The sequence below is a fragment of the Nocardia sp. CC227C genome, from assembly GCF_030767025.1.
Taxonomy (GTDB): domain Bacteria; phylum Actinomycetota; class Actinomycetes; order Mycobacteriales; family Mycobacteriaceae; genus Nocardia.
On sequence record NZ_JASITE010000013.1, the window covers coordinates 1 to 224245 of the forward strand.

Here is a 224245-nt window from a genome sequence, read left to right on the forward strand (position 1 = left end):
GTCCGGGCGAGCAATCAGACGTGTCTCCCGACAACGAGACCGCGACACGCCCGGGAGGCGACGTGGCTGGACATCGAGAACTGGGTGTAGACCCGCACACTCACCGGACCCAGACAGTTGTCCACATGGACCTGGATGCCGGTCAGGTCCGAGGCGCCGACAGCGCCCTCGAGTACGCGTTCCGAGAGCGGGATCGTGGTGATCGCACCGGGTTTGATCGTGGTCTGGATCGACGGTGACACCGTCGCACTGCCCCCGACATTGACCGAGGGCGTTCGGAGATGGTGACCGAGGCATTCGGACCGACCGATGCCGAGGACCCGGTCTGCAACCCCGAGGACACGTCGGTGTTGCAGCCCAGCTGCAACCCCGAACGCAGCACCCCGGACTTCACCCCGCTGCTGCCCTGGCCGGTGATGTTGCCGATCGCGGTGGCGTCGACGAACGCCTCCCGCGTCCACGGGGATTGCGCCAGATTCGGCACGGTGTTGACCACCACGTTCACCAACGACGCCTCCGCCACCCAGCCATCCACCGTAGGCTTGGAGGCCACGTGATCGGGGCTGCGAACAACTCCGCCGACGCCACCCCCAGCTCCCACAAGACAACCACCGGCAACCCAACCGCAACCGCGGAAACCCTCATCATCACAGCGAGCCCACCCCAAGAGTCTTGCGCCTGTAGAGCTTCTAACTGTTCGACCACAGCAGAACAGCCACTCCGATAGCAATCTTCTAGCTACTTTTGTGATCGAGGTCATGACAGCGGTCGGACCCGGCCGAGAACGCTTTTCCGATCCGCCGACACGCCATCCGGATTCGCGCTTCCGTTCCATCTCGAAATACTCAACGGCCGACTGCGGCCCGTACCGGCGTTTACGCCGTGAAACTGCCGACAATATGGGTAACTATTCATTTGCCCAATTGCGGCATCGGGTGCTAGATGTCCGGTTTGTCCACTTGAAAGTTGCTGTATCTCTAGGGAATCGAAGAATGGTTTTCGCGGCACGCCGTAATTCTGGCGTGTTCAATCCATTGAAAGCTCTTGCGTGACTGTATGGTCTGTCTCGCGCTCGCCACACTGGTAGCGGTAGCTATCAGCGAACGATGCGGTACCACCGGAGGTGCTTTCCTCCCCCAACCATTTCACGCTGACACTGTCAGCGCCTGTCGAAAGGTGTGTCTGCACGTGTGGATTCGTAAGCTCGTTGCTACGTCGTTGCTTGCTATTGCCGCCACCGGAGTGTCGGCAGCAACATCGCACGGTGAAACCGCTGTCGCGGCCCCCGTATTCAGCGGGCCCACCATGACCGCGACCGACCAGGGTATGACCGTCACCGCCGGCGCTTCCGAGGACGGCGCCGGCATTACCGCGCATCTGGTCGGCGGCCGGTTCGAGCTGAGCCCGGACGGCAATACGATCACCATCACCAACAATGACGGCAGCGCGGTTCAGAACGTCTCCACCGTGTTCGCCAACACCGAGCGCATCGTGCGTCTCAGCGCCGAGGTCAGCGCCGACGGCAGCACCGTCACCATGCATCCGACGTCCGAGCAGCGGGTCGCCTCGGTGAGCGAGGCGCAGGACATCGGCCTGGTCGGCAGTGTCGCGGGTATGGTCGTCGGCTTCTTCGCCGGTGCCGTCGCCGGTTGCATGATCGGCCTCGCCGGTCTGATCGTCGGCTGCGTTCCGATGATCTTCATCGGTGCGATCGCCGGCACCATTGTCGGTGCCGTCGCGGGTGCCCTGGTGCTCTGATCGACACTTTCGCGTGGGCTGCGGCGTCAGCCGCAGCCCACGCGGCGTTCAACGCCATCGGCCACGGTCGGCGGAGTCGGAACAGGACTGGTCGACGTCCACCGCCATATCGGTGACCGGCCACCCGTCCGCGCCCACCGGCCACACCCCGTCATCGCGATGCAGGAACCCGATCGGGTCGTCGGCCCGATCACGTCCGCGCCACGCCGACTCCGCGCCGGTCACCGTACCCGCCCGGAATCCGGCACCAGCTTCCCCTGCTCCCGCAACATCTGGTGCGCAACGGATTTCGTGACGCACACCCCGACCTCGCACTCGATGTGCACCTGCATCGCCCGGTGCGGATCGCGCTGCGTCCATGCGGGACTCACGCAACTGACCAGGGTCGCGATGGAAATCGCTTCGGCCCCAACAGGAATGCTGACGAGATCCACACTCACCACCCCCGCAGCGGAAGAAAGGTGCGCGCGGACTCGGCCGCCAACCGCGCCTGAAGTTCGGCGACAGGCTGCCCGTGGCGGTGGCGCGGCGGCCGGTGCTCGTGCGAGGCGAGGGCCGCTAGCACGCCCGCAACGATGAGAATGATGGCGAGGACGTCCATTCCGCTTCCCTCCGATGCGATCGGTGATGTGGAGGCACCCTCGCCGAGGCGTCGAGACCATCCCGGTGTCGGGGCCACAAGCAGCCTCACACGCCCGCTACCAGCCGAAGTACCAGAAAAGTGCCAGCAACTTGCCCCACCGCGCGCCGCCGATTCCGGATACGCTCGTAGGCGTACCTGTACCCGCCCACTCGGAGCGAGGTTCTCGGCATGACCACCAACGGCATCGGCAGTCGTATCGCAGCGGAGCGCAAGGTCGCCGGTTTGACGCAGGAGGCGTTCGCGAACCGCATCAGCTACAGCAAGGGCATGGTCAGGGCGGTCGAACAGGGCCGCGAGCCCGCCTCGCCCGGTTACATCGCGAAGGCCGCTCTGGTACTCGGCGTCGAGCCCGAACACCTGATGGGCACCCCGTACTACGACACCTTGGAAGAGGACGGGCCGCTCGATGGTCTGGCGGATCTGCGCGCCATTCTCGCCGAGGGTGCGTTCGTCCGACAGGTGGAGCCAGCGACTCTGCCCGAGCTGCGGGCACGCCTCACCACGATCGAAATCGCGCTGCGGAATGACAAGACACGCAAGGCTCTTGCGGAGTTGCCCGGTCTGATCCGTCAACTCTACGGGGCAGTCCATACCGGCAGCGAAAGCGATCAGGCATATCGCATGCTGTGCTCCGCATGGATCGCGGCCGAGGGAGCTTGTACCCGCCTCGGCCACACCGCCCTGACCGCGCTGATCCTGGACCGCCTCGATTCGACCGCCGCGCATGTCGACGACCCGCTGATGACAGTGCGCAGCCTGATGAAACGTGCCCGCCTCCTCATGACACACGGCTCGACCGAGGTTGCTATGTCGTTGGTGGAAAAAGGTATCGGGCTCGCGGCAGGTCAGAGCGAGGCCGAGCGAGTGCTGCGCGGCTACGGGCTGCTCCGAGGCGCGATCGTTGCCGGACGCGACCGCAATCTCGACCTGGCTCAGCAGTTCGTCACCGAGGCCCGAGGACTCGCTCGGCCGATGCAATGCGAGAGCGACCTCTACACCACGGAATTCGGGCCGGGCAATGTCGAAATCCACGCCTGTGCGGTCGAACTCGAGGCCGGGGATCCCGGCAAAGCAGCTCGCGAGGGTGCCGCCCTGCGACTCCCCACCGATATCTCCGCTACCCGTGCCGGACACCACTGGCAAGACAATGCCCGCGCCTGGATCCTCGCCGGTCAGCCGGACAAGGCGCTGTACTCGCTCACCATGGCCCGCCGCATCGCCCCACAGCAGACCAGACTCCACCCGAACGTCCGCGAGTCGCTGTTCGCCATCGCCTCGGCGGAGCGCCGGAAATCGGACAGCACAGGCGCATTCGCCCGCTGGTTGGGTGTGACCCTCTAGCGAGCGGACCGATCCGCTACAACGGCTATGCGCGAGAGATGCTGAGCGAGCTGACGAAGAAGCCGCCTACCGGCATGCGCACCGAGGTACGCGAGCTCAGCCGGAAGGTGGGTGCCCGCGCCTATAGCCATGGATTCAGCGACTGATCAACGTCCCCACACCGACGATCGGCCCCAGTTCCGCGTCCAGGCAGATCGTCGTTCCCCCGTCCGCGGTATGAATCTCGACTGCCCGAACGATCGCGGGGCGGGTCTCGCCGCCGTGATGAACGAGAACACTGTCTCCGGCGCCTACCGCTCGGCCGGAGAGTATCCCGGTTACGAAGAGCCATCCGGGTCGTGCTGGAAGTACGTCGACTCGCTCTACGACCATCAGCGAAACCGCCTCCGTCATAACGCCGCCCGCACGGGTATGGGTACCGACCCACGCGAGATCAGCCGAAGGGTCGAACGCCTCGGGATCGTGCACACCCAGCTGTTCACCGAAAGTCGCCGCCCACAACCGCGCCCCCGAGATCGCGCCCTCGGCCTGCGCGGCGGCCGTGGCCGGCAGACGCGGTTCACACTTCTCACCGTAGGCACTGGTCAACACTCCGAGCTGCGCGGCGGTCTTCACTCGGGCGACCGCGTCGGCCTTGGCCAGGCGCAGGGTCTCCACCAAATATCGGTACAACCCCGCCGCCCCGGTGGTGGTCCACAGCTTTCGGTCGTTGACTTCGACCACATGCCGATGACCCACCGTCTCGAGTCGACGGCGACACACCTCCAATCCTCGGACGCGGGCGGCGAATTCGGCGTCGGTGAACGCTGTCAGGTCCTCGCGCAACAGTGTGTCGATCGCCGCCTGCAACGCGTCGATCACGCTGCTGGAATTCCCCCTCCGAGTGCATTCTGTCATCCTACCGCGAAATGCATCGCACCAGACTAGAAGAAGGCATCTGAATCAGCCATCTTCAAATATCTCCACTCACCGTGGGCCATCGCCCCGGCGATCGCCCATACGAAATCAACGGCGATCTCATGCCGCGCAGCCGACAGGATCCGCACTTGCTTCTGCACTGCCCCTCGGTGCATATGAGCCAGGTGGACCTTCTTATTATGAGATCGGAACCTTGATCGGGATAGTGGCGTCCTGGCAGTCATATCCTGGGGTTATCAAGCCTTGGAACTGCAACTGTTTCGCGCGGTCGATGATGTCCGGTGTCGCAGCGGCACGAGGAGTGATCCCCAGAACTACGCGATTGTCGTAGTTGTAGTCCAAGGACGGTGAGGGCGCGAAGGATGGGACCGTTGGTGACTCGAAGGGAATTTCGGTCACCGGAGGTCGCACGGTCATCGGAGGCTGTGTCACGACGGTGTTCGGCGCCGTCGTGGCCGTCGCGGGGTTGGGTTTGTAGAAGCAGGCCGCAACCACCACGTAGGCGGACTTGTCGTACATCGGCGGCGCTGGATCAGCTTTCGGCGCGCCTGGGAGCTCGAGCACATTGATTGTGCGAAGCACCGAATACGGGGGTGCAACGTCGGAGCCGGTCAGCTTATCGGCAGCGTCCCAGGTTTGGCCCAGAAGGTCCTCGACGTAGACATCACGCGTTTGAGGTTCGGGATCTGTCTCCGAGTCACTGCCGCACCCACCTACCGCGAAGACAAGAGCGACGAGACCGAACATTGCGGTTAGCATCCGAATTCGTGTCATTTCAGCCATGTCCCTATTGTCCGTTCCGGTAGGCCATATCGCCCAGCGGGACGGTTTTGCAGATGATTCCACCGTCCGGCACCAGCGCTTCCCCGTAGCTCTTATCGACGAGGATATTGTCAGGCATCAAGTATTTGTAGACCACGAACTGGGAGCGTTGGTAGGTGGTCCAGGCTGCATAAGCGGAGCCGGGTGGTGGTGGATCGCCGAAGCATGTCTTGTTGACTGCGACGGAGTTCTGGTTCGCTTCCGACTCCGAATGCTTGAAACTGACCCCACCGTAGTCGAACTTCAGGTCGACCCCGAGATCGTTCTGTGTGGTGATGGTGGTAGCGACCGATTTTTGCACACTGCTGGTGCACTGTTTGGACGTCGGGTCCGGTGTGATGCAGTAGCCGCCGTTGGGTAGCGCACCCGGCGGCACATAGGCGTAGGTGTCGAGCAGAGGGACAAGTTCGTATCGATACCAATAGCATGTGGCACCGCAGGCGGGCGGGCGGGCAGGAAAGGACTCCTTCACCCCCGGTGGCGATGTTGGGACAGGTGACGACGTCGACTCCGGGACAGGCGTCCCTGGGATCGTTCTCACTGGAGTCCGGTGGGGGTCGAGCACCGAAGGTTGGCCTGCGGGAGGTGGCGTCGTGGTGAGTCCGGGCACGATGTCGGTGCCGTTGCCGTGCGGGAGTTGGCCGGGAGCGTTCCCGGCCTGACCCTGCACGCCTGCGCCGGGCGCTTGGGTGGGCTGTAGCCCTGGGGCGGTCGGTGGTGGCGTGGTCGTGGTGGTGGTTGGTTCGCCGGGGTCGTGGCAGACATACGGCACCGGCGGCGGGGGTGGGGGTCCCGGATTGCCGGGATTGCTTGCTCGCCACGTCGATTCCCACGCCGCGTTGTAGGCCGCGGTCTCGCGCGCGCACCGCTCGGCCGGTGTTTCGCCGGTCGCCGATCCGGCGTTGAGCGCGATCACGGTCGCCGCCACCACTGTCAGGGAAGCGGTGATGGCGGCGACCGCGCGCCCTCGCCGTTGAGGTCTGGGGAGGGTTGGGAGTCTCATGTCCGGTCCCGCCCGTTCAGATGGTGGTCGGGTCGGAGTAGACCGTCACCGTGGTATCGGCGACATGGGTCGACATCGAGAACTGGGTGTAGACCCGCACACTCACCGGACCCAGGCAGTTGTCCACATGCACCTGGACACCGGTCAGATCCGACGCGCCGACCGCGCCCTCGAGCATCCGTTCCGAGAGCGGGATCGTGGTGATCGCACCCGGCTTGATCGTGGACTGGATCGACGGCGACACCGTCGCGCTACCACCCACATTGAGCGAGGGGCGTTCGGAGATGGTGACCGAGGCGTTCGGGCCGACCGACGCCGAGGACCCGGTCTGCAACCCCGAGGACACATCGGTGTTGCAACCCAACTGCAACCCCGAACGCAGCACCCCCGACTTCACCCCCGTCGAACCCTGGCCGGTGATGGTGCCGATCGCGGTGGCGTCGACGAACGCCTCCCGCGTCCATGGGGATTGGGCCAGATTCGGCACGGTGTTGACCACCACGTTCACCAGCGACGCCTCCGCCACCCAGCCATCCACCGTCGGCTTGGAGACCACGTGATCGGGGCTGCGGACCAGCTCCGCCGACGCCACCCCCACCCCCGACTAGACAACAACCAGCAAACCTATCGGAACCGCGGAAACCCTCATCACAGCGAACCCACCCCAAGAGCCTTGCGCCTGTAGAGCTTTTGACCGTTTGACCAAAGCAGAACGATCAGTCGGTTGGCAATCTTCTAGCTAATTATGTGGTGGAGGTCATACCGGGCTGCGAGGTCTGGGGCGGCACCACTGTCCGGCTCCACATCGGTGACCGGCCAACCGTCCGCACCCACCGGCCACACACCATCATCGCGATGCACGAGCCCGATCGGGCCATCGACCCGATCACGCCCGAGCCACTCCGAATCCTCACCGGTCACCGCACCCGTCCCGAGTCCGGCACCAGCTTCCCCTGCTCCCGCAACATCTGGTGCGCAACGGATTTCGTGACGCACACACCGACCTCACACTCGATGTGTACCTGCATGGCCCGATGTGGATCACGCTGTGCCCATTCGGGACTCACGCAACTGACCACGGTCGCGATCGACATCGCGTCGGCGTCAACGGGAATGCGGACGAAGTCCACGGTCACCACCCCCGCAGTGGAAGATAGGTACGCGCGGTCTCCGCCTCCAACCGCGCCCGGAGTTCGGCGAAAGGCTGCCCGTAGCGATGGCGCGGCGGTCGATGCTCGTGAGTGCCGAAGGCCGCTAGCACGCCCGCAACGATGAGAACTACGGCGAGGATGTCCATTCCGCTTCCCTCCGATGCTCGAGTATGGGAGTGGCTACCCGACGCCGAGGGGCGTCGGATCATCCCGGCGTCGGGGCCACGCATGCACCGTATGGCGGCCCTGAGCAGCAAATAGGTACAGTTCGTACCTCTCACACGCCCGTCCCGCGATTACGCTGAGATGGTCACCACACGGAAGGGCGTCCCGTGATCGACACGATGACCATCGGCCAGCGAATCAGGATTCAACGCGAACGTGCGGGCATCTCTCGGCCCGTACTGGCCGGTCTGCTCGGGAGGTCGGTGGAGTGGGTGAAGGCTGTGGAGAACGGCCGCTTGCAAACTCCTCGCCTACCGATGCTGCTGCGGATCGCCCAGGCATTGGAGCTGGACGATCTCGCCACGTTGACCGGCGACGGTCACGCTGTCCCGGTGACCGTATTCGCGGGCGCACGTCATCCCGCTCTCACCGAGGTGCAGACCGCGCTCACCGACTACCGACTGATCTCGGATGACCGCACCGTCAGTCCTCGGCACCTCACCGAACGGTTGCGGACTGCATGGCGGATAAGGCATTCCAGCCCCGACCATCGCACGCAGCTGGGTGCGCTGCTGCCCGGTCTGATCCGCGACGCTCAGCATGCGGCGCGCACCTCAGAGGAGCGACGCGAGGCACGGCGCGCGCGGGCGGGCGTCTACCAATTGGCTGACTTCTACGTCGCGTATCAGCCAGCGCCGGAATTGGTGTGGATGGTGGCCGACCGCGCGATGAGCGAAGGCTACGAAGCCGATGACCCGTACGTGATCGCATGCAGCGCTTGGGCGATGGTGCAAGCGCTACGGGACTCCGGCCGCTGGGAAGAGGCGATCGCATTGGCCCGTAGCGCCATCGACCAACTGGACCCGTATCTGCACCGCGAAGCGACACCGGACGATTGGCGGGGAATCACTGGAGCGCTGGAGGCCGAGATCGCCTACGTATTCGCCCGCCGGGGGCGATGCGGCGAAGCATGGGCCGGATGGGAACGCGCCGACAAGATAGCGCGACAGCTGGGGACGTCTTACCGTCACGTACAGACCTCGTTCTCGCTGCCTGTCATGGCCGCGCATGCGACGACTCTCGGCGTGGAACTGCACCGGCCGGGTGAGGCATTGCGCTCCGCACGCAGTTTCGAACCCGATCAGATCGTCTCCCTCCCCCGCCGGAGCCGACATCTCATCGAAGTGGCGCGTGCGTACCTACAGCGGGACGAAGAGACGGCCGCCCTCATGATGCTGATCGAGAGCGAGCGGACCGCACCCGAAACGATCCGCTACAACGGCTATGCGCGAGAGATGTTGGGCGAGCTGTCGAAGAAGCCGCCTACCGGCATGCGCGCCGAGGTACGTGAGTTCAGCCGGAAGATGGGCTTCCGCGCCTAGCCATGGATTCAGCGACTGATCAACGTTCCCACGCCGACGATCGGCCCCAGTTTCGCGTCCAGGCAGATCGTTGTTCTCCCATCTGCGGTATGAATCTCGACTGCCCGAACGATCGCGGGGTGGGTCTCGCCGCGTAACGTCGCCCGCACGGGCATGGGTACCGACGTACGCGAGATCAGCCGAAGGCTGGGTATCCGCGCCGAGCGAGCTACCGCCATGGATTGATGACCGGCACTCCGGCGGCCTCGAATGGCGAGGTGTCGCGGGTGGCGACGGTGAAGCCCGCGGCGGCTGCGGTGGCCGCGATCATGCCGTCCGGGGGAGAGATGGCCGATCCGGCGGCGCGGGCGGTGGACATGATGCGTGCGTATTGGGCGGTAGCGTCGAGGTCGTAAGGCAGAATGCGGCCGGAAAACGATGGCATGGTGAGGTTTTCGAGCCAATCGGCGTATTCGTCGCGGCGGCGACCGGCGGGCATGACGGCGATGCCGTACCGGAGTTCACCTACGGTGACCGCCGTCAGGCACAGGGTTTCGACGTTCTGAGCATCGAGCCATGCCAGTACTCGCGGATTGGGGTCCTTGGTGGCGGTCTCGCTGATGACGTTGGTGTCCAGGACGATCACTCGAACCCCAGGGGCTCGGCCGGGGTCCGGTCGCGTCCGAAGTATTCTTCGAGTTCATTGTCGGTGAGTTTGTTCTCCTCGCTGATGCCGCGCGCGAGCATCGACCCGAGCTTGATCCGCTCGGTCGGTTGCACGGCTTCAGCGAGAATGGCACGCATCTCGGCCTCGACACTGCGGCCGTGGGTGGCCGCGCGTTGGCGGATCGCACGGTGCACCTCATCGCTGAGGTTACGGATTGTCACATTCTTCATACGACATCATCCCACCGGGTGGACATCACTTAGCCGGGCTTGCCATCAATGCTATCAGTCGTCGCCCTGCGCTATCACTGCATTCAGCGCCCGATCTCCGGCGTGAGGAAGGCCGCCAGTGCCGCCGCGTACGCGGGCACGTCCGCCGCGCCCATCAGCTCCCGCGCCGAGTGCATGGCCAGCTGTGCCGCGCCCACGTCGACGGTCGGCATTCCCGTGCGGGCGGCGGTGAAGGGGCCGATGGTGGAGCCGCAGGGGAGGTCGGCGCGGTGGACGTAGCGTTGCAGCGGGACGTCGGCCTGGGAGCAGGCCAGGGCGAAGGCTCCCGCGCCGGTGGCGTCGGTGGCGTAGCGGAGGTTCTGGTTGACCTTGAGCACCGGGCCGCCGTTGACCTCGATGCGGTGCATGGGTTCGTGGCGGTCGGGGTAGTTGGGGTGGGTGGCGTGGGCCATGTCGCCGGAGGCGCAGACGGACCCGGCCAGGGCGGCGAGGTATTCGGCGCGGCCGCCGCCGCGGGTGAGGACGATGCGTTCGAGGACGGCGGGCAGCAGGGCCGATTGCGCGCCGCGATCGGATTGGCTGCCGACCTCCTCGTGGTCGAACATGGCCAGCACCGGCACCGCCGCGCCGGGTTCGGCGATGGCGGCCAGGAAAGCGCGCAGGCCCGCGTAGCAGGTGCCCTGGTTGTCCAGGCGGGGCGCGCTGACCAGGTCCAGGTCGCGGCCGATGAGCTTGGCGGGCACCAGGTCGTGGGTCATGAGTTCCCAGCCGAGCACCGCGTCCGGTTCGATGCCGGAGCGTTCGGCCACGAAGGCCAGGAAGGAACGCGGTTCGACGCCGACGCCCCAGACGGCGTTGACGTGCCGCTGCGGATCGAGTTTCACCCCGCCCCGGTCCTCGGACAGGTGGATGGCCAGCTGCGGCACCCGCAGGATCGGTTCGTCGATGCGAACCAGCCGCTCGCGCACCACATTTCCGTCGCGCACCGACAGCCGCCCGGAGATGCCGAGATCGCGGTCGAGCCAGGAGTTGAGCCAGGCCCCGCCGTAGGGCTCCAGCCCGACCAGCTGCCATCCGGCGGACGCCAGATCCGGATGCTGCTTCACCCGCAGGTTGGGGCTGTCGGTATGCGCCCCGATCACCCGGAACGGCGCGGCCTGCCCGCCCCGGAACCCGGACGGCGCACCCGGCCCGCCGTCGGCCCACGCCACCAGCGATCCGCCGCGCACCACGTAGTAGCGCCCGGCGCTGCTGGACGGCCAGGGCGCGGATTCGGACAGCCTGGTGAAGCCGTGATCGTCGAGTTCCGCCGCGACCGTGCGGCATACGTGGAACGGGGACGGCGAGGCGTCGATGAATTCGCACAGTCCGGCGGCGGTGGCAGCGGTCACGGAAACGGGCATGAGCCGATCCTAAGCAGTCACGCTTCGCATCCGCCGCCCGGCATCCGGGCGGTGATCCGACCTGCCGAGACATAACAGCCGGTCTCCAGACCCATCGGATGCGCCCGAACCGGCCGGTACCCACCGTGGGCACGAACTTCAGCCGCGAGCACGGTCAGTCGGGCAGCGGGGTCTCCGCGACCTGCTCGAGCAGGCGCAGCAGTTCCTGATAGTTCACACCGCCGAGGCGGCGGCGCAGTTCGGCTTCGGCGCGCTGCTCCTCGGCACGCACCTCCTGCACCAGGTCGACGCCGCGGCGGCTGAGTCCGATGAGGATGCGGCGGCGGTCGTCGGCGGCGGCGATGCGGAAGATGAGCCCGCGTTCGGCCAGGCAGTCGGCGTGCCGGGTGGCCGAGGAGGGTGCGAGCTGGGCGCGCGTGGCGAGTTCGCTCATGGTGATGCCGGTGTCGGCGGATAGATTGGACAGCATGGACCACTGATCCGGGGTGAGCCGGCGGGCGGCGAGAGCGTCGTCGAGGTGACGCAGCCAACTGCGTTCCGCGGCCCGCAGGGCTCCATGCAGCGTGTTAATGCTGCTTACAATTGTCGCCATATTGTCCGCCCATCAATTTCCGCTCGAACGAGAAGCAGAGTAACCGATGGTACCGCCGCCCGAGAATCTCGATCACAGTATCGAGATCCTCAACATAGTCCCGCTCCAGGGGCCCGGCGGTATCTTCGCACCGTCCTGTGAGGCCGCCATTTCTCTGGCCGCCGAAGAAATCAACAGTGGCACTGGAATTCTCGGTCGCGAATTGCGTACGACGCACATCGACGGCGGTCGCGATCCCGACGAGGTGGCGCGGGAGGTGGAGGCGCTGCTGGCCACCGGCATGGTGCACGCGGTCACCGGCTGGCACACCTCGGCGGTACGGCGGGCGGTGGCCCGGGTGACGGCGGGGCGGGTGCCGTACCTGTTCGCCACCGACAACGAGGGGCTGGACCAGGCCCCACCCGGCCTTTTCCTGGTCGGTTCGGATCCGAGCCACCAGATTCTGCCCGCCCTGCGCTGGCTGCGGCGGGAGTTGGGGGCGCGCCGCTGGGCGATCATCGGCAACGACTACGTGTGGCCGCGGCGGACCGCCGCGGTGGTGCGCGGCGATCTGGCCGAGGCCGGACGGGAGCCGCCGCTGCCGCTGGAGATGTTCGTCCCGCTGGGCACCGAGGACTTCACCGAGTTCCTGACCGATCCGCGCCTGGACCGCGCGGACGGGGTGATCGTGCTGCTGGTCGGGGCCGATGTGGCGCGGTTCAACCGCCAGTTCACGCGGGTGGGGCGGGCCGAACGGCAGCTGCGGGTGAGCCCGGCGGTGGACCAGAACGTGCTGCTCACCGGGGGCGCAGCGGCCAACCGGAATCTGTATGTGCCGTCGAGCTTTTTCGTGAACGCGGGCGCGGACTCCGACCGGCTGGCCCGGTATCGGCGGCTGCACGGTGAATTCGCGCCCGCCCTCACCAATTTCAGCAATACCGAGTACGAGGCGATTCACACCCTGCGGGCCATGGCGGAATCGGCGGGGTCACTGGACGTGCGCCGCGTGCACGCGGCCGTACAGGACGGCCGCGTGCTCGAAACCCCTTCGGGGGAAAGGCGATTCGCCGGACAGCAGGTGGTGCTGCCCGGCTATATCGCGGCGGTCGACGGTGTCGAGTTCGACATCCTGGACCGCATCTGCTGATCAGGCCGAGACGAGGGTGTCCAGCACGGACAGGAACATGCCCAGGCCGTCGTCGCTCGGGCCGGTGAGCGCCTCGGTGGCGTGCTCCGGGTGCGGCATGAGGCCGACGACGCGGCCGTCGGCCGAGGCGATGCCGGCGATGCCACGCTGGGAGCCGTTCGGATTGTCGCCCGCGTAGCGGAAGACCACGCGGCCCTCACCCTCGAGTTCGTCGAGCACGGCCTCGGACGCCTGGTAGCGGCCCTCACCGGACTTGAGCGGGATGAGGATCTGCGCACCGGGCTCGTAGCGGGAGGTCCACGCGGTGTCGGCGGTCTCCACCTGCAACCACTGGTCGCGGCAGATGAAGTGCAGCCCCTCGTTCCGGGTGAGCGCGCCCGGCAGCAGCCCGGCCTCGCACAGCACCTGGAAACCGTTGCAGATGCCCAGCACCGGCATGCCCCGGCCCGCGGCCTGCACCACTTCGCCCATGACGGGCGCGAAGCGGGCGATGGCCCCGCAGCGCAGGTAGTCGCCGTAGGAGAATCCACCGGGCACGATGACCGCGTCGACGCCCTTCAGGTCGGCGTCGGCGTGCCACAGGCTGACGGCCTCGGCACCGGCGATGTTCACCGCGCGGGCGGCGTCGACATCGTCGAGCGTGCCCGGGAAGGTGATGACACCGATGCGCGCGCTCACAGCCGGACGACCTTCCAGTCCTCGATGACGGTGTTGGCGAGCAGCGATTCGGCGATCCGCTCGAGCTCGTCGTCGCTGACGTTGTCGTCGACATCGAGTTCGAATCGCTTGCCCTGGCGCACATCCGAGATACCCGGGTGTCCCAGGCGCCCGAGCGCGCCGACAATGGCCTGACCCTGCGGATCCAGGATCTCGGCCTTCGGCATCACCTCGACCACGACACGTGCCACGTGTTGCTCCTAAAGCTGGTGGGGGTTTACCTGATCAGGGTAATTGCCGCTGCTCGAGTACACCTCGCCGGGGCCGCTCGATCGTGCCGCTCACCACAACCTCCCGGTTCGCGGCGCGTCTCGGTTCTGGACCGACCGGAGCGGAGGAGCGAAGCGGAGGGGCAGAATACACAGTATGCGCATAGCCCATTTCGGACACTCCTGCATTCTGGTGGAGCTGCACGGCACGAAGATCCTGTTCGATCCCGGCAACTTCTCGCACGGTTTCGAGGGCATCACCGGATTGGACGCCATTGCCGTCACCCATCAGCATCCCGACCACATCGACCCGAATCGAATAAGCGCACTTATCGAAGGCAATCCTAAGGCGCGTTTGCTTTCCGATCCGCAGACCGCGCAACAGCGGGCGGAACGGTGGGAAGCCGTGCACGCCGGAAATGTCTTGAAAGTTGGAAATGTACAAATAACCGGAGGCGGTGGCCGCCACGCCGTCATCCACCCCGAGATTCCGGTCATCGACAATACGGTCTTCCAACTCGGCACCCCGGACGATCCGGCCGAGCTGGTCCACCCCGGTGACTCGCTGTGGGTGCCGCCGGTCCCCGTCGGCGTCCTCGCGCTGCCCGCCGTCGCGCCGTGGATGAAGGTCAGCGAGGCCGTCGACTACCTGCGCGCCGTGAACCCCCGCACCGCCTTCCCCATCCACTACGGGATCATCGCGGACGCGGCGCAGGGGATCTACTTCGGCCGTCTCAACGAAATGGCCCCGGCCGGAACCGATTTCCGGGTCATCGAGCCGGAGGACCACACCGAGTTCTAATCCGCGTACGAGGCCAGGAACAGCGCCTCGGCCAGCGCCATATGCTCGATCTCGGTCGGATCCACGCTCTCGTTGGGCGCGTGGATCAGGCACTTGGGCTCCTCCACCCCCAACAGCATGATCTCGGCGTCCGGGTAGGTGTCGGCGAAGACATTGCACAGCGGGATCGCTCCGCCCTGCCCCTCGGTGGTGGCCGGGCGACCATAGGCGGCGGCCAGCGCGGCCTCCATGGCGGTGCGGGCCGGTCCACCGGCCGCCGACTCGAACGGCGCGCCGACGCCTTCGGTCTCGATCGTCACCCGGGCGTGCCACGGCGTGTGCCGCTCCAGATGCGCGGTGAGCAGCTGCAGCGCCTGCCCCGGGTCGGTCCCGGGCGGAATCCGCAGATTGAGCCGGGCGGCGGCGGTGGGCTGGATGGCGGCCGACGACCCGATCACCTTGGGCGCGTCGATGCCGAGCACGGTCAGCGCCGGGCGCGCCCAGAGCATATCGGCGGGCGTCCCGCTGCCGACCAGCTCCACCCCGGGCAGCACGGTGGCGTCGGCCCGGAACTGCTCCGGCGGATACCGCACCCCGTCCCACACCTGGTCGTTGGCGAGGCCGTCCACGGTGGTGTTGCCGTGCTCGTCGCGCAATGTCGCCAACAGGTGGATGAGCGCCGCCAGCGCGTCCGGCGCGGCGCCGCCGAACATGCCCGAATGCATGGGGCTGCCGAGGGTTTCGATGGTGACGACGACATTCACGTTGCCGCGCAGGGTTTCGGTGAAGGTGGGCACGCCGACCGCGAAATTGCCGGTGTCGCACATGAGGATGGTGTCGCTGCGCAGCAGGTCCACGTTCTCCGGCACGAATCGCTCCAGCCCGCCGGTGCCCTGCTCCTCGGAGCCCTCCGACACCAAGGTCAGCCCCACCGGGAAGCCCTTGTCCCCGAGTACGTCCCGCAGTGCCCGCAGGGCGGTCAGGTGCATGACGACATTGCCCTTGCAGTCCGCCGCCCCACGGCCGTACCAGCGCCCGTCCCGCTCGGTGAGCTGCCACACCGGCGTATGCCAGGCCGCGTCGTCCAGCGGCGGTTGCACGTCGTAGTGGCAGTACAGCATGACCGTCGGCTTCCCAGCGGGTGCGGCGCAGCGGGCCACCACGGTATCGGTGCCGTCGGGGGTGGCGTACAGTCCGGCGTCGGAGAGCCCCTCGGCGGCGAAGGCATCGGCCACCCACTGCGCGGCCTTTCGGCATTCCGCGGCGGGGAACTGGCGCGGGTCGGCCACCGACTTGAACGAAACCAGTTCGGCGAGATCGGTTTTCGCCCGTGCCATGTGCTTGCGCACGGCGGCGCGCAGTGCGGCGGTACGCGGATCGTCGGCCACCGCGTCGGTATCGGTCATAGCGAGCTCCTGTCTTACCGGTTGCCTCGAGATTTCAGCGTGTCACCGGTTCTCAGTGTTCCCGTCTCCTCGAGATAGGCGGCGAGCCGATCCGGGCAGTAGGTCTCGATGGCCAGGGCGGTGGCCGCGAGCAGATCGCGGTCGGCGATGACCGGCCGGGTGCCCGGACCGGTCGCGCCGTTGCTGATGGCGGCCTGGTAGCGCGCCTTGATCAGCGGGGACGACGGATCCTGGCATACCAGCCCGCCGTCGGTGCCGAGGGAGTTGGCGATGACCCGGGGATCGGGCGCGGCCAGTCCCGCGGCGAGCAGCCGGGCGTGCAGCCGCTCGGCCTCGGTGGTGGCGGCGTCGCCATCGCGGATCTGCTCGAACACGATCACCCCGGCCACCGCGACGGCCACCAGCACGGCGGCCACCGCGAGGTAGACGATCCGTCGCCCGCGTGCCGAAACCTGCTCGGGCTCCGGCCGTTCGACTTCGCTCATGCCAGTGCCTCCTGTGGCTCGTCGATCTTCCAGGCGGGCTTGCGCAGACGCAGGAACAGGTACGGGATCACCAGCCCGACGACGCCCGCGCCGAGCCCGACCAGCAGCACGTAACCGAGCGGGCTGCCGCTGCCGTACTGCGAGGGCGGGACGAATCCGATGAGGAACGCCGCGAGCGAGGAGGCGATGCCGACGCCGCACAGGGCGACCAGCATGGGGGCGCGGTACCCGCGCGGATGATCGGGCCGGTCGCGGCGCAGCCGCACCGCCGCCACGAACATGAGCACGTACATGATCAGGTACACCTGCGTGGTGATCACCGACAGGATCCAGTAGGCGCTGGAGACGTCGGGGATGAAGGCGTAGAGCAGTGCCAGCAGCGTGGTCACCACGCCCTGCGCGACGAGCATGTTCTGTTGCACCCCATGCTTGTTCACGCGGGTGAGCACGGGCGGCAGATACCCTTCCTTGCGCCCGATGAGCAGCAGTCCCCTGGACGGCCCGGCCAGCCAGGTGAGCATGCCGCCCAGGGCCGCGGCCACCAGCATGACGCCGAGGATCGGGGTCAGGAAACCGATGTGGAAGTGGTTGAAGAATCCGTCGAACGCCTGCATGACGCCCGCGGTCAGGCTGAGGTTCTTCGACGGCACCACCCAGCTGATCACGATGGCCGGAATGATGAAGATGGCCAGCACCAGCAGCACGGCCAGCGCCATGGCCCTCGGATACTCCTTGCCGGGGTTCTTCAGCGCGGACACGTGCACGGCGTTCATCTCCATGCCCGCGTAGGACAGGAAGTTGTTGACGATGAGCACCAGGCTGGCCAACCCGGTCCAGGCCGGGAGCAGATGTCCGGCGTCCATGGGCGCGGCCGGTTCGTTGCCCTGCGCCAGGAAGACGAAGCCGAGCGCCACCAGCAGCGCGCCCGGTATCAGGGTGCCGATGATAAGCCCCGCACTCGACAGTCCCGCAACGGTTTTGGTGCCCTGCGAGGAGATGTACACCGCCGCCCAGTAGATGGTGACGATGACGAAGGCCACGTACACGCCATCGGCCGCCAGCGACGGGTCGATGATGTAGGCGAAGGTGCTCGCCACGTAGGCGAGCAGACTCGGGTAGTAGAAGATGGTCATGGCGAACTGGCACCACACCGCCAGGAACCCCGCCGGTTGCGAGATCCCCTCCCCCACCCACCTGTACACCCCGCCCGCCCAGCCGGAGGCCAGCTCCGCCGCCACGAAGGCGGTGGGCAGCAGGAACAGCACGGCGGGCAGCAGGTAGAGGAAGACGCACGCGAGGCCGTAGACCGCCATGGTGGGCGCGGCCCGCAGGCTGGCCACCGAACTGGTGGTCATGAGTGCCAGCGTGATCCAGGAGATGTAGTTGGTGGCCGTCGCAGCCCTGGTCGTGGCCATCATCGGACCACGCGCTCCACGCCTTGCCGATTGTCCATATGCAGGATAGTAACCTTTCAGCAATCGAATTCCGATTACGAAACGGTATGCTGTTCAATCAGTTTCGAATGTCGATAATCCGACATTCGACTGACGGCAAACTTCGCTGCGAACCGGAGGCACGATGGCCGACCAGCCCGAATCCGACGACCTTCTGCACCACCTGGGTGGACGATCAGGCTCGGCGGCTCATGAACGACTCCATCGACAAGAACATCGTCGACAAGGACGAATACCCGCAGACCGCCGAGCTCGAGCGACGCGGCGTGCGCATGGTGGCCGACCTGTGGCACGCCCCCGACCCGGCCGCCGCGCCGGGCACCTCCACCACCGGTTCCAGCGAGGCCGCCATGCTGGGCGGCCTGGCCGCCGAATTCCGCTGGCGCGCACGCGGCGGCACGGGAACACCCAACTTCGTGTGCGGCCCGGACCGGCCTCGACATCCCCGTCCACGTCGATGCCGCCAGCGGTGGCTTCCTCGCCCCGTTCCGCGCTCCGGAGCTGGAGTGGGACTTCCGGCTGCCCCGGGTGAAGTCCATCAACGCCTCCGGCCACAAAACCGGCCTGGCCCCGCTCGGCGCGGAGAACGAGACCGTCATGCGCGCGGTGCTCCCCCACGGCTTCAGCGTCGACATGGTCGATCTGCTGCTCGCCGATCTGGAGCGCGGCGTCGCCCAGCTGCGCGAGAATCCCCGGTCCACCCCGCTCACCCGGGCGGATGTCGGCGGCTTCACGCACTCGGCCACGGCTGCCGTGCCGATTTCGACTGCCAACGAATCCGGCTCGAAGCGGTAGCGGAACGCGCCGTCGCCGGGCGGGCGTGCCGATGCCGAACGTCCCGCGGCTCCGGCTCGACTCAGTAGCCGGAACGAACTGTCGCCGGGCGGGCGCGGAAGTCCGGCCGGGGCCGCCGCACCCGCGGGCGACAGCTCAGCGGTCGGCCAGCCCCACCTTCTCCAGCACCCAGGCGAATTCGAAGGCGACTTCCTTCCACTTCTCGTAGCGGCCCGACACGCCACCGTGCCCGGCGGTCATCTCGGTCTTGAGCAGCAGTTGGCTGTCGCCGGTCTTGGTGGCGCGCAGTTTCGCGACCCACTTGGCCGGTTCCACGTAGAGCACGCGGGTGTCGTTGAGGCTGGTGATGGCCAGAATGGGCGGGTAGTCCACCGCCGCCACGTTCTCGTACGGCGAGTACGACTTCATGTACTCGTAGACTTCCTTGTCCGCCAAGGGATTTCCCCACTCGTCCCATTCGATCACGGTGAGCGGGAGCGAGGGGTCGAGAATGGAGGTCAGCGGGTCCACGAAGGGGACGTTGGCCAGGATGCCCGCGAACAGCTCCGGCGCGAGATTGGCCACCGCGCCCACCAGCAGACCGCCCGCGCTGCCGCCGTCGGCGATCATGCGGTCGGGCGCGGTGACGCCGGTGTCGACGAGATGCCGTGCGCAGGAGACGAAGTCGGTGAAGGTGTTCTTCTTGGTGAGCGTCTTGCCGTGCTCGTACCAGAGGCGGCCCATCTCACCGCCGCCGCGCACGTGCGCGACCGCGAACACCATGCCGCGATCCAGCAGCGACAGCCGCGCCACCGAGAAGCCGGGATCGATGCTGGCCTCGTAGGAGCCGTAACCGTAGAGCAGCAGCGGTTTCGGGCCGTCGCCGAGATCCTTGCGCTTGACGATGGAGATCGGGATGCGGGTGCCGTCCGCGGCCACCGCCCAGTCCCGATGCTGCTCGTAGTCGTCGGCCTGGAAGTCGCCGAGCACCGGCTGCTCCTTGCGCAGCAGCATCTCCCCGGTGGCGGGCACGAAGTCGAAGATCCGCATCGGCGTGATGAAGGAGGTGACCCCCATGCGCAGCGTCGGCTGCTCCCACTCCGGATTGGAGCCCAGCCCGGCGGCGAACAGCTCCAGGCCGAACTGGATCTCGGCGAGTTCACCGTAACCGTCGGCGGTCAGCGGCCACACCGCCACCCGCGGCAGCGCCTCGCGGCGGTAGGACAGCACCAGCTTGTCGGAGAAGGCGTCGACATCCTCGAGCCGCACATCGTCGCGGTGACCGATGAGCACGCGCTGATTCGCGGGATCGTCGACCGGGGCCTCGGCGAGCACGAAGTTCTCCGCCTTCACGCCGTCGACGACATCGTTGTGCAGGATGAGCAGCCGGTCCTCGCCGCCGATGACGGCGTGTTCGGCCGAGTACTCCACGCCCTCGCGGCGCGGCATGAGCACCCGGAAATCGCCCTCGGGATTGTCGGACTCCAGGATCCAGCCCTCGGTGGTGATCTTGGAGCCGACCCAGACGACGAGGTACTTCTCCGAGCGGGTGGCGCCGATGCTGACCCAGTAGCGCTCGTCGGGCTCGTGGAAGACCTTGACGTCGGCGTCCTGGGCGGTGCCCAGGCGATGCCGCCACACGGTGTCGGGCCGCCAGGATTCGTCGACGGTCTGATAGAAGACGTGGGTGCCGTCCAGCGACCAGGTCGCGCCCGGCGCGGTGCCCGGGATCTCGTCGGCCAGCGCCTGCCCGGTCTCCAGATTCTTGAAGCGCAGCACGTAGCGCTCGTCGCCGACGGTGTCGACGGAATAGGCCAGCAGGTCGCCCGCGTGGCTGATGGAGAACGCGCCGAGGGCGAAGAAGTCGTGCCCCTCGGCCAGTTCGTTGCTGTCCAGCAGCACCTGCTCGCCGGGGACCTCGGTGCCCACCTCGAGCTGCGGCGGCGTCCAGTCGTCCCGCTCGCCGACGGGGCAGCGGCAGTGCACGCCGTACTGTTTGCCCTCGAAGCTGCGCGAGTAGTACCACCAGTCGCCCATGCGCGTCGGCACCGACAGATCGGTCTCCTGCGTGCGGGACTTGATCTCGTCGAAGATCCGCTCCCGCAGCGGCTCCAGTTGCGCCGTCTGCGCGTCGGTGTAGGCGTTCTCCGCCTCCAGATACGCGATGACCTCGGGATTCTCCTTGTCCCGCAGCCACTCGTAGTCATCGGTGAACACGTCACCGTGATGGACGCGCTCCGCCGGAACCCGCTTCGCGATCGGCGCGGTCACCATGGATTCGGTCACCACGGATTCGGAGGTCGTCGCTGCGCTACCACTGTCCAGAGCCATGCGATCCACCGTAGTGCGCAACCCCGCCCACGCGGCGCGCACCCGGTCCCCATTGCCGCGCGGGCTGTACGTTTGCCGCGCGGGATGTACGTTTCGTCCTGCTTGCCGCCGATGCGGCGGCGTTTCGGGAGTCGTGACCACCACCGTCGTACTCAGGCTACGACGGCTCGGACCCGGAGTGCCGACGGCTACCGCAGCCGACGACGGCCGTTACCGGCCAGATGGCGATTCTGCTCGTAGAGGTAGAAGACCGCCGCCTTGCGTCGTTCGCATTGATCGGTCGGGCAACTTCGGTGGATTCGCAGAATGCTCTGTGCCAATTCGATGGTGAAGCGACCGGGCACGACCTCACAACTATCGGAGATGGGAGCTGCTCGCTGAGGGGACCATGGCGTGCGCACCATACCTCCTTCCTGCTGACACAGAATGGAATATCCGATCCGGGCAGCCCGCAAACCCTGGCACTATGAGTGCGACCCAAATCACCGTCCGGTACCACCACGCACAGGAGTCCGAGTGGAAGCCAAGAACCGTGAGATCGAGCCCGACGCCGTGTGGCGGCGCAGCACCGACACCGGCGACGGTGTCGAGGTAGCCTTCCTGGCCAGCGGAAATATCGGATTGCGCAATTCCGCCGACCCGGACGGCCCGGTGCTCGTCTTCACCCCCGGCGAGTGGGCGGCCTTCGTCGCCGGTGCCAAGGACGGTGAATTCAACCGCCCCCGCAGCTGATTCGCCGGCGGGTCAGGCCCCGATCGCCCCGGCGATGGTCGGCCACGACGAATGCAGTGTGTCCCGCCAGTACGACCAGGAATGCGTGCCCACCGGGCTGTGGTCGACCCGCGCCGGAATGCCGAGCTCCCGCAGACGGCCCTCGAACGCGGTCACGCACGCGTTGACACCGAATTCGATGGGACCGCCGAAGAAGATGTTCTCCGGCAGCTGGGGTTTGATCTCCAACTCGTGCGGGCCGGGCAGCCCGGTTCCGGTGGACAGGTAAACGGTCTTGCCCCGCAGGCGATCCGCCAGCAGCGCCGGATTGTGCTCGGCCCACGCGGGGCTCGACACCGGGCCCCACATATTGAACGGATTGCCCCCGCGGTTGGCGATGGAGAACAGGATCGCGCCCTGGGCGATCGAGGTGTCCGGGCAGGCGCTGTAGCCCGCCACCGCGCGGTACAGGTCGGGTCGCCGCGTCGCCAGGATGAAGGCCGCGTTGCCGCCCATGGACAGGCCGCCGATGGCGTTCACGCCATTGCCGGCGAAATGGCTGTCGATGATCGGCGGCAGTTCCTCGGTGAGGAAGGTCTCCCAGCGGTACCGGCCGAATTTCGGATCGTCGGCGATCCAGTCGGTGTAGTAGCTGGCCTGCCCGCCCATCGGCAGCACCACGTTGACGTTCTTGCCGCGGAAGAACGGTTCGGCGTCGGTGGCATTGGTCCAGGTGCTCTGCTCCGCACCGGGATCGAGGCCGTCGAGGAGATAGTAGGAGGGCCGGGATCCGCCGCCCGCCGGATGCAGGACCTGCACCTGAATCGTGCGGTTCATGGCGGCGGACCGGATGAAGATCGCCGAGCGCGTGGGACCGAGGTCGTCGATACGGACGACCTGCGCCGCACTCGCGGTTGCCGGCTCGGCCAGCACCGGGCTCAGCAAACCGACAGCGATCGAAAGAACAGCTGCCGCAACGACTCTACGATACATATCCCCACCTCCGTCAAGCCCACCACGAGAGGGGTTACACGTTACCCATACGGATGCACGGAGGGGCGGGAACGGCGATACGGCGTGTCTTTGGCAAACCACATGGTACGCATATGGTAATGCTCCCCGGCTATGACTTACAGCCGCTCCAACGCGCCCCGGATCGAGCCCGCCAGATAGTCCAGATCCGCACGCTGCGGCGTCGTCGGCCGCCCCCGCAACCCGAAGCCGTCGCCCGGCGTGCGGGGAATCACATGCAGGTGCACATGGAACACCTCCTGCCCCGCCGTCACCCCGTCGGCGAGGAAGAAATTCACCCCGTCGCAGCCCACCTCCGACTCCCGCAGCGCCGCGGCGAGGCGCTGCCCGACCTGAAACAGCTTCCCGCCGACCACCGGATCCAGCTCCGCCAGACTCTTGGCCGGATTCTTGGGGATCACCAGCAGATGCCCGGGCGTGAACGGCCGAATGTCCATGAACGCCAACACATCATCGTCCTCGTACACCTTGGACGAAGGTGCGCGACCGGCGACGATATCGGCGAAGATCGTGTACGGATTCATGCCCGCAGCCTAGGACCACTGCCGACGACGCTCAGCCACGAGCCGATCCGCGCAGGTCGACACCGCGCACCGGCGGGACGCAGGCCGCGCGCACACCGGTCGCGGCGCGCGGACGGCGGTGGTCGAGATCGCGAACGAACTGCCGCCGCCGCACCGCATTGCGGCTCCGCCGAGAGCGGAAGACGTTCTCCCCCTTAGAGAATCGGCGACGGCGTGTAGCGCGCCGCCTCGGGGTCGGCGTCCACGAGCTTCTGCACCTGGGCGATGACCTCGGCCGTCTGCGCCTCGGCCGCGCCGATGAAGGCGGTGCGGTCCGCCAGCGCGGCGTCCAGCGCGGCGCGGTCCAGCGGCATGCGGGCGTCCGCGGCCAGACGGTCCAGCAGGTCGGGTTCGCGACCCTGCTCGCGCATGGCCAGCGCCACCGCGACGGCGTGCTCCTTGATGACCTCGTGCGCGGCCTCCCGGCCGACCCCGGCCCGCACCGCCGCCATCAGAATGCGGGTGGTGGCCAGGAAGGGCAGGTAGCGCTCGAGCTCGCGTTCGACGACCGCCGGGTACGCGCCGAATTCGGCCAGCACCGTCAGGAAGGTCTCCATCATGCCGTCGACGGCGAAGAAGGCGTCCGGCAACGCGACCCGGCGGATGACCGAGCAGAACACGTCGCCCTCGTTCCACTGCGCGCCCGCCATCTCGGCCGCCATGGAGCCGTAGCCGCGCAGCACCACCTGCAGGCCGTTGACGCGCTCGCAGGAGCGGGTGTTCATCTTGTGCGGCATGGCCGACGAGCCGACCTGGCCGGGCTGGAAGCCCTCGGTGACCAGTTCGTGCCCGGCCATCAGGCGAATGGTGTGCGCGAAGGACGACGGGCCCGCGCCGACCTGCACCAGCGCCGAGAGCACATCGTGGTCGAGCGAGCGCGGGTAGATCTGGCCGACGCTGGTGAAGACGGTGGCGAAACCGAGGTGCCGGGCCACCTTCTGCTCCAGCTGCGCCAGTTTCGCGGCGTCGCCGCCGAGCAGGTCCAGCATGTCCTGGGCGGTGCCCATGGGGCCCTTGATGCCGCGCAGCGGGTACCGGGCGATGAGTTCGCGCAGTCTGGTGAGCGCGATGAGCAGCTCGTCGGCGGCGGAGGCGAAGCGCTTGCCGAGGGTGGTGGCCTGGGCCGCCACATTGTGCGAGCGGCCCGCCATCACCAGCGGCTGATACTGGGCGGCCCGCTCGGCCAGCCGCGCCGCGACGGCCACGCCGTGCGCGTACACGTGCTCGAGCGACAGCCGGATCTGCAATTGCTCGACATTCTCGGTGAGATCGCGCGAGGTCATGCCCTTGTGCACGTGCTCGTGCCCGGCGAGGGCGTTGAACTCCTCGATGCGGGCCTTCACGTCGTGGCGGGTGACGCGCTCCCGCTCGGCGATGGACTTCAGGTCGACCTGATCGACGACCCGCTCGTAGTCCTCGACCACTCCGGCCGGAACGTCCACGCCCAGTTCGGCCTGGGCGCGCAGCACCTCCAGCCAGAGCCGCCGCTCGAGCACGATCTTGTTCTCGGGCGACCACAGGTGCACCAACTCGGGGCTGGCGTAGCGGGTGGCGAGGACGTTCGGGACAAGACTCACGTCGAGTGAGTCTAGTTAGCTCGGCGATGGCATCTTTACCCCGGCTCACCCGCGCGCTGCGGCCCCGCGGCGCGCCGAACCCGGGTGCCGCGTCACATCGGCGGCGCGACGATGTCGATGAGCTCCAGCAGCGCGCCCCGGGCCGCGCGCCGCGGTTGCGGGTCGAGCTCGCCGAGCGCCGTCACCACCGCGCCGTCGACCACCGCCACCAGCCGCCGTATCTGTTCGGCCCGCACCACCCGATCGGACCGCCGCAGCACGTCGGCGAGCAGCTCGTCGAGCTGCGCCCGTAGTCGGAGCTGGACTTCGCGTAGCTCCGGGTGGCGGGCGGAGGCGACCGATCGCTCGTAGCGGGCGATCAGCTGGCCGCGCGATTCCGCGTCCTGGTCCTGCCCGTCGGGGCACACCAGCAGATCGAGGATCAGCTCCACGGTGGCCTCCGCGCCCCGGCGGCGGTGGGTCACCTCACCGACGCGGCGGCGCATGTTCTCGAGTTCGGCATTGCCGGAGAACTCGACCGCGCGCGCGATCAGATCCTCGAGGGATTCGAAGTAATACGTCGTCGACGCGAGCGGCAGATCCGCACGCGTCGCGACCGAGCGGTGCCGGACCGCTTCGAATCCACCCTCGAGCAGCAACTCGGCGGCAGCTGCAACCAGCGCTTGGCGACGCCGTTCGCCTTTCGGAGTCGTCGCGGTGATCACCACGTCATCGTGCCAGTCATCATCGGTTCATCTGTGCCAAATGGGTGCGATCTGTGTGTTTTCCAGTTCGGATGGGCTGCCGACGAGCCGTGCGGAATTCGCATTACAACGGTTGTACCGCATCGGCGGGGGATGGGGGGCGAGTCCGGAAAGTCTTTGCGGGACATCACCGCTCGGCTCGGCTCGCCGGACCGGTCGGGATAGCTCCGGCAAACTCACGGCATCGCGTCAGCCGAGATGGGTTTCCAGGCGCGCCAACGCCTCTTCGATATCGGCGGTGGCTCCGGCGAAGGAGAACCGCACCGTGTGCCGCCCGTGGCGGGTGTCGAAATCGATGCCCGGGGCGAGGGCCACACCGGTGCGGTTCAGCACCTCGGTGCACCACGCCATGGAGTCGTCGGTGCGGTGCGCGATATCGGCGTAGGCGTAGAAGGCGCCGTCGGCCGGAGCCAGGTCGGTGATGCCGAGTTTCGGCAGCCCCTCCAGCAGTAGCCGACGATTCTCCGCATAGCGGCGCACATGCCCGTCGAGTTCGGCCTTGGCCTCCGCGCCGAAGGCGTGCACCGCCGCGTACTGGGAGACGGCGGGCGGGCAGACGGTCATATTCGAGGCCAGCCGTTGCAGCGCCGGGCGCAGGTGCGCGGGCGCGAGCATCCAGCCCAGCCGCCAGCCGGTCATGGAGAAGTACTTCGACACCGAGCCGATGACCACGGAGTTCCGGGAGGTCTCCCAGGCCGAGGCGGTCGGCTCGGTGTCGGCGTAGACGATGCCGTGGTAGATCTCGTCGGAGATGAGCAGCGTGCCGTGCTCGTCGCACCAGCGGGCCAGGGCGGCCAGCCCCGCCGGGTCGATCATGGTGCCGGTGGGATTGGCCGGACTGGCGACGATCAGGCCCGCCGGGGCCTGCGGCAGCGCCTCCAGCATGGCCACGGTGGGCTGGAATCGGGTCTCGGGACCGCAGTCCAGCTCCACCACGTCGCAGCCGAGCGCGGTGAGGGTGTTGCGGTAGGCCGGATAGCCCGGCCGCGCCACCACCACGGTGTCCCCGGCGTCGAAGGCCGCGAGGAAGATCAGCGTGAACGCGCCCGAAGATCCGGTCGTCACCACCACGTCCTCGGCCGTCGCCGCCACCCCGTAGGTGTCCCGGTGGTGGCCCGCGATGGCCTCGCGCAGCGGCAGGATCCCGAATGTCTCGGTGTAGCCGAGCAATTCGGAATCCATGGCCGCCTTGGTGGCCCGCAGCACCGGCCGCGGCGCCGGAGTGGACGGCTGCCCCGCCGCCAGCACCAGCACATCCCCGTGTGTCCGGGCCCGCTCCGCTGCTGCTTTCCAGACGTCCATCACGTAGAAAGGTGGAATGGCCGACCGGCGAGATTCGATACGCACTCGACCGACGGTAGAGCACCCGCTCCTCCGTCGGTCCCGTAATACCCGCCGGAATGGCTGAGAAGAACATCGTGTCGGGGGGACACAGCATCGACCAGGAGGTCATAACGCCCGTCGCAGCGGACACCACCGAGCCCGGCGAACAGCGCCCCGGGCGGGGTGACGCCGTGGCCGGCGCCGAGCGCACCACGGCGGCGACCGGCGCCGACCGGCCCGAATCCGGGCATGTCGGCGGCTCCGAGCACACCGGCGCCCGCAACGGAGCGCCGCGCGAGGACACCGCGGTCGACCCGCGCGAGGACACCGCCCGGCCCCTGTCGATACGTGGCACCGACCACCGGCCCGCAGCGACGATCGATTCGCACTCCCACGGCGAGGCACAGGCGACAGGCGAGCTCACGACGGCCGATCCGCCGATCGATGACGGCGGGCGAGCCGCCACCGCGGCGGACATGGGCGACGCACCGGCAGCAGCGGTCAGCGACGGGCGAAACGGTGCCACGGCGGTCTCCTCGACTGCCGAGAGCGGCACGGCAGCTGACGACACCGACGCCGGGAACGGCCTGGCGACCGAAGACGACACCGAGAGCGGCGTGGGAGCCGGGGGCGAAAGGGCGGAAGGGGATCGGCTCGCGAGGTTCGGGGGTGGCCGGTTCGTGCCGGGGCTGCGCGCCGAGGTGGAGCGGCGCGCCTCGGGAGATGGTGCGAATGCGCGAGGGGCAGCCGGGCGGCGGGTGGCGGATCGGACGGCGGCGGGCGTTCCGCGAGTGGCGGATCGGATGGTGGCGGGCGTTTCGCGAGTAGCGGTGGCTCGGGACGAGATCGAGCGCGTGCTCGAACCCGTGGGCGAGCGGGCGCGGGTAGCGAGCGCACGGCTGTGGCGGGCGGTGCCCAAGAACCGCGAGCAGGTGCGGGAGTTCGGGCCGCGGGTGCGGGCGCGGGCACGGCGGCGGGTGCCGGTGGTGCGGGCGTGGGCGGGGGCGCATCGGTATCTGCTGGCGGGGATGGCGGCGGTGCTGGTGTTCGCGGGGGCGGACAGTCCGCTGGCGATCATTCCGGTGGACGCCCCGGCGGAGCCCGGGGTGGCGCTGCGGGTGCCCGCGGCCTATCCGCTCCAGGTCGCGGCTCCGGCCGCGTCCACCAAGCGCTATCTGGACGCCATCGACAACGGCGAGAAGCTGCGCGAGGCGGCCGTGGTGGCGGCGGCCGCGCGGGCCACGCTGGAGCGGGCCAAGGCCGAGGCGGCCGCGGCGGTGGCCGGGGAGACGCAGCCGTGGCTGAACTCGGGCGCCGATCCCGGCGGCGCACTGCCGCCCGGGTTCGTGCTGCCCAGCATCGGTGGCTTCGCGCTACCGGCGAAGGGCCTGTTCACCTCGGCGTTCGGCCAGCGCTGGGGCACCTTCCACAACGGCATCGACATCGCCGCGCCGCTGGGCTCCCCCATCTACGCCGTCGCCTCGGGCACGGTTGTCGACGCGGGCCCAGCCGCCGGTTTCGGCCTGTGGGTGCGCATCCGCCACGACGACGGCACCGTCACCGTCTACGGGCACATGTACGACTTCATCGTCTCGGTGGGTGAACGCGTCCCCGCCGGCATGCAGATCGCCCGAATCGGCAACCGCGGCGACTCCACCGGCCCGCACCTGCACTTCGAGGTGATCCAGAACGGGCAGCACGTGGACCCGCAACGCTGGCTGGCCCTGCACGGCCTGTCCCTGAACTGATGCGAGCGACCGCGTGGAAGTGCCCACGCGGTCGGCCGACTCGCCCGGCGGGCACACTCGCGCAGGCGGCGCGCCGCCCGGCAGCTCTGCGAGTCGCCTACTCGCAGGTGGCACGCCACCCGGCGGCGCTGCGAGTCGACCACCGGCGATGGTCCGGCCGGTGTGCGCCACCGGCCGAGGTCGTCGGCCGCTGGGTCGCGGCCACGACGCCTCGACCTGCTCGGCTCCGCCGGTGCACCGATCGCGCGGCCCGGACGGAACCGGAACAGGTGTGCGGTGGCCTCAGACGGCGGTGGGCACCGTGATCCGGTTCTCGGTGGCCGCCAGGGCGATATCGGTGCGGAAGTGGCTGCCCGGCAGCTTGATTCCGCCCAGGCGCGCGTAGGCGTTCGCGCGCGCCTCGTCGAGATCGGCACCGTGGCCGACGATCGACAGCACCCGGCCGCCCGCCGACACCAGCGCCCCGTCGTCGCGCTGCGCGGTGCCCGCGTGCAGCACCTCGGATTCGGTTCCGGTACCGGCGGATTCGGCTCCGCTGATGACATCGCCGGTGCGCGGCCGCCCCGGGTAGTTCTCGGCGGCCAGCACGACCGTGACGGCGGCGCCGTCCTTCCAGCGCGGCGATTCGACGCGGTCCAGGGTGCCGGTGGCGGTGGCGTTCAGCAGTTCGCCGAGCGGGCTGTCGAGCATGGCCAGCACCGCCTGGGTCTCGGGATCGCCGAAGCGGCAGTTGAATTCGACCACCGCCGGACCGGCCTGGCCGATGGCGAGACCGGCGTACAGCAGCCCGGAGAACGGCGTCCCCCGGCGAACCATTTCGGCCGCAACGGGTTTCACCACCTCGTCGACGATGGCGGTGACGGTCCGCTCCGGCAGCCACGGCAGCGGGGTGTACGCGCCCATCCCGCCGGTATTGGGCCCGGTGTCCCCGTCGCCCACCCGCTTGTGATCCTGCGCGGGCAGCAGCGGCACCACGGTCTCCCCGTCGACCAGGCAGAACAGCGATACCTCGGGACCGTCCAGGAACGATTCCAGCAGCACCGGATGGCCCATCTCCAGGCATTCGGCGGCATGGTCGCGCGCGGCGGATCGATCCGCGGTCACCACCACGCCCTTACCGGCGGCCAGCCCGTCGTCCTTGACCACCCAGGTCGGCCCGAACCGGTCCAGCGCCGCGTCGAGTTCCCCGGGGCTGTCCACGACCTCGCTGTGCGCGGTCCGCACCCCGGCCGCGTTCATGACGTCCTTGGCGAACGCCTTGGACCCCTCGATCCGCGCGGCCGCGGCGGACGGTCCGAAGCAGGCGATCCCGGCCGAACGCACCGCGTCGGCGACGCCGAGCACCAGCGGCACCTCGGGTCCGATCACCACCAGATCGGCCTCGATGTCGCGCGCCAGCGCCACCACCTCGTCACCGGAGCAGGGGTCGACCGACCGGATGTCGGCGTGCTGGGCGATGCCCGCGTTGCCGGGCGCCGCGTACAGCGCGGTCACCGCCGGGTCCCGCCGCAGGGCCAGGACGAGGGCATGTTCACGGGCACCGGAGCCGATGACGAGTACGCGCACGCGCAACAGCTTAGGTGACGTCGGTTCGGTGCGTTTCAGCCCTCCGGCAGGGATGATGGGGGTGACAGCCGCCACCGCGATCGCGCGAAGGATGTGCAGGCCGATGGGCTTGATCGACGGACTGATGGGCAATGCCGGACGCATCGATCCGAACTCCGCACAACAGGAGTACGCGAAGCTGTTCGGACAGGGCGAACAGGTGTACGCGGCGTACCTGCTGGTGCGCGACGCGATCCTGTTCACGAATCGGCGACTGATCATCGTCGACAAACAGGGCATGACGGGCCGCAAGGTGAGCTATCACAGCATCCCGTACCGGGCCATCACCCACTTCACGGTGGAGACCGCGGGCACCTTCGACCTGGACGCCGAACTGTGCATCTGGATCGGCGGCTCCCCGGAGCCGGTGCAGAAGCGCTTCAACCGACAGGTGGACATCTACGAGGTGCAGAGCATCCTCTCGCACTTCGTGGCGGTCTGACCGGTCAGGCTTCGGCCGCGGCGGCGATATCGTCGAGGTCGCGCCGCACCAGCCTGCGCGTCGCACGCTCGAACAGTTTGCCGAAGATCCCGGCCAGCTTGGCCGCCGGACCCTCGGCCTCCCCGCCGAACGTCATGGACAGCAGCGTGCCCTCACCCTGCGGCGCGACGGTGATGACCGAGGTGAAATGGGTGCCGCGGGAATCGGCTTCGACGGTGTAGGAGCGGCCGGGGTCGATGGCCGTCACCGTCATGGTCTCGGTGCTCCGCTTGCCGAGCATGGTCCGGGTCTCCCGCCAGGCGGTGCCGACCTCGAATCCGGCGCCGCCGCCGACCCGTTCGACCTTGTCGACGCCCTTCATCACCTCGGCGGCCCGGTCGATATCGGTGACCACGGCCCAGACCCGTTCGGGCGGCGCGGCGATCTCGCGGGTAACGCTGATGGTCGGCATGGCCTGGTCTCCTCGGCGCGGTGGCGGGATGCTCGAGGCGAGTGTAGGCGCGCGCGACGACAAGCCGCGGCTGCCGCGCGGACGGTCGCCACCCGGCCCGGGCGGCGCGCGTACGCTGCCGCTATGGCTTCTGTTTTCTCCGCAATCATCTCCGGCCAGCTTCCCGGCCGGTTCGTGTGGGAGGACGACGAATTCGTCGCATTCCTGACCATCGCCCCCGTCACCCAGGGGCACACGCTGGTGGTGCCGCGCAAGGAGATCGACCAGTGGCAGGACCTCGACCCGGAAACCTTCGCGCGCATGACCGCGGTGGCCCAGAAGATCGGCAAGGCGGTGCGGGCGGCCTGGGACGCGCCCCGCGCCGGTCTGCTCATCGCCGGACTGGAGGTGCCGCACCTGCACATGCACGTCTTCCCCGCCTTCGAGCTCGGTGATTTCGACATCTCCGGAGCCGACACCGACCCGAGCAAGGAATCCCTCGACGAGGCCCAGGCCAAGATCAAGCAGGCGCTGCGCGATCTGGGCTACGGGGCCAACGTCCCCGAGTAGGCTCGCCGCACCGCCCAGCCCGTCGTCCCCGCCCGCGCGGGGGTGGCGGGCTGTCTCGTGATCATCGTGCGCCGAGTGTCCGGGAATTCCGTGGACGTTGGCTGGGAGTTTCCTGGGAACGCTCCGGCCGGTGTGGCTCTTCGAGTTCTCCCGGCTCGCCCGGCGATCTGACTGACCGGTATTTGACCAACCTGGATCGCCGACCGTTCGGCCCGGGCCTCCCTACGATCGGATGTCGGATACCGAGCCGGAGGGAGAACGACATGCGGGGCAAATCGACTGCCGCCGGGGCCGCGGCACTGGCAGCACTCGTGTTCGGGGCACCGGCCCACGCACAGACGGAGTTCAGCGTCAAGGGCGGCTGGGCCGGCTGGTACAACTATGCTGGCTACGGCGCATGCGGTACCGCGATCAACGCCGAGTCCCAGCTGTTGGCGGCCGTACCCACCGCGCTGTGGACGACCGCCGATTCGAATGACGATCCACTCTGTCAGCGCGGCGTCGAGGTCACCTATGAGGGCCGAACGATCAGGGCGCCGATTCTGGACCGATGCGTGAGCTGCGCCGGTGACAAGATCGAGCTGAGCCAGGCCGCTTTCCAGATTCTGGAGAGCGATCTCGGCGTCGGACAGATCCAGGTCGACTGGCGGGTGGTATCCCTCTAGCTCAGCGGCGCGGTGACGGATCCACGTCGTCGTCGGAGAGCAGGGCGCTGCCCGCGACGCGGTCCTGGGCCAGGGCGTCGAGGAAGGCGCGGGCCCAACGGTCGACGTCGTGGGTGAGGACCTGGCGGCGCATCGACCGCATCCGGCGGCGGCGGACGTCGCGGTCGTCGTTGACGGCGGCGAGGATGGCCTCCTTGACGCTCTCCAGGTCGTGCGGGTTGCACAGGTAAGCCTGGCGCAATTCGCCTGCCGCGCCGGTGAATTCACTCAGCACCAGCGCGCCGTTCAGGCCGCCCTGGCAGGCCACGTACTCCTTGGCCACCAGGTTCATGCCGTCGCGCAGCGGTGTCACCACCATGACGTCGGCGGCCACGAAGAACGCGATCAGCTCCTCGCGCGGAATCGGGCGGTGCAGGTAGTGCACCACCGGGTGGCCCACCTGGGCGAACTCGCCGTTTATGCGGCCGACCTGGCGTTCGATATCGCCGCGCATCTGGATGTAGGACTCCACCCGCTCCCGGCTCGGGGTGGCCAGCTGCACCATGACCAGCTCGGCGGGGTCGATCTTCCCCTCGTGCAGCAGCTCCTCCAGCGCGGCGAGGCGGATATCGATGCCCTTGGTGTAGTCCAAGCGGTCGACGCCGAGCAGGACGGTCTTCGGATTGCCCAGTTCCGCACGGATTTTCGCGGCCCGCTCGCGTACCGAGCGGCGACGCGAGTGCTCGTCCAGTTCGGTCGAGGCGATGGAGATGGGGAACGCGCCGACCCGCACGGTGCGGAAACCCACCTGCACCACACCCATTTTCGAGCGCACGCCCACGGTGCCGCGCGAGGTCGGCTGCCCCGCGAGGCGGCGGGCCAGATACAGGAAGTTCTGCGCGCCGCCGGGCAGATGGAAGCCGATGAGGTCCGCGCCGAGCAGGCCCTCCACGATCTCGGTGCGCCAGGGCATCTGCATGAACAGTTCCACCGGCGGGAATGGAATGTGCAGGAAGAAACCGATGGTCAGATCCGGGCGCAGCATGCGCAGCATCTTCGGCACCAGTTGTAGCTGGTAGTCCTGCACCCATACGGTCGCGCCCTCGGCCGCCACCTTCGCGGTGTGCTCGGCGAAGCGGCGGTTCACCTGGACGTAGGCCTGCCACCACTGCCGGTCGTAGACCGGCCGCACGATCACGTCGTGGTACAGCGGCCACAGCGTGGCATTGGAGAAGCCCTCGTAGTAGTCGGCCACCTCCTCGGCCGACAGCGGCACCGGGAACAGGTCCAGCCCGTCCTCGGTGATCGGGTCCACGTCCACGTCCGGAACACCGGCCCAGCCGACCCATGCGCCCTTGTTGCTGCGCAGCACGGGCTCCAGCGCCGTCACCAGACCGCCCGGACTGCGCTTCCAGCGGGTGCTGCCGTCCGGAAGGCGTTCCAGGTCGACCGGCAGCCGATTCGCGACGACCACGAATCCGGAACCCGCGCCCTCATCGGGAATGAGTGCCCCCGGGCCGCGGTAGGCCGCGGGGACACCGTCGAGCTCGTCGGGCTCGGTGTCCGGATCGTGCTGGGAGTCGTCGGTCTGATTCATCGGTCCACTCGATTCCTTTGCCCGTTCGCAGGGAGCCCGTTGTAGTTGTCGGTAGTCGAACCCGCCTCAGTCGGCCCGGTTGCTCGGGCCGATGCCGAGCATCGACAGCAGCATGCGGCATTCGTCGGCGTCCGCGGCGTAGGCGGCCACGACGCGCTGAGCCTGGCGGGCGGTTTCGTCGGCGAGCGGCTCGAGATCGTCGTCCGCGATGTCGTTGGCGCTGCTCTTCGCGGCCATCATCGTGTCCTCTCGGATGTCTGTGCACAGGTTATGAGGTGTCCATGGTATCCGCACCCCGGAGGTGAACCGTCCGCTCGGTGCAGATGAGGTCGGAACGCCGGTGGTCGGAAACGTCGCGCGCCCCGCGGGCTATACGGTGGAGGTGCAGACGACAGGCGAATGCACGAGATCGAAGTGATGAAGGGGTCGATGTCCATGCCGTTGGCCACGGTGAACGGAATTTCGCTGAACTACCAGGTCAAGGGCGACCGCGCCAAGGGCACCGACGTCAAGGGCGGGGGTCCGCTGGTCGTCATGATCATGGGCACCGGCAGCCCGGGGCGGGTGTGGGAGCTGCACCAGACGCCCGCGCTGGTGGCCGCCGGGTACCGGGTGTGCACCTTCGACAATCGCGGGATCGCCCCGTCCTTCGAGGCCGCCGACGGCATGACCATCGACGATCTGGTGCGTGACACCGCGGCGCTCATCGAATTCCTGGACGAGGGTCCGGCGCTGGTGGCGGGCACCTCCATGGGTGCGCGGGTCGCCCAGGAGCTCGCGCTCGCCCGCCCCGAGCTGGTGCGCAAGGCGGTGTTCATGGCCGGGCACGGCCGGCTCGACCAGTTCCAGAAGACGCTGTCGCTGGGTGAGCACGAACTCGACGCCAGCGGGGTCACGCTGCCCGCCAAGTACGACGCCGCCCTCACCGCCGTCATGAACCTCTCCCCGGCCACCATGGCGGACCCGAACGCGGCCCGCGACTGGCTGGACCTGTTCGAGTTCACCGGCGGCCCGGTCTCGCCAGGTGTGCGCGCGCAGCGCCGTATGGACCACGACTTCGACCGCTTGGCCGCCTACCGTGCCATCGCGGTGCCCTGTCTGTCCATCGGTTTCGCCGATGACCGAATGATTCCCCCGTACCTGTCCCGGGAGGTCGCCGAGGCCATCCCGGGTGCGCGCTACCAGGAGGTTCCCGACGCCGGCCACTTCGGCTACCTGGAGCGCCCGGAGGCCGTGAACAAGATCCTGCTCGATTTCTTCGCCGCATGAAGGTAACCGCCAACGCGTAACGCTCGCCTTGCTAGGGTCGAATCAACGTCGGGGGTTCGTTCGACGCTCGTGGCTGACAACCGAGCGGAGCGCGTTCCACCAGCGTTCCCGTACACAGCGCCAGTATCCAGTGAGGTGAAATGAGCACCAATCCCTTCGACGACGAAGACGGCCGGTTCTTCGTCCTGGTCAACGACGAGGAACAGCACTCCCTGTGGCCGGCTTTCGCCGAGGTCCCGGCCGGGTGGCGAGTCGTGTTCGGCGAGGACAGCCGCGCCGCCTGCGTCGAGTACGTCGAGAAGAACTGGACGGATATGCGTCCGAAGAGCCTGCGCGACGCCATGGCGGCAGATGACGCGGCCCGTCAGGCCGCTCAGTCCTGACAGTCGGCGAACAGCCACGGCGGCGCTCGCACCGAGCGCCGCACCATGAGGGATACAGGGTTACCCGCGCAGAAACGGTTGAACCGGATGCGGCCGCATGACACTTCGCGTGGCATGCGGCCGGTTCGGTAGCCGTTCTCGTGCTTGGGCATCCCAGCTGGAACCGGTTTCCGCGCAGCCGGTCCATCCAGTTATGATGTCCCCGCTTTCCCGCCTCCTTAGCTCAGTGGTAGAGCACTCGCCTTGTAAGCGAAAGGTCGTCGGTTCAATCCCGACAGGGGGCTCCAACAGGCCGCTACGCGGCGCTAGCGCGCGTGGGTCTCCTCAGGTGTCACGGTAACCACGTCCACCCGCTCCACCAGGGAGTCGGGTATACGCCCGCCCTCGAAGTGCTCCGGTCCCGGGACTATGACCGCCTCCGCGTCCAAGCGGGTCACCTGCGCCTTCAGCCGTGCCAGTGGCGGGCGGCCGAACTTCGGGTCGTGGACGACCATGTCGGCGAAGTCGTAGCCGAGGCGGGCTGCGAGCTGCCGAATTCGACTCTGATCCGACAACAGGCTACGACCGGATACATCGGTCCTCGAGTACCCCAATGCCGTTGGCCGATGGCCCATCGTCTGCCTCTGCTCGTAGTGGTCCGTGCGGCCCTGGGGGCCGTTGAACGCCAGGACCCCTCGCCTGTCGTCCGGCTCGGTTCCGGTGCTGCGCAACTCCAGTACGCCGCCCGGGAACAGATACAACCGTGAATGCTCCATGGCCACCTCTCCGCATCTACAGTGATCGACCCGTCAGAACTCCTGAAGTAGGCCAAATCGGCTGATGAACAGGCAATTACACGCGGGGATCTCAGCTGCCGACCTGGTAATCTCATCGTGAGATAGTCGACGCTTCCTACGGGCAGCATGGGAGTGAAATGGCAGCGGACGTGCTCGCTTCGATCGCCGTTCCACCAGCTGTGTGGGATCGCGATCAGACTCGGACGATGCTGGGCCGACGAGACATCGCAGCGCTGCTCCACACGGTTCAACAGCACACTGGCGCGAGCCAGCATCGTCTGGCCATGGCCTTGGGAATGTCGCGAGGACGTGTGAACGAGCTGATCAACAGACGACGGAACCTGACCAGCTGATCGAAGCCGAATTCAAGGCGCGCCTGCTCGACGTCGATTCCGTTCGTCGGCGGCTCGAGCGCCTCGCGACGCCCGACGTGGTCCGATATCACGACGTCTACTTCGACCAACCCGACGAGTTGTTGACCAAGTCCGACCGAGAGTTACGGCTCCGAACAATCGTCGGCGATCGCGGTTCGAAGCACGTGCTGACATTCAAGGACGCGACGGTCGACCCGGAAACCGGCTCGAAACCCGAGCACGAGACCGTGATCGAAGACCGCGACGCGGCCGAGTCGATCATCGTCCGCCTCGGGTACCGCCCGAGAATCGCCTTCACGAAGGACTGCGAGAACTACACCTTCACAATGGCCGGGCGGCAGATGATCGCCACCGTGGTGATGGTCCCCGAGATAGACGGCGTCTTCCTGGAGTTGGAGACGCAGGTGTCCGGTCAGGACGAGCTGCCGCATGCGCTGGCGGATCTGCGTGATGCACTCGCGGATCTCGGTGTGGGCGACGACCAGCTGACCACCGAGCTGTACACGACCGCTGTCGCGGACAGCCGACGGCGGCGGTAGTCGTCCGGTGCAAACACCGGTCCGGACGCGATCGAATTCCACCACAATGAAGTGCGTGCTGACCATTCGTGGCATCTCGTACCTCGTCGACGGCGTCGCCGCGGATTCCGTGCGGGCGGATTTGCAGGTGATCGAGACCCGCCCGATCGGGACAACATTGAGTTAGGATCACCTAACTTGCTGTCGTTGTTCGGGAGAGCCCATGTCAGAGCACGCGGTCGCCTTCGACCATTTCATTCACTGGGTGGACGACATCGACGCCGCGATGGCGTCCTATCGGGATGGTGGCTTCCCGGTCCGGGATGCGCTCGCGATGCCGGGGTTTCGCAATGCCGTCTGGGGCGTCGACGACGAGCGCTACGTCGAACTCGCCACGGTGGATGACTGGGACGCCGTGGCCACCTCCAAGTACGCGGGGAGCCTGGCGATCCTCAGGCCCGCGATCGACGCGCTGTCCGCGCCCGGTCCATTGACCTTCGCGGTGGACGTGCCGGACGCGCGGGCGACCGCGGCCCGGTTGCGCGCGGCGGGATACGCGGTCGACGACATCGAGGTGCGCTTCGAGGAGCAGGGCGTGGGCTTCGTCGAGGTGTTCGTCCGCGACGCGCCCGCGTTCTTTCCCTTCTTCATCACCTATGACCCGCCGCGTGCCGAGATCGCCCGCATGCGCGCCGAGCATCGGGCGGCCGAGGGCGTCCACGCCGACGACTCCCCCGATCTGGTCGCCGTGCTGGCCCGCAGCACCGAACCGGAGGCCGATGCCCGCCTGCTCGCGGAGTTCCTCGGGTGCCCCGTCAGCGGCTCGACGGTGACTCTTCCCGGTGCCGAGGTTCGATTCGAGGAAGGCGCTACCACCGGACTGTACGGAATCGCGGTCAGCGGCCTCGCCCCGGCGGCAACGCCGACCGAGGTAGCTGGAATGGCGATCATCGCCGAGCGGTAGCACGCCCGCTAGCCGACGGAGTAACCCGTCTCCAGATCGCCGACCGATTCGGAGAAGCGGAAGCTGACGCCGGTGAGTTGCTCGGACTTCTCCCACAGCCGCGCCGCGAGTTCCGGGTCGTCGGCTCCCGGGGTGGGCGGCTTGCGGATCGGGTAGCCCTTGAAGCGGCCCGTCGGGCCGAAGAACTCGCCGCCGCGCACGCTCGGGTCTACGGCCGCCCGCAGCGTGGGCAGCGCGCCCATCTCGGGGGTCTGCTTCAGCGAATCGAAGAACCACTTGAAGGCCGGGCGGGACAGGAAGCGGACGACCGGGCCCAGATTCTGTTCGAAATCGGATTGGGCGACACCGGGATTCGCCATTGCCGCGACCAGCCTGGCGTCGGTGCCGTTGAGGCGGCGCTGCAATTCGGCGATGAAGAGCTGCACCGCCAGTTTGGACTGCGCGTAGGCGTGCAGGCCGCGGTAGTCCCGGCGCTCGAAGAACAGGTCGTCGACGTCCACGGCGTCCATGGACTTGCCGAACGCGCCGCTGGTGACCGATACGACCCGGGCGGCGGGCGCGGCAAGCAGGCGGTCGAGCAGCAGGCCGGTGAGCGCGAAGTGGCCGAGATGATTGGTGGCGATGGTGATTTCGAAATCGTCCTCGGTGCGCTCCGGCCGCATGGCGGCGGTGCCCGCGTTGTTGATCAGCAGATCGATGTGCGCGAACCGGTCGCGAAGCTGCCGCGCCGCCGCGTGCACCGATGCCTGCGCGGCGAGATCCAGTTCCACCAGCGACAATTCGGCATCGGGTGCGCCGACGCGAATGGAATCGGCCACCAACTCGGCCTTGTCGAGATTGCGACAGGCCAGCACCACGTGCGCCCCGCTGTCGGCGAGCAGGAAGGCCGTGGCCACGCCGAGTCCGGCACTGGCTCCGGTGACGACGGCGACGCGGCCGTGCAGATCCGGTATGTCGGCCGCGGTCCACTGCGGCTGCTGTGTCTTGCCCACGCGATCTTCCTGAGTCCTAAGGTCTTTCGCTGACCTCAGCACTCTAGATCGGGTCGACGTCGGCCACCAGCCAGCGACCGTCCTCGCGGTCCAGTTGCACCTTCAGGCGGCTGGCGTCGTAGGTGCCCTTGGCGGGATCCTTGCCGGTGCTGCGCTGGTTCAGGAAGATCATGACCTCGGTGTGGTCGGCCTCGGCCCTGATCACGCCGCTGCCGGTCACGGTGGCCTGCACCACGAGTTCCTTCTCCTTCGCGCCCGGCGCGAGAACGGTTTCGGTCACCTTCTTCCAGTCGGCCTTGAAGTCATCGGTCATATCCTCGGTGACCTCGGCCATCTGGGTGTCGATGGTCTTGAAGTTGTAGCCGAACATGCCCTCCACCGCACGGCGGGCAACCACCAGCGAATCCTCCCGAGCCTGTTCGGCCCGCTGATCCCGCAGGTACCCGTAACCCACCCAGGAGCCGACCGCCACGGCGGCGACGAGCAGCAGGCAGGCGCCGATCAGCAGGTAGCGGTCACGCGATCGCGCGCTCATATCACCATCTCCATCCGCGTCGCGGCCAAACCCTTGTCGGTGTGGGCGATGGTCACCCGGAACCGGAACTGCCGCTGCTGCGGCCCTTCCGCACCGGCATTGGTGAGGGTCTGCTTGACGGCCACCAGCACGATGGCGGAGTGATCATCGGAGCTCTCGATGGCGGCGTCGATGACCTCGCCCTTGGCGCGCACCTCCGCCTTCTGCACGATTCCGGCGTAATCGTCCTTGCGCTGGTCGTATTCGGCGGCCAGCTCACCCGAGGTCACCTCGAGCACCCGCTTGATGTCGTCGGAGGCGGTATCGGCACTGATATTGGTGATGTTGAGCATGGCCTGCTTGGCCGTCTGCACGTAGTCGGCGCGCAGGGCGTTGTCCGCGGCGATCTCACCGCGCAGGTGCACGAGGTAGCCGGTGCCGCCCATGAGCACCACGGCCAGCAGCACCGCGGCCACCGCCACGATCCGCTGCCAACCGACGCCCGCGGCCGAAGGAGCTGCGGGCCCCTCGGACGCGACGGTCGTCGGCGCGGACGGACCCGGGGAAACCGCGTCCGCCGCGGCGGGTGGCTGCGGAACCGATTCGGCCCCATCGCCTTCCGCGGCCTTGTCGAGCAGCACCGGCTGGGCGGTCAACGGTTCGGCCGACTCGGTCTGCCCGTCGCGCGCCACGGGTTCGGTGGCCGTGGTCTCTTCAGGCTTGCCGAGTTCGACGGTGGCCGTCGCCTCGACGGTCCCGCCCGCTGCCGACGCGGTGGCCTCGGGCACCCGTGAGGTGCCGGCCGCCGCTTCCGGCGGCGGCCCCTCCGAGCGCACCGCGCGCCGCCGGTTTCGGTTCGTCACCCCACCGGTATCACTCATCGCATCTGCTCCTGCACCATCGCTGTCAGACTCGTCGGGATCACCCCGGAGCCGTCCGGTCCGATATTGGCCTGACGGTACATGCGGCCGTCGGGTCCGAGCACGGTCCCGGTACGCGGATCGTACGACCGCGTCTCGACCGACGCCGGTTGGGTCGCGCCGGCCGGAGCGCCGGGCGCACCGCCCTGCGGCTGCTCACCGGCATCGCCCGACGGCGCCACCGGATTCGGCGGGCCGAAGGGCGGATTGTCGCCCAGCGGCACGAATCCCCGCGGATCCCGGCAGAGTTCCGGGGTGGGCGCGCGCTTGCCGGGAACCTCCATGCAGGGGGTGTTGCGGATTCCGCGAACCGCGAACGGCGCATCCTGCGAGACCTTGCAGTACAGCCCGCCCGGGGTGTCCGGCGCATCCCGCAGTGCGGCCGAACGCCGCTGATCGGCGGGCAGGAAGCCGGTGGTACAGCCCTGCGGGTCGTTGACGCTGACCATGAAGTCGACCATGGCCCCGTACTCGAGCGGACCGTTGAGCGCGACCGTCAGCAGCGCTCCGACCAGCGGCGGGAAGACGACCAGCAGCTGTTCGACGCCCGGATCGTAGATGTAGCTGACCTGTGCGACGCTGGCGAGATTGCGTGCGAGCAGCGGCAGCGTCGGATTCAGGTCCTGGAAGAGCCGGGTGGCGCTGGTGGCCGCGCCCGGGGTCTTGCTGAGCACATTGCGCAGCGCCGGATCGTGTTCGCGCAGTTGATCGGTCAGCGTGGCCAGATCCGCGGTCCACGATCGGATCGCGGCATCGGATTCGATCTGGGTGTCCAGCAGCGGGCCGATCTGATCGATCAGGGCCTTGGTGGCCTCGGAGTTGTTCCGCGCCTCCTGGACGAGCAGGGAAGCGGAGTCGAGGAAGCGCTGCAGATCCGGCCCGGCACCGTTGAACGCCCGGAAGGCGTCGTCGATGACCTGCCGCAGCTTGGTGTCGGCGACGCTGTTCAGCAGCCGATCGGTCTGTTCGAGCAGCGTGCCGACGTCCTGCGGCAGTTTCGTGCGTTCCACCGGGATGACCGAGCCGTCGGACAGGGTGCCGCCCGTGGTGTTCTCGGCCGGAAGCAGGTCCACGTACTGCTCGCCGACCGCCGACACGCTGCGCACCCAGGCGTCCACGTCGGCGGGGATCTTGTAGTCGCTGTCGATCGAGAGTTCGGCGTTCACGCCCTCCGGCGTCAGCCGCACCGCCGTCACCTCGCCGACGGTCGTACCGCGATAGGTCACATTGGCGTTCTCGTACAGCCCGCCGGTCGCGGCCAGTCGCACCGTCACGTCGTAGCGGCCGATGCCGACCATGGCGGGCAGTTGCACGTACGTACCGCTCATCACGGTGATGCCGATGACCGTCAGCACCGAGAAGATGACCAGCTGGATCTTGACGAAGCGCGTGAGTTTCACTGTCCACTCCCCTGCGGCACGGTGAGCCCCGGAATAGCGGGCAGCCCCGGAATCGGCGGCAGCCCGGGAATACTCGGCTCGGGTGCCTGCGACTCCGGCCGGGGGTTCAGTGGCGCGGTACGCGGGTCGACCGGCTCGCCGGGGGTGCCGCCCAGCTGTCCGAGCGCACCCTCGACGCCGCCGAAGCGCGGACCGAGCGGCGTTCCGGTGAGGAAGTTCTTGGACAGCCGCGCCGCGGTGAGATCGTAGGTGATCTTCACATTGAGGTAGTCGCCGCGCACCGCGCCGTCCAGGTTCTTCAGCGAGAACGGGAAGGTGAGCAGCATGTCCAGCGCCGCACTGAGATTCGTGCCGGTATCGGCGATCTCCTGTAGCAGCGGCCAGAGATTGGCCAGCTCGGCGGTGAGGTGATCACCGCCGTTGTCCACGATGCGCGACACCACGTCGCTGAGCCCACCCAGCGCGGTCAGCGCATGGGTGATGTTCTCCCGGCGGTCGGCGAGCACGGTCAGCGCCGGATGGATGTTCTCGATGGCCGCGACCACCTGATCCTGTTGCTGCGCCAGGATTCCGGCGAACCGATCCAGTCCGCCCATGGCGGCGATGATGTCGTTGGTCTGCGCGTCGAGCGAGGTGACGAGCGTGTTCAGCTGCGGCAGCAGTTCGCGGATGGCTTCGGTGTCGGTGCTCAGCGCGGTGTTCAGTTCCTTGGTGATGGTCTCCAGCTGGCTGATGCCGCCGCCGTTGAGCACCACCGAGAGCGAGGACAGCGTCTGCTCGGTGGTCGGGTACGCGCCCGCCCGCTCCAGCGGGATGACGTCACCGGGCCGCAATTCGCCCTGTGCCGGAACGTCGGTCGGCGCGGCCAGTTCGAGATGGTTGCTGCCGAGCAGGCTGGTCTGACCGATCTTGGCCGTGGCGTTCGCGGGCAGCTTCACATCCTGCTCGAGGCTCACGGTGACCAGCGCGTGCCAGCCCTCCACCTCGATGCCGGTCACCGAGCCGACCGCGACATCGTGGACGCGGACCGGCGAATTGCGGGTCAGCGTCGTGACATTCGGCATCTGGATCTTGACCTCCCACGCGCCCGCGCCGGTGCCCTCCGCACCCGGCATGGGCAGCGAGTTCAGGCCGTCCCACTGACATCCGGTGGCGCCCAGGGCGACAGCGACTCCGATCGCCATGCCCGCCATTCGGGTGCGGCCGAGGATGCGCATCATCAGTTGCCTCCCGGAACGGCCAGTTCGGCGATGCTGCTCGGCACCGTGACCCCGCCGGCCGCGGCCTCGACCTCCGGCGTGCTGTACACCAGCTGCTCCGGATAGGCGGTCGCATTGGTCGGCGTGCTGAGCATGAGCGGCGGATAGTTCATGGCCATGTTGTTCAGCACCGGGCCGAGCATGGTCGCGCACAGGTCCGCGCTCTTGTCGGAGTCGTTGGTTTCCAGCGCCTCGACCGACCCGCACAGGAAGCTGATCGGGTCGGCGAAGTTGGTGAGCACCGGATAGCCGGTCAGCGACCCCTGGGCCGGTTTGTAGATCTGATAGAAGTTGACCAGGGCGGTGGGGCCGGAGTGCAGCACCCGCTCCACCTCGGGCCGTTTGTCCACCAGCAGCTGGGTCACCTCGCTGAGCCGCTGCACGCTCTCGGTCAGCGCGCCGCCGCGGGCGTCGATGAACCGCTGCACATCCGCGACCGCGATGTCCAGGTTCTCCAGTCCCGCACCGAGATCGGTGGACACTCCGGCCAGCACCGAGGAGACCGAGGCGAGCCGCCCACCGAACTGCACGATCTGGTCGTTGCTCTTGGACAGCACGTCCACGAACTGCTGCAGGTTGCGAATGGTGGCGAACAGATCGGTGCGGCCGTCGGACAGCGTGGTCAGCGCGCTGGACAGCTCCCGCAGGGTATCGCGGAACGCCTCGCCGTTGCCGTCGAGATTGTCGGCGGCGGTGTCGACGAACCGGCCGAAGGAGCCCTGCTCGTCATCGCCCACCGGTCCGAGGGTTGTCGCCAGCTTGGACAGTTCGGTTTTGATGTCGTCCCATTCCACCGGAATGGCGGTGCGCTCGATCGGGATGGTCCCGCCGTCGGCCAGCTTGTCGCCGCCGGTGTAGGCCGGGGCCAGCTGGATGAACCGCGCCGACACCAGCGAGGGCGACACGATGACGGCCTTGGCGTCGGCGGGCAGGTCCACCCCCCGGTCGATGGTCATCCGCACCGTGACCCGCTCGGCGCCCGGATCGACGGAATCGATGGTGCCGACCCGCACGCCGAGCACCCGCACCTGGTCACCGGCGTACAGACCGCTGGTGGACGGGAAGTGCGCGGTGATCTGGGTTTTGCCGATCCGGCTCACCGCCGGGTACGCGAGCGCGCCGGCCACCGCGATCAGCGCGACCAGGGCGACGCCCCACGTCCACCGTGGCAGCTGTCCGACGTTCTTCAGTGCGTTCATTTTCCGGGCTCCGTCAGTGCGGGATACAGGCCGGGAGGCTGCTGCGGGCTGTTGTCGAGGTAGGAGCGCAGGTCCTCGGGCAGATGTTCGGGCCACACCAGGGCGTCGACCAGCGGCTGCAATCCCTTGCTGGTCGCGTTGGAGATGTATGCCTGGAAGTACGGGCCGCCGCCCACCTGCTCGCCAAGCGCGCCCGCGTAGGGTCCGAGGGCGTCGAGGGCGTCGGAGAGGTTCTGCTCGTTGCGTTGCAGCAGCCCCAGCACCGAGTTCAGCCGGTCCAGCGTGGGTCGCAGCTGGGCCTCGTTGTCGTTGACGAATCCGGTGAGCTGCTGGGCCAGTTGGTTGACGTACTGGATCAGCTGGCCGAGCGCGGCCCGCCGGGCGTCCAGCTCGCCGAGCAGCTGGTTGCCGTCGACGAGCAGGGCGCTGATCTTGGCGGCCCGATCGGACAGCACCTGGGTGACGCCCTGGGCCTTGCTCAGCAGTTCGGTGAGCGCCTGGTCGCGGGTGTTGATGCTGCGCGACAGGGCGGTGATGCCGTCCAGGGCCGACCGCAACGGCGCGGGCGTATCGGCGAAGGTCTCCGACAGCGCGTCGAGCGTGGTGTTCACCTGCTCCATGTCCAGGCCGTGCACGGTGGTGGCGAGCTCGCCCAGCGCGTCGTTGAGCGAGTACGGAGAGGTGGTGCGCGCCAAGGGAATCGGCTCGTCCATGCGCAGGCGGCCGGTACCGGCCGGGGTGACCTCGAGGGATTTGCGGCCGAGCACCGTATTGGTCTTGATGGCGGCGCTGGTCCGGTCCCCCAGCGTGATGTCCCCGTCGATGCTGAATCGCACGAGTACCCGCGCGCCGTCCAGCCGCACGTCCTCCACCCGGCCGGACCGCACGCCCGCCACCTGGACCTGGTCGCCGGGCACCAGGCCGCCCGCGTCGCCGAAGTGGGCGGTGTACTGGATGCCGGAGGCCAGGAACGGCAATCGGTCGAACTGGAGCGAGGCCAGTGAGACGGTGACCGCCAGCACGATGCCGACGATGCCCACATTGATCACCGATGAGCGCTGTCCGTTCACTTCGCACACCTCCCGGTGGTCTGCGCGCCGGGCAGTTTGAGGAACAGCGGATTGCCGTCGGGGCCGTCGACCAGGAAGTCGGTGCCGCAGACGTAGATGTTCAGGAACGATCCGTAGGAGCCGATGCGCACCAGCTTCTTGTAGGCGTCCGGCAGGTTCTGGATGATCCATTCGATATCGCCGGATTGATCGTCGATGCTCGTGGCGGTACGACCCAGCTGGTTGATGGTCTCCTTGAGATCCGGCCGGGCCTGGGTGAGCAGACCGGTGAGATCACCTGTCGCCCCGGCGATTCGGGGGATGGCGTCCCCGATGGGGTCCTTGTCGGCGGCCAGACCGCTGACCAGCCGCTGCAATTCGTCCAGCGTGGTAGCGAATTCCCGATCACGATCGTCGATGGTGGCCAATACCGTCTTCAGATTCTCGATCACACTGCCGATCAGGGCATCTCGCTCGGACAGCGTCTTGGCGAAGGAACCGGAGCTGTTCAGCAGCGACACCAGGGTGCCGCCCTGGCCCTGGAAGATCTGCAGCAGCGCCTCGGTGAGATCGTTGATCTGCGCCGGATCCAGACCGCGCAGCAGGGGCTTCATCCCGCCCAGCAGCATGTCCAGATCCAGTGCGGGCTTGGTGCGATCGGTGCCCATGGTCGCGCCCTCCCGCATCACCTCCGCCGTGCCGGGACCCTCCAGCAGCTCCAGGTACCGGTCGCCGACCAGGTTCTCGTAGCGGATGGCGGCGGTGGTGCTCTGGTAGAGCCGGTACTTGCGGTCCACGTCGAATTCGACGTGGGCCAGATTGTCCTCGCCCACTCTCACCGAGGTCACCGAGCCGACCGGCACTCCGGCGATGCGCACCTTCGCGCCCGGCAGCATGCCCGACGAGCTGGTGAACACGGCGTTGTAGGCGTACTCGCGGGAGAACCGCATCTGGCTGAACACCACGCCGAGCATGCCCAGGATCAACACCATCACCAGGGTGAACAGCCCGAGTTTGACGGTGACCGCATCCGGCCTGAACCGCGCCACTACTTCACCCCCGGCAATCCGGCGAACAACAATTCGAAGACGGTGCCCTCATTGAGACTCGGCTGGGTCGGCGGCTGCCAGACATGCCCCTCCGAGGTGTCGGTGACCAGGTAGTTGGCCTTGTCGCCGGTCTCCCAACCGGTGACGTCCGCACAGTGCGGTCCGCCGGTGGCGTTCACCTTGGGCAGATCCTCCGGGTACTTGTAGGGCTCACCGGCGGGCATCAGGCTGGCGTTCATGGAGACCGCCGGGTAGCGACCGCCGAAGATCTCACCGTAGAGCGGCATCAGCGGGCCGAGGCCGTTGACGACGCAGGACACCGCGGTGCGGTACTCGTACAGGGTGTCGGTGACCGGGTGCAGCAGTCGAAGCGCTTCCACCAGCGGCGATTCCGTCTCGTTCAGGATCGGGGTGGCGGTGTCGGCCAGTCCGATGATGTTGGTGAGCACCAGATCCAGGTCCCCGGACCGCTCGGCCAGCGTGCCGCCGGTGACCACCAGATTGTCGGTGGTGCGCAGCAGATCCGGCACGGTGTCGGCGTAGAGGCCGGTGACCTGTGTGGTCTTGCGCAGATCCTCCTGCAGGGTGGGCAGTGAGGGGTTGATGTCGCGCAGGAACGCCTCACTGTCGACGAGCAACTGGTTGATCTTCTCGCCGCGACCCTGCAATGCCGAACCAACGGCCTGCAACGTGGCATTCAGCTTCTCCGGCTCGATTTTCGCGAGCACGTCATTGAGATGCTGGAACAGCGTATTGAATTCGACGGTAACCGAACTCGCCCGCACCACCGCGCCGGGTTGCAGAGGTTCCAGCGAAGCATTCTGCGGCGCAACGAAATTGATATATTTCGCGCCGAATACCGTGGTGGACCGAATATCCACGACGGCATTGGCGGGGACCATCCGAAGTTGGTCCGGATCGAGTTCGAGATCGATGCGCGCACCGTCGGCGGTGTCGTGCACACCGGCGACCCTGCCGATTTCCACGCCGCGGATCTTGACCTTGGCGTCCGGGTCGAGCACCAGGCCGCTGCGCGGCGATTCGACGGACACCCGCACGGTGTTCTCGAAGCCGCCCGCGAACATGACCAGGCAGACGGTGACCACGGCCACCACACCCAGCACCATGCCCAGTCCGGCCAGCCGGACCACCCACGGTTCGTCGAGACTTCGTTGTTTTCGCGTACGCGCCATGTCGCCGCCCTACCCGGAGAGATTGAAGTTGCCGGAGGTGCCGTAGATGGCCAGCGAGATCAGCAGCGTCACGGTGACGACCGCGACCAGGGAGGCCCGCACGGCGTTGCCGACGGCGACTCCCACGCCGACCGGCCCACCCGCGGCGTGGAAGCCGTAGTAGGTGTGAATCGCCATGACCGCCAAGGCCATGAAGATCGCCTGCGCGAACGACCACAGAATGTCGCTGGGAATCAGGAAGGTTTCGAAGTAGTGGTCGTAGACACCCGCCGACTGCCCGTAGATCACCACGGTCGCGAAGCGACTCGCGATGAAGGAGGCGATCACGGCGAGTGAGTACAGCGGAATGATGGCGATGATGCCCGCGAGAATCCGGGTGCCGACCAGGAAGGGCACCGGTCGAATCGCCATGACCTCCAACGCGTCGATCTCCTCGGAGACCCGCATGGCGCCCAGTTGCGCGGTGGTGCCCGCGCCCAGGGTCGCCGCCAAGCCGATGCCCGAGATCACCGGCGCCGCGATGCGCACATTGATGAACGCGGCGAAGAAGCCGGTCAGCGCCTCGACGCCGATATTGCCGAGAGAGCTGTATCCCTGCACGGCGATGGTGCCGCCCGCGGCGAGGGTCAGGAAGCCGACGATCACGACGGTGCCGCCGATGACCGCGAGCGCGCCGGTGCCCATGGAGATCTCGGCGATGAGCCGAACGGTCTCGGTGCGGTAGTGCACCAGCGCCCGCGGCACCGAGGCGATCGACTGCGCGTAGAACACGGCGTGCTTGCCGACGGAGTCGATGCCATCGCCGACACGTCTGACCCGCTTGGTGATTCGCGGAAATCGGGATTCGATCACGAAAGCCATCGGATCACCGCGCCGTGAACTTGATGCCGACCGCGGTGACGACCACGTTGACCACGAACAACACCATGAAGGAGAAGACGACGGTCTGGTTGACCGCGTCGCCCACGCTCTTGGGGCCGCCCTTCACGTTCAGCCCCAGGTAGCAGGCGACCAGTCCGGCCGCGAGCCCGAACAGGGTGGCCTTCACTTCGGAGATGACGAGTTCCGGGAAGTGCGTCAGCAGCGTGATGCCGTTGACGAACGCGCCCGGATTGACGTCCTGCAGGAAGACCGAGAACAGGAAGCCGCCGAGAATGCCGATGGTGCTGACGAGGCCGTTGAGCAGTGCCGCCACGAACATGGAGGCGAGCACGCGCGGTACCACCAGGCGTTGGATGGGATCGATGCCGAGCACCCGCATGGCGTCGATCTCCTCGCGGATGGTGCGGGCGCCGAGATCCGCGCAGATGGCGGTGGCTCCCGCCCCGGCCACGATGAGCACGGTGACCATCGGGCCGACCTGGGTGATGGACCCGAAGGCCGCGCCCGCGCCGGACAGGTCGGCCGCGCCGATCTCCCGGAGCAGGATATTGAGCGTGAAGCTGACCAGCACCGTGAACGGGATCGCCACCAGCAGGGTCGGGATGATCGATACTCGGGCCACGAACCACGCTTGTTCGATGAATTCGCGGCGCTGAAATGGGGGCCGTACCGCGGCGCGAGCGACGCTTCCGGCGAGTTCGAAGAACCCTCCGACCGCCCGCAACGGCACGGCAAGAACGTCGTTCATTCCCGCGTTTCCTCCTGCCCCTGCCTTGCTTTATAGCGCACGAGATCTGAATGTGATCTACGCCCCGCTGAATGATTAGAACACGTTCACTCGGTCTGCGTAAGGCTTTCGCAGGTTTTGAACTGCTCTTTTTCTCTGTGGGATCTGGACGCTCGAGAACTTGTTCACTACAGGATCGCGCTCGTGTCTGAGACAGCCCTTGTGAGGCGTCCCACACCGTTGAACCCCATTCCTACCAATAGTTGATCGTGTGATCAACCGGGGGCCGGACGTAACCCCCGCTATGGGAAACTCAGTCCAGATCCATCAGCGACGACGCCGAAAAGGTAGCGCCGGAAGGGCGTTCGGCAAAATACCCGCCGAGTGTCGCGGCGAGTCCCGCCGCGGTCCACTCACCCTCGGCATCGAAGCGCCGCTCGACGACCGGCGCGGCCATCAGCGCGACCATCGGGCCGTACACCACGAACAGCTGGCCGGAGATCAGCTCGGCCGCCGGGGAGGCGAGGTAGGCCACCAACCGGGCGACATGGTCCGGGGACAGCGGATCGGGCCCGTCCTGCGGCGCGGCCGAGAAGACGTTCTCCGTCATGGCGGTGCGCGCCCGCGGGGCGATGGCATTGGCCGTCACGCCGAAGCGCGCCAGTGCGCGCGAGGCCGAGAGGGTCAGCGCGGTGATACCGGCCTTGGCCGCACCGTAGTTCGCCTGCCCCTCCGGACCGAGCAGTCCGGCTTCGGAAGAGGTATTGACAATGCGCCCGTACACGGGCGCGCCCGCCTCCTTGGACTTGGCGCGCCAGTAGGCGCCCGCATTGCGGGTCAGCAGGAAGTGTCCGCGCAGGTGCACCGCGACGACGGCGTCGAAATCCTCGTCGGACATGTTGAACAGCATGCGGTCCCGGGTGATGCCCGCATTGTTGACCACGATGTCCACCCCGCCGAAGGCTTCCTCGGCGGTGCGGATCAGCGCGTCGGCGGTGGCACGCTCGGCGATGCTGCCCGCGACGAATTCGGCCTTCGCGCCCAGCGCTCGGATATCGGCGAGGGTAGCGTTGACCGCGTCGTTCTCGGCCAGATCGTTCACCACGACCGACGCCCCGGCACCGGCAAGGGCCAGGGCTTCGGCCCGGCCCAATCCGGCGCCGCCGCCGGTCACGATCGCAACCCGGCCCGCAAGACTCACATCAGAAACGCTCACCGGGCAGACTTTAGAACGTGTTACACCTTGCTAGCAAGGATGGTTTCAGACAAGTTTCAGGGCCGCCTTCGGGCACTGCGCCACGGCCGTGCGAACATCGTCCTCCTGATCGGCCGGCACCTCGGCGGCGGTGATGTGCAGGATGTCCTCGTCATCGAGATCGAACACGTCGGGGGCGATTCCGACACAGATGCCGTTCGCCTCGCACTGGTCGAGATCGACGGTGACCTTCATAGCCAACTCCTTTGCCACAGCTACGGGCCGAGCCTAACAAGGGTGTCCGGGCCGGGACACCCGAAAGGCCGGTTTCAAGGGTCCATACTGGAACATGTTTCAGTAGTTATGCAATGATCGCTGAAAGCTGGAAAGAAGGCATGAGGTAGCACTATGCGCATTGCGTATACGCCCGAGCAGGAACAGCTGCGCGCCGAGCTGCGCGAGTACTTCGCTCGACTGATCACCCCGGAACGACGCGAAGCCCTGTCGGCCCAGACCGGCGAGTACGGCCAGGGCAACGTGTATCGCGAGGTCGTCGCCGAGATGGGCCGCGACGGCTGGCTGGCACTGGGCTGGCCCAAGGAGTACGGCGGGCAGGACCGCTCCACCATGGATCAGCTGATCTTCACCGACGAGGCCGCCATCGCGGGCGCGCCGGTGCCGTTCCTGACCATCAACTCGGTCGCGCCGACCATCATGCACTACGGCACCGAGGAGCAGAAGAAGTTCTTCCTGCCCAAGATCGCCGCGGGCGAACTGCACTTCTCCATCGGCTACTCCGAACCCGGCGCGGGCACCGATCTGGCCTCGCTGCGCACCACCGCGGTCCGCGACGGCGACGAGTGGATCATCAACGGCCAGAAGATGTGGACCAGCCTCATCGCCTACGCCGACTACATCTGGCTGGCCGTGCGCACCGACCCGAACGCCAAGAAGCACAAGGGCATCTCGATGTTCATCGTGCCGACCACGGCCGAGGGCTTCTCCTGGACCCCGGTGCACACCATGGCCGGCCCGGACACCAGCGCCACCTACTACCAGGACGTGCGGGTCGCGCACAGCGCAATGGTCGGCCCGGAGAACGGCGGCTGGTCGCTGGTCACCAACCAGCTCAATCACGAGCGGGTGGCGCTGACCTCGTCCGCCCCGCTGGCGCTGGCCGTGCGGCAGACCGTCGAGTGGGCGCGCGAGGCCAAGACGTCCAACGGTTCCCGCGTCATCGACCAGGAATGGGTGCGGATAAATCTGGCGCGCGTGCACGCCAAGGTGGAGTACCTGAAGCTGCTCAACTGGGAGATCGCCTCCCGGGCCGACGCGGGTGGGGATGCCGCGCCGCGCCCGTGGGACGCCTCCACCTGCAAGGTGTACGGCACCGAACTGGCGACCGAGGCGTACCGGCTGCTCATGGAGGTGCTCGGACCGCAGGCGTACCTGCGCCAGGACTCGCCGGGCGCGCAGCTGCGCGGGCGGCTGGAGCGCATGCACCGCGCCTGCCTGATCCTCACCTTCGGCGGCGGCACCAACGAGGTGCAGCGCGACATCATCGCCATGACCGCCCTGCGGCAGCCGCCGGCCACGCGTTGATATTGGAAAGCTAGGTACCCCCATGGATTTCACCCTGACCGAAGCGCAGCAGGATCTGGCCCGGCTCACCGCCGAGGTGACCGGCAAACTCGTCACCGCCGACCGGCTGCGCGAACTCGACCGCGCCACCGATGCCGAGGGCAACGACACCGTGCGCTTCGACACGGCGCTGTGGAAGTCGCTGGCCGAGACCGGCGTCCTGGCGGCGGCCCTGCCGGAAGCGGTGGGCGGCAGCGATTTCGGCGTGCTGGAGCAGACCGCCGTGCTGCGTGAGCTCGGCAGGTCGGTCGCGGCGGTGCCGTACCTGTGGTCGGCGGTGCTCGGTGCGGGCGCGCTGGCCGCCTTCGGCTCCCCGGAGCAGCGCGAACTGGCCGCGACCGCCGGAACCGGCGAGACCATCCTGACCGTGGCGCTGAGCGAGGAACGCAACTGGGAGCCCGCCACACCGGTCACCACGGCCGACGAGAACGGCTCCTGGCGGCTGTCCGGCGTCAAGATCGCGGTGCCCTTCGCCCGGCAGGCGGCGCGAATCCTGGTGCCCGCCACAGTGAACGGCCAGGCCGCCGTCTTCCTGGTCGATCCCGCCGACCCCACCGTGCACCTCGCCGACCAGCTGGTCACCGACCGCTCCCCCGAGGCGGAGGTCGAATTGGCCGGTGCCCCGGCGGAATTGGTGGGCACCCTGGAGCAGGGCCCGGAGATCCTGGCCTGGCTGCTGGAGCGCGCCTGGCTGGGCCTGGCCGCCCAGCAGCTCGGCACGGTGGAGCGCGGCCTGGAACTGGTGGCCGAATACGCCCGCGAGCGTGAGCAGTTCAACCGCAAGATCGGCAGTTTCCAGGCGGTGGCGCAGCGCCTCGCCGACGCCTACATCGACGTGCAGGGCGTGCGCCTGGCCGTGCAGCAGGCGGCCTGGCGACTGGCCGAGGGTCTGGACGCCGCCGCCGAGATCCACACCGCCAAGTACTGGGCGGCCGACGCGGGGCACCGCATCGCCCACACCGTCGTACACGTGCACGGCGGCGTCGGCATCGACCGCGACCACATCGTGAACCAGTACTTCACCGCCGCCAAGCACAACGAGTTCGCCCTCGGCGGCGCGAGCGACCACCTGCGCGCCCTGGGCGGCATCCTGGCCGCCAGCTGAGGTCACCCGACGGGCGGCGGCACGGATTCCGGGCCGCCGCCCTTCTTTGTTTCCGGCCTTGTCCCAGGGGCACCGATGAGTTTTCGATGTCCGCTCCGTCCTTACCTGTGACACGCAACGAGTACGCGCCGAGAGGACGACATCATGGCCAGCAAGATGATCTTCATCAATCTCCCCGTTTCCGATCTGGACCGGTCCAAGGGGTTCTACGAGGCGCTCGGCTGGAAGGTGAATCCGGACTTCACCGACAACAACGCCGCCTGCATCGTGGTGGACGACAACATCTGCCTGATGCTGCTGACCAAGGAGTTCTTCACCAACTTCAGCAAGCGTGCCATCGCCGACACCAAGGGTACGGTGGGCGCGGCCTACGCCCTGTCGCTGGCCAGCGCCGCCGAGGTGGACAGCCTGGTCGAAGCCGCCCTGAAGGCCGGCGGCACCGAGGAGGCCGACGACAGCCGCCGCGAGCAGGAGGCCGGGGCGGGCATGTACGGCCGCACCTTCATCGACCCGGACGGCCACCAGTGGGAGCCGTTCCACATGAACTACCCGGGCTGATACCCCGACCCTTCGCATTCCACGACCGCCGCGACGCGGGTGGCGCGGTACTCGTACCGACATGCGAACGGCCCGACGGGTATACACCCGGCGGGCCGTTCACGCGTGCCGTCGCGCCGACGCCGGACCACCCCGGCGTCATCCACCATGCGCGCCGACAGGGTCTACGCGGTGGTCGAAACCTCCGCACCTTCGCGCCACTCCTGCGGCAAACCGAAGAGCGGGAACAGTTTATCGGTGTCGAGGAAGAAGTTGAGACCGGAAATGCGATCTCCATCCAGTTCGAGCACGGTGATCGACCACGGCAGCCACAGACCGGGCTCATCGCTCGGCTTGTAATGACCGAAGGCGGGCAAACCGTTCGCACCCGCCAGCGGCACCATGCGCGAATCGCGGCAGGCGCGGCCGTGCCCGAGCATGAAGGCGGCCACATTGTCCGGACCCGACACCCACAGCGAGATGGGCGGCATGGACAGCGCCACATCCTCTTTCAGCAGGGAGGTGAGAGCGTCCATGTTGTAGGACTCGAACGCCTTGACGAAGTCGTCGACGAGTTTGCGCTGCTGCTCATCGGTTTCGTCGAAGGTCTTGCCCTCGTCGGGCTGCACCTTGGACATGGTGGCGCGGGCGCGCTGCAGGGCGCTGTTCACCGAGGCCGGCGACATCATGAGCATGTCGGCGGTCTCGTTCGCGGAGAAGCGCAGCACCTCGCGCATGATCAGGATGGCGCGCTGGGTGGCGGGCAGATGCTGCACCGCGGCCACGAAGGCCAGCCGCAGCGTGTCCTTCGCCGAGGCATGGTCGGCGGGATCCGCACCGAAGGCCAACGCGTTCGGAATGGGCTCCACCCACACGTAGTCCGGTTCCGGCATGGGCATCGGCGAATCGGGCGTGGACGGCCCGTTCAGGTCCATGGGCCGGGCGCGCCGCTGTGGGCCGTCCAACATGTCCAGACAGACATTGGTGGTGATCTTGTAGAGCCAGGAGCGCAGACTGGAGCGCCCCTCGAACGACTCGTAGGACTTCCAGGCGCGGGTGAACGCCTCCTGCACCGCGTCCTCGGCCTCGAAGGAGGACCCCAGCATGCGGTAGGCGTAGGCACACAGCTCGCGGCGGTGCCCCTCGAACGACTGCAACACCTCATCGAGGGAGGTGGTGGACCTGCCGGACTGCTTGCTCATAGGGCCACTCTGGCACACCCCACCGACATGTTGGGAAGATCGGAAAGGACTGCCTTCCATACCTTTCGGCTATGACCGAATCCTCGGATGATCCCTTGTTTTCGCAGGTGGGCAGGGCTGCGGCCGGTCGCGGCACGGATCGCGACCGGCCTGCGGCCCGGCCCTACTTTCCGGCGGGCGCGGGCGCGTCCTCGTCGGCGGGACGCTCCTCGGTCTGCGCCTTGGCCCACTTGTAGTCGGGCTTGCCCGCGGGATTGCGCTTGATCTGCTCCACGAACCACAGCGCACGCGGCATCTTGTACGACGAGATCTCCTGCGTCAGCACCGGCCGCAGCTCCTCGAGCGTGGGCCGGTTCTCGCCGCGACACTGCACGACCGCGACCACCTTCTGCCCCCAGCGCTCGTCCGGCACCCCGACCACCAGCGCGTCGAAGATCTCGGGATGGCACTTGAGCGCCCCCTCGACCTCCTCCGGGTAGATCTTCTCACCGCCGGAGTTGATGCTCACCGAGCCGCGGCCCAGCATGGTGACGGTGCCGTCCTCCTCGACCCGAGCGTAGTCGCCCGGAATCGAGTACCGCTTGCCGTTGAACTCCTTGAAGGTGGCCTTGGTCTTGGCCTCGTCCTTGTAGTACCCGAGCGGGATGTGCCCGCTGCGGGCCAGGAAGCCGATCTTGCCGGACCCGGGCTCGCACGGATTGCCGTCCTCGTCGAGCACCTGCGTGGAGGCGTCGATCTTCACGCGCGGGCCGCCGGTGTGGTTCTGCCCCTTGGTGACCACGGACAGCCCCCCGAAACCGGTCTCCGAGGAGCCGATGGAGTCGCTGATCATCCGGTTCGGCAGCAGCTCGAGCATCTTGTCCTTGAGCGTCGGCGAGAACAGGGCCGCGCTGCTGGCGATGACGTAGAGGCTCGACGGGTCGTAGGGCTCACCGGTTTCCGGATTGCCCTCGAGCAGCGCGTCGACCATGGGCCGGGCCATGGCGTCACCGGTGATGAAAATGAGGTTGATCTTGTGCTTTTCGACGGCCCGCCACAGCCCGTGACCGCTGAACTCCGCGAGCATGAGGGTCTTCCCGCCGCCGAACAGGCTCTGGAAGGTGGCCCACTGCGAGCCGCCGTGGATCATCGGGGCGACCGGGTACCGGACCATCTGCGGGTTGGCGGCGCCCATCTTGGCGAGCTCCCACTCATCGGTGACGTATTCACCGGTGAGGAAGTTGATTCCGCCGCCGAGCACCCGCCAGACATCCTCCTGCCGCCACATGACGCCCTTGGGCATACCCGTGGTGCCGCCGGTGTAGAGCATGTAGATGTCGTCGGGCGAACGGTCCTCGAAATCGCGCTCGGCAGAGCAACCGGCAAGCGCCGCTTCGTATTCCACCGCACCCTCGGGTAGCGGCAGGTCGGTGCCGTCCTCCACCACGAGGACCGCCTTCAGATGCGGCACCTTCGGCCACACATTGGCGACCTTGTCGCTGTAGCGACGTTCGACCACCAGCGCGACCATATCCGAGTTGTCGAAGATGTACTGCAACTCGTTCTCGACATATCGGAAGTTCACGTTGACCATGACCGCGCGGGTCTTGAACACCGCCACCATGGCCTCGATGGCCTCGATGGTGTTCCGCGAGTAGATACCCACCTTGTCGCCCGGTTGCACCCCCTGTTCTCGCAGGTAGTGCGCGAGCTGATTGGCTCGCCCCTCGAGCTCGGCATAGGTAACCGAGCGAGTGTCGTCGACCAGGGCGACGTTATCCGGCATGAGGTCGATGGCGTGTTCGACAAGGTCCGCTATGTTGTGGCTCACATGATGAAAATAGAACGTGTTCCTGTGTGTGACAAGACACAATTCTCAATTCGTACCACGGGAAATTGTGGCTGCCGCCACAGAGTACGTCGTTTACCGTGGGCGCATGGACTTCTTGGCGATCTTGCGCGACCGGCTCACGGCCTTCGGCGAGCTCATCACCGCGGACGTCGACCTCACCGCGCCGGTGCCCACCTGCGGCGACTGGACCCTCCACGATCTGGTCGAGCACATGGGGCGCGGAAATCAATGGGTGGTGACCGCGGTCGCCGAACTGCGCGGCGACGACGACGGCGAACCCGCGCCGCGCGACCCGGCCGAACTGCGGGCCTGGTTCGACCGGACCTCCGACGCCCTCGTCGCCGCGCTGTCGGCCGATCCGGCCACGGAGGCATGGACTTTCACCCGATCGGCCCCGCGCACCGTCGGATTCTGGCGTCGCCGCCGCACCCACGAGACGGTCATGCATCTCTGGGACGCGCAGTCCGCGCTCGGAGCCGCCGCGCCGATCGACGCCGCCCTGGCCGACGACGGCATCGCGGAGGTCTTCGACATGTTCGCGCAGCGCATGATCGACCGCGGGCTGGCGACCCCGCCCGAGGCCGCCGTGCAGGTGCGGACCACCGACACCGGGACCATCCGGACCTACGGCAAGGGTGAGCCGACCGCCGAGATCGCCGCGCCCGCATCGGATCTGCTCCTGCTGCTGTGGCAGCGCAAGCCGAGTTCGGATCCGGCGTTCGCCTGGCAGGGCGACCGGGAGTCCGGCGAGAGCGTGCTCGCGGGTCCGCTCACGCCGTGACCGGGACAGAATCTAGAACTCGTTCTACGACTGGATCAGGGGGGTGAGACGGGCCAGCTGCTCGGTATCGCGCACCCCGACGAGCAGCATGGTGACGCCCGCGTCCTCCCACACCTTCAGCTGTTCGCGCACCTGCGCCGCATTGCCGACGATCATGGTGTCGAGCATGAGCTCGTCCGGCACCGCGGCCGCCGCCTCATCCTTGCGGCCGGCGCGGAACAGCCGGGTGATCTCCTCGACCTGCTCGCCGTAGCCCATCCGGCGGTACACCTCGGCGTGGAAGTTCAACTCCTCCGCGCCCATGCCGCCGATGTAGAGCGCCATGACCGGGCGCAGCCGATCCAGCTCGGCCTTCGGATCGTCGGTGAGGATCACCTGGGCGGTGGCGGCGATCTCGAAGTCCGCCCGCGAACGCCGGGCGCCCGCCCGCGCGAAACCCTCGTCCAGCCAGGAGTTGTACATGTCGGCCAGTCGCGGGGTGTAGTAGATGGCCAGCCAGCCGTCGGCGATCTCGGCGGTCAGCGCCACGTTCTTCGGGCCCTCGGCCCCCAGCCAGATGGGCAGGTCCGCGCGCAGCGGATGGGTGATGGGCTTGAGCGGCTTGCCCAGGCCGGTCGCGCCCGGACCGGCGTAGGGCAGCGGATAGTGCGGTCCGCCGCTGGTCACCTTGGCCTCGCGGGCCAGCACCTGCCGCACGATCGACACGTATTCGCGGGTCCGCTGCAACGGCTTGGCGAACGGCTGTCCGTACCAGCCCTCGACCACCTGCGGTCCGGAGACGCCGAGCCCGAGAATGTGCCGTCCGCCGCTGAGATGATCCATGGTCAGCGCGGCCATGGCGGTGCCCGTGGGGGTGCGCGCCGACATCTGCACCACCGACGTGCCCAGCCGCACCCGGCTGGTGCTCGAACCCCACCACGCCAGCGGCGTGAACGCGTCCGATCCCCACGACTCGGCCGTGAACACCGCGTCCCATCCGGCCGCCTCGGCCGCGACGACCAACTCCCGGGCGTTGGTGGGCGGCTGTGCACCCCAATAACCGAGTTGCAACCCGAACCGCATAACCGTTCCCTTCTTCCGAGATCAATTCCCCCGCTGGGCGCGGGGGCGAAGCGCCTTGTCAACGCTTATGGGGGCGCGGGGGCGAGGCCCCCGGCACCGCGAAGCCTTGCCACCAGAATAAGAACCTGTTCTACTCGATTCCGTGACTCTGGGGAACACCGAAGTACTCGCCGCGCCGCTGCGGATGCAGTTCGATTACACCCGCTCCACCGGTCCGACCATCGGCCGCTTCCTGACCGGCCTGCGCGCCGGGCAGATCGTCGGCGTGCGCGGTTCCGACGGACGCGTGATCGTGCCGCCAGCGGAATTCGATCCGATCACCGCCGAACCGCTGACCGAGTTCGTGGATGTCGCCGACGTGGGCACCGTGCAGTCGTGGAGCTGGGTGGCCGAACCGCTGCCGGGCCAGCCCTTCGACCGCCCCTTCGCCTGGGCGCTCATCAAACTCGACGGCGCGGACACCGCCCTGCTGCACGCCGTGGACGTGTCCTCGCCCGCGGACATCAGCACCGGCATGCGGGTGCGGGCGCGCTGGGCCACCGAGCGCAAGGGCTACATCCACGACATCGCCTGCTTCGAGCCCGGCGAATTCTCCGTCGCCGCGACCCCTTCGGCGGAGGCCGAGCCGATCACGGGCATCGTCACGCCGATCGACCTGAGCTTCAAGCACACCGCCGCGCCGCAGGAGACCGCCTTCCTGAAAGCACTGGTGGAGGGCAAGCTGCTCGGCGCGAAGGCGGGCGGTGACGGCAAGGTGTACTTCCCGCCGCGCGGCGCGGACCCGCGCACCGGCGCACCCACCGAGGACTACGTCGACCTGCCCGACACCGGCATCGTCACCACCTACTGCGTGGTCAACGTGCCGTTCCAGGGCCAGCGCATCAAGCCGCCGTACGTGGCCGCCTACATCCTGCTGGACGGCGCGGACATCCCCTTCCTGCACCTGGTGCTCGGCATCGACGCCACCGAGGTGCGCATGGGCATGCGGGTGAAGGCCGTGTGGAAACCGCGCGAGGAATGGGATTACGGGCTGGACAACATCTCCCATTTCGAGCCCACCGGCGAGCCCGACGCCGAGTACGAGACCTTCGCGCACCACCTGTAGAGAGGCGCTGAAACCTTGAGTAACACAACGGATATCGCGGTGGTGGGGTTCGCGCACGCACCGCATGTGCCGGAGACCTTCGGCACCACCAACGGCGTGGAGATGTTGCAACCGTGCTTCACGCGGCTGTACGACTCGCTCGGCATCGAAACCGCCGATATCGACTTCTGGTGCTCCGGCTCCTCGGATTACCTTGCCGGGCGCGCCTTCTCCTTCATCTCGGCCATCGACTCCATCGGCGCGGTGCCGCCCATCAACGAATCCCACGTGGAGATGGACGCGGCCTGGGCGCTGTACGAGGCATGGGTGAAACTCCGCTCCGGACAGGCGAAGACGGCGCTGGTGTACGGCTTCGGCAAGCCCTCGGCGGGCACGCTGCGCCAGGTGCTCACCCTCCAGACCGACCCCTATGTGGTCGCGCCGCTGTGGCCGGACGCGGTGTCCATGGCCGGATTGCAGGCGCGGGCCGGACTGGACGCCGGACGCTGGAGCGAACAGGACATGGCCGCCGTCGCCGCCAACAGCGCCGCCGCCGCGGCCGCCTACGGCGAGGCGACCGAGACCGCCCGAGCCGAGACCGATATCGAGAAGCTGCTGGCCGCGCCCTATGTGGCCGACCCCTTCCGCGCCCACGACATCGCGCCCATCACCGACGGCGCGGCCGCCATCGTGCTGGCCGTTGGCGACCGGGCGCGCGAGCTGTGCGACCGGCCCGCCTGGCTGACCGGCATGGCGCACTACATCGACACCCCCATGCTGGGCGCGCGCGACCTCACCGTCTCGGAGTCCACCGCCCGCGCGGCCCGCGCCGCCATCGGCGACGGCCCCGCCGGATTCGATGTCGCCGAGCTGAACGCGCAGTACAGCCACGAGGAACTCATCCTCAAACAGGCCATCGGACTCAACGGTTCCACCCGCATCAACCCTTCCGGCGGACCGCTGGCGGGCAACCCCCTGTTCGCGGCGGGTCTGGAGCGCATCGGCTTCGCCGCCACCGAGATCATCAACGGCAATGCGGAACGCGCGCTGGCCCACGCCAGCAGCGGTCCGGCATTGCAGCAGAACCTGGTCGCCACCTTGGAGGCACGATGAACGCAGCAGCGCACAGCGATTCGGTGAGGGGTGGTGGCCGGGCGACGGGCAACCCTGCCGCCGTACTCGGCACGGGCCAGACCAACCATGTGACCAAGCGGTCGGACGTGTCCATGGCGGGTATGTGCCGCGAGGCCATCGACCGCGCGCTCGCCGACGCCGAACTCACCATGGCCGATATCGACGCGGTCGTCATCGGCAAGGCCCCCGACTTCTTCGAGGGCTCCATGATGCCGGAGCTGTTCCTCTCCGATGCCCTGGGCGCGACCGGGAAGCCGCTGCTGCGCGTGCACACCGCCGGTTCGGTGGGCGGCTCCACCGGCGTCGTGGCCGCCAATCACGTCCAGGCGGGCGTGTACGGCAAGGTGCTCGCCGTCGCCTGGGAGAAGCAGTCGGAATCCAATGCCATGTGGGCGCTGTCGAATCCGGTGCCCTTCACCAAGCCGGTGGGCGCGGGCGCGGGCGGCTACTTCGCCCCGCACGTGCGCGCCTACATCCGCCGCGCCAATGCCCCGCTGCACATCGGGGCCATGGTCGCGGTGAAGGACCGTCGCAACGGCGCTCGCAACCCGCTCGCCCACCTGCGGCAGGCCGATATCACCATGGAGTCGGTGCTGGCCTCCCAAATGCTGTGGGACCCCATTCGTTTCGACGAGACCTGCCCGTCCTCGGACGGCGCGTGCGCGCTGGTCATCGGCGACGAGTCCGCGGCCAAGGAGCAGGAGGCCCGCGGCCGGAAGGTGGCGTGGGTGCACGGCACCGCCATGCGCACCGAACCGCTCGCCTACGCCGGGCGCGATCAGGTGAACCCCCTGGCCGGAAAGGACGCCGCCCGCGCCCTGTGGGAGCAGGCCGGCATCACCAATCCGCTCGAGGAGATCGACGCGGCCGAGATCTATGTGCCGTTCTCCTGGTTCGAGCCCATGTGGCTGGAGAACCTCGGCTTCATGCCCGAGGGCGAGGGCTGGAAACTCACCGACTCCGGCGACACCGCCATCGGCGGGAAGCTCCCGGTCAATCCGTCCGGCGGCGTGCTGTCGTCCAACCCGATCGGCGCGTCCGGGCTCATTCGCTTCGCCGAGGCCGCCAAGCAGGTGATGGGCCGGGCGGGCGACTACCAGGTGGAGAACGCCCGCAAAGCCTTCGGCCACGCCTATGGCGGCGGCTCGCAGTACTTCTCGATGTGGGTCGTGGGGAGTGAGCAGCCGTGACCACCACCACCGAGCATCCGGCGCGGGTCGCCGGGGCAGCCTCGCAGGCCGCCGTCCGGGCGCGCGACAAGGCGGCCTGGGTCGCGCTCTTCGCCGCCGACGGCATTGTCGAGGACCCGGTCGGCCCGTCCTTCTTCGACCCCGAGGGCAAGGGGCACCGCGGCGCGGAGGCCATCGCGGCATTCTGGGACAAGGCGATCGCCCCGACCGAGCAGATCGAATTTCACTTCGAGGACTCCTTCGCCTGCGGTCGCGAGATCGCCTTCACCGGGAAGATCCGCACCTACATGGGCGGCCAGGTGATCGACGCCGAGGGTGTCTTCACCTACAAGGTGGACGAGGACGGGAAGATTCTCGCCCTGCGCGCCTTCTGGGAACAGGAGCGCGCCATGGCGACCATGAAACCCGCTGGAACACGCTAGAACCCGTGCCCGCCCGCCGTGCGGGCGGGCACCGGGCGTTCGTCAGGGCGTGCGACATGTGGCCCGGAAAGCGCGGCGGGCGGCCGGAGTTCCGGACGCCCGCCGCGTTCTTCGTCTCAGTCTTCGTCTCAGCTCTTGGTCTCAGTGCTGCACGGGGCAGGTCCGGTAGTCGACCTCGAACTCCTTGATCCCGTTGAGCCAGCCCGAGCGCAGCCGCCGGGGATCGCCGATGCCGGTGATATCCGGCATGTGGTCGGCGATGGCATTGAAGATGATCTCCACCTCCAGGCGCGCCAGATTCGCGCCGATGCAGAAGTGCGCACCGGTACCGCCGAAGGACAAGTGCGGGTTGGGATCCCGCAGGATGTCGAAGGTGAAGGGGTTCTCGAACACCTCTTCGTCGAAGTTGGCCGACCGGTAGAGCAGCACCACCCGCTGCCCCTTCTCGATCCGGACGCCCGAGAGTTCGGTGTCCTCCAACGCCGTGCGCTGGAACATGCTGACCGGCGTGGCCCAGCGGATGATCTCGTCCGCCGCCGTCAGGGGCCGCTGCTGTTTGAACAGCTCCCACTGCTCCGGATTCTCGAGGAAGGCGAGCATGCCGTGCGTGGTGGCATTGCGGGTGGTCTCGTTGCCCGCCACGGCGAGCATCATGACGAAGAAGCCGAACTCCTCCGACGACAGCGACTCACCGTCGATCTCGGCCTGCACCAGCTCGGTGACGATATCGCTGGCCGGACACCGCTTGCGCTCCTCGGCCATCTGGTACGAGTAGCCGAGGATCTCGGTGGAGGCGACCAGCGGGTCGGCATCGCTGTCCGGATCGTCGTAGCCGGTCATCTCGTTGGACCAGCGGAAGATCTTCTTCCGGTCCTCCTGCGGTACACCGATCAGCTCGGCGATGGCCTGCAGCGGCAGTTCGGCCGCCACCTGCTCGACGAAGTCGCCGCGCCCCGACTCGGCGGCGGCCCGCACGATCCGCTCGGCGCGCGCGGTCAGCTCGGCGCGCAGGCCGTTGATCACGCGCGGCGTGAAGCCCTTGGCGATGATCTTGCGCAGCTTGGTGTGCTCGGGGGCGTCCTTGTTCAACATCACGAACCGCTGCATCTCGATCTGCTCGCGGGTGATGTCGTCGTTGAAACGCGGGATGGCGGTGTTCTCGTAGTTGGAGAACACATCGCTGCGACGGGAGACCTCCTTGACGTCGGCGTGCTTGCTGACCACCCAGAAGCCGTCGTCGTGGAAGCCGCCCACTTCCGGCGATTTGGGGTTCCACCAGATGGGGGCCGTCCGCCGCAATTCGGCGAATTCTTCGACCGGGACTCGGCTCGCCCACATGTCCGGGTCCGTGACATCGAATCCGTCCGGCACATTGGGCCGCATTGAGGTGTCGACCACCAGCAGTCTCCTTTGACCGACTGAAACACGTTCTACCATCATTGAAGCACAGGTGGTACGACTGAGGAAGATGAATTAGTAAACAGCTGTAACAGAATCCGAACCTGTTTCAGTTTGTATCCGAAAGGAACGACATGGGTACTCCCGTCATCGTCGAGGCCGCGCGCACACCCATCGGCAAACGCAATGGCTGGCTGGCCGGCCTGCACGCCGCCGAACTGCTCGGCGCGGCACAGCAGGGCGTGCTCGAACGAGCGGCCTTGGATCCCCTACTGGTGGAGCAGGTCGTCGGCGGCTGCGTCATGCAGGTCGGCGAGCAGTCGAACAACGTCACCCGCACCGCCTGGCTGCACGCGGGCCTGCCCTGGCAGACCGGCGCGGTGACCATCGACAACCAGTGCGGATCCGCCCAGCAGGCCGCGGGCCTGGTCGCCGGACTCATCTCGACCGGGGCCATCGAGGTCGGCCTGGCGTGCGGCATCGAGTCCATGAGCCACGTGCCGCTCGGCGCCAATGTCGGCACCCACGCCGGGCCCCGCCGTCCGGCGAGCTGGGATATCGACATGCCCGACCAGTTCACCGGTGCGGAGCGAATCGCCAAGCGGCGCGGCATAACCCGTGACGACACCGACGCCCTGGGCGAGCGCTCGCAGCGCCTGGCCGCGCAGGCGTGGGCGGAGGGCCGCTTCGACCGCGAGGTGCTGACCATCAAGGGCGCGCCGCAGGTGGACAAGGAGGGCAACCTCACCGGCGAGACCATGGACGTCACCCGCGATCAGGGCCTGCGCGAGACCACCCGCGAGGGCCTGGCGAAGCTGAAGCCGGTGCAGGAGGGGGGTATTCACACCGCGGGCACGTCCTCGCAGATTTCCGACGGTGCCGCAGCCGTTCTACTCATGGATGAAAAGGCCGCCGAGCGCAATGGTTTGCGCCCGCGCGCCCGCATCGTGGCCCAGTGCCTGGTCGGCGGCGAGCCCGAATACCAGCTCGACGGACCGGTGCAGGCGTGCGCCCGCCTGCTGGAGCGCAGCGGCATGAGCATGAGCGATATCGACTTGTTCGAAATCAACGAGGCTTTCGCATCCGTGGTGCTGTCGTGGGCATCGGTGCACAAGCCCGACTTCGACCGGGTGAATGTCAACGGCGGCGCCATCGCGCTCGGACACCCGGTCGGCAGCACCGGATCGCGGTTGATCACAACGGCTTTGCACGAGCTGGAGCGCTCCGGCAAGAGCACCGCCATGATCCTCATGTGCTGCGGTGGCGCACTCGCGACGGGCACGATCATCGAACGGGTCTAGTCCCCAACCTTTTTCGGCCACGAGGTTGAACATTCATCCTACGACCCGTCAAACGTGGCGTACGCCACACAAACTTCGGTACAGACAAGATGATGACTCGTCAGCTATCTTATAGCTACTGGCGGCCCGTTGCGGAAGACCTTCGCGACGGGCCAGAACCGGGGCTCTTAAGCCATCCGCAAGAACCGTGAGGGTGGCCCGCAAACGCCCAAGCCACAGCGGCTTCGCCGGATCACCGTCGAGAAGGTTCAAGGAAATCGCGAATCAGGCGTAGGTTTTCAGTTACTGAGCCGCTAATATCAATGATACGTATCCGAGATAACGACTGTTAGTACAGCGAAGGGAATTGGGCGGCTCACAATGGCTGATTTCGCGGCGCGGCTGAACAAGCTGTTCGAAACCGTGCATCCCCCGGGGCGTAAGCCGCACACCAACGCAGAGGTGGCGGCGGCCTTGACGGCCTCCGGCCATCCGATCTCGAAACCGTATCTGTCACAGCTGCGGTCGGGACAGCGCACGAATCCGTCGGACGAGACGGTGGCTGCACTGGCGAAGTTCTTCAAGGTCAAGCCTGACTACTTCTTCAACGACATCTACGCTGCCAAGATCGATCATGATCTGGAGTTGCTGTCCCAGCTGCAGGGCTACGGACTGCGTCGGCTGTCGAGTAGGGCCTTCGACCTCTCCGAAGAATCACAGAACCTCCTCACCTCCATGGCGGAGAAGTTGCGGGCATCAGAGGGGCTGCCCGAAATTCCTCCGGACGGCACGGAATAGGCCCTGCCTCAAGGCAACACAGTGCGGGTGACTCGGAACCGCACTGTGTTGGTTTGTCACAGGACTCCTCCAGCCGGTTCCATGAGGAGCATCTGAACGATACGGCGCTGCTTGCAGGGCGGCGTCGCCATCGTGTGGCTGGCACGCGGGGTGTTAGACCGGTCTCAGGGCACAGAGACCATGTGGCGTACACCCCTGCGCGGAGCAGATATGCGCACTCCTGGCATATCGCTGCGCGGGGTCCGAGAACATATCGGTGAGACGACCTCCCCTGGTGTGCATCGCGCAGATTGTCGGGCGATGCACCGGATACGGCCACGGGGGGTCGTTTCGTTTTGCTGGATTTCCGATCGAGTTGTGCAAACCGCACACCCGAACTGTGCAAAGTGCACTTTCAGATGTACAGAACGGTCATGCCCATCGCCATTGCGGCGCACTTATGACCGGAATCCACCGAATGCGGATCCCGGTCGAATAGGTGCGTTTCAGCGCTGCGCCGACGGCTGACCGGCCCCGCTTTCCAGCGCCTCGTCGAAGGCGCGAGCAATGGCCTGAGCCCAGCCGCGCGGGCTCACGCCGGGCGGCGGAGCGATCCACCGACCGTCTACCACGGTCTCGCCGAAGGGATTCCGCGCCCACAGCGCCACCCGCTCGGCCCGTTCGGTCACCGATTCGGGTGGCGCACCGGCATCGGCCAGCTCCACGCCGCCGCCGGACTGCAGGAACAGGGCGTCCATGATCTGCGCCACCTGGTCGGACGCCTTGAGCTGGGTGGTGGACCCGGTCTGATCCTTGGTCACCACCTCCGGGAAGCGCGCCACCAGCACCCGGTGCAGGGTGCGAATCTCCCGCAGCAGCAAGCGCGCTCGCAGCCAGAGCTCGATCACGATCCACACCGCGCCCATGGCGATCAGCAGCGACGCGATCTGCCAGGCGGGCCAGAACCAGTCCGGTTGCTGCGGTTTCGGCATGGTCGCGTGATCTATCTCACGTCGCAGCGACAGCGTCGACAGCACGCCGACCACCAGGGTGCCGGTGGTGTAGAGCGCGATGCCGCGGCCCAGGGTGGTCCAGTCCAGGTTGCGCACGCCGGTGATGACGATGAAGACGCAACCGAGCAGGGCGACCACCCAACCGAAGGTGGTGGACCACACCAGGGTGATGATCATCGCGACGAGCCCGCCGGCGTAGATCATCCAGGAGATCTGGCGCAGATTCCGGCGTGACACCACCGGCCACGCCGCCGCGGCCACCACCGAGGTCGAGGTCACGAACAGCGCCCAGAGCATGGGAGTGAGCCTGTCGGACAACCACATTCCGCGCACCCCGGCCGGGGCGATGTGATCCACCGCCACCGCGACATCCGGAATCGCGACGGTGGAGGCCGCCGCGACGGACGCCACCGCGATCACGATCGCCACCCGCGCGGTGGTCGCGGGCTTGACCAGCACCCGGCCCACCCGCGCCCCGGCCGCCATCCAGACCAGTAGCGCCGTCAACCAGAAGGTCATGCCGTGTCCTCCCGTCCGAGGGGTCCACCGTGGTCACACCCGACGCCGCATCCGGTCATCCGAGTGCCTCGTCGAAGCGCAGAACCGAGACGCCCGCGCCTCGGCTGTTGAATACACGCAGTCGGGTCATGAGCATGTTCGCGAAGGTCTCCGCCTCCCACTCGCACAGTTCGTCCTCGCCGAGATCCACGATCTGCTGGTGCGCGCGCTGGCTGAGCATGTAGGCGATGAGATCCTCGCTGGCCTCCAGCGTGACCTCGGTCGCGGCCTCGCCCGGATGGTCGAACACGATATGCCCCAGCTCGTGCGCGAGCGTGTGCTCGCGCGTGGGTAGCGCGGCGGCCAGCACGATCACATCCCGGTCCGGGTAGCTGCGGCGCTGTCCGCACACACCCGGGCCCAACTGCGCGCTGGCGATCTCGATGGGCCGCCGCCGCTCCAGCGAGATGGCGTCCACCACCTCGTCGAGGGTGGTGGCGTCGAAGTCGGCGGCGACCGCGCACACCGCGTCGACGGCGGCCGCCACCCGGCGGTAGGACCTGCTGGCGCTGCTATGCGCTCGACTCTCGGTCATCGCTGCCCCCTCACGCCCTCGGGCCGAAGAACTGGGCGCGCGCGGCGTCGATCCGCGCCTGCGCCGCCGACGCGCTCTGCGCGCTCACCGCACCGGAACCCACGCCCGCCAGCGTGAGCGCTATGAGTCCGCCGATGACCGACAGCAGTTTGATCGGTGGCAGCAGACCCGTGTCGGATGTGGGCCGCACCTGCGGATCCGGCTGTGCCACCACAGGATCGGACGCCGCCGGCGGCGCCGGTTCCGCCGGTGGCTCGGGAGCCGGAGCCGCCGCCACCTCCACGGGCGGCGCGACCACCGGAGCCACCGCGGGCAGCGGCACCTGGGGCGCGGGCGGTGTCGGAATTTCCAGCGGTATGGGCGGAGGCACCGGCGCGGGCGTCGGCTGCGGAATCAGCAGAAGCAGCAGCGGGGACGCGCAGACGGCGGCCGAACCAGCTCCCGCCGAACCCAGCGCGCCCGAACCCGTTGCCGCCGAACCGGCCCCGGCCGAACCGACGGCAGCCGATCCGGCCCCGGCGGAACCGACGGCGGCCGAACCGACCCCGGTCGATCCGGTCGCGGCCGAACCGAGCGCCGCGGAACCGGCACCGGAACCGGTGGCCGCGGAGCCCGCGGCCGATCCGGCACCCGCGGAACCCACTCCGGCCGAACCCACGGCAGCCGAACCGGTACACAGTGCGGCCAAGGCCGCCGACCCCGTCGCCGCGGAGCCGACCGCGGCGGAACCCACTGCGGCCGAACCGGTCCCGAGACCGGCCGAACCGGTGAAACCCAGCAGGGTCGCGAGCGTCGCGGCCGCCGAGCCGGTGCCGACCGCGGCCGAGCCCAGTGCCGCGGAACCGGTCGCCACACCGGCGGAACCGGTGAGCCCCAGCAGTGTGGCGAGGGTGGCCGCCGCCGAACCGGTGCCGACCGCGGCGGAACCCACTGCCGCCGAACCGGTCCCGAGACCGGCCGAACCGGTGAGGCCGAGCAGCGCCGCCATGCCTGCGGATCCGGTGCCGAGCACGGTGCCGGCACCGACTCCGGCGGAACCCACTGCGGCGGAACCCGTTCCGAGAGCGGCGGAACCCGTGGTCAGGGCGGCGGAACCCGAGCCGAGGACAGCCGATCCGGCTCCCGCGCCCGCCGAGCCGACGGCCGCTCCGGCCGAGCCGGTGGCGGCGGAGCCGGTGCCGAGGGCGGCGGAACCCGTTCCGGTGGCGGCGGATCCGGTGGCGGCGGAGCCAATGCCCGCCGAGCCGGTGGCGGCCGAGCCGATTCCGGCCGAACCGGTGCCGAGCAGAGCGCCGACCAGATCCCACGGACCGGCGGCGGGCGTCGGCTCCAGCGGGGCTTCGACGGGCTGGGGTGCGGGCGCGGGTTCGAGGTCGATCCCGCCGGGCTGGGCAAGGGCAGCCATGGGCCCGAGCAGCGTCGTAGCGGTGACCATCCCGGCCACCGCCACTATGCGCAAGGTGCGACCAACACTCACGCGACAGCCTTCCCCTCATCGGTATTACTGCGCAGTCCAATCGCCCGGTCGCCCCGATTGCCGGACCTTTGCGGAACGCGGGTCATGCTACCGACAACCCACCCACCCCGCACAACTCTTCCCGGCATTAGGGGCTTCAACCAACCGTACGTCCACCCCTGCTCCGACACGCCGAATATCACAAACCGCCCCAGGACAATTCGGGCGTAACACCCGCACCACCGCGCAGCTCACCCCGCCGGTCGCGCCATTGTGAGACCACCTGGTCCGCACACGACCGATCGGTTTGCTGTGCCGGAAACGAAATAGGTTGCGGGAGAGCGGTCCACGATAGCCGCCACCGCGAAATGTGATGATGGACACAAAAGAACGTCGCCGGTACCCCGCGAGCGGTACCGGCGACGTGAGATCTACGGGTGCTACGCCCCGTAGACCGGCTCGGGCTCGGTGGCCTTGCTCAGCAGATCGCGGACGACCGGACCGAGCTCGGCGGGCTCCCAGCGCGCCCCGCGGTCCACCGAGACGCCGTGCCGCCAGCCGTCGGCGACGGTCACCCTGCCGCCCTCGACCTCGAACATGCGGCCGGTGACACCGGCGGAGTCGGCACTGCCCAGCCAGACCACCAGGGGTGAGACGTTCTCCGGCGCCATGGCGTCGAAACCGTCCTCCGGGGCCGCCATCATGTCGGCGAAGACGGTTTCGGTCATGCGGGTGCGCGCGGCGGGCGCGATGGCGTTGACGGTGATGCCGTAGCGCGCGAACTCCGCCGCCGCGGTCAGGGTCAGGCCCGCGATACCGGCCTTGGCGGCGGCGTAGTTGCCCTGGCCGACACTGCCGAGCAGCCCCGCGCCCGAACTGGTGTTGATGATGCGGGCCTCGGGCCGACGCCCCGCCTTGGACTCGTTGCGCCAGTACTCCGCGGCGTGCCGCATGGGCGCGAAATGACCCTTGAGATGGACCTTGATCACGGCGTCCCACTCGTCCTCGCCGAGGTTCACCAGCATCCGGTCGCGCACGATGCCCGCATTGTTGACCAGCACGTCGAGGCGGCCGAAGGTTTCGACGGCGGTGGTGACCAGGCGGCGTGCGCCCTCCCAGTCGGAGATGTCGTCACCGTTGACCACGGCCTCGCCGCCGTGCGCCTTGATCTCCTCGACCACCTGCGCGGCCGGGGAGTCGGGGCTCGGCGCGCCGTCCAGCTCGGCGCCGAGGTCGTTCACCACGACCTTGGCTCCGGCGGCGGCGAAGGCGAGAGCGTGCGCGCGGCCGATGCCCCGGCCCGCACCGGTCACGATGACCACGCGGCCGTCGCAGATCTTGTTGTCCGTCATATCGATACCTCTGTGTCGGAAGAGTTGAGGCTCGGGGGCCCAGCCCCCGCGCCCCCGGCGGATGTGCGGTGTCGAGAGACGCGGGGCCCAGCCCCCGCGCCCCCGGTGGGCAAGCGGTGTCCGATCGCGCGGCGGAAGTGCGTTCTCGGGAGACCCATCGGCTAGCCGCCCGCCGCGGCGGGGGCCTCGGCGGTGGAGGCGTCCAGGAAGGCGGGTTTCTCGCCGCCGCCGTGGACCAGCAGGGTGCCGCCGCTGATGTAGGAGGCCAACGGGGAGGCGAGGAAGGCGGCGGAGCGGCCGACGTCCTCGGGGGTGGCCAGGCGCTGGAGCGGGACGGTGCCGCTCACCGCGGCGATGCCGTCGTCGTCGCCGTAGTGCAGGTGAGAGCTCTCGGTCTCGACCATGCCGCAGATGACCGAATTGATGCGGACTTTGGGCGCCCATTCGACGGCGAGCGACGAGACCAGGCTGTCCACACCGGCTTTCGCGGCGCCGTAGGCGGCGGTGCCGGGCGAGGGCCGGTGCCCGCTGACGCTGGAGATCATCACGATGGAACCGCCGTCGCGCTGCCGCTGCATCACCTCGTTGGCGGCCTGCGAAACCAGCAGCGGCGCGAGCAGATTCAACTGCACGATCTTCGAGTGGAAGTTGGCGCTGGCATCGGCGGCCAGGGCGAAGGGCGCGCCACCGGCATTGTTCACCACGGTGTCGAGCCGCCCGTACTTCATCACGACGGTGTCGACCAGTTTCCGCACCGAATCCGGGTCGCGCACATCGCACGGCAGGAAGTCGATCGCACGGCCGTCCACTTCGACGGGCGCGTCCGCGGGGCGGCGCGCACAGGCCACCACGGTCGCGCCGGCCTCCAGGAAAACCCGGCTGATACCGGCTCCGACGCCGCGCACACCGCCGGTCACCAGGACGACGGAGCCGGAGAGGTTCACTTCGATTGCCACCGTGCTAACCTACCAAGCACTTGCTTGCTTTGCCAACGATGGGACATTCGATGGGGATCAACCGTCACACCGAATCGGACGGCGTGGAAGTCGTCACTGTCGACTACCCGCCGGTCAACGCCCTGCCCTCGGACGGCTGGTTCGCCCTGGCCGACGCCGTCCGCGAGGCCGGGCGCGACCAGAACACCCGGGTGGTGGTGCTGCGCGCCGAGGGGCGCGGATTCAACGCGGGCGTGGATATCAAGGAGATGAACCGCGATACCGGACACACGGCCCTGATCCGCGCCAACCACGGCTGCTTCGATGCCTTCGCCGCCGTCTACGACTGCCAGGTCCCCGTCGTGACCGCCGTGAACGGCTTCTGCCTCGGCGGCGGCATCGGCCTGGTCGGCAACTCCGATGTCATCGTGGCCTCCGACGACGCCACCTTCGGCCTGCCCGAAGTGGATCGCGGCGCGCTCGGCGCGGCCACCCATCTGTCGCGACTGGTCCCCCAGCACCTGATGCGCACCATGTTCTACACCGCGGGCACCCTCACCGCCCAGCAGCTCTACCACTACGGCTCCGTGTACAAGGTGGTGCCGCGGCCCGAGCTCGACGCCGCCGCGATGGCGGTCGCCGAGAACATCGCGAACAAGGACGGCCGCGTCATCCGCGCCGCCAAGCGGGCGCTGAACGGGATCGACGTGCAGGACGTGCACCGCTCCTACCGCTACGAGCAGGGCTTCACCATGGAACTCAATCTCGCGGGCGTGGCCGACGAGATCCGGGCGCGCTTCGACGACGATCTGGCCGCGCAGAAGAAGGGGAAGTAAAGCTATGCGCGACAAGCGAATGTCGCTGGACGAGGTGGTCGGCGAACTGCGCAGCGGAATGACCATCGGCCTCGGCGGCTGGGGTTCCCGGCGCAAGCCCATGGCCTTCGTGCGGGCGCTGCTGCGATCGGACATCACCGATCTGACCGTGGTCGGCTACGGCGGGCCGGATCTGGGCCTGCTGTGCTCGGCGGGCAAGGTGCGCAAGGCGTACTACGGCTTCGTCTCCCTGGACTCCGCGCCGTTCTACGATCCGTGGTTCGCCAAGGCGCGCACCGAGGGCGCGATCACCGTGCGGGAAATGGACGAGGGCATGGTGAAGTGCGGCCTGCAGGCCGCCGCCGCCCGCCTGCCGTTCCTGCCGATCCGCGCCGGATTGGGTTCGGCCGTCCTGGATTTCTGGGAGGGCGAGCTGAAGACGGTCGAATCCCCCTACCCGACCGACGGCCGGACCGAGACCCTGGTCGCCATGCCCGCACTCGAGCTCGACGCCTCCTTCGTGCATCTGGACCTGGGCGACAGGCACGGCAATGCCGCCTACACCGGCGTCGACCCCTACTTCGACGACCTCTACTCGCTGGCCGCGCAGCGCCGGTATCTGTCGGTGGATCGCCTCGTCGAGACCGATGAACTGGTGAAAGCCGTTCCGCAGCAGGCGATCATCCTCAACCGCATGATGGTCGACGGCGTAGTCGAGGCCCCGGGCGGCGCGCACTTCACCTTCTCCGGCAGCTACGCACGCGACGAGAAGTTCCAGCGCCACTACGTGGAGGCCGCCAGCACACCCGAATCGTGGGCCGAGTTCACGGCGCGCTACCTGGACGTGTCCGAGGACGAATACCAGGCCGCCGTCCGCGCTTTCGCCGAGGAGCAGAAATGAACACAGCATCGAACATCGACCCCGCGGGGGGCGGCGGCCGGGCGGCGGATGGGCACGATCCGACCACCGTCACCCGGGCCGAGGTCTGCGTGGTCGCGGCGGCCGAGATCTTCCGCGGCGCGGGCGAGATCATGGCCAGTCCCATGTCCACGATCACCACCATCGGCGCGCGGCTGGCGCGGCTGACCTTCGAGCCGGATCTGCTGCTCTCCGACGGTGAGGCGCTGCTGCTCGCCGAGGTTCCGCCCATCGGGGGCAAAGCACCCATCGAGGGCTGGATTCCGTTCTCCAAGGTGTTCGACGTGGTGGCCTCGGGTCGCCGCCACGTGGTCATGGGGGCTAATCAGCTGGACAAGTACGGCAATCAGAACCTGTCGGCCTTCGGTCCGCTGCAACGGCCGACCCGGCAGATGTTCGGTGTCCGCGGCGCTCCCGGCAATAGCATCAACCACGCCACCAGCTACTTCGTGCCCAGGCACAACAAGCGCGTGTTCTGCGAGCACGTCGACGTCGTCTCCGGGATCGGGTACGACAAGATCGATCCGGAGAATCCGGCCTACCGGTTCCACCGCCTGCATCGGGTGGTGTCGAACCTGGGCGTCTTCGACTTCGGCGGACCCGGGCACACGCTGCGCGCGCTGTCGCTGCACCCGGGTGTGAGCGCCGACGAGGTCGCCGAGAACACCTCCTTCGAGATCGCCGGTCTGGCCGAGGCGGGCGAAACCCGGCTGCCCACCGGCGAGGAGCTGCGGATCATTCGAACGGTGCTGGACCCCAAGGGTTTCCGGGAGAAGGAAGTGGCATCGTGAGCGCCCGGCTGCGCACGCCGCTGACCGAGCTGGTCGGCATCGAACACCCCATCGTGCAGACCGGTATGGGCTGGGTCGCCGGGCCCGGCCTGGTCTCGGCCACCGCCAACGCGGGCGGCCTCGGCATTCTGGCCTCGGCCACCATGACCTTCGCCGAGCTGGAAGCGGCCATCGCCAAAACCAAGGCGCAGACCGCGAAGCCGTTCGGCGTGAATATCCGCGCCGACGCCGGCGACGCCCCCGAACGCATCGAACTGCTGATTCGAGAGGGAGTGAAGGTCGCCTCCTTCGCCCTCGCACCCAAGAAGGACCTCATCGCGCGGCTGAAAGACGCGGGCGTGGTGGTGGTTCCGTCCATCGGCGCGGCCAAACACGCGGTGAAGGTGGCGTCCTGGGGTGCGGACGCGGTGATCGTGCAGGGCGGGGAAGGCGGTGGGCACACCGGCCCGGTCGCCACCACCCTGCTGCTGCCCTCGGTGCTCGACGCCGTGGACATTCCCGTGGTCGCCGGTGGCGGCTTCTTCGACGGCCGCGGGCTGGCGGCGGCGCTGTCCTACGGCGCGGCCGGGGTCGCCATGGGCACCCGCTTCCTGCTCACCCAGGAGAGCAGCGTGCCGGACGCGGTCAAGCAGGAGTATCTGCGGCGCGGACTCCAGGACACCGTGGTCTCCACCAAGGTCGACGGCATGCCGCACCGGGTGCTCAACACCGAACTGGTGCGGCGGCTGGAACATTCGGGCCGAACCCGCGGATTCGTCGCCGCGGCGGCGAACGCGCTGAAGTTCAAGGGCATGACCGGCATGAAGTGGTCGACCATAGTCAAGGACGGCCTGGCCATGCGCAAGCACAAGGACCTCACCTGGTCCCAGGTCATCATGGCGGCCAACACCCCCATGCTGCTGAAAGCCGGTCTGGTGGAGGGCGATACCCGGGCGGGCGTGCTGGCCGCGGGCCAGGTCACCGGCATCATCGAGGACCTCCCCACGGTCGGGGAGCTCATCGACCGCATCATCGTCGACGCGCTCGCCCGCATCGACGACCTGAACTCCTACCGCGTCACCGATTCCGCGACCACCTGACCCGCGCGTCACAACCCGCACCCGGGACGCCCCCGATCCGCGCGGCAGACACGATTCGCCGCGCCACCCGACGGATCCGGACGACCTCGTCCGATCCGCGGCGCGACCACCACCTGCCGGTCGCGCGGGCCGCCCCCGGTTCCTCTCACCCGGGGGCCGGCCTTCGCATTGCACAGGACCGGGCACCACAGGCGGCCACCTGCGGAGAAGCACTCGAGCTATGTTTGAGGCGACCGTTCGCAAGGTTGGAGTGATTTCCGTGAGCGTACCCGCCATGCACCCGCGCCCGGGAAATCTGCGCGTCGCCGCCGAGCAGATCGAACGCGCCACGGGACTGCGCGTGGAAATCCTGGGAGGTCACCTCGTGATGTCACCGACGCCGCGCGGTAAGCACGCGGGAACAATCCGCAGGCTGCGCGTTCAACTCGAGGCGCGAATGCCACCCGGTCTCGCATCCTACGAGGTGACCTCGATCAGCATGCCGGACGATGCGGACGACTATTGCACCCCTGATCTTGTGGTCCTGCCCGACGCCTGGGATGTGGACGACTCCTGGCTGGCGGATCCGTCCGATGTCGAACTGGCGGTCGAAGTTATCTCGCAATCGGAGAAGGGCCCCCGGATCACCGACAAGAACGGCTGGTACAGCACCGCTGGAATTCGAATGCTGCTGGTCCTCGACCCACGATTCGGACGCTGGTCGCTGTTCACGCATCCGAAGGCCGGCGAGTACCACGGCCAGCTCACCGGGGAATACGGTGACCGGGCTCCGCTGCCGGAGCCGTTCGGATTCGCGCTCGACACGGAGTCCCTGCCCGTCTATCGGTGAGGACTCGATGCGGCGCTGACCCCGTGGGTTGATGTGGTGGGGGCGGCTGCGCTGGTCGAGGCGTTGCGGGCGGAAGGGACGCCCGAACATCCGGCGGCGGCTTTGCACCGCACCGTGCTCGCCGCGGAGCTCGGCGTGGACCCGGCTCCCGAGCTGCGCGAATTGCACCTGCGACTGCCGCGCGGCGAGCCCGCTACACGGCGTCGACCGGCTCGCCGTGACCGCCGCCGCCGACGTGTCCGACACCGTGTGGATCGTGAACCTGGCCGCCGTGGTGGAACCCGACGGCCTGCCGCGGCTGCTCGCGCGAACCCTCGGCATCCGGGAGCAGGGCGATATGCCGGAGCGGGTGGCCGAGGGCCGGCGACAGCTCGAACTCGCGGAACCGCATTGCGGCGCACCGCCGGAACGCGCCCTCTACGCCACCACTGCCGGATTCCTCGACGCGGCGGTCGGCGGTCTCGACGCCGCCGACCGCCGCCTGTCGCAGGCACATGCCCTCGCCGCATCCATGCCGGACCCGCCGATGCTCGTACTGGTGACGGTCGGCGCGGCGGAACTGCGTTGGCGGCGCGGCGATCCGCGCGGGGCCGCCGAACTGCTCGGCATCGCCGACGCCGTACGCGGCGGGCCCAACTCGGGTAACCCCGATATCGCGCGGCTGCGTCTCCGGCTCGGCGCGCATGGTCGCGGTTACGGGGCCGGGCTCGAATCAACTGCTCAGCAGGACTGAACGACTCAGACGGCGTTAGCGGTGCACACCACGGTGTGCACCCACGCACCACTCAGCTCGGAGGAGCCGAAGGAGGCCAGTGGTGCGGTGGGCGTGTACTCGCCCAGGCTGGCATACGCCTTGTCCTCGGCCTCCTTTCGGGTCGCACCGATTGCGGCGGCAAAGCCGTCGCCACTCTCGACGATGACCCCGCACCCGTTCGCCCACGACAGCCAGACCTCGCAGTCGTCCGCAGCACAGTCCTCGAGGGCAATCTGCTCGGCCGTTTCGAAGCTCGACGTATTGACGCCAACGCCGGACTGCCATGTCAACGAACTGAAGGCGATCGAGGCGTACTGGTCCCCTGCCGCATTGGCGGCACCTGCACCGGCCAGCGATCCCACAACCAACCCAGCGGCGGCCACGAAGCCGCCGATCTTGCTCATCTTGCTCAACGCGCTGTGTTCCTCACTCAAAGTAGCTCCGGTTTCGGAGCTACCGAGATCATCCACGAAACGTTTGTGATTCACACTTCGCGGCTCGATGCCGGTGGGATCAATCACATCCCGGTCGGCGTCCTGATCACGGGCTCGGGCCGTCAGCGCGCGCTCGCTCGCGTTCGCGTTTCGCCAGGAACTCCGTCCGGCAGCCGTCACAGCAGAAGGCGAACGGTTCGCCGTCCAATTCCACCGTGGGAGTGTGTTCGTCGAGCGGCACCAGGACGCCGCACAGCGGATCACGCAGTGCCCGAGCGGTGACGGTCGTCCGGCTGTCGGCGGCTACCGGGCGGGTGGCTCGTCGTAGGAGGAGGTGCCCTCGTCGAGCAGCGGCTCCTCCACCTTGAAGTGCGCCGGGGCGAACAGGCGCAGCACGTGGTAGCCGGTGATGACGACGATGGTGCCCAGTGCGATGCCGGAGAGGGTGAAGTTCTCGGTGATCTCCATGCTCACATTGCCGATGCCGATGATCAGGCCCGCGGCGCACGGCACCAGGTTCAGCGGATTGCGCAGGTCGACCTTGGCATTGGTCCAGATCTGCGCCCCGAGCAGGCCGATCATGCCGTAGAGGATGACGGTGATGCCGCCGAGCACGCCGCCCGGAATGGCGGCGACCACCGCGCCGAACTTGGGGCACAGGCCGAAGAGCAGCGCGAACAGGGCCGCGGCCCAGTAGGCGGCCGTCGAGTAGACGCGGGTGGCCGCCATGACGCCGATGTTCTCGGAGTAGGTGGTGTTGGGCGGGCCGCCGACACCGGTGGAGAGCATGGAGGCCGCGCCGTCGGCGGCGATCGCGGTGCCGAGTTTGCCGTCCAGATCGTCACCGGTCATCTCGCCGACGGCCTTGACGTGGCCGACGTTCTCGGCGACCAGGGCGATGACCACGGGCAGGGCGACCAGGATGGCCGACAGCTCGAATTGCGGGGCGTGGAAGCTCGGCAGGCCGATCCAGGCGGCGTCGGCCACCCCGGACAGATCCAGCCGCCAGTGCTCGGTGACCGCGCCGCTGCCGTCGGCGGAGGTGGTCGGCCCGAGAATCCGGTCCAGCAGCCACGACAGGCCGTAGCCGAACAGCAGGCCCAGGAAGATCGCGATACGCGCCCAGAAGCCGCGCAGCGCCACCACCGCCAAACCGGTGAACAGCATGGTGAGCAGCGCCGTCCACTGGTCCTGCGGCCAGTAGGTGGAGGCGGTGACCGGCGCCAGATTGAAGCCGATGAGCATGACCACCGCGCCGGTGACCACCGGCGGCATGGCGGCGTGGATGATGCCCGCGCCGAACTTGCGCACCGCCAGACCGATGAGGAACAGGGCCGCGCCGACCGCCAGGCAGGCGCCGGTAATGGTGGCGATGCTGCCGCCGTCGGCCTTGATCACCGCCGCGACGCCGACGAACGAGAGTGAACAACCCAGGTAGCTGGGCACCTTGCCGCGGGTGGCGAGCAGGAAGATGGCGGTGGCGACGCCGGACATCATGATGGCGAGGTTCGGATCCAGACCCATCAGGACCGGGGCCACGAAGCTCGCGCCGAACATGGCGACCACGTGCTGTGCGCCGAGCCCGAAGGTGCGCGGCCACGACAGCCGCTCGTCCGGCTTGACGACCGCGCCCGGGGCGGGAGTCCGCCCGTCGCCGTGCAGCGTCCAACGCACGCCGAGGTCCATTCTCACTCCGCTTTCTACGGGTCCGACAAATGCTGCGAGCATCGTAGGCGAGCAAACGGTCGGTTTGTGCCGCGGCGGGTGCCGCGGTGCGGCGGGCGCGGGAGCACGGCGGTGGACTCGGCGAGCGCGGGTGGAACCGCGCCGGGTACGCCTGCGGCGACGGACGGCAGCAGACGCGGCGACGGGCATCGCCCGATCCGCGCTGTCGCCTGCCACAGGCCGTAACGCTGTCGGATATGCGGGGTCGGCTGCTACACGCCGCAACGCCGTCGGATACGCGGGGGTCGGCTGCTACACGCCGCAACGCCGTCGAATGCGCGGGGTTCGACTGCTACACGCCGCAACGCCGTCGAATGCGCGGGGGTCGGCTGCTACACGCCGCAACGCCGTCGAATGCGCGGGGGTCGGCTGCTACACGCCGCAACGCCGTCGGGTATGCGGGTTCGACTGCTACAGGCCGTAACGCCGTCGGATGTGCGGGGGTAGGGCGTGGGGGTTCTCGTCGGTGTCGTCGTGGTCTTCGGCTGGAGGTTGCCGGGGGTGGAGGGGTGCGCTTCGGGTGGGCTGCCGTGGCGGCGGGTGGGGCTGCGCTTGCCCACCCTGCGCCCCCGGCGCGGACTGCCCGAGCGCAGCGGTCGCGGACGGAGGTACACCGGCGGGCGGTGGCGGGTCCCCTGCGGTCGGATGCCGCGGCGGCGCGGTGGCGGGCGACGGCGCACCTCCAGCAGTGGGCCGCCGTGCACAGTCGGCCGATTCCGCCTCGATCCCGATGAAGCGTTGCAGGGCAGCGGAAATGGTCGGGTCGGCGACCAGTTCCCGGCGCAGGCTCACCACCTGGTCGGCGGCCTGCCGCACAGCCTCGGCGTGCGCGGCCGAGAGCGCTTGCGCCAGGGCCGGATCGGCGAGTTCGAGTGCGGTGATGCGGCCATCGGCGGCCACCTCGATCCGCACCCCGGTCGACGCGGCCGCTCCGCGCACCTCCTCGATAGCGTTCTGCACCCGGCGGGCCGTGCGCGCGATCTCCTCGAACCGCCCGGCGGCTGATGCCGACACCCTCGACCTCACCTCCCGTCTCACGATCCATGGTGGTCGATGCCGTGCTCCCCGGGGCGGGATCGGGGGCTTTCGCACCGGGTTCAGAGGTTCGGGGAGCCGTCGAAGTAGCGCTGCACCGTGGGGCCGAGCCAGGCGATGAGTTCGTCGGCACCCATGGCGACCACGGGGGGCAGGCGCAGGACATAGCGGCACAGGGCCATGCCGAGCATCTGGGTGGCGATGAGGCCCGCGCGGGTGATCGCGTCCGCCGGGTCCGCGCCGCGCGCCACGATCATGGGCACCACCTGGCCGCCGAACACCTCGCGCATCTTCTGGGCCGCACCGTCGTTGGTGACCGCGGCGCGCAGCAGGGCGGCGAGGGATTCGTCGGCATCCCAGCGCTGGACGGCGAAGGACACCAGGGCCGTGCCCAGTTCGGCGGCGGGGGTGTCGGCGAAGTCCGGGAGCCGCAGGTCGATATCGGCGGCCACGGCGAACAGCTTGTCCTTGGAGCCGTAGTAGCGCATCACCATGGCCGGGTCGATGCCGGCGTCGGCCGCGATGGCCCGGATGGTGGCGCGGTCGTAACCGTCGCGGGCGAAACGTTCGCGCGCGGCGGTGAGGATCGCGGCCCGGGTCGCATCGGACCGTCTGGTTCGTTCCGCAGTCATGTCAACAAGTGTAGGCCAACAAGTGTTGACCAAATCGAGCAATGGCCCTATCGTTGTCAACAAGCGTTGGCCAACAATTGTTGACCTGGTGGAATGACTTGGAGGGCATGATGATTCCCGAACAGACCGACGTCCTGGTGATCGGCGGCGGACCCACCGGCCTGATGCTCGCCGGGGATCTCGCGCGAGCGGGCGTCGCGGTGACACTGGTGGAGAAGCATGCGCACGGGTCGGAACTCACCCGCGCCTTCGGCGTCCACGCTCGCACGCTGGAGCAGTTCGACGCTCGCGGCATCGCGGACGAAGTGCTCACCGGCGGAGCGAAACTGGACAAGCTGCGGCTGTTCGAGCACGCCGTGGTGGACCTGGGCAAGCTGCTCGACAGCCGCTTCCCCTACCTGCTCATCACCCCGCAGACCCACGTCGAGGACGTTCTGCGCAAGCGCGCGCTGGACGCGGGCGCGAATCTGGTGACCGCCGCCGAGCTGATCACCTTCGCCGACACCGGCGAGGGCGTCGACGCCGAGGTGCGCTACCAGGATTCGGCCCACCACGTGCGGGCCCGGTACCTGGTCGGCGCGGACGGCTACCACAGCCGGGTGCGCGAAACCCTCGGCCTGGAATTCCCCGGCAAGTCGGTGCTGCGGTCCATCATGCTGGCCGATGTGCAGCTCAGCGCGCCACCCCGGGATGTGCTGACGGCCAACGGCGTCGGTGACGCCTTCGCCTTCGTCGCGCCCTTCGGCGACGGCTGGTACCGCATCTTCGCCTGGAACCGCCGCAATCAGCTGCCCGACAGCGCTCCGGTGACCCTGGAGGAGCTGCGCGAGGTCACCACCCGGGCGCTCGGCACCGATTTCGGCATGCACAGCCCGCGCTGGCTCTCGCGTTTCCACAGCGACGAGCGACAGGTCGAGACCTACCGGGTCGGCCGGGTGTTCCTGGCGGGCGACGCGGCGCACGTGCACTCGCCCGCCGGCGGTCAGGGCATGAACACCGGCATCCAGGACGCCGCCAACCTGGGCTGGAAGCTGGCCGCGGCCGTGCGGGGCTGGGCACCGGAGGGTCTGCTGGACACCTATCAGTCCGAACGGCATCCGGTCGGCACCGAGGTGCTGCGCAGCAGCGGCGCCATCATTCGCGCCGCCATGCTGGAGTCCAAGCTCGGGCAGCTGGTGCGCAACACCCTGGCCGGTGGCGCACTGTCGCTGCCGCCCGTCGCGCACAAGGTGGCCGGGTCGCTGTCGGGCATCGGGTTCACCTATCCGCGCAAGCACGGCGCGGACCACCTGGTGGGCACCCGCGCCGCGGATATCGCGCTCACCGACGGTCGGCTCTACGAGGCGCTGCGCGAGGGGAAGTTCGTGCTGGTCACCGCCGCCTCGACGGCGGTGGACGGACAGGACGACCGCATCCGGATCGTCGCCGCCGCCGACCCCGAGCAGCGGCCGATGCTGGTCCGCCCGGACGGCTACATCGCCTGGGTCGGCCCCCGGGGTTCGGTGAATCTGGATGCGGCACTGGCGGACTGGGTCCACTGAGCCGTTCAGGGCAGGATCCGGATCTGCGACATCATGTCGTGGTCGGCGTGGTCGAGATTGTGGCAGTGCCAGACGTAGCCGCGAATCTCCCGCGCCGACCCGGCGTGTCCACCGTGGGTGCCGCCGGGTGCGATCATCTCCGCGCCCGGCGGCACACGTAGCACCGAGTCCGGATCGAAGCCCAGTTCCGCCACCGACGGCCAGTACACCAGCACCCGGGTGATGGTGTCGGTCGGACACTCCACGGTGTCCTTCCAGCCGTACTCCCACGGTGGCGGCGACTGCTGCGGGCCGAGCGCGTACGGATCGGCGGAGGGTGCCCAGCGGATTCCGAAGGCGGGCGGCAGATTCGACCACCAGTAGGCCGAAGTGAGAATGGGCTGCCTGCCGACCACGCGCATCCGCGCCAGGTGGATGTGGATGGGATGGTCGAAAGGCGTGGTGTTCACGATGTCCCACTGCTCCACCGATCCGGCCCGCGCCCGGTCGATATCGTCGGTCAGGAACGGCAGATTGTTCTGCGCCATCATGGTCGGGAAGACGGCGGCGGCGCGGGCGTCGTCATTGAGTCCGAGCAGTGTCATGGTGCGCACCGCCTCCGGAACCGCCAATGGCGCAAGCGGTTCCGGCAATCCCGGAGCTCCGCGCAGTACCGATGGCACGGCGGCGGGCGGCCCGCTTCCGGCCACCGCGAACCGCATGATGGGCCGCAGTTCGGGCACCATGAACACGGTGTTGCCGAGATCGTTGTAGGCGGTGTTGATCAGGTCCACGGTCTCGCCGTCGCGCATGCCGCTGAAGTCGACGAGCAGGTCCACCCGCTCCCCCGGGCTGACGCGAATGGACGGGGTCGGGAACGGCGCGTCCAGCAGTCCGAGATCGGTGCCGATGGCCCACAGCGGCAGACCGTTGGCGAGCTCGAAAATATAAGGGCGCGAGTTTGACCCGTTGAGCAGCCGGAAGCGGTACAGGGTGCGGCGCACCGCCAGGCGCGGCCAGACCACGCCGTTCACGCACGCCACGTCGCCCAACTGCCCGGACTGGTTGAACCCCTCGGGAATGTAGACCCCCACCATGGGTTGGATGCTGCCGTCCGGATCGAAGGTGCGGTCCTGCACGATCAGCGGGATCTCGAACTCTCCGGCGGGCAGGCCGAGTGGATTGTCCGCCGCGCCGGTGTCGAATTCGTCCCGCACGTAGTACATCCCGGACAGCCCGGCCTGGATGTTGAGGCGGGTGATCCCCATGGCGTGATCGTGGTACCACAGCGTCGCGGCCTCCTGCCGATTGCTCGGCCGGTAGCTGGCCCGGCCGCCGTTGCGCCAGGCGATGAGCGGATGGCCGTCGGCGTCCGGGGCATTCGCACCGCCGTGCACGTGCACGGTCATGCGGGGATCGGTGCGGTCCAGTTCGGTGACGCCGTGCATGGTGAGATCCACATGCGAGGCGAGCACATGGGTGCCGAGTTCATTGCGAAAGCTGATGTGCGACGGTCGATCTCGCCAGGCTTCCAGGTTCGGTCCCAGATACGCCCGGTCGTAGCCCCAGGTGCGGGTTTCCGGCAGGTCCCGGTGGAAGCGGTGCGTCCCCGACCGGGCCGCGAACTCCCCGGCGGCGGGGCGGGTCTCCGGAATGGGCAGGGCGTCCACGAAGGGCCGCAGGGGCGGCGAGTGATAGTTGAGCGGCGTGATGGGCGGCGGCGGAATCGGGGGGACGGGCAGCGGTGCGGGCGGCAGCGGGACCGGGTCCGCCGCCGCGGGCACGGCGAAGCCCAGTCCGGCGATACCGAGAGCCCCCATCAGGAACCCCCGTCTGGGCAGGTTCTCACTCATGACCACACCGATTCTGCGCCGCGGCACCCGAGAGAGACCGAGGCTCTTGCTTTTTCGTTATCCAACAGACTCATCGGCCCGGAACCGGCCGCCATTACCCCGCCGGAAGCGGCGGACGCCGCACACCCGGGGGGTGCACGGCGTCCGAATCGAGCGAGGGTCAGCCCAGGCGTTCGATGATCGTCACATTGGCGGTGCCGCCGCCCTCGCAGATGGTGAGCATCCCGTAGCGGCCGTTCACCCGCTCCAGCTCGTTGAGCAGCGAGGCGAACAGTTTCGCGCCGGTCGCGCCGAGCGGATGGCCGAGCGCGATGGCGCCGCCGTTGACATTGACCTTCTCCGGATCGGCCCCGGTCTCCTTCATCCAGGCCAGCACCACCGACGCGAACGCCTCGTTGATCTCGATGACGTCCATATCGCCGATGCTCAGCCCGGTCCGCTCCAGCGCCCACCTGGTGGCCGGAATCGGCGCGGTGAGCATGAGGATCGGATCCGCTCCGCGGGCGCTCACATGGTGGATGCGGGCGCGCGGGGTGAGGCCGTATTCCCGCACCGCCCACTCCGAGGCCAGCAGGGTGGCGCTCGCGCCATCGGAGATCTGGCTGGCCACCGCCGCGGTGATGCGGCTGCCCTCGGCGAGCGGCTTCAGGCCCGCCATCTTCTCCATGCTGGTCTCGCGCGGACCCTCGTCGATCCAGAAGTCGCCGACCGGCACGATCTCACGGTCGAACTTGCCCTCGACGATGGCCTTGCGGGCGCGGTCGTGGCTGCGCAGCGCCCAGGCTTCCATCTCCTCGCGGGAGATGTCCCACTTCTCGGCGATCATGTTCGCCGAATTGAACTGCGACACTTCACCGGTGCCGTAGCGGTGGTCCCAGCCCTGCGCGCCGGCGAAGGGCGCGTCGAAGCCGTACTGCTGCCCCGCGAGCATGGCGGCCGAGATCGGGATGGCGCTCATGTTCTGCACCCCGCCCGCCACGATCACCTCGGCGGTGCCGGACATGACCGCCTGCGCGCCGAAGGTGATGGCCTGCTGGGAGGAGCCGCACTGACGGTCGACGGTGACGCCCGGCACCGATTCCGGGTATCCGGCGGCCAGCCAGGCGGTGCGGGCGATATTGCCCGCCTGCGGGCCGATGGTGTCGCAGCAGCCGAAGACCACGTCGTCGACCGCCACCGGGTCGATATCGCTGCGGCCCAGCAGCCCCTGGATCGCCGCCGCGCCCAGGTCGGCCGGGTGCACCTCGGACAGCGCGCCGCCGCGCTTGCCGACGGGGGTGCGCACGGCGTCGATCACGTACGCCTCGCGCATGGGGGCGTACCGGCGGCGGGTGGGTGCGGGCCGGGAGGGTGCGGACATGGGGATCTCCTACTTGCTGGGCTGTCCGGGATTGGTCAGCCCGTCGAGCACGATGGTCAGATACTGCTTGGCCAGGCTGTCGACCGTGATGCGGCCGCCGGGGCGGTACCAGCGCACCGACACCCAGACGGTGTCGCGCAGGAACCGGTAGGCCAGTTCGATATCCAGTTCCGGCCGGAAGCTGCCGTCGGCGACGCCATTGGACAGCACCCGGTGCCACAGCTCCCGGAACTCTTTGTTGTATTCCTCGATGTAGCCGAAACGCGGTGTGCCGCTGAGGCGTTTGGCCTCGGCCTGGTAGATGGCCACCGCGGCGTGCGATCGGTCGAACGATTCGTACGACGCGATCACCAGGGCTTCCAGGGTGTCGCGGGTGGGCAGGTCCGCGTCGACGATCTCCCGGTAGCGGCCGAAGAGGTCGTCGAGGAAGCCGCGCAGGATTTCGTCCACCATCGCTTCCTTGGAATCGAAGTGGTGGTAGAGACTCCCGGATAGAATCCCCGCCGCGTCGGCAATATCGCGGACCGTGGTGGCACGCAGGCCCCGCTCGGCGAAGAGGTCGGCCGCCAGGCCGAGCAGCTCGCTGCGACGTGCTGATTTGGAGGGGTCAGGTGGTGGGGTCACCCCGCCAATATACAACCAAGCATTTGCTTGGTCGAGTCAGCGCACCGAGTAGCGCAGCGGCGAGGCCACGGATAGGTCTGCCAGCAGCCGGTCGCAGATGACAATCGGGGAGATTCCGGCTCGGGCCATGCGGGCCACCAGGGCGAGGCGGCGTTCGGGACTGTCCCATTCGACGGTGAGCGGGTCGCGGCCGGGGCCCGCGTCCACGGTCGCCATGACCCGGGGGACGCCGCCGTCGCTGGGCTCCTCGCTGATCTTCAGGACCATGCCGCGCTGCCAGGCGCGGTAGGTCTCCATATCCGCGCCCACCACCAGCTTGTCGGTGGCGGCGCACAGCCCCTCGGCGATGCCGTCGGCGAAAGCCACATTGTCGTAATGGAATTGACGGCAGCGCCGGACCACCTCGAGCAGGTCCGCGCGGACCTCGCACAGCAGGGCGGTGCGTTTGCGGCGGCGGCGCGCCTCCGCGCTGTCGCCGAAGGAGTCGCGGGACAGGCCGATTCGCCGCGCCCGTTCGCGGTCACGGGCGAGGTCGTGGCGGAGCGCGCCGCGCGGATCGCGGGCGACGTCGTCCTCGGCCACCGCGTGTTGTTCGAGTATCCGCGCCGCGCGCATGGCGGTGGCGCGTTCGCAGTCGTGGTCCAGCAATTCCGCCCCCAGTGTGAGGGCGGCCAGAACGGCATTATCGATACGGCGGCGCGCGAGAACCACCTCGCGCACCAACTCGAGTTCCAGTTCTTCCTGGGCTTGTTGTCGTTGATCCCGACCCATGGGTCGCGCCCTTCGACGTGCGGCATCGGCCTAAACCAGGATTGCACACCGAACACAGGGGCGCGCCAGCCATTTTCTTTCCTGTGGATAAATCCGCGATCCGCCCGAAGGCGAATGAAATCAGGCGCGCTGGCTGCTGATGGAAATGACTTCGCCTGTCAGGTAGGTGGTGTAGTCGCTGGCGAGCATGGCGATGGTCGCCGCCACTTCCCACGGCTCGGCGGCGCGGCCGAAAGCCTCCTGCGCGGTGAGGTGGTCGAGCAGATCGGCCGAGGTGACCTTGTCCAGGAAGGCGTGCCGCGCGATGCTCGGCGCGACGGCATTGATCCGCACCCCGTATTCGGCCGCCTCGACGGCGGAGCAGCGGGTCAGCGCCATCACCCCGGCCTTGGCGGCGGCGTAGTGGGCCTGGCCGTGCTGAGCGCGCCAGCCCAGCACGCTGGCATTGTTGACGATCACGCCGCCGTGGGAGGCGTCGCGGAAGTACCGCAGCGCGGCCCGGGTGGCGCGGAAGGTGCCGTTCAGGGTGATGTCGACGACCCGGTCCCACTGCTCGTCGGTCATGTCGACCACGGGCGTCTCGCCACCGAGCCCGGCATTGTTGACCACGACGTCGATGCGGCCCAGCGCCGCCACCGCTCCGGTGAACAGCGCGTCCACCTGTTCGGTGCTGCTCACGTCGCAGGGCACGGAAGCCACCCGGCGATCCGGGAATTCGGCGTGCAGGGCCGCCTCGGTCTCCTTCAGGCGACGTTCGTGCCAATCGGAGACGACCACGTCGGCGCCCTCGGACAGCAGCCGCCGCGCGGTGGCCGAGCCGATGCCGGTGCCCGCGGCGGCGGTCACCACCGCGATCTTGCCCGCCAGCAGGCCGTGGCCCGGAGTCGGTTCGGGAGCAATGGACAAATCGGTCACGGCCGAGCCTCTCGCGGAAGTCCGAGCACCCGCTCGGAGATGATGTTGCGCTGCACTTCGTTCGATCCCCCGTAGATGGTGTCGGCGCGGCTGAACAGGAACAACCGCTGCCAGGCATTGAGGTCGTCACCCGGCGCGTCGGCGATGAGGCCGGGCGCGCCGAGCACGTCCATGGCGAGCTCCCCCAGCCCGCGATGCCAGTTCGCCCACAGCAGTTTGGTGACCGAGGCGTGTCCGGCGGCGGTGCGGGCGTCGACGGTGGCCGAGCCGTGACCGTCGTCCAGGGTGCGCAGCACATGGGCGCGCAGCACCCGCAGCCCCACCCACGCCCGGTCGAGCCGGTCGGCGATCACCGGATTGTCGATCGCCCCGTTCTCCCGCGCCACCGCCTCCAGGTCGGCGAGTTCGCGAGCGTATCGAATCGACTGCCCCACGGTGGAGATGCCGCGCTCGAAGGTGAGCGTGCCCATGGCCACCCGCCACCCGTCGCCCGGCTCGCCGACCACGAGATCGGCGGCGGTACGGGCATTGTCGAAGAAGACCTCGTTGAATTCGGCGGTCCCGGTGAGCTGGACGATGGGCCGCACCTCGACACCGGGCTGCTTCATGGGCACCAGCAGATAGGACAGTCCCCGGTGCCGCTGCGATCCCTTCTCGGTACGGGCCACCACGAAGCACCAGTCGGACAGGTGCGCCAGCGAGGTCCAGATCTTCTGCCCGCTGATCGACCATTCGTCGCCGTCCAGATGGGCGGCGGTGGCGACGGCCGCCAGATCCGATCCCGCGCCGGGCTCGGAGTAGCCCTGGCACCACAGTTCGGTGACTGCGCGGATGCCCGGCAGGAAGCGCCGCTGCTGCGCCTCGGTGCCGAATGCGATGAGGGTGGGTCCGAGCAGTTCCTCGCCCAGGTGCGAAACCCGGCTCGGCGCGTCCGCCTTGGCGTACTCCTCGTGGAAGATGATCTGCTGGCGCAGGGTGGCGGCGCGGCCGCCCCATTCCACGGGCCAGCCCAGGCAGGTCAGCCCGGCGGCGGCCAGGGCGCGATCCCATTCGAGGCGTTCGTCGAAGGCTTCGTGCTCGCGCCCGGGACCGCCCAGACCGCGCAGTTCACGGAACTGCCCGTGCAGGCTCTCGGCCAGCCATTCACGCACTTCGGCGCGGAATTCGGCGTCCTGTCCCGCCTCGATCCCGCTGGCCGGTTCGGGGGTCTGGATCATGCTCACGTCGGTAGAGTAACCTACCAAGCACTTGCTTTGTTAGACCCCATTCCCGGACGGCAGGAATTCCGATGACACCACCTCCGCAGACCACTCCGCTGGCTCTGCACGACGCGGCGCGCGCCCACGGCGATGCCCCCGCCGTCGTCGACGGTGCCGTACGACTGAGCTGGGCGGAACTGCTCGACTCGGTGCGCGAGACGGCCCGGGCCCTGCTGGCGCGCGGTATCGGCAGCGGCGACCGGATCGGCATCTGGGCTCCCAACACGCACCACTGGGTGACGGCCGTGCTGGCCACCCACTACGTGGGCGCGGTCATCGTCCCGCTCAACACCCGCTACGTCGCCGACGAGGCCGCGGATGTGCTGGCGCGGGTGGACGCCAAGGCGCTGTTCATCGCGGGGCCGTTCCTGGGCCGCGACCGGCTGGCCGAATTGCGCGCAGCCGCACCGGATCTGAAGATCCGGACGATCATCGTGATACCGGGCGACACCGGCCCGGGCGGCACCGATGATGCCGGGGCGGCTGCCACGGATGATGCAGCCACGATCGGCACGGGTGGCGTCGGCGCGTCCGCCGCCCGCACCGGCGACGACACGCTGACCTGGCGCGACCTGGCCGCGCTGGCCGAACAGGTGAGCACCGCGGACGCCGTCGCCCGCGCGGAATCCGTGTCCCCGGACGACCTTTCGGACATCCTGTTCACCTCCGGCACCACCGGCCGCAGCAAGGGCACGCTCATCGCGCACCGCCAGGCGCTCGCGGGCGCGCGGGCCTGGTCCGAATGCGCGACCCTGAACAGCGCCGACCGCTACCTGGTGGTGCCGCCGTTCTTCCACAACTTCGGCTACAAGGCGGGCATTCTGGCGTGCCTGGTGACCGGGGCGACCATCGTGCCGCAGGCCACCTTCGACGTGCCCGAGACCATGCGGCTGGTGCAGGACCACCGCATCACCGTGCTGACCGGGCCGCCCACCATCTACCAGACCATCCTGGAGCATCCCGCGCGCCGCGACGCCGATCTGAGCAGCCTGCGGGTGGCGGTCACCGGTGCGGCCACCGTGCCGGTCGTACTCATCGAAAGAATGCGCACCGAACTGGAATTCGATGTGGTGCTCACCGCGTACGGGCTCTCGGAGTCCGGCGGCTTCGGCACCATGTGCCGCCCGGAGGACGACGCCGAGACCATCGCCAACACCTGCGGTCGCGCCATCGGCGACTTCGAGGTCGCACTCGCCGACAACGGCGAGGTGCTCATCCGCGGATCCCAGGTGATGCTGGGCTATCTCGACGATCCGGTGGCCACCGCCGACACCATCGACTGCGACGGCTGGCTGCACACCGGCGATGTCGGCAGCCTGGACGGGCGCGGCTATCTGAAGATCACCGACCGGCTCAAGGACATGTACATCTGCGGCGGGTTCAATGTGTACCCCGCCGAGGTCGAACAGGCCCTGGCCCGGCTCGACGGCGTCGCCGAGACCGCGGTCATCGGGGTGGCGGACGAACGGATGGGCGAGGTCGGCAAGGCGTTCGTGGTGCGCAAGGCCGGATCGGGCCTCACCGCCGACGACGTGGTGGCGCACGCCAAGACGCTGCTGGCCAATTTCAAGGTGCCGCGCTACGTCGAATTTCGTGATCAGCTGCCCTACAGCGCCGCCGGGAAGGTGCTCAAGCGGCAGCTGCGCGACGACACCGGCCGTGCGGAGAACGAGGAGAGAGCGTGAGCCAGGAACCAGGGCCGATCCCCGACGAGGGCGAGGTGGTGCGCTACGAGACGCGCGGACCGATCGCGATCGTCACCCTCAACCGACCCGACTACCGCAATGCGCAGAACTCGGTGATGACCTACGCTCTCGACGCCGCCTTCACCCGGGCGGTCGAGGATCCCGAGGTCAAGGTGATCGTCTTGGCCGGTGCCGGAAAGCATTTCAGCGCCGGACACGATATCGGCACGCCGGGGCGCGACCACCACGTTACCTACGAGAACAAGGCCGCGCTCTGGTGGGACCACGTCGACCGCCAGGGCGGCGACCAGCGCTTCGCCCGCGAATCCGAGGTGTACCTGGGCATGTGCCGCCGCTGGCGGGAGCTCCCCAAGCCCACCATCGCCATGGTGCAGGGCGCGTGCATCGCGGGTGCGCTCATGCTGGCCTGGTCCTGCGACATGATCGTGGCGTCGGAGGACGCGTTCTTCTCCGATCCGGTGGTGCGCATGGGCATTCCGGGCGTCGAGTACTTCGCGCATCCGTGGGTGCTCGGCCCGCGCCGCGCCAAGGAGATCCTGTTCACCGGTGAACGCTTCAGCGCCGCACAGGCTTACGAATGGGGCATGGTGAACCGCGTGGTGCCGCGCGCCGAACTGGAGAGCCACACCTTCGCCCTGGCCGAGCGGATCGCGGAGATGCCGCAGTTCGGCCTGGCGCTCACCAAGAAGGCCGTCAACCAGTGCGAGGACCTCATGGGTATGCGCGCCGGGATGGATTCCGTCTTCGGCCTGCATCACTTCGCACACGCGCACAATGCCGAGGTCGGCGCGGATTCCCTGGGCGGCATGAACGCCAGGTCCATGAAGGCGGCCGCCGACCGGAACGGGGTGAGGTAGATGGATCTCGAATTCGATGCCAGGACCGAGGAATTCCGGCGCGAGGTGCGGGAGTTCCTGGCCGCCCACGTACCGGCCGCTCCCCTGCCGTCCATGGACACCGCGGCCGGTTTCGAGGCGCACCGGGAATGGGAGGCCACGCTCGCCGACGCCCGGCTGTCGTGTGTGGCCTGGCCCGCCGAGTACGGCGGCCGGGATGCCTCGCTCACCGAATGGGTGATCTTCGAGGAGGAGTACTACGCGGCCGGAGCGCCGGGACGGGTGAGCCAGAACGGCATCTTCCTGCTCGCGCCGACGCTGTTCGAGCACGGATCGCCCGAGCAGCTGGCCCGCATCCTGCCGAGAATGGCTCGCGCCGACGATATCTGGGCTCAGGCGTGGTCGGAGCCCGAGGCGGGCAGCGACCTCGCCGGCATCCGGTCCACCGCCAAGCGCACCGAGGGCGGCTGGCTGCTGGACGGCCAGAAGACCTGGAGTTCCCGTGCGTCCTACGCGGATTGGGGCTTCGGACTGTTCCGCAGCGACCCGGAGGCGCAGCGGCATCGCGGCCTGACCTATCTGATGTTCCCGCTCACCGCCGAAGGCGTCACCGTGCGGCCGATTCCGCAGCTGGACGGGGAGCCCGGCTTCGCGGAGATCTTCCTGGACAACGTGTTCGTGCCCGATCGGGACGTGATCGGGGAACCGAACAACGGCTGGAAGGTCGCCATGGCCACCTCCAGCAATGAGCGCGGGCTCTCGCTGCGCAGCCCCGGACGGTTCACCGCCACCGCGGCCAAGCTCATCGACCTGTGGCGCACCGTCGCCGACGGATCCGACACCGCGGCGCGGGACCGGGTGGTGGATGCCTGGGTGGGCGCGGAGGCGTACCGGCTGAACACCTGGGCCACCGTCACCCGGCTCGCCGAGGGCGGCCAGCTGGGCGCGGAATCCTCGGTGAACAAGGTGTTCTGGTCCGAACTCGACATCGCCATGCACGAAACCGCGCTGGAGCTGCACGGTGCCGCCGCCGAACAGGAATCGGCCTGGACCGACGGCTACCTCTTCTCGCTGGCGGGCCCGATCTACGCGGGCACCAACGAGATTCAGCGCAATATCATCGCCGAACGCCTGCTCGGCCTGCCGCGATAGTCGACCGGAGGACGACATGCGATTCGCTCTGACAGCAGAACAACTCGACTTCGCGGCCAGCCTGCGCAAGATGTGCGAGGCCGCCAAGACGCCGAATACCGTGCGCACCTGGGCGGCCGGGGATCCGGCCGCCGGGAGGGCGCTCATCCGGCAGCTGGCCGAGGCCGGTGCGCTCGGGCTCACCATCACCGAGGACAACGGCGGTTTCGGGGCCGGGCCGGTGGAACTGGTGGTGGCGGGCACCGAGATCGGCCGGGCCGCCGTGCCCGGACCGCTGGTGGAGACCGCGGCCGTGCTGCCCGCACTGCTCCAGGCCCTTCCGGTCACCGAGCAGACCGGTGCGTGGCTCGGCGGCTTCGCCGAGGGAGCCACGCTGGGCACCATCGCCCTGCCCGCGCCGGGCACCGCCGCGGAACCCCTCGCGGTGGACGCCGACACCGCCGATGTGGTGCTGGTGGCGACCGGTGACCGGGTCTCGCTGGCCACACCGCAGGAGCACATCCGATCGGTGGACGCGGCGCGACGGCTGTTCCCGGTCATCGAGGAAGCCGTGCTCGCCGAGGGCGACGGTGTGCGCGCGGCCATCGCCACCGCCTTCGACGCGGGCGCTCTCGCCACCGCCGCCCAGCTGCTCGGCGCCGGGCGGGCGCTGCTGGACACCAGCGTGGAATACGTCAAGCAGCGTCACCAGTTCGGCAAGCCGATCGGCCAGTACCAGGCCATCAAGCATCACCTGGCGGATGTGCTCATCGGCCTGGATATGGCACAGCCGCTGCTCTTCCGGGCGGCGCTCTCGGCGCAGGACGGGGCGGCGACCGCGGCGCGCGACATCTCCGCGGCCAAACTCGCCGCCGGTGAGGCGGCGTACCGGGCCGCGCGCACCGCGCTACAGGTGCACGGGGCCATCGGCTACACCGCCGAATGCGATCTGTCGCTGTGGATCACGAAGGTGACCGCGCTGCGTTCGGCATGGGGCACACCGGATTTCCATCGCGCCCGGATCGCCGAGGCGCTGCGCTCGGAAGGGACGGCGGCGTGAGGTTTCGGCTGGGGCGGCGAGCGGCGGAGCGTCACCACGCGGGGTGGCACGCACGCCGGAATCGACGCGGCGTGAGCGATTCACGGGGGCGCACGGCAGCCAGGCGTCATCGCCCTACGCCCGGCGGAGGTCGGAACGAGAACAGCGTGGGCGGCTGCCCGCGGCGGCGGAGCGTCGTGCGGCACTCCGTCCGGACCGAGAGGGAATCAGCATGGGTCTGAGTGCGGAACAGCGGGAACTCGCGAGCACCGTGCGCGCGGTGCTGGCCAAGCACGGGGACAGCGCCGCCGTGCGGCGCGGGCTCGAGGGTCCGCGCGGATACGACGAGCAGCTGTGGACCCTGCTGTGCGAACAGGTCGGGGTGGCGGCGCTGGCGATTCCGGAGGAGTTCGGCGGCATCGGGGCCGGGCTGGTCGAATCCCTGCTCGTGGTCGAGGAATTGGGCCGCACGCTGAGCGCGCCGCCCATGCTGGGGTCGGCGGTGCTGGGTGTGCGGGCGCTGCTGCTCGCCGGTGACACCGAGGCGAACGAGCGGCTGCTGCCGGAGGTCGCCGAGGGTGCGCGCACCCTCGCCCTGTGCTGGGCCGGTCGGCGCGGCTGGGACGGGTGCGGTGTCTCGGCCGCGGACGGAAAGCTCAACGGCACCGCGCATTACGTGCTCGACGGGGCGTATGCCGACACCCTGCTGGTGCTCACCGCCGACGGTCTCTTCGAGGTGGACGGCGCGGCGGAGGGGGTCGAGCGCACATCGGTGCCGACCCAGGATCCCTCGCGACGGCTGGCCGAGGTCGGATTCGACGGTGTCGCGGCGCGACGGCTCGGCACCGTCGACACGGATCGGCTGCGCGAGACCGCCTGGCTGGCGGTGGCCGCCGAGCAGGTCGGGGCGGCGCAGCAGTGCCTCGACCTGACCGTCGACTACACCGGGTCGCGGGTGCAGTTCGGGCGGCCCATCGGCAGCTTCCAGGCGCTCAAGCACCGGATGGCCGATATGTACGTGCAGGTGGAGTCGGCGCGGTCGATCGCGCACCACGCGATCGCGGCGCTGGCCGCGGGGGATGTGGACGCGGTGGATGTGGCGGCGGCGCGGCTGCACTGCACCGACGCGCTCAATGCGGTGGCCTCGGAGATGGTGCAGATGCACGGCGGCATCGCCATCACCTGGGAGCACGACGCGCATCTGTTCTTCAAGCGGGCGCATGGCCTGGCGCAGCTGTTCGGCTCGCCCGCGCGGCCGTTGGCGCGACCGGCGTAGGGGAGCATCTCATCGGCACGGGCCGGTGGTCTGGGGCATTCGCCCTGGCCACCGGCCTGTGTGGTATTTCACGGCGGAATATAGTTAGCATACGTAATCATTTTGGTTAGCATATACAACAATTGCCGCGACGATGAGGGAGCCCTTGTGAGCACCATGTCGGATGCCCGGCCCGCCACCGGCGGGACCTCCAGCCCAGCCCGATCCACCCGGAAACAGCCCAAGGCCGTGTGGGCCGTGGCGTTCGCCAGCGTGATCGCCTTCATGGGCATCGGGCTGGTGGATCCGATCCTCAAACCGATCGGGGAGCAGCTGGACGCGTCGCCGTCGCAGGTGACCCTGCTGTTCACCAGCTACATGCTGGTGACCGGCGTGGCCATGCTGATCACCGGTGTGGTGTCGAGCCGGTTCGGGGCCAAGAAGACGCTGCTGGCGGGGTTGGCCATCATCGTCGCGTTCGCGGCCCTGGCGGGCGGGTCCGACACGGTCGGCCAGATCGTCGGCTTCCGCGCGGGCTGGGGGCTGGGCAACGCGCTGTTCATCGCCACCGCGCTGGCGACCATCGTGGGCGCGGCCAGCGGCGGCGTCGCGCGCGCCATCATCCTGTACGAGGCGGCGCTGGGCATCGGTATCGCGGCGGGTCCGCTGGTCGGCGGCTTCCTGGGCCACTTCAGCTGGCGCGCACCGTTCTTCGGGGTGGCGGTGCTGATGGCGGTGGCCTTCATCGGACTGGTGATCCTGCTGCCGGAAACCCCGAAGCCCGCCCGGCCGACCTCCATCACCGCGCCGTTCAAGGCCCTGACCTACCCGGGCCTGCTGCTGGTGAGCATTACCGCCCTGCTCTACAACTACGGCTTCTTCACCCTGCTCGCCTACACCCCGTTCCCGCTGGACATGGGCACCTACGAGATCGGCTTCATCTTCTTCGGCTGGGGCGTGCTGCTGGCCGTGGCGTCGGTCTGGTTCGCGCCGAAACTCCAGCGCGCCTTCGGCACCGTGCCCATGATGGCCGCGGCGCTGGCCCTGTTCGCCGCCGACCTGGCCGTCATGGCCCTGTTCACCGAGCACAAGCCGGTGCTGGTGATCGGCACCGTCCTCGCGGGCCTGTTCCTCGGCGTCAACAACACCCTCATCACCGAGGCCGTCATGCTCTCGGCCCCCGTCGAACGCTCCACCGCGTCGGCCGCCTACAGCTTCGTCCGCTTCGCGGGCGGCGCCGCCGCCCCCTACCTGGCGGGCAAGCTCGGCGAACACCACATGTCCATGCCCTTCTGGGTCGGCGCGGCCTGCACCGCCGCCGCCGTCGCGGTCCTCCTGTCCGGCCGTGCCCTCCTGCGCGGCGTGGACGATCACGACCCCGCACCCCACAGCGTCGAGGAAGCCCAGGCCATCACCCTCGGTGACGACTGAGCGTCCCCGACCGCACAGACCGGCACCCGCGGGCGCCGGTCTTCGTCGGAGTTGCGGGCCATGGCGACGAAGACGACAGCGATAGCGGCGAGGACAAGCCAGCTGAGGCAGGGGTAGCCGCCCCATGGGGTGCCTATCGCCGTTTGTCGAGTTCGGACATGATCAGATGCCGTGCTGGCTCACCGTAGACAGCCTGGTCGGCCAGCTGGGCGAATGCCCTGCCGTAGAGCGCGATCTCTCGTGGCTGGGTGATTGTCAGCTCTGCGCTGAGTGTCTCGACATGGACGAGTCGATTGTCGAACACGATGAACCCGTTCGCGGACGGCGCTTCGTATGCTGTGCGCTCCGGGATGATCCCGAGCAGAATTCGCGGCAAGGTCATCACCGTCAGCAGGCGGTCGAGCTGCCCCAGCATCACCGAGTTGTCCCCCACCGTAGTTCTCAACACCTGCTCACCGATCACGAACGAGAACCGATGGTTGCCCCGATACAAGACCTGCTGGCGTTCAATTCGGGACGCGACGCCTTCGTCCAGATCATCCGGAATACCGTAGAAGCCAATGACCTTCCGAAGAACACCCTCGGCATACTCGGGGGTCTGGAGCAGTCCCGGAACCACTGACGGCTCATACCAGCGCATCGAGCTGGATTCCGCTTCCAGCTTCACCGAGATCCGCTGTCTACGCCGCGTGCCGGTGCCGAGAATCCGCCTCCACTCCAGATAGGCAGCCTGGATGTTCCGCAGCGTCGCAATCAGATCCGGGAGTTGATCAACGCTGTCGGTATGCGTGCACCACGCCCGGAGATCCAGCTCCGAGGGAGTCTGTTTGCCGTACTCGATGCGTGAGACTTTCGACTCGTGCCAGTGCGATAGCTCGGCCAGCTTGCGACCGGTCAGGCCAGCGTCACGGCGAAGCTCCCGGAGTCTGAGTCCGAGAGCTTCCCGTTGTTCGTTTGCGGCGCTGGTCACCTAGTACCGAGTGCCACGTAATCGGCGTGTGGAACGGCTGCCGACCACACGAGGTCTCGAACTTCCCGGCAGTAGTCCACGATCCTCCGGTCCTTCGTCAGAGCCCCACCCGCCCACTGACCGGATGGCTCGAACACCGTGAAGGCTACGGACTGACCATCGAACAACCACCAGTCGTCAGCAGTCAGCCGACCCTGATCTATCAAATGCCTTGGCAGGTAGCGGATATCCTCTCCCGCCTCGATGTTCACACGGGAGACGACCAGCCCCCAGTCCGTGTACGGCGCATGCGGCACCGAGATCACACGTGCACGCCGAACGTGAACACCTCGCCCGGCGACCTCACGAATGAGAGTCGTCCACGGCTTCATCCATGCGTAGTCGTCAGGTTCACCCGCCTTGAACCGCTCGAACGGCTCGAACTCCTCCGATGTCTCGTAGGTGTCCTGCACCTCCAGGTGAAACGCTTCCCGCTGGCAAGCGCGGAGAAGACCATCGAACTCGTCACCTTGCAAGAGCAGCACCGTAAAACGTCCTCTCGCCCTTCGGAACCTCGACAGCCGTCTCGTCCTCGGCTAGATCCAACTGAGCCAACGTATCGAGCTCGGTGATCGGTCGGCCCGACAGGGTGAACGTTCCCCTGCCCGTGTCCTCCATCCGAGCGCCGACGAACGTATCCGGCTCGGCGAATCCGAGCAGCAGGTGAGGTATTTCGACCACACCAGGGATGTCTGTTGCCCACCCCTGCACGACGTACGTTCCGCAGTCGGAAACCAGCAGCGACGGGCAGCCTCCGCCCTGGGAACCGTTCTTGCCCAGCAATCGCAACAGCATGATCAATCCTCTCGTCAAACGGCATGTGGGAGTTTGCGCCATGTATCTCTGATAGTCCTCTGAAATACCCGATGCCACTGCTGAACCGATATAAATTCGCAAATCACTGCAAGCTAGTGGAGTTCGGTGTACCTCAGCTCTTAGCGTCTTGTTCAAGCGTTCGGGGGCGGTGCAGTCGACCGCCTCCGGTCGCCGACCACCGACGAACCAAGGGGAGCGCGATGACCAGGCGTAGCAGGCTCGGAGAGTTCCCCGGCGGTGTGCTGGAGATCAACGCCTACGACGATGACCCCGCCGACGGGCAGCCGGGGGTGTATCTGGAGATCTACCACGCTGCCGACGACGCACAGCGAGGAACCGAGATGCGCTACCGGGCAACGGCAATCGGGTATCTGCGGACCGATATCAGCGGCGTAGCCCAGTTCCGGGACGAGGGCCAGATCCGCAAGCTGGCCGCTCGGCTCGGCTACGACTTCGCCGACATGATCGTCTACGACCCGAAATTCGGTCGGCCACCACTGGCCCGGCTGAAGGCCCAAGCCACCCGGCTCGACGCCGACGCGGTCATAGTCCCCGGCCCCGAGCACTTCGAGGGCGGACAGGTGCCCGGATCACTGGTGCGCCAGGTGGACGTGATCACCGTGACGCCGGAAGAGACCTACGCGCGGTGCGCTGTGCCCATGTGACGCAGCGTGGTTGCGGGCCTTCCGGTGCGCGGTGCCGCACAATCTCGGAAAGGTGCCCGGCGGCGAGAGGGGTTCGCTATGGATAGCGGAGCGTGGGTTGTGCTGATCATGGCCGTGGTGGTGGCGTTCGCGCCGATCTGGCTGCTGTGGTTGCGGCGGCGGAAGATCAAGCGGTACGGGGTCGGCGGCGGAGAATTCAACCATCCGTTGGCGAACATCGGCTACGGCGGCGTGCCGCCGGGGACGACCATTCAGACGGATTTCGGCACGGCGGGGTCGTCCGAACCGCTGCGGAAGAGTTCGGACGATCCGGGTGACGAGGCCGGGGAGCGACGCCGCGATCAGTGATGCAGGACCTCGACCTCGCGGGTCGGGGGCTTCTTGCCGAACTTGGTGCGCAGGGGGTAGAGGGCGGCTACCGCCAGGAGGCTGATGGTGGAGGCGAGGAGTTGGTTGCGCTGGTCGGGGTTGCGGGCCATGGCGATGAAGACGATGGCGATGGCGGCGATGACGAGCCAGCTGAGGTAGGGGTAGCCCCACATGCGGTAGGTGAGGGCGGAGGGGTCCTCGCGGCGGAGGCGGGCGCGAAGACCCAACTGGGAGAACATGATCGCCACATAGACGAAGGCCAGCACCACGCCGATGGAGTTCACCAGAAAGGTGAAGACCTGGTCCGGGGAGACATAGGAGGCGATGACCGCGCCCCACGCGGCGACGGTGCCGAGCAGCACCGCGCGGGCGGGGACGCCGCGCTTGTTCACCTTCACCAGGGCGGCGGGGGCGTCGCCGTCGCGGGTGAGGACGTAGAGCATGCGCGAGGAGACGTAGATGGCCGAGTTCAGCACCGACAGCACGGCGGTCAGGATGACCACCTGCATGATGGTGCCCGCGGCCGGAACGCCCATGTGGTCCAGGGCGCTGACGAACGGGCTCTTCAGCACCTCGGCGTCGTTCCAGGGCAGGATGCAGACGATGAGGAAGATCGAGGCCACGTAGAAGAGGCCGACCCGCCACAGCACATTGTTGGTGGCGCGGGCGACGACCTTCCCCGGCTCCTTGGATTCGGCCGCCGCCACGGTAACGATCTCGGTGCCGCCGAAGGCGAACATCACCACCACGATGGCGGAGAACACGCCGGTGATGCCGTTGGGCACGAATCCGCCGTGCCCGGTCAGATTGTGCAGGCCGCCGTCGGCATCGGGCCACAGGCCGAACAGGTATACCGCGCCCAGCACCAGGAACAGCACGATGGCCACGACTTTGATGGAGGCGAACCAGAATTCGAACTCGCCGAAGGATTTCACCGACACCAGATTGACGGCGGTCATGATCACCAGCAGTGCGGCGGACAGCACCCACTGCGGCAGGTCCACCCATGCGCCGAGAATGGCGGCGCCGGCCACGGCCTCCGCGCCGACCAGGATGACGTACAGGTACCAGTACAGCCAGCCGACCACGAACCCGGCGAACGGCCCCATGGACATGCGCGCGTACTCGGCCAGCGATCCGGCCACCGGGCGGGCCACCACCATCTCGCCCAGGGCGCGCAGCACGCACAGCACCAGCAGCCCGGCCGCCGCGTAGGACAGCACCGCCGCGGGCCCGGCGGTCTGGATGACCGAGCCGGAGCCCACGAACAGGCCCGCGCCGATCGCGCCGCCGATGGCGATCATCGTCATATGACGTCGCCGCAGTCCGGGCCGCAGCCCGTCCCGCTCCTGTGTGATCGGCACCGTCACGCTGACCGCCACCTTCTGGGTTGTTGCTCGAATGTTGCGGCTACACCATATCCGCCCTGGTCATACGACCAGATTCCGAGGTGTGAGCCCGGCCGCCCGGCCCTCGCGGTTCCGGGGCGAGCGGGCTCCGCGCCCGCCGCGGCACGCGAACCACCGGAGCGAAGCGGCGGCAAGCGAATTCGGCGTAGCGTCGGTGGGTATGAGCGAGACGAATCGGAGCGGGGTCCGCGTCGAGCCGTGTGCCAAGCGCGTGCGGACCTATCTCGGAGGTCACCTGGTCGCCGACACCCGCCATCCCGTACTGGTGTGGGAACACCCGTACTACCCCACCTACTACCTGCCCACCGCCGATCTGACGGCCGAGCTCGAGCCCTCCGGCGACGCCCGCGGCTCCACCGAACTCGGCGACGGCACCGTCTTCGACGTGCTGGTGAACAATGTCACCGCCTTCGGCGCGGCCGTGCGCTACCCGGACTCCCCCGTGGCGGAACTGCGGGAGCTGGTGCGACTGGACTTCGACGCCATGGACGCCTGGTTCGAGGAGGACGAGCCCATCTACGTCCACCCGCGCGATCCCTACAGCCGGGTGGACATCCTCGCCAGTTCCCAGCACATCCGCGTGGATATCGACGGCACCACCGTCGCCGACTCCCGCAATCCGCGCATCCTCTTCGAAACCGGCCTGCCCGCACGGTATTACGTGCCGATGACCGACGTGCGCATGGATCTGCTGCGCGAGTCCGACACCACCAGCCAGTGCCCCTACAAGGGGACGGCCTCGTATTGGAGCGTGCGGATCGGCGAGAAGGAGTATCCGGACATCGTGTGGGGTTATCCGACGCCGCTGCCGGAGAGCCAGAAGGTTGCCGGGATGGTGTGCTTCTACAACGAGAAGGTCGACGTCTGGGTGGACGGGGAATTGCAGGCCAGGCCCGCCAGCCCGTTCAGCTGAGCAGCGGCGCGGCCCGGAGATCCATGATCGCCGCGCCGGCGTCGGACATCAGCGTTTGGTCGCCTCCCTGCCGAGTTGGACGGCGCGCACGACGCGCGCGAGGCCGGGACGATCCGCGGGCGCTTCGCTGTCGGCGGGCAGGGTGAGGGTGTGTTCTTCGTGGTCCGGCGTGATCTCGTCGCCGGTCTGGAGCTGCCGCTTGGGTAGCCGTGCGGAGTTCATCGCAGGCTCACCGCCTTTCGTCCTACCTGTTGGTGCCAGGGCGGCCGCCGCGAGATTGACGCTCATGGCGAGCACCCCGACAAGCAGACTAGGGGCGATCACCGCCCAAGGGTTGAGGAGGACGCCGGGGCCGTTCTCCCGGATCATGAGTGCCCAGTCGGCGGCCGGGGGTTTGCGGACCGATCTCGAGGAAGCCCGCGGTCGCCACGATATAGACGGCGGCCACGAACCGCAGCCCGAACAAGGCCGGCAGGATGGCACGCAGATTGGGCAGCACCTCGCGAAACACCAGGTGCTCGCCGCCCGCCGCGGCGGCTTCGACGTAGCCGGATGCCGCGATGGGAGCCGCCGCGCCGGTCACCAGCCGCACCGCGTAGGGCACCCCGGGCACCACCGCCGCCGTGATAATCCCACTCGACCGCCGCCCGGCCATGACAGCGCGATGAACGGCAGCCCGAGCACGGCGGGCACGGGAACCGACGCCGATCCCCCGGCGCAGGCCGGACGCGGCCGATTCGCACGCCGCAGCCGACCTCGGCCACGCCGAGCCGGGCGCGGTCAGCGCTCGGGGCGTGCCGCTGTCGGTCGCGGCGGGACGGATGCGGTTCATCGGCGGCCTCCGGCCGGGCCGCAGCCTTCGACGCCGAGGAGGTGCTCGACGCGCTCGCGGCGCACGGCATCACGTGGCGTGTCGAAGCCCGAATCGTCGAAGCCTAGATTGGTGACATGAGCGACGACCGACCGCCACTGGCCGCCGAACTGGATCTGCTGCCGCATCCGGAAGGGGGCTGGTATCGGGAAACCTGGCGCAGCCCGGTGGAATTCACGCCGCCGGGCTATGTCGGGCCGCGTGCCAGCGCCACGGCCATCTACTTCCTGCTGCTGCCCGGCGAGAAGTCCGCCCCGCACACGGTGGCCTCGGACGAACTGTGGCTGTGGCATCGCGGCGGCCCGCTGGCGCTGAACATCGGCGGCGAGGAGATCGTTCTCGGTCCCGATGTCGAGCGGGGCCAGCGGCCGCAGGCGATCGTGCCCGGCGGCGTCTCGCAGGCGGCCCGCCCCCTTGGCGACGACTACGTGCTGGTGAGCTGCGTCGTCGCCCCGGGCTTCGACTTCGCCGACTTCCGGTTGGACTAGCCGAATACGCTGCGGCACGCGCACCCGCCCGGCACGGTCACGCCCCGCCGCACCGGGGTCGGGGCATGCCGGATACGGCGGCCACCGTCAGGAATCGATCTCGAGCATCCCCTCGGCCACCGCGTGCTCGATTGTCTTCTCGAGGTTGGGGCAGGAGTCGGGCTTGCCGAAGATCGGCCCGGCTTCGGCCATGCGGCGGAAGACCGGGCAGTGTGCGGCCGGGTCGACCGTCCACTGCACCGTCTTCTGGTGGGTGCTGTGCTTGCGCACCAGCACCTCGGTACCGCAGGACTGGCAGGCGAGCGGGGTGAAGCCCGCCTCCATGTAGTGCTTCTTGTCCTCGACCGTCTGGGCGCGCACCAGTGCCTGCCGCTCCGGACGGTCCGCGAAATCGGGTGCCTTCGCCCAGTGGGTCATCAGACGTTCGCCTCCTGCGTGGAGGCGGCCGCTTCGGCCGCCCGCTTCTTGCGCAGGTTCTCGGCGACCTCCAGTTCCCATGCCTCATTGGCCTTGGAGGTGTCGACCTCGAATTCGAAGCGCTGGGTCGAGCGCGGGTCGATATCGGCCACGTCCACGTAGAACTGGTCGTACCAGCGGCGCAGCTGGTAGACCGGGCCGTCCTCCTCGGTCAGCAGCGGGTTGTCGATCTTGGACTTGTGCTTCCAGATCTCGACGTCCTGCAGGAATCCCTCGCTGATGCCGTCGGTCATCTTCGCGGCGAAGCCCTGGGCCTGCTCATCGGGCAGTCCCTTCGGCTTCTCCAGGGTGACGCCCCACTGCAGCACGAAGGAGTTCTGCGTGACCGGGTAGTGGCAGTTGATGAGGACCGAATTCACCTCGAAGCCGCTGTAGATGTTCTTCAGCGGGTTGATCATGTACGACGGGCCGAAGTACGACGCCTCCGACTCCAGCAGCACATCCACCCCGGCCTCGGCCGCGGAACCGATGTCGGGGCGGCCCTTGGTCTTCAGGTACTGGGTGGCGATATGCCCCTCGAAGACGTTCTTGAAGTACGTCGGGAAGGCGTAATGGATGTAGAAGAAGTGCGCCATGTCCACGACGTTGTCGATGATCTCGCGGCAGTTGGAGCCCTCGATCAGCATGCTGTGCCAGGTCCAGGGGGTCCACGCGTCACTCATCCGCTCCAACGGATTGCCCTCGGCGTCGATGAACGCGCCGTCGATGTAGGGAATGGTCACCTCGTCCGGCGGCGGATTGCCCTCGTGGTCGTGCCAGACGAACAGCTGGCCGTTGCGCTCGAGCACGGTCCACGCGCGGGTGCGGGCCAGCGGCGGCACGCGACGCGCGTAGGGGATCGCCTTGCACTTGCCGTCGCCGCCCCAGCGCCAGTCGTGGAAGGGGCAGGCGACCTCGTCGCCCTTGATCTCGCCCATCGACAGGTCGCCGCCCAGGTGGCGGCAGAACGCGTCCAGTACCCGCAGTTCGCCGCCGCTGTCGGCGAAGATCACCAGTTTGGTTCCGAAGACGTTGACCGAATGCGGCTTTCCGTCGCGGAAGGTGTCGGCCAGGCCCAGGCAATGCCAGCCCCGGGCATACCGGGTGGGCATGCTGCCCACGTCGATCTCACGGACCTTTCCGCGGGGCCCCTGGGGGGTTGTTGCCATCGTCCATCCTCCTCTGGAAGTACTAGAACACGTTACAAAATAGTCAGGGTTATGCGCTAGCCAGAAGATCGATGAGCAGGCGAGAGCCACATTCGACCACGGGAGTTGCCGTGTTCTCGACACGGAATAGGAACGTGTTCTAGTCTCGAACCCAGAAGAATACGTTCCCGATCTACCAGGCAGGAGCAACTGGCGAGATGACGCAAGAAGTAGTTGAGCGGGTCGAGGTGCTGCTGCCCACGTTGCGCGACCGCGCACAGGAGGCGGAGGACCTGCGCCGACTGCCCGAGGAGTCCGTCAAGGATCTGCAGGAGACCGGGTTCTTCAAGCTGCTGCAACCGCGCCAGTGGGGCGGGCACGCCGCCGATCCGGTCGTCTTCTACGATACCGTGCGCAAGATCGCGAGTGCCTGCGGTTCCACCGGCTGGGTGGCGGGCATCATCGGCGTGCACAACTGGCACTTGGCGCTGTTCGACCAGCGGGCGCAGGAAGAGGTCTGGGGCGAGGACGCCGACGTCCGCATCTCCTCGTCGTACGCGCCCATGGGCGCGGGCGTGGTGACCGAGGACGGCAGCGGCTACACCGTGAACGGCTCGTGGGCCTGGTCCTCCGGCTCCGATCACGCCGACTGGGTGGTCGTCGGCGGGCCGGTGATCAAGAACGGCAAGCCGGTCGATTTCGGCTCGTTCCTCATCCCCCGCACCGAATACCGGATCGACGACGTGTGGAACGTGGTCGGCCTGCGCGGCACCGGATCCAACACGGTCGTGGTCGAGAACGTGTTCGTACCCAAGCACCGCTTCCTCAGCTTCCGTGCCATGAGCGACTTGAAATCTCCTGGCCTGGAGCAGAATACCGATCCGGTGTACAAGATGCCTTGGGGCACCATCCATCCCACCACCATCTCCACCCCGATCGTGGGCATGGCCTACGGCGCGCTGGAGGCGCACGTGGAGCATCAGGGCAAGCGGGTGCGCGCCGCCTACGCGGGCGAGAACGCCAAGGACGATCCGTTCGGCAAGGTCCGCATCGCCGAGGCCGCCAGCGATATCGACGCCGCCTGGCGGCAGCTGTCGGGCAATGTGGCCGACGAGTACGCCTGCCTGGTCGCGGGCCGGGAGGTGCCGTTCGACCTGCGGGCGCGCGCCCGCCGCGACCAGGTCCGCGCCACCGGCCGGGCCATCGCCTCCATCGACAAGCTCTTCGAAGCCTCCGGGGCCACCGCGCTGGCGAACGGCACTCCACTGCAACGGTTCTGGCGTGACGCACACGCCGGACGGGTGCATGCCGCCAATGATCCCGAGCGCGCCTACGTCATGTACGGCACGCACGCCTTCGGGCTCCCGATCGCGGATACGATGGTGTAACCGATGACCGCAGTGGGAGAGATCACCTTCGAATCCACCTCGCGCTACGCGCAGGTGCGGCCGGACCTGAAGCTGCACTACCACGAGGCGGGCGTCGGCAACGGCCCCACCATCGTGCTGCTGCACGGCGGCGGGCCGGGCGCGAGCTCGTGGTCCAACTTCGCCAAGAACATTCCGGTGCTGGCGAAGGACTTCCACGTCCTCGCCGTGGACCAGCCCGGCTTCGGCCGCTCCGACAAGCCGGTGGACCACCCGCAGTACTTCGTGCACAGCTCCACCGCGCTGAAGGATCTGCTGGACACCCTGGAGATCACCGAACGCGTGCACCTGCTGGGCAATTCGCTCGGCGGCGGCACGGCCACCCGATTCGCGCTGGACTTCCCGGACCGCGCGGGCAAACTCGTACTCATGGGTCCGGGCGGATTGAGCACCAATCTGTTCGCGCCGGATCCGACCGAGGGCGTGAAGCTGCTGTCCAAGTTCAACGTCGAGCCCACGAAGGAGAACCTGGAGGCGTTCCTGCGGATCATGGTGTTCGACCAGTCGCTCATCACGCCGGAACTCATCGAGGAGCGCTTCGCCTCCGCCGCCGCCCCCGAGGCGCTGGCCGCCACCCGCGCCATGGGAAAGTCCTTCGCCGGAGCGGATTTCGCCAAGGGCATGATCTGGCGCGACGCCTACAAACTGCGGCAGCCGGTGCTGATGATCTGGGGCCGTGAGGATCGCGTGAATCCGATCGACGGCGCGCTGGTGGCGCTGAAGATGATCCCGCGGGTGCAGCTGCACGTGTTCGGCGGCTGCGGCCACTGGGCGCAGCTGGAGAAGTTCCACGAATTCAACCGGCTGGCAACCGACTTCCTGCTCGGCGTCAAGGAGAAGTGAGCATGGGGATTCGAGCGCTCGGATATATGCGCATCGAGGCCACCGATATGGCGGCCTGGCGCGACTACGGGCTCAAGGTACTCGGCATGATGGAGGCTCCGGGACCCGATCCGGACGCCCTCTACCTGCGCATGGACGACTTCCCGGCGCGGCTGGTGATCGTGCCCGGCGAGCGGGACCGGCTGCTGGTCTCCGGCTGGGAGGTCGTGGACGCGCCCGCGCTGCAGGCGCTGCGCGACCGGCTGTCCGAACACGGGGTGGCGTTCAAGGAGGCCACCAAGGAGGAGCTAGCGGACCGGCGGGTGGAGAACATGATCCGCTTCGAGGACCCCTCCGGCAATGTGCTGGAGGCGTTCCACGGGGCGCAATACCTGGCGCGGCGGTTCGTGAGCCCGTACGGGCACAAGTTCGTCACCGCCGAGCAGGGGCTCGGGCACGTGGTGCTCACCTGCACCGACGACGCCGCCGCCCAGGCGTTCTACCAGGATGTGCTCGGCTTCCGGCTGCGCGACTCCATGCGGCTGCCGCCGCAGATGGTGGGGCGGCCCGCCGACGGTGATCCGGCCTGGCTGCGGTTCTACGGCTGCAATCCGCGCCATCACTCGCTGGCGTTCCTGCCGCTGCCCAACCCCACCGGTATCGTGCACCTCATGGTGGAGGTGGAGAATTCCGACGACGTCGGGCTCTGCCTGGACCGCGCGCTGCGCAAGAAGGTGAAGATGTCGGCGACGCTGGGGCGGCACATCAACGACAAGATGCTGTCGTTCTACATGAAGACGCCCGGCGGCTTCGATATCGAATTCGGCTGTGAGGGCTTGGAAGTCGAAGACGAGTCGTGGATCGCACGGGAGTCCACGGCGGTCAGCCTGTGGGGTCACGACTTCAGCGTGGGATTCAAGTGAGCGACGGGGCGGAGATGACGACCGAGGAGTACCCGGAGATCGACGGGCGCGGGTTCCGGAATGTGCTGGGGCAGTTCTGCACCGGCATCACCATCATCACCACCTTCGACGAGGTCGAGGGAGTGAGAACGCCGATCGGGTTCGCCTGCCAGTCCTTCGCCGCCCTGTCCCTGGAACCACCGCTGGTGCTGTTCTGCCCCACCAAGGGCTCGCGCTCCTGGGCGGCCATCGAACGCAGCGGGCGGTTCAGCGTGAGCATCCTCGCCGAGGACCAGCAGGAGGTGTGCGCCCGCTTCGGCTCCCGCGAACCCGACAAGTTCGCCGGAACCCCTTGGCACACCTCGGATCTGGACCTCCCGGTGCTGGACGGCGCATTGGCCACGATCCAGTGCACGGTGGCCGATGTGCGCGACGGCGGCGATCACTTCATCGTGATCGGACGGGTCCTGGCCCTGTCGGAGGCCACGGCCTCCGGCAGGCCGCTGTTGTTCTACCGGGGGCAGTACACCGCCATCGAGCCGGAGAAGACCAAGCCCGCGCCGTGGCGGGCCGACCTGGAGCACTTCCTCACCACGACCACGCTGGACACCTGGTTGTAGGCAGCCGAGAGCGGGCCGGTTGTCGTTCGGTCAGGCGGCGACGCGGGTCTGGCGGCGGTACTGCCCCGGGGGCAGGCCGTATTCGCGTTTGAAGGCCTTGCCGAAGGCGAATTCGGAGGTGTAGCCGGTGCGGGCGGCGATCTGGCCGACCGGGATGTCGTCCTCGCGCAGCAGGCGAGCGGCGGTGGTGAGCCGCCAGCGGGTGAGGTAGGCCAGCGGGGGTTCGCCGACCATGGTGGCGAAGCGTTTGGCGAACGCGGCGCGGGACAGGCCCGCGCGGTCGGCCAGGGACTGCACCGTCCAGCCGGCGGCGGGGTCGGCATGGATGGCGGCCAGGGCGGGGGCGACAGCCGGATCCCGCAGCGCCGCGGCCCAGCCCACGGATTCCGAGGCGGGCTGGTCCTCGATCCAGGCCCGCAGGATGTACAGCAGCAGGGCGTCGATGAGCGCGGGCACGATGCCGTGCGAGCCGATGCGCGGATTGTCCAGCTCCGCGCCGAGCAGCTGCACGGCCGCCGTCAACTCCGGATGATGCCCGTGGCGGGCGGGCAGGTGGATGAACTCCGGCAGCTGCCGCAGCAGCGGATGCCGCCGCGACCCGTCCAGGTGGTAGTTGCCGCACAACAGACTGGTGAGCGGGCCGTCGCCGCCGATGGACACCGCGCCCACCGGCGGCCGACCCGAATACTGTTCCGGCCGAGGTTCTTCCGCCGGAGTATCGGGATGGTCGGCGAGGATGTGGCCCGCGCCGTCGCGCAGGAAGATCACATCGCCGGGCCCGAGCGCGACGGCCTCGGACGAGTCGGCCGAGGGAATGATCCAGCACGTCCCGTGCAGCACCACGTGGAATCCCGCGCCCAGCACCTCCGGCAGCCGCATCGCCCACGGCGCGCGCCCGTCGGTGCGCACCGAATTGGGCGCACCTGTCCGCATCGACGCCAGCGCCTCGCTGAGCACATCCATCCACCCACTCCTCGTCCAAGGCCCGCGCGATCAACTCGCCGTCGGAGCGAAGTGGCCGCAACGGCACACCTCGCCCGACGCGGTCAGTTCACCGCCAGGACCACCTTGCCCACAGTCTGCCCGGAGCCCACCAGCTCGTGGGCGGTGGCCGCCTCCTCCAGCGGCAGGGTGCGCGAGACGTGCGGGCGGATCTTGCCCGCGTCCACCAAGTCCGCGATGGCCTCCAGCGCGGCGTAGTCGGGTTCGACCGAGACTCCGGCGAAGCGGCGGCCCGCGGCCTCCACCTGCGCCGCCCGCTCGGGGTTGAAGTGCTCCATGATGCTCACCAGCACGCCGCCCGGCTTCAGCACCCGCGCCGAGCGCTCCCCGTCGGCATTGGAGTCGAAGGCCACGTCGAGGTCGCGCAGCACCTCGGTGTAGTCGGTGGTGCGGTAGTCGATCACCTCGTCCGCACCGAGGCCGCGCACGAAGTCGTGTTTGGCGGCGCTGGCCAGCGCGATGACGTGCGCCCCGCGCGCCTTGGCGATCTGCACGGCCAGATGGCCGACGCCGCCCGCCGCCCGGTGGATCAGCACCCGCTCGCCCGCCGTGATCGCGGCCCTGTCGACCAGGCCCTGCCAGGCGGTCAGCGCGGCCAGCGGCAGGGCGGCCGCCTCGATGTGGCTGAGGGACTTGGGCTTACGGGCCACCTGGCGCGACGGCGTGGCCACGTATTCCGCGTAGCCGGTGGCGGCGCGCGGGAAGAACGGCATGCCGTAGATCTCCTCGCCGACCGCGTATCGCGCTCCCGGTGCGGCGGCCGCCACCACGCCGGAGATATCCCAGCCGACGCCGAAGGGCGGCTCACCCAGCAGCGGGATGGCTCCCGCCCGCACCGCCACGTCGACCGGGTTCACCGAGCTGGCGTGCACCCGCACCAGCACCTCGCCCGAGAGCAGTTCCGGCCGCTCGACCTCGGCGACCTCGAGCACCTCGGGCCCGCCGATCGACTTCTGAATCACCGCACGCATTGTCACTCCCACTGTTGTTCCGTTCGATCCGATACGGCAACACTACGAATGACCGTCAAGACGATGTATGGCTACAAGTCTCCTGTTTTGGTCTCATCGTCTTCCGAGCGAGACTTGCATTCAAGTTCCGGGACATACGTCCGGTCAACGGGCCACAGACGTCGAACAGCGCGGCCACAGAGAAGGATTACTGTTCCCGCGTAGCGTTCGAAGCCGTGGCCGAGATGGAGCGCATTACGTCCGATCCCCGCGTCTGCCGGGGGCTGCCCGTCGTCCGGGGCATGCGGTATCCGGTGGCGCTGCTCGCGGATCTCCTCGGCGCGGGGGTGAGCGCCGAGGAGATCCTGTCCGACAATCCGGGGCTCGAGGCCGCGGATCTGTACGCGGTGTGGCGGTACGCGGCCGGATAGCGGGCCGGGCCGCGACCTGTAGGTCGCGGCCCGGCGTGCCTCCGAGTTCAGTTGTCCCTCCGAGCTCATCGGCATCCTCAGGGTAGCGATCCGGCGCGGGCGAGCCGCACCGTCGCCTTCCCGGCAGCGGGGAGGCGTGGGGTTCAGGCGGTCGTCGCCCGCTCCCGCCGCAACTCCAGGGCGATGTCGATGAGCTGGTCTTCCTGGCCGCCGACCAGTTTGCGCTTCCCCGCGCGCACCAGCATCTCGGCGGCGGAGACGCCGTAGCGCTCGGCCTGCCGCTCCGCGTGCCGCAGGAACGACGAGTAGACGCCCGCGTAACCCATCATGAGCGCCTGCCGGTCGAGCAGGCATTCCGCGGGCATGGCCGGGCGGACCACGTCCTCGGCCGCGTCGGTGACGGCGAAGAAGTCCACGCCGGTCTTGATGCCGAGCTTGTCGCAGACGCCGATGAACGCCTCGACCGGCAGATTGCCCGCGCCCGCGCCGAAACGCCGTGCGGAGCCGTCGATCTGGGTGGCCCCGGCGCGCACGGCGTACACCGAGTTGGCGACGGCCAGGCCCAGGTTCTCGTGTCCGTGGAAGCCGACCTGGGCGTCGTCACCGAGTTCGGCGACCAGCGCCGCCACCCGGTCGGTGACCTGCTCCAGCACCAGCGCACCGGCGGAGTCCACCACGTACACGCACTGGCAGCCCGCGTCGGCCATGATGCGGCCCTGCTTGGCGAGCATCTCCGGGGTGGTGCTGTGCGCCATCATGAGGAAGCCGACCGTCTCCAGGCCGAGTTCGCGGGCCAGGCCGAAGTGCTGGATGGAGACGTCGGCCTCGGTGCAGTGGGTGGCGATGCGGCAGATGCTCGCGCCATTGTCCTGCGAGATCTTGATGTCTTCCTTGACGCCGACGCCCGGCAGCATCAGGAAGGCGATCTCGGCGCGCTGCGCCGTCTCCGCGGCGGCCTTGATCAGTTCCTGCTCCGGGGTTTTGGAGAACCCGTAGTTGAACGAGGAGCCGCCCAGGCCGTCACCGTGGGTGACCTCGATGACCGGCACCCCGGACGCGTCGAGGGCGGCGACGATGGCGCGCACCTCGGTGACGGTGAACTGGTGGCGCTTGTGATGTGAGCCGTCCCGCAGCGAGGTGTCGGTGACGCGCACATCGAGTTCGCCCGAGAAGGGCTTGAACACGTTGTCCATGGTGGATATCTCCTTACACCCGAGCCGCTGAGTCGGTCTGGTCGCTCCGCCGCGCACCGCTGCTGATCTGATCGGCCACGACCTCGCCCACCCGGGTGGCGGCGGCGGTCATGATGTCGAGGTTGCCCGCGTACGGCGGCAGGAAGTCGCCCGCGCCCTCCACCTCCACGAAGATCGACACCTTGGCCATGCCACCGGAAACCAGCGACGGCTCGTCGAACTGCGGTTCGTTGAGCAGCCGGTAGCCGGGCACGTACTCCTGGATGGACTTCTCCATGGCGTGGATGGATTCGGCGATGGCGTCGCGGTCGGCATCGTCGGGAATCGCGCAGAAGATGGTGTCGCGCATGATCATCGGCGGTTCGGCCGGATTCAGGATGATGATGGCCTTGCCGCGCTCGGCCCCGCCGATGGTCTCCACGCCCTTGGAGGTGGTCTTGGTGAACTCGTCGATATTGGCGCGGGTGCCGGGACCGGCCGACACCGAGGACACCGACGCCACGATCTCCGCGTATGCCACGGGGACGACCCGGGATACGGCCGCCACCATGGGAATGGTGGCCTGCCCGCCGCAGGTGATCATATTGACGTTCGGGGCCTCCACCAGCGAGTCCAGATTGACCGGCGGAATCACGGCCGGGCCGACCGCGGCGGGGGTGAGGTCGATGGCGCGGATACCGGCCGCCTCGTATTTGGGCGCGTAGGCGCGATGCACGTACGCCGAGGTGGCCTCGAAGAGCAGATCGGGCTTGTCGGGCAGGGCGAGCAGCCAGTCCGCGCCCTCGGCCGAGGTCTCCAGCCCGAGTCCGCGCGCCCGCTTCAAACCCTCGGAGTCCGGGTCGATGCCGATCATCCAGCGCGGCTCGATCTTCTCCGAGCGCAGCAGTTTGTACAGCAGATCGGTGCTGATATTGCCGGATCCGACGATCGCGGCGGTGACCTTGTTCGCAGTCACGGCAGTTCTCCTAGCTGAAACGCAGACGGACGGAACCGAGTCCGGCGAACTCGGCGGTGAAGTCGTCACCCGGGCGGGCGTCGATGGCGCGGGTGCAGGAGCCGGGCAGCACGATGTCGCCCTTGCGCAGACGCACCCCGAACGAGGCGACCTTGCGCGCCAGCCACGCCACCGCGATGGTCGGATCGCCGAGCACGGCGTCGCTGCGTCCCTGGGCCACCACCTCGCCGTTGCGGGTGAGCACGGCGTCGATCTTCTTGATATCCAACTGATCCGGGGCGACGCGCTGCGGACCCAGCACCCAGCCCGCCGAGGAGGCGTTGTCGGCGATGGTGTCGCACAGGCCGATCTTCCACTCCTTGATGCGGGTGTCGATCAGCTCGATGGCGGGCGCGTAGGCGACGGTCGCCGCCAGCACGTCGGCTTCGGTGCAGTCCTCGCCCGGCAGGTCCGCGCCCAGCACGAATCCCACCTCGACCTCGACCCGCGGGTACAGGTATTTCGAGGTGTCCACCGGAATGTCTTCGAAGACTTCCATTTCCGCGAGCAGATGGCCGTAGTCGGGTTCGTCCACGCCCATCATCCGCTGCATGGCCTCGGAGGAGAGCCCGACCTTGTGACCGATCACACGTGCGCCGCCGTCGATCCGCCGCCGGATATTGATGAGCTGGATCTCGTAGGCGTCGACGACATCGATGTCGGCATACCGCGCCACCAGCGGATCGAGCGGCACCCGATCCCGCTCGGCGACGGCGAGCTCTTCTGCCAGTTCCTTCCGTACCGCGTCGGATAGCACGCTTGTTTCCTTCCATCGAGGGTCAGGCCGTTGACCCGGGCCGTACCGAGCATAGGAACTGAAACGAGTTTCGTTTCCGGGTTTCGCCCCGAGAGTCCCAGCTGCCAGACCAAGATAGACCAAACCTGGTTTGATTCTATAACGTGTTCTACATGAACGATCCGGTTAGTAGCGAGCACAGCTACGACGTGGTGGTGGTCGGCAGCGGAGCCGCCGGGATGACCGCCGCGCTCACCGCCGCCCACCACGGGCTGCGTGCGGTGCTCATCGAGAAGGCACCCCACTACGGCGGATCCACCGCACGCTCGGGTGGAGGCGTATGGATTCCGGGGAACAAGGCGCTGCAGGCCGCCGGACGCCCCGACGACCGCGAGGAAGCCCGCACCTACCTGCACAGCATCATCGGCGACGCGGTGCCCGCCGACCGGATCGACACCTACATCGACCGCGGCGCGGAAGCCTTCGACTTCGTGCTCGACCACACCCCGCTGCGGATGAAGTGGGTGCCCGGCTACTCCGACTACTACCCGGAGGCTCCCGGCGGCCGGGGCGAGGGCCGCTCCTGCGAACCCGCACCGTTCAATGCCAAGATCCTCGGCGAGGAACGCTTCAAACTGGAGCCGCCCTACGCCAAGGCCCCGCTCAACGTCGTGGTCATGCAGGCCGATTTCGTGCGGTTGAACCTCATCCGCCGCCACCCCAAGGGCATCATGCGCGCCATGCGGGTCGGCGCGCGCACCTATCTCGCCAAGTGGACCGGCAAGCACATCCTCGGCATGGGGCAGGCCATCATCGCCGCCATGCGCAAGGGACTCATGGACGCGAACGTGCCCGTGCTGCTCGAGACCCCCATGACCAAGCTCATCGTGGAGGACGGGCGCGTGGTGGGCGTCGAGGCGCTGCGCGACGGCAAGCCCGTCGTCTTCCGCGCCCGCCACGGCGTGGTGCTGGGCAGCGGCGGCTTCGAACACAACGCCGAGATGCGCACCAAGTACCAGCGCCAGCCCATCGGCACCGAATGGACCACCGGCGCGGCGGCCAATACCGGCGACGGCATCATCGCCGGTATGGAAGCCGGGGGCGCGGTGGACTTCATGGAGGACGCCTGGTGGGGGCCGACCATCTTCAAGAGCGGCAAACCGTGGTTCGCACTGGCCGAACGGAATCTGCCCGGCACCATCATGGTCAACGCCGACGGCAAGCGATTCGGTAATGAGTCCGCTCCTTACGTCGAGGCCGTGCACACCATGTACGGCGGCGAATACGGGCAGGGTGACGGTCCGGGCGAGAACATCCCGGCCTGGCTGGTATTCGACCAGCGCTACCGCAACCGCTACATCTTCGCCGGATTGCAGCCTGGTCAGCGGATTCCGTCCCGCTGGATGGAAAACGACAACATCGTCAAGGCCGACACCATCGCCGAACTGGCCGACCGGATCGGGGTGCCCGCGGCGAATCTCACCGCCACCGTCGAACGGTTCAACTCGTTCGCCGAAACCGGCGTGGACGAGGACTTCGGGCGCGGCAAGAGCCACTACGACCGGTACTACGGCGATCCGACCGTGAAGCCGAACCCGTGCCTGGCCGCGCTGGTGCAGGGACCGTTCTACGCGGCCAAGATGGTGCCCGGCGACCTCGGCACCAAGGGCGGACTCGTCGCCGACACCGCCGGACGCGTGCTGCGCGAGGACGGCACCGTCATCGAGGGCCTCTACGCCTCCGGCAACAGCGCCACCCCCGCCATGGGCCACACCTACGCCGGACCCGGCGCGACCATCGGCCCGGCCATCACCTTCGCCTACCTGGCCGTCCTCGACATCGCCGCCAAGGCGAAGCGGAGCGAGGCCGCCACAGCGTCCTGAACCGTCCCAACCCGGTTCAGGATCGGGTTGGGCGCGTCCGGGTCACAGCGAGCGCGCCCAACCCACCCTGCCCGTCGGTGCCTGCACACCCCGGGCGGCACAACCGAATATGCGATACAGCCGAAGACACGGCGGTCGCCCGCCGGGGGCATACCGGCCCGGCGGGCGGCTGCCGCTCGGGGTTGGACATCGAGACCCACCACACCGATGGATGTGCCAGCGGCGAGCTGGACCAAGACCCGGCTCCCGCCCCGTGCGCCGACGCACAAGCGCGGCAGGGGGCTTTCGAACCCCGCTCCAAGTAGGACCCCCCGCAGCAATCCGGTGGAGACACCGATCGGACCGTCTCGACGAGCGAGCACGGGGCTTGCGCCGACGCGGGCGCGGCAAGAGGATCGGAGCCGCATGGGTTCGTCCGCGCGGCCACTGCCCGGATACGACGCGGCGGCCCCCTGGGAGCGCCGCTCACCGACATTCACGAGGAGACCACATGCCCATCGACCTGAACAGCGCACTCGGCGCGGAGATCCCCGGGCGGGAGTTCGCCTGGTCGCCCAGCGATGTGCAGCACTACAACCTGGCGCTCGGCGCGGGCGCGCGGTGGACCGACGCGGCGGAGCTGCGGTATCTCGACGACCGGGAGCCGCAGGTGCTGCCGTCCTTCGCCACCGTCGCCCCCACCTTCCACGAGACCGCGCCACCCGAGGTGAAGTTCACCGGTATCGACATCGACCTGGCGAAGGTGGTGCACGGCAGCCAGGAGATCGTGGTGCACCGCCCGATCCCCGCCTCCGGCAAGGCCACCACGGTCGGCCGCGTCACCGATATCTGGGACAAGGGCTCGGCCGCGGTGGTGTGGCGCGAGGACACCGCCACCGGCTCCGACGGCGAACCGCTGTGGACGGCCCGCTCCTCCATCTTCGCCAAGGGCGAGGGCGGTTTCGGCGGCGACCGCGGCCCCTCCTCCACAACCGAATTGCCCGACCGCGCACCCGATTTCGACGTCCTCACCCCCACCCTCCCGCAGCAGGCCCTGCTCTACCGCATGTGCGGCGACCGCAACCCCCTGCACTCCGACCCCGAATTCGCCCGCAACGCCGGATTCCCCAACCCCATCCTGCACGGCCTGTGCACCTACGGCCTGGTCCTCAAGACCGCCACCGACACCGCGCTGGACCGAGACGCCGCCCGCGTCAAGGGCTTCCGCGCCCGCTTCGCCGGCGTGCTCTACCCCGGCGAAACCATCCGCACCCGAATCTGGCGCACCGACAACGAACTCACCATCACCGCCACCGTCGTGGAACGCGACAACGCCCCCGTCCTCAACGACGTCACCCTCACCCTCGCCTAGCCGCCGAGGGGGAACTGGTGGCGGGCGCTACTCGACCGACGCCGCCACCAGTTCCCCCTCGCATGTCGCTATTGCCGTGCATGGGTGCAGCAGGCGTGGAGTGCGCCGCAATCAGTTCGGCCGCTCGCTCAACCGGCTCAGTCGATGCTGCCAGGAGGTGCGACCCACACGTGCGGTTGCCGCGTGACGGTAGCGATGTGTTCGAAGTCCGAGTCGTAGTGCACGAGTACGGCACCGTGAAACTCCGCGACAGCGGCCGTCAGCAGATCAACGATACCGGCGGCACGATGCAATCCGTGCCGGGCCATCAGCAACTGAACCTCGCGCGCGCGGTCCGCGATGGTCTCGTTGATCGGCAGGTTGACATAGCCGGCTCGGCGGCTGTGTGCGATCTTCTGGACTTCCGCCAGGTTCCGGCCGGAGAATCCGGCCTCCAGATCAACCGTCGCACACGTTGCGGCGGCCCGGTCCACAATGAGCCCGGAGATGACCTTCCGGACGACTGCGTGACGAGTCCGCGCGGCCGCCGAAGTATCGATCAGATGCAGTCGCAACGGGGTGGTTTCACTCAACGGCGAGCCTGACGCATGACCTCGGGGTCCCCGATATCGGGGCCGACTCCCAAGCCGAACGGGTCGTTCAAGACTTGCTCGATGCGTCTCCGGCGCTCCGCGACGAACTCCAGCGCGGCATTGACCGTATCTTTTTTGGTCGTGGTGCCGAGTTCCTTGGCAGCCAGCGCCAGGGCCTCGTCATTCAGGTCGATCATGGTTTTCATATAGCTCATGATATATCTCCGGACATCTTGCTATCAATACTCCTGTTGTAGCATTCGATGCCGACCTCCGCCCGGATGGGCCGAACTCCTCTCCGAGACGACGGGCAGGACTCGTCCGCGGCGGCGGGCGGCACGCCCGGGGTCATCGCGCCTCGCACGTAGGTCACCTCCGGGTCGACAGTGATCACGTCGAGCTGTTCGACCAGCCCCACCGGCACCCGTCCGCCCTCGAAGTGCTCGGGGCCGGGGACGATGACGGCCGCGGCGTCCAAGCGGGTGGCCTGTGCCTTCAACCGGGCCAGTGGCGGCCGCCCGAACTTGGGGTCGTAGACGATCATGTCCGCGAAGTCGTAGCCGAGACGGCTCGCGAGTTCTCGTATCCGGCTCTGATCCCGGAGCCGGGCCGGGCCGGACACATCGGTCCGCAGATAGCCTATGGCCGTTGGCTTGTCACGCATTCCGCTCCCTCGCTCTGTCGCTTCGGCGCTGTAGAACTCCAGGTACACGCCCGGACCGGCGACGCATGTCCGGGCGTCGTCGCAATCGCGGAGTTCGAGCACGCCGCCGGGGAACTCCCACAGCCTGGTGCGCGTGGTCATCTGTCACCCCTGTCCGCTGGTAGTCGTGTGCGCAAGCACAACCAATGCCGGGGGCTTCCGAAAGTGAAAATAGGGAATCCGAATAACTCTCCCGAATTCGCAGCACGGCAACCGATCCACCTGCGACGATCAATCCGATACGGGACCACGGGCCGATCCGGAACGGGACTGACATGTTGGAAGGCGACAGCAGTATCACCCGACGTCAGCTGGGCAGGTATCTCAGGGACGCGCGGGAATCGGTGGGGATGACACTCGAGGACGCCGCGAAGCTCATGGAATGGGGCAAGAGCAGCTTGCAGCGCATCGAGAAGGGGATGAACCAGAAGATCCGGATACGCGATCTCGACGGGTTGATCGAGATCTACGCGATCGACGACGACCGAGCGGCCGGGCTGCGGGGGCTGGCGCAGCAGGCAGCGGAAAAGAGCTGGTGGCACGAGTTCGGCGATGTCATTCCAGCCAATTTCAACGTCTACATCGGACTCGAATCAGCCGCGCAGTCGTTGACGAGCTACCAACCAGATCTGGTGCCCGGGCTACTGCAGACCACCGACTACGCACGCGTCCTGGCCCGGAACGCCTATCCGAACGATACCGAGCACGACATCGCAGGCCGCGTGCGACTGAAGATGGGGCGGCAACGGAAGATCACCCGACACACGAAGCCCGCCTTCCTGCACGTCGTGTTGGCAGAGACAGTGTTGCGCCGTGTGATCGGCGGACCTGCGGTCATGGCTGCTCAGCTGCGCCATCTCGCCGACGCCAGTAGTCGTCCCAACATCACTGTTCGGCTTCTGCCGCTGTCGGCAGGCTGCCCTACCGGTGAGCAGGTAGGCCCCTTCATCATCCTGGAGTTCGGCACAGACAGTCGTGGCGCACCGGAAGAGCCGACCATCGTCTATTCCGAAGGCTTTACGAGCGACATGTACAGCGAGAAGCTGAGTATCGTCGAGCGGTACACGCACGCGTGGCAGAGCCTCCAGCGCTTCGCTGGATGAGAGCATCACCAGATCACTGCTGCGGGATAAAGCAAGGGAGTACCAGCGTGAACGATGATCTGTCCCAGGCCAAGTGGATCAAGAGCAGCCGCAGCGGGGGTGGCAAGGAATGCGTGGAGGTCGCGTTCCTCGGCGGAAACGCGGTCGGAGTCCGGGACTCCAAGAACCCGTCCGGCCCGGCACTGATCTTCGGCGCGGCCGAGTGGGACGCCTTCACGGCGGGCATCGCCACAGGCGAGTTCAGCCGGCCGAAGTAGCGCACGAAGCATTCCACCACCGCTGTCGACCGATTCCGTCGATATTCCCGGATGTCTCGCCCACACGTGCGGTCGCCGGGTGCCGGTGGGCGAGCACGGCATCGTGGAACTCAGCCATTCATCGGCTGCCGAGTCCCATCCGAATGGGCCGTTCTCCCAACCCCGAAAGGTGTACCGCGAGGATGCGCTCGAGTTGGCGAATACTGCCGGCGGTACCGGCGGGCAGGTGCATACGCGCACCGGCGTAGCGGTCGAAGAGGATGCCTTCGAGGACGGCGATGAAGTCGGCGGCGTCGGATTCCGGAGTGCGGGAGCCGAAGGCGGCGAACAGCTCGCGAGCCTTGTCGAGGGAGAACAGCGATGCGGTCAATCGGGACCGCAGTTCCGCGTCACCCATGAGATCCACGAGCAGCGCGTGCCGCACGATCAGGTGGTCACGGCGGTGAGCCAACAGGCGATCGAGCCAGCGGGCGATGTTCGCGGTGGTGACCTGATCGTTCAGGTCGCGCCGCATCGAGGCGAAGTCGTCGCGGGAGCGGGTGTGGATGCGATCGACGACGGCCTCGATGAGGGCGCGTTTGGTGCGGAAGTAATAGGACGTGGAGCCCGCGGGTAGGTCCAGCGCGGTATCCAGGGCGCGGTGGGTCAGCGCTCGCAGCCCCCGGGTGGCGATGAGTTCGATGGCGGAGTCCACGATGCGGGTGCGGCGGTCGAGCACTGTGGACATGGTCACCTTTCCGCGCGAGCCCTCTCGCGACCCTCTACAACTATAGAGGGAACTCTACAAATGTAGAGGCAAGGGAGGGCGGGATGGGTGTCGACGCAGTGGCCCTGGACGCGGATCAACTGGTCGCGGCACGGCGGTTGGCGGAGCTCGACGGGCGGCTCGGGCGGCGGTGGCGGCGGGCGCGCGGGGTGTACCTGCACGGGCGGCCGGGGCGGGGGAAGACCATGCTCATGGACCACTTCCTCGCCGGGCCGCACTCGGATCGCAAGCGCCGCTTTCACTTCCACGGGTTCTTCGCGCAGTTGCATCGGGCCGTGCACGAGACCGGTTCCATCGGCGGGGCGGTGGACGCGCTGCTGGACGGTGCCGAACTGGTGTGCTTCGACGAATTCCACGTGCACGATCCCGGTGATGCCACCCTGGTCGCGCGGCTGCTCGACACCTTGTTCGCGCGGCGCATCACGCTGGTGGTGACCTCGAACTACGCGCCGGAGCGGCTGCTGCCCCATCCGCTGTTCCACCGGCTGTTCGTCCCGACCATCGAGCGCATCCGCGAGAACCTCGACGTGGTGCCGGTGGACGGTCCTCGGGACTACCGCACCGCGGGCGGGCGGGGCGGGGGCTTCGCGGCCGGGGCGTACGTCGTCGACGACTGCGGTGTGCACGGCGACGTGACGGTACCCATCGGTCATCGTCTGTTGCGTGCACGGCGGGCCGAATCCGGGTCGCTGACCGTCGATTTCGCGGAGCTGTGTGGAATTCCGGTGTCGGCGGCGGACTTTCTGGAACTCGCCGGGAAGTTTCGCCGTTGGACGCTCTGCGAGGTACCCGCGCTCGGCACGGTCGATCCGGAATGGGTCATGCGGTTCGCGCATCTGGTCGATGTGCTCTACGACGCCGATCTGGAGCTGTGGGTGTACGCCCGGGTTGCCCGGAGCCACCTGGGGCGGGATGTGGCCGGGGTGCCGGACCTCGGGCGGGCGCTCAGTCGGCTCAGCACCCTTCGATTTCACGCTGGCGACCAGCATTGATCATGTGCGCGAAGCGAGTCTGACGGCCGAGTGAACTCGCCGACCGGACCGACGTTCGGGGTTCATGTCCCGTCCATACCTACGGGGGCTGACGTTGCGGGCGGCTTCTTACGGTGCTTGCAGGAGGCAGCACCGACCGGAGGGGACCCGATGCGAATCCTGAAAAAGGCCCGGGAGTCGATTCCCGAGCCCCTACCCCTCGCAGACCAGCGCGAAGACCGACTGCGGGTGCTGGTCGTCGCCGAATCCTTCCTGCCACAGGTCAACGGTGTCACCAACTCGGTGCGCCGGGTGCTCGACCATCTCGCCGCCGAGGGCCACCAGGCCGAACTGCTCGCCCCCACCGGCCCGCGCAGCTACGCCGGATTCCCGGTGCGCGTGGCGCGCGGCGCGCGGCTGCCGTTCTACCGCGACTTCCGCATCGGCCTGGAGACGCGTCGCCGCCTGCGCCGCATCATGGCGTCCTTTCGACCCGACGTCGTGCACATCGCCTCCCCCGCCACCCTCGGCTATCAGGCCGCGGTGGTCGCCGCCGAACGCGACGTGCCCTCGGTCGCCATCTACCAAACCGATCTGGTGGGCTTCGCGCAGCGCTACGACCTGCCCGGCGGCGTGCGCGCCATGACCGAGCTGACCCGCCGCATCCACCTGCGGGTGGACCGCACACTGGCCCCGTCCACCGCAAGCCTGCGCCAGCTCGAGCTCATGGGCGTGCCCGGCCTGGCGCGCTGGCCGCGCGGCGTGGACCTGGAGCAGTTCGACCCGTCGCGCCGCTCCCGAGAGCTGCGCGAACGCCTGGCCCCCCGTGGCGAAGCCCTGGTCGGCTATATCGGCCGCCTCGCCCCCGAGAAGGAACTGGAACTGCTCGCGCACCTGCGGCGGCTGCCGAATGTCCGGCTGGTCGTGGTCGGCGGCGGCCCGGAGGAGGCGCGGCTGCGAAAACTGTTGCCGCACGCCGCCTTCCTCGGTGTCCTGCACGGCGAGGAGCTGGCCGCCGCGTACGCCTCCCTCGATGTCTTCGTGCACACCGGCCGACACGAAACCTATTGCCAGGCAGCGCAGGAGGCTCTCGCCTCCGGTGTGCCCGTGGTCGCACCGGCCGCGGGCGGCCCCGTCGACGTGGTCGAGCCCGGCACCGGATTCCTCTATCCCCCGGGCGATGCCGACGCCATGGTCGGCTTCGTCGAGCAGCTCGTGAACGATCCCGCGCTGCGCCACCGGACCGCTGCCGCCGCCCAGCAGAGCGTGCGGAACCGCTCCTGGGCAGCGGTCAACCACCTGCTCGTCAGCTACTACCGCGAGGTCATCGCCGAGCGACGTGGCGACGAGCGGCTCACCAAGGAGGCCTGCTGATGTTGCGCATATCCGTCATCGGCACGGGATATCTCGGCGCGACCCATGCCGCGGGCATGGCCGAACTCGGATTCGACGTCCTGGGCGTCGACAACAATGCCGCCAAGGCCGCCGCACTGGCGGCCGGGCGGGTGCCCTTCCACGAGCCGGGCCTGCCGGACCTGCTGAGCAAGCACGTCGACCAGGGCCGACTGAGCTTCGGCACCTCACCGGCCGAGGCCGCGAGCTTCGCCGATGTGCACTTCCTGTGCGTCGGAACCCCCGAAAGCCCCACGGGCGCGGCGGATCTCACGCAGCTGTACGCGGCGATCGAAGGTCTGGTGCCGCACCTGACCCGCAACTGCCTGATCGTGGGCAAGTCCACGGTCCCGGTGGGCACCGCCGAGGCCCTCGCCGCGCGCATCGACGAGCTCGCACCGCGCGGCATCGCCGTGGAACTGGCCTGGAATCCCGAGTTCCTGCGCGAGGGCCACGCCGTCTACGACACCCTGCACCCGAATCGCCTGGTCTTCGGTGTCAACACGCCGGACGCGGAATGGGCGCTGCGGCAGGTGTACGCCGCCGCCATCGCCGAGGGCGCGCCGGTGGTGGTCACCAACCTGCCGACCGCGGAGCTGGTCAAGGTCTCGGCCAATGCCTTTCTCGCCACGAAGATCTCCTTCATCAACGCCATGGCGGAGCTGTGCGAGATCACCGGCGCGGATGTGAACCTGCTGGCCGACGCGCTCGGCCACGACGACCGCATCGGCCGCAAATTCCTGGGCGCGGGTCTGGGTTACGGCGGCGGCTGCCTGCCCAAGGATGTGCGCGCGCTCATCGCCCGCGCCGGGGAACTGGGCGTGCCGGAGTCGGTGCGCTTCCTCGACAGCGTCGACGCCATCAACCTGCGCCGCCGCGAGCGCGTGGTGCTGGAGACCCTGGAGGCGCTGGGCGGCGACCGCCCCACCGGCCGGGTGGCCGTGCTGGGTGCGGCGTTCAAACCGCTCTCCGACGATGTGCGCGATTCCCCGGCCCTGGATGTGGCCGTGCGGCTGCACCACGCCGGAATCGAGGTCACCGTCTACGATCCGGAGGCCAACCGGTCCGCCAGCCGGATCGCTCCGCAGCTGCGGTACGCGCCGAACGCGACCGCCGCGGTGCTCGGCGCGGATGTGGTGCTGCATCTGACCGAATGGCGCGAATTCCGCGACCTCGATCCGGTGCTGCTGAGCTCGGTGGCGCGCCGCCGGGTGCTCATCGACGCCCGCAACGCCCTCGATCCCGAACCCTGGCTGACCGCGGGCTGGGACTTCCGGGCGCTGGGCCGACTGGTGGCGCGGCGGGCGGATGCCGGGCAGGTCGATCCGCTGCTGGAATCGGCCTGAGCGGAGGCGGTTCCGACGGCCGCCGGGCGATATCGGCGGGTTCGCCGACTATTCGAACTTCGAGATAACCCGTTTCAGATCGACGCTGCGGATCCCGCAGGCATTGTGCGAGTTCACAAGCGAATCCGCACTGATCTGGGGACTTCGCGAGAACCGGTGACCTATGCGGTGACCGTGGGTAATCCGTGTTCGCCATTTCCCGCCCGACGGACCGCTTGGCATGTAACTATGACCCTGTTTTGTGCAGGACTCAGGTTGGCTGGGGGTGCTCGTGACCGGGGTGCGAGCGGTGGCATCGCGCGCGATCGGACTGATCGCGCTCCTGGTGCTGGCCGTGCTCGCCCTGCGCGGCCACATCCCCGGCACCGGCGGGCCGCGCGCACCGCACACACCCCCGGTGGTGGCGGTGGCCCTGATGCCGGTCCTGCTGCTGGTCTCGGTGGTGATCCTGCTCGCGGGCGTCATCAACAGCCAGCATCGGCTGCCCCTGGCCATGCCGGAACCCGATCGGGACTCCGGCCGTGAACAGTGGCGGCTGAGCCGCCTCGGACTGCTGATCCTGATCGGGCTGGCCGCCCTCGCCCTGCTGCTCACCGCGGCGGTCTCGGTGCTCTTGGTCGGCCCCGCCCGTGACGAACCGGCCGAGAACCGCACGGCCCCGGCCACCTCGGAAACCGCCACCGCGGTACCGGATACGGCACCGTCGGACCCCGTCACCGCACCCCGGCTCTCCGGCGCCGCGCTCATGCTGGTGGGAGCCGGAGCGGTAGCGCTGGTGGCGGTGGCCATGGTCGGCCTGGTGGTGGTCGCGGTGGGCTCCCGGCGCAGGCCGATGGCGCACACCACGCCGCCCACGCCGGAGGCGGCCCGCGACATGGTCTCGCTGGCCAAGGTGGCGGAAATGGGCCTGGCGGCCATGATCGCGCCGGGCCAGGATCCGCGCACCGCCATCATCGCCTGCTACGTGGCCATGGAACGGGGTCTGGCGCAGGCGCGCGAGGTGGCCCCGCTGGCCTCGGACACCCCGTCCGAGGTGCTGGCGCGGGCCTTCGAACGCGGCGTGCTGCACGACGCGTCCGCGCGGGAGCTGGTGGCGCTGTTCGAGGAGGCCCGCTTCAGCCCGCATTCGATGTTGGAGTGGCAGCGGATGCGGGCCGAGCAGCTGCTGCGTATCGTATTGCAGGATCTGCAGGGGCAGAGAGTATGAAATTTATTGCTGCACAACAGGTCTGGATGGGGGTCCGGACATGAATCGCACCGCCGTGGTGATCGGGGCGCTGCTGCTGGTGGCCCTGTTCGAAGTGCTGGCCTTCGGCAATCAGCGGGACACCCTGCTGATCGTCGCCGCCATTCCGGTGGCCGGGGCGCTGGCGCTGCTCATCTGGTCGCTGGTCGAGCGATCCCGCCGCATCGACCGCGCCGACCTGGCCGACAACGAGGTCGACAACGGCCCGGCCGAAATGCTGCACCGCTGGCAGGCGCGCGCACAGATGCTGGCCGAGCGCTCCGAGGGCACCCGCGCCGACTGGGACCGCCATCTACGACCGTTGCTGGCCAAGGAATTCGAACTCTCCAGCGGCCACCGCCACACCAAGAACCGGCGGGCCGCCGAAGCGGCCGGGGTGCTGCAGTTCGGTCCGGAACTGTGGCGCTGGGTGGACCCGGCCAATTCCGCGCTGCGCGACCAGAACACCCGCGCGCCGGGCCGCGCGGCGCTGGACGAGATCCTGCGCCGCCTCCAGAACATGTGACACCCGAGATGCGAGAAGAACTATGACCTCACCGATGGACATCACCATCAAGCGCACCGACGGGGTGCTGCGGGAACTGTCCCGGGTGGTGGTCGGCAAGCGCGAAGAACTGCAACTGATCATGATCGCGGTGCTGTCCGGCGGGCACGTGCTCATCGAGGACCTGCCCGGCCTGGGCAAGACCCTCATCGCGCGCTCCTTCGCCGCCGCACTGGGCCTGAACTTCACCCGCGTGCAGTTCACCCCCGACCTGCTTCCCGCCGACCTCATCGGTTCCACCATCTACGACATGCATTCGGGCCGTTTCAGTTTCCGCCGTGGACCGGTGTTCACCAATATGCTGCTCGCCGACGAGGTGAACCGCACCCCGCCCAAGACGCAGGCCGCACTGCTGGAGGCCATGGCCGAGGGCCAGGTGTCCATCGACGGCGAAACATTCCCGCTGCCACAGCCTTTCATCGTGATGGCCACCGACAACCCCATCGAGTACGAGGGCACCTATCCGCTGCCCGAGGCGCAGCTGGACCGCTTCGCCATGCAACTGCGGCTGGGGTACCTGTCCGAACAGGACGAGATGCAGATGATCCGGCGGCGGCTCGAACGCGGTTCGGCCCCCGGCCAAGTGGGGCAGGTGGTCGACGCCGAGGGCCTGCTCGAGATGCGCCAGTCCGTCGAATTCGTGAGCGTGCACCCCGATGTGGTCGGCTACGTGGTGTCGCTGGCGTCGGCGACCCGCGGCCATCCGCAGGTGGAGGTGGGCGCGAGCCCGCGCGCGGAACTCGACCTGGTGCAGATGTCGCGGGCACGGGCACTGCTGAACGGCCGCGACTTCGTGGTCCCCGAAGACGTGAAAGCCCTTGCCATTCCGGCCATGGCCCACCGCATCACACTGCGCCCCGAAATGTGGGTGCGCCGCATCCGGGGCGAGGACGTGATCGCCGAACTGCTGCGACGGCTGCCGGTGCCGCGCGCCACCACGACATGAGACACCGCGACACCAGCACCGTCACCGAGGCCGAATTGCGGTGGCGGCCGGCGCCGCTGGTGTACATGCTGGCCGTGGCCTCGGCACCCGCACTGGTGCTCGCCATCGTGCTGGGCCGATGGCAGCTGGTGGTGTTCGCCGCCCCCATGCTCGGCGTGCTGGCGACCGCGCCGCTGCAACAGTCGCGCACCCGCATCCAGGTGGACGGGGCCGGAATTCTGCGCTGCTTCGAAACCGAGGAAGTGACCCTCGCGGTCGCGACGTTCGTGGAGTCCGGGTATGCGCTGCTGCGGCTGTACCCGGAACCCATTGCCGGAATGGAACTGCGGGTGGAGGAGTCGGTCGACTCCGGAACCGCGCCCGCCGGACTGCGTCTGGCGTTGTCGTCACCGCGCTGGGGGCGGTTCCCGGTGCCCATCCGGGTGTCGGCGCTGAGCCCGGCCGGGCTGGCGGTGGCGTCGGTGCGGCTGCCCGCCGGGGAGGTCTTCGTATACCCGATCGCCGACCCGCAGCGGATGCGATTGCCCCGCACCGAACTACCCGAACGCATCGGCACCCATCTCACCCGGCGGCACGGGCCGGGGGTGGAATTCGCCGACGTACGCGCGTACGCGCCGGGTGATCAGCTGCGCACCGTGAACTGGCCGGTGAGCGCGCGCCGCGGACGACTGTTCGTCACCGAACGCTTCACCAACCGGGCCGCGGATGTGGTCGTGCTGGTGGACACCTCACTGCAAGCGCCCGGCCCGGCCTCGGATTCGCTGGAGCTGTCCGTGCGCGGTGCGGCGCAGGTGGCGCAGTCGGCGCTGCAAGCCGGTGACCGCACCGCCGTGGTCTGCCTGGGCAAGTCGCCGCGCTGGCTGCGGCCCGATATCGGCCGCCGCCAGTTCTACCGCATCGTCGACGCGGTACTCGACGTCGGCGAGGAGCACATCCCCACCTCCGGCACCCTCGCCCCGCACACCGCCGTGCCGATCGGCGCGATCGTGGTGGCCTTCTCCACCCTGCTGGACACCCAATTCGCCTTGGCGCTCATCGATCTGCGCAAACGCGGACACGTCGTGGTCGTGGTGGACGTGCTGCGCGGCGCACCGTTCGCCGACGGCCTCGACCACACCTTGGCCCGCATGTGGCAGCTGGAGCGGGCCTCCATGTACCGCGATATGGGCACCGTCGGCGTCGACATCGTCGCCTGGCCCGAAGGCACCCGCCTGGACCAGGTCATGCGCCTCATCCCCGAACACCGCCGAACCGTCCGGGTGCGCCGATGACCAGATTCCTCGCCGTCCTCTCCGGCCTGCTGCTCACCACCGCCGTCGGCATCCTCGAACCCTGGACCGCCCTACCGGTCCTCGCCCTCGTCATCGCGGGCTGGCGCTGGCGCGTGCTCGCCGTCGCCGCCGTCCTGTCCGCCGTCGGCGTGGTCGCCTGGCTCGACACCGGCGCGGTCGAAGCCGGAGCCATCGGCCTGGTAGCCACCACCTACCTGCTCAACACCGCCACCGTCTCCGCCCCCGTCGGCGTCGTCCCCACCACCATCCCCTCGGTAGCCGGAGCCATCGTCTTCACCCTCGCCGCCGGAGCCGCCGCCCTCCTACCGATCCACCTGGCCTGGGCCCCCATCGCCGCACCGGTGGTGGTGATCCTCCTCTACGCCTGGCTCATCCAGGGCCTCGCCGACCGCCGCCCGGCGGACTGACGGCCCACCACCACTTGACCGGCCGTGCCCACGAGACGCCGGTCGTGCTGTCCGTGACGCTGTTAGGCGGCAACACCGAGCCGCGCCTCGGAACCCCCGAGGCTCGCCGCACGGGCGTCAGCCGTATCGCTCGACGAGTGCGCTGCCGATCGAGGCGAGGCGCGCTCGCACGCTCGGAGGGCCGGTCGCCTCGAGCCATTCGACCAGTCCGGCAAGCTCGCCGGCGAGCACGCACTCGTCGGAGCCGCGGATCACCACCTCGATGCGGCCGTCGGGCGTGGGGCCTCCCACCTCGAGCCGACCGCCGAACGCCATCCGGAGTATGTCGATCCCGTGGGGCACGCAGACCGCCTGGATTTCGAGGGGTGTGCGCTCGCGGTCGACCTCGTCGGCGATCTCGCGCCAGCTCTCGGCGAGGTCGAAGTTCTCGGGTCGGTGCACGGGATGGCCGGTCGGGTCGGCCGACGACACGCGGTCGATTCGGAAGGTTCGCCGACCGGCCTCGGTATTGGCGACGAGATACCAGGCCGGACCTTTGGTGACGATGCCCAGCGGGTGGACGGTGCGCTCGGTTTCCGCGCCGGTGCTGTCGACGTAGCCGAGCCGCACCCGGACGCCGTGGATCACCGCGTCTTGGAGTTCGTCGAGGAAGCGAGGTGGTCGGCGCTCGACCCGGCTCGACCCCCAGGGTTGCGGGTCGACGACCAATGACGACGCCGCCGCCTCGGCCTGCCCTCGGAAGGGCTCCGGCAGGGCGCGGACGAGCTTGCGCAGCGCCGCTTTCACGGCCGGTGTCGCCGCTGAGGCCGGACAGGCGACCAGGAACAGGGCGCGGGCCTCACCCGCGGTCAGACCGGACAGATCGGTGCGGGCGCCGCCCAGCAGCCGCCAGCCGCCGCCCCGGCCCTGCATGGAGTACACGGGCACCCCGGCCATGGCCAGGGCGTCGAGATCGCGGCGGGCGGTGCGCTCGGAGACCTCCAGCTCGCGGGCGACCTCCGCCGCGGTCACCTGCTCACGCCGTTGCAGCAGCAGGAGGATGGCTACCAGCCGGTCGGTTCGCACTGAACAAGAATTTCACAGAAACCGGTCATGAGGTGACCGGTTTTGCTCCGCAAAATGGCTACATGTTCAAGCCAACCGACTTTCCCGAGCCCACCCTCATCCCGGTCAACGGTGTGGAACTGGAGGTCTTCGAAGCAGGCCGAGAGAACGCCGGAAGACCCATAGTGCTCTGCCACGGCTGGCCGGAGCATGCCTTCTCCTGGCGGCACCAGCTGCCCGCCCTCACCGACGCGGGCTATCACGTCATCGTCCCGAACCAGCGGGGCTACGGAAATTCATCCCGCCCCACCGAAGTGACGGACTACGACATCGAACACCTGTCGGGTGATCTCATCGCGCTTCTCGATCACTACGGATACGACGACGCCACCTTCGTCGGTCACGATTGGGGTGCGATGGTCGTGTGGGGGCTGACCTTGTTGCATCCGCACCGCGTGAACAGGGTGATAAATCTGAGCCTGCCCTACCAAGTACGCGGAGAGAAACCCTGGATCGAACTGATGGAGGAAACCCTCGGCGGTGACTTCTATTTCGTTCACTTCAATCGACAGCCAGGTGTCGCGGACGCCGTACTGAACGAGAATACGTTCCGCTTCCTGCACAACCTGTACCGGAAGAACGAGCCACCCGCAGCGCCGGAGCCAGGCATGTGGATGATCAATCTCGCCCACGCGGACAAGCCCCAGGGTGATCCCCTGCTGAGCGACAGCGAACTGAGGGTCTTCGTCTCCGCCTTCGAAACCTCAGGGTTCACGGGCAGCATCAATTGGTACAGAAACCTCGACCGCAACTGGCACCTCTTGGCGGATGCGAACCCGATCATCCAGCAACCCACGCTCATGATCTACGGTGACCGTGATCGGGTCCAGCAGTCCGAGAATCTGTCGGAGTTCGTCCCCAACGTGCAAGTGGTCAACCTGGACTGCGGTCATTGGATCCAGCAAGAGAAGCCCGAAGAAACAAACCGAGCGATCGTGCAGTGGCTAACGGATGCCACCAGCACTACCCCAGGGCTGCCCCGCCCGCGATAATCCACTGCATCGGGGCAAACCCAATCGGGGTGCACTGGCCAGTAGCCCAGACCACCACACCTTCTCCGCCGGGTGCGGAGTGTCGGACCTCTGATTCGGACCGGCGAGGCGTTGTTGATCGCTATCTTCGACACGTGGCTGAGAACCTGAACGGCGACGGTAGCGATCGGAAAGCCGTGCTGCGGTCACAACAGAGCCTGATCGTGCTAGCGGTCATGGTCGCCGTAGTGGGCGCGGTTGTTGGTACTTCCGCAGCAGTTGGGTCCGCGATGATCGCGTTCGCGGTGCCGGGCATCCTGGGAGGAGGCTGCGGACTCCTGATCTGCCGCGCTGTGGGCACGCGCGGTAATGCCGCGATCCGAGTTGCGTATTCCGTCCTGCTGGTCATCGGATTGCTGGCACTAACAGCGTTCTTCAGCGTAAGAGCCGGCCGCACCGGGCCGGACATCGGTCTCGGCGGTGTGCTGATGTTGGGCTTGTTGACAGGGTTGCCCGGTGCTTTCGGTACCGGGGCAATCATCTGGACTCGACGACGTGGCCGGATCGCCCGGTGACCAGGGCTCCGAGCTGCACGATGATCGCCGAGCTGATTCCGGAGTTCACCGCAGGTTTACGGATGCGAGAAATCCCACCCGCCCCCGACCAGATGTGGGACGCAAAACACTGCACCTGGCCCGATGCCGAGGGCCTGCGCGGGCTCAGCATCGGTCAGGAGCTTCGCGCGACATCTGCCGGTGATCTGGCCCGGATGCGGTCCGGAGAAATCTACACCGGTGATACACCGCCGTATCGAGCGCTCGAATCACCGAGGGTCGCTACCCCCGACGAAGTCGTCGGGCAGGATCTGGAAGGCCGCGTATCGGCGCAATGGCCTGATCACCCGAAAGTCCCTGCGATCCAAGGTCAGAATCAGATCGGTATCGAAGTGATCGGCCAGCGCCACACAGGTCGCGTCGACGATATCGAGGTTGAGGTGGTGGTACGCAGTGCGGACCTCCAGAGCCGAATGCAACTGTGCGGCACCGATTTCCCCGAGCACGATGCGGGTGGCGGCGATTCGATCGGCCAGCTTGGCCAATACCGCGTCGGCGACCTTGCGGCCGGCGCGAACGCTCGCCACATGATGCACCTCGGTCAGCGCAAGCGGACTCACCACCAGCGCACTCGCTGCGTCCGCCGCCCGCCGTACCGCGACATGCTCCGGGTCGGAGCGGTTGAACAGCGCCAGCAAACCCGAGGTATCGGCAACGACGATCATGCGGGGCGATTCATCGCATCATGGATGTCGTCCTTGCCGATCGGACCACCCATGTCGAACGTATCCTCGTCGCCGACCAGCGGTTCCGCCCACCGACGATGCCGCATGAGGTACTCCCGGACCGCATCCCTGGTGATCTCATGCTTGGAGCGCCCTTCGGACTCGGCTTGCGCCTCGAGCGCAGCCTCTTCATCGGAGGGAAACCGCATGGTCCAAGCCATACCCAGAAAGATACCATCTGTGATACCAGAGCTGTGGAAATGCGCGTCGGCGGCACAGACAACGCCTCGGCCAGCGCATGGCCGCACGGGTGCCGCGCACATGGCCGGCTACGCCACCGCACATCCGGCCGTTGTCGGACGACCGTGTCACCGGCCGGTGCGCCGAGGGAGGCGGTTGCGTCCCCCGACGCGCGGGTGACCGGAGCGGTCAGTTCGTGCTGAGGATCAGGCCGGATGTCGGCACGCCGGTGCCTGCGGTGACGATGATGTTCCGCAATCCGTCGACCTGGTTGACGGAGGTGCCGCGGATTTGGCGGACGCCTTCGGCTATGCCGTTCATGCCGTGGATGTAGGCCTCGCCGAGTTGGCCGCCGTGGGTGTTGAGGGGGAGGCGGCCGCCGATTTCTATGGCTCCGTCGGCGATGAAGTCCTTGGCCTCGCCGCGGGGGCAGAAGCCGAGTTCTTCGAGTTGCATGAGGACGAAGGGGGTGAAGTGGTCGTAGAGGATGGCGGCTTGCATATCGGCGGGGGTGAGGCCGCTCTGGGACCAGAGTTGGTCGCCTACCAGGCCCATTTCGGGGAGGCCGGTCAGGGCGTCGCGGTAGTAGCTGGTCATGACGTACTGGTCCGCGCCGGAACCCTGTGCGGCGCCGAGGATTACGGCGGGTTTGTTGGGGAGGTCGCGGGCACGCTCGGCGCTGGTGACGACCAGGGCCACGCCGCCGTCGGTTTCCTGGCAGCAGTCCAGCAGGTGGAGGGGTTCTGCGATCCAGCGGGAGGACTGGTGGTCCTCCAGGGTGATCGGCTTGCCGTAGAAGTGGGCGGCGGGGTTGACCGCCGCGTGTTTGCGGTCGGCGACGGCGACGCGGCCGAAATCCGCGCTGGTCGCACCGTAGACGTGCATGTAGCGGCGGGCCACCATCGCCACCTGGGCGGCGGGGGTGCCGAGACCGTGGGTGTAGGAGAAGGCGTTGTCCACGCCCGAGGAGGACGGGTTACCGGTGGCGAGGTGAGTGGCGAACTGGCCGAAGCGATTTCCGGAGCGCTCGTTGAAGGCGCGGTAAGCCACCACCACATCCGCGACACCGGTCGCCACCGCCATGGCGGCCTGCTGCACGGTGGCCGCGGCCGCACCGCCGCCGAACGGGATGTTGCTGAAGAACTTCAGGCTTCCGATCCCGGCCGCACGCGCCACGGCGGCCTGGGTGTTGGTGTCCATGGTGAAGGTGGTCAGGCCGTCCACATCCGCCGGAGTCAGCCCGGCGTCCGCCAGCGCCGCCGTGACCGCCTCGGCGGCCAAGCGCAGTTCGCTGCGCCCGGATTCCTTGGAGAAATCCGTCGCGCCGATGCCGACAACGGCCGCGCGGCCGCTCAGTCCGCCGGTCGCCCGACCACCGCTTGCTGTGGTCACTTGGCTGCCTCCTGTAGCGAGATGACGGCCTTCGCCGTGATGTGGTCGCCGAGACTGTCACGGCCGACGACCTCGATGGTGATCTCATCGCCCTCGACGGCGGTCACGGTGCCGGTCAGGGTCAGGGTGTCGTTCGCGTAGAGCGGCACGCCCAGACGCAGCGCGATGGACTTCACCCTGGCGCGCGGTCCGGCCCAGTCGGTGACGAAGCGCTGCACCAGCCCGGTGTCGGTGAGGATATTGACGAAGATGTCCTTGGAACCGCGCTCGACCGCCTTGTCGCGGTCGTGGTGCACATCCTGGAAATCCCGGGTGGCCAGCGCCGAGCTGACCACGAAGGTGGGGTCGGCGTGAATCACCAACTCGGGCAGCGAGGTTCCGACCCGCACGGTGGCGGGTTCCACGGCGGAGGTCATTTCACAGCCTTCCAGTACGGCACGGTGTTGTCGTCGTCGAGCGCCTCGAAACCGACCTCGACCGGCAACCCGACCTCGACCTCGGCGGGCTCGACACCGCGCAGCTCGCCCAGCATCCGCACCCCCTCCGCCAGCTCGACCAGCGCCACCACGTACGGCAGCGCACGGCCGGGCACCTTCGGCGCGTGATGCACGACGAAGCTGAACACGGTGCCGCGCCCGGAGGCCACCACGTAGTCGGTCTGCTCCGACTTGTCCTTCCACAGCGCCGGAACCGGCGGATGCTGGAGGGTGCCGTCGGGTCGCCGCTGGATGCGCAGCTCGCCGAGTTTGGTTCCCTCCCAGAAGAATTCGGTGTCCTTGGAGACGGTGGGGCGGACGCGATCGGAGAGATCCCCGGTGGGAGCGGGTTTCGCCGCCTCCGGCGCGAATTTGAGGACCCGGAACAGCATTTCGGTGACCAGTTCGTCGCCCACGTACCAGCTGGTGCGGTAGGTGGCGAACCAACCCTCCCCCAGCCCGGTGCGCTTGGGACCCACCAGCGAATCCAGGGAGCTGCGCACATTCACCTGTTCGCCGACCCGCAGGTAGCGATGGTAGATCTGCTCGCAGTTGGTGCCGACCACCGAGGTGTAACCGGCGGCGTCCAGCAGGTCGTTGGTGGGGTTCATGGGATCGTCGGCGGGCCGGACGCCGTTGAGGCCCACCATGGTCCACACCTGCGCCATGGCGGGCGGCGCGACCACATCGGGATGTCCCGCCTCCCGCGCGGCCTCCACGTCCACGTAGATCGGGTTGGTGTCGCCGATGGCCTCCACCCAGTTGTTGATCATCGGCTGATTGACCGGATCGCGGGCCAGGCGCGGCGCGGACGGTCCCGCCGCCTTGATCCGCTCGGCGGCCGCGACGATCTCGTCGGCCGTGAAGCTCTGTGACACGGGGTAACTCCTATCGGGGGACACGCGGGAGCCGCAGGCCCATCTGGGCCATCGAACTCAGCCGCGCATGACTTCGCCACGGCCGCGAAATGGTGGGCACCGTCGACTCCTATCGGGGGACACGCGGGAGCCGCAGGCCCATCTGGGCGATCAGCTCGCGCATGACTTCGTTCACGCCGCCGCCGAAGGTCACCACCAGGTTCTGCTTGGTGCGCCGGTCCAGCCAGGTCAGCAGTTCGGCGGTGGCCGGGTCGGCCGGGTCGCCGAAGCGGCCGACGATCTCCTCGGCCAGGCGGCCCGCCTCCTGCAGCGCCTCGGTGGAGTACACCTTGGTGGCGGAGGCGTCGGCGATCACATCGCGCGGGTCGGCGTCGGAGCGTTCCATATTGGACGCCACCTGCCAGTTCAGCAGTTCGTTCAGCCGCACCATGGCGTGCAGGCGGCCCAGGGACCGCCGCACGTCGGTCTCGCCGAGCACGCCCCGCACCCGCGCCCACTCCCGCACCCGGTCGTAGAGCTGCTCGATCTTGCCGGACGGGCCCAGGCTCACCCGCTCGTGATTGAGCTGGGTGGTGATGAGCTTCCAGCCGCCGTTCTCCTCGCCGACGGTCATGGCCGCGGGCACGCGCACATTGTCGAAGTAGGTGGCATTGGTGTGGTGCGCGCCGTCGCAGGTGATGATGGGCGTCCACGAGTAGCCGGGATCCTTGGTGTCCACGATGAGGATCGTGATGCCGCGGTGGCGCGACTCCACCGTGCCGGTGCGCGCCGCCAACCAGATGTAGTCGGCCTCGTGCGCACCGGTGGTGAAGATCTTCTGCCCGTTGACGATCCAGTCGCCGTCGGCATCGCGCACCGCGCTGGTGCGCAGCGCGGCCAGGTCGGTGCCCGCCTCCGGCTCGGAGTATCCGATGGCGAAATGGATGTCACCGGACAGGATTCCGGGCAGGAACTTGCGCTTCTGCTCCTCGGTGCCGAAGGTTTGCAGTGCCGGGCCGACGGTCAGCAGGGTGACCAGCGGCACCGGCACGTCCGCGCGCACGGCTTCGTTGTAGAAGATCTGCTGTTCCAGCGGCCCGAAGCCCTGGCCGCCGTACTCCTTCGGCCAGCCCACGCCGAGCCGGCCGTCGGAGCCCATCCGACGCACCACCGCGCGGTAGGCGTCGCCGTGCCGGTTCACCAGCATCTCGGCCTCCTCTTCGGGAGTCACGAGACCGGTGAAGTACGAACGTAGATCGTCGCGCAACCGCCGCTGTTCGGCGGTCAGTTCGATGTACATCTGGCTCCCAGTCGGTCCAGCCGGAAGGATTCGCCGCCGAGCCAGCGGGCGATGTCCTTGGCCTGTGAGTAGTAGCGGTGCAGCGGGTGGGTCACGTCGACCCCGATACCGCCGTGCAGGTGATGACACTTCTGCAGCGCCGCGGGCAGTTCCGCGGCCACCGTGTAGGCCAGCACGTCGAGGTCGTCATCGGTACGTTCGTTGTGCCCGGCCGAATCGCTTGGCTGCGCCAGCGCCCAATTCGCCGAGGCGGCGGCCGCGTGCAGAGTGCGAGAGACCACGTACACGTCCGCGATCTGCTGGGCGACGGCCTGGAACTCGGCCAGCGGACGACCGAACTGCTGGCGGGTGCGCACATGTTCGGCGGTCAGCGCGATCACCCCTTTGAGCAGACCGTCGGCCACCGATCCCAGGCACGCCAGCGCGTGGCGGTGCAGCTCGGCCAGGCCGCCGGGCAGCAGCCGATCGGCCGGTACCGCCACCTCGTCGAGGACGAGCGTGAACTCCGGCACGCCGTCGGAGGTGGGGTTGGCGGTGCGGGTCAGTCCCGCCGCGTCCCCGTCCACCACCGCGATGCCGTTGTCGGTGGGGATCAGGATCCAGCGCGCGGTGTCGGCGTAGGGCACCGCCACCTTGCGCCCGGAGACGCGCACGGTGTTCCCGTCCGACACCGCGGTGGTCTCCGGCTGCACCGTGAACGGCGCGCCCGGTTCGTTCAGTGCCGCCGTGATGACCGCGCCCTCGGCCACCGCGGGAAACACCTCCCGCGCCAACGCATCCGGCGCTCCCACCGCGACCAGCGGCAGCACACCGAAGCCCAGCGTGGTCAGCGCGGGCACCTGCACGGCATCGGTGGCCAGCTCGGTGAGCAGGGCCGACACCTCCAGCAGCCCCATACCGTCGCCGCCGTACTTCTCCGGCAGCGCGACAGCCAGTAACCCGCTGTCGACCAGAGTGGGCCATAACGCGATATCGCGCGCGCTTTCGCGCTCCAGCAAACTTACGACAACCTCGGCGACAGCGTCCTGGCTCTCGTCCCGTGTGAAGTCCAATGCAATGCTCCCGGTTGAGTGTGGCTGGCTACTGCGATTCGCGAGGCAGCCCGAGAATTCGTTCACCGGCAACGGTCAACAGAATCTGCTCGGTTCCGCCCGCAATGGACAAACAACGCGTGAGCAGGAATTCTTTCACCACGTCCGATTCCAGAGCGCCCGGCACGCCAGCCAATTCGACAGCAAATTCGGCGACCGCCTGACGGTGCCGCACACCGACCAGCTTGCGGACGCTCGATTGCGGTCCGGGATCGCCGCCACTGAGCAGTTTGTGTGCCGCTCGAGCTTCTAGCAAAGTTCCAGCGACCGATTCTGAAACAAGTCCGCCCAGGCGATCGGCCACCAATTCCGCGCCCGGCCCGGAGGTCGGCGCGGCGGCGATCACCGCCTCCAATTCCTCGCCGATCCCCTTGCCGCCCATGGCAACCCGTTCGGCCGACAAGGTGGAACGGGCGATCTTCCAGCCATTGCCCAGTTGCCCGACCAAGCATTCGTCCGGCACGAAGACGTCATCGAGGAATACCTCGCTGAACTTCGCCTCGCCGGTGATCTGAACCAGCGGCCGAATTTCCAAGCCCGGACTATTCATTTCCACCAGGAAATAACTGATGCCCTTGTGCTTGGGCGCGGCGGCATCGGTGCGCGCGAGACAGATTCCCCACGTCGCCTCTTTCGCCAATGAGGTCCACACCTTCTGCCCGCGCAGTTTCCACCCGCCGTCGACCCGTTGGGCCACCGTGCGCAATGCCGCCAGATCGGAACCGGCCTCCGGTTCGCTGAACAGCTGACACCACACCACCTCGCCGCGCAGGGTGGGGCCGGCGAATCGTTCGATCTGCTCCGGCGTGCCGTATTGCAGCAGGGTCGGCACGGCCCAGTTGGCAATGGCGATATCGGGCAGTTCGATGCCGGCCTTGCGGATCTGCTCCTCGATCAGCGAGCGCAGGATCGGCCCCGCGCCGCGCCCGTACGGTCGCGGCCAGTGCGAGGCCAGCAGCCCGGTGTCCGCCAACGCGTTTCGCTGCTCCGCCGGGGGCAGGGCGGCGATGCCGGAGAGTTCGGCGGCCAGTACCGCCGCCTGCTCCGCGTCGAGACCGACGGCCTCCCGGAGCGGCTCGCCCGCCGCCGCGGCATCCGCGCCCAGCTCGAGGCCGACCGTGCGGCGCTGCCCCTGGAGCGTCAACTCCGCGACCCGGGCCCGCCAGCGCGCCGAACCGCCCAGCAGTTGCCGCAGCGCGACGGCCCGTCGCAAATACAGATGCGCGTCGTGCTCCCAGGTGAAACCGATTCCACCCAGGACCTGAATACAGTCCTTCGCGGTCTCCACCGCGGCGTCCAGCGAGACCGCCAATGCGATGGCGGCGGCCAACGGCAGTTCCGGACTCCCGGTATCGACCGCGTCGGCGGCGTCGGCGGCCACCGCGCGAATCTGCTCGGCACGGCACAGCATCCACGCGCAGATGTGTTTGACCGCTTGGAATTCGCCGATCTTCTTGCCGAATTGCTCACGCACCTTGGCATATTCGGTAGCGGTTTCCAGGCACCAGCCGGCGATCCCGGCGGCTTCGGCGGCCACCAACACGGCGGCCAGATCGAGTACATTCTCGCGCGGCGAGAAGATCTTCTCCGGCGCGACGGTCACATTCGCGCAGACGACACGGGCGAGAGGAGTGCTGTGGTCCAGCGGTTCCAGCGGTTCCACCCGCAATCCCGGCGCGTCGGCGTCGAGCAGACACCATCGGGTGCGGTCACCGGTACGCACCGGGACCAGCACGGCCGTACCGGGTGCGGCACCGATCACAGCATCCCACTCTCCGGTGAGAGTGAGATCCGTTTCACCGGCCGATATCTCGATTTCGCCCCCGAGAGCCACGCCGCACGGCGTATTCTCGTCGAGCGTCTCCCCGGCGACGAGTCCAGCCAATGCCGTGGAGAGAACCGGACCGCCGACAAGATCGTGCGCCGCCTGTTCCACCAGGACGGCGAGATCTCCGACCGTTCCGCCCGCACCGCCCGTCGCCTCGGGCACCGCGACCCGGAATATTCCGAGATCGGCGAGGCGCGACCAGTATTCGCGCCAGTAGTCCGGCGCGCCGGTCCGCATTGTTGCAATTGGGCGCATCGCGGCGGCCCATCCGCGCATCGACTCCTGGACGGCTTTATGCTCGTCAGTGGTGGCGATGGTCACACTCCATACCGCCTTTCCGGCGTGACTCCCACACCTAGAACATGTTCTAATATTCGAGCCGGGCGTAAGTCAAGGCGTCGCCAGGGCGCGGTACGAACTCGTAAGGAAAGGACTTTCAACCGATGGCCAGTCCCTCCCGATCGCAGGCCGCCGAACCGGCTGCCGCCAGCCGCACCGCGCCGGTGACCACGCTCAGCGAGGACGACCTGAGCTCGGCCGCCCAGCGCGACCGGCGCAAGCGCATCCTCGACGCGACCATGGCGCTGGCCTCCAAGGGCGGCTACGACGCGGTCCAGATGCGCGCGGTCGCCGAACGAGCGGACGTCGCCGTCGGCACCCTGTACCGCTACTTCCCGTCCAAGGTGCACCTGCTGGTCTCCGCGCTGGCCCGGGAATTCGAGCAGTTCGAGAGCAAGCGCAAGCCGCTGCCGGGCGACACCCCGCAGGAGCGCATGCACCTCATGCTGCAGCAGGTGACCCGGGCCATGCAGCGCGATCCGCTGCTCACCGAGGCCATGACGCGCGCCTTCATGTTCGCCGACGCCTCCGCGGCGGCCGAGGTCGACCGGGTCGGCAAGGTGATGGACCGATTCTTCGCCCGCGCCCTGGCCGAGGACACCCCCACCGATCGGCAGCTGGCCATCGCCCGCGTCATCTCCGATGTGTGGATGTCGAACCTGGTGGCGTGGCTGACGCGACGCGCCTCGGCGACCGATGTGACCGAACGCTTGGAGCTGACGGTCGATCTGCTCATCGGTGACGGCAAGTAGCCCTGACGCCCCCAGCTAATCAATCGCGGCCAGCAACCCGGGTTCGACGGTCCGGCGTGGCATATCTCACCGCCCCGCCGGACCTTCGCGTTTTCGCAGGTGAAAGCCGCTGCCGCGGAGTAACTCACGGGTAACCCACCGGTGTTCACAGCGCGCGACCGGGACAGTTCGCCCGAATGTAAACGCCATGTATCACGCCCCCAACATGTGGGCAATCCTCACCCAGTAGAGTTTCTCGCGCCCTGAAATTTCTCCTCCGATCACTAGGTTGGATGCGTGAGCGCACAGGATCTGCCACTGGAACTTCGCCGGGCCCTCGCGGCGGTCGCGCGGGTGCCGCGACTGCTGGTCGCATCGGACTACGACGGGACGATCGCACCGATCGTCTCCGACCCGGCGAAGGCTTATCCCCATCGGGAGTCGGTGAGTGCCCTGCGCGCTCTCGCCGGACTCACCGGCACCACCGCCGCCGTGATCTCGGGCCGTGCGCTCCGTGATCTCGCGGCACTGTCGCGGCTGCCCGTCGAGGTGCAGCTGATCGGCAGTCACGGCTCGGAGTTCGATGTCGGCTTCGTGCACGCCATCGACAACGACGCCAAACAGCTGCTGCAGGAAGTGCAGTCGACCCTGACCCAGATCGCCCAGGACAACCCGGGCGTCACCGTCGAGATCAAACCCGCCAGCGTGGCCCTGCACGTCCGGAACGCGAGCCCGGAAATCGGGCGCCGGGCCCTCGTCCAGGTGCGCCAGGGCCCCGCCAGCTGGGTCGGCGTCCAGGTCACCGAGGGCAAAGAGGTGATCGAGCTCGCGGTCGTCGAAACCGACAAGGGCGCGGCCCTGGATATCGTCCGGCATCAGCAAGGCGCGTCCGCGGCCGTGTTCATCGGCGACGACGTCACCGACGAGAAGGCGTTCAAACGCCTCTCCGGGCCCGATGTCGGCATCAAGGTCGGCGCGGGCGAGAGCCTCGCCAAATACCATGTCGCCAATACCGAGACGGTCTCCAAGGCGCTGGCCTTCCTGCTGGAAGAGCGCCGCACCTGGTTGGCCGGTGCCTCCGCCCCCCGAATCGAAAGGCTGACCATGCTGGCCAGCCCTCGATCCAAGGCTCTGGTCACCCCCGACGGCACCATCACCTGGCTGTGCCACCCCGAACCGGATTCCGCGGCGGTGTTCGCGCATCTGCTCGGCGGATTCAGCGCCGGACACTTCAGCATTTCGCCGGAGCGCGCCGGGCTGCCGCTGTCGCAGCGCTACATCGACGGCACCATGACCGTCGAAACCCGTTGGGCCAGCTTGCAGGTGGTGGACTATCTGCCGCACGACGTGGTGCCCGAACGCACCGACCTGACCCGCGTCATCACCGGCGACGCCCGCGCGGTCGTGATATTCGCGCCGCGACCGGAATTCGGTCAGGTGCCGGTCAAGCTGATCCGGCAGGCCGGCGGGCTGCGGGTGCAGGGCACCAACGATCCCATCGTGCTGCGCTCCCCCGGTATCGAGTGGGAGATCGTCGACGACGGCATCCACCACACCGCACGCGCCGTGGTCGATCCGCGCAACGGGCCGATCGTGCTCGAAATGCGCTGCGGTACCTCCGATCTCGCACCCGCCATGACGCCGGAGGCGGAGCGGCGGCGGGACGCCGAGCGGTACTGGAAGGATTGGGCGGCCAAACTCGACCTGCCGCCGCTGAAGCCGGATCTCATGAAGCGGTCCGCGCTCACCCTGCGCGGGCTCGTGCACGCGCCGTCGGGCTCCATCCTGGCCGCGGCCACCACCTCGCTGCCCGAGGACATCGGCGGCGTGCGCAACTGGGACTACCGCTACTGCTGGCTGCGCGACGCCTCGCTCACCGCGTCGGCGCTCGTCTCGCTCGGCTCCCTGCACGAGGCCGAGGAACTGCTCGCCTGGACCCACCGGGTGCTGGAAACGCTGCCCGGCCCCGAGCGCCTGCACCCGCTGTACACCCTCTACGGCGAGACGTTGCCGCCGGAAGCCGTCATCGACCAGTTGCCCGGCTATGCCGGGTCGCGGCCGGTGCGCGTCGGCAACGCGGCGAATATGCAGGTGCAGTTGGACGTGTTCGGCCCCATCGTGGACCTCATCTCGCAGCTGGCCCGCGCCCGCGAGAAGAAGGGCATCCTCGATCCCAACCAGGCGCTGCCGGATGCGGACTGGGAGCTCGTGGTCGCCATGGTCTCGGCCGTGCAGCGGCGCTGGCGTGAACCCGACCACGGCATCTGGGAGATCCGCGGCAATCCGCGCCACCACGTGTACTCCAAGGTCATGGGCTGGCTCACCGCGGACCGGGCCATCACCCTGGCCCGGCAGTTCGGGCGGCCGCTGGATCCGGACTGGGAGAAGCTGCGCGACACCATCGCCGACGAGGTGAAGGTGGAGGGCTGGAACGACGATGTGCAGTCCTACACGGCGGCCTACGACGGCACCGATCTGGACGCCGCCACCCTGCACATCGGGCTCAGCGGGCTGATCGAGGCGTCGGACCCGCGCTTCCACGCCACCGTGGTCGCCACCGAGGCGGAACTGCGCAGCGGCTCGACCGTGTACCGGTACCACCACGACGACGGCCTGCCCGGCGGCGAGGGCGGCTTCCACCTGTGCGCGGCCTGGCTGGTCGAGGCGTATCTGCTGATCGGCAAGCGGGAGGACGCCGAGGCGCTGTTCGCCCAGCTGGTGGATGTGGCGGGGCCGACCGGCCTGCTCTCGGAGGAGTACGACCCGGTCGCCGAACGCTCGCTCGGCAACCACCCGCAGGCGTACAGCCATCTGGGCCTGCTGCGCTGCGCCCAGCTGCTCAGCCAGCCGGTAGCGGCGGCACTGGCCCCGCAGACGTAGCCGGGCCGAAAGCCGTTCGAGACCCCCGTGGGCCGCCCGCCCGCGGGGGTCTCGCGCGTTGTCCAGGGTGTTGCCGGCCACAGCCGCCGGCCACGATGCGAGAGTGTCCGACACCGTGCGCTACATTCAAATGGAAATCGTTTCCGTTTTGAGTCAGTGCAAGTGGAGTACCCAGCGTGACAAGCAAAATCGCAGTTCGACTCGCCGGAATCGCCGTGGGTGTCGCCACCGCCGCAGCACTCACCGCCTGCGGAACCGGCTCCGACGATCCCGGCAAACTGACCATCGTCGCCTCGACGAATGTCTGGGGAGACATCACCGAGCAGGTCGCCGGTCCCGATATCGAGGTCGAGTCGCTGATCTCCGATCCCAGTGCCGACCCGCACTCCTACGAGGTCACCGCGGTCGAGGCCGCCAAGATCAGCGACGCCGACCTGATCGTCTACAACGGCGGCGGCTACGACGAGTTCATCGACAAGGCCATCGCCGGCAAGGACAAGAAGACCGTCAACGCGGTCGAGATCGCCGGCGCGGACCCGCACACCCACGACGCTCCCGCCACCACCGAGGCGCGGCCCGACGAGCACGGCGAGGAACACGGCGGCGAGCACGGCGAGGAGCACGCCCACGAGCACGGGACCGAGCCTGCCGACGCGCACGACCACGGCGACGGCAATGAGCACGTCTGGTACGACGTGCACGTCGCCGGTGCGGTCGCCGACCACATCGCCGAGGTGCTCGGCGAACTCGACCCGGACAACAAGCAGGCCTACGCCGACCGGGCCGCTGCCTTCAACGGCGAACTGACCGGCATCGAGGCCATCATCGAGCGGATCGCCGCCGAACACCCGAACGCCCCGGTCGTGCAGACCGAGCCGCTGGCGTACTACCTGCTGCTCGAGGCCGAGGCCGACGATCGCACCCCGCACGAGTTCCAGGAAGCCATCGAACAGGGCACCGACCCGTCCCCGGCATCGGTCGCCGTCGTGCGCGACCTGCTCACCGACAAGCAGGTCCGAGCCCTGGTCTACAACATCCAGACCGAGGACAAGACCACCAAGGAGCTGAAGGCCATGGCCGAGTCGGCGGGCATTCCCGTGGTCGAGGTGACCGAAACCCTGCCCGAGGGCCTGGATTACATTCAGTGGCAGACCCGCAATGCCGAAGCCCTGGCCACAGCGCTGAGCTGATCGCGGCTCCGCAGTCGTCAGCCGTCCCCATGTCCGCCAATGTCGCGATCGGAGCAGAGATAATGGACGCTTCCACCTCGGCTCCCCGCGCTGACGGTGCGACGGGAATCAATGGACGGGGCGACGACATGAATACCCCTGTGAAAAGCGCGGTTTCTCCCGACAGCCCGGCCGGCGACAGGCTCGGCGGTGCGCCCCCGACGGGCACCCCGGCCGTGCGGCTGTCGGCGGCCCGGCTGGCATTCGGCGAGCGGACCCTGTGGGACGGGCTCGATCTGGAGATCGCGCCCGGCGAGTTCATCGCGGTGCTGGGTCCCAACGGCTCCGGCAAGACCTCGCTGCTGAAGGTGCTGCTGGGCCAGCTCGCCCTGTCCGCCGGAACCGCCGAGATCGCGGGCGGCCCCGCCCGCGCGGGCAATCCGGATATCGGCTACATCCCGCAGCAGAAGACCGTCGACGCCGGAGTGCAGCTGCGCGGCGTCGATCTGGTCGGGCTCGGCGTGGACGGGCACCGCTGGGGGATCGGACTGCGCGGGCGCGGGGAACGGCGGCGCAAGGTGGCCGACGCCATCGCCGATGTCGGCGCGGCGCATTTCGCCAACGCCCCGCTGGACGTGCTGTCCGGCGGCGAGCAGCAGCGACTGCGGGTGGCGCAAGCCCTGGTCGGCGATCCGCGGGTGCTGCTGTGCGACGAACCGCTGCTCAGCCTGGATCTGGCCAACCAGCGGCTGGTCTCCGAACTCATCGACAAGCGCCGCCGCTCGCACGACACCGCCGTGCTGTTCGTCACCCACGAGATCAATCCGGTGCTGCCGCTGGTGGATCGGGTGCTGTACCTGGTGGACGGCAAATTCCGGATCGGACCGCCGGACGAGGTGATGACCTCCGAGGTGCTCTCCCAGCTCTACGGCACCGAGGTCGACGTGCTGCGCGTGCGCGACCGCCTGGTGGTGGTCGGCACCGGCGACACCATGGACGCGCTCGGCGCGGCCGGCGCCCAGCACTGCCACGGTGACGACGAGGTGCGCGCGTGAACGACAAACTCGCCGACGTCCTCACCAAGATGTTCGACTTCGGTACGACGGCGCACCTGCTGTCCTACGACTTCGTGCAGCAGGCCGTCCTGGCGGCCGCGCTGCTCGGCCTGCTCGCGGGCGCGATCGGACCGCTCATCGTGAGCCGCCAGATGTCGTTCGCGGTGCACGGCACCAGCGAACTGTCACTGACCGGCGCGGCGGCGGCGCTGCTGGCCGGGATCGGGGTCGGCTTCGGGGCCATCGCCGGATCGGTGGTGGCGGCGGTGCTGTTCGGCGTACTGGGTTCCCGTGCGCGCGAACGTGATTCGGTGATCGCGGTGGTGCTGTCGTTCGGCCTGGGCCTGTCGGTGCTGTTCCTGTGGCTCGGACCCGAGCGCGCGGGGTCGAAGTTCTCGCTGCTCACCGGACAGGTGGTGAGCGTCGGCGATTCCGGGCTCGGGCTGCTGGCCGTATGCACCGCGGGCGTGCTGGTGGTGCTCGGACTCGTCTACCGCCCACTACTTTTCGCCAGCACCGATCCGGAAGTCGCGGTGGCGCGCGGAGTTCCGGTCCGGGCACTGGCGGTGGTCTTCGCGGTGCTGGTCGGCATCACCGCCGCCTTCGGGGTGCAGATCGTGGGTGCGCTGCTGGTGCTGGCGCTGCTCATCACGCCCGCCGCCGCGGCCGCGCAGGTGACCGCCAATCCGGTGCACGCCGCCGTGCTGTCCATCGTCTTCGCGGAGGTCGCGGCGGTCGGCGGGATCCTGCTCTCACTGGCCCCGGGCGTGCCCATCTCGACCTTCGTCACGACCATCTCGTTCACGATCTACGTGATCTGCCGGGTGATCGGCCGCCGCACCAGGACTCGCGGCCGGGCGCTCGCCCCGGCCTGAACCACATCGACGCCGGACGGCCGGGTGCCGACGGTGCGCGGCGACCACGCCGCTGTGACATCCGCGCCGAACGCCCCCGCCGAGGAGAAGGTGCGGGCGAGCGGGACCGAGCCGGGGCGGGCGAGCTCGAACCGGAATTCGGTCCGGGTCGAAACCTCCGAACTCGCGATCTGCCGCATGAGGGGCAGCGGATCGCGCCCAGCGCACCCCTCCGCGGCGACGCCCCCTCGTCCAGCCGCGGAGGGTGCGTGCCCGGGCGGCTTCAGCCCCCGCCTTCGCCCGCCAGGGCGAACAGGCCGTCCGGGGTCTGCTCGACGAGGCCGTCCACCAGCAGCGAGTCCAGGGCGCGGTCGCGCTGGCCCGGATCGCGGGTCCAGGCCAGGTCCAGGCGTACGCGTTCGACGGGGCCGTGGGCGGCGCGCAGCACGTCCATGAGGCGGCCGCGGGCCTGGCGGTCGGTGCCCTCGTACTTCTGCACCTTCCGGACCACGTCCGAGGCCGGTCGCCCGGCGCTGACCCAGGCGCACTTCGGCAGCGGGCAGCGGTCGCAGTCGGGATTGCGGGCCGTGCAGACCACCGCGCCGAGTTCCATCAGGGCGGCCGAGAACACGGCGGCGCGGTCCACCCGCACCGGCAGCAGGGCCTGCGTCTCGACCAGATCGCGGGCGGCGGGACTGCCCGCCTCGGCGCGGCCGTGCACGGCCCGGGCGACCACGCGGCGCACATTGGTGTCCACCACCGGCACCCGCTGCCCGTAGGCGAAGCAGGCCACCGCGCGGGCGGTGTACGCGCCGATCCCGGGCAGGCCCAGCAGCACGTCCACATCGGCGGGCACCTCGTCGCCGTGATCGCGGGCCAGCGCCCGGGCGCACTCGTGCAGCCGCAGCGCCCGCCGCGGATAGCCGAGCTTGCCCCACGCCCGCAGCACCTCGCCCTGGGAAGCGGCGGCCATGGCCGAGGGCACCGGCCAGCGCGCCACCCACTCCCGCCAGATCGGCTCCACCCGCGCCACCGGCGTCTGCTGCAGCATGATCTCGCTCATCAGAATCTGCCACGCGGTCACCTCGGGCCGCCGCCACGGCAGATCCCGCGCGGTCCGCTCGTACCACTCGACCAGTGCGTCGCTGTCCATCTCCCGCCCTTCTCCCGGCCCGTCGGAGCCGGGAAATCCCGACGCCACGCGATGGTAGTCAGCGACACCGGCGTGCAGGTCGGCGCGGTGCTCACGGTCGGCGGCGGCAGCGCGCAAGGGGGTGTTTGCCGCGCCGTAACGTAGCGGACTCGCCGGTAGCCCATGCGATGTGGAGAATGGGACACATGCCGCAATCCAATCCGATCAGTGCCTGGAAAGCCCTGCGCGAGGGCAATGACCGTTTCGTGAACGGCAATCTGCTGCACCCCAGCCAGGGCGCGGCCGATCGAGCCAAGCTGGTTGCCGGGCAGCACCCGCAGGCCATCCTGTTCGGCTGCGGCGACTCCCGCGTGGCCGCCGAGATCATTTTCGACCAGGGCCTCGGCGACATGTTCGTGGTCCGCACGGCCGGACACGTGGTGGACAGCTCCGTGCTCGGATCCATCGAGTACGGCGTGCAGGTGCTGAACGTGCCGCTCATCGTGGTGCTCGGCCACGACAGCTGCGGCGCGGTGCGCGCCACCATCGACGCCCTCGACAACGGCAACGTGCCCGGCGGCTTCATCCGCAGCGTGGTCGAGCGGGTCATGCCGTCCATCCTGCTGGGCCGTCGGGAGGGACTGGAGTCGGTGGACGATCTCGAGGCCCGGCACGTCGAGGAGACGGCCCACCTGCTCATGCAGCGTTCCACCGCCGTCGCCCAGAAGGTGGCCGCCGGTGAGTGCGCCATCGCGTGCGTCACCTACAAGCTCGGTGAGGGACAGATCACCCTGCGCCGGGTGATCGGCAATATCGGCGAGATCGTCTAGCCGCCGGAACGGGCGTCGGCGCAGGTGGGGACCCCGCGAGCTGGTCGGGCGTCCGAAGAGGCTGAAATCTACCCGGCCCCAGGGGCTTTTCCCCACCGACACGCCGCGACCCTGAGCCGGTTGCACCCAACCGTGCCCTTACCGTAGTTGCCGTGCTGGAACCGAATGGACCACTGCCGCCGGAAATCTACTGGCGCCGCCGACTGCTCGCGATCGGCGCCCTGGTAGTCGCCCTCGCGCTGGTGCTCTGGCTGGCTTTCGCGCTATTGCGCGGCGACGGCAGCGACAGCTCCGCCGCCGCGGACACCACCACGGCCGCCACCAACAAGGCGGCGGGAAGTTCGTCGGAGACATCGGGGTCGGATTCGGATTCGACGCAGCCCCCGGCCAATGCCAGCGCCGAGGCCGGGCCCGCGGCGCAGGGCAAACAGTGCCCGGACCAGTCCCTCGCGGTGAAGGTGAGCGTCGGGGCGCCCACCTACCAGGCCGGGGAGCAGCCGGTCTTCGGCATCGTCATCACCAATATCTCCAGCGATGCCTGTGAGCGCGATATGGGTTCGGGGTTGCAGCAGGTCGCGGTGACCTCGCTGGACGGCCAGCGCCGCATGTGGGCCAGCACCGACTGCTACCCGGAGGGCACCCCCGACGTGCGCACCCTGCAGCCCGGACAGCAGGCGGCCTTCACCGTCACCTGGTCGGGTTCGACGTCCCAGCCCAATTGCGCGGGCGAGCGCGTACCGGTCCCGCCGGGGCCCTACAGCGTTGTGGCGCAACTCGGTTCGGTCACCAGCTCCCCGGAGCCGTTCAATATCACCTGATGCTGACATCACCTGATGCAGACATCACCTGATACAGACATCACCTGATACAGACATCACCTGATGCAGACGCGCGGACGCCGACCGCAGGGTTCAGCAGTCGCCGCCCGCGGCGTAGCGAGACAGCCCGTCGCGGATGCGGCGGGCGGTGGCGGCGGTGATGCCGTCCACGGCCTCCAGATCGGCCTGGGTGGCGTCCAGTAGCGCGCGCAGGCCGCCGAAGGCGTCCACGAGCGGCTCCACCCGCCGGAACGGGACGCGGGGTATCTCGGCCAGCAGTCGGTAGCCGCGCGGCCCCACCGGCGTCTCCAGGGCCTCCAGGGTGTCCGGATAGCCCAGGGGTGGGGCCAGATCCGCCAGCACCAGCAGTTCCGGCTCACCGAGCGCGTCCAGGCGCGCCAGCGCGCGGTCGATGCGGGGCTCCCCGGCCCGCTCCGCCACCAGGTAGTCGCGGACGAGCAGCCGCCGCAGCTGCGCGGTGTCGGCCACCAGTTCGGTCAGTTGCAGGGCGAGCTGGCGGCCGTCGACGCCGAGTTCGGCGACCGCCTGGTCGACCTCGCCCGCGGTGCGGCGCATGAGTTCCAGGCAGTGCAGCACGGTGAGCACGTCGCGCAGGGTGGCGAAGTCCTCGATCTCCAGCGCGGACAGCCGCCGGGTCACCTCGTCCAGCCGAGCCCGGTAGCGCTGCAGGGTCGCCATGGCCTGATTGGCGCGCGACAGAATGGTCGGCGAATCCTCCACCAGATACCGGCCGCCGTGCGCGTACACGGTCACCAGGCCGGTGGAGCGGCTCACCGACACCACCGGATATCCGGTGTGCGCGGCCGTGCGTTCGGCCGCCTTGTGCCGGGTGCCGGATTCGACGGTCGGCAGCGCCGGATCGGGCACCAAATGCACATTGGCGCGCAGAATTCGCGTGCCGTCGGTGGAAAGCACCACCGCCCCATCCATTTTCGACAATTCCCGCAGCCGGGTCGGCGCGAATTCCACATCCAATTCGAATCCGCCGTCGCAGATGCGCTCCACCCGATCGTCGTAACCGAGCACGATCAATCCGCCGGTGCGGCCCCGCAGAATTCGATCGATCCCGTCGCGCAATTGCGTGCCGGGCACGAATCGCGAGAGCACATCCCGGCGAGCGTTCTCGGAATTGTGCCGCGCCGCGCCGTCATTCGCGCTCCCGGCCGAATCACCTGCGGCCGCAGCGGAATTCGATCGACCGAGCAGCCCGCTCATCCACCGCCCGGCCATCAGTCGCCGACCGCCTCGACCTGCGCCTTCGCCCGGCGGCGGCGCAGTCCGCCGGCGGCGATGGCCGCCCCCAGATCCGAGACCTCGCGCAGTGTCATGGTGCGCCCGGCGCGGTCCACCCCCGGCGGCACCAGCGCCTCGGTGAAGCCGAGCCGCTCGGCCTCGGCCAGCCGCCTGGTGAGCCCGGCCACCCGGCGCACCTCCCCCGCCAGTCCGACCTCGCCGAGAATCACCATGCCGGGCCGCAGCGCCCGATCCTGGTGCGCGCTCACGATGGCCAGTGCCACGGCCAGGTCCGCGGCCGGTTCGGCCAGCCGCATGCCGCCGACGGTGGCGGCGTAGACATCCTGTTTGCCCACGTAGAGCCCGCAGCGGCTCTGGAGTACGGCCAGCACCATGGCGACCCGGTTGTAGTCGAGCCCGCTCACCGCGCGGCGCGGTGCGGGCACCTGGGTGTCCACGGTCAGGCCCTGCACCTCGCCCAGCATCGGGCGCTTGCCGTCCATGGCCACCGTGACCGCGGTGCCGGGCACCGCCACCCCCCGGTGGTGCAGGAACAGTCCGGACGGGTCATCCACGCAGGCGATGCCGTTCTCGCGCATCTCGAAGCAGCCCACCTCGTCGGTGGAGCCGAAACGGTTCTTGATGCCGCGCACCATGCGCAGCGTGGAGTGCTTGTCGCCCTCGAATTGCAGCACCACGTCCACCAGGTGCTCGAGCGTGCGCGGGCCCGCCACCGCGCCGTCCTTGGTGACGTGGCCGACCAGCAGCACGGCGATGCCGCTGGACTTGGCCATCGAGGTGAGCGCCGCGGTCACCGCCTTGACCTGGGTGACGCCGCCCATGACGCCGTCGGCGTCGGCGGCCAGCATGGTCTGCACCGAATCGACCACGAGCAGTGTGGGTTTCACCTGATCCACATGGCCGAAGATGGTGGCGAGATCGGATTCGGCGGCGAGGTAGACCCGTTCGTGCACGGCATCGGTGCGGTCGGCGCGCAGCCGCACCTGCCCGGCCGACTCCTCGGCGGTCACGTACAGCGATCTCTCGTCACGCTGCCGCGCCCAACGGTGCGCCACCTCGAGCAGCAGCGTGGACTTGCCCACCCCGGGCTCCCCCGACAGCAGCACCACCGAACCGGGCACGATGCCCCCGCCCAGCACCCGATCCAGCTCCGACACGCCCGTGGAGCGCGCCCGCGTCGTCTTGGAATCGATGCTGGAGATCGGTGCGGCGGCGGTGCTGGGCAGCATGGCCCGGCGACCCACGGCCGCGGCCGTGGCGGTCGCGGCGACCTCGTCCATGGTGCCCCAGCCTGCGCACTCCGGACACCGGCCCACCCACTTGGCGACCTCGTGCTGGCAAGAGGAGCACCGGTACAGCGTTTTCACCTTGGCCACGCGGGCAGCCTAATGACGCGCCCCGACAGTCCCGTCCCCGCCGCGCCCGATCGCCTCCGGCGGCCGAGGCACACCGGCGCGAACGAGACGGCCGGTCCGCACCTGGTGCGGACCGGCCGTCGAAGCGTCGGGGTGGCTCAGTGGCCGCCGCCTCCGCCGCCCTCGCCGGAGCGCGACTTGTCGGTGACGGCGCGCTCGAGCTCGACGCCCGCATCGACCGGAACGTTGACCAGCACGGTGCCGTTCTCCTTGAAGTTGAAGCGCACCGGGTAGGTGAGGCCCGCGGTGACGTCCTGCTGCAGGCCGGTGATCTCGATCTTGAGCGGGTTGGCGGCCGGGTCGGCGACCTCGTCGGCGGGCGCCTCGGCGACGGGCGCGCCGTGCGAATCATCGGAGTGCGCGGGGTCGGCGTGCGGGTCGCCGGCGCCGGCGGCCTCGCCCGCGACCACGGTCGACTGCGGGCCGAGTTCCACCGTGCCGTCGATCTGGACGGTGCCCAGATCGGGGGCCTCGATGCTGACCAGGGTGTCGCTCTGGTGCTCGCCGAGGTTGATGGCGCTGAACGCCAGCAGCGCCTTGCCGCCCTCGGCGTTGTCGTACTCCGCCGACTGTGGCAGCAGGATCCGCACATCGCGCAGCGCGATCTTGCCGACATCGGCGCTGTTGCCGTTGACGGCGGCGACCTGATCAGCCGTCTGCGAGATCTGGCCGGCGCTGCAGCCCGTCAACGCGAGCGCCGCGCCCGCAGCGAGTGCGATCAGTGTCGCGGCACGCCGCGGTTTCGACGCTGTGGTGGCTTTCAGGGCAGTCACGGGTTGTCCTCCATGTCGACCGGGCTCACTCCACTATGGAGAGTAGTAGTCAAAGAGAGTAGTGGGCGACTTCCGGCGCCTCGCGCGGGGGCGGTGTCGCGGTTCGCTCACCCGCGGGTGCGGAATTGCGTGATGCGCCAAGGGATGAACGCGCGAACAGGTGTGGCCGGTATCTCCTTATGGCACAACGCAGATGCACACTCAATCGGTTCTGTCAACCCCCGCCGCCGCTTGGTTGTGGCCCTGACCTGCATCGTTGATCGCGCCGTTACCGAGTCGCATGTTAAACTGTGAACATCGAAAGGGGCACGGGACACATGATTTTTAAGGTCGGAGACACCGTCGTTTACCCCCACCACGGAGCGGCGCTGATCGAAGCTATCGAAACTCGCACCATCAAGGGTGTGCAGAAGGAGTATCTGGTCCTGAAGGTCGCACAGGGCGACCTCACCGTTCGGGTTCCCGCCGAGAACGCTGAATATGTCGGCGTTCGCGACGTGGTCGGTCAGGAAGGCCTCGATCGGGTCTTCCAGGTGTTGCGCGCTCCGCACACCGAGGAGCCGACCAACTGGTCTCGCCGCTACAAGGCAAACCTCGAGAAGCTCGCCTCCGGCGATGTGAACAAGGTTGCCGAGGTCGTTCGCGATCTGTGGCGTCGGGAGCAGGACCGCGGCCTCTCCGCTGGCGAGAAGCGGATGCTGGCCAAGGCCCGTCAGATTCTTGTCGGTGAATTGGCCTTGGCCGAGGGCACCGACGATGTCAAGGCCGAGACCCTGCTCGACGAGGTTCTCGCGGCGGCCTCCTGACAGTGAATACATCGCGCGACGACATTTGTGTCGTGGCGTTGGTGCCTGCCGCCGGCATGGGCGTTCGCCTCGGGGAATCACTTCCCAAGGCTTTCGTCCCGGTCGGCGGCAGTCCCATGCTCCGACTCGCCGTAGACGGTCTGATCGCCTCCGCGGCGGTGGACCACGTCGTGGTGATGGTCCCCGCCGAACTGGTCGACGACGCTCGCCGACTGCTGCCCGCCGCGGGCGCGGTGGCGGTGAGCGTGGTCGTCGGCGGGGCCGAACGCACCGATTCCGTCAGGGCCGGTCTCGCGGCCGCCCCGGACGCCACCCATGTCCTCGTCCATGACGCGGCCCGTGCCCTCACGCCGCCGTCGCTGATCGCCCGCGTGGTGGCCGAACTGCGGGCGGGGCGGCGGGCCGTGGTGCCCGCGCTGCCGGTGTCCGACACGATCAAGTCCGTGGACGCGGCCGGCGAGGTGACCGGAACCCCGGACCGTTCGGCGCTGCGCGCGATTCAGACGCCGCAGGGCTTCGAGGCGGACCTGCTGCGCGACGCCTACGCGGGCGACACCCGGGCGACCGATGACGCCGGACTGGTGGAACTGCTGGGCGCGACCGTGCACACGGTGCCGGGCGACCCGCTGGCTTTCAAGATCACCACTCCCCTGGATCTCGTGCTCGCCGATACCCTCGTGGACCGGACTCTCGCGACACGCCAGGATGGCCTTGCCCACATAAGGCCCCTTGACACCTCCGCCAGCCCCCTTGACGCCCCGGGCGGCACGCCCGACACACCGGGCGATCGGCTGGAAACACCCTCCGCGACGGTGCCGCGATGACCGATCCGACCGCGCTGCGCGTTGGCATCGGCTCCGACGTGCACCCCGTCGAACCCGGCCGCCCGTGCTGGATCGCCGGACTGCTCTTCGACGGCGACAGCGGCTGCTCCGGACACTCCGACGGCGACGTGGCCGCGCACGCGCTGTGCGACGCCCTGCTGTCGGCCGCCGGACTCGGCGATGTGGGCGCGGTCTTCGGCGTCGGACGCCCCGAATGGGAGGGCGTCACCGGCGCGGCCATGCTGAAGGAAGTGCGGCGGCTGCTCGACGAGGCGGGCTACGGCATCGTCAACGCGGCCGTACAGGTCATCGGCAACCGGCCCAAGATCGGGCCGCGCCGCGCGGAAGCGCAGCAGGTGCTCGGCGATCTGCTCGGCGCGCCGGTATCGGTGTCCGGGACCACCACCGACGGCTTGGGACTGACCGGTCGCGGTGAGGGGATCGCCGCCGTCGCCACCGCCATGCTCTGTTGTCGCCCCTGACGCTCGCCGGGCCGCGGCTGTAGTCCGCGGCGAACCGCTCCGGCCGAGCCGTCACCGGGGACCCGCGCGGACCGTGCGATCACGGCCGAACGCCATCCCCGCTCCGCCCGTAATCCGCACCAATTCACAAGCTAGGATGCCTTGTCGTGACTCTGCGCCTGTTCGACACCGAGACGCGGACCCTGCGTGACTTCACGCCGCTGGTCCCCGGCCATGCCTCGGTGTACCTGTGTGGCGCGACCGTGCAGGGTGAACCCCATATCGGCCATCTGCGCAGCAATGTCGCCTTCGATGTGCTGCGACGGTGGCTGACCGCCAATGGTTTCGATGTGGCCTTCATCCGCAATGTCACCGATATCGACGACAAGATCCTGACCAAGGCCGCCGAGGCCGGACGGCCGTGGTGGGAGTGGGCCGCCACCTACGAGCGGGCCTTCGACAGCGCCTACGCCGCGCTCAATGTGCTGCCGCCGTCGGCGGAGCCGCGGGCCACCGGGCACATCACCCAGATGATCGAGCTCATGCAGCGGCTCATCGCGCGCGGACACGCGTATGCCTCCGACGGCAATGTCTACTTCGACGTGCTGAGCTTTCCCGAGTACGGGCGGCTGTCCGGGCACAAGCTCGACGACGTGCACCAAGGCGAGAGCGCCGGGACCGGCAAGCGGGACCCGCGCGACTTCACGCTGTGGAAGGCCGCCAAGCCGGGCGAGCCGAATTGGCCGTCGCCGTGGGGGCCGGGGCGACCGGGCTGGCATCTGGAATGCTCCGCCATGGCCGAGTACTACCTCGGTGGCGAGTTCGACATTCATTGCGGCGGAATGGATCTCGTCTTTCCGCACCATGAGAACGAGATCGCCCAGTCGCGGGCGGCCGGAGACGGTTTCGCCCGGTACTGGCTGCACAACCACTGGGTGACCATGGGCGGCGAGAAGATGTCCAAGTCGCTGGGCAATACGCTGACCGTGGCCAAGGTGCTCGACCGCGTGGGCGTGCGGGCCGTGGAGCTGCGCTACTACCTGGGCAGTGCGCAGTACCGGTCGGTTCTGGAGTACTCCGATCAGGCGCTCGCCGAGGCCGCCGCCGGATACCGGCGCATCGAGGCACTCATCCGGCGGGTCGCCGAGCGGGCCGGGGAGGTGCCGGTCGGCAGCTGGACCGCCGGATTCGCCGACGCGCTCGACGACGACCTGGCGGTGCCCAAGGCCCTCGCGGAGATCCATCGGCTGGTGCACGACGGCAACAAGACGCTCGACTCCGGGGACCTCGGCGCGGCCCGCGAGATCGCGAGCCAGCTGCGGGCCATGCTCGACGTGCTCGGCGTGGACCCGCTCGATCCGCACTGGGCCGCGCCCGCCGACGACACCGCCGCGCTCGCCGCGCTGGACGTGCTGATCGGCGCGGAGCTGCGACGGCGTCAGGAGGCCAGGGCCGCCAAGGACTGGGCCACCGCCGACGCGGTGCGCGACCGGCTGGAGGCCGCGGGCGTGCAGGTCACCGACACGCCCGACGGACCGGAGTGGTCGCTCGCCGAGGAAGAACGGTGAGCCCGGCGGCCGCACACCGTACCGACCGGACCGGGGCGGCCGCACCCGGCGGGCCGGTCGCCGGTATCGCGAGGTGGCGAATGCGACCGCTCCCGGCGACGAGGCGCTCGCACGAGCATCGGACGGCGGTACCCGGACACGCTCCCGCGTCCACCGCATGCGGGAACTCCGCGCCCGGCGAGACACGACCGGCCCGGTGGCGCGAGCGGCGGTGAGCGGGGGCCGCGGTGAGCGGGGGCCGCGGTGACGCGCGGCCCGGCGGAGCCCGAGCGCCCCAACGCGGATGCCGAGGCGAATCCGGCCGCAGTACCGGGACCACACTGCGGCTGATGCCGGATCGCTACCGCGGTGAGTGCCGGATCGCCACCGCAGCGGGAGCCGAATCGCTACCGCAGCGGGAGCCGAGTGACGGCGTGGCGGGAGCCGGATCGCCACCCGTGGCGGGACCCGAGTGACGGCACGGCGCGAGCCGAATCGCCACCGCGGCGGGACCCGAGTGACGGCACGGCGGGAGCCGGATCGCCACCGTAGCGGGACCCGAGTGACGGCACGGCGCGAGCCGAATCGCCACCGTAGCGGGACCCGAGTGACGGCACGGCGGGAGCCGGATCGCCACCGTAGCGGGACCCGAGTGACGGCACGGCGCGAGCCGAATCGCCACCGTAGCGGGACCCGAGTGACGGCACGGCGCGAGCCGAATCGCCACCGCGGCGGGAGCCGGGTGACGGCGCGCGGCTCGGTCGCGGGATGATGGGTAGGGATACGAAGACGAAGGACCCGGTACGGGCTTGCACACGGCAGCCGGGCACAGCGGGACCGCGCCGATGCGGTCGACATACGGACGATCGGGCGCGGGAGCACCGCATGACACGGAAGGCGAAGTGATGGCAGGCAATTCACAGCGGCGCGGCGCGGTCCGCAAGTCGGGCTCCAAGAAGGGCGCGGTGGTCGGGTCCGGCGGCAAGCGGCGGCGGGGGCTGGAGGGGCGCGGCGCGACCCCGCCCGCGCATATGCGGACCAAGCATCCCGCGGCCAAGCGGGCGGCGGCCGCGGCCAAGGCGGCGCAGTCACAGCAGCCGCGGGGCCGGGGTCCGGCGCGCGGCGGCAAGGGTGACGACGGTCCCGAACTGGTGCTCGGCCGCAATCCGGTGGTCGAGTGCCTGCGGGCCGGTGTTCCGGCCAGCGCTCTGTACGTAGCGCAGGGCACCGAGAACGACGACCGGCTCACCGAGGCGGTGAAGATCGCCGCCGACACCGGCATCTCCATTCTGGAGGTGCCGCGCACCGACCTGGACCGGATGAGCAGCAACGGCCTGCACCAGGGTGTGGCCTTGCAGGTGCCGCCGTACCGGTACGCCCACCCGGACGATCTGGTGGGCCGGGTCCGCGATTCCGGGGAGCCCGCGCTGCTGGTGGCCCTGGACAATATCTCCGACCCGCGCAATCTGGGTGCGGTGATCCGCTCGGTGGCCGCGTTCGGCGGTCAGGGCGTGGTGATCCCGCAGCGTCGCAGCGCCAGCGTCACGGCCGTGGCCTGGCGCACCAGCGCCGGTGCGGCCGCTCGCCTGCCCGTCGCCCGTGCCACCAATCTCACTCGCACGCTGAAGGATTGGGCCGCGCAGGGCTACCAGATCGTCGGCCTGGACGCGGGCGGCGACATCACCCTCGACGAATTCGACGGCACCACACCGACGGTCGTGGTGGTCGGCTCCGAGGGCAAGGGCCTGTCCCGCCTGGTGCGCGAGAACTGCGATGCGATTCTGAGCATCCCGATGGCGGGTCCGGTCGAATCGCTCAATGCCTCCGTGGCGGCGGGTGTCGTGCTCTCCGATATCGCCCGCCAGCGCCGCGGCTGATCTCGAACCCGGCTCGGGCGCACCGGCATCGGTCGCGTACGCGTGGAAAGCCGGTGTGGGGCAGTGCCGTTCGCATATCGCAGGGCGGCGGACCGACGATGGGACCACGGCCGATCTCGCTGGTCCCGGTGGTATCCGCCGCTGCCGAACACCGGACTCCGATACCGGTCGCCCGATCAGCGGCGGGGGGCGGCGCGCCCGGGACAGCGCGTAAGTCAGCGGTACCGGGGTCGGCGAACGTAAAATCAGCCGGTGGTCATCCAGAACCAGCCCATCGGACAGCCGGTCGAGCATCCGCATGCGACGACGGTGTTGTTGCTCGGATCACTGAGCGTGTTCTGCTGCGGCGCACTGGGTCCGGTGGCGTGGGCACTGGGGCGGCGGGCGCTCAACGACATCGAGGCGTCCGGCGGCGCGGTCGGCGGGCGCGTGCAGGTGCTCGTCGGCTACGTGCTGGGGATCATCGGGACCATTCTGATGGTCCTCGTGGCGTTCCTGTTCCTGATGATGCTCATCAGCGGCCGCGCCTGATCCGGCCCGCGCCCTGATCGTCAGTCCAGGCGGGGCTGATCGCGATCGGTGAGCTGTTCGCCGGTGTCCCAGGACGGCCATTCGCCGCTCACCGAACCGGACCACTTGGGCTGGCGGCGGTCGCGCAGGGCGGCGATGCCCTCGCCGCCGTCCGCGGACCCGGCGACGAAACCGTTGAGATCCGTCTCCAGGCGGCCCACCGTTTCCGGGCTCATGCCCAGGCTCTCCCAGAGCAGACGCTTGGACAGCGCGGTCGGCAGCGGCGCCGAACCGTTGGCGATGTCATGGGCGACCGCCAGCGCGGTGGGCAGCACCTCGCCGCCGGGCAGGCTGTTGTTGGCCAGGCCGATGGCGGCGGCCTCCTCGCCGTCGAAGGTGCGGCCGGTGAGCAGGATATCGGCGGCATGGGCCATGCCGATCAGGCGGGGCAGCGTCCAGTGCACGTAGCCGTCGGCGACGGCGCCGCGGCGCACCTGGTTCAGGCCGTACACGGCGTCGCGGGCGACGTAGCGCAGATCGCATTGCAGGGCGATCTCCAGGCCGACGCCAACGGCGTGGCCGTTCACCGCGGCGATCACCGGTTTGCGGATCCGGAACGGCGCGGGGTCGATGAAACCGCTGACCTCGCCGACCTTGGCCGACAGGTCCGCGCCCGCACAGAAGGCGGGCGGCGTACCCGTGATGACCACCGCGCCGATGGCGTCCTCGGTATCGCAGCGGCGCAGCGCCGCACCCAGTTCCGCCGCCATGGCGGGGGTGAGCGCATTCTGCTGCGCGGGCCGGTTGAGTGTCAGGACTGCGACCCCACCCGATACGTCAACATGCAGATCCGAACTCATGCGGCTGAGTTTAAGTGCAGCAGCGGTCAGGGGCGCAGGATCTTGCGGCCGATGGCGTACTTGTGCACCTCGGTGGGGCCGTCGTAGAGGCGGAAGGCGCGCATATCGCGGAAGATCATCTCTACGACGGTCTCGTCGCTGATGCCGATGCCGCCGAGGACCTGGACGCAGCGGTCGGTGACCTTGAACAGTTCCTCGGAGACGTAGGACTTGGCGATGGAGCTCTCGTGGCGGGCCTTCTCGCCCTGATCCATGAGCCAGCAGGCGTGCCAGATGGTGAGGCGGCACTGGTGCAGCGCGATCTCGTTGTCCGCCAGCATGAACGACACGCCCTGGTGTTCGCCGATGGGCTTGCCGAAGGCGGTGCGGGTCTTGGCGTAGTCGACGGCGATGGCCTGCGCGCGTTCGGCCGCGCCGAGCCAGCGCATGCAGTGCGTGAGCCGGGCGGGGGCCAGGCGCAGCTGGGCGTAGCGCAGAGCCTGACCGGTTTCGCCGAGCACGGCGTCCTTGGGCAGTTTCAGATTGTCGAAGCGCACCACCGCGTGGCCGCCCACGTAGTTGCGGTCCATGGTGTTCATGACCCGCTCGATGACGATGCCCGGGGTGTCGCCCTCGGCGAGGAACAGGGTCGGGCCCTCGGGCAGGTGGGGATTGGCGGCCAAGCGCGCCATGATGATCCACGTCTTCGCGCCGTCGGCACCGGTGATCAGCCATTTGGTGCCATTGACGGTGAACTGCTCGCCGTCGAAGGTGGCCTCGGTGGCCAGCTGATTGGGGTCCGAACCCGCGCCGCCCGGTTCGGTCATGGCGAAGACGGAGCGCTGGTGGCCGTCGATGACCGGCTGGAGGTACCGCTCGGTCTGCTCGGCGTCGGCGACCTTGGAGAGCAGGAACATATTGCCCTCGTCGGGGGCGGCGCAGTTCATGGCGACCGGGCCGAGGGTGGACCAGCCGGCGGCCTCGTACAGCACCGCCTGCTCGATGTGCGAGAGCCCGCGCCCGCCCAGTTCGACCGGGGCCTGGATGGTGAGCAGTTTCTCGGCGCGAGCCAGTTCCACCAGCTCCTGGCGCAGCTCGTCGGTCGGTCCGTGCGCGGTCAGCCGCGGATCGCGTTCGAAGGGCACGATCTTGTCGATGACGAACTGCCGTACCCGATCGCGTTCGGCGGCGAGCTCGGCAGGAATCGCGAAGTCGATCATCGTTGGTCACCATTCACTCTGGGATGCGTGAGCCGAGCATACGACGACACCCCGGACAGACTGAAGGCACCCGCCCGCAGAATGCGTCGCGCCTGCTCGGGTGTCACCGGGCGCGGCGGTCGGACAGCACGCCCGCGGCCGCGCCGAGCGCCATCCCGACACCGATCCCCACAGCCTGATTGCCGGTCAGCAGACCGTAGGCCGCGCCGAGACACAGGCCGAGCGACAGCCCGAACGCCGTCCGGGTGCCCCGCTCGCGAGGCGAATCGTCGTCGTCGCTCATGACTCGATCGTCCACGACATGATCATGATCCGGACCCGTCGAGGACGGCGCGGAGGAAGCGCTCGACCTCGGCCCGATAGGCGGCGGGCTGGTCGTCGTGGACCAGGTGACCGGCGTCGGGAATGACGACATGGCGGGCATTCGGGTGAACCGCGGCCATCTCGCGCATCTGGCCCGGCGGGGTGATGGTGTGCTCACCCTCGATGAGCAGGGCCGGGACGGCGATCGACCGCCACTGGGACCAGAAGTCGCGGCCACCCCACTCCTCGGAGATGTCGCGGAAGGTGTCGACCGAGCCGTGCAGGCGGTAGCCGTCGGGGCCGCGCGTGAAGGAGTCCATGAAGTAGCGACCGGCGACCGGGCCGAAGTGCGCGAGCATGGCGGCGTCGTCCGGGAACGGCTGCGGCCAGGCGGCGATCATGGCGGCCCAGTCGGCGGCGGTGCGGCCGCGGAAATCGGGGGCGATGTCCTCCACCACGAGCGCACGCACCCGCCCGGGGTGCGCGGCGGCGAACACCCAGCCGTGCAGCGCCCCCATCGAATGCCCGATGATCACCATGGGCGCGGTGATGGACACGGTGGCGGCGGCCAGATCCGCCACGAACGCCTCGGTGGTGAGCTCCGCCGGTGCGGGCCGCCCGTGCCCGGCCGCGTCGAAGGTGTACACGTGCCCGAACTCGCGCAGCCACCCCACCTGACTCCGCCAGGTACGGGCACTGCCCATCAAACCGTGCAGCAGCAGAATCGGCGTCCCCGCGCCGCCTTCGTCATACAACATCACCGCGACCATACGTGCCGGATCACCGCGGCGAACACGCACCGGACCCGACGACCGATGTCGCGGGGCACGGGCCACTCGTCGGTACGCCCGACATGGATTCGGCGCCGCCCGCAGGCACGCGTGCGAAACGGCCGACGGTCCTCGGCCGCGCCGCGGACACGGAGAGCGGACCAGCCTAGGCTCTCGGTATGGCAGTCGTGAAGATCAATGCAATCGAGGTCCCCGAGGGCGCGGGCCCGGAACTGGAGAAGCGGTTCGCCGCGCGGGCGCACGCGGTGGAGAACTCGCCCGGATTCCTGGGCTTCCAGCTGCTGCGGCCGACCGCCGGTGAGAACCGGTACTTCGTTGTCACGCAGTGGGATTCGGAGGAGTCCTTCGCGGCGTGGCGGGACGGCCCGGCGCGGGAGGCGCATGCGGGCGAGGCGCGCAAGCCCGTGTCCACCGGGGCCTCGCTGCTGGAATTCGAGGTCGTGCTCGACGTGGCGGGCAAGAACGCCTGATCACACCCCTGTTGACGGTCGGCCAGCGAGGGTGCGACAGTTCTGGATGAACAATGCGACGGTGACGCGTAACCCGGTGTGATTCCGGGGCGGTCGCGCCACTGTATTCCTCGCACCGAGCCTTCGAGGCGGGTGCCGGAGAGCCAGACACCGGCACCGTCGCACCCATCTCGACGGGGACGCGGAATCCCCGAAGGAGGCTCGAATGGCCATCGTCCACTCGCCCGGCCGGGCCGGTGACGCGCTCAACGCGTGGCTCGTCACGGCAGGCGTCATCCTTCTCGCACTGCTCACGCTGTACCTGGTCGGCTTCGATCAGGGTGCGGTCTCCCGCACCGGGATGTTCATGCACGAGCTCATGCACGACGGCCGACACCTGCTGGGCGTCCCATGCCACTGAGCGGAGCACTGAAGACGCTGCTGCTCCGGGGCCTGCTGGCCGGTCTCATCGCGGGACTGCTCGCGGGCACCGTGGGTTTCCTCATCGGCGAGCCGAAGGTGGAGGCGGCTATTGCCATCGAGGAAGCGCAGGCGGCGCAATCGCACGACGGCGAGGCCGCGGGCGGCCATTCGCACGGTGACGAGGAGGAAGCACTCGTCAGCCGGACCGGCCAGAAGTTCGGCCAGTTCCTCGCCCTCGGTCTGGCCGGAATGGCGCTGGGCGCGATCTACGCGACCGTCGCCAATGTGGCACGGCGGCATACGGATCTGACGGGACCGAGACTGGCGCTGAGTTTGGCGGTCGGCGGCTGGCTGGCGATCGTCGCGGTGCCCTTCTTCAAGTACCCCGCCAATCCGCCCGCCGTGGGCGATCCGGAGACCATCGACGACCGCACCTGGCTGTGGGTCGCGGTGGTGCTGCTGGGGTTCGCGGCCGTGGGAATCGCCGTATACGTGTACAAGCTGTTGCGGGGTCAGCTCGAGACGGTACGGCTCATCGGGTCGGTCGCGGCCTTCGTGGCGATCGTCGGTATCGGCTATATCGCGCTGCCCGGCGTGAACGAGGTGGCCGACGACTTCCCGGCGTCGCTGCTGTGGGAGTTCCGGGTGGCGTCACTGGCCGTGACCACCACGCTGTGGGTGGCGCTCGGACTGGCGTTCGCGGCGCTGACCGAGTACGCGGGGCGCGGTGCCCCGCAACCGGCCGAGGTCGCGCGGTAGCAGAACACGAGCGGGGCGGTGCCGGTACGGCACCGCCCCGTCTCGCGTTCACCGCTGTTGCGCACCACCGGATCTCAGCCGCCGGAACCGCGCGGCGCACTCGCTCAGGCGTCGAACGAAGCGGCGAGTTCGATGTTGTCCACACCGGCGAGCGCCTTGCTCACCGGGCAGCCGGCCTTGGCCGCGTTGGCGGCGGCGAGGAAGCCGTCGGCGTCGATGCCCTCGGCGCGGCCGATGACGGTCAGCTTGATATTGGCGATCCGGAACCCGCCCGCCGGGTCCGGGCCCAGGGTCACGTCGGCGGTGACGTCCAGGGCCTGCGGGGTGCCACCGGCCCGGCCGATCTCGGCGGAGAGCGCCATGGCATAGCAGGACGAGTGCGCGGCGGCGATCAGCTCCTCCGGGCTGGTGGTGCCGTCGGCATTGTCGGCCGAGCGCTTCGGGAACGACACGTCGTACTTGCCGACGCCGGAGCTGCTCAGCTCGACCTGGCCCGAGCCGTCCTGCAGACCGCCGGTCCAGGCGGTACGCGCGGTACGTGTAGGCATCACTGTCCTTTCAGGATTCGAAGGCTTACAGGTTCGAACCTATACCGCTGCGGCGATTCGCGAGTCGAGGAAGCCGACGATAGTTCCGTTCACTCCGGATTCGTCACCCTGGCCAGCACGATGCCTCCGATGATGAGCGAGAGCGCGAGCACCCGCCCCACACTGAACGAACGGGTCCTTGTGGATGATCACGCCCAGCCCGATCGCGCCCACCGCACCGATGCCGGTGAAGATCGCATACGAGGTGCCGACCGGCAATGTCCGCATGGCGTAGGACAGCAGCCAGGCCATGTCAGTACTCCTTGCCGAGTCGGCGGGCGGCCGCCAGCGCGGCGGCGTACGAGGCGTCGTGCTGTTCGCGCAGGTGCGCCAGCGCCGGGTCCCGGCGGGAGTTGTCCAGTTCGGCGGTGATGAAGACGGTGGGCGAGTACGCGGTCGCAGAGTTCGGTCCAGCCCTCCCCGATGAACGGCACCGGCTCGGTCGCGAGGCTGCCGACCTGGACTATCTGCGCGAGAACTACGGGCGCTGGCGGCGGTTCCTGGACCATGCCGCCGCCTCCGGCATGGGTGTGATTCGCTACTTCGGCTGAAGGCCGCCCACTGGAATCACCGGCGCTGGTGCTCGGGCAGGGCGGTGGCAGGTACAGGCCGGTGGTCATCGCCTACGAGTCCGGGCTGGTCCGGCCGGCGGTAGTCCTCGAGGCGGACGCGTCGGGGTGCGATTCCAGGGGAAACCCCGATACCGCCACCAGCGGTTTTCCGGCAGGGTCGAGGGTGAATACGCAGGCCCATGGAACGGAGAGCGGACATGCTGGTGCCCGGGTTGACGGTCACGGCGATCGGACTGGTGGTCGCGGTGGCGGCGGGCGTGGTGCTCGGGCACGGTTCCGTGGCACGGTCCGTCGTGGGCGGGCTCATCGGCAGTTGGCTCGGCTTCGCGGCGGGCGTCGGCATCGCGTGGCTGGTGGATTCGGCGCTGCCCGCCGCGTACTACGGCACCATGTTCGGGCACGCGCTGGCGGTCCTCGGGGCGCTGGGCTTCGTGACCAGACCCTTCCGGTCCGGGCAGGGCAGCCTCTCGGCTAACCAACGCTGACACCGCGGGGCCGGGCTATCGGTTCGCGTCCGTCGCATCGCGAAGGTGCCGCGCCGCGATCAGCTCCAAGCCGTGCCGCAGTCGCCGGAAGTAGGTGGCGCGGCTCAGGTGCAGCCGGGACGCCACTTGGATATGGGTCGCGGACGGGCGCGGATAGTAGGCCGCGAGAATGGTTCCCGCTTCGGCCGTGACGGGATCGGCGGCGGCGGCCAGTTCCGCGATCGCGGTGTGCAGCCAGCGCCGCAGCGCCTGGGCGGTGGGGGTGGCCGGTGAGGTCAGCAGCGGGCTGGCGGACAGTACGGCGAGGTCGTCGATGCTGTGCAGGGCCGCGGCGACGACCTCGGGCGTCGGTGCGCCGGGAGAACCCGAGAACCGCTGCAACCAGTGCCGACCCGCCCCGGCGGTGAAATCGTTGCTGTACACCTCCGGGGCGCGGCCGGAGCGGTAGAGGTCCTCCCGCAGCGGCCCGTGCGGATCGAAACGCAGCGCGCGCAGCAGGTGCAGGTAGTCGGGGTTCGCGGTGGAGACCACCAGATCTCCGGCACGCGTTCCCACGGCCAGGGTGTGGCGCAGGATTCGGGCGTGCGCCGCCCGATCGGTGCCGAAGGCCGCGCCCAACAGCAGCGCGCCCCGGCGATCGCCGATGATCGCGTCCGAATGCTGTTGCAGCAGTGGCTCGATGCTGTCGGCGGTGTGGTCGGCGATGGGCATGAGATTGGCCAGGCCGAGCAGCCGGTCGTCCTCGTCGCGAACCAGGTGGAAGCTGCTGATGTCGGTGGCGGACCAGCTGGCGACCACGCGCTCGGCCCGCTCCGGGGCGAAGCCGTTGCGGTGGCTCCACCGCCGCATGAGGCGGGCGATATCGTCGGCGTCCGCGGCGGTGGCCTGGTGGACCGGCCGGTTTCCGGGAGCCGGCGGGAACAGCGTCGCGCGGACCGGTGCGGGCGCGGTCAGGAAGAGCGCCTGCTCGGCGAGCGCCGCGCGGCGTTCGGCGTCGGCTTCTCCGCTCAGGCGGGCGAGTGCGCGAGTCGCGGTGCGGTCGCGCACCTTTCGGTGGCCGTCGGGCTGCCGCCACGCGTAGGCGAGTTCGAGTATCTCCCGATACGGCTCGGCGATCGACAGGCCGAGTGGGCCGGGCACCACCACGCTGAGCCCGGACACCAGGGTGAACAGCTCCGGCCCGCCCGCCAACCCGGCCTCGTCGGCGCTTCCGGCGGTGGCCAGCAGCCGCAGCGCGTGCTGCCAGCGGCGGCCCGGTGATTCCCGGCTCAGCCGCTCGAGCAGTTCCTGGGCGATCCGGTCGGCCAGCGCGCCCGGCACGGTCGGTGGAACGCCCGCCCGCAGGGCTCGCACGGCCGCGTGTACGACGAGCGGAATCCCGCCCGCTATCCGCGTAACCCACGCGAGCACCGCCGGATCCGCGATCCCGGCGTCCCGTGCCGCCTCATCGATGCGGGCGTCCGGCAGCGGCACGACCCGGATCGTCGCCATATCCAGCCCCGACCACACCGGATACGAGGCCAACGGTTTCCGGGTCACCACGACCACCGACCCCGGATAGTGGTCCACGACCGCGCGAACCGTCCCGAGCCGCCCGGGGGCATCCGCCTCGTCGACAACCAGCACCGCACCGCCCGTGCACGCCTCGCTCGCGATTACCGCACCGACAGTCCCCCGGTGCACATCGGCCACCCCGCCACCGGCGGCCGGTGACGGCCGATCGGCGCGTTCACCGCCCCGGCGACGTGTGCCCCGCGGCGGCGCTGCCGATCGGGCGGTCTCCGGCCGCACACCGGGTCTGGCCGCGGTGCCCCCAGCGACCGCGCTCTCGGCCGGTCGGTGCTCACCCGCGCCGTGCCCGGCGGCGGGATCGGCGAGCATTCCCGGTCCGTCGACGGTGGCGAGCGCTTCGACGCGCGTCGTGGTGGAAAGACTCTCGACCAGGTGGGTCTTCCCTACGCCGAGCGGTCCGAACACATTGACGAGGCGGTGCGTCGCCAGCGCCGTCGTGAGTTCGGCGAGTTGCGGCGGGACCGCTGTCGCCGTCAACAGCTACTCCTCCGGTCGGTCTTCTGCCCGGCACTCTATCGGTAGATATGAGACCACGCTGAGACTCCTGGACGCTCGCCCACCGATAGCGTCGCCGACGCAGACCGAACAGGGAGGAATCACCCATGCAGTGGCGACAGAACGCGACCGCCCGCACGGCCCGAGCGGGCGCGCTGGTGGCGGTGGTGTGCGCGGCCGTGACCGGCTGTGCGGGCGGCGAGGACAACAACGCGACGCCGATCACCACGACCACCGCGGCGACGGCCGCCACCACGATCACGACCACCGCCGCCACCGCAGGACCGGGCAGCGGCTTCGATCCAAGGAGCGTCCCGCTGTCCGACGCCGAGCTGGGCGAATTCCCCTACTTCGCCATCCCCGCCGGTTTCGAGAACCCGAACACCCCGGACCCGATCGTCGAGCGCGACCGGGTTCCGGTGTGGACCGGCGACCGGCTGGAGTGGGTGATCGGCAAGGTCTACCAATCCCTCATCTACGCCGCGGGTGACGCCGGGTTCTCCAAGTTCGCGCTGATGGAGGCGATCGACGCGGCGATCGACGACGCGGGCGGGGCCCGGGTCACCGAATCGAAGATCCCGCAGGAGGTGCTCGACACCATCGACCGCGACGTGCGGGTGGCCTACAGCTCCGGCTTGGGCGATATCTACAACGGCACAGTGACGACGTATCTGGTGCGCCGGACCGACCGCCATATCTGGGTGCATGTCACCGCGGACAGCGCGGGCGGCAGCTGGATGATCGTGGAGGAGCGCGTCGACGCCGACGGGAACTGAATCGGCGGCAGAGCGAACCCCGCCGTAGCGTCGGCTCGGCAACGCTTCGATCTCCCGGCGGCTTCCATGCGAAAGCCCCGCTCACCATCGAGGTGAGCGGGGCTTTCGGCCAGCGATGGCCGACGAGGAGGACTACTCGCCGGAGGCGGCCGACGACTCGCCCGCGAGGGCGACGACCGGCTTCTCCTCGGCGGAGTCCTTCTTGGTCAGCTTCATCTTGCCGGTGAAGGTGAACTTGGCGTCCTCGCCCTGGCCTTCGCCGTCCCAGTTCTCGACGTCGACCAGCACGGTCTGGCCCGCGCCCAGCTCGCCGAAGAGGATCTTCTCCGACAGCTGGTCCTCGATCTCGCGCTGGATGGTGCGACGCAGCGGACGCGCACCGAGCACCGGATCGAAACCGCGCTTGGCGAGCAGGCTCTTGGCCTTGTCGCTGAGATCGATCCCCATGTCCTTGTTCTTCAGCTGCGTGGCGACGCGGCTGATCATCAGGTCCACCATCTCGATGATCTGATCCTGGGTGAGCTGGTGGAAGACGATCACGTCGTCGATGCGGTTGAGGAACTCGGGACGGAAGTGCTTCTTCAGCTCGTCGTTGACCTTGAGCTTCATCCGCTCGTAGTTCGAGCCCTCGGAGTTGCTCTGCGCGAAGCCGAGGCCGACCGCCTTCGAGATGTCCTGCGTGCCGAGGTTCGAGGTGAAGATCAGCACCGTGTTCTTGAAGTCGACCGTGCGACCCTGGCCGTCGGTGAGGCGGCCGTCCTCGAGCACCTGCAACAGGGTGTTGTAGATCTCCTGGTGGGCCTTCTCGATCTCGTCGAAGAGCACGACCGAGAACGGCTTGCGGCGCACCTTCTCGGTGAGCTGGCCGCCCTCCTCGTACCCGACGTAGCCCGGAGGGGCACCGAACAGGCGCGAGGCGGTGAAGCGGTCGTGGAACTCGCCCATATCGATCTGGATGAGCGCGTCGTCGTCGCCGAACAGGAAGTTGGCCAGCGCCTTGGACAGCTCGGTCTTACCGACGCCGGACGGACCGGCGAAGATGAACGAGCCCGAGGGACGCTTCGGATCCTTCAGACCGGCGCGGGTGCGGCGGATGGCCTTGGAGACGGCCTTGACCGCGTCCTCCTGGCCGATGATCCGCTTGTGCAGCTCGTCCTCCATGCGGAGCAGACGGGTGGTCTCCTCCTCGGTGAGCTTGAACACCGGGATACCGGTCCAGTTGGCCAGCACCTCCGCGATCTGCTCGTCGTCGACCTCGGCCACGACGTCCAGATCGCCGGAGCGCCACTGCTTCTCGCGCTCACCGCGCTTGGCGACGAGCTGCTTCTCCTTGTCACGCAGGCGCGCGGCCTTCTCGAAGTCCTGCGCGTCGATGGCGCTTTCCTTCTCGCGGCGGGCGTCGGCGATCTTGTCGTCGAACTCGCGCAGGTCCGGCGGCGCGGTCATGCGACGGATGCGCATGCGCGCACCGGCCTCGTCGATGAGGTCGATCGCCTTGTCCGGCAGGAACCGGTCGTTGATGTACCGGTCCGCGAGGGTCGCCGCGGCTACCAGCGCACCGTCGGTGATGGACACCCGGTGGTGCGCCTCGTAGCGGTCGCGCAGACCCTTGAGGATGTTGATGGTGTGCTCGACGGTCGGCTCGCCCACCTGCACCGGCTGGAAGCGGCGTTCCAGCGCGGCGTCCTTCTCGATGTACTTGCGGTACTCGTCGAGGGTGGTCGCGCCGATGGTCTGGAGTTCACCGCGGGCCAGCTTGGGCTTGAGGATGGAGGCCGCGTCGATGGCGCCCTCGGCCGCGCCCGCACCCACCAGGGTGTGCAGCTCGTCGATGAACAGGATGATGTCGCCGCGGGTGTTGATCTCCTTGAGCACCTTCTTCAGGCGCTCCTCGAAGTCACCGCGGTAGCGGCTGCCCGCGACCAGGGAGCCCAGGTCGAGGGTGTAGAGCTGCTTGTCCTTCAGCGTCTCCGGCACCTCGCCGTTGACGATGGCCTGGGCGAGGCCCTCCACGACGGCGGTCTTGCCGACGCCGGGCTCACCGATCAGGACCGGGTTGTTCTTGGTACGGCGGCTGAGCACCTGCATGACGCGCTCGATTTCCTTCGAGCGGCCGATGACCGGGTCCAGCTTGCCCTCGAGGGCGGCCTGGGTCAGGTTGCGACCGAACTGGTCGAGCACCAGCGAGGTGGACGGGGTTCCCGCCTCACCGCGGGTGCCGGACTCCACCGGCTCCTTGCCCTGGTATCCGGACAGCAGCTGGATGACCTGCTGGCGCACCCGGTTGAGATCCGCGCCCAGCTTGACCAGCACCTGCGCCGCGACGCCCTCACCCTCGCGGATCAGGCCGAGCAGAATGTGCTCGGTGCCGATGTAGTTGTGGCCGAGCTGCAGCGCCTCGCGCAGCGACAGCTCCAGCACCTTCTTGGCACGCGGGGTGAAGGGGATGTGACCGGACGGGGCCTGCTGGCCCTGACCGATGATCTCCTCGACCTGGCTGCGCACACCCTCGAGCGAGATGCCCAGCGACTCCAGGGACTTCGCCGCGACACCCTCGCCCTCGTGGATCAGACCCAGCAGGATGTGCTCGGTGCCGATGTAGTTGTGGTTGAGCATCCGGGCCTCTTCTTGGGCCAGGACAACGACACGCCTCGCGCGGTCGGTGAACCTCTCGAACATCGCTCCCTCACTCTCCTGCTCCGCTATCTACGGCGTCCGGCGCTTCAGTGTTCGACTGAAGGCCAGCCTGCCATGAAGCCCTGGGGTTGCATCCCCCTGGCCTCCACTCTAGTTGCCAGGGGTTCCGCCCGTCGTCCGTCCACCCTATTGCGAACCGGCGACAGTACGACTCATTCCCTCATAACGGGGCGGTACCCGGGTTCGTTTCCGGCCCGGCTACGCCCTGAGCGAACATACGAACTAACTGCCCGTCAGTGGGGGGATCAAACCGCATGGAATGTTACGGAGACGCGTCGGATCGAGCGCGTTCAGCGCGAAGGCGGCCGTCCGCGAACTTCCGGCTATCCCCATGTGGTCGGAGAAGTCGGTGGGGCAGCCGTCCTGCACCAGGATGTTCGTGGCGTTCGGGGCGGGCACGAAGGCGACCGACGGGAACACCGCCTCGTCGAAGGAGGTCGCGATATTGGTGTAGGTGACCGAAGGGTGGTAGACGCCATCGGCATTGAGCTCGTTCATGAACCCCGAGCCGCCGAGCATCTGCGGGCACGCCTGACACACCACGCCCATGGCGGCCAGGTTGTCGACGCGGTCGGCGTCCATGCCCAGTTCCCGCCCGAAGGCCCGGATGACCCGCATCTGGTCGCCGAACAGGCCGCGCCAGGGCGGCGCGATTCCGACGAACCTGTCCACCTTGCCCGCACCGCCGAGCCGCTTGATGTAGTAGTTGCCGACCACATTGCCCTGCGAATGCGCGACGAAGTCGACGCGTGCCGCGCCGGTGGCCGCCAGCACCCGGTCCACGAAGGCGCGCACCTGCGCGGCACTGTCGGGCAGCGGGCGCATACCGCCCATGGCCGACAGCGGCCACGGCACGTCGAGGCTGCCGTAGGTCAGCGCGTAGACGCAGTACCCCTCATTGGCGAGCAGGGGGACGTACGCGCCCCAGTTGGTCTGCGCGCCGCCCGCGGTGCCGTGCAGCAGCACCACCGGATTCGGGTGCGCCGCAGTGGGTTCGCAGTTCCAGTCGTTGGAGCCGGGCAGCGAGCCGCCGGGGACGGCGAGTTCGCCGGGAATACCCGCGAAGAAGTTGTAGACCACCGGGTACTCGGCTCGGGCGGGCGTGCTCGCGGCGGTCCACAGCGCGGCCAGCACGGCCATGATCAGCAGTGTTCCCGGCGAGCGCCGGAAAAGGGTGCGGCGCATATCCCTCCAGAACTAGAACGCGTTCCGGAAAATGTAACCGGAACACGTTCTAGATCACCGTGGAAACGGCGAGAAACTAGCCGACCTGCTGCGGCGTGTATGAGACAGTTCCGGCGCTCGACGACGTCGCCTCGGCCTCGCCGTGCTGCTGCCCCGCCACGAACAACGCGCCCAGCAGCACCAGGAAGGCCAGGGTGTGCAGCACCGCGCGCACGATATTCCAACGAACCCAGGCGGATTCGAACTGTGCCCGGACCGCCGCCAGATCGGCGATGCCCGCCGGATCACCGGCCGCCGCCAACCGATTGTTGAGCGGGACGTTGCCGCCCACGGTCACACCGAACGCGATCACATTGAGCACCAGGGCGATCGCGATCCAGAGCAGCACGGTCCGGAAGTCCTGCCCCAGATGCAGAGCCGCGGCCAGGACGGTGAAGCCGACCGTCCCCATGAACGCGATCATGAACCACGGATTGATGATGACCACGTTGATCTTCTGCATCACGTCGACCATGGTGCGGTCGTCGCTGCGGCCCAGCGCGAGCATGACCGAGTTGGCGTACGCGTAGAACAGCCCCGCGATGAGGCCGGTGGACAGGGCCGCCGCCAGCAGAGCGGCAATGCGAAGGGCGAACATGAAAACTCTCCTGACTGGGCGGATTCCGGGGAACCCAGGTTGCTACGCCTCACAGTCAAGCCGTTCCGGCCCCCGCTCACCATGGCCGAAGCTCTCACGGGCATCCGCACGAGTCCACCGGCCGGCGCGCTACAGATCCCGGTCGGAGATGACGCCGCTCTGCATGGCCAGGCCAGCCAGGCGGACGCGCTTCTGATTCTGCGGCAGATCCTCCACGCCGAACTTGGCGAACAGCGCGCGCAGGTGCGTCTTGATGGCGTCCACGCTGAGGAACAGCTCCGCGGCGATCTGCTGATTGGAGGCGGGCGTCGCGAAGCCCGCGTTGTTCTTGTACGGGCGGCACAGCGCGATGAGGACCGCGCGCTGGGTCTCGGTGAGCGAGCGCAGCGTGGGCAGCGAACCCGTGGAGGTCTGGGTGATATCGCCGGAGGCCCCGGAGAAGTCGTGGAAGGTGACCCGCGTGGTGCCCATGCGGATCACGTCGCCGGGAGCGAGCCGGTGGCGGCCGACCAGTCGGTCCCCGTTGACGAACGTGCCGTTGCGGGAGAGCCCGTCGTCCACGATGGTCCAGTGTGCGCCCAGGTATTCGACGGTGGCGTGCAGGCGGGAGACCTCGACGTCCCAGGCGAGGGAGAGGTCCGCCTGGGGCGAGCGGCCGATGGTGACGCGGGGGCGGTCCGGGGCCAGCATCAGCTCGTGCTGGTGGCCCTGGTGGTCCTTGACCCGCAGGAATGAGCCCTGGAATGCGGTCACTGCGCCGTTACCTCGTCTCTCCACCCAGCCAGTGACGTCGTTCGCACACAGTCAATGGTGCCGTGCGGACTCGGCCCGAGCAAGATCGTACTTCCGAGCCGGGCGGCAAGCGCCCATGACCGGTTATGCGCAAATCGTATGAATAAAAACTACCGCCGCTCGGGCTCGCACGAACGCCCGAGCGACGGTCGCTAATAGAACTACTTCGCGGCGGCCTTGTTGTAAGCCTCGGTGATGTCCGCGGAGATACGTCCGCGAGCCGACACCTTGTGCCCATTCCGGCGCGCCCATTCCCGAATCGCCGCACTTTGTTCACGATCGATGGAAACCCGGCCCTTCGGACCCGCGGTAGCACCCGCGGCGGCCTTGGTGCGACGGCGACCGCTCACCTTGCGGGCGGCGGCCACCCAGGTCTCCAAACCGTCACGCAGCTTGGCCGCATTATCCGACGACAGGTCGATCTCGTACGACACCCCATCGATAGCGAACTCGATGGTCTCGTCCGCGATGGACTCACCGTCGACATCGTCGATCAGGCTAACGGTGACCTTCTTTGCCATGAGATGAACGTCCTCTCGAAATCGTGCGACCCTGCAAACCAGGCCGATTACCCGAAGTCAGAATACCGCTGAATTCCGATACTCCCGAAGCGGGTATCGGCAATGCAATCCGGCGCACTCAGCGAGCCGACGGACGCACAATTGGAAAGAGTATCGTTTCCCGGATTCCCAAGCCAGTCAGCGCCATGAGCAACCGATCGATTCCCATACCGGTTCCGGTGGTCGGCGGCATACCGTGCTCCATCGCGGCCAGGAAGTCCTCGTCCAGCCGCATCGCCTCATCGTCACCGGCGGCGGCCAAACGCGCTTGATCGACGAAGCGTTCCCTCTGGATCACCGGATCAACGAGTTCGGAATATCCGGTTGCGAGCTCGAAGCCGCGGACGTACAGATCCCACTTTTCGGTAACCCCGTGTTTGCTGCGATGCTGACGTGTCAACGGACTGGTCTCCACCGGGAAGTCGCGCACGAAAGTCGGCGCATAGAGCTTGTCCCCGTAGACGTGCTCCCAGAGTTCCTCGACCAGTTTGCCGTGGCCGTACCCCTTACCCTCGGGAATTTCCAGACCGACCCGATCGGCCAGGGCCAGCAATTCCTCGACGGTCGTTTCCGGAGTCACCTCGACACCGATCGACTCCGACAGCGACGGGTACATCTCGACGGTCGTCCACTCGCCCGAGAGGTCGTATTCCGTGCCATCGGCAAGGGTTACCACCTGGGTGCCGTAGACCTCCTGTGCGACTTCCTGGATCAATTCCCGCATCATGGTCGCGGAATCATCGTAGGTCCCGTACGCCTCGTAGGTTTCCAGCATTGCGAACTCCGGCGAATGGGTGGAGTCCGCACCCTCGTTGCGGAAGTTGCGGTTGATCTCGAAGACCTTCTCCAGGCCGCCGACCACGCAGCGCTTCAGGAACAGCTCCGGCGCGATGCGCAGGTACAGGTCCAGATCCAGGGCGTTGGAGTGGGTGACGAACGGGCGCGCCGCCGCACCGCCGTGCAGCGTCTGCAGCATCGGCGTCTCGACCTCGAGGAAGCCCCGGCGCTCCAGCGCGTTGCGCAGGGCGCGCACCGCGGCCACGCGGGTGCGGGCCATCTCCCGCGCCTCCGGGCGCACGATCAGGTCCACGTAGCGCTGGCGGACGCGCGACTCCTCGTTCATCTCCTTGTGCGCCACCGGGAGCGGGCGCAGCGACTTGGCCGCCATCGCCCAGGAATCGGCCATCACGCTCAATTCGCCACTGCGCGAAGCGATCACCTCGCCGTGCACGGACACGAAGTCGCCGAGGTCGACATCGGCCTTCCAGGCGGTGAGGGATTCCGCGCCGACCCCGTTGAGGCTGATCATGGCCTGCAGTTTCGTACCGTCGCCCTCCTGGAGCGTGGCGAAGCACAGTTTGCCGGTATTGCGCATGAATATGACGCGGCCGACAATCCCGACCGTGCGGCCGGTCTGGGTGTCCGGTGCGAGATCCGGGTAAGCGGTACGAATTTCGGCGAGCGAGTGGGTGCGCTCGACCACCACCGGATACGCCTCCCGCCCCTCGGCGAGCAGGCGCTCCCGCTTCTCCTGGCGAATCCGCATCTGCTCGGGAACATCGTGTTCCACGGCCGAACGCGCGGCGGCGGCCTTGGCCTGCCCGGAGGCGGCCGAGTCGGCGATACCGGAAGAAGAGGGATCGGGGGTGCTCACGGAGCACCACCCTATCGTGCGGCGGAAATCGTTTTTCTCCCCGCCCGACCGTACGTCGGGCATAACGATACGGCCACGATCAGCCCGCGGTCGCGAAATCGAATCAGAGCCACGCCAGGGTGGCGACCTCGCGCTGGAAGTGCGGCGCCGCGGCCGCCACGGTGAGCAGTCCGGCCGCTTTCAATGCCTGATATCCACCCACCAGATCGGTGGCGCGACGCAATCCCAACTGCTGCAGCGAGGCCGCGGCCAGGCTCGAGGTGTATCCCTCCGAGCAGACGATGATCCATTCCACATCGTGGTCGGTGGCCAGGGCCAGCCGCGCCGAACTTGCGGGGTCGAGCCGCCATTCCAGTACGTTCCGCTCGATCACCAAGGCACCGGGAATGGTGCCCTCCTTGATGCGCTGCGCCTGCGGACGAATGTCCACCAGCATGGCGCCCCGCCCGATGGCCTGCGGCAGTTCGAATGCGTAGACGCGCCGCAGGCGACCGCGCGCCTGCTCGAGCATGCCGTCGATAGTCAAGTGGCTCATTCCAGTTCGCCTTCGGGCTGGTCGGTGAGGAGGGTTCGGGTGCGCTCGAGGGTGCCGTGGCCGGTGACCTCGTAATAGGACATGGCCGACAGCGGTGGGGAGTAGGCGTGCACGCTGAGCGTGGGATCCAGGGGGCCGACATCGCCGGCCTCGGCGTCGTCGGCGCGGACCACGTCGTGCACCCAGCCGAGCGGGAAAGAGGCTTGATCACCGGCGGTCAGGATGCGGCGGCGCAGGCCGGAGCCGTTCCACCGGAACTCCGCGAGCGCGCCGGAGAGCACGGTCAGCGCGCCCAGCGAACCGGCGTGGTCGTGCAGCCGGGTGGCCTTCTCGGCGACCCAGCTGATCAGCCAGACCTCCACCTCGTCGTCGGCGAGCAGCCGCACCGCCCAGCGGTTCTCGGTGGGCCACAGACCGTTCTCCGGCAGCAGGTGGTCGTAGCGTCCCGCCAGCACGTCCTCGGCCCCTTCGTCGGTCAGACGCAGCAGGTCGGCGGGCCGCAGGCGGGTGGGGAGGGCGGAGGCGACGGCGCGCTCGGTCACCTCGGGCAACAGGGCCTCGGTGCGGGTGCGCACGGCGGAATTCGACAGGGAAAGTGCAGAGGAACGCATGAGCGAAACTCCAGGAATGTGTGGTTGGTCGAGGGGCTATCGGAAGCCTCGACGACAGCCGAGGCGAATCAGCCTCGACAACACTCCTGGGTGCTCACACGGAAATACACGAGCGAGAGTCTAACAGCGGATTCCCGCGAAGCAACAGACGGCCGGGGAGACGACTGCGTCACGTTCGGGCCGATCGGTCCGTTATCGGCGGCGTTGCTGGTTGCGTTCGTACACCAGCCGCAGCCCCGCCAGGGTCAGATGCGGTTCGTGGTGTTCGATGGTCTCCGATTCTCCGGCGATGAGCGGCGCGGAAGCGCCCGTGGCCACCACGGCGACGTCATCGCCCGCGAACGCGTCGAACTCGTCGCGAATACGGTCGATCAGCCCGTCCACCAGGCCGGCGAAACCGAAAATCGCGCCCGACTGCATGCACTCCATGCTGTTCTTGCCCACCACCGACCGCGGGCGCGCCAGTTCCGCCCGCCGCAGGGCACTGCGCTCCACCAGCGCCTCGGTGGAGATTTCCACGCCGGGGGCGATGATGCCGCCCAGGAATTCCCCCTTGGCGGAAACCAGGTCCACACAGATGGCGGTGCCGAAATCCACCACGATCGCGGGGGACGAGAAACGGTGATACGCGGCAAGACAATTCACGATGCGGTCCGCGCCGACCTCTTTCGGATTGTCGACGAGCAGCGGAATACCCGTTCGCACACCGGGTTCCACGACCACATGTGAAACGTGTCCCCAGTAGCGGGACAGCATCTCGCGCAGTTCCCGCAATACCGGCGGCACCGTCGACAATGCCGAAACACCGGTCACCTGTTCGGCATCCGCGCCGATCAGACCGCGCACCTGCAATGCGAACTCGTCCGCGGTGAACAGCGGATTCGTGTGCATCCGCCAGTGCCGCACCAGTTTCGAATGGTCACCGCTGCCGGAGAACAGGCCCAGTTCGATCGAGGTGTTGCGGACGTCGATGGTCAGCAGCATGGCCGCACCGCCCGCCGGTCAGGCGAACGACAGCGAGCGCGGCGAGGTCAGGCCCGAGCCCTCCGGCGCGTGCGCCGGATCCGAGCCCAGCTCCACCTGCCGGTTGCGGTCGTCCACGAACACCACGCGGGGTTCGTAGCTCTTCAGCTCCTGCTCGTCCATCATGCCGTAGGCGATGAGGATGACCAGATCGCCGGGATGCACGAGATGCGCGGCGGCGCCGTTGATCCCGATGACGCCGGAACCCCGCTCCCCCGCGATCACATAGGTCTCCAGCCGGGCCCCGTTGGCGATGTCGACAATGCAGACCTGCTCGCCCTCGAGCAGATCCGCGGCGTCGAGCAGGTCCTGATCGACCGTCACCGAACCGACGTAGTGCAGATCGGCGTGAGTCACCGTGGCGCGGTGGATCTTCGACTTCATCATGGTGCGCAACATCGTCGTCGCCCTTCCTAGAGAGATGCCCGGGCAGGCTGGTCGGGGGTGGTCGGGTGGCCGTCGATCGGGATGCCGATGGTGACGGGCATATTGTCGATGAGCCGGGTGTTGCCGATGCGGGCCGCGATCAGCAGGCGGGCATTGCCCTCCCCACGGACCGCGCCGAGATCGGAGCCGCGCAGCTCCAGATAGTCGAGCTCGATGGCCGGGGCCTCGGCCAGCACCATGCGGGCGGCCTCGAGCACCTTGTCCGCCCCCAGGCCCGCGGCATGGCGGCCCGCGGCCAGGGCGGCCGAGAGCACCGTGGCCAGCTCGCGCTGCTCCGGATCGAGATAGCGGTTGCGGGAGGACAGGGCCAGGCCGTCGGCCTCGCGGACGGTGGCGACCGGGACGATCTTCGGACTCATGTTCAGATCGCGCACCATCTGCCGGATCAGCGTCAGCTGCTGGTAGTCCTTCTCGCCGAAGAACGCCTCGTGCGGATCGGTGACGTTGAACAGCTTGGCGACCACGGTGAGCACGCCCGCGAAATGGCCGGGACGGACGGCCCCTTCGAGTTCGTCGCCGAGCGGGCCGGGGTGCACGGTGGTGCGCGGACCCTCGGGGTACATGTCGTTGGCGCTGGGCGCGAAGACCAGCTCGACGCCCTCCGCGCGCAACAGCTCCACATCGGCGTCGAGGGTGCGCGGGTACTTGTCCAGATCCTCGTGCGCGCCGAACTGCAAGGGGTTCACGAAGATCGAGACGATGACGGCCTGATTGGTGCGCTTGGCGCGGCGCACCAGTTCCAGATGGCCCTCGTGCAGCGCCCCCATGGTCGGCACCAGCGCGACCCGGCGGCCCACCTGGCGCAGGGCCCGGGAGACCTTGCTCATGATCGCCGGATCGTGCAGCACGGTGAGTTCACCGCGCTTGTAGGTGCCACGCAGCGTTGGATCCATCAGTTGCCTTCCTTCGCCTGGTCGGAGCCCGCCTGGTCGGAGCCCGCCTGGTCGGAGCCCGCCTGATCGGAGCCTTCGACGTCACGCCGACCGCTCGGGGATGCCAGCAGTTCGAGCAGCGCCGGATCGGTGCGGGCCCGCTGGGCGGTGCGCAGCGAGAGCGCGCGATAGCCCGCGGCCAGATCGGTGTCGGTGGACTCCAGTGCGTTCAGATGCGCGGCCACGGCGTCCACGTCGCCGCGGGCCACCGGGCCGGTCAGCGCGGACGGACCGCGGCGCAGGGCATTGTCGAGGGCGGCCGAGGCCAGCGGGGCCAGTACGCGTTCGGCCAGGCCGCCGGGCTGGTCGTCGACGATCTGCTGGCCGAGCAGTCCGGGGCCGGCCAGCGCGGTGCGCAACGCCTCCACCGCATCCAGAATCAACGTAACCAGGTGATTGCTGCCATGGGCGAGAGCCGCGTGGTACAGCGTGCGGTGCTCCTCGGCGACTCGCACCGGTTCGCCGCCCATCTCGATCACCAGCGACTGGGCGATGGCGTAGCCGATGTCGTCCGCGGCGGTGATGCCGAAGCAGGCGTTGCCGAGCCGGGTCACATCCTCGTCATGGCCGGTGAACGTCATGGCCGGGTGAATGGCCAGGGGTAGCGCGCCCCGTTCGGTCAAGGGGGCCAGTATCCCGACGCCGTTCGCGCCGGAGGTGTGCGCCACGATGGTGCCGGGCCGCACCGCGTCCGCCGCCGCCAACCCCGAAACCAGACCGGCCAGCTCACTGTCCGGTACGGCCAGCAGCAGCAGTTCGGCGCGGCGCGCCACATCCTCGGCCGGCAGGATCTCCGAATCCGGCAGCCGGGTCCGGGCCCGCTGCACCGAGGCGTCCGAGATACCGGATACGCCGAACACCACATGACCGGCACGCTCCAGTGCCGCACCCAATGCGGACCCGACGCGTCCCGCCGAGACGATTCCCACCGTCAACCGTGCAGGCGCAGGGTCGGTCCCGCAGACATCCTTGTCCGAGGTCACCCTTGTCCTCTCGAAAGTGCCGTTCCAGTCCCGCGCTACGCGGGTACCGGACGTTACGGGACGAGAATATCGGTGCCGATTCGCGGCGGCCACGAACTGTGGGAAGTGCCACTCGGCGCACCCGGGAGCGGCGGCCGTCCATCGCGCACGGCCGCCGCTGATCCCCGGTTGCGCGGTGCGGCTAGCGGTCGCCCTCGGAGCGCAGGTTGGCCATGATCTCGGCCACCGAGAGGCGGCGTCCGTTGTCGGCGTCGGAATCCTCGTCGGCGCGGCGACGGCGGCGGGTACTGGCGGTTCCCATGGGGGTGGGGTGGACGCCGTTGGCGAGGTGCGGGGACTTGCGAGTCCGCGGTTCCTCCGGGGTGGTCGCGGCGCGGTCGCCATCGGCGCTGCCCGCATCGGCACTGCCCGCATCGGCACTGCCTGCCCCGGCGCTGCCCGCATCGGCGAATTCGCTGTCGGCGGCATCGCTCACGGCTACGAACCTGCCGTTGACGGCGGCCGCGCCGGGATCGGCGGCGGTGCCGGTGTCGAGACCGCCGATTTCGAAACCACCGACGATGCCGGCGTCCAGGGCCGCGTCGGCGCGGTTCTTGGAATCGTCGAAGGGGTCGAAGTCGTCGGCGAGCTGGGGGCCGAAAGCGGCGGCCCGGTCGGCTTGTTCGCGGATGGCCGCGTATTCGGCACGGGCCTGGTCGTAGTCGGCGGCCGACACGGCGGCGGTCTCGGCGGTCACCGGTTCGTCGTCGGGACTGGCGAAGGCGGGGGGCTCGGGGTGGTCGGGTTCGAAGACCGGGGTGACGGGATGCCGGGACTCCCACGGGTCCCAGGGGGCGGCGTCCTCCCAGTTATCGTTCGCCGCACCGAGCGAGCCGGAGGCGGGCGAACCGGGGAGTTCCTGGACCCGGACCGCGTCGGCACGCAGCGCGGGGCGGTCGTAGTCCAGGTTGCCGTCGAAAAGACGCTGTAGGGACTCGCGTAGGACGGTGAGTTCGGTGCGCAGCGCGGCCAGTTCGGCGGCGTCGGCACCTACCTCTTGGCGGACTCGGGACTCGACACCGAGTTCGTATTCGCGGCGGGCGGCAACCTCGCGTTCCAGCTGCAAGTGGTAGACCTTCTGGAGGTCACCGATTTTCGCCTTGTCGACGGCCGCCTCCCTGCGATAACGCGTCGCGGCGAGGGCTCCGATGGCGGCCGCCCAGAGGGCCGCAACCAGTCCGATGCGCACGAATTGGACGTCGTCGCTGAAGACCAGGAACACGCTGGCAACCAGACCCAGAAGGATCAGAACACCGGTGAAGAACTTTCCCGCGTCCTCCCGCCGGCGACGGGAAGCACTGCTCCGGGAGGGTGAAACCATGTCCGCCAGCGTAGCTTGTCGGAGACGGTCAGATGCCCAGGTTGCCTGCGATTCCCGGCTAAACGTTAGCTATGATGTTGCCGCTTCGTCCGGGGGTTCACTCGGCGCGCGGCAGCAATACTCCAGCCACAGCGCCGCGGCCACCAGCGCCGCACCGGCGAGCAGCCCCACCACCGCTCCCGGCGTGTCCGCCTCCGCCGCACGCAGTTCCGACCGCTGCGGCAGCACCCAGATCAGGAAGCCCAGCCACACCCCGGCCACCAGCGAACCCACCTGGACCGACGCCTTGGCCAGCGCCACCGCCCGCGCGGCGGTGATCGGATGCAGCTGCCGCGAATCGCTGCCGATCCGCCCGTCCCCCACCCGCGCCCGAATGATGAACGCCAGCACCACCTCCAGCACCGCCACCGGCAGCAGGGACGCCCCCGCGAACACCGAGATGGGCGGGAAGCTCGAATACGCCGCCCGCGTGGCGATCCAGGCCACGATGGCGGCCAGCAGCACGTTCGCGAACAGGTCCAATACCCGCGTCGGTCTCACAACGCCCACTCCCGTGACGAGAACGCGCGGCGAGGCGGCTCCGAAACGGCCTCCGCGCCCGAGGAACTCGGCCGCGCGGCGGGCGACCCCGCGATCAGCGGCCGCCCCATCACGGCCAGCCTAACGACAGCGCGGTCCTGCGGACGCCGTCCACGTCGGCGGAATCCAACGCGGCCAACCACTCTCGCACCGGACGCGCCTGCCCGGCGGCCTCGAGCGTCGCGTCCGGCTGCACGTCCAGCCACGGCACCAGCACGAAGGCGCGCTCGTGCGCTCGCGGGTGCGGGAGGGTCAGGCTCGGGTCGATGCTGCGCACGACCGATGATTGCCCATCGCGCCGCCGAGCGGCCCACACGATGTCCACGTCGAGAGTGCGTGGGCCCCAGCGGACCTCCCGCACCCGCTCGGATGCCTGCTCCAGCTCCTGCCCGAGGCGCAGCCAGTCGCCGGGCTCCAGCGCCGGATCCTCGGCCAGCAGCACGGCATTCAGGTAGTCCTGCTGCGGCACCCCGCCCCAGGGCGGGGTCGAGTAGACCGGCGACACCGCGAGCAGCCGGGGACGCAGCGCGTCCACCACCGCGCGCAGATGCGCGAGCCGGTCACCCAGATTCGAGCCGATGGACAGCACCACGCGGGTCACGATGCCCCCCGGCGGCGGCTGGTGACCACCCGCACATCCTCGAAGCTGTGCGGGATCGGCGCGGCGGGCTTGTGCAGCACCACCTCCACGGCGTGGACGCGCGGGTCGGTCATGACCTCGTCGGCGACCTCGGAGACCACCGTCTCGACGAGGTCGCGCGGCTGTCCGGACACGATCCGGACCACGCTGTCGGCGAGTTCGCCGTAGTGGATGGTGTCGGCGATGTCGTCGGATTTCGCGGCCGCCGAGAAATCGGTCCACAGTGTGAGGTCCACGACGAATTCCTGGCCGTCGCGCTTCTCGAAGTCGAAGACCCCGTGATGGGCGAATACGCGCAGCCCGCGCAGTTCGATGCGATCGGTGCTCATTCGCCGCCCCTCTCCAGGCGGCGGCCCGGGAATCGTTCGCGCAGGCGGGATTCGGCCCGTCGCCAGGCATCGGTGACGGCGATGGCGTCCAGTGAGGCGCGCACATCGTGCACCCGGACTCCCCAGGCGCCCTGCTCGGCGGCCAGCGCGGAGATGGTCGCGGTCGCGATCTCGCGCCCGTCCGGCGGACGCGGCCCCGCGGCATCGGCCAGCAGCGCACCCAGGAACCGCTTGCGGGAAGCGCCGATCAGGATCGGCAGCCCGGTGCCCACCAGTTCGGAGAGCCCGCCCAGCAGTTCCCAATTGTGGTCGGCGTTCTTGGCGAAACCCAGCCCGGGATCGAGGATCAGCCGGTCGGCGTCGACGCCCCCGGCCACGGCCAGCTCCACCTGGGCGCGCAGTTCGGTCCACACCTCGGCGACCACGTCGTCGTAGTGCTCGGCCGCCCCGGTGTGCCGGTAGTCGGCCTCGGCGCGCCAGTGCATGAGGATCCACGGCAGCCCCGCCGCGGCGACGACCTTCACCATATCGGCGTCGGCGCGGCCGCCGGACACGTCGTTGACCATGCTCACGCCCGCCTCGACGGCGGCCTCGGCCACACTCGCCCGCATGGTGTCCACGCTGGTCGGCACCCCGGCCGCCGCCAGCCCGCGGATCACCGGCACCACTCGTGCCGCCTCGGTCGCCGGATCGATGCGCACCGCCCCCGGCCGGGTGGACTCCCCGCCCACATCGATGATGTCGGCCCCCAGCTCGTACAGCGCGAGCCCGTGCGCCACGGCCACGCTCGGGTCCAGATAGCGGCCGCCGTCGGAGAACGAATCGCTGGTGACGTTGACAACACCCATCACCACCGTGGCGCGACCCGCGCGCGGTGCCACGAAGCCGGTCCCCCGCGTGCCGCTCTCGGTCATGGCGGGTGCGCTCACTTGCGGAGGATCAGGTCGAGGGCCTCCGCGCGGGAGGACGGGCTGGACTGCAGCAGCCCGCGCACCGCGGAGGTGGTGGTGCTGGCTCCCGGCTTGCGGATGCCCCGCATGGCCATGCACAGGTGCTCGGCCTCCACCACCACGATCGCGCCGCGCGGGTCCAGCTTGCGCATGACGGCGTCGACGATCTGGCTGGTGAGGCGCTCCTGCACCTGCGGGCGCTTGGCGTACAGGTCCACCAGGCGGGCGAGCTTGGACAGGCCCGTCACGCGCCCGTGCGGGCCCGGAATGTAGCCGACGTGCGCGACGCCGTGGAAGGAGACCAGATGATGTTCACAGGTCGAGTACATGGGAATGTCGCGGACCAGCACCAGTTCCTGGTGGCCTTCGTCGAAGGTGGTGTTCAGCACCGCGTCCGGCTCGGTGTAGAGACCCGCGAACATCTCCCGGTACGCGCGGGCGACACGGCCCGGAGTGTCGATGAGCCCCGGTCGGTTCGGGTCCTCGCCGACCGCGATCAGCAACTCGCGTACGGCGGCTTCGGCGCGCTCCTGGTCGAACGGCCGACCGGTGTCGCGCGCGATCGGGCCGGAGACGACACGGTTGTTGGCCGACAATCGGCACCTCCTGTGTTCAAGGTCCGCGCCTGACGGCACGGCCGGTTCACGGTCTCGGAACCCCGGGCCGGATGAACCGAGCCCGGGACCGCGAACCCATCGAGAGTATCCAAGCGGCCGTCAGCGACGACCGTTCGGTCCGTCCCAACCGTTGTCCTCGTCCTCGCTGTTCCCGCTCGGCTGCGGAGCGGGCTGACCGGGCTGATAGCCCTGCTGCCCGTACTCCGGCTGCTGCGGGGGACGCTGGTAGCCGTACTCCGGCTGCCGACCGCCCGCGGGCGCCCAGCCGCCGACATTGGGCGGCCCGGACGGCTGGCCCTGCTGCGGATCTTCCTGCGGCGGCCAGCCGGGGGCGGACCATCCGGCCGGGGCGCCGTAATCGGGCCGCGAACCGTGCGTTCCGGTCTGACGGCCGCCGTAGGCGGGGGCGGGCGGGGGCGGGTAGCCCGCGGGGGCGGGCTGCGGGTAGCCGTGGGGCTGGCCGGTGGGGTACCCGGCGGGTTGCGGATAGCCGTTGGCCGGCACCGGCGCGGGCTGCTTCGACAGGTCCGGCGTCTCCTCCGGCCACGGCTCACCGCGCTCGGCGGCCAGTTCGCGCGGGGTCTTCACCGGCGGGCGATCCGAGGGCACCCGCTCACCGAAATCGTTGAAAGCCGTGATGCGCGGACGCTTGTCGACCGTCTCCAGCACCGCCTCGAGATCCTTGCGGTGCAGGGTCTCCCGCTCGAGCAGGGCGCTGGCGAGCGAGTCGAGTTCGTCGCGGTACTCGTTGAGCACCGACCACGCCTCGGTGTGCGCGGCCTCGATGAGGTTGCGCACCTCCTCGTCGATCTCGCGGGCGACCTCGTGCGAGTAGTCCGAACCCGTGCCCATGGAGCGGCCCAGGAACGGGTCACCCTGCTCCTGCCCGTAGCGCACCGCACCCAGGCGGGCGCTCATGCCGTACTCGGTGACCATGGCTCGCGCGATCTTGGTGGCCTGGTCGATATCCGAGGACGCGCCGGTGGTGGGCTCGTGGAAGACCAGCTCCTCGGCCGCGCGACCGCCCATGGCCATGACCAGGCGGGCGATCATCTCCGAGCGCGTCATCAGGCCCTTGTCGTCCTCGGGCACGGTCATGGCGTGGCCGCCGGTGCGGCCGCGGGCCAGGATGGTGACCTTGTAGACGGGCTCGATATCGGGCATCGCCCACGCCGCCAGGGTGTGCCCGGCCTCGTGGTAGGCGGTGATCTTCTTCTCGTGCTCGCTGATGATGCGGGATTTGCGCCGCGGGCCGCCGATGACGCGGTCCACGGATTCCTCCAGCGCGGCGCTGGTGATCAGATTGCCGTGCTCACGCGCGGTGAGCAGCGCGGCCTCGTTGATGACATTGGCCAGATCCGCGCCGGACATGCCGACGGTGCGCTTGGCCAGGCCGTCCAGATCGGCATCGGGCGCGATCGGCTTGCCCTGCGAATGCACCCGCAGGATGGAGCGGCGTCCCGCCAGGTCCGGATTGCTCACCGGGATCTGCCGGTCGAAGCGGCCCGGGCGCAGCAGCGCCGGGTCCAGGATGTCGGGCCGGTTGGTGGCCGCGATGATGATGACGCCGGTGCGCTCACCGAAGCCGTCCATCTCGACCAGCAGCTGGTTCAGCGTCTGCTCGCGCTCGTCGTGGCCGCCGCCCAGGCCCGCGCCGCGCTGGCGGCCGACCGCGTCGATCTCGTCCACGAAGATGATGCAGGGGCTGTTCTGCTTGGCCTGCTCGAACAGGTCGCGCACCCGGGAGGCGCCGACGCCGACGAACATCTCGACGAAGTCGGAACCGGAGATGGTGAAGAACGGCACCCCGGCCTCACCGGCGACGGCGCGCGCCAGCAGGGTCTTGCCCGTGCCGGGCGGACCGTAGAGCAGCACGCCCTTGGGGATCTTCGCGCCGAGGGCCTGGTAGCGGGCCGGGCTCTGCAGGAAGTCCTTGATCTCGTAGAGCTCCTCGACGGCCTCGTCGGCGCCGGCGACATCGGTGAAGGTGGTCTTGGGCATGTCCTTGGACAGCTGCTTGGCCTTGGACTTGCCGAAGCCCATCATGCCGCCGCGGCCACCGCCCTGCATGCGCGCCATGACGAAGATGAACAGGCCCAGCAGCAGGATCATGGGCAGCATGAACAGCAGGATCTGGCTCAGCCAGGAGTCCTGTTTGACGGAGGTGTTGTACTTCGCGCCGGTCTCCTGCACGTCCTGCAGGATCCGCGCGGACACCTCGCTGCCGCCCGGATACTTGGCGATGATCTTGGTTTGGCCGTCGGTGGCATCATTGCCGTTCTTCAGCGTGATGCGCAGCTGCTGTTCCTTGTCATCGATCTGGACCTGATCGATGTTGTCCTTGTCCTGCAGCTGGGAAAGCGCCACCGACGTGTCGACGTTCTTCCAGCCGCGCGTGTCGTTGCTGAAGTAGCTGACCAGGTAGATCACGAGCAGGAAGCCCGCGACTATAGCCAGGTTGCGGAACACATTCTTGCGGGTCATAGAGCGTCGGCCGGCGGGCCAGTCCTTTCCGGTGATTCCGGTTTTGCCTGCGATGCTGTAGAGCTTGCGTCACGAGCGCGCCCGTTTCCATACGGAACGGATGCGGACATGCCACGTTACCGCGTACGGTCTACATCGTTACATCGCGAGGTTCGGCAGCTTGTGCAGTTCAACAGGTAAACGGCCGGAGAACGCGGGTGGTTCCCCGACCATCTGCCGCAAAACCCTTCGGGCGAGCATGGTGAGCGTCGGCCCAAGTGGCCACAATCATGGCATGTTCGCCCTATCGTGACCGACAACACAACACGAGCGTAGGGGGTATGGACATCGTCGAGCTACGGACACCCACAGCGATCGTCCGTCACGGCAACGGGCGGTTGACGGTGCTGAGACCTGGAACAGACGGCGAGCGCGTTCTCGATGTGCCGGTAGGCGACCTTCTCAAGGTCAGGTTGAACCGGCGCGCCGACGACGCCGTCGTCATCGAAATCTATCTCAGGTACCCGACCCCCGTCCTCACGGGCGTCCCCGCCGACCGCACCCCGCTACCCGTCCTCATCGCCGAACACGATGTGCCCGCGGCCACCGTGATCGTCGAGCGGATCAACAACCAGATCCTGGCCACCCAGCGGCTCGAGGTCGCCGCCCCCGACCTGACACCGCCCGCCCCGGCCTGGGGACGCGGCGGACCGGCGCGCGCCGACGTGGACCGCGCGGCTCGGCGGATGGCTCCCAAGCGCGAGGCCAAGACCGCCGTCGCGGCGCTGAACCGCTACGTCACGCCCGGTGAGTACGTACTGGAGACGGCGGTGGTGACGGCCCAGCCGCCCGCGGGCCGGGGAGCCGGACTGCTCGCGGTCACCACCGATCGAATGATCTTCATCTCCACCGGCTCCGGACGCCGCTACGCGCACGAGATGCCCATCGCGGCGCTGCTGTGGGCGCGCACCACCGACGATTCGGAGACCACGGGGGCCGCGCCCGGCGAATACGGCGTCGACATCCACGACGGCAATGTGACGCTGCACTTCACCGGCAGCGACCGGGCGGACACCGAACGGATCACCGGCGGGCTGAATTTCGCCATTCAGCGCGAATCGGCCGACGGTGCGGCCGGACCCGCCGATCCCGGGGTGGCGAAGCTGTACGCCGAATGGGAACTGCTGGTCGAGCGGCACTCGCTGGGCATGGTGGACGACGCGCAATTCCAGCGGTACGGACGCGGCATCCTGCGTTCGCTGCCGGACTGAACGCACCGCGGCGAATTCGCCGGAAACCCCGAACTCTTCGTGCCCGCCGCGCCGACGCGCGGCGGGCACCGTCGACGATGCGGCGTTCAGTCTTCCGGTTGCAGGGTGATGCGCCGCCAGGGGCTGCTGGGGCGGTTCCACAGGCGCAGCAGTTCCATGCGGCGGTCGACGCCGCCGGATTTCAGTTCCGCCAGATCCTCGCAGGCCTGCCAGTAGGTCCAGCCGGTGAGGTAGGCGTCGCCGAACTGGCGCCAGTTGCGGTATTTGCGCTGGGCCAGCGGGAGGGCGCGCAGCAGGTAGTCCCAGGCCACATCGGCGTCGAGGTAGCCGGCCGTGTAGGCCATGCGGGCGACCGCGACCACGCGGGCCAGGTCCCACGCCTGGATATCGGTGGGCAGCGGGCGCACCAGATGGTCGGTGAGGCCGAGTTTGATGGCCTGCGACCAGATGTCGTAGTCGCGGACCAGCGCCTCGGTGTTCTCCATGCCGCGGAAGGCCCCGACCTGACGGAGGAAGGCACGATGCCGGTCGGCGCGTTCGCCGAAGCGGTCGCGTTCGGGGGAGTTGACCGCCGCCATGACCAAAGGGTGCACCAGGGCGTACAGCGGGCCGTGCATACCGTCGAGCAACTGCTCCATGGAGGCCATGGCCTCGGTGCCGTCGGTGATGCCCCAGGCTCCGGTCAGGGTGTCGATGGCGAGTTCGCGGCGGTCGCCGAGGGGATGTTCGCGTTCGGGGCCGAGCAGCAGGGCGTCGTGGAAGGCGTCCCAGCGCGCCGAGTAGAAACCACCGAGAGCCAGGGCGCGCAGTTCGTCGTCGTTGACCTGCGCGCCGGACCAGTGGTCGTCCTCGCGCTGGTCGAGTTCCGGATAGGGGAAGGTCGTCAGCGTGGGCACGTCGCGGGCGGGCATACCCCGATTGTTCCGCATGGATCTCGAGACGTCCGCTATTCGCCCCAGGGCGTGCGAAGGTTCATATCGAATCCCCAGCGTGCGCACCGGATCGCGGCGCCGCGCCCGCGATGTGCCCGGCGTGTGTCCACCGAGCAAATGTCTGATTCCTGCCCTGTCACACAACGAAATCGGACGCTACCCTCTGGGCCATGAGTAGGAATATCACCCTGTTGCGCGGCCTGGAGCCCCCGGCCACGGAGCAGGAAATCTTCGCCGCCGCACAGGAATACGTGCGCAAGGTGGGCGGAGTATCGGGTTTGACCACTACGACGAAACCGGCGGTGGACAAGGCGGTGGCGGCCATCGCCGCCGCCACCACGCAATTGCTGGCGGAATTGCCCGCCCGCGGCGCGATTCCGGAGACCGAACCGCAACCGGTGCGCGAGGCCGCCAGCGGCGAGTGACCCGAACCGCTACACCCCGTACACGGCCACACAGTCGAGGGCGATCTCCAGGTGGGGGCCGGGCCGGTCGACGGGGCGACCGAGGAGTTCCTCGATGCGCTGGAGGCGGTAGCGCACCGTGTTCTTGTGCACGCCGAGCGCCTTCGCGGCGGCGTCGGGGCTGCGGCGGGCCCGCAGGTAGGCGTGCAGGGTTTCGCGCAGGCGGGCCGACTGGACGTCCGGGGCGGCGAGTACGCCCAGTTCGCGCTCGATGAGGGCGCGCATGGCGGATTCGTCGAGCCCGGCCAGGTAGGCGACCTCCACCTCCCGGTAGTCGAGCACGCGCGGCAGTCCGGGCCGGGCGCGTTCGGCGACGTGGCGGGCGGCGACCGCTTCGGCGTGACCGCGGCGGAAGCCCGCCAGCTGGGATCCGGGTAGGCCGACGGCCACCCGGACCGGCGGTTCGACGGGCCAATCCGCGACGGGCGGCACACCGTCGTCGGTCACGGCGAGCCACGCCCAGAGCGCACTGGCCCCCGCCGGAATCGTGAGCACGCTGCCGCTGCCGACCGCGGCGGCGCAGCGAGCCACCACGCGGTCCAACCGGTCGCCCACCTCGCCCGTACCGTCGGCGGAGCCCAGGGCGACCGCATCCGCGTCGGTCCACAGCACCAGGGCCAGATGTCTGCCCGCCAGCCGATAGCCGATCTTGGCGGAGGCGTGCTCGATATCGAGGTCGGCACCGTCGAGCAGGGCGCGCACGATCTCCCCGCGCTGGTTCAGCGCCGCCCGCAAGCCGCGTTCGCGTTCGGTGATGTAGGTGTCGGTGAGCGTTTCGACGCAGGTGCTGACCCATCGGGTGGAGCGGTCGAAAAGCCGCAGCAGCACCGACCTTTCGATATCGGGCGGCAGGCGGCGCTCGTCGATGGTCTCGCTCATGTAGTCGATCACCGCCTCCTGCCCGACGTGGTAGACGCGCAGCAGCACCCGCAGATCGTGGCCGCGCCGCGCGATGGTGCGGGCGAAGGCGTGCGCCTCCGCCGGGATCGGATAGTCGGCGTTGTCCTGGGTGAGGGTGCTCAGCACCTCCAGGGCGTGGGCGCGGGTGCTCGCGGCCAGATCGCGGCGCATATCCCGGTCGGCCAACTCCGGCACGCGGGCGATGATGGCATTGTCGAGCCGAGTCACCACCTGGTCGAGGGTGTCGGCGCGCAGGGTTTCGGCGACGAAGTCGGCGATCCACTGCCGAATGACCGCGGGGGTGGCGGTGGTCGCCACGAGCACCTCCGAATTTGTGCTTTCGGTATAAAACCGGCCGAAATAGTTGACCGAATGGGCCAAGAATGTCCTTGTAGATTGTGTCACGATCATAGTTCGTGAGCTGTCACACAGCTCACGGCCGCAACGTAGCGCACGTGGGAGAGCAATCGTGACCAATTCCGAATCCGGGGGTGCCCGCAAGGCCGCGCCCCGCAAATCCACCGGCACCCGGCGCACCGCCAAGGCCGCGTCCCCGGGAAGTGCGGAGCCCGCCGAGGCCACGGCGGCCGCCAAGTCGACCGGGTCGGCCGAGGCCACCCCCACGAAGCGAGCGCCCGCCAAGCGTTCGTCGTCGAAAGCAACCGCTACGACCGCACCCGCGAAAGCCGCTCCTGCCGCGACAACGACGGCGGAGTCCGCGCAGACCGGAGCCGTGCACACCACGGCGGCCGATTCCGATCGCGCCGCCACCACCGAATTCGAGGTGCGCAATCCCGCGACCGGTGAGCTGGCGGGCATGGTGCCCATCCACTCGGCCGACGAGGTCGCCGCCAAGGTGCGCGAGTTGCGCCTGTTCCAGCCGGAGTGGGAGGCCATCGGGCCGGAGGGCCGCAAGGAGTGGCTGCTCAAACTCCAGGACTGGCTGGTGGACAATACCGATCACCTCGCCGACGTCTTGCAGTCCGAGACCGGCAAAGCGCGCATCGACTCGCTCATCGACCCGGCCTTCGCCGTCGACCTCACCGGCTACTACGCCCGCCGCGCCGCCAAATTCCTCGCCGACGAACACCCGTCGCCGCACAGCCCGCTGGCCCGGGTGAAGACGCTGACGACGGTGTTCCGCCCGTACCCGGTGGTCGGCGTGATCACGCCCTGGAACTTCCCGCTCGCCATGCCCGCCATCGACGTCATTCCGGCGCTGGCGGCCGGGGCCGCGGTACTGCTCAAACCCTCCGAGGTGACGCCGCTGTCGGCACTGGAGCTGGCGCGCGGCTGGGAGGCGATCGGCGCGCCACCGGTTTTCGCCATCGTCACCGGGGCGGGCGAGACCGGCAAGGCCGTGGTGGACAATGTGGACTACGTACAGTTCACCGGTTCCACCGGCACCGGCCGCAAGATCGCCGCGGCCTGCACCGAACGGATGATCCCGTTCAGCCTGGAACTCGGCGGCAAGGATCCGGCCATCGTGCTGGCCGACGCCGACCTGGACCGCGCCGCGCACGGGATCGCCTTCGGCGGCCTGTTCAATGCCGGTCAGGTGTGCATCTCGGTGGAGCGCGTGTACGTGGAAGCCCCCGTGTACGACGAATTCCTGGCCAAGCTGACCGCCGCCGTCAAGGAGGTGCGCCAGGGCGTCGACGGCCGCGAACCCAAGTACGACATGGGCGCACTTGCCAATGAGAGTCAGGCGCAGATCGTGCAGCGGCATGTGCAGCAGGCCGTCGACGCCGGCGCCCGGGTGCTGACCGGCGGCAAGCGCACCGGCGTCGGCACACTGTTCGAGCCGACCGTGCTGGCCGATGTCGATCACTCCATGACCTGTATGACCGAGGAGACCTTCGGTCCCACGCTGCCGGTCATGAAGGTGTCCGACGAGGCGGAAGCCGTTCGGCTGGCGAATGATTCGATCTACGGCCTGTCGGCGTCGGTGTGGAGCGGCGACAAGGCGCGGGCCGAACGCGTGGCCCGGCAGCTCGATGCCGGCGCGGTGAATATCAACGACGTCTTCTCGAATATGTTCAGCTTCGCGCTGCCCATGGGCGGCTGGGGGCTGTCGGGTGTGGGCGCGCGCTGGGGCGGCCCCAACGGGGTGCGCAAGTACTGCCGTCAGCAGGCGATCACCAAACCGCTGCTGCCCACCCAGACCAAGGAACTGCTCTGGTTCCCCTACTCGCCCACCAAGCTCGCCATCGCCATGTCGGCCATGCGGGCGGCGGGTTCACGCGGTATGCGGCGACTGAGCGTTCAGGCCGTGTTCAACACCTTCTCGGGAAAGAAGTAGATGACCGACTTCAGTTCTGTCGCAGGCAAAATCGTCGTCATCACCGGCGGCGCGCGCGGTATCGGCCTGGCCACGGCCACCGCGTTGCAGGCACTCGGCGCGCGGATCGCCATCGGCGACATCGACGAGGTCACGGTGAAAGAGTCCGGCGTGGCCCGGGGTTTCGACCTCTACGACCGGGTGGACGTCACCGATCAGGCGTCGTTCGAACACTTCCTCGACGAAGTGGAACGGCGGCTCGGGCCGATCGACGTGTTGATCAACAATGCCGGGATCATGCCCACCGGCAGGCTGGTGGACGAACCCGACCAGATCACCCGCCGGATTCTCGACATCAATGTGTACGGCGTGATTCTCGGCTCCAAGCTGGCGGTCGCGCGCATGCTGCCGCGCGGGCGCGGGCATGTCATCAATATCGCCTCGCTGGCGGGTGAGACCCATATTCCGGGGCTGGCCACCTACAACGCCAGCAAGCACGCGGTACTCGGCTTCACCGACACGCTGCGCGAGGAGTATCGCGGCACCGGCGTGCACTTCTCCTCGGTGCTGCCGACGCTGACGAAAACCGAACTGGGATCGGGCGTTTCGGCACCACGCATGCTGCGTCCGGCCGAGCCGGAGGAGATCGCGGACGCCATCGCCGAGCTGATCGCGGCACCCAGGTCGAAGGTCCGGGTCACGGCGGTGGCCGGTGTCATCTCGCAGGTGGTGGGACTGCTGCCGGAGGCGGTGGGTGATTTCATCGCGCGGTCGCTGGGGGCGTCGGATGCCTTCCTGGGCGATGTGGACGCCAAGGCGCGCAAGGCGTACGAGGACCGGGTGCGCGGCAACTCCGCGTAGCGCAGCGAGCATCGAAACGGGCCGCTGGCGGAATCGTCCGGCGGCCCGTTCCGGTATGCCGTGGGTAGGGTCGGGCACATGGGTAGCGGTGCGGTCTTCGTCGGCCTGGCCACGCTGGATATCGCCTATGCCGTGCAGCGGTATCCGGAGGAGGACACCAAGGTGCGGGCCGACGGCATGTTCCTGGGCGCGGGCGGTCCGGCGGCCAATGCGGCGGTGGCCTACGCCGGGCTCTCGGGGCGGACCCCGAATCTGATCACCGCTCTGGGGAAACATGTGCTGGCCGAGCCGATCCGCGAGGATCTGCGGGCGCACCGGGTGGCGGTGGTGGACACCGCCCCGGGGCGGACGCAGCGCCCGCCGGTGTCGTCGATCGTGGTCGCCGCGGGTGCGGGCAGCCGCACGATCGTGTCCATGGACGGTTCGGAGCAGCGCGACCCGCTGCCCGCGCCGGACGCGGCGCACTGGGCCGAGGCGGCCGTGGTGCTCGTGGACGGCCACTATCCGGAACTCGCCCTGCACACCGCCGCGGCGGCCCGGCGGCACGGCATACCCGTCGTGCTGGACGCGGGGCGCTGGCGCGATATCCACCACGATCTGCTGCCGCTGGTGGACATCGCCATCTGCTCGGCGGCGTTCGCCCCGCCGGATACCGCGCCCGGCACCGACGCGGTGCTGGATCGGCTGGTGGCCCTGGGCCCGCGAGCGGTCGCGATATCACGCGGGGAGCGGCCCATCCGCTATGCCACCGTCGCTGGCCGCGGGGAGGTTCCGGTGCGCACCGGGCGGGCCGTGGACACGCTCGGCGCGGGCGACATCCTGCATGGCGCGTTCTGCCATTTCCTTTCCGTGGAACCGGATTTCGTCACCGCGCTGCGCCGCGCCGCCGATATCGCGACCCTGTCCTGCCGGTATCCGGGCACGCGGGAATGGCTGCGCCACCTGCCCGCTCAGTCCACGCGATAGCCGCGCCCGGACTTGCGCAGCACCAGATCGGCGGTCGATCGGGTGCGCTCCACCAGCCGCGCGTTGACCAGATCGCTGTGCTGCACTTTGCGCTTCGCGTCCGCCGCACTGCGACCGCCGCGAATATGGCGGCGCACCAACCGCTTTTCGATGATCGGGCGCGGCACGTACAGATACCAGCTCTGGTCGAGCAGCGGCCGCACCGCCGCCCACGCGCCGGAGTCCAGCAGCAGGTAGTTCCCCTCGGTGACGACGATCCGCTGTTCGTCGAACACCACCCCGCCGGGTACCGGTTCGTGCAGTTCCCGCGAATAGGTGGGCCACGCTATCGCCCGCCCCGGCGGTGTTTCCCGCACGGTACGCAACAGGGTCACATAGCCGTCGACGTCGAAGGTGTCGGGTTCGCCCTTGCACGCCAGCTTGCCGTCGGCGCGCAGCCGGGCATTGCTGAAATGGAAGCCGTCCATGGGCGCGACCTCGGCGATGCGGCCGGCGGCGTAGCCGTTCAGCTCGTCGCGGACGCCGCGCGCCAGGGTCGATTTCCCGGCCCCCGGCGGTCCGGCGATACCGAGGACGAACCGCCGGTCGGCCCGGCGGTCCACGCTGGCGGCCACCCGCACCGCGAGCTCCGCCAGGGACGTTTCGACGCCGGTGCGGGCCATCCCAGCACCCTACTGCGGCAGGATGCCGAAAATCGTTGCGGGCGCGCCCGACCCGCCGCGATAAATCGGTCCGCCCGCCAGCACCCACGCGCCGGTGGTCGGCAATTCGGACAGATTGGCGAGGCATTCGAGACTGATGCGGTGTTCGCGATAGAGCAGTTTTCCGGTCCAGGCGATCACGGCGGCCTGGTCGGGAATGCGGCCGTGCCGCTTCTCCCACACCATGAGATCGCCGACGCCGACGGCGTAGTCACGGTCGGCGGCGCAGCGCTCCCGGACATCGATCTTCACGGCGGGCAGCAGCAGATCCGCGGTATCGAGTTCGTCGGCGGCGAGCCCCTCCGGATCGAAGTGGACGGGTGCGCCCCAATGGGTTCCGGTGTGCTCGGCCTGCCGGACGTAGCGCAGCAGGTACCCGTCCGTGGCCACGGTAACCACGGTCTCGACGGTGAAGGCCGGATCGCCCGGGAACAGCGGGGTACGGGCCGGGTCGTGCACGTGGGAGAGGTTCACGAGCCGACCGAACGGCGGCCTCACCGCACGCCTCGCGGGATGGCGCGCACCAGGGCGCGCAGATCCGCTTCCAGGAGCCGGAACAGCCAGTAGGTGATCACGAACGCCAGGATGCCACCGACACTGAGCCAGCGGACCTGGACGATCACCGTTTCCAGATCGGTGGCGGGCACGAAGGTGGCGCTGGCGGCCCCCAGCAGCGGCACCGAGGCGGCCGCCGCCAGATAGACATTGCTGCGCCGCGCCAGCGCCCACAGCTGCGCCCCGTCGGTGGGACCGATGCCCCCGCGCACCAGCAGCCGCGGATACAGCGACCGCACCGCGAACAGCGTGATCAGGAAGAACGGGTACGCCAGCGCGATGGTCGCGCACACCACCTGCGCGGCGAAGAAGTGCGCGAACTGGCCGGGCGACAGCGGTACCCCCGATCCGGCCAGGGCCAGCGGCCAGATGATGCCGGCGAGCAGCCACATGGCGAAGGGCACCAGCACCGCGCGGTCGCCGACGCTCAGCGTGTCCGCACGGGCGCGGGCGAGTTCGGCTGCGCTGTACTCGTGCCCGCGCGCCAGCCGGAACGGGACGGTGAGCGGGCGGCGGCACAGCCAGATCAGCAGCAGGGCGGCCAGTGGGAAGGCGATGACGTTGTTCACCAGCGCCACCGTCTCGAACCGCTGCTGGTCGGCCTCGGCGAGGCGGTCCACGATGAGCCGCTGATTGAGCCGGATGTTGTACACGCTGGCAAGCGCGTTCGGCACGCCCACGCAGAGCGCGGCGATGGGCAGCGCCCAGCCGCGCGCCCGGTGGCGCAGGCTGGTGGGCGGCGGATCGACGAGATCGCGGGCGCGGGCGTCCAGGGTCAGATCGAGCTGCCCCGCCAGTTCCGCGCCGCTGCGCCAACGCCGGTCCGGATCGGGGTGCAGACACTCCAGCAGCACCCGGCGCAGGGTCGCGGGAGTCTCTGCGGGCAGGGTGTCGAGCGCGGCGGACGGCACCCCCGCCCGCCGCTGGCGCAGCATGGCGGCGAGCAGGCGCGAACGGTCCGAACCGGAGGGCGTGGGAGTGTGCGCGTCGCCGTCGACATCCGCCCCGCCGATGAGACGCGGTGGAGCGGCGCGCTTGTCCTCCGGCGACGGTGGCCGGAGCGACGACCGCGGACGCCCCCCGGACCGCGACTCGGGCGACGGCGGCCGCTCCTCGAGGTCAGGGTCAGTGAATGGCGTTGTGCCGGTGAGCATTTCCCAGAGCAGCAGCCCGAGCGCGTAGATGTCCGCGCGGGTATCGGGCATCGGAGCCGCCGGATCCAGCAGCGTGGCCAGGTATTCCGGCGCGTGGTAGCGCAGCCGGTCGATGTCTCCCACCGCCTCCCCAGCGGGATCGACGACGTCGTCGTATCGAGACGCCAGTCCGAAATCGGCCAGTTTCGGCACGCCCTCGGCGGTGAACAGCACATTGCCGGGCCGGATGTCGTGGTGCAGCACCCCGTGCCGGTCGGCGTAGTCTAGCGCCACCGCGAGCCGACGGCCCACCCACGCAACGGTTTCCGGCCAGCTGAGGGCGGCCAGCTCGGTGCGCACGCTGGAGTCGGCGGGCCGGATCTCGCCCCTGGCCTCCATGACGGCGTCCACCGAGCGCAGCAGTTCGGCTCCGCCCGCGGGCCGATGCCCGGCCCCGTTCCGGCGCAGCCGCGCGCGCAGATCCGCCACGGTGCCGCCCGGCAGGTACTGCATGTACAACAGCCGCAACGGTTTTCCGCCGTCTTGGAGGCGACGCTCGTCGAACACCCGGACGATGTACTGGTGGTCCAGGCGGGCGACGGTCGCTGCATCGCCGTCCGCCTCGGCGTCGACCCGGACGGCGACCAGGCGCTGCATGGACAGCTGGCGGGCCAGGAACACCCGGCTGCGCTCGCCGCCGCCGAGATCGGTGAGCAGATCGAAATCGTCCAGGCGATGCCCGATGTCGATGTGCGCCGGGAGATTCGGCGGGGCCTGGGCGCTCCGGTCGGCCAGCCGCGCCCGGATCTCACCGGCCAGGTCCGGATACTCGGCGCTGAAGGTCTCCAGGTCCACCTGCCGGTAGCGGCGGCGCACCAGGTACTCCTCGCACACCAGCTCCACGAAATGCGGGCTGTCGGCCACCTCGGGAAATTCGGTGCCGTACTCGGCGATTCGCTTGCCCGCCCCGGTCCGCCGCCAACGCTGCCGCATGTCGATGCGCACCAGATCCGCCAGCACGGCCAGGCGCACCTCGGTGCCGTCGGGCACGTAGCGGTGCAGCGGTGGGGGTTCGGGGCAGCCGCCGCGCAGCGCGGCCTCCCAGTCGGCGGCGAACCGGGCCACTGCCTCCGCATGGAGATCGTCCACGGTCACGTTCCCGCCGCGGCCCGCGCGGGCGACTGGTCGGCGTACATGCTCCGGTCCGGGTCGACCACCCGCTCCAGGGCGCGCAGATCCGCCTCCAGGGCCCGGAACAGCCAGTACACCCCGACGAACGCGACGATCCCGCCGACGCACAGCACCCGCACGGCGACAATGATCTCCGGGATGTCGGCGGGCGGCAGGAAGGTCACCCCCGCCACCGCCAGCAGCGGCACCGAGGCGGCCACCGCCAGATACCCGGTGCAGCGGCGGCCCAGCCGGTGCAGCCACACCGCGTCGTCGGCGCTGATGTCGCCGTGGCGCAGGAACATCGGGTAGATGCAGCGCACCAGGTAGAAGGTGACCAGGAAGAACGGGTACGCGACCGCGATCGCCCCGCACACCACCAGCGACACCAGGAAGTGCACCATGCCGTGCGCGGGAATCTCACCGGTGGCCAGGCGCAGCGAGATCGGGAAGGTGATGCCCGCCAGCACCCACAGCGTGAACACCACGAAGGAGGCGCGCTCGCCCAACAGCAGCACGTCCTTGCGGGCCGCTCGCAGGGTGTCGGCGTCGAAGGTCCGGCCGCGTTTGAGCCCGTGCGGCACGGTGATCACGTGGCGGCCCAGATAGCAGACGACCACGATGCCGATCGGATAGAACAGCCCGTTCACGGTGGCGGTGACCAGGGTGAAGGTGCGTTGGGCGTCGGCGGTCAGGCGGCTCACGATCAGCATGTCGTTGTGGCCGATGTTGTACAGCGAGGCAAGCACATTCGGGATGCCGATGGCCAGCGTGATCACCAGGATGCGCCAGGAGCGCAGCCGCAGCCGCCAACTGTGCGGCGGCGGGTCCACCAGGTCGCGGGCCCGTTCGTCCAGGCACATGTCGAGCTGTTTGGCGAGCACGCTGCCGCTGCTCCAGCGCTGCTCGCGGTCGGGGGCGAGGCAGGTGAGCAGGACGCGGCGCAGCGCGGCCGGGCAGTCGGGCGGCACCCGTTCCAGCGCGGCCGGCTCCACGCCGCCGCGCCTGCGGTCCAGCATGGCCTCCAGGGTGGTGCGGTCGCCGTGGTCGTCCGGACCGGCGGTGCTGTCGTCGAACGGCTTCGCGCCGGTGAGCAGTTCCCACAGCACCACTCCCAGCGAGAAGATGTCGGCGCGGGTGTCCAGGTCGGCGGCGCTGCGGGCGCGGCCCGGATGGCACGCCTCGAGCTGTTCGGGCGACATGTAGGACAGCGAGCCGCCGAAGTAGGAGACCGGGCTCGCGCCGTCCAGATTGCGGCTGAAGCTGATGTTGAAATCGGCCAGCTTCGGCACCGCCTCGGCGGTGAGCAGCACATTGGCGGGCTTCACGTCCCGGTGCAGGACACCGTGGCTGTCGGCGTAGTCGAGCGCCTCGGCGAGCCTGCGGCCCAGCCACGCCACCGTCTCCGGCCAGCTCAGCTCGGCGATCTCGGCGCGCACACTGGAGTCGGTCGGGCGGATCTCGCCCTTCTCCTCCATGGCGGCGTCGACGGCGTCGAGCAGCAGTCGGCCGGAGCGTTCGGCGGGCGGGGTGGCGCGCACCCAGCGCAGCACGCCCAGCAGGGTGCCGCCGGGGAGGAACTGCATGTACAGCAGCCGCAGCCGACGGCCCGACTCGGTCATCAGACCCGACATCAGGCGCTGGTCGAAGACCCGCACGATGTAGTCGTGGTCCAGCTGGGCCAGGGTCTGCGGTTCGGTGCCGTGGTCGGCGGAGATCTTCACCGCCACCAGTCGTTGCAGGGAGCGCTGCCGGGCCAGGAACACCCGCGCGAACGCGCCCGATCCGAGCCCGGTCAGCAGATCGAACTCGTCGATGCGCTGGCCGATCTCGATGCGGTCGAGCAAATCCCCGGTATCGGGGGCGGCGGCCGGATCGAACTGCGTGCTCGTGCCGTGCGCGGTGGTGCGGGTCGCGTCGTCGAAACCGAATAGACCGGTCGCGTCCGGCGGGCGGGTCGTCTCGTCCGGGCGGCGGGTGCTCTCGCCGAGATCGACACCGGCGCGCGTCGACTCGTCCAGCCCACTTCCCGGTCGCCCCCGACCGGTGCCGCCGTGCGGCGCTGCCGAGGTGGGCGCGGCGGTCGGATGGGCGGCGGTCGGATCGGGGGCGGCGGCGGTTGTCCCCATATCGGCGGCGGTCGTATCCGGATCGGCGGCGGTGGCTTCCGGATCGGCGGCGGTGGCTTCCGGATCGGCGGCGGTGGCTTCCGGATCGGCGGCGGTGGCTTCCGGGTCGGCGGCGGTGCGGCGGGAGTCCTCGAAGGCCGAGCGGCGGGTGCTCTGGTCCTCGTCGTCGGCATTGAGCAGCTTGCGCAGCTCGGTCGCCTGGTGGGGGTATTCGCGCAGGCAGTCCTGGGGGTCGATGCGCTCACCGCTGTGGCGGCGGATGACGAACTCCTCGTAGACCAGGCCCGCGGGCAGGTCGCGGGGGGTGAGTTCGGGGAAGTCGGAACAGTATTCGGTCAGCCGCTTGCGGAGGTGCCGGCGAATATCGGCGCCGGGGCGGCGCAGCCAGCGGTGCCGCATATCGACCCGGATCAGCTCGACCAGGGCCCCGCGGCGCAGGGTGGCGGCGTCCGGGAGGAAGTCGGTGATCCGCGGGGGCTCGGCGGCCGCGTCCCAGGCCGCGGCGAAGGCGGCGACGGCCGTGAATTCCGTTCCGGCCGTACGCTGGCCGGAACGGTGATCGGAATCAGAAGTCATACCCGCACCTGCCTGGCTCGGCACGGACACCCGTTCGAATCCGCACTGGTCGGTTGGTGGGAGCGGCGGATAGAATCCGCCACACCCGACACCATCATCCCCCGAGCAACTGCCGGAAATGATAACTTGCGGCTGCACAGCGGATCACCCGATTTCGACGACCAGGCGACGGGGGAACACCAGCATGTACAACGAGGGCACCGCACTAGCGGACGGCATCTCACCTGTGGAAACCGATTCCGACCGGCCGGATGCCACCCCGACCCACCGGCAAGCACCCACCCCCGGGCGCGACCCCGCCCCGGCCCCGGATCCCACCACCCCGGCGACCACCGAGCACACCACGCCGAACCGGTCCGCCCCGCCGTCCCCCGCCACGCCCGGTCAGGAGAAACCCGTGGCCGCGAACAACCCGGCGGACGAAGCCGACCACCCCGCCTCGGACGCGGTGCCGGACCGATCGGCCGAACCCGCTCACCCACACGACACGAATCCTCCCGACGACCGGATTCCGCCTGGCGGCGAGACCGCCGTCGGCCCACTGCTCTCGACCGCACCGACCGCGACCGACTCCGACCACGAAGCCATCGACGAGAGCGAGCCGCCGGAGGCTGCCGCGCCGAGCCCGGAAAGCACCGGCGGCACAGGTACGACCGCCGTGCTCGGCGAGGCGGCGACCACCGCCGACACGACGGAAGCGACCGCCGACGCGGGCGACACATCGGAGAACACCGCCGCCGACGCAGGTACCACCCACGCGCACGCAACGACGGCGACCGGCACGATGCGCACGGAGGACGAGCCGAGCACGGCGGGAACAGGCTCCCACGCCGCCCGAACCCAGGGCGGTGGGGCCGGGACTTCGCGCGATGACCGCGGTGACGCCGAGGCGGCTCGTGCCGACGCCACCCGGAAGGCGGACGCGAACCAAACGGACGCGGACCGGACGGACGCGAACCAGACAGACGCGAGCACGACAGCGGCCGCGACGAGTACGAGTACGAGTACGAGTACGCCCGGCACGGCACGGGTCGACACCAGCACCGCGGGTGCGATGGCCGCGGCGGTGCGGGACGGGGTGTTGTCGCCGTTGCAACTCGTGGACGAGGCGCTGGCGCGGATTCACGCCCGGGATCGGAATATGAACGCGTTCAGCATGGTTCGGGCAGAGGCGGCGCGGGCAGAGGCGCGTTCGGTGACCGAGCGGCCGGATCTGGACGTGCTGCCGCTGGCGGGGGTTCCGGTCGCGGTGAAGAACAATGTCGATGTCGCCGGCGAGGTGACCCGCGCCGGGTCGCTGGCGGGCGGGGATCGGGTGGCCGAGGCGGATCATCCGGTGGTGCGGCGACTACGGTCGGCCGGCGCGGTGGTCGTCGGCCTCACCGCTGTTCCGGAGTTCGGTCTGTGGGGTGCCACCGATTCGCCCGCGGGTGTCACGTGCAATCCCTGGAACCCCAAGTTCAGTTCGGGCGGTTCGTCCGGCGGGTCGGGGGCCGCGGTGGGGTCCGGCATGGTGGCCGTCGCGCACGGCAACGACGGACTCGGTTCGGTCCGGATTCCGGCGGCCTGCTGCGGCGTGGTGGGTGTCAAGCCGGGACGCGGGCTGGTGCCCGCCGAGATCGGCGTGGACTCGTGGGGCGGGATGACCGAGAACGGCGTGCTGGCAACGACTGTCGCCGATGCCGCGCTCATGCTCTCGGTGCTCGCCGACCGTCCTGATCTGGCCGACCTGGAGCCGCCGCAGTCGCTGCGCATCGGCCTGGCCACCGCCGCACCGCTGCCGCTGGGCCGCGTGGACCGGCACTGGGACGCCGCCGCCCGCAAGGCCGCCTCCGCCGCCGCGGCGGCGGGCCACCACGTCGAATCGGCGGAATTGCCCTACCAGGGCGCTACTTTCGCGCTGATGCTGCGCTGGCTGGCCAATGCCGCCCGCGAGGCCGCGTCGGTCGCGCATCCGGACCGCCTGCAACCGCGCACCCGCACCCACGTCGCATTGGGCCGGCTGGCACTGCGTTCGGGCCTGCTGCGCCCCGCCCAGGTGGACCGCATCGAGGCCCGGCTGCTCGACCACTTCGAGCGCTACGACGTGGTGATCACCCCGACCCTGGCGACCGCGCCTCCGCGCGCCCGCCGCTGGCACCGACTCCCGTGGCTGGCCAATGTCGTTGCCAATGTGCGCTATTCGCCGTTCACGCCGCTGTGGAACCTGGTGGGCTGGCCCGCGCTCAGCATCCCCATGGGCATCCACCCGCGCACCGGCACCCCGGTGGCCGCGCAGCTGATCGGCCAACCGGGCAGCGAGGCCACCCTGCTCCGTCTGGCGGGACAGCTCGAATCGGCCCACCCCTGGCGTCGCACGGCCCGCTGACTCCTACACAGCGGGTCGGATTCCAGCTACTGAGCGAATCCGCGTCGCACCACTGGAAAGCACACGCGTCCATCCGGCGGCAGTGCCTCCGATCCGCTGCCGCCGCACCGCCCCGAACTCACGATCGAGACAAGACCACTGATCTGGTGACGTTCGGGGTAACTCGTCGGGCACGCCCGAAATCGGCGCGCCGTCGGACGCAGGCACGCGTGCTCAACCGTCTACGGCTCTCAGCTGGGCGATGAAGTCGCGGGGAGGCGGACATGGAACCCGCCCTCGAGGACACGGGTGGCGAATTCGAGGATGGTGGGGCGGTCGTCGTCGGCGCGCCAGGCCACCGCGAGTTCGCACGGGGCCAGGCCGTTGACCGGGCGGGCGGTGAGGCCGGGCCAGCGGTACATGGGGACGTTGTTCTCGGCGAGCAGGCAGACGCCCAGTCCGAGGCTGACGGCTTCGAGCCGCTCCTCGGCGGTGGCGGCCTCCGCTCCGATGCGGGCCTGGCGGCCGCCGCGGGCGTCCGCGCCGAGCCAGAATTCGCGGGCGGCACCGGCTTCGGCGGGCATGGCGATGAACGGCTCGTCGAGCAGATCGGCGAAGTCGATGGTCTCGCGATTGGCGAGGGCGTGGTTCTCCGGGAGCAGCACCCAGCGCGGCTCGGTGCGCAGCACCTGCCAGCGGTAGCGGGCGGTGTCGGGCACGGGCAGCCACATGAGCGCCAGATCGGCCTGGCGGCCGGCGAGGCCGCTGGAGGGGTCGGTCCAGGAGGCCGAGTGCAGGGCCAGCCGGTGGCCGCTGGCGGACTCCAGGTCGGTGATCAGTCCGCGTCCGATGGAGGACTGGATGCCGACGCGCAGCACCTCGCCCGCCTCCTGGAGGGCCACGTTGGTGACCTCCCAGAGTTCGAGGATCTTGCGGGCGCCCTCGAGCAGTTCCTTGCCCGCCACGGTCAGGGCGACGCTGCGCTGGTTGCGGTCGAACAGGACCACATCGAGCTGGCGTTCGAGCTGACGGATCTGCCGTGACAGGGTGGGCTGCGCGATGTGCAGCCGCTGGGCGGCGTTGGTGAAGTGCAGTTCCTCAGCGACAGCGACGAAATACCGCAGGTCGCGCAAATGCGGGTCCATAGCCCCTTGCTATCAGAATCGGTCTTGGATTTCCAGCCGTATTCAACCCCAGAGTTTGAAATCCACGACGAAAACAGCCATCAGGTTTGTTACAGACAGCATATGTCGCGCGCCGAACCGCGCGGTAACCGCCTCCGCGAACGCCCGGCGACTCCCGAAGTGGTCGGCCGACCAAGATCTATAAGGTCAATCGACCAGCAGTAATTCAGACCACGCCCCACCGGCGAGCGGACGACACGGAACCGCCCGCGCGCGGCAGCAACAACCGGCTCGCCCAGGTCGACCGGCCACTGAAGAGAGTCGGTGATTTTCCTCACAGTAGGCGAAAAACCGCCCGCCTGAACCAATTCGGACAGACCTCGCAGGCGAGGGAGATCCGGCTCAGGCTCCGCCGTACACCTTCGGATGCAGGGTGCCGATATAGGGCAGATCGCGGTAGCGCTCGGCATAGTCCAGGCCGTAGCCGACCACGAACTCGTTCGGAATGTCGAAGCCCACGTGCATGACGTCCACCTGGGTGCGCAGCGCATCGGGCTTGCGCAGCAGCGTCACCACCTCGAGCGAGGCGGGATTGCGGCTGGAGAGGTTGCGCAGCAGCCAGGACAGGGTGAGGCCGGAGTCGATGATGTCCTCGACGATCAGCACGTTGCGCCCGGCGATGTCCTTGTCCAGGTCCTTCATGATCCGCACGACGCCCGAGGACGAGGTCGAGGAACCGTAGGACGAGACGGCCATGAACTCCATCTGGGTGGGTACGGAAAGTTTCTTGGCGAGGTCGGTCATGAAGAAGATCGCACCCTTGAGCACGCCCACCAACAGCAGATCGCCCTCCGGGGCGCCGGCCGGATAACGCTTGGCTACGAGATCGGCCAGTTCGTCGATCTTGGCCGCGATCTCTTCCTCGCTGATCAGCACCGACGCGATGTCATCCCCGTACACGTGCGCTGGTTTCCCTTCAGTGATGTGGATCCCGAATCACCTGGGCTCGTATTCGGCCAAGCTCAGTATCAGCCTGCCATGCTCGCGCCCGGCAACCAACCTGGTCCCGCCGCCTCCGCCGCCGACCGCCACCGCGCCCTGCCCGCGCCAATCCGTGACCAGCGCATCGACCGCCCGTAAATGCTTGTCGGTCAACGCTTTCGCGCCACCGGCGAGCAACCACGCCCGGATGGCCCGCCGCCGCAGGGCGGGCGGGGCAGTGGCGAGCGTCTCGACCGACAAGCCCTCACCATTGCGAGCGGAGTCCAGCAACTTCTCGGCTATAGCGTCCAGCGCGGTCCCGTCCTCACGAAGCTGAGCCGCTGTTCTCGCCAGTGCCGCCGCCACGCCGCCGCCGAGCACCTCCTCCAGCAGCGGCAGCACCTCGGCGCGCAGCCGCACCCGGGTGAACTCCGGAGAACTGTTGTGCGGATCCTCGTGCGGGGTCAGCCCGAGCTCCGCGCACAGCCGCCGGGTGACCTCCCGTCGCACCCCCAGCAGCGGCCGCCCCCACGGCTCGGCGAAGGCCGCCATGCCCTGGATCGACCGCGTCCCCGACCCGCGCGCCAACCCGAGCAGCACGGTTTCGGCCTGGTCGTCGAGGGTGTGCCCGAGCAGTACCGGGGTCGTGCCCCGGGCCTCGTCCAGCGCGGCGTACCGGGCCCGGCGCGCCGCCGCCTCCATCCCCCCGCCGCCGGACACCTCGACCGTCAGCACCCGAGCCGACCGGCACCCGAGCCGCATCGCCACGGCCGCCGCCTCCGCCGCCACCCGCGCCGACCCCTCCTGCAAACCGTGATCCACGACCAACGCGTCGACGACGTCGGCCTCCGCCACCGCCGCCGCGGTCAGGGCCAGCGAATCCGCCCCGCCCGACAATCCGACCGCGACCACACCCTCGGGCGCGTACTCCCCCAGCCAATCCCGCACCGCCCGGCGCATTTCCAGCGCCGCCGACGTCTCGGGCAGCCGGGGACGATTCATGCCCTGATCGTTGCACGCCACCCCACCTGCCGAGACTCGGGTGCTTCACTAGGAACGGTTGCGCCCACCCATCTCCGCAGCTCGCGTCGGGTAGGCACAAAATCGGACCGGTGCGCGACGCAGGCACGCGAACACGGCGGTCCACGGCTCGCAGCCGCGCTGAAGTCGCGGAGCGGCGGACGAGCTGTCAGCCCAGTACCCGGTCCACCCAGCGGCGCGGTTCGCCGATCTCGTCGGTGCGCGGCAGGGTCTCGCCGTCGGTCCAGATGGCGTTGAACTCGTCGATGCCGACGATGCCGACCACCTCGTCCACGAACTTCTTGCCGCGCACGTACTGCGCCACCTTGGCGTCCATGCCGAGCAGGGCGCGCAGCAGCCGCTGGATCGGATTGCCGGGGCGGCGGCGACGCTGGTCGAAGGCCGAGCGGATGTGGGTCACCGAGGGCACCACGGCGGGCCCGACGGCGTCCATGACATGGTCGGCGTGGCCCTCGAGCAGGGTGCCGAGCATGAGCAGCCGGTCCAGCGCCGCACGCTGCGGCGCGGCCTGGGTGGCGCGCAGCAGGCCGATGACACCGCTGGCCGACGGGTCCTCGACACCGCGGCGGCGTTCCTTCACCGCCTCCACCAGCCGGGCCAGCACATCGGCGAGGGGTTCGTCGCCGACCTCGCCGAGCAGTTCCACATTGCGCTTCATGTAGTCGGCCAGCCAGGGCGCGGAGGAGAACTGCACCCGGTGCGTCACCTCGTGCAGGCACACCCACAGCCGGAAGTCGCTGGCCGGGACGCCGAGCGCCCGCTCGACGCCCATGATGTTCGGCGCGACCAGCAGCAGCGTGCCGTTCGGTCCGCTGAACGGGTCGTACTGTCCCAGAATCGCCGTGGAGAGGAAGGCCAGCATGGCCCCCGCCTGCACCCCGGCGGGCTTGCCGACGAAACGCCCGCGGTCGTCCGCGCCGGGCTCGTTGCCGGTGAGCGCCGCCATGGAGGCGGCGGCGGCGTGAATCCAGCCGGGCCGGTCCACGACCCGCGCCGCGGGCACCACGGAACCGTCCTGCAATCGGCTCACCTCGCGCACGGGCGCTTCGGCGCGCACGGAGGCGTCGGCCAATTCGGCCACCGCCTGCTCCGCCGAGTACAGCGTGGTCCGCGGCCCGGCCGGGACCAACAGGGCTCCGGTGCGGGCGGCCAGCTGCCAGTCCACGGCACCGGTCAGCCCGGGTTTGGTTCTGCGGCTCAGTTCCCCGGTCTCGGGGTCGATCACCAGTTGGGCACGGGACTCACCGGTACCCGGGTTGGCGGCGTCGGCCGAATGGTGTTCGGGTCCGGTCATAGTCATCCACCCGTCAGGAGCATCCACAATTACGCAGTGTCGCCGCGATGGCGTCCAACGCGGGGCGGCTCGCTCCCGGCAGCCGCTCGTTCGACATCAACGCGAAGGTGAGTACGCGCCCATCGCGATCCAGCACATACCCCACCAACGAGCTTGCCACGTCCAGAGTTCCGGTTTTGGCACGTACCCAGCCCGCGCCGGCGCGATCGCGCACCGTGTAGCGGTCGGAGAGCGTTCCCGTCGCACCGGCCACGGGCAGGTAGTCCAGCAGCGCCGACAGCGGCGAGGCGGTGACCGAGGCGGCCCCCCGCACGGCCGAACCGCCTTGGCTCCCAGCGCTGTCCGGCAGGGTCGCGACGGTGATGACACGGTCCAGCACACTCGCCGGAATGCGGTCGTCGATCGACAGTCCGCTCCCCCCGTCGGCCAGGGTGACACCGGTCAGGTCGAATCCGGCCGCCCGCAGGGTGGTGGTGATTCCGGTCACCGCACCCGTAAAGGACTGTTCCGCGCCGGCGGCGGCGGCGATCTCGCGGGCGATCGTCTCGGCCAGCACGTCGTCGGAGTCGACCATCATGTCGTGCAGCCGGTCGCGCAGCGGCGCGGACTGCACGGCCGCCACCCGCGTCGCCCCGGCGGGCGCGGCACCCAACCGCACCCGGGCCGGATCCAGGCCCAGTTCCACGGCCAGCCGCCGCCCGGCGTCCAGCGCGGGGGTGTGGGTGCGCGGTGAGTACGCGCGCAGCGGGTCCAGCCGGCCGCCGTCGATCATGACCGGATCGATGGGCGCGATGGAGCCGCCCGCGATGTCCTCGGTCAGCCACCCCGGGGCCATGCTCGGCCCGGTGTAGCGGGAGGTGTCCACCACGATGGTGTCCGGCGTCCGCCCGGACGTCTTGATCTGCGCCACCAGATCCGACAGCTTCGGGCCGTCCTTGTAGTAGCCCTTGCCGTCCGGCTGCGCGGTCAGCGTCGGATCGCCGCCGCCCACCAGGATCAATTCGTTCGGCGCGGCCCCGGTGACCACTTCGGTGGTCACGCGCTGATCCAGCGGCAGCGCCAGCAGCGCGGCGGCGGCCAGCAGGATCTTGGCATTGGAGGCCGGGATCTGCGGCTTGTCCGGATCCAGGCTGAACAGCACCTCACCGGTATCGCCGTCGGAGACCACCGCGGCGAACACGCCCAGATCGGGGTTGTGCACCACCGGGGCCAGCGCCGCCGCCACACCGGCCTTGGAGGGCGCGGGAGCATCGGCGGGGGCGGGCGTCACCCGCGGCGACACCGTGGCCGGGGCGGGCGCGGCGGCGACGGTCAAGCCCCCGTGCCGGAACTCCTCGGTCCACGGCTTCAGGATCAATGCCACCGAGGTCACCGCGACCAGCACCATGACCAGCACGGATGCCACGATGATCCAGTTTCTGCGACGCCGCTTGGCGGCCAATCCACCGATGTTCTTCTTGTCCGCACCGACCACGTGCCGCTGTCTCCCTGGTACCAGTGGTGGGATCGTCCGGCGTCCCTGCCGCACCCACACGCTCGCGCACCACACTATCCTCGTTGCGCAGTCGTTCCTTCGAGCGAGCTGGCGAGTCGGCAGCCATAGGCACCAGAAAAGAGGAGATGACGTGGAGTTCGACGTCACCATCGAGATCCCCCGGGGTCAGCGGAACAAGTACGAGGTCGATCACAAGACCGGCCGCGTGAAGCTGGACCGCTACCTGTACACCCCGATGATGTACCCGGCCGACTACGGCTTCATCGAGGACACCCTCGGCTCCGACGGCGATCCGCTCGATTGCATGGTGCTGCTGCCCGAACCGGTGTTCCCGGGCGTCATCGTCGAGGCCCGTCCGGTCGGCGTGCTGCTCATGAGCGATGAGGCGGGCGGCGACGAGAAGGTCGTGGCGGTGCCCGCCGGTGACAAGCGCTGGGATCACATCCAGGACGTCGAGGACATCCCGGAGTTCCAGCGCAAGGAGATCGCGCACTTCTTCGAGCGCTACAAGGACCTGGAGCCCGGCAAGTGGGTCAAGGTCGAGGGCTGGGAGGGCCGCGAGAAGGCCGAGTCGCTGGTGACCGAGGCGTACGCCCGGCTGAAGGAGCAGGGCGGCCACTGAGGTCCCGGTTCGGCGTCGCCGACATGACGAAGCGGGTGGCACGGTATTCCGTGCCACCCGCTTCGCGTGTCGGATGTCGGCCTTCCCGGCCGAGATCACCTGCCCCGGAATTCCGGCTCGCGCTTCTCGAACACCGACTGGATGGCCTCGGTGAGGTCCTCCGAGGGCAGGAAGGCGGCGTTCCAGGCGGAGACGTAGCGCAGGCCGTCGGCCACGCGGCCCGCCTTGGGCTGATCCAGCACATCCTTGATGCCCTGCACCACCAGCGGCGGATTGGCGGCGATCTCGCGGGCCATGGCGTGCGCGGCCTCCAGCACCGCGTCCTGATCCGGGTACACGTCGTTGACCAGGCCGATCTTCTCGGCGCGGGCGGCATCGATGTCCTTGCCGGTAAGGGCCAGCTCGCGCACGTGGCCCTCACCGATGATGCCGGGCAGGCGGTGCAGCGAGCCGATGTCCGCGACGATGGCGACCTTGGCCTCGCGCAGGCTGAACTTGGCCTCGGCGCTGGCCAGCCGCACATCCACGGCGGCGATGAGATCCAGTCCGCCGCCGATGCACCAGCCGGAGATGGCGGCGATGACCGGCGTGCGGCAGTCGGCGACCGCGGTCACCGCCGCCTGCATCTCGCGGATGTGCCTCATGAAGTTGGTGCGCGGTGCGGCCAACGCGCGATCGCCGAGCAGGGGACCGAACAGCGGGCTCATGGCGGGCAGGTCCAAGCCGTAGGAGAAGTGCTTGCCGGAACCGGTGAGAACGATGGCCCGCACCTCCGGATCGGCGTCCAGCTCGCCGAAGATCAGCGGCAGTTCGCGCCAGAAATCCGGTCCCATGGCATTGCCCTTGCCGGGGCCGGTCAGGGTGACCTGGGCCACCCGGTCCTTGCTCTCGACTGTGAAAGCCTTCCATTCAGTCATTCGCCCAGCGTATCGGGGGCTGGGGCGAGCCGACAGAGCAGCGCTGGGGCGGGACCGAATCCGATGCGCCGCACCGGTTTCCACACCGATTCCGATCCCGGAGCACATTCACCGCAACCGCTCTACCCTGGTGCCATGCGCAGGTCCTTACCGCCCGTCGCTGCCAAGGTCTCCGACACGCTGATCGCGCGCGGCCATCACGGCGTGATCATCACCCGGTCCGAACCCACCCACACCGCGCAGGCCGCCGCCGCGTCGCTCGGCGTGCCGGTGGGGGCCATCACCAAATCGCTGGTGTTCCTGCTCGACGAGGATCCGGTGCTGCTGCTGGTCTCCGGCGCGCACCAGGTGCGGCTGGATCGCACCGGCAAGCGGCTGGAGGGCACGCTGACCCGGGCTCCCGCGCCGATGGTGCGGGAGGTCACCGGCCAGCCGATCGGCGGGGTGGCCCCGGTCGGCCATCCCATCAATCTGCCCACCTACATCGACAATGCGCTGGCCGGGCATCCGGAGCTGTGGGCGGCGGGCGGGCATCCGAATACGCTGTTCCGCACCACATTCGGAGAGCTGGTGCGGATTACGGCCGGGCTGGCCATCGACGTCGACTGAGGTCGGCCGTCCCGCGATCGGGCTCGGTTCGGCCGGTGCCGGGCACCGCCGGTCTCCGGCGCGGCTTCCACTCGACTCGAGCGCAACCGGAATACCTCGGCCGCTCGGGGCGTACCTTGCCTATGTGACCGATTCTCCATCCGAGCTACGGGTCCCCGATGATCTGAGCGGTATCGCAGCTCATCAGTACCGCGCCGCCATGCGCCACTATCCGGCGGGCGTCACGGTCGTCACGCTCATGTCCGACAACGGACCGGTCGGCTTCACCGCTACCTCGTTCGCCTCCGTATCGCTCGACCCGCCGCTGATCACCTTCAATATCGCCGAGACCTCGTCCAGCATCGACGCCCTGCTGCACGCCGAATCCGTGGTCGTGCACTTCCTCGGCGAACACCAGCGCCACATCGCCCAGCGCTTCAGCCGCGCCGCCGCCCAGCGCTTCACCGACCGCTCCCTGTGGACCACCCTCGACACCGGCGAACCGGTCCTGCACGGCACCCCCATCTGGGTCCGCGCCGCCATCCACCGCCTCATCCCCATCGGCGACCACACCCTGGTCGTCGGCCTGGTCACCCGCGTCCACGACGACGCCGAGGAAGAACCCAGCGCCGCTCCGCTGCTCTACTACAACGGCACCTACCACCGCCCCGAACCGCTGCGCTGACGTCGGTACATTCGCGGCTTCAGTTGCGGGCGAATTCCTCGGCCAGTTCCCCGAACATGTCGGTGTTCATGGCGAAGGCGCGGCGGGCCTCGTCGAGAACGCGCTCGGTCTCGTCGCCGCCGATGGGCAGGGCGTCGAGGAGTTCGCGGTACTCGCGCTTGAAGGCGGCCGGGTTGGGGATGCGGTCGAAGACGTAGAAGCGCACGCCGTCGCCCTTCTTGGGCAGGCCCCACAGTTTTTCGGCGGTGCCGCGGATGACCTGGCCGCCCGAGAGATCACCCAGGTAGCGGGTGTAGTGATGAACGACATATCCGGCCGACCAGTCCCGGGCGCATTCGGCGATGCGCTCGGCGTAGGCGCGGGTGGAGGGCAGCGGTCGCAGGTCGGCATGCCAGTCCGGGCCGCCGAGGTGGGCGAGGTCGGTTTCCAGGGCGGCGAGACGGGCAAGCTCCGGGCGAACGAACGGTCCGGCGACGGAGTCGGCGGCGAGGTCGGCGGAATGCCGCTCCAGGGCGTCGTAGACGAACCACAGCTGGGCGGTGTAGCGGTAGAAAGCCCGCACACCGAAGGTGCCGGTGAGCATGTCGCGCATGAACGAGGAGTGCTCGGCCTCGGCGTGCTGCCGCTCGGTCGCGGTGCGGATGAGGGTCGAGAACGGCGTCGCGGTGTCCAGCATGGTGGTGCTCCCTCGTTGTCGATCCCGGGCCGCCCGTACTTTGGCTACCCTAACTTCACATTCGAGGTTACCGGCCCCGGCGAACTCCCGGTTCCTACTTTGCGGCCCTCCCGATCCAACTTTCGGATGATTCTCCGGAGAGGGTTGACAAGTTCGACACTCGTCTGCCAACCTCTGCAACCAGGTCATGAGTACCAGCGTCAAGCCCCGGCTAGCTGGTCGGCAACCCTCCTCCGCGGTGGGGTGCTCCGGGTGACGACCGGGCCGTGATTCACCAGAACACGGCAAGCGCGGACTCCGATCAACTCACGATCACGAGTCCCTGAGCCGACGGGATTTCGTCATGACTGCCTTCGCCGAACAGAGCTGCGCCGCCCTCGCCACCGTCTCCGGATGCGATCTGCGGGTGCCCCTGGTGCAGGGCGGCACCGCCGCCTACGCCAACTTCGACTACGCCGCCAGCGCACCCGCGCTCGCCCAGGTCACCGAGCGGGTGCGGGACCTGCTGCCCACCTACGCCAGTGTGCACCGCGGCGCGGGCTATGCCTCCCGCGTCTCCACCGACTGCTACGAATCCGCCCGAAAGACGTTGGCGCGCTACGTGAACGCCGTAGACGACCAGTGCGTGGTCTTCACCCGCAACACCACCGACGCACTGAATCTGCTGGCCGCCTGCGTACCCGGCGACACCGTGGTGCTGGACATCGAGCATCACGCCAACTTCCTGCCGTGGCTCCGGCACGGGCGTCGAGTGGTGCGGGCCGCCGACACGATCGAGGAGACCATTCAGCGCGTGGTCGCCGAACTGTGCACCAAACCCGCCGCGCTGCTTGCAGTTACGGGCGCGTCCAATGTGACCGGGGAACTGCTGCCGATCGAGCGGCTGGCCTGGATCGCGCACCAGTGCGGTACCCGCATCCTGGTGGACGCCGCCCAACTGGCCCCGCATCGCCGAATCGACCTGCGCGCCAGCGGCATCGACTACCTCGCCTTCTCCGGGCACAAGCTCTACGCCCCCTTCGGCGCGGGAGTGCTTGTCGGACGCCGGGATTGGCTGGACGCAGCCGAACCGTACCTGGCCGGCGGCGGCGCGGTGCGCGAGGTCACCGCCGACGACACCGAATGGGCCTGCGCACCGCAGCGGCACGAGGCCGGTTCCCCCAATGTGCTCGGGGTGGCCGCGCTGGCCGCCGCCTGCGACGCCCTGGCCGCACTCGACGAGACCACGGTCACCGAACACGAGCTCTACCTCGCGCATCGCCTGCGCTACGGGCTGAAAACCGTTCCGGGCGTGCGGTTCCTGCGCATCTGGCGCGACAGCACCGACGCCGTCGGCATCGTCGCCTTCACCCTGGACGGCTTCGAACCCGGACGGGTGGCCGCCTACCTCTCCGCCGAGCACGGCATCGGGGTGCGCGACGGACGTTTCTGCGCCCACCCGCTGCTGACCAAGCTCGGGGTGGACGGCGCGCTGCGCGCCAGCATCGGTCTCGGCACCACGTCGGCCGATGTGGACCGGCTCGTCGACGCCGTCGCCGCCCTGGTCGAGCGGGGGTCGGGCTGGGAGTACGCGTGCACCGACGGGCAGTGGAACCCGGTGCCGGAGACGCGGCCGTTCGACGGTGACGCCGCCGGGGCAGCGCCCTGCGTCTGAGAGATCCCGAAAGATCCCGGAACTCCGTCCCCCGAGCCGGGCTCGGGGGACGGAGTTCCGGGTTCACGGCACGTAGTACCGGGCGGCGAGCTCCTCGACGACGGGGTCGTCCTCCGCCACCGCGTCCAGCAATTCCAGATCCGTGAGCACCGATACCTGCCGGGTATCGTCCTGGTCCGGATCGGGCGCACCGTCCTCGTTCAGCTGCCGCAGCAGCTTCTCGCGCACTCGTTTCTTCAGCGAATCACCCATATCGACAGCATGCCCCGATCGGCGACTTCCACCCGTTCGGCCACGCCGTCCCCGGTCACACCGGAACCAGCCAACTCCCCCACGGCGTATTGCGGAACACCGTGTAGGCCACCAGGAACGCCAGCGTCACCCAGAGCAGGGAGCGCGGCAATCCCCTCGGCAGCAGCTGCGCCGGTTGCCCGCGCCAACTGCGCACCATCCAATATCCCCACCACGCAACGAATCCCAGCAGCAGCGGGAACAGCAGCAGGTTGCTCTGCACCGCGTCCAGTACCCGCCCGTCGGTGAGGTTGTGCAGCCCGCGCAGCCCACCGCAGCCGGGGCACCAGAAACCGGTCAGCTCGTAGAAGGGGCAGATCCCCCACGACCCCTCCCGATGCGGGTCGCGGAAATGCACGGCGGCGGCGATGCCCGCGACCGCGCCACCGGCGAGCAGCGGCAGCCCCATGGCCCGCCACCGGGAGCGGGCCGGGGTTTCGGGCGTATGCGCGAGGCTGGCGTCCACGCGATCAACGGTAGTGGTGTGGCACCGGGTGCGCCAGAGCCGAACGTGCGGTGTCGACACGCCCGCGTCGGTTACCGACAACCCATCACCGCAGGTGACACGCTGTCGCCGTGACCGATTCACTGATGCTGGCCGCCATCGACGCCGTCTCCGATCTGGTGAATTCCCACGCCGCCGACACCGCCGGTGCACCACTGCCCCCGGCGACCTGGCTATGGGACTGCTGCGCCCGCTTCACGGCCGCGCACCAGGCGGAGTTCCGCGGCACCATCCACCCCGACCTGTCCGCCGCCGAGGCGAACGCGCACCTGCTCCAATGGGCGCGAGCACTCGACATGGTCGACACCACCACCCCCGGCGAAGCCGCCGAGGGCCGCCGCTCCTTCTCCGCCACCCTCGGCGCGGCCGGTATCCGCCTCACCGCCGTCATCGACGCCCTGGCCCCCGCCACCGAAACCCAGCCGCTCCCGATCCTCACGAATATGTCGTAACCCTCCCCTAGTATCGAAAGTTTGTTCGACTCGAGGTAATCTCCCCAGCCATGCCGGAACTGTCCCGCCTCGATTGGGCTCGCATGAACCTCGACCAGGTCCGCAGACAACTCCTCGACGCGGCGGCCTTCGGCAAATACATCACCCCCGAACAGCTGGAACACGCCGCCGGCAAAATCGCCGAGGGCATGCGCATCTACCTGGAGGAAACCCACCCCGCCCCCACCGACCCCGCACCGGACCGCCCCACCTTCCACGGACGGATGGACGAGTGGCCCGGCTGAACCCTCCATTTATCGAACACACGTTCGACTCTTGGAGTAGACTGACACGGGTGACCACACATTCGACCGCGCTGGCGCCGACAGCCCCAGCATCAGGATGGCCGGAACTGACCGACGTCGACTTGCTGCGCACCCTCGTAGAAACCGAACGCCGCCGACGGCGACTGGACGCCGCCATGCGCGCCGCCGTCGCCGAAGCCGAACGCCGCGGCCTCGCCGCGGACACCGGCTATCGAGACACCGTCGAACTGCTGACCGACCTACTGCGGATCAGCACCCACGAAGCGCGCCGACGCATCGAATACGCGGCCCCGCAACCACGCCCGCGGTCCAGGAAGGTGTGGAGGGTGCTGGCGGCAGCGAGCTGAGGCCCTCTCCCGGCCCCACCGGCCCTGAACATTCAGCGGGCCACTCGACACCGAGCCGGAACGACATCGCGAGAGCCCACCGGCGTAACCGGATCAACCGCGCGCGCAGCACCTGGCTCGCGGCCTCGTGCACGGCGTCTTGTCGACCAGCTGCTCGTCGGCGAACGGTATCCCGACCATCACCGTCAGCCGTGCACCCGGACACCGGCCGGACCGGTGACCGGTGCGGTGAGCGATCCGGCGAGCATGTCGATGATCTCTCCCCAGGCGTCCACATCTCCGGCGCGGACCTTGCCGGCCTCGACCGCGCGCTCGAAGTCGGCCAGCAGCGCGAAGAGCATCGTGGTCACCGCGCGCAGTCTGCGCACCCGTAGCCGTGGCGGCAGGTCGGCGAGCTCTCGGTCCAGGCCCTGCATGATGACCCGCACCGACGTCCGCTCGGCGCTGTCGAGATTGGCCGCGTCCGTCACCGCCGGGTGGGTGTGGATCTGCGTGAGGAACCGGGCGTAGTGGTGGACGCCGTGCCGCTCACCGAGTTCGAACATGGGGATCACCAGCGCTTCGAGCAACCCGTGCACACCGGGCGGCGTGCTCGAACCGCCCTGTTCGGCAAGTAGTTCCAGCCGCCGCGCCTCCAGCGTGGCCAGCCGCAACTCGACCACGGCCGCGATGAGACCGTCGCGGGATCCGAAATGGTACTGGATCGCCGAGTTGTTCCGCTGGCCCGCGGCAGCCGCGATATCCCGCAGCGGCACCGCCTGCCCACGCTCCGCGATCAGCCGCTCCGCCGCGAGAATGATCCGTTTCCGCGCATCCGTCGCCGCCATGCTCCGCCCTCCGCACTCGCCTCAGCCAGCACAGTAGCGCCCCACCAGCGGATGAAGAACTTTCCCTTGACAGTTAAGAACTAGTTCTTAAAGCTGCTTGTGATCGCAGTCACGAAACGATCAGCTCGGAGAGGGACTTTCTCGATGATCCTGGACACCTTCCGCCTGGACGGCCGCGTCGCCGTCGTCACCGGCGCCGGCCGCGGCATCGGCGCAGCCACCGCTCTCGCGCTCGCCGAGGCGGGCGCCGACGTCGCCATCGCCGCCCGCACCAAAGAACAACTCGACACCGTCGCGGGACAGATCCGCGCCCTCGGCCGCCGCGCCGTCACCGTCCCCTGCGACCTGTCCGACCTGGACGCGGTCCGGGCCTTCGCCGACACCGCGGCCGCGGAGCTCGGCCAACTCGACATCGTGGTCAACAATGTCGGCGGCACCATGCCCAACACGTTCATGACCACCGGCACCGACTTCCTCGAAGACGCATTCCGTTTCAACGTCTCCACCGCGCATGCGCTGACCCAGGCCGCGGTCCCGCACCTGCTGCGCGCGGGCGGCGGGTCCGTGGTGAACATCAGCTCGATGATGGGGCGCACCGCCGGGCGCGGCTTCCTCGCCTACGGCACCGTCAAGGCCGCACTCGCACACTGGACCCGACTGGCCGCGACCGACCTGTCCCCGAAGATCCGTGTCAACGCCATTGCGGTCGGGGCGGTTCTCACCTCCGCGCTGGATGTCGTGGCACAGCAACCGGAGATCAAATCGGCCATGGAGTCGGTCACCCCGCTCGGGCGGCTCGGCGAGCCCTGGGAGATCGCCGCCGCCATCGTCTATCTCAGCTCCCGCGCCGGCGGCTACATCACCGGCAAGGTGCTCGAGGTGGATGGCGGCATCGAACGGCCCAACCTCGAACTCGGCCTGCCCGACCTCTGATCACCGACAGCACAAGGACATCGATATGACCTATCGCGTAGTGCAGTGGAGCACCGGCAATGTAGGACGGCGCGCGCTGCGATCCATCATCGCCCGGCCCGAACTGGATCTGGTCGGCGTCTGGGTGTCCGGCCCGGAGAAGGCGGGCCGTGACGCCGGCGAACTCGCCGGTCTCGACCGCGAGATCGGCGTCACCGCCACCGAGGACGCGGCGGCACTGCTCGCCCTGCGACCGGACTGCATCGTCCACACCGCCATGGCCGACGACCGGCTGATGGAGGCGGTCGAAGACCTGAAGAGCTTCCTGCGCGCGGGCATCAACGTGGTGTCCAGCAGTCCGGTCTTCCTGCAGTACCCGTATGGTGTCCTCCCCGATGAGGCCATCGCGCCGATCGTGGCCGCGGCGGAGGAGGGAGGCGCCTCGCTGTGGGTCAACGGAATCGACCCCGGCTGGGCCAACGACTGGCTGCCGCTGGTGCTGTCCAGCGGCTCCGAGCGCATCGACCGCGTCGTCTGCTCGGAGATCATGGACTACTCCACGTACGACAATCCCAAGGTCGTGTTCGACATCATGGGCTTCGGCAGCGACCTCGACGACCTGCCCATGCTGCTGCAGCCGGGTGTGCTCACCCTCGCCTGGGGCAGCGTCGTCCGGCAGCTGGCCGCCGGTCTGGATGTCGAACTCGATTCCGTGACACAGCATTTCGAGCGGCTCCCGGCGACGGAGAAACTCGTCGTCGGCGACCGCGAGGTGGCTCCCGGAACGGCCGCGGCGCTGCGGTTCCAGGTGCACGGCGTTCGCGCGGGCCGCGAGATCCTCACCCTCGAACACGTCACCCGGCTACACCCCGACCTCGCCCCCGACTGGCCGCAACCGGCCGGAAAGGGTTGCTACCGAGTCGAAATCGAGGGCGACCCCGACTACCGGCTCGACCTCCAGCTCTACAGCAACGGCGACCACGCCTTGGCCGGTGTGGTCGGCACCGCCGCCCGACTGGTCAGCGCCGTCCCCGCGGTGATCGAAGCCCGACCCGGCCTGCTCACCGCCCTCGATCTGCCCCTCACGACCGGCCGCGGACTGATGTCCTGAGGCGTACCACCCGGCCCGGAACCGCCCTGCTGCCGCGACTCTCGGTGTACCGGGAGCGCCGACACGTCAGCGGCGCAGGTCGGTCTTTCGCCGCGTGTGCGGGAGCTCGGGGCACCGGCGCGAAGGCCATCCCCACCGTCCACTTCCCCGCCCGCGCCATCCCAGCAGCATCGCACACGACGCGTTCGACGCAGGATCGCGCCGAGGAAGAGCACCGCGGGTCATGGGCAACAGCGAAGGCCCTCCCCGGCGTTCCGGGAAGGGCCTTCGATCTCGGAGCCGCCTGGGGGAATCGAACCCCCGACCTTTTCATTACGAGTGAAGCGCTCTACCGACTGAGCTAAGGCGGCGTGCCTTTCGGCGGTGCGAGTCTATCGTCTCGCGGCTGGATCGCGAAAACCGGTGGTCGGGGGCTAGGTGGAGCGGGCGGCTATGAGGGTGGCGACCATGGCGGCTACGGCGAAGCGGGGTTTGACGTTGGTGTCGAGGGCTTCGCGGCATTCGAGGACGGCTTGGATGGAGCGGAGGAGGCCCTCGGGGCGGACGTCGGAGGCCAGTTCGCGGATCTGGTCGGACATGTCGGGGTGGGTGAGGGCGACGCCGTGGGCGTCGGGGGTGGTGGCGCGCAGGCGGACGGCGAGGGCGTCGCGGTAGAGACCGGCGACGTCGATGAGGGCGCGGTCGAGGGCGTCGCGGCCGGTGCGGGTGGCGCGGGACTTCTGGCGGCGTTCCAGGTCTTTGAGGGCTCCGGCGGAACCGCGGGTGGCCGAGGCGGTGCCCTTGCCGGTGCCGCCCGCGCCCATGGCGGTCGCCAGCTCGTCGCGTTCCTTGCCGTCGCGCTCGGCGCTGACCTGCTTGGCTTCCTCGTCGGCGGACTTCACCAGGGCATCGGCCGCCGCATAGGCCGCGCCGGGGCGCGCGGTCGCACCGACCAGCGCCAGCGCCCGCTTGCGTCGCGTCCGCGCTTCGTCGTCGGTCGCCAGGCGGCGAGCCCGGCCCACATGACCTCCACTGATGGACGCCGCCCACCCGGCCGTCTCGGCGTCGAGCCCGTCGCGGTCCACCAATACTCGGGCGATGGCGTCGACCGACGGGGTCACCAGATGCACATGGCGGCAGCGGGACCGCAGCGTCACCGAGATGTCCTCCGGATCCACCGAGGGCGCGCAGAGCAGGAAGACGGTCCGCTCCGGCGGCTCCTCCACCACCTTGAGCAGGACGTTTCCGGCGGCCTCGGTGAGGCGGTCGGCGTCCTCCACCACCACGACCTGCCAGCGCCCGGTGCTCGGCCGCCGCGAGGCGACCTGCACGATCTCGCGCATCTCCTTGGTGCCGATGCTCAGGCCCTCGGGCACCACGCGCCGCACGTCACCGTGTGTTCCGGCCATGGTCGTGGTGCAGGCGTGGCACCTGCCGCAACCGGGACGCTCCGGATCGGTGCACTGCAGAGCGGCGGCGAAGGCCAGGGCCGCCACCGATCGTCCCGAACCGGGCGGTCCGGTGAACAGCCAGGAATGCGTCATGGCCGAGGACGATCCGGTTCCATTCCGCGCGGCCACCGCCGCGGTCGTCAACTCGGACTCGACCGCGTCCTGGCCCACCAGTCGATCGAAGACACCCGCCACGCCGTACACCCTAGCGGCTGGCGCCGACAGGCTTTGCCGTCGTCACGGCACGCGACGGTCAGACCCGCTGATACGTCGTATTCGCCCCGTCCAGTGCCTCGCGAATGATGTCGGCGTGCCCGCTGTGGTGGGCGATCTCGCGGAAGATGTTGAACAGGATGGTGCGCACCGGCCAGTACTCCCGCTCCGGCGCCCACGGCGCGGTCGGAATCGGGATGGGGGTGTCGAAGCTGTCGACCTCGCGGATCAGCCGCTCGGTCCGCTGGGCGACCGCTTCCCATTCGGCGAGCAGCCCCGCCACCGTCTCGTCCGGACCCATCCGATACCGCGAATCCATCTCGGACAGATCGAATTCCGAGTTCTCGTCGCGCTCGACGGCGACCGTGACCCAGTGCCGCTCGGTGTCGACGAGATGATGGAGCAGGCCACCCAGCGTGAGCTCGCTGACCGTGGTGCGCTGCCGCGCCTGATCGTCCTCTATCCCACGCAGGGTGATGCCGAACAGCCGCCGCTGCTCGGCCAGATTGGCGATGAGATCTTCGCGCTCGCGGTCGACGGTCATCGAGAGTCCTTCCGGTGGTGCGCCTCGGCGTGCTCACACGCTACGGGACCGCACCGACACGGAGAACCCCACGAACCGATCAGGACTTCGAGGCTGCCGTCGCCTTCTTCGCCGGAGCCTTCTTGGCCGGAGCCTTCTTGGCGGCGGTCTTCTTCGCGGCCGTCTTCTCGGCCGCCGCGCCCTCGCCTGTCTTGGCCGCTGCCTTCTTCGCCGTGGTCTTCTTGGCGGCCGTCTTCTTCGCGGTGCTCTTCTTGGCCGCCTTCTTGGCGGTCTTCTTCACCGGCCCGCGCGCCCGCCGATCCGCGAGCAGCTCGGAGGCGCGCTCATCGGTAATCGACTCGACCTCGTCGCCCTTGCGCAGGCTGGCATTGGTCTCACCGTCGGTGACGTACGGCCCGAACCGGCCATCCTTGATCACCATCGGCTTCTGGGACGCCGGATCGACACCGAGCTCGCGCAGCGGCGCCGCACTCGCGGCCTGCCCGCCGCGCCGCTTGGGCTCGGCGTAGATCTTCAACGCCTCCTCCAGCGTGACGGTGAAGATCTGTTCCTCACCGGCCAGCGAACGCGAATCGGTGCCCTTCTTCAGATACGGCCCGTAGCGACCGTTCTGCGCGGTGATCTCCTCGCCGGAGGCCGGGTCGACGCCGACCACCCGCGGCAGTGACAGCAGTTTCAGCGCGTCGTCGAGCGTGATGGTGCTCAGATCCATCGACTTGAACAGCGAGCCGGTGCGCGGCTTCGGCGCGGCCGCCTTCTTGGCGGGCTTCTTGCCGCCGGTGTCGATATCCGCTTCGGGCTCCGGAAGGATCTCGGTGACGTACGGCCCGAAACGCCCTTCCTTGGCGACGATTTCGTGCCCGGTCTCCGGATCCTTGCCGAGACGGCGGCCCTCCTGCGGGGTCGCGAACAGCTTCTCCGCGACCTCGGGCGTGAGTTCGTCCGGCGGCAGCTCGTCGGGCAGGTTCGCCCGCTGCGAGATCGGATCCCCTTGCGGGTCATCGGGATTGGCGACCAAGCGCTCCAGGTACGGCCCGTACCGGCCCACCCGGACCACCACGTCGCGCCCCTCGGCATCGCTGAACAGCTTGATGGAGTTGATGAGCCGGGCGTCGATGTCGTCGAGCTGCTCGCCCACCATCTTCTTGAGTCCGCCGCTGCGCGCGACCGATCCCTCGACGCCGTGATCGCCGCCGAAGTAGAAGCTGGACAACCAGTTTCCACGCTGCTCCCGGCCGCCGGCGATGGCGTCGAGATCGTCTTCCATGGCCGCGGTGAAGTCGAAGTCGACCAACCGGCCGAAGTACGCCTCCAGCAGACCGACCACCGCGAACGCCACCCAGGAAGGCACCAGCGCACTGCCGCGCTTGTACACGTACCCGCGATCGAGAATGGTCTTGATGATCGAGGAATAGGTCGAGGGGCGGCCGATGCCGAGTTCCTCGAGCGCCTTGATCAGCGAGGCTTCGGTGAATCGCGGTGGCGGATTGGTGGTGTGCCCGTCGGGGTTGAGCTCGACGGCCGTGACGCCCTGCCCCTCGGACAGCGCGGGCAACCGCGATTCGGCGTCGTCGGACTGGCCGCCCGCCTCCTCGTCGACACTCTCGACATACGCCTTCAGGAAGCCCGGGAAGGTAATGGTGCGGCCCGAGGCCGAAAACACGCATTCCTCACCGGTATTCGCGACACCGGTGATGCGGACCGTCAGCGTGGTACCGCGCGCGTCCGCCATCTGCGAGGCTACGGTCCGCTGCCAAATCAGTTCGTACAAACGGAATTCGTCATTGTCCAGCCGTGAGTGCAACTGCCCCGGCGTGGCGAAGGTGTCGCCCGACGGACGGATGGCCTCGTGCGCCTCCTGCGCGTTCTTGACCTTCCGGTTGTACTGCCGCGGTGTGGGACTCACGAACTCCGCGCCGTACAACTGCGTGGCCTGCGCCCGCGCCGCGGTGATCGCCGACTCCGACAAGGTCGTCGAGTCGGTACGCATGTAGGTGATGTAGCCGTTCTCGTACAGCCGCTGCGCCACCCGCATGGTGCGCTCGGAGCCGAAGCGCAGCTTGCGCGCCGCCTCCTGCTGCAGGGTCGAGGTCATGAACGGCGCGTAGGGCTTGCGCGTATAGGGCTTGGATTCGACGGAGGTGACCGCCAGGTCCACACCGTGCAGACCCTCGGCCAGGCGACGCGCGTGATCGGCATCGAGCACGACCACGCCGGAGGCGGTCTTGAGCAGACCGTCCGGGCCGAAGTCGCGACCGGACGCCACCCGCGCTCCGTCCACATTCACCAACCGCGCACCGAATACCCGGGGATTCCCGGTCTCGCTCTCGCCACCGGCATCCAGTTTGGCCGCGATATCCCAGTACTCCGCGGAGCGGAACGCCATGCGCTCCCGCTCACGCTGCACGATCACGCGGGTCGCCACCGACTGCACGCGGCCCGCCGACAGCTTCGGCATGACCTTCTTCCACAGCACGGGGCTGACCTCGTAGCCGTAGAGGCGGTCCAGGATGCGCCGCGTCTCCTGCGCGTCGACCAGATCCTGGTCCAGATCCCGGGTGTCGGCGGCGGCCGCGCGGATGGCGGGCTCGGTGATCTCGTGGAACACCATGCGCCGGACCGGAACCTTCGGCTTGAGGGTTTCCAGCAGATGCCACGCGATGGCCTCGCCCTCGCGGTCGGGGTCGGTGGCGAGATAGAGCTCGTCGGCGTCGGCCAGCAGGCTCTTGAGCTCGCTGACCTTGGCCTTCTTATCCGGACTGATCACATAGATGGGCTCGAAGTCGTTGTTGACGTCGACGCCGAGGCGCGCCCAGTCCTGTCCTTTGTATTTGGCGGGCACATCCGCCGCGCCG

At 68.7% G+C, this 224245-nt stretch carries 229 protein-coding genes, 2 tRNA genes, 3 pseudogenes and 2 riboswitches (1 of these 236 cut by a window edge); of the genes and pseudogenes, 97 read left to right on the forward strand and 137 right to left on the reverse strand.

Going from position 1 to position 224245, the window contains the following annotated elements:
- Window positions 1-14: 14 nt before the first annotated feature.
- A pseudogene (locus QMO76_RS24510) lies at window positions 15-835 on the reverse strand (MspA family porin).
- Between the two features lie 221 nt (window positions 836-1056).
- On the opposite strand from QMO76_RS24510, the gene QMO76_RS24515 reads away from it, so the two are divergent.
- Window positions 1057-1758, forward strand: a complete 702-nt coding sequence (locus QMO76_RS24515) for a hypothetical protein (RefSeq protein WP_306363682.1) — start codon at window positions 1057-1059, stop codon at window positions 1756-1758.
- 48 nt (window positions 1759-1806) lie between these two features.
- Here QMO76_RS24515 and QMO76_RS24520 read toward each other — a convergent pair whose 3' ends face one another.
- Genes QMO76_RS24520 through QMO76_RS24530 form a run of 3 tightly spaced genes read right to left on the reverse strand, consistent with a single transcriptional unit; the run spans window position 1807 to window position 2359 of the window.
- The gene (locus QMO76_RS24520) at window positions 1807-1983 is read right to left on the reverse strand and encodes a hypothetical protein (protein WP_306363683.1); all 177 of its coding nucleotides are present in this window, start codon (window positions 1981-1983) and stop codon (window positions 1807-1809) included.
- The gene (locus QMO76_RS24525; RefSeq protein WP_306363684.1) at window positions 1980-2192 is read right to left on the reverse strand and encodes a hypothetical protein; all 213 of its coding nucleotides are present in this window, start codon (window positions 2190-2192) and stop codon (window positions 1980-1982) included. Before QMO76_RS24525 ends, QMO76_RS24520 begins: the two co-directional genes overlap by 4 nt.
- A gap of 2 nt (window positions 2193-2194) precedes the next feature.
- On the reverse strand, window positions 2195-2359 hold the full coding sequence (locus QMO76_RS24530; RefSeq protein ID WP_306363685.1) for a hypothetical protein: 165 nt from the start codon (window positions 2357-2359) through the stop codon (window positions 2195-2197).
- A gap of 210 nt (window positions 2360-2569) precedes the next feature.
- On the opposite strand from QMO76_RS24530, the gene QMO76_RS24535 reads away from it, so the two are divergent.
- A complete protein-coding gene (locus tag QMO76_RS24535) occupies window positions 2570-3742 on the forward strand; it encodes a helix-turn-helix domain-containing protein (protein ID WP_306363686.1) in 1173 nt (390 codons plus the stop codon).
- Between the two features lie 135 nt (window positions 3743-3877).
- Here the strand turns inward: QMO76_RS24535 and QMO76_RS24540 are convergent, their stop codons facing one another.
- From QMO76_RS24540 to QMO76_RS24560, 5 genes are all read right to left on the reverse strand, one after another.
- Window positions 3878-4639 (reverse strand): DUF222 domain-containing protein, encoded by a 762-nt coding sequence (locus tag QMO76_RS24540; protein WP_306363687.1) that lies wholly within the window; start codon window positions 4637-4639, stop codon window positions 3878-3880.
- A gap of 198 nt (window positions 4640-4837) precedes the next feature.
- Window positions 4838-5443 carry a hypothetical protein gene (locus QMO76_RS24545; RefSeq protein ID WP_306363688.1) on the reverse strand — a complete coding sequence of 202 codons (606 nt, stop codon included), beginning with the start codon at window positions 5441-5443 and terminating at the stop codon, window positions 4838-4840.
- Window positions 5444-5447: 4 nt separating this feature from the next.
- Window positions 5448-6410, reverse strand: a complete 963-nt coding sequence (locus QMO76_RS24550) for a hypothetical protein (protein ID WP_306363689.1) — start codon at window positions 6408-6410, stop codon at window positions 5448-5450.
- Between the two features lie 91 nt (window positions 6411-6501).
- Window positions 6502-7077, reverse strand: a complete 576-nt coding sequence (locus QMO76_RS24555) for an MspA family porin (protein WP_306363690.1) — start codon at window positions 7075-7077, stop codon at window positions 6502-6504.
- Between the two features lie 325 nt (window positions 7078-7402).
- Window positions 7403-7615 (reverse strand): hypothetical protein, encoded by a 213-nt coding sequence (locus QMO76_RS24560; protein ID WP_306363691.1) that lies wholly within the window; start codon window positions 7613-7615, stop codon window positions 7403-7405.
- 353 nt (window positions 7616-7968) lie between these two features.
- On the opposite strand from QMO76_RS24560, the gene QMO76_RS24565 reads away from it, so the two are divergent.
- Window positions 7969-9183 carry a helix-turn-helix domain-containing protein gene (locus tag QMO76_RS24565; RefSeq protein WP_306363692.1) on the forward strand — a complete coding sequence of 405 codons (1215 nt, stop codon included), beginning with the start codon at window positions 7969-7971 and terminating at the stop codon, window positions 9181-9183.
- A gap of 208 nt (window positions 9184-9391) precedes the next feature.
- Here QMO76_RS24565 and QMO76_RS24570 read toward each other — a convergent pair whose 3' ends face one another.
- The 4 genes from QMO76_RS24570 to QMO76_RS24585 form a co-directional block, all read right to left on the reverse strand.
- Entirely contained in the window at window positions 9392-9808 is a 417-nt protein-coding gene (locus QMO76_RS24570; protein WP_306363693.1) for a type II toxin-antitoxin system VapC family toxin, read from the reverse strand.
- On the reverse strand, window positions 9805-10059 hold the full coding sequence (locus QMO76_RS24575) for a plasmid stabilization protein (protein WP_306363694.1): 255 nt from the start codon (window positions 10057-10059) through the stop codon (window positions 9805-9807). The genes QMO76_RS24570 and QMO76_RS24575 overlap by 4 nt, the downstream gene beginning before the upstream one ends.
- Window positions 10060-10142: 83 nt before the next feature.
- Window positions 10143-11462, reverse strand: coding sequence for a M18 family aminopeptidase (locus tag QMO76_RS24580; RefSeq protein WP_306363695.1), 1320 nt, complete (start codon window positions 11460-11462; stop codon window positions 10143-10145).
- Window positions 11463-11616: 154 nt separating this feature from the next.
- Window positions 11617-12054: a MarR family winged helix-turn-helix transcriptional regulator gene (locus QMO76_RS24585; protein WP_306363696.1), complete on the reverse strand. Its 438-nt coding sequence runs from the start codon at window positions 12052-12054 to the stop codon at window positions 11617-11619.
- 46 nt (window positions 12055-12100) lie between these two features.
- Here QMO76_RS24585 and QMO76_RS24590 point away from each other — a divergent pair, with 46 nt between their 5' ends.
- A complete protein-coding gene (locus QMO76_RS24590; protein WP_306363697.1) occupies window positions 12101-13180 on the forward strand; it encodes a substrate-binding domain-containing protein in 1080 nt (359 codons plus the stop codon).
- Here the strand turns inward: QMO76_RS24590 and purQ are convergent, their stop codons facing one another.
- Together purQ and purS are read right to left on the reverse strand one after the other, a co-directional pair.
- Window positions 13181-13858, reverse strand: a complete 678-nt coding sequence (purQ, locus tag QMO76_RS24595; RefSeq protein ID WP_306363698.1) for a phosphoribosylformylglycinamidine synthase subunit PurQ — start codon at window positions 13856-13858, stop codon at window positions 13181-13183.
- Window positions 13855-14088, reverse strand: a complete 234-nt coding sequence (purS, locus tag QMO76_RS24600; protein WP_029926445.1) for a phosphoribosylformylglycinamidine synthase subunit PurS — start codon at window positions 14086-14088, stop codon at window positions 13855-13857. The genes purQ and purS overlap by 4 nt, the downstream gene beginning before the upstream one ends.
- A 175-nt stretch (window positions 14089-14263) precedes the next feature.
- Here purS and QMO76_RS24605 point away from each other — a divergent pair, with 175 nt between their 5' ends.
- The gene (locus QMO76_RS24605) at window positions 14264-14908 is read left to right on the forward strand and encodes an MBL fold metallo-hydrolase (RefSeq protein ID WP_306363699.1); all 645 of its coding nucleotides are present in this window, start codon (window positions 14264-14266) and stop codon (window positions 14906-14908) included.
- On the opposite strand, the gene QMO76_RS24610 is transcribed toward QMO76_RS24605, so the two are convergent.
- From QMO76_RS24610 to QMO76_RS24620, 3 genes are read right to left on the reverse strand one after another with little or no spacing between them, the layout of a single operon-like run.
- Window positions 14905-16293: a dipeptidase gene (locus QMO76_RS24610; protein ID WP_306363700.1), complete on the reverse strand. Its 1389-nt coding sequence runs from the start codon at window positions 16291-16293 to the stop codon at window positions 14905-14907. The genes QMO76_RS24605 and QMO76_RS24610 overlap by 4 nt on opposite strands.
- Window positions 16294-16307: 14 nt before the next feature.
- Complete coding sequence (locus QMO76_RS24615; protein ID WP_306363701.1) at window positions 16308-16778, reverse strand: hypothetical protein; 471 nt, start codon at window positions 16776-16778, stop codon at window positions 16308-16310.
- Window positions 16775-18196: an APC family permease gene (locus tag QMO76_RS24620; RefSeq protein ID WP_306363702.1), complete on the reverse strand. Its 1422-nt coding sequence runs from the start codon at window positions 18194-18196 to the stop codon at window positions 16775-16777. The genes QMO76_RS24615 and QMO76_RS24620 overlap by 4 nt, the downstream gene beginning before the upstream one ends.
- 176 nt (window positions 18197-18372) lie before the next feature.
- Here QMO76_RS24620 and QMO76_RS24625 point away from each other — a divergent pair.
- Window positions 18373-18799: pseudogene (locus QMO76_RS24625) on the forward strand (pyridoxal-dependent decarboxylase); the annotation flags it as partial.
- Between the two features lie 363 nt (window positions 18800-19162).
- Here QMO76_RS24625 and QMO76_RS24630 read toward each other — a convergent pair.
- Complete coding sequence (locus QMO76_RS24630) at window positions 19163-21280, reverse strand: S9 family peptidase (RefSeq protein WP_306363890.1); 2118 nt, start codon at window positions 21278-21280, stop codon at window positions 19163-19165.
- 573 nt (window positions 21281-21853) lie between these two features.
- Here QMO76_RS24630 and QMO76_RS24635 point away from each other — a divergent pair.
- Window positions 21854-22069 (forward strand): DUF397 domain-containing protein, encoded by a 216-nt coding sequence (locus tag QMO76_RS24635; protein WP_306363703.1) that lies wholly within the window; start codon window positions 21854-21856, stop codon window positions 22067-22069.
- 12 nt (window positions 22070-22081) lie between these two features.
- On the opposite strand, the gene QMO76_RS24640 is transcribed toward QMO76_RS24635, so the two are convergent.
- The 5 genes from QMO76_RS24640 to QMO76_RS24660 all read right to left on the reverse strand — a co-directional run bounded on the left by QMO76_RS24640 (window position 22082) and on the right by QMO76_RS24660 (window position 27310).
- Window positions 22082-23041 carry an alpha/beta hydrolase family protein gene (locus tag QMO76_RS24640; protein ID WP_306363704.1) on the reverse strand — a complete coding sequence of 320 codons (960 nt, stop codon included), beginning with the start codon at window positions 23039-23041 and terminating at the stop codon, window positions 22082-22084.
- A gap of 137 nt (window positions 23042-23178) precedes the next feature.
- Entirely contained in the window at window positions 23179-23604 is a 426-nt protein-coding gene (locus tag QMO76_RS24645) for an HIT family protein (RefSeq protein WP_306363705.1), read from the reverse strand.
- Between the two features lie 194 nt (window positions 23605-23798).
- Complete coding sequence (gene purB / locus QMO76_RS24650) at window positions 23799-25220, reverse strand: adenylosuccinate lyase (protein WP_306363706.1); 1422 nt, start codon at window positions 25218-25220, stop codon at window positions 23799-23801.
- A 92-nt stretch (window positions 25221-25312) separates the two neighbouring features.
- Window positions 25313-25924: a TetR/AcrR family transcriptional regulator gene (locus QMO76_RS24655; protein ID WP_306363707.1), complete on the reverse strand. Its 612-nt coding sequence runs from the start codon at window positions 25922-25924 to the stop codon at window positions 25313-25315.
- Window positions 25925-26152: 228 nt separating this feature from the next.
- Entirely contained in the window at window positions 26153-27310 is a 1158-nt protein-coding gene (locus QMO76_RS24660) for a pyridoxal phosphate-dependent aminotransferase (protein ID WP_306363708.1), read from the reverse strand.
- 53 nt (window positions 27311-27363) lie between these two features.
- Here QMO76_RS24660 and QMO76_RS35415 point away from each other — a divergent pair, with 53 nt between their 5' ends.
- On the forward strand, window positions 27364-29034 hold the full coding sequence (locus QMO76_RS35415; RefSeq protein ID WP_372342066.1) for a peptidoglycan DD-metalloendopeptidase family protein: 1671 nt from the start codon (window positions 27364-27366) through the stop codon (window positions 29032-29034).
- A 282-nt stretch (window positions 29035-29316) separates the two neighbouring features.
- Here the strand turns inward: QMO76_RS35415 and purD are convergent, their stop codons facing one another.
- Entirely contained in the window at window positions 29317-30600 is a 1284-nt protein-coding gene (purD, locus tag QMO76_RS24670; RefSeq protein ID WP_306363709.1) for a phosphoribosylamine--glycine ligase, read from the reverse strand.
- 103 nt (window positions 30601-30703) lie between these two features.
- Between purD and QMO76_RS24675 the strand changes: the two genes are divergently transcribed.
- Window positions 30704-31081, forward strand: a complete 378-nt coding sequence (locus tag QMO76_RS24675; protein ID WP_306363710.1) for a PH domain-containing protein — start codon at window positions 30704-30706, stop codon at window positions 31079-31081.
- Between the two features lie 4 nt (window positions 31082-31085).
- On the opposite strand, the gene QMO76_RS24680 is transcribed toward QMO76_RS24675, so the two are convergent.
- The gene (locus QMO76_RS24680; protein ID WP_306363711.1) at window positions 31086-31532 is read right to left on the reverse strand and encodes an SRPBCC family protein; all 447 of its coding nucleotides are present in this window, start codon (window positions 31530-31532) and stop codon (window positions 31086-31088) included.
- 123 nt (window positions 31533-31655) lie between these two features.
- On the opposite strand from QMO76_RS24680, the gene QMO76_RS24685 reads away from it, so the two are divergent.
- Both QMO76_RS24685 and QMO76_RS24690 read left to right on the forward strand, forming a co-directional pair.
- Window positions 31656-32081, forward strand: a complete 426-nt coding sequence (locus tag QMO76_RS24685; protein ID WP_306363712.1) for an HIT family protein — start codon at window positions 31656-31658, stop codon at window positions 32079-32081.
- Window positions 32082-32344: 263 nt separating this feature from the next.
- Complete coding sequence (locus tag QMO76_RS24690) at window positions 32345-32746, forward strand: RlpA-like double-psi beta-barrel domain-containing protein (RefSeq protein ID WP_306363713.1); 402 nt, start codon at window positions 32345-32347, stop codon at window positions 32744-32746.
- 1 nt (window position 32747) lies between these two features.
- Here the strand turns inward: QMO76_RS24690 and QMO76_RS24695 are convergent, their stop codons facing one another.
- Together QMO76_RS24695 and QMO76_RS24700 are read right to left on the reverse strand one after the other, a co-directional pair.
- Window positions 32748-34322 (reverse strand): trehalose-6-phosphate synthase, encoded by a 1575-nt coding sequence (locus QMO76_RS24695; protein WP_306363714.1) that lies wholly within the window; start codon window positions 34320-34322, stop codon window positions 32748-32750.
- Between the two features lie 66 nt (window positions 34323-34388).
- Entirely contained in the window at window positions 34389-34559 is a 171-nt protein-coding gene (locus QMO76_RS24700) for a hypothetical protein (RefSeq protein ID WP_169334996.1), read from the reverse strand.
- A gap of 198 nt (window positions 34560-34757) precedes the next feature.
- Here QMO76_RS24700 and QMO76_RS24705 point away from each other — a divergent pair, with 198 nt between their 5' ends.
- The 3 genes from QMO76_RS24705 to QMO76_RS24715 all read left to right on the forward strand — a co-directional run bounded on the left by QMO76_RS24705 (window position 34758) and on the right by QMO76_RS24715 (window position 36261).
- Window positions 34758-35591: an alpha/beta fold hydrolase gene (locus QMO76_RS24705; RefSeq protein ID WP_306363892.1), complete on the forward strand. Its 834-nt coding sequence runs from the start codon at window positions 34758-34760 to the stop codon at window positions 35589-35591.
- A 140-nt stretch (window positions 35592-35731) separates the two neighbouring features.
- Window positions 35732-35974 (forward strand): MbtH family protein, encoded by a 243-nt coding sequence (locus tag QMO76_RS24710; protein ID WP_019931522.1) that lies wholly within the window; start codon window positions 35732-35734, stop codon window positions 35972-35974.
- Window positions 35975-36186: 212 nt separating this feature from the next.
- Window positions 36187-36261, forward strand: a tRNA-Thr gene (locus QMO76_RS24715).
- A gap of 18 nt (window positions 36262-36279) precedes the next feature.
- Here QMO76_RS24715 and QMO76_RS24720 read toward each other — a convergent pair.
- On the reverse strand, window positions 36280-36729 hold the full coding sequence (locus QMO76_RS24720) for a hypothetical protein (RefSeq protein WP_306363715.1): 450 nt from the start codon (window positions 36727-36729) through the stop codon (window positions 36280-36282).
- A 202-nt stretch (window positions 36730-36931) separates the two neighbouring features.
- Between QMO76_RS24720 and cyaB the strand changes: the two genes are divergently transcribed.
- Window positions 36932-37663, forward strand: coding sequence for a class IV adenylate cyclase (gene cyaB, locus QMO76_RS24725; protein ID WP_306363716.1), 732 nt, complete (start codon window positions 36932-36934; stop codon window positions 37661-37663).
- A gap of 202 nt (window positions 37664-37865) precedes the next feature.
- Window positions 37866-38606, forward strand: coding sequence for a VOC family protein (locus QMO76_RS24730; protein WP_306363717.1), 741 nt, complete (start codon window positions 37866-37868; stop codon window positions 38604-38606).
- 8 nt (window positions 38607-38614) lie between these two features.
- Here QMO76_RS24730 and QMO76_RS24735 read toward each other — a convergent pair whose 3' ends face one another.
- The 13 genes from QMO76_RS24735 to QMO76_RS24795 form a co-directional block, all read right to left on the reverse strand.
- On the reverse strand, window positions 38615-39598 hold the full coding sequence (locus tag QMO76_RS24735; protein ID WP_306363718.1) for an oxidoreductase: 984 nt from the start codon (window positions 39596-39598) through the stop codon (window positions 38615-38617).
- A gap of 43 nt (window positions 39599-39641) precedes the next feature.
- Window positions 39642-40133: a h domain protein gene (locus tag QMO76_RS24740; RefSeq protein ID WP_306363719.1), complete on the reverse strand. Its 492-nt coding sequence runs from the start codon at window positions 40131-40133 to the stop codon at window positions 39642-39644.
- Window positions 40130-40993: a hypothetical protein gene (locus QMO76_RS24745; RefSeq protein WP_306363720.1), complete on the reverse strand. Its 864-nt coding sequence runs from the start codon at window positions 40991-40993 to the stop codon at window positions 40130-40132. Before QMO76_RS24745 ends, QMO76_RS24740 begins: the two co-directional genes overlap by 4 nt.
- Window positions 40990-42432 (reverse strand): MCE family protein, encoded by a 1443-nt coding sequence (locus QMO76_RS24750; RefSeq protein ID WP_306363721.1) that lies wholly within the window; start codon window positions 42430-42432, stop codon window positions 40990-40992. The genes QMO76_RS24745 and QMO76_RS24750 overlap by 4 nt, the downstream gene beginning before the upstream one ends.
- Complete coding sequence (locus QMO76_RS24755) at window positions 42429-43652, reverse strand: MCE family protein (RefSeq protein ID WP_372342068.1); 1224 nt, start codon at window positions 43650-43652, stop codon at window positions 42429-42431. Before QMO76_RS24755 ends, QMO76_RS24750 begins: the two co-directional genes overlap by 4 nt.
- Window positions 43652-44890 (reverse strand): MCE family protein, encoded by a 1239-nt coding sequence (locus QMO76_RS24760; RefSeq protein WP_306363722.1) that lies wholly within the window; start codon window positions 44888-44890, stop codon window positions 43652-43654. Before QMO76_RS24760 ends, QMO76_RS24755 begins: the two co-directional genes overlap by 1 nt.
- Window positions 44887-45960 (reverse strand): MCE family protein, encoded by a 1074-nt coding sequence (locus tag QMO76_RS24765; RefSeq protein WP_306363723.1) that lies wholly within the window; start codon window positions 45958-45960, stop codon window positions 44887-44889. The genes QMO76_RS24760 and QMO76_RS24765 overlap by 4 nt, the downstream gene beginning before the upstream one ends.
- Window positions 45957-46931: an MCE family protein gene (locus QMO76_RS24770; protein WP_372342078.1), complete on the reverse strand. Its 975-nt coding sequence runs from the start codon at window positions 46929-46931 to the stop codon at window positions 45957-45959. The genes QMO76_RS24765 and QMO76_RS24770 overlap by 4 nt, the downstream gene beginning before the upstream one ends.
- A 56-nt stretch (window positions 46932-46987) precedes the next feature.
- On the reverse strand, window positions 46988-48181 hold the full coding sequence (locus tag QMO76_RS24775) for an MCE family protein (RefSeq protein ID WP_306363725.1): 1194 nt from the start codon (window positions 48179-48181) through the stop codon (window positions 46988-46990).
- Window positions 48182-48190: 9 nt separating this feature from the next.
- Window positions 48191-49042 carry an ABC transporter permease gene (locus QMO76_RS24780; protein ID WP_306363726.1) on the reverse strand — a complete coding sequence of 284 codons (852 nt, stop codon included), beginning with the start codon at window positions 49040-49042 and terminating at the stop codon, window positions 48191-48193.
- Between the two features lie 4 nt (window positions 49043-49046).
- Entirely contained in the window at window positions 49047-49811 is a 765-nt protein-coding gene (locus QMO76_RS24785) for an ABC transporter permease (protein ID WP_029925419.1), read from the reverse strand.
- A 292-nt stretch (window positions 49812-50103) separates the two neighbouring features.
- On the reverse strand, window positions 50104-51006 hold the full coding sequence (locus tag QMO76_RS24790) for a 3-oxoacyl-ACP reductase (protein WP_306363727.1): 903 nt from the start codon (window positions 51004-51006) through the stop codon (window positions 50104-50106).
- A gap of 45 nt (window positions 51007-51051) precedes the next feature.
- The gene (locus tag QMO76_RS24795; RefSeq protein WP_029925417.1) at window positions 51052-51240 is read right to left on the reverse strand and encodes a ferredoxin; all 189 of its coding nucleotides are present in this window, start codon (window positions 51238-51240) and stop codon (window positions 51052-51054) included.
- A gap of 153 nt (window positions 51241-51393) precedes the next feature.
- Here QMO76_RS24795 and QMO76_RS24800 point away from each other — a divergent pair, with 153 nt between their 5' ends.
- The 3 genes from QMO76_RS24800 to QMO76_RS24810 all read left to right on the forward strand — a co-directional run bounded on the left by QMO76_RS24800 (window position 51394) and on the right by QMO76_RS24810 (window position 54289).
- Window positions 51394-52587 (forward strand): acyl-CoA dehydrogenase family protein, encoded by a 1194-nt coding sequence (locus QMO76_RS24800; RefSeq protein ID WP_306363728.1) that lies wholly within the window; start codon window positions 51394-51396, stop codon window positions 52585-52587.
- A 22-nt stretch (window positions 52588-52609) separates the two neighbouring features.
- Complete coding sequence (locus QMO76_RS24805) at window positions 52610-53731, forward strand: acyl-CoA dehydrogenase family protein (protein WP_306363729.1); 1122 nt, start codon at window positions 52610-52612, stop codon at window positions 53729-53731.
- A 144-nt stretch (window positions 53732-53875) separates the two neighbouring features.
- Window positions 53876-54289 carry a VOC family protein gene (locus QMO76_RS24810; RefSeq protein ID WP_306363730.1) on the forward strand — a complete coding sequence of 138 codons (414 nt, stop codon included), beginning with the start codon at window positions 53876-53878 and terminating at the stop codon, window positions 54287-54289.
- 164 nt (window positions 54290-54453) lie between these two features.
- Here QMO76_RS24810 and QMO76_RS24815 read toward each other — a convergent pair whose 3' ends face one another.
- Both QMO76_RS24815 and QMO76_RS24820 read right to left on the reverse strand, forming a co-directional pair.
- Complete coding sequence (locus tag QMO76_RS24815) at window positions 54454-55470, reverse strand: sigma-70 family RNA polymerase sigma factor (RefSeq protein ID WP_306363731.1); 1017 nt, start codon at window positions 55468-55470, stop codon at window positions 54454-54456.
- Window positions 55471-55633: 163 nt separating this feature from the next.
- On the reverse strand, window positions 55634-57280 hold the full coding sequence (locus tag QMO76_RS24820) for an acyl-CoA synthetase (protein ID WP_306363732.1): 1647 nt from the start codon (window positions 57278-57280) through the stop codon (window positions 55634-55636).
- 106 nt (window positions 57281-57386) lie between these two features.
- Here QMO76_RS24820 and QMO76_RS24825 point away from each other — a divergent pair, with 106 nt between their 5' ends.
- Window positions 57387-58082: a maleylpyruvate isomerase family mycothiol-dependent enzyme gene (locus QMO76_RS24825; RefSeq protein ID WP_306363733.1), complete on the forward strand. Its 696-nt coding sequence runs from the start codon at window positions 57387-57389 to the stop codon at window positions 58080-58082.
- A gap of 24 nt (window positions 58083-58106) precedes the next feature.
- On the opposite strand, the gene QMO76_RS24830 is transcribed toward QMO76_RS24825, so the two are convergent.
- Window positions 58107-59144, reverse strand: a complete 1038-nt coding sequence (locus tag QMO76_RS24830; RefSeq protein ID WP_306363734.1) for an LLM class F420-dependent oxidoreductase — start codon at window positions 59142-59144, stop codon at window positions 58107-58109.
- Window positions 59145-59328: 184 nt separating this feature from the next.
- Here QMO76_RS24830 and QMO76_RS24835 point away from each other — a divergent pair, with 184 nt between their 5' ends.
- From QMO76_RS24835 to QMO76_RS24850, 4 genes are read left to right on the forward strand one after another with little or no spacing between them, the layout of a single operon-like run.
- Window positions 59329-60249, forward strand: a complete 921-nt coding sequence (locus QMO76_RS24835; RefSeq protein ID WP_372342079.1) for a Zn-ribbon domain-containing OB-fold protein — start codon at window positions 59329-59331, stop codon at window positions 60247-60249.
- Window positions 60250-60264: 15 nt separating this feature from the next.
- Complete coding sequence (locus QMO76_RS24840) at window positions 60265-61341, forward strand: thiolase domain-containing protein (RefSeq protein WP_306363736.1); 1077 nt, start codon at window positions 60265-60267, stop codon at window positions 61339-61341.
- The gene (locus tag QMO76_RS24845; protein WP_306363737.1) at window positions 61338-62552 is read left to right on the forward strand and encodes a thiolase domain-containing protein; all 1215 of its coding nucleotides are present in this window, start codon (window positions 61338-61340) and stop codon (window positions 62550-62552) included. Before QMO76_RS24840 ends, QMO76_RS24845 begins: the two co-directional genes overlap by 4 nt.
- Window positions 62549-62974, forward strand: coding sequence for a nuclear transport factor 2 family protein (locus QMO76_RS24850; RefSeq protein WP_306363738.1), 426 nt, complete (start codon window positions 62549-62551; stop codon window positions 62972-62974). Before QMO76_RS24845 ends, QMO76_RS24850 begins: the two co-directional genes overlap by 4 nt.
- A 141-nt stretch (window positions 62975-63115) precedes the next feature.
- On the opposite strand, the gene QMO76_RS24855 is transcribed toward QMO76_RS24850, so the two are convergent.
- Window positions 63116-64357: a cytochrome P450 gene (locus tag QMO76_RS24855; protein ID WP_306363894.1), complete on the reverse strand. Its 1242-nt coding sequence runs from the start codon at window positions 64355-64357 to the stop codon at window positions 63116-63118.
- A 149-nt stretch (window positions 64358-64506) separates the two neighbouring features.
- On the opposite strand from QMO76_RS24855, the gene QMO76_RS24860 reads away from it, so the two are divergent.
- Together QMO76_RS24860 and QMO76_RS24865 are read left to right on the forward strand one after the other, a co-directional pair.
- Entirely contained in the window at window positions 64507-65673 is a 1167-nt protein-coding gene (locus tag QMO76_RS24860) for a steroid 3-ketoacyl-CoA thiolase (protein ID WP_306363739.1), read from the forward strand.
- Window positions 65674-66033: 360 nt separating this feature from the next.
- The gene (locus tag QMO76_RS24865; protein WP_011207048.1) at window positions 66034-66450 is read left to right on the forward strand and encodes a helix-turn-helix domain-containing protein; all 417 of its coding nucleotides are present in this window, start codon (window positions 66034-66036) and stop codon (window positions 66448-66450) included.
- Between the two features lie 485 nt (window positions 66451-66935).
- Here the strand turns inward: QMO76_RS24865 and QMO76_RS24870 are convergent, their stop codons facing one another.
- From QMO76_RS24870 to QMO76_RS24890, 5 genes are all read right to left on the reverse strand, one after another.
- A complete protein-coding gene (locus tag QMO76_RS24870) occupies window positions 66936-67961 on the reverse strand; it encodes a hypothetical protein (protein ID WP_306363740.1) in 1026 nt (341 codons plus the stop codon).
- Between the two features lie 55 nt (window positions 67962-68016).
- Window positions 68017-68535, reverse strand: coding sequence for an ImmA/IrrE family metallo-endopeptidase (locus QMO76_RS24875; protein ID WP_029925400.1), 519 nt, complete (start codon window positions 68533-68535; stop codon window positions 68017-68019).
- 10 nt (window positions 68536-68545) lie between these two features.
- Window positions 68546-70012 carry a hypothetical protein gene (locus tag QMO76_RS24880; RefSeq protein ID WP_306363741.1) on the reverse strand — a complete coding sequence of 489 codons (1467 nt, stop codon included), beginning with the start codon at window positions 70010-70012 and terminating at the stop codon, window positions 68546-68548.
- Between the two features lie 419 nt (window positions 70013-70431).
- Window positions 70432-71343, reverse strand: a complete 912-nt coding sequence (locus QMO76_RS24885) for an SDR family oxidoreductase (protein WP_306363742.1) — start codon at window positions 71341-71343, stop codon at window positions 70432-70434.
- A 161-nt stretch (window positions 71344-71504) separates the two neighbouring features.
- Complete coding sequence (locus QMO76_RS24890) at window positions 71505-72299, reverse strand: SDR family oxidoreductase (RefSeq protein WP_372342069.1); 795 nt, start codon at window positions 72297-72299, stop codon at window positions 71505-71507.
- A gap of 50 nt (window positions 72300-72349) precedes the next feature.
- Between QMO76_RS24890 and QMO76_RS24895 the strand changes: the two genes are divergently transcribed.
- The 6 genes from QMO76_RS24895 to QMO76_RS24920 all read left to right on the forward strand — a co-directional run bounded on the left by QMO76_RS24895 (window position 72350) and on the right by QMO76_RS24920 (window position 77444).
- Window positions 72350-73114 carry an enoyl-CoA hydratase family protein gene (locus tag QMO76_RS24895; protein WP_306363743.1) on the forward strand — a complete coding sequence of 255 codons (765 nt, stop codon included), beginning with the start codon at window positions 72350-72352 and terminating at the stop codon, window positions 73112-73114.
- A 4-nt stretch (window positions 73115-73118) separates the two neighbouring features.
- The gene (locus tag QMO76_RS24900) at window positions 73119-73994 is read left to right on the forward strand and encodes a CoA transferase subunit A (RefSeq protein WP_306363744.1); all 876 of its coding nucleotides are present in this window, start codon (window positions 73119-73121) and stop codon (window positions 73992-73994) included.
- Complete coding sequence (locus tag QMO76_RS24905; protein WP_306363745.1) at window positions 73991-74803, forward strand: CoA-transferase subunit beta; 813 nt, start codon at window positions 73991-73993, stop codon at window positions 74801-74803. Before QMO76_RS24900 ends, QMO76_RS24905 begins: the two co-directional genes overlap by 4 nt.
- Window positions 74800-75882, forward strand: coding sequence for a nitronate monooxygenase family protein (locus QMO76_RS24910; protein ID WP_306363746.1), 1083 nt, complete (start codon window positions 74800-74802; stop codon window positions 75880-75882). The genes QMO76_RS24905 and QMO76_RS24910 overlap by 4 nt, the downstream gene beginning before the upstream one ends.
- A gap of 259 nt (window positions 75883-76141) precedes the next feature.
- Window positions 76142-76711: a Uma2 family endonuclease gene (locus QMO76_RS24915; protein WP_306363747.1), complete on the forward strand. Its 570-nt coding sequence runs from the start codon at window positions 76142-76144 to the stop codon at window positions 76709-76711.
- A 217-nt stretch (window positions 76712-76928) separates the two neighbouring features.
- The gene (locus QMO76_RS24920) at window positions 76929-77444 is read left to right on the forward strand and encodes a hypothetical protein (protein WP_306363748.1); all 516 of its coding nucleotides are present in this window, start codon (window positions 76929-76931) and stop codon (window positions 77442-77444) included.
- A 5-nt stretch (window positions 77445-77449) separates the two neighbouring features.
- Here QMO76_RS24920 and QMO76_RS24925 read toward each other — a convergent pair whose 3' ends face one another.
- From QMO76_RS24925 to QMO76_RS24940, 4 genes are all read right to left on the reverse strand, one after another.
- The gene (locus QMO76_RS24925) at window positions 77450-78079 is read right to left on the reverse strand and encodes a DUF4189 domain-containing protein (protein ID WP_306363749.1); all 630 of its coding nucleotides are present in this window, start codon (window positions 78077-78079) and stop codon (window positions 77450-77452) included.
- A 123-nt stretch (window positions 78080-78202) separates the two neighbouring features.
- Window positions 78203-79585 carry a uracil-xanthine permease family protein gene (locus QMO76_RS24930; protein ID WP_306363750.1) on the reverse strand — a complete coding sequence of 461 codons (1383 nt, stop codon included), beginning with the start codon at window positions 79583-79585 and terminating at the stop codon, window positions 78203-78205.
- A 450-nt stretch (window positions 79586-80035) separates the two neighbouring features.
- The gene (locus QMO76_RS24935; RefSeq protein WP_306363751.1) at window positions 80036-80638 is read right to left on the reverse strand and encodes a hypothetical protein; all 603 of its coding nucleotides are present in this window, start codon (window positions 80636-80638) and stop codon (window positions 80036-80038) included.
- A gap of 83 nt (window positions 80639-80721) precedes the next feature.
- Complete coding sequence (locus QMO76_RS24940; RefSeq protein WP_306363752.1) at window positions 80722-81291, reverse strand: TetR family transcriptional regulator; 570 nt, start codon at window positions 81289-81291, stop codon at window positions 80722-80724.
- A gap of 107 nt (window positions 81292-81398) precedes the next feature.
- Here QMO76_RS24940 and QMO76_RS24945 point away from each other — a divergent pair, with 107 nt between their 5' ends.
- Complete coding sequence (locus QMO76_RS24945) at window positions 81399-82832, forward strand: FAD-dependent monooxygenase (RefSeq protein WP_306363753.1); 1434 nt, start codon at window positions 81399-81401, stop codon at window positions 82830-82832.
- Between the two features lie 5 nt (window positions 82833-82837).
- Here the strand turns inward: QMO76_RS24945 and QMO76_RS24950 are convergent, their stop codons facing one another.
- From QMO76_RS24950 to QMO76_RS24975, 6 genes are all read right to left on the reverse strand, one after another.
- Window positions 82838-84664 (reverse strand): multicopper oxidase family protein, encoded by a 1827-nt coding sequence (locus tag QMO76_RS24950; protein WP_306363754.1) that lies wholly within the window; start codon window positions 84662-84664, stop codon window positions 82838-82840.
- A 160-nt stretch (window positions 84665-84824) separates the two neighbouring features.
- The gene (locus tag QMO76_RS24955; protein ID WP_306363896.1) at window positions 84825-85976 is read right to left on the reverse strand and encodes an acetyl-CoA C-acetyltransferase; all 1152 of its coding nucleotides are present in this window, start codon (window positions 85974-85976) and stop codon (window positions 84825-84827) included.
- Between the two features lie 57 nt (window positions 85977-86033).
- Complete coding sequence (locus QMO76_RS24960; RefSeq protein ID WP_306363755.1) at window positions 86034-86648, reverse strand: TetR/AcrR family transcriptional regulator; 615 nt, start codon at window positions 86646-86648, stop codon at window positions 86034-86036.
- A 36-nt stretch (window positions 86649-86684) separates the two neighbouring features.
- Window positions 86685-87419, reverse strand: a complete 735-nt coding sequence (locus QMO76_RS24965; RefSeq protein WP_306363756.1) for a hypothetical protein — start codon at window positions 87417-87419, stop codon at window positions 86685-86687.
- A gap of 120 nt (window positions 87420-87539) precedes the next feature.
- Window positions 87540-88334 carry an SDR family oxidoreductase gene (locus QMO76_RS24970; RefSeq protein WP_306363757.1) on the reverse strand — a complete coding sequence of 265 codons (795 nt, stop codon included), beginning with the start codon at window positions 88332-88334 and terminating at the stop codon, window positions 87540-87542.
- Window positions 88331-89551, reverse strand: a complete 1221-nt coding sequence (locus QMO76_RS24975) for an acyl-CoA dehydrogenase family protein (protein WP_306363897.1) — start codon at window positions 89549-89551, stop codon at window positions 88331-88333. The genes QMO76_RS24970 and QMO76_RS24975 overlap by 4 nt, the downstream gene beginning before the upstream one ends.
- 71 nt (window positions 89552-89622) lie before the next feature.
- On the opposite strand from QMO76_RS24975, the gene QMO76_RS24980 reads away from it, so the two are divergent.
- From QMO76_RS24980 to QMO76_RS25005, 6 genes are all read left to right on the forward strand, one after another.
- On the forward strand, window positions 89623-91278 hold the full coding sequence (locus QMO76_RS24980) for a FadD3 family acyl-CoA ligase (RefSeq protein ID WP_306363758.1): 1656 nt from the start codon (window positions 89623-89625) through the stop codon (window positions 91276-91278).
- Window positions 91275-92156, forward strand: coding sequence for an enoyl-CoA hydratase (locus QMO76_RS24985; protein WP_306363759.1), 882 nt, complete (start codon window positions 91275-91277; stop codon window positions 92154-92156). The genes QMO76_RS24980 and QMO76_RS24985 overlap by 4 nt, the downstream gene beginning before the upstream one ends.
- Window positions 92157-93287, forward strand: a complete 1131-nt coding sequence (locus tag QMO76_RS24990) for an acyl-CoA dehydrogenase family protein (protein WP_306363760.1) — start codon at window positions 92157-92159, stop codon at window positions 93285-93287.
- Between the two features lie 16 nt (window positions 93288-93303).
- Window positions 93304-94326 (forward strand): acyl-CoA dehydrogenase family protein, encoded by a 1023-nt coding sequence (locus QMO76_RS24995; protein ID WP_306363761.1) that lies wholly within the window; start codon window positions 93304-93306, stop codon window positions 94324-94326.
- 211 nt (window positions 94327-94537) lie between these two features.
- Window positions 94538-95581 carry an acyl-CoA dehydrogenase family protein gene (locus QMO76_RS25000; RefSeq protein ID WP_306363762.1) on the forward strand — a complete coding sequence of 348 codons (1044 nt, stop codon included), beginning with the start codon at window positions 94538-94540 and terminating at the stop codon, window positions 95579-95581.
- Between the two features lie 156 nt (window positions 95582-95737).
- Window positions 95738-96991, forward strand: coding sequence for an MFS transporter (locus QMO76_RS25005; protein ID WP_306363898.1), 1254 nt, complete (start codon window positions 95738-95740; stop codon window positions 96989-96991).
- A 133-nt stretch (window positions 96992-97124) separates the two neighbouring features.
- Here the strand turns inward: QMO76_RS25005 and QMO76_RS25010 are convergent, their stop codons facing one another.
- Genes QMO76_RS25010 through QMO76_RS25020 form a run of 3 tightly spaced genes read right to left on the reverse strand, consistent with a single transcriptional unit; the run spans window position 97125 to window position 98795 of the window.
- Window positions 97125-97961 (reverse strand): helix-turn-helix transcriptional regulator, encoded by an 837-nt coding sequence (locus QMO76_RS25010; RefSeq protein ID WP_306363763.1) that lies wholly within the window; start codon window positions 97959-97961, stop codon window positions 97125-97127.
- On the reverse strand, window positions 97958-98485 hold the full coding sequence (locus tag QMO76_RS25015; RefSeq protein WP_306363764.1) for a DUF6879 family protein: 528 nt from the start codon (window positions 98483-98485) through the stop codon (window positions 97958-97960). Before QMO76_RS25015 ends, QMO76_RS25010 begins: the two co-directional genes overlap by 4 nt.
- The gene (locus QMO76_RS25020; RefSeq protein ID WP_306363765.1) at window positions 98466-98795 is read right to left on the reverse strand and encodes a hypothetical protein; all 330 of its coding nucleotides are present in this window, start codon (window positions 98793-98795) and stop codon (window positions 98466-98468) included. Before QMO76_RS25020 ends, QMO76_RS25015 begins: the two co-directional genes overlap by 20 nt.
- 221 nt (window positions 98796-99016) lie before the next feature.
- Here QMO76_RS25020 and QMO76_RS25025 point away from each other — a divergent pair, with 221 nt between their 5' ends.
- Both QMO76_RS25025 and QMO76_RS25030 read left to right on the forward strand, forming a co-directional pair.
- Window positions 99017-99481: a hypothetical protein gene (locus QMO76_RS25025; protein WP_306363766.1), complete on the forward strand. Its 465-nt coding sequence runs from the start codon at window positions 99017-99019 to the stop codon at window positions 99479-99481.
- Window positions 99482-99559: 78 nt separating this feature from the next.
- Window positions 99560-99829, forward strand: coding sequence for a hypothetical protein (locus QMO76_RS25030; protein ID WP_306363767.1), 270 nt, complete (start codon window positions 99560-99562; stop codon window positions 99827-99829).
- Here QMO76_RS25030 and QMO76_RS25035 read toward each other — a convergent pair.
- Window positions 99823-101220, reverse strand: coding sequence for an amino acid permease (locus QMO76_RS25035; RefSeq protein WP_306363768.1), 1398 nt, complete (start codon window positions 101218-101220; stop codon window positions 99823-99825). The genes QMO76_RS25030 and QMO76_RS25035 overlap by 7 nt on opposite strands.
- A gap of 199 nt (window positions 101221-101419) precedes the next feature.
- Between QMO76_RS25035 and QMO76_RS25040 the strand changes: the two genes are divergently transcribed.
- Complete coding sequence (locus tag QMO76_RS25040) at window positions 101420-102172, forward strand: DUF427 domain-containing protein (protein ID WP_306363769.1); 753 nt, start codon at window positions 101420-101422, stop codon at window positions 102170-102172.
- Window positions 102173-102220: 48 nt separating this feature from the next.
- Here QMO76_RS25040 and QMO76_RS25045 read toward each other — a convergent pair whose 3' ends face one another.
- Entirely contained in the window at window positions 102221-102496 is a 276-nt protein-coding gene (locus tag QMO76_RS25045; RefSeq protein ID WP_306363770.1) for a hypothetical protein, read from the reverse strand.
- Window positions 102483-103004 carry a hypothetical protein gene (locus QMO76_RS25050; protein WP_306363771.1) on the reverse strand — a complete coding sequence of 174 codons (522 nt, stop codon included), beginning with the start codon at window positions 103002-103004 and terminating at the stop codon, window positions 102483-102485. The genes QMO76_RS25045 and QMO76_RS25050 overlap by 14 nt, the downstream gene beginning before the upstream one ends.
- A 116-nt stretch (window positions 103005-103120) precedes the next feature.
- Here QMO76_RS25050 and QMO76_RS25055 point away from each other — a divergent pair, with 116 nt between their 5' ends.
- Entirely contained in the window at window positions 103121-103531 is a 411-nt protein-coding gene (locus tag QMO76_RS25055) for a cupin domain-containing protein (protein ID WP_306363772.1), read from the forward strand.
- 87 nt (window positions 103532-103618) lie between these two features.
- On the opposite strand, the gene QMO76_RS25060 is transcribed toward QMO76_RS25055, so the two are convergent.
- Both QMO76_RS25060 and QMO76_RS25065 read right to left on the reverse strand, forming a co-directional pair.
- Window positions 103619-103948 carry a hypothetical protein gene (locus tag QMO76_RS25060; protein WP_306363773.1) on the reverse strand — a complete coding sequence of 110 codons (330 nt, stop codon included), beginning with the start codon at window positions 103946-103948 and terminating at the stop codon, window positions 103619-103621.
- Entirely contained in the window at window positions 103948-105156 is a 1209-nt protein-coding gene (locus QMO76_RS25065) for a Rieske 2Fe-2S domain-containing protein (protein ID WP_306363774.1), read from the reverse strand. Before QMO76_RS25065 ends, QMO76_RS25060 begins: the two co-directional genes overlap by 1 nt.
- A gap of 197 nt (window positions 105157-105353) precedes the next feature.
- Between QMO76_RS25065 and hsaA the strand changes: the two genes are divergently transcribed.
- The 4 genes from hsaA to hsaB are packed head-to-tail and all read left to right on the forward strand — an operon-like array spanning window position 105354 to window position 108906.
- Window positions 105354-106523 (forward strand): 3-hydroxy-9,10-secoandrosta-1,3,5(10)-triene-9,17-dione monooxygenase oxygenase subunit, encoded by a 1170-nt coding sequence (gene hsaA / locus QMO76_RS25070; RefSeq protein WP_306363775.1) that lies wholly within the window; start codon window positions 105354-105356, stop codon window positions 106521-106523.
- Window positions 106524-106526: 3 nt separating this feature from the next.
- Complete coding sequence (gene hsaD / locus QMO76_RS25075) at window positions 106527-107405, forward strand: 4,5:9,10-diseco-3-hydroxy-5,9,17-trioxoandrosta-1(10),2-diene-4-oate hydrolase (protein ID WP_306363776.1); 879 nt, start codon at window positions 106527-106529, stop codon at window positions 107403-107405.
- A 2-nt stretch (window positions 107406-107407) separates the two neighbouring features.
- Entirely contained in the window at window positions 107408-108307 is a 900-nt protein-coding gene (hsaC, locus tag QMO76_RS25080; RefSeq protein ID WP_372342070.1) for an iron-dependent extradiol dioxygenase HsaC, read from the forward strand.
- Between the two features lie 14 nt (window positions 108308-108321).
- A complete protein-coding gene (hsaB, locus tag QMO76_RS25085) occupies window positions 108322-108906 on the forward strand; it encodes a 3-hydroxy-9,10-secoandrosta-1,3,5(10)-triene-9,17-dione monooxygenase reductase subunit (protein ID WP_306363899.1) in 585 nt (194 codons plus the stop codon).
- A gap of 30 nt (window positions 108907-108936) precedes the next feature.
- Here the strand turns inward: hsaB and QMO76_RS25090 are convergent, their stop codons facing one another.
- Together QMO76_RS25090 and QMO76_RS25095 are read right to left on the reverse strand one after the other, a co-directional pair.
- The gene (locus QMO76_RS25090) at window positions 108937-109869 is read right to left on the reverse strand and encodes an AraC family transcriptional regulator (protein ID WP_306363778.1); all 933 of its coding nucleotides are present in this window, start codon (window positions 109867-109869) and stop codon (window positions 108937-108939) included.
- Window positions 109870-109952: 83 nt separating this feature from the next.
- Window positions 109953-110879: an NADP-dependent oxidoreductase gene (locus QMO76_RS25095; protein WP_306363779.1), complete on the reverse strand. Its 927-nt coding sequence runs from the start codon at window positions 110877-110879 to the stop codon at window positions 109953-109955.
- 224 nt (window positions 110880-111103) lie between these two features.
- Here QMO76_RS25095 and QMO76_RS25100 point away from each other — a divergent pair, with 224 nt between their 5' ends.
- The gene (locus QMO76_RS25100; RefSeq protein ID WP_306363900.1) at window positions 111104-111289 is read left to right on the forward strand and encodes a DUF433 domain-containing protein; all 186 of its coding nucleotides are present in this window, start codon (window positions 111104-111106) and stop codon (window positions 111287-111289) included.
- A gap of 143 nt (window positions 111290-111432) precedes the next feature.
- On the opposite strand, the gene dmpG is transcribed toward QMO76_RS25100, so the two are convergent.
- From dmpG to QMO76_RS25115, 3 genes are read right to left on the reverse strand one after another with little or no spacing between them, the layout of a single operon-like run.
- A complete protein-coding gene (gene dmpG, locus QMO76_RS25105) occupies window positions 111433-112482 on the reverse strand; it encodes a 4-hydroxy-2-oxovalerate aldolase (protein WP_306363780.1) in 1050 nt (349 codons plus the stop codon).
- Between the two features lie 13 nt (window positions 112483-112495).
- Window positions 112496-113437 (reverse strand): acetaldehyde dehydrogenase (acetylating), encoded by a 942-nt coding sequence (locus QMO76_RS25110; RefSeq protein ID WP_306363781.1) that lies wholly within the window; start codon window positions 113435-113437, stop codon window positions 112496-112498.
- 10 nt (window positions 113438-113447) lie between these two features.
- Window positions 113448-114233, reverse strand: a complete 786-nt coding sequence (locus tag QMO76_RS25115) for a 2-keto-4-pentenoate hydratase (protein WP_306363782.1) — start codon at window positions 114231-114233, stop codon at window positions 113448-113450.
- 143 nt (window positions 114234-114376) lie between these two features.
- Here QMO76_RS25115 and kstD point away from each other — a divergent pair, with 143 nt between their 5' ends.
- Window positions 114377-116095 (forward strand): 3-oxosteroid 1-dehydrogenase, encoded by a 1719-nt coding sequence (gene kstD, locus QMO76_RS25120; protein ID WP_372342072.1) that lies wholly within the window; start codon window positions 114377-114379, stop codon window positions 116093-116095.
- A gap of 490 nt (window positions 116096-116585) precedes the next feature.
- The gene (locus tag QMO76_RS25125; protein ID WP_306363784.1) at window positions 116586-117446 is read left to right on the forward strand and encodes a MaoC family dehydratase; all 861 of its coding nucleotides are present in this window, start codon (window positions 116586-116588) and stop codon (window positions 117444-117446) included.
- A gap of 137 nt (window positions 117447-117583) precedes the next feature.
- Here QMO76_RS25125 and QMO76_RS25130 read toward each other — a convergent pair whose 3' ends face one another.
- Genes QMO76_RS25130 through QMO76_RS25140 form a run of 3 tightly spaced genes read right to left on the reverse strand, consistent with a single transcriptional unit; the run spans window position 117584 to window position 118823 of the window.
- Entirely contained in the window at window positions 117584-118018 is a 435-nt protein-coding gene (locus tag QMO76_RS25130) for a PIN domain-containing protein (RefSeq protein ID WP_306363785.1), read from the reverse strand.
- On the reverse strand, window positions 118015-118224 hold the full coding sequence (locus tag QMO76_RS25135; RefSeq protein ID WP_306363786.1) for a type II toxin-antitoxin system VapB family antitoxin: 210 nt from the start codon (window positions 118222-118224) through the stop codon (window positions 118015-118017). The genes QMO76_RS25130 and QMO76_RS25135 overlap by 4 nt, the downstream gene beginning before the upstream one ends.
- 5 nt (window positions 118225-118229) lie before the next feature.
- On the reverse strand, window positions 118230-118823 hold the full coding sequence (locus tag QMO76_RS25140; protein WP_306363787.1) for a hypothetical protein: 594 nt from the start codon (window positions 118821-118823) through the stop codon (window positions 118230-118232).
- Window positions 118824-119071: 248 nt separating this feature from the next.
- Here QMO76_RS25140 and QMO76_RS25145 point away from each other — a divergent pair, with 248 nt between their 5' ends.
- Both QMO76_RS25145 and QMO76_RS25150 read left to right on the forward strand, forming a co-directional pair.
- Window positions 119072-119824 carry a DUF5753 domain-containing protein gene (locus QMO76_RS25145; protein ID WP_306363788.1) on the forward strand — a complete coding sequence of 251 codons (753 nt, stop codon included), beginning with the start codon at window positions 119072-119074 and terminating at the stop codon, window positions 119822-119824.
- 47 nt (window positions 119825-119871) lie between these two features.
- The gene (locus QMO76_RS25150; protein WP_306363789.1) at window positions 119872-120081 is read left to right on the forward strand and encodes a DUF397 domain-containing protein; all 210 of its coding nucleotides are present in this window, start codon (window positions 119872-119874) and stop codon (window positions 120079-120081) included.
- 118 nt (window positions 120082-120199) lie between these two features.
- On the opposite strand, the gene QMO76_RS25155 is transcribed toward QMO76_RS25150, so the two are convergent.
- Entirely contained in the window at window positions 120200-120808 is a 609-nt protein-coding gene (locus tag QMO76_RS25155) for a TetR/AcrR family transcriptional regulator (protein ID WP_306363790.1), read from the reverse strand.
- 83 nt (window positions 120809-120891) lie between these two features.
- On the opposite strand from QMO76_RS25155, the gene zapE reads away from it, so the two are divergent.
- The 8 genes from zapE to QMO76_RS25195 all read left to right on the forward strand — a co-directional run bounded on the left by zapE (window position 120892) and on the right by QMO76_RS25195 (window position 128991).
- Complete coding sequence (gene zapE / locus QMO76_RS25160) at window positions 120892-121839, forward strand: cell division protein ZapE (protein WP_306363791.1); 948 nt, start codon at window positions 120892-120894, stop codon at window positions 121837-121839.
- Window positions 121840-121989: 150 nt separating this feature from the next.
- Window positions 121990-123192, forward strand: coding sequence for a glycosyltransferase family 1 protein (locus QMO76_RS25165; protein ID WP_306363792.1), 1203 nt, complete (start codon window positions 121990-121992; stop codon window positions 123190-123192).
- A 2-nt stretch (window positions 123193-123194) separates the two neighbouring features.
- Window positions 123195-124556, forward strand: coding sequence for a UDP-glucose/GDP-mannose dehydrogenase family protein (locus QMO76_RS25170; RefSeq protein WP_306363901.1), 1362 nt, complete (start codon window positions 123195-123197; stop codon window positions 124554-124556).
- Window positions 124557-124845: 289 nt separating this feature from the next.
- Window positions 124846-125763 carry a DUF4129 domain-containing protein gene (locus QMO76_RS25175; protein ID WP_306363793.1) on the forward strand — a complete coding sequence of 306 codons (918 nt, stop codon included), beginning with the start codon at window positions 124846-124848 and terminating at the stop codon, window positions 125761-125763.
- A 40-nt stretch (window positions 125764-125803) separates the two neighbouring features.
- Window positions 125804-126307, forward strand: coding sequence for a hypothetical protein (locus tag QMO76_RS25180; RefSeq protein ID WP_306363794.1), 504 nt, complete (start codon window positions 125804-125806; stop codon window positions 126305-126307).
- A gap of 22 nt (window positions 126308-126329) precedes the next feature.
- On the forward strand, window positions 126330-127292 hold the full coding sequence (locus QMO76_RS25185; protein WP_306363795.1) for a MoxR family ATPase: 963 nt from the start codon (window positions 126330-126332) through the stop codon (window positions 127290-127292).
- Window positions 127289-128563, forward strand: a complete 1275-nt coding sequence (locus QMO76_RS25190; protein ID WP_306363796.1) for a DUF58 domain-containing protein — start codon at window positions 127289-127291, stop codon at window positions 128561-128563. The genes QMO76_RS25185 and QMO76_RS25190 overlap by 4 nt, the downstream gene beginning before the upstream one ends.
- Entirely contained in the window at window positions 128560-128991 is a 432-nt protein-coding gene (locus QMO76_RS25195) for a hypothetical protein (RefSeq protein ID WP_306363797.1), read from the forward strand. Before QMO76_RS25190 ends, QMO76_RS25195 begins: the two co-directional genes overlap by 4 nt.
- Before the next feature lie 117 nt (window positions 128992-129108).
- Here QMO76_RS25195 and QMO76_RS25200 read toward each other — a convergent pair whose 3' ends face one another.
- Complete coding sequence (locus QMO76_RS25200; RefSeq protein ID WP_306363798.1) at window positions 129109-130056, reverse strand: YafY family protein; 948 nt, start codon at window positions 130054-130056, stop codon at window positions 129109-129111.
- Between the two features lie 62 nt (window positions 130057-130118).
- Here QMO76_RS25200 and QMO76_RS25205 point away from each other — a divergent pair, with 62 nt between their 5' ends.
- Window positions 130119-131087 carry an alpha/beta fold hydrolase gene (locus QMO76_RS25205; RefSeq protein WP_306363799.1) on the forward strand — a complete coding sequence of 323 codons (969 nt, stop codon included), beginning with the start codon at window positions 130119-130121 and terminating at the stop codon, window positions 131085-131087.
- Between the two features lie 134 nt (window positions 131088-131221).
- Window positions 131222-131641 carry a hypothetical protein gene (locus QMO76_RS25210; protein WP_306363800.1) on the forward strand — a complete coding sequence of 140 codons (420 nt, stop codon included), beginning with the start codon at window positions 131222-131224 and terminating at the stop codon, window positions 131639-131641.
- Window positions 131642-131889: 248 nt separating this feature from the next.
- Here the strand turns inward: QMO76_RS25210 and QMO76_RS25215 are convergent, their stop codons facing one another.
- The 8 genes from QMO76_RS25215 to QMO76_RS25250 form a co-directional block, all read right to left on the reverse strand.
- Entirely contained in the window at window positions 131890-132345 is a 456-nt protein-coding gene (locus QMO76_RS25215; RefSeq protein ID WP_306363801.1) for a type II toxin-antitoxin system VapC family toxin, read from the reverse strand.
- Window positions 132342-132566: a ribbon-helix-helix protein, CopG family gene (locus QMO76_RS25220; protein ID WP_282776981.1), complete on the reverse strand. Its 225-nt coding sequence runs from the start codon at window positions 132564-132566 to the stop codon at window positions 132342-132344. The genes QMO76_RS25215 and QMO76_RS25220 overlap by 4 nt, the downstream gene beginning before the upstream one ends.
- A 208-nt stretch (window positions 132567-132774) precedes the next feature.
- Window positions 132775-133977: a lipid-transfer protein gene (locus QMO76_RS25225; RefSeq protein ID WP_306363802.1), complete on the reverse strand. Its 1203-nt coding sequence runs from the start codon at window positions 133975-133977 to the stop codon at window positions 132775-132777.
- The gene (locus tag QMO76_RS25230; RefSeq protein ID WP_306363803.1) at window positions 133974-134393 is read right to left on the reverse strand and encodes a MaoC family dehydratase; all 420 of its coding nucleotides are present in this window, start codon (window positions 134391-134393) and stop codon (window positions 133974-133976) included. Before QMO76_RS25230 ends, QMO76_RS25225 begins: the two co-directional genes overlap by 4 nt.
- Entirely contained in the window at window positions 134390-135331 is a 942-nt protein-coding gene (locus QMO76_RS25235) for a bifunctional MaoC family dehydratase N-terminal/OB-fold nucleic acid binding domain-containing protein (protein ID WP_306363804.1), read from the reverse strand. The genes QMO76_RS25230 and QMO76_RS25235 overlap by 4 nt, the downstream gene beginning before the upstream one ends.
- Window positions 135332-135440: 109 nt before the next feature.
- The gene (locus QMO76_RS25240; RefSeq protein WP_306363805.1) at window positions 135441-136610 is read right to left on the reverse strand and encodes an acyl-CoA dehydrogenase family protein; all 1170 of its coding nucleotides are present in this window, start codon (window positions 136608-136610) and stop codon (window positions 135441-135443) included.
- The gene (locus tag QMO76_RS25245) at window positions 136595-137662 is read right to left on the reverse strand and encodes an acyl-CoA dehydrogenase family protein (protein ID WP_306363806.1); all 1068 of its coding nucleotides are present in this window, start codon (window positions 137660-137662) and stop codon (window positions 136595-136597) included. The genes QMO76_RS25240 and QMO76_RS25245 overlap by 16 nt, the downstream gene beginning before the upstream one ends.
- Window positions 137663-137690: 28 nt before the next feature.
- Complete coding sequence (locus tag QMO76_RS25250; RefSeq protein WP_306363807.1) at window positions 137691-139850, reverse strand: acyl-CoA dehydrogenase family protein; 2160 nt, start codon at window positions 139848-139850, stop codon at window positions 137691-137693.
- 122 nt (window positions 139851-139972) lie between these two features.
- On the opposite strand from QMO76_RS25250, the gene kstR reads away from it, so the two are divergent.
- The 5 genes from kstR to QMO76_RS25275 all read left to right on the forward strand — a co-directional run bounded on the left by kstR (window position 139973) and on the right by QMO76_RS25275 (window position 146578).
- Window positions 139973-140620, forward strand: a complete 648-nt coding sequence (kstR, locus tag QMO76_RS25255) for a cholesterol catabolism transcriptional regulator KstR (RefSeq protein WP_039808991.1) — start codon at window positions 139973-139975, stop codon at window positions 140618-140620.
- 276 nt (window positions 140621-140896) lie between these two features.
- The gene (gene otsB, locus QMO76_RS25260) at window positions 140897-143479 is read left to right on the forward strand and encodes a trehalose-phosphatase (RefSeq protein WP_306363808.1); all 2583 of its coding nucleotides are present in this window, start codon (window positions 140897-140899) and stop codon (window positions 143477-143479) included.
- A gap of 176 nt (window positions 143480-143655) precedes the next feature.
- Window positions 143656-144669, forward strand: a complete 1014-nt coding sequence (locus tag QMO76_RS25265) for a metal ABC transporter solute-binding protein, Zn/Mn family (protein ID WP_306363809.1) — start codon at window positions 143656-143658, stop codon at window positions 144667-144669.
- 128 nt (window positions 144670-144797) lie between these two features.
- Window positions 144798-145703: a metal ABC transporter ATP-binding protein gene (locus QMO76_RS25270; protein ID WP_306363810.1), complete on the forward strand. Its 906-nt coding sequence runs from the start codon at window positions 144798-144800 to the stop codon at window positions 145701-145703.
- Window positions 145700-146578, forward strand: a complete 879-nt coding sequence (locus QMO76_RS25275; RefSeq protein ID WP_306363811.1) for a metal ABC transporter permease — start codon at window positions 145700-145702, stop codon at window positions 146576-146578. The genes QMO76_RS25270 and QMO76_RS25275 overlap by 4 nt, the downstream gene beginning before the upstream one ends.
- Before the next feature lie 262 nt (window positions 146579-146840).
- Here QMO76_RS25275 and QMO76_RS25280 read toward each other — a convergent pair whose 3' ends face one another.
- Window positions 146841-147710, reverse strand: coding sequence for an A/G-specific adenine glycosylase (locus tag QMO76_RS25280; protein WP_306363812.1), 870 nt, complete (start codon window positions 147708-147710; stop codon window positions 146841-146843).
- A 185-nt stretch (window positions 147711-147895) separates the two neighbouring features.
- Between QMO76_RS25280 and QMO76_RS25285 the strand changes: the two genes are divergently transcribed.
- The gene (locus QMO76_RS25285) at window positions 147896-148519 is read left to right on the forward strand and encodes a carbonic anhydrase (protein ID WP_306363813.1); all 624 of its coding nucleotides are present in this window, start codon (window positions 147896-147898) and stop codon (window positions 148517-148519) included.
- Between the two features lie 152 nt (window positions 148520-148671).
- Window positions 148672-149337: a hypothetical protein gene (locus QMO76_RS25290; protein WP_306363814.1), complete on the forward strand. Its 666-nt coding sequence runs from the start codon at window positions 148672-148674 to the stop codon at window positions 149335-149337.
- 93 nt (window positions 149338-149430) lie between these two features.
- On the opposite strand, the gene disA is transcribed toward QMO76_RS25290, so the two are convergent.
- The 3 genes from disA to QMO76_RS25305 all read right to left on the reverse strand — a co-directional run bounded on the left by disA (window position 149431) and on the right by QMO76_RS25305 (window position 152800).
- Window positions 149431-150588 (reverse strand): DNA integrity scanning diadenylate cyclase DisA, encoded by a 1158-nt coding sequence (gene disA, locus QMO76_RS25295; RefSeq protein WP_306363815.1) that lies wholly within the window; start codon window positions 150586-150588, stop codon window positions 149431-149433.
- A complete protein-coding gene (radA, locus tag QMO76_RS25300; RefSeq protein ID WP_306363816.1) occupies window positions 150588-151988 on the reverse strand; it encodes a DNA repair protein RadA in 1401 nt (466 codons plus the stop codon). Before radA ends, disA begins: the two co-directional genes overlap by 1 nt.
- Before the next feature lie 137 nt (window positions 151989-152125).
- On the reverse strand, window positions 152126-152800 hold the full coding sequence (locus QMO76_RS25305) for a hypothetical protein (RefSeq protein WP_306363817.1): 675 nt from the start codon (window positions 152798-152800) through the stop codon (window positions 152126-152128).
- 317 nt (window positions 152801-153117) lie between these two features.
- Between QMO76_RS25305 and carD the strand changes: the two genes are divergently transcribed.
- The 7 genes from carD (at window position 153118) to QMO76_RS25340 (ending at window position 158846) form a co-directional block, all read left to right on the forward strand.
- Window positions 153118-153606: an RNA polymerase-binding transcription factor CarD gene (gene carD, locus QMO76_RS25310; RefSeq protein ID WP_019931623.1), complete on the forward strand. Its 489-nt coding sequence runs from the start codon at window positions 153118-153120 to the stop codon at window positions 153604-153606.
- A 23-nt stretch (window positions 153607-153629) separates the two neighbouring features.
- A complete protein-coding gene (ispD, locus tag QMO76_RS25315) occupies window positions 153630-154430 on the forward strand; it encodes a 2-C-methyl-D-erythritol 4-phosphate cytidylyltransferase (RefSeq protein ID WP_372342080.1) in 801 nt (266 codons plus the stop codon).
- Between the two features lie 14 nt (window positions 154431-154444).
- Complete coding sequence (ispF, locus tag QMO76_RS25320; protein ID WP_306363902.1) at window positions 154445-154912, forward strand: 2-C-methyl-D-erythritol 2,4-cyclodiphosphate synthase; 468 nt, start codon at window positions 154445-154447, stop codon at window positions 154910-154912.
- Window positions 154913-155058: 146 nt separating this feature from the next.
- Window positions 155059-156459, forward strand: a complete 1401-nt coding sequence (cysS, locus tag QMO76_RS25325) for a cysteine--tRNA ligase (protein ID WP_306363818.1) — start codon at window positions 155059-155061, stop codon at window positions 156457-156459.
- A gap of 329 nt (window positions 156460-156788) precedes the next feature.
- Window positions 156789-156914: a hypothetical protein gene (locus tag QMO76_RS25330; RefSeq protein ID WP_306363819.1), complete on the forward strand. Its 126-nt coding sequence runs from the start codon at window positions 156789-156791 to the stop codon at window positions 156912-156914.
- Window positions 156915-157343: 429 nt separating this feature from the next.
- A complete protein-coding gene (rlmB, locus tag QMO76_RS25335) occupies window positions 157344-158315 on the forward strand; it encodes a 23S rRNA (guanosine(2251)-2'-O)-methyltransferase RlmB (protein WP_306363820.1) in 972 nt (323 codons plus the stop codon).
- A gap of 252 nt (window positions 158316-158567) precedes the next feature.
- The gene (locus QMO76_RS25340) at window positions 158568-158846 is read left to right on the forward strand and encodes a DUF4190 domain-containing protein (RefSeq protein ID WP_306363821.1); all 279 of its coding nucleotides are present in this window, start codon (window positions 158568-158570) and stop codon (window positions 158844-158846) included.
- Between the two features lie 20 nt (window positions 158847-158866).
- Here the strand turns inward: QMO76_RS25340 and QMO76_RS25345 are convergent, their stop codons facing one another.
- The 4 genes from QMO76_RS25345 to QMO76_RS25360 form a co-directional block, all read right to left on the reverse strand.
- Window positions 158867-159685: an enoyl-CoA hydratase/isomerase family protein gene (locus tag QMO76_RS25345; RefSeq protein WP_306363822.1), complete on the reverse strand. Its 819-nt coding sequence runs from the start codon at window positions 159683-159685 to the stop codon at window positions 158867-158869.
- A gap of 26 nt (window positions 159686-159711) precedes the next feature.
- The gene (locus QMO76_RS25350; RefSeq protein WP_306363823.1) at window positions 159712-160884 is read right to left on the reverse strand and encodes an acyl-CoA dehydrogenase family protein; all 1173 of its coding nucleotides are present in this window, start codon (window positions 160882-160884) and stop codon (window positions 159712-159714) included.
- Between the two features lie 103 nt (window positions 160885-160987).
- Complete coding sequence (locus QMO76_RS25355; RefSeq protein ID WP_306363824.1) at window positions 160988-161167, reverse strand: hypothetical protein; 180 nt, start codon at window positions 161165-161167, stop codon at window positions 160988-160990.
- 22 nt (window positions 161168-161189) lie between these two features.
- Entirely contained in the window at window positions 161190-161945 is a 756-nt protein-coding gene (locus tag QMO76_RS25360; RefSeq protein WP_306363825.1) for an alpha/beta fold hydrolase, read from the reverse strand.
- 191 nt (window positions 161946-162136) lie between these two features.
- On the opposite strand from QMO76_RS25360, the gene QMO76_RS25365 reads away from it, so the two are divergent.
- From QMO76_RS25365 to QMO76_RS25375, 3 genes are all read left to right on the forward strand, one after another.
- Window positions 162137-162448 (forward strand): antibiotic biosynthesis monooxygenase, encoded by a 312-nt coding sequence (locus tag QMO76_RS25365; RefSeq protein ID WP_306363826.1) that lies wholly within the window; start codon window positions 162137-162139, stop codon window positions 162446-162448.
- Between the two features lie 42 nt (window positions 162449-162490).
- Window positions 162491-162618: riboswitch (cobalamin riboswitch) on the forward strand.
- A 35-nt stretch (window positions 162619-162653) separates the two neighbouring features.
- Window positions 162654-162848, forward strand: a complete 195-nt coding sequence (locus tag QMO76_RS25370) for a CbtB-domain containing protein (protein ID WP_306363827.1) — start codon at window positions 162654-162656, stop codon at window positions 162846-162848.
- Window positions 162839-163609 (forward strand): CbtA family protein, encoded by a 771-nt coding sequence (locus tag QMO76_RS25375; protein ID WP_306363828.1) that lies wholly within the window; start codon window positions 162839-162841, stop codon window positions 163607-163609. The genes QMO76_RS25370 and QMO76_RS25375 overlap by 10 nt, the downstream gene beginning before the upstream one ends.
- A gap of 104 nt (window positions 163610-163713) precedes the next feature.
- Here QMO76_RS25375 and QMO76_RS25380 read toward each other — a convergent pair whose 3' ends face one another.
- Complete coding sequence (locus QMO76_RS25380; RefSeq protein WP_306363829.1) at window positions 163714-164157, reverse strand: OsmC family peroxiredoxin; 444 nt, start codon at window positions 164155-164157, stop codon at window positions 163714-163716.
- Between the two features lie 39 nt (window positions 164158-164196).
- A complete protein-coding gene (locus QMO76_RS25385) occupies window positions 164197-164448 on the reverse strand; it encodes a multidrug efflux SMR transporter (RefSeq protein WP_306363830.1) in 252 nt (83 codons plus the stop codon).
- Window positions 164449-164564: 116 nt separating this feature from the next.
- Between QMO76_RS25385 and QMO76_RS25390 the strand changes: the two genes are divergently transcribed.
- Complete coding sequence (locus QMO76_RS25390; RefSeq protein ID WP_306363831.1) at window positions 164565-164747, forward strand: hypothetical protein; 183 nt, start codon at window positions 164565-164567, stop codon at window positions 164745-164747.
- A gap of 200 nt (window positions 164748-164947) precedes the next feature.
- Window positions 164948-165253 (forward strand): hypothetical protein, encoded by a 306-nt coding sequence (locus QMO76_RS25395; RefSeq protein WP_306363832.1) that lies wholly within the window; start codon window positions 164948-164950, stop codon window positions 165251-165253.
- Window positions 165254-165268: 15 nt separating this feature from the next.
- Here the strand turns inward: QMO76_RS25395 and QMO76_RS25400 are convergent, their stop codons facing one another.
- Window positions 165269-167302: a hypothetical protein gene (locus QMO76_RS25400; protein WP_306363833.1), complete on the reverse strand. Its 2034-nt coding sequence runs from the start codon at window positions 167300-167302 to the stop codon at window positions 165269-165271.
- A gap of 125 nt (window positions 167303-167427) precedes the next feature.
- Here QMO76_RS25400 and QMO76_RS25405 point away from each other — a divergent pair, with 125 nt between their 5' ends.
- Window positions 167428-168096, forward strand: coding sequence for a hypothetical protein (locus tag QMO76_RS25405; RefSeq protein WP_306363834.1), 669 nt, complete (start codon window positions 167428-167430; stop codon window positions 168094-168096).
- Window positions 168097-168228: 132 nt separating this feature from the next.
- Here the strand turns inward: QMO76_RS25405 and QMO76_RS25410 are convergent, their stop codons facing one another.
- The 19 genes and pseudogenes from QMO76_RS25410 to ftsH form a co-directional block, all read right to left on the reverse strand.
- The gene (locus QMO76_RS25410) at window positions 168229-170775 is read right to left on the reverse strand and encodes an ATP-dependent Clp protease ATP-binding subunit (protein WP_306363835.1); all 2547 of its coding nucleotides are present in this window, start codon (window positions 170773-170775) and stop codon (window positions 168229-168231) included.
- A gap of 240 nt (window positions 170776-171015) precedes the next feature.
- Window positions 171016-171978, reverse strand: coding sequence for a triacylglycerol lipase (locus tag QMO76_RS25415; RefSeq protein WP_306363836.1), 963 nt, complete (start codon window positions 171976-171978; stop codon window positions 171016-171018).
- 76 nt (window positions 171979-172054) lie between these two features.
- Complete coding sequence (locus QMO76_RS25420) at window positions 172055-172615, reverse strand: DUF1772 domain-containing protein (RefSeq protein WP_306363837.1); 561 nt, start codon at window positions 172613-172615, stop codon at window positions 172055-172057.
- Window positions 172616-172744: 129 nt separating this feature from the next.
- Window positions 172745-173368, reverse strand: a complete 624-nt coding sequence (locus tag QMO76_RS25425) for an FHA domain-containing protein (RefSeq protein WP_306363838.1) — start codon at window positions 173366-173368, stop codon at window positions 172745-172747.
- A 200-nt stretch (window positions 173369-173568) separates the two neighbouring features.
- Complete coding sequence (locus tag QMO76_RS25430; RefSeq protein WP_306363839.1) at window positions 173569-173928, reverse strand: Lsr2 family protein; 360 nt, start codon at window positions 173926-173928, stop codon at window positions 173569-173571.
- Window positions 173929-174046: 118 nt separating this feature from the next.
- Window positions 174047-175513, reverse strand: coding sequence for a lysine--tRNA ligase (gene lysS / locus QMO76_RS25435; RefSeq protein ID WP_306363903.1), 1467 nt, complete (start codon window positions 175511-175513; stop codon window positions 174047-174049).
- Window positions 175514-175724: 211 nt separating this feature from the next.
- A complete protein-coding gene (locus QMO76_RS25440; RefSeq protein WP_306363840.1) occupies window positions 175725-176156 on the reverse strand; it encodes a rhodanese-like domain-containing protein in 432 nt (143 codons plus the stop codon).
- On the reverse strand, window positions 176153-176767 hold the full coding sequence (locus QMO76_RS25445; protein WP_306363841.1) for a cysteine dioxygenase family protein: 615 nt from the start codon (window positions 176765-176767) through the stop codon (window positions 176153-176155). Before QMO76_RS25445 ends, QMO76_RS25440 begins: the two co-directional genes overlap by 4 nt.
- 192 nt (window positions 176768-176959) lie before the next feature.
- A complete protein-coding gene (locus tag QMO76_RS25450) occupies window positions 176960-177751 on the reverse strand; it encodes a type III pantothenate kinase (RefSeq protein ID WP_306363842.1) in 792 nt (263 codons plus the stop codon).
- 18 nt (window positions 177752-177769) lie between these two features.
- Window positions 177770-178189 (reverse strand): aspartate 1-decarboxylase, encoded by a 420-nt coding sequence (gene panD / locus QMO76_RS25455; protein WP_306363843.1) that lies wholly within the window; start codon window positions 178187-178189, stop codon window positions 177770-177772.
- 14 nt (window positions 178190-178203) lie between these two features.
- Window positions 178204-179130: a pantoate--beta-alanine ligase gene (gene panC, locus QMO76_RS25460; protein ID WP_306363844.1), complete on the reverse strand. Its 927-nt coding sequence runs from the start codon at window positions 179128-179130 to the stop codon at window positions 178204-178206.
- Window positions 179131-179234: 104 nt separating this feature from the next.
- Window positions 179235-180152: pseudogene (locus tag QMO76_RS25465) on the reverse strand (Rossmann-like and DUF2520 domain-containing protein); the annotation flags it as partial.
- Window positions 180153-180333: 181 nt separating this feature from the next.
- Window positions 180334-181512, reverse strand: coding sequence for a DUF6779 domain-containing protein (locus QMO76_RS25470; protein WP_306363845.1), 1179 nt, complete (start codon window positions 181510-181512; stop codon window positions 180334-180336).
- A 69-nt stretch (window positions 181513-181581) separates the two neighbouring features.
- On the reverse strand, window positions 181582-182052 hold the full coding sequence (locus QMO76_RS25475; RefSeq protein WP_306363904.1) for a DUF3180 domain-containing protein: 471 nt from the start codon (window positions 182050-182052) through the stop codon (window positions 181582-181584).
- A 109-nt stretch (window positions 182053-182161) separates the two neighbouring features.
- Window positions 182162-182692 carry a 2-amino-4-hydroxy-6-hydroxymethyldihydropteridine diphosphokinase gene (gene folK / locus QMO76_RS25480; protein WP_306363846.1) on the reverse strand — a complete coding sequence of 177 codons (531 nt, stop codon included), beginning with the start codon at window positions 182690-182692 and terminating at the stop codon, window positions 182162-182164.
- Window positions 182689-183060, reverse strand: coding sequence for a dihydroneopterin aldolase (gene folB, locus QMO76_RS25485; protein WP_306363847.1), 372 nt, complete (start codon window positions 183058-183060; stop codon window positions 182689-182691). Before folB ends, folK begins: the two co-directional genes overlap by 4 nt.
- On the reverse strand, window positions 183057-183974 hold the full coding sequence (folP, locus tag QMO76_RS25490) for a dihydropteroate synthase (RefSeq protein ID WP_306363905.1): 918 nt from the start codon (window positions 183972-183974) through the stop codon (window positions 183057-183059). The genes folB and folP overlap by 4 nt, the downstream gene beginning before the upstream one ends.
- An 11-nt stretch (window positions 183975-183985) precedes the next feature.
- Entirely contained in the window at window positions 183986-184606 is a 621-nt protein-coding gene (gene folE / locus QMO76_RS25495; RefSeq protein ID WP_306363848.1) for a GTP cyclohydrolase I FolE, read from the reverse strand.
- 120 nt (window positions 184607-184726) lie between these two features.
- A complete protein-coding gene (ftsH, locus tag QMO76_RS25500; RefSeq protein WP_306363849.1) occupies window positions 184727-187111 on the reverse strand; it encodes an ATP-dependent zinc metalloprotease FtsH in 2385 nt (794 codons plus the stop codon).
- 320 nt (window positions 187112-187431) lie between these two features.
- On the opposite strand from ftsH, the gene QMO76_RS25505 reads away from it, so the two are divergent.
- Window positions 187432-188361, forward strand: coding sequence for a hypothetical protein (locus QMO76_RS25505; RefSeq protein ID WP_306363850.1), 930 nt, complete (start codon window positions 187432-187434; stop codon window positions 188359-188361).
- A gap of 86 nt (window positions 188362-188447) precedes the next feature.
- On the opposite strand, the gene QMO76_RS25510 is transcribed toward QMO76_RS25505, so the two are convergent.
- Window positions 188448-189272, reverse strand: a complete 825-nt coding sequence (locus QMO76_RS25510; protein WP_029925187.1) for a DUF1266 domain-containing protein — start codon at window positions 189270-189272, stop codon at window positions 188448-188450.
- A gap of 191 nt (window positions 189273-189463) precedes the next feature.
- Between QMO76_RS25510 and QMO76_RS25515 the strand changes: the two genes are divergently transcribed.
- Window positions 189464-189718: a DUF2277 domain-containing protein gene (locus tag QMO76_RS25515; protein WP_029925185.1), complete on the forward strand. Its 255-nt coding sequence runs from the start codon at window positions 189464-189466 to the stop codon at window positions 189716-189718.
- A gap of 9 nt (window positions 189719-189727) precedes the next feature.
- Here the strand turns inward: QMO76_RS25515 and QMO76_RS25520 are convergent, their stop codons facing one another.
- Complete coding sequence (locus tag QMO76_RS25520) at window positions 189728-190975, reverse strand: CdaR family transcriptional regulator (RefSeq protein ID WP_306363851.1); 1248 nt, start codon at window positions 190973-190975, stop codon at window positions 189728-189730.
- A 499-nt stretch (window positions 190976-191474) separates the two neighbouring features.
- Between QMO76_RS25520 and QMO76_RS25525 the strand changes: the two genes are divergently transcribed.
- The 3 genes from QMO76_RS25525 (at window position 191475) to QMO76_RS25535 (ending at window position 194765) form a co-directional block, all read left to right on the forward strand.
- Window positions 191475-192959 carry an aldehyde dehydrogenase family protein gene (locus tag QMO76_RS25525; protein ID WP_372342081.1) on the forward strand — a complete coding sequence of 495 codons (1485 nt, stop codon included), beginning with the start codon at window positions 191475-191477 and terminating at the stop codon, window positions 192957-192959.
- Window positions 192960-193799: an SDR family oxidoreductase gene (locus QMO76_RS25530; protein WP_306363852.1), complete on the forward strand. Its 840-nt coding sequence runs from the start codon at window positions 192960-192962 to the stop codon at window positions 193797-193799.
- A 78-nt stretch (window positions 193800-193877) separates the two neighbouring features.
- Window positions 193878-194765, forward strand: a complete 888-nt coding sequence (locus QMO76_RS25535; protein WP_306363853.1) for a PfkB family carbohydrate kinase — start codon at window positions 193878-193880, stop codon at window positions 194763-194765.
- Here the strand turns inward: QMO76_RS25535 and QMO76_RS25540 are convergent.
- Genes QMO76_RS25540 through QMO76_RS25555 form a run of 4 tightly spaced genes read right to left on the reverse strand, consistent with a single transcriptional unit; the run spans window position 194750 to window position 201029 of the window.
- Window positions 194750-195427, reverse strand: a complete 678-nt coding sequence (locus QMO76_RS25540; RefSeq protein ID WP_306363854.1) for a nucleoside/nucleotide kinase family protein — start codon at window positions 195425-195427, stop codon at window positions 194750-194752. The two genes, QMO76_RS25535 and QMO76_RS25540, sit on opposite strands and share 16 nt — an antisense overlap.
- A 9-nt stretch (window positions 195428-195436) precedes the next feature.
- Window positions 195437-195940, reverse strand: coding sequence for a cyclase family protein (locus QMO76_RS25545; RefSeq protein ID WP_306363855.1), 504 nt, complete (start codon window positions 195938-195940; stop codon window positions 195437-195439).
- Between the two features lie 20 nt (window positions 195941-195960).
- On the reverse strand, window positions 195961-198303 hold the full coding sequence (locus QMO76_RS25550; RefSeq protein WP_306363856.1) for a protein kinase: 2343 nt from the start codon (window positions 198301-198303) through the stop codon (window positions 195961-195963).
- Between the two features lie 2 nt (window positions 198304-198305).
- A complete protein-coding gene (locus QMO76_RS25555) occupies window positions 198306-201029 on the reverse strand; it encodes a protein kinase (RefSeq protein ID WP_306363857.1) in 2724 nt (907 codons plus the stop codon).
- A gap of 1054 nt (window positions 201030-202083) precedes the next feature.
- Between QMO76_RS25555 and QMO76_RS25560 the strand changes: the two genes are divergently transcribed.
- Window positions 202084-203397, forward strand: coding sequence for an amidase (locus QMO76_RS25560; protein ID WP_306363907.1), 1314 nt, complete (start codon window positions 202084-202086; stop codon window positions 203395-203397).
- A gap of 230 nt (window positions 203398-203627) precedes the next feature.
- Here the strand turns inward: QMO76_RS25560 and QMO76_RS25565 are convergent, their stop codons facing one another.
- The 5 genes from QMO76_RS25565 to dacB all read right to left on the reverse strand — a co-directional run bounded on the left by QMO76_RS25565 (window position 203628) and on the right by dacB (window position 209290).
- The gene (locus QMO76_RS25565) at window positions 203628-204521 is read right to left on the reverse strand and encodes a LysR substrate-binding domain-containing protein (protein WP_306363858.1); all 894 of its coding nucleotides are present in this window, start codon (window positions 204519-204521) and stop codon (window positions 203628-203630) included.
- A 381-nt stretch (window positions 204522-204902) separates the two neighbouring features.
- On the reverse strand, window positions 204903-205460 hold the full coding sequence (gene hpt, locus QMO76_RS25570) for a hypoxanthine phosphoribosyltransferase (RefSeq protein ID WP_306363859.1): 558 nt from the start codon (window positions 205458-205460) through the stop codon (window positions 204903-204905).
- 36 nt (window positions 205461-205496) lie between these two features.
- The gene (gene tilS / locus QMO76_RS25575; RefSeq protein ID WP_306363860.1) at window positions 205497-206483 is read right to left on the reverse strand and encodes a tRNA lysidine(34) synthetase TilS; all 987 of its coding nucleotides are present in this window, start codon (window positions 206481-206483) and stop codon (window positions 205497-205499) included.
- A gap of 187 nt (window positions 206484-206670) precedes the next feature.
- Entirely contained in the window at window positions 206671-207816 is a 1146-nt protein-coding gene (locus QMO76_RS25580) for a zinc-dependent metalloprotease (protein ID WP_306363861.1), read from the reverse strand.
- Window positions 207817-207829: 13 nt separating this feature from the next.
- Window positions 207830-209290 (reverse strand): D-alanyl-D-alanine carboxypeptidase/D-alanyl-D-alanine-endopeptidase, encoded by a 1461-nt coding sequence (gene dacB / locus QMO76_RS25585; protein WP_306363862.1) that lies wholly within the window; start codon window positions 209288-209290, stop codon window positions 207830-207832.
- Between the two features lie 151 nt (window positions 209291-209441).
- Between dacB and ppa the strand changes: the two genes are divergently transcribed.
- Entirely contained in the window at window positions 209442-209933 is a 492-nt protein-coding gene (ppa, locus tag QMO76_RS25590; RefSeq protein WP_029925158.1) for an inorganic diphosphatase, read from the forward strand.
- Between the two features lie 95 nt (window positions 209934-210028).
- Here the strand turns inward: ppa and QMO76_RS25595 are convergent, their stop codons facing one another.
- Window positions 210029-210850: a crotonase/enoyl-CoA hydratase family protein gene (locus QMO76_RS25595; protein WP_306363863.1), complete on the reverse strand. Its 822-nt coding sequence runs from the start codon at window positions 210848-210850 to the stop codon at window positions 210029-210031.
- Window positions 210851-210985: 135 nt separating this feature from the next.
- Between QMO76_RS25595 and QMO76_RS25600 the strand changes: the two genes are divergently transcribed.
- Complete coding sequence (locus QMO76_RS25600; protein WP_306363864.1) at window positions 210986-211459, forward strand: YbaK/EbsC family protein; 474 nt, start codon at window positions 210986-210988, stop codon at window positions 211457-211459.
- A 199-nt stretch (window positions 211460-211658) separates the two neighbouring features.
- Window positions 211659-212123 (forward strand): flavin reductase family protein, encoded by a 465-nt coding sequence (locus QMO76_RS25605; RefSeq protein ID WP_306363908.1) that lies wholly within the window; start codon window positions 211659-211661, stop codon window positions 212121-212123.
- A gap of 19 nt (window positions 212124-212142) precedes the next feature.
- On the opposite strand, the gene QMO76_RS25610 is transcribed toward QMO76_RS25605, so the two are convergent.
- Entirely contained in the window at window positions 212143-212799 is a 657-nt protein-coding gene (locus tag QMO76_RS25610) for a heme oxygenase (biliverdin-producing) (protein WP_306363865.1), read from the reverse strand.
- Window positions 212800-212982: 183 nt separating this feature from the next.
- Window positions 212983-213096: riboswitch (SAM riboswitch) on the forward strand.
- A 46-nt stretch (window positions 213097-213142) separates the two neighbouring features.
- On the opposite strand from QMO76_RS25610, the gene QMO76_RS25615 reads away from it, so the two are divergent.
- Entirely contained in the window at window positions 213143-214453 is a 1311-nt protein-coding gene (locus tag QMO76_RS25615) for an aminotransferase class V-fold PLP-dependent enzyme (RefSeq protein WP_306363866.1), read from the forward strand.
- A 63-nt stretch (window positions 214454-214516) separates the two neighbouring features.
- On the opposite strand, the gene QMO76_RS25620 is transcribed toward QMO76_RS25615, so the two are convergent.
- Both QMO76_RS25620 and QMO76_RS25625 read right to left on the reverse strand, forming a co-directional pair.
- Window positions 214517-214705 carry a hypothetical protein gene (locus QMO76_RS25620; protein WP_029925138.1) on the reverse strand — a complete coding sequence of 63 codons (189 nt, stop codon included), beginning with the start codon at window positions 214703-214705 and terminating at the stop codon, window positions 214517-214519.
- A 55-nt stretch (window positions 214706-214760) separates the two neighbouring features.
- Entirely contained in the window at window positions 214761-215210 is a 450-nt protein-coding gene (locus QMO76_RS25625; protein WP_306363867.1) for a DUF2752 domain-containing protein, read from the reverse strand.
- 110 nt (window positions 215211-215320) lie between these two features.
- Between QMO76_RS25625 and QMO76_RS25630 the strand changes: the two genes are divergently transcribed.
- From QMO76_RS25630 to QMO76_RS25640, 3 genes are read left to right on the forward strand one after another with little or no spacing between them, the layout of a single operon-like run.
- Window positions 215321-215701 carry a hypothetical protein gene (locus tag QMO76_RS25630; RefSeq protein ID WP_306363868.1) on the forward strand — a complete coding sequence of 127 codons (381 nt, stop codon included), beginning with the start codon at window positions 215321-215323 and terminating at the stop codon, window positions 215699-215701.
- Between the two features lie 50 nt (window positions 215702-215751).
- Entirely contained in the window at window positions 215752-215985 is a 234-nt protein-coding gene (locus tag QMO76_RS25635) for a DUF6374 family protein (protein ID WP_306363869.1), read from the forward strand.
- A 50-nt stretch (window positions 215986-216035) separates the two neighbouring features.
- Window positions 216036-216353, forward strand: a complete 318-nt coding sequence (locus QMO76_RS25640) for a DUF222 domain-containing protein (RefSeq protein WP_306363870.1) — start codon at window positions 216036-216038, stop codon at window positions 216351-216353.
- A gap of 185 nt (window positions 216354-216538) precedes the next feature.
- Here the strand turns inward: QMO76_RS25640 and QMO76_RS25645 are convergent, their stop codons facing one another.
- Entirely contained in the window at window positions 216539-217180 is a 642-nt protein-coding gene (locus QMO76_RS25645; protein ID WP_306363871.1) for a TetR family transcriptional regulator, read from the reverse strand.
- A gap of 144 nt (window positions 217181-217324) precedes the next feature.
- On the opposite strand from QMO76_RS25645, the gene QMO76_RS25650 reads away from it, so the two are divergent.
- Both QMO76_RS25650 and QMO76_RS25655 read left to right on the forward strand, forming a co-directional pair.
- Window positions 217325-218113, forward strand: coding sequence for an SDR family oxidoreductase (locus QMO76_RS25650; protein ID WP_306363872.1), 789 nt, complete (start codon window positions 217325-217327; stop codon window positions 218111-218113).
- 25 nt (window positions 218114-218138) lie between these two features.
- The gene (locus QMO76_RS25655) at window positions 218139-219203 is read left to right on the forward strand and encodes a diacylglycerol kinase (RefSeq protein ID WP_306363873.1); all 1065 of its coding nucleotides are present in this window, start codon (window positions 218139-218141) and stop codon (window positions 219201-219203) included.
- A gap of 277 nt (window positions 219204-219480) precedes the next feature.
- Here the strand turns inward: QMO76_RS25655 and QMO76_RS25660 are convergent.
- From QMO76_RS25660 to topA, 4 genes are all read right to left on the reverse strand, one after another.
- A tRNA-Thr gene (locus QMO76_RS25660) sits at window positions 219481-219553 on the reverse strand.
- A 63-nt stretch (window positions 219554-219616) separates the two neighbouring features.
- Window positions 219617-220828 (reverse strand): DNA polymerase III subunit delta', encoded by a 1212-nt coding sequence (locus QMO76_RS25665; RefSeq protein WP_306363874.1) that lies wholly within the window; start codon window positions 220826-220828, stop codon window positions 219617-219619.
- Between the two features lie 58 nt (window positions 220829-220886).
- Complete coding sequence (locus tag QMO76_RS25670; RefSeq protein WP_306363875.1) at window positions 220887-221390, reverse strand: DUF664 domain-containing protein; 504 nt, start codon at window positions 221388-221390, stop codon at window positions 220887-220889.
- 79 nt (window positions 221391-221469) lie between these two features.
- On the reverse strand, window positions 221470-224245 hold the 3' portion of the coding sequence (gene topA / locus QMO76_RS25675; protein WP_372342077.1) for a type I DNA topoisomerase. The gene runs 176 nt beyond the window's last position; 2776 of the gene's 2952 nt are visible here — the last part of the coding sequence; its start codon lies off the right edge, out of view; it ends in the stop codon at window positions 221470-221472.

Bases quoted from the DNA above. Each gene is read 5' to 3' on its own strand.
- QMO76_RS25405 (WP_306363834.1), top strand. From the start codon at position 167,428: ATGCAGTGGCGACAGAACGCGACCGCCCGCACGGCCCGAGCGGGCGCG.
- QMO76_RS24740 (WP_306363719.1), bottom strand. From the start codon at position 40,133: ATGAGCGCGCGATCGCGTGACCGCTACCTGCTGATCGGCGCCTGCCTG.
- QMO76_RS24545 (WP_306363688.1), bottom strand. From the start codon at position 5,443: ATGGCTGAAATGACACGAATTCGGATGCTAACCGCAATGTTCGGTCTC.
- QMO76_RS25360 (WP_306363825.1), bottom strand. From the start codon at position 161,945: ATGTTGTATGACGAAGGCGGCGCGGGGACGCCGATTCTGCTGCTGCAC.
- QMO76_RS25230 (WP_306363803.1), bottom strand. From the start codon at position 134,393: ATGACCTCCGCCGTGGAACCCGCCACCGTGCGGGTCGGAACCTCGCTG.
- QMO76_RS24930 (WP_306363750.1), bottom strand. From the start codon at position 79,585: ATGGACCTCGGCGTGCGTTGGACGCTGCACGGCGACGGGCGGACTCCC.
- QMO76_RS25100 (WP_306363900.1), top strand. From the start codon at position 111,104: ATGGAGCGCATTACGTCCGATCCCCGCGTCTGCCGGGGGCTGCCCGTC.
- panD (WP_306363843.1), bottom strand. From the start codon at position 178,189: ATGTTGCGCACCATGATGAAGTCGAAGATCCACCGCGCCACGGTGACT.
- folP (WP_306363905.1), bottom strand. From the start codon at position 183,974: ATGACCGAGAGCGGCACGCGGGGGACCGGCTTCGTGGCACCGCGCGCG.
- zapE (WP_306363791.1), top strand. From the start codon at position 120,892: ATGGGTGTCGACGCAGTGGCCCTGGACGCGGATCAACTGGTCGCGGCA.
- QMO76_RS24760 (WP_306363722.1), bottom strand. From the start codon at position 44,890: ATGAACGCACTGAAGAACGTCGGACAGCTGCCACGGTGGACGTGGGGC.
- QMO76_RS24775 (WP_306363725.1), bottom strand. From the start codon at position 48,181: ATGGCGCGTACGCGAAAACAACGAAGTCTCGACGAACCGTGGGTGGTC.
- QMO76_RS24955 (WP_306363896.1), bottom strand. From the start codon at position 85,976: ATGCGCGAGGCGTACGTGATCGACGCCGTGCGCACCCCCGTCGGCAAG.
- QMO76_RS24975 (WP_306363897.1), bottom strand. From the start codon at position 89,551: ATGATCCAGACCCCCGAACCGGCCAGCGGGATCGAGGCGGGACAGGAC.
- QMO76_RS25615 (WP_306363866.1), top strand. From the start codon at position 213,143: ATGACTGCCTTCGCCGAACAGAGCTGCGCCGCCCTCGCCACCGTCTCC.
- QMO76_RS24610 (WP_306363700.1), bottom strand. From the start codon at position 16,293: ATGACCGATACCGACGCGGTGGCCGACGATCCGCGTACCGCCGCACTG.
- QMO76_RS25555 (WP_306363857.1), bottom strand. From the start codon at position 201,029: ATGACTTCTGATTCCGATCACCGTTCCGGCCAGCGTACGGCCGGAACG.
- QMO76_RS24835 (WP_372342079.1), top strand. From the start codon at position 59,329: ATGCAGTTCGATTACACCCGCTCCACCGGTCCGACCATCGGCCGCTTC.
- folB (WP_306363847.1), bottom strand. From the start codon at position 183,060: ATGAGCACCGATCGCATCGAACTGCGCGGGCTGCGCGTATTCGCCCAT.
- QMO76_RS24770 (WP_372342078.1), bottom strand. From the start codon at position 46,931: ATGGTGTTGATCCTGGGCATGCTCGGCGTGGTGTTCAGCCAGATGCGG.
- QMO76_RS24605 (WP_306363699.1), top strand. From the start codon at position 14,264: ATGCGCATAGCCCATTTCGGACACTCCTGCATTCTGGTGGAGCTGCAC.
- QMO76_RS24515 (WP_306363682.1), top strand. From the start codon at position 1,057: ATGGTCTGTCTCGCGCTCGCCACACTGGTAGCGGTAGCTATCAGCGAA.
- disA (WP_306363815.1), bottom strand. From the start codon at position 150,588: ATGGCCGGGCGGTGGATGAGCGGGCTGCTCGGTCGATCGAATTCCGCT.
- QMO76_RS25140 (WP_306363787.1), bottom strand. From the start codon at position 118,823: ATGACCACGCGCACCAGGCTGTGGGAGTTCCCCGGCGGCGTGCTCGAA.
- QMO76_RS25420 (WP_306363837.1), bottom strand. From the start codon at position 172,615: ATGTTCGCCCTTCGCATTGCCGCTCTGCTGGCGGCGGCCCTGTCCACC.
- QMO76_RS24900 (WP_306363744.1), top strand. From the start codon at position 73,119: ATGCGCGACAAGCGAATGTCGCTGGACGAGGTGGTCGGCGAACTGCGC.
- QMO76_RS24950 (WP_306363754.1), bottom strand. From the start codon at position 84,664: ATGAGTGAGAACCTGCCCAGACGGGGGTTCCTGATGGGGGCTCTCGGT.
- QMO76_RS25095 (WP_306363779.1), bottom strand. From the start codon at position 110,879: ATGCGTGCGGTGATTCAGAAGTCGATCGGCGGGCCCGAGGTGCTCGAG.
- QMO76_RS24535 (WP_306363686.1), top strand. From the start codon at position 2,570: ATGACCACCAACGGCATCGGCAGTCGTATCGCAGCGGAGCGCAAGGTC.
- QMO76_RS24680 (WP_306363711.1), bottom strand. From the start codon at position 31,532: ATGCCGACCATCAGCGTTACCCGCGAGATCGCCGCGCCGCCCGAACGG.
- QMO76_RS25645 (WP_306363871.1), bottom strand. From the start codon at position 217,180: ATGGCGGCGACGGATGCGCGGAAACGGATCATTCTCGCGGCGGAGCGG.
- QMO76_RS24815 (WP_306363731.1), bottom strand. From the start codon at position 55,470: ATGAGCAAGCAGTCCGGCAGGTCCACCACCTCCCTCGATGAGGTGTTG.
- QMO76_RS25145 (WP_306363788.1), top strand. From the start codon at position 119,072: ATGACACTCGAGGACGCCGCGAAGCTCATGGAATGGGGCAAGAGCAGC.
- QMO76_RS25650 (WP_306363872.1), top strand. From the start codon at position 217,325: ATGATCCTGGACACCTTCCGCCTGGACGGCCGCGTCGCCGTCGTCACC.
- QMO76_RS24755 (WP_372342068.1), bottom strand. From the start codon at position 43,652: ATGATGCGCATCCTCGGCCGCACCCGAATGGCGGGCATGGCGATCGGA.
- QMO76_RS24620 (WP_306363702.1), bottom strand. From the start codon at position 18,196: ATGATGGCCACGACCAGGGCTGCGACGGCCACCAACTACATCTCCTGG.
- QMO76_RS25395 (WP_306363832.1), top strand. From the start codon at position 164,948: ATGGAACGGAGAGCGGACATGCTGGTGCCCGGGTTGACGGTCACGGCG.
- QMO76_RS25595 (WP_306363863.1), bottom strand. From the start codon at position 210,850: ATGACTGAATGGAAGGCTTTCACAGTCGAGAGCAAGGACCGGGTGGCC.
- QMO76_RS24530 (WP_306363685.1), bottom strand. From the start codon at position 2,359: ATGGACGTCCTCGCCATCATTCTCATCGTTGCGGGCGTGCTAGCGGCC.
- QMO76_RS24945 (WP_306363753.1), top strand. From the start codon at position 81,399: ATGATGATTCCCGAACAGACCGACGTCCTGGTGATCGGCGGCGGACCC.
- QMO76_RS25430 (WP_306363839.1), bottom strand. From the start codon at position 173,928: ATGGCAAAGAAGGTCACCGTTAGCCTGATCGACGATGTCGACGGTGAG.
- QMO76_RS25605 (WP_306363908.1), top strand. From the start codon at position 211,659: ATGCGCCACTATCCGGCGGGCGTCACGGTCGTCACGCTCATGTCCGAC.
- QMO76_RS25055 (WP_306363772.1), top strand. From the start codon at position 103,121: ATGAGCGACGACCGACCGCCACTGGCCGCCGAACTGGATCTGCTGCCG.
- QMO76_RS25135 (WP_306363786.1), bottom strand. From the start codon at position 118,224: ATGAAAACCATGATCGACCTGAATGACGAGGCCCTGGCGCTGGCTGCC.
- QMO76_RS25205 (WP_306363799.1), top strand. From the start codon at position 130,119: ATGTTCAAGCCAACCGACTTTCCCGAGCCCACCCTCATCCCGGTCAAC.
- lysS (WP_306363903.1), bottom strand. From the start codon at position 175,513: ATGCGGATTCGCCAGGAGAAGCGGGAGCGCCTGCTCGCCGAGGGGCGG.
- QMO76_RS25440 (WP_306363840.1), bottom strand. From the start codon at position 176,156: ATGAGCCACTTGACTATCGACGGCATGCTCGAGCAGGCGCGCGGTCGC.
- carD (WP_019931623.1), top strand. From the start codon at position 153,118: ATGATTTTTAAGGTCGGAGACACCGTCGTTTACCCCCACCACGGAGCG.
- QMO76_RS24645 (WP_306363705.1), bottom strand. From the start codon at position 23,604: ATGAATCCGTACACGATCTTCGCCGATATCGTCGCCGGTCGCGCACCT.
- QMO76_RS25565 (WP_306363858.1), bottom strand. From the start codon at position 204,521: ATGGACCCGCATTTGCGCGACCTGCGGTATTTCGTCGCTGTCGCTGAG.
- QMO76_RS25580 (WP_306363861.1), bottom strand. From the start codon at position 207,816: ATGACCGGACCCGAACACCATTCGGCCGACGCCGCCAACCCGGGTACC.
- QMO76_RS25065 (WP_306363774.1), bottom strand. From the start codon at position 105,156: ATGGCAACAACCCCCCAGGGGCCCCGCGGAAAGGTCCGTGAGATCGAC.
- QMO76_RS25510 (WP_029925187.1), bottom strand. From the start codon at position 189,272: ATGCCCGCCCGCGACGTGCCCACGCTGACGACCTTCCCCTATCCGGAA.
- QMO76_RS25180 (WP_306363794.1), top strand. From the start codon at position 125,804: ATGAATCGCACCGCCGTGGTGATCGGGGCGCTGCTGCTGGTGGCCCTG.
- QMO76_RS25450 (WP_306363842.1), bottom strand. From the start codon at position 177,751: ATGCTGCTGACCATCGACGTCCGCAACACCTCGATCGAACTGGGCCTG.
- QMO76_RS24855 (WP_306363894.1), bottom strand. From the start codon at position 64,357: ATGCGGCCCAATGTGCCGGACGGATTCGATGTCACGGACCCGGACATG.
- QMO76_RS25185 (WP_306363795.1), top strand. From the start codon at position 126,330: ATGACCTCACCGATGGACATCACCATCAAGCGCACCGACGGGGTGCTG.
- QMO76_RS24615 (WP_306363701.1), bottom strand. From the start codon at position 16,778: ATGAGCGAAGTCGAACGGCCGGAGCCCGAGCAGGTTTCGGCACGCGGG.
- QMO76_RS25540 (WP_306363854.1), bottom strand. From the start codon at position 195,427: ATGGCCCGCACCGGCGTCGAAACGTCCCTGGCGGAGCTCGCGGTGCGG.
- QMO76_RS25330 (WP_306363819.1), top strand. From the start codon at position 156,789: ATGCCGGATCGCTACCGCGGTGAGTGCCGGATCGCCACCGCAGCGGGA.
- QMO76_RS25280 (WP_306363812.1), bottom strand. From the start codon at position 147,710: ATGGACAGCGACGCACTGGTCGAGTGGTACGAGCGGACCGCGCGGGAT.
- QMO76_RS24895 (WP_306363743.1), top strand. From the start codon at position 72,350: ATGGGGATCAACCGTCACACCGAATCGGACGGCGTGGAAGTCGTCACT.
- QMO76_RS25515 (WP_029925185.1), top strand. From the start codon at position 189,464: ATGAGTAGGAATATCACCCTGTTGCGCGGCCTGGAGCCCCCGGCCACG.
- QMO76_RS24885 (WP_306363742.1), bottom strand. From the start codon at position 71,343: ATGACGGACAACAAGATCTGCGACGGCCGCGTGGTCATCGTGACCGGT.
- QMO76_RS24990 (WP_306363760.1), top strand. From the start codon at position 92,157: ATGGATCTCGAATTCGATGCCAGGACCGAGGAATTCCGGCGCGAGGTG.
- QMO76_RS25025 (WP_306363766.1), top strand. From the start codon at position 99,017: ATGACCAGGCGTAGCAGGCTCGGAGAGTTCCCCGGCGGTGTGCTGGAG.
- QMO76_RS25350 (WP_306363823.1), bottom strand. From the start codon at position 160,884: ATGATCGACTTCGCGATTCCTGCCGAGCTCGCCGCCGAACGCGATCGG.
- QMO76_RS25000 (WP_306363762.1), top strand. From the start codon at position 94,538: ATGGGTCTGAGTGCGGAACAGCGGGAACTCGCGAGCACCGTGCGCGCG.
- QMO76_RS24845 (WP_306363737.1), top strand. From the start codon at position 61,338: ATGAACGCAGCAGCGCACAGCGATTCGGTGAGGGGTGGTGGCCGGGCG.
- QMO76_RS25375 (WP_306363828.1), top strand. From the start codon at position 162,839: ATGCCACTGAGCGGAGCACTGAAGACGCTGCTGCTCCGGGGCCTGCTG.
- QMO76_RS24865 (WP_011207048.1), top strand. From the start codon at position 66,034: ATGGCTGATTTCGCGGCGCGGCTGAACAAGCTGTTCGAAACCGTGCAT.
- QMO76_RS25635 (WP_306363869.1), top strand. From the start codon at position 215,752: ATGCCGGAACTGTCCCGCCTCGATTGGGCTCGCATGAACCTCGACCAG.
- QMO76_RS24785 (WP_029925419.1), bottom strand. From the start codon at position 49,811: ATGAACGACGTTCTTGCCGTGCCGTTGCGGGCGGTCGGAGGGTTCTTC.
- QMO76_RS24825 (WP_306363733.1), top strand. From the start codon at position 57,387: ATGGACTTCTTGGCGATCTTGCGCGACCGGCTCACGGCCTTCGGCGAG.
- QMO76_RS24705 (WP_306363892.1), top strand. From the start codon at position 34,758: ATGCCGTTGGCCACGGTGAACGGAATTTCGCTGAACTACCAGGTCAAG.
- hsaC (WP_372342070.1), top strand. From the start codon at position 107,408: ATGGGGATTCGAGCGCTCGGATATATGCGCATCGAGGCCACCGATATG.
- QMO76_RS24675 (WP_306363710.1), top strand. From the start codon at position 30,704: ATGGGCTTGATCGACGGACTGATGGGCAATGCCGGACGCATCGATCCG.
- QMO76_RS24640 (WP_306363704.1), bottom strand. From the start codon at position 23,041: ATGTATCGTAGAGTCGTTGCGGCAGCTGTTCTTTCGATCGCTGTCGGT.
- QMO76_RS25155 (WP_306363790.1), bottom strand. From the start codon at position 120,808: ATGTCCACAGTGCTCGACCGCCGCACCCGCATCGTGGACTCCGCCATC.
- QMO76_RS25445 (WP_306363841.1), bottom strand. From the start codon at position 176,767: ATGCGTTCCTCTGCACTTTCCCTGTCGAATTCCGCCGTGCGCACCCGC.
- QMO76_RS25560 (WP_306363907.1), top strand. From the start codon at position 202,084: ATGGCCGCGGCGGTGCGGGACGGGGTGTTGTCGCCGTTGCAACTCGTG.
- QMO76_RS24860 (WP_306363739.1), top strand. From the start codon at position 64,507: ATGGGTACTCCCGTCATCGTCGAGGCCGCGCGCACACCCATCGGCAAA.
- QMO76_RS24780 (WP_306363726.1), bottom strand. From the start codon at position 49,042: ATGGCTTTCGTGATCGAATCCCGATTTCCGCGAATCACCAAGCGGGTC.
- QMO76_RS25470 (WP_306363845.1), bottom strand. From the start codon at position 181,512: ATGGTTTCACCCTCCCGGAGCAGTGCTTCCCGTCGCCGGCGGGAGGAC.
- QMO76_RS25415 (WP_306363836.1), bottom strand. From the start codon at position 171,978: ATGCGCCGCACCCTTTTCCGGCGCTCGCCGGGAACACTGCTGATCATG.
- hsaB (WP_306363899.1), top strand. From the start codon at position 108,322: ATGACGACCGAGGAGTACCCGGAGATCGACGGGCGCGGGTTCCGGAAT.
- QMO76_RS24830 (WP_306363734.1), bottom strand. From the start codon at position 59,144: ATGCGGTTCGGGTTGCAACTCGGTTATTGGGGTGCACAGCCGCCCACC.
- QMO76_RS35415 (WP_372342066.1), top strand. From the start codon at position 27,364: ATGGCTGAGAAGAACATCGTGTCGGGGGGACACAGCATCGACCAGGAG.
- QMO76_RS25190 (WP_306363796.1), top strand. From the start codon at position 127,289: ATGAGACACCGCGACACCAGCACCGTCACCGAGGCCGAATTGCGGTGG.
- QMO76_RS24965 (WP_306363756.1), bottom strand. From the start codon at position 87,419: ATGGGTCGGGATCAACGACAACAAGCCCAGGAAGAACTGGAACTCGAG.
- QMO76_RS24585 (WP_306363696.1), bottom strand. From the start codon at position 12,054: ATGGCGACAATTGTAAGCAGCATTAACACGCTGCATGGAGCCCTGCGG.
- kstR (WP_039808991.1), top strand. From the start codon at position 139,973: ATGGCCAGTCCCTCCCGATCGCAGGCCGCCGAACCGGCTGCCGCCAGC.
- dmpG (WP_306363780.1), bottom strand. From the start codon at position 112,482: ATGGACAACGTGTTCAAGCCCTTCTCGGGCGAACTCGATGTGCGCGTC.
- QMO76_RS25380 (WP_306363829.1), bottom strand. From the start codon at position 164,157: ATGCCTACACGTACCGCGCGTACCGCCTGGACCGGCGGTCTGCAGGAC.
- rlmB (WP_306363820.1), top strand. From the start codon at position 157,344: ATGGCAGGCAATTCACAGCGGCGCGGCGCGGTCCGCAAGTCGGGCTCC.
- QMO76_RS25005 (WP_306363898.1), top strand. From the start codon at position 95,738: ATGTCGGATGCCCGGCCCGCCACCGGCGGGACCTCCAGCCCAGCCCGA.
- QMO76_RS24630 (WP_306363890.1), bottom strand. From the start codon at position 21,280: ATGGTGACCGCGCCGATCGCGAAGCGGGTTCCGGCGGAGCGCGTCCAT.
- QMO76_RS24805 (WP_306363729.1), top strand. From the start codon at position 52,610: ATGGATTTCACCCTGACCGAAGCGCAGCAGGATCTGGCCCGGCTCACC.
- QMO76_RS25270 (WP_306363810.1), top strand. From the start codon at position 144,798: ATGAATACCCCTGTGAAAAGCGCGGTTTCTCCCGACAGCCCGGCCGGC.
- QMO76_RS24590 (WP_306363697.1), top strand. From the start codon at position 12,101: ATGGTACCGCCGCCCGAGAATCTCGATCACAGTATCGAGATCCTCAAC.
- QMO76_RS25125 (WP_306363784.1), top strand. From the start codon at position 116,586: ATGCCCATCGACCTGAACAGCGCACTCGGCGCGGAGATCCCCGGGCGG.
- QMO76_RS25215 (WP_306363801.1), bottom strand. From the start codon at position 132,345: ATGATCGTCGTTGCCGATACCTCGGGTTTGCTGGCGCTGTTCAACCGC.
- QMO76_RS24575 (WP_306363694.1), bottom strand. From the start codon at position 10,059: ATGAAGAATGTGACAATCCGTAACCTCAGCGATGAGGTGCACCGTGCG.
- QMO76_RS25020 (WP_306363765.1), bottom strand. From the start codon at position 98,795: ATGCTGTTGCGATTGCTGGGCAAGAACGGTTCCCAGGGCGGAGGCTGC.
- QMO76_RS25090 (WP_306363778.1), bottom strand. From the start codon at position 109,869: ATGGATGTGCTCAGCGAGGCGCTGGCGTCGATGCGGACAGGTGCGCCC.
- QMO76_RS25530 (WP_306363852.1), top strand. From the start codon at position 192,960: ATGACCGACTTCAGTTCTGTCGCAGGCAAAATCGTCGTCATCACCGGC.
- QMO76_RS24580 (WP_306363695.1), bottom strand. From the start codon at position 11,462: ATGCCCGTTTCCGTGACCGCTGCCACCGCCGCCGGACTGTGCGAATTC.
- hsaA (WP_306363775.1), top strand. From the start codon at position 105,354: ATGACGCAAGAAGTAGTTGAGCGGGTCGAGGTGCTGCTGCCCACGTTG.
- QMO76_RS25600 (WP_306363864.1), top strand. From the start codon at position 210,986: ATGCGCAGGTCCTTACCGCCCGTCGCTGCCAAGGTCTCCGACACGCTG.
- QMO76_RS25365 (WP_306363826.1), top strand. From the start codon at position 162,137: ATGGCAGTCGTGAAGATCAATGCAATCGAGGTCCCCGAGGGCGCGGGC.
- QMO76_RS24940 (WP_306363752.1), bottom strand. From the start codon at position 81,291: ATGACTGCGGAACGAACCAGACGGTCCGATGCGACCCGGGCCGCGATC.
- QMO76_RS24870 (WP_306363740.1), bottom strand. From the start codon at position 67,961: ATGACCTTCTGGTTGACGGCGCTACTGGTCTGGATGGCGGCCGGGGCG.
- QMO76_RS24980 (WP_306363758.1), top strand. From the start codon at position 89,623: ATGACACCACCTCCGCAGACCACTCCGCTGGCTCTGCACGACGCGGCG.
- QMO76_RS25040 (WP_306363769.1), top strand. From the start codon at position 101,420: ATGAGCGAGACGAATCGGAGCGGGGTCCGCGTCGAGCCGTGTGCCAAG.
- QMO76_RS25030 (WP_306363767.1), top strand. From the start codon at position 99,560: ATGGATAGCGGAGCGTGGGTTGTGCTGATCATGGCCGTGGTGGTGGCG.
- QMO76_RS24720 (WP_306363715.1), bottom strand. From the start codon at position 36,729: ATGGAGCATTCACGGTTGTATCTGTTCCCGGGCGGCGTACTGGAGTTG.
- QMO76_RS25285 (WP_306363813.1), top strand. From the start codon at position 147,896: ATGCCGCAATCCAATCCGATCAGTGCCTGGAAAGCCCTGCGCGAGGGC.
- QMO76_RS25385 (WP_306363830.1), bottom strand. From the start codon at position 164,448: ATGGCCTGGCTGCTGTCCTACGCCATGCGGACATTGCCGGTCGGCACC.
- QMO76_RS24905 (WP_306363745.1), top strand. From the start codon at position 73,991: ATGAACACAGCATCGAACATCGACCCCGCGGGGGGCGGCGGCCGGGCG.
- QMO76_RS25355 (WP_306363824.1), bottom strand. From the start codon at position 161,167: ATGAGCGACGACGACGATTCGCCTCGCGAGCGGGGCACCCGGACGGCG.
- QMO76_RS24995 (WP_306363761.1), top strand. From the start codon at position 93,304: ATGCGATTCGCTCTGACAGCAGAACAACTCGACTTCGCGGCCAGCCTG.
- QMO76_RS25610 (WP_306363865.1), bottom strand. From the start codon at position 212,799: ATGCTGGACACCGCGACGCCGTTCTCGACCCTCATCCGCACCGCGACC.
- QMO76_RS24685 (WP_306363712.1), top strand. From the start codon at position 31,656: ATGGCTTCTGTTTTCTCCGCAATCATCTCCGGCCAGCTTCCCGGCCGG.
- hsaD (WP_306363776.1), top strand. From the start codon at position 106,527: ATGACCGCAGTGGGAGAGATCACCTTCGAATCCACCTCGCGCTACGCG.
- QMO76_RS24800 (WP_306363728.1), top strand. From the start codon at position 51,394: ATGCGCATTGCGTATACGCCCGAGCAGGAACAGCTGCGCGCCGAGCTG.
- QMO76_RS25410 (WP_306363835.1), bottom strand. From the start codon at position 170,775: ATGTTCGAGAGGTTCACCGACCGCGCGAGGCGTGTCGTTGTCCTGGCC.
- QMO76_RS25165 (WP_306363792.1), top strand. From the start codon at position 121,990: ATGCGAATCCTGAAAAAGGCCCGGGAGTCGATTCCCGAGCCCCTACCC.
- QMO76_RS24540 (WP_306363687.1), bottom strand. From the start codon at position 4,639: ATGACAGAATGCACTCGGAGGGGGAATTCCAGCAGCGTGATCGACGCG.
- panC (WP_306363844.1), bottom strand. From the start codon at position 179,130: ATGGATCCAACGCTGCGTGGCACCTACAAGCGCGGTGAACTCACCGTG.
- QMO76_RS24875 (WP_029925400.1), bottom strand. From the start codon at position 68,535: ATGACCGAGAGTCGAGCGCATAGCAGCGCCAGCAGGTCCTACCGCCGG.
- QMO76_RS24700 (WP_169334996.1), bottom strand. From the start codon at position 34,559: ATGGCCGCGAAGAGCAGCGCCAACGACATCGCGGACGACGATCTCGAG.
- QMO76_RS25525 (WP_372342081.1), top strand. From the start codon at position 191,475: ATGGTGCCCATCCACTCGGCCGACGAGGTCGCCGCCAAGGTGCGCGAG.
- QMO76_RS25220 (WP_282776981.1), bottom strand. From the start codon at position 132,566: ATGGCTTGGACCATGCGGTTTCCCTCCGATGAAGAGGCTGCGCTCGAG.
- QMO76_RS25345 (WP_306363822.1), bottom strand. From the start codon at position 159,685: ATGAGTTCGGATCTGCATGTTGACGTATCGGGTGGGGTCGCAGTCCTG.
- QMO76_RS25505 (WP_306363850.1), top strand. From the start codon at position 187,432: ATGGACATCGTCGAGCTACGGACACCCACAGCGATCGTCCGTCACGGC.
- QMO76_RS25655 (WP_306363873.1), top strand. From the start codon at position 218,139: ATGACCTATCGCGTAGTGCAGTGGAGCACCGGCAATGTAGGACGGCGC.
- QMO76_RS25620 (WP_029925138.1), bottom strand. From the start codon at position 214,705: ATGGGTGATTCGCTGAAGAAACGAGTGCGCGAGAAGCTGCTGCGGCAG.
- QMO76_RS25050 (WP_306363771.1), bottom strand. From the start codon at position 103,004: ATGAACCGCATCCGTCCCGCCGCGACCGACAGCGGCACGCCCCGAGCG.
- QMO76_RS24745 (WP_306363720.1), bottom strand. From the start codon at position 40,993: ATGAGTGATACCGGTGGGGTGACGAACCGAAACCGGCGGCGCGCGGTG.
- QMO76_RS24730 (WP_306363717.1), top strand. From the start codon at position 37,866: ATGTCAGAGCACGCGGTCGCCTTCGACCATTTCATTCACTGGGTGGAC.
- QMO76_RS25240 (WP_306363805.1), bottom strand. From the start codon at position 136,610: ATGTACATCGAACTGACCGCCGAACAGCGGCGGTTGCGCGACGATCTA.
- tilS (WP_306363860.1), bottom strand. From the start codon at position 206,483: ATGAATCGTCCCCGGCTGCCCGAGACGTCGGCGGCGCTGGAAATGCGC.
- QMO76_RS24810 (WP_306363730.1), top strand. From the start codon at position 53,876: ATGGCCAGCAAGATGATCTTCATCAATCTCCCCGTTTCCGATCTGGAC.
- QMO76_RS24795 (WP_029925417.1), bottom strand. From the start codon at position 51,240: ATGAAGGTCACCGTCGATCTCGACCAGTGCGAGGCGAACGGCATCTGT.
- ftsH (WP_306363849.1), bottom strand. From the start codon at position 187,111: ATGACCCGCAAGAATGTGTTCCGCAACCTGGCTATAGTCGCGGGCTTC.
- QMO76_RS25060 (WP_306363773.1), bottom strand. From the start codon at position 103,948: ATGACCCACTGGGCGAAGGCACCCGATTTCGCGGACCGTCCGGAGCGG.
- QMO76_RS25535 (WP_306363853.1), top strand. From the start codon at position 193,878: ATGGGTAGCGGTGCGGTCTTCGTCGGCCTGGCCACGCTGGATATCGCC.
- QMO76_RS24695 (WP_306363714.1), bottom strand. From the start codon at position 34,322: ATGAATCAGACCGACGACTCCCAGCACGATCCGGACACCGAGCCCGAC.
- QMO76_RS25370 (WP_306363827.1), top strand. From the start codon at position 162,654: ATGGCCATCGTCCACTCGCCCGGCCGGGCCGGTGACGCGCTCAACGCG.
- QMO76_RS24710 (WP_019931522.1), top strand. From the start codon at position 35,732: ATGAGCACCAATCCCTTCGACGACGAAGACGGCCGGTTCTTCGTCCTG.
- QMO76_RS25195 (WP_306363797.1), top strand. From the start codon at position 128,560: ATGACCAGATTCCTCGCCGTCCTCTCCGGCCTGCTGCTCACCACCGCC.
- QMO76_RS25670 (WP_306363875.1), bottom strand. From the start codon at position 221,390: ATGACCGTCGACCGCGAGCGCGAAGATCTCATCGCCAATCTGGCCGAG.
- QMO76_RS24690 (WP_306363713.1), top strand. From the start codon at position 32,345: ATGCGGGGCAAATCGACTGCCGCCGGGGCCGCGGCACTGGCAGCACTC.